General features: G+C 66.9%; 214 protein-coding genes and 1 pseudogene (2 of these 215 running past the window's edge). 103 read left to right on the plus strand and 112 right to left on the minus strand.

What is annotated here, in order from left to right; genetic code table 11:
* A protein-coding gene (locus HV681_RS03305) for an alpha/beta hydrolase (RefSeq protein ID WP_175121688.1) crosses the window boundary here: on the plus strand, positions 1-1,141 show its 3' portion. It extends 161 nt beyond the left edge of the window; the window shows 1,141 of its 1,302 coding nt (coding positions 162-1,302); its start codon lies beyond the left edge, outside the window; it ends in the stop codon at positions 1,139-1,141.
* A gap of 37 nt (positions 1,142-1,178) precedes the next feature.
* Here the strand turns inward: HV681_RS03305 and HV681_RS03310 are convergent, their stop codons facing one another.
* The 7 genes from HV681_RS03310 to HV681_RS03340 form a co-directional block, all read right to left on the minus strand.
* Positions 1,179-1,985 (minus strand): putative hydro-lyase, encoded by an 807-nt coding sequence (locus tag HV681_RS03310; protein WP_175121689.1) that lies wholly within the window; start codon positions 1,983-1,985, stop codon positions 1,179-1,181.
* Positions 1,986-2,013: 28 nt separating this feature from the next.
* Positions 2,014-3,363 carry an amidase gene (locus HV681_RS03315; protein WP_175122008.1) on the minus strand — a complete coding sequence of 450 codons (1,350 nt, stop codon included), beginning with the start codon at positions 3,361-3,363 and terminating at the stop codon, positions 2,014-2,016.
* A 90-nt stretch (positions 3,364-3,453) separates the two neighbouring features.
* The gene (locus tag HV681_RS03320; protein ID WP_175121690.1) at positions 3,454-4,137 is read right to left on the minus strand and encodes a DUF2848 domain-containing protein; all 684 of its coding nucleotides are present in this window, start codon (positions 4,135-4,137) and stop codon (positions 3,454-3,456) included.
* Between the two features lie 66 nt (positions 4,138-4,203).
* Positions 4,204-5,487 carry a TRAP transporter large permease gene (locus HV681_RS03325; protein WP_175121691.1) on the minus strand — a complete coding sequence of 428 codons (1,284 nt, stop codon included), beginning with the start codon at positions 5,485-5,487 and terminating at the stop codon, positions 4,204-4,206.
* Complete coding sequence (locus HV681_RS03330; RefSeq protein ID WP_175121692.1) at positions 5,484-6,104, minus strand: TRAP transporter small permease subunit; 621 nt, start codon at positions 6,102-6,104, stop codon at positions 5,484-5,486. Before HV681_RS03330 ends, HV681_RS03325 begins: the two co-directional genes overlap by 4 nt.
* Positions 6,105-6,235: 131 nt before the next feature.
* The gene (locus HV681_RS03335) at positions 6,236-7,282 is read right to left on the minus strand and encodes a TRAP transporter substrate-binding protein (protein WP_105238771.1); all 1,047 of its coding nucleotides are present in this window, start codon (positions 7,280-7,282) and stop codon (positions 6,236-6,238) included.
* Positions 7,283-7,621: 339 nt separating this feature from the next.
* Positions 7,622-8,509, minus strand: a complete 888-nt coding sequence (locus HV681_RS03340; protein ID WP_175121693.1) for a LysR family transcriptional regulator — start codon at positions 8,507-8,509, stop codon at positions 7,622-7,624.
* Positions 8,510-8,602: 93 nt separating this feature from the next.
* On the opposite strand from HV681_RS03340, the gene HV681_RS03345 reads away from it, so the two are divergent.
* Positions 8,603-9,565, plus strand: coding sequence for a DMT family transporter (locus HV681_RS03345; protein ID WP_175121694.1), 963 nt, complete (start codon positions 8,603-8,605; stop codon positions 9,563-9,565).
* 118 nt (positions 9,566-9,683) lie between these two features.
* Positions 9,684-10,874 (plus strand): enoyl-ACP reductase FabV, encoded by a 1,191-nt coding sequence (fabV, locus tag HV681_RS03350; RefSeq protein WP_175121695.1) that lies wholly within the window; start codon positions 9,684-9,686, stop codon positions 10,872-10,874.
* Positions 10,875-10,940: 66 nt separating this feature from the next.
* Here the strand turns inward: fabV and HV681_RS03355 are convergent, their stop codons facing one another.
* Together HV681_RS03355 and HV681_RS03360 are read right to left on the minus strand one after the other, a co-directional pair.
* Entirely contained in the window at positions 10,941-11,243 is a 303-nt protein-coding gene (locus tag HV681_RS03355; protein WP_175121696.1) for a hypothetical protein, read from the minus strand.
* A gap of 57 nt (positions 11,244-11,300) precedes the next feature.
* Positions 11,301-11,978, minus strand: a complete 678-nt coding sequence (locus HV681_RS03360) for an ABC transporter ATP-binding protein (protein ID WP_105238766.1) — start codon at positions 11,976-11,978, stop codon at positions 11,301-11,303.
* Between HV681_RS03360 and HV681_RS03365 the strand changes: the two genes are divergently transcribed.
* Positions 11,977-12,624, plus strand: coding sequence for an arylesterase (locus HV681_RS03365; RefSeq protein ID WP_175121697.1), 648 nt, complete (start codon positions 11,977-11,979; stop codon positions 12,622-12,624). The two genes, HV681_RS03360 and HV681_RS03365, sit on opposite strands and share 2 nt — an antisense overlap.
* Positions 12,625-12,640: 16 nt before the next feature.
* Here HV681_RS03365 and HV681_RS03370 read toward each other — a convergent pair whose 3' ends face one another.
* Positions 12,641-14,599: a SurA N-terminal domain-containing protein gene (locus tag HV681_RS03370; protein ID WP_175121698.1), complete on the minus strand. Its 1,959-nt coding sequence runs from the start codon at positions 14,597-14,599 to the stop codon at positions 12,641-12,643.
* Between the two features lie 353 nt (positions 14,600-14,952).
* On the opposite strand from HV681_RS03370, the gene HV681_RS03375 reads away from it, so the two are divergent.
* The 3 genes from HV681_RS03375 to HV681_RS03385 are packed head-to-tail and all read left to right on the plus strand — an operon-like array spanning position 14,953 to position 17,928.
* Positions 14,953-16,278 carry a M20/M25/M40 family metallo-hydrolase gene (locus HV681_RS03375; RefSeq protein WP_175121699.1) on the plus strand — a complete coding sequence of 442 codons (1,326 nt, stop codon included), beginning with the start codon at positions 14,953-14,955 and terminating at the stop codon, positions 16,276-16,278.
* Complete coding sequence (gene ugpQ / locus HV681_RS03380) at positions 16,275-17,024, plus strand: glycerophosphodiester phosphodiesterase (protein ID WP_175121700.1); 750 nt, start codon at positions 16,275-16,277, stop codon at positions 17,022-17,024. The genes HV681_RS03375 and ugpQ overlap by 4 nt, the downstream gene beginning before the upstream one ends.
* 13 nt (positions 17,025-17,037) lie before the next feature.
* Entirely contained in the window at positions 17,038-17,928 is an 891-nt protein-coding gene (locus tag HV681_RS03385; protein ID WP_175121701.1) for a 23S rRNA (adenine(2030)-N(6))-methyltransferase RlmJ, read from the plus strand.
* A 141-nt stretch (positions 17,929-18,069) separates the two neighbouring features.
* Here HV681_RS03385 and HV681_RS03390 read toward each other — a convergent pair whose 3' ends face one another.
* The 3 genes from HV681_RS03390 to HV681_RS03400 form a co-directional block, all read right to left on the minus strand.
* Positions 18,070-19,500: a dihydrolipoyl dehydrogenase gene (locus HV681_RS03390; protein ID WP_175121702.1), complete on the minus strand. Its 1,431-nt coding sequence runs from the start codon at positions 19,498-19,500 to the stop codon at positions 18,070-18,072.
* A gap of 274 nt (positions 19,501-19,774) precedes the next feature.
* A complete protein-coding gene (locus HV681_RS03395; RefSeq protein WP_108005634.1) occupies positions 19,775-20,503 on the minus strand; it encodes a glutathione peroxidase in 729 nt (242 codons plus the stop codon).
* 177 nt (positions 20,504-20,680) lie between these two features.
* Complete coding sequence (locus HV681_RS03400; protein ID WP_175121703.1) at positions 20,681-20,881, minus strand: heavy-metal-associated domain-containing protein; 201 nt, start codon at positions 20,879-20,881, stop codon at positions 20,681-20,683.
* A 151-nt stretch (positions 20,882-21,032) separates the two neighbouring features.
* Here HV681_RS03400 and HV681_RS03405 point away from each other — a divergent pair, with 151 nt between their 5' ends.
* Both HV681_RS03405 and cueR read left to right on the plus strand, forming a co-directional pair.
* On the plus strand, positions 21,033-23,315 hold the full coding sequence (locus tag HV681_RS03405) for a heavy metal translocating P-type ATPase (RefSeq protein WP_175121704.1): 2,283 nt from the start codon (positions 21,033-21,035) through the stop codon (positions 23,313-23,315).
* Positions 23,312-23,704: a Cu(I)-responsive transcriptional regulator gene (gene cueR / locus HV681_RS03410; RefSeq protein WP_175121705.1), complete on the plus strand. Its 393-nt coding sequence runs from the start codon at positions 23,312-23,314 to the stop codon at positions 23,702-23,704. The genes HV681_RS03405 and cueR overlap by 4 nt, the downstream gene beginning before the upstream one ends.
* A 98-nt stretch (positions 23,705-23,802) precedes the next feature.
* Here the strand turns inward: cueR and rlmD are convergent, their stop codons facing one another.
* The 7 genes from rlmD to surE form a co-directional block, all read right to left on the minus strand.
* The gene (rlmD, locus tag HV681_RS03415) at positions 23,803-25,296 is read right to left on the minus strand and encodes a 23S rRNA (uracil(1939)-C(5))-methyltransferase RlmD (RefSeq protein WP_175121706.1); all 1,494 of its coding nucleotides are present in this window, start codon (positions 25,294-25,296) and stop codon (positions 23,803-23,805) included.
* 215 nt (positions 25,297-25,511) lie between these two features.
* Complete coding sequence (locus HV681_RS03420; RefSeq protein WP_175121707.1) at positions 25,512-26,264, minus strand: TorF family putative porin; 753 nt, start codon at positions 26,262-26,264, stop codon at positions 25,512-25,514.
* Positions 26,265-26,608: 344 nt separating this feature from the next.
* On the minus strand, positions 26,609-27,277 hold the full coding sequence (locus HV681_RS03425; protein WP_175121708.1) for a hypothetical protein: 669 nt from the start codon (positions 27,275-27,277) through the stop codon (positions 26,609-26,611).
* Positions 27,278-27,472: 195 nt separating this feature from the next.
* Positions 27,473-28,252 (minus strand): 3'-5' exonuclease, encoded by a 780-nt coding sequence (locus tag HV681_RS03430; RefSeq protein ID WP_175121709.1) that lies wholly within the window; start codon positions 28,250-28,252, stop codon positions 27,473-27,475.
* The gene (locus HV681_RS03435; RefSeq protein WP_175121710.1) at positions 28,249-29,109 is read right to left on the minus strand and encodes a peptidoglycan DD-metalloendopeptidase family protein; all 861 of its coding nucleotides are present in this window, start codon (positions 29,107-29,109) and stop codon (positions 28,249-28,251) included. The genes HV681_RS03430 and HV681_RS03435 overlap by 4 nt, the downstream gene beginning before the upstream one ends.
* 16 nt (positions 29,110-29,125) lie before the next feature.
* Positions 29,126-29,947, minus strand: a complete 822-nt coding sequence (locus HV681_RS03440; RefSeq protein WP_175121711.1) for a protein-L-isoaspartate(D-aspartate) O-methyltransferase — start codon at positions 29,945-29,947, stop codon at positions 29,126-29,128.
* Complete coding sequence (gene surE, locus HV681_RS03445) at positions 29,932-30,690, minus strand: 5'/3'-nucleotidase SurE (protein WP_175121712.1); 759 nt, start codon at positions 30,688-30,690, stop codon at positions 29,932-29,934. The genes HV681_RS03440 and surE overlap by 16 nt, the downstream gene beginning before the upstream one ends.
* Positions 30,691-30,784: 94 nt before the next feature.
* On the opposite strand from surE, the gene plsY reads away from it, so the two are divergent.
* The gene (gene plsY / locus HV681_RS03450) at positions 30,785-31,423 is read left to right on the plus strand and encodes a glycerol-3-phosphate 1-O-acyltransferase PlsY (protein ID WP_175121713.1); all 639 of its coding nucleotides are present in this window, start codon (positions 30,785-30,787) and stop codon (positions 31,421-31,423) included.
* 65 nt (positions 31,424-31,488) lie between these two features.
* Here plsY and tsaD read toward each other — a convergent pair whose 3' ends face one another.
* The gene (tsaD, locus tag HV681_RS03455; protein ID WP_175121714.1) at positions 31,489-32,520 is read right to left on the minus strand and encodes a tRNA (adenosine(37)-N6)-threonylcarbamoyltransferase complex transferase subunit TsaD; all 1,032 of its coding nucleotides are present in this window, start codon (positions 32,518-32,520) and stop codon (positions 31,489-31,491) included.
* Between the two features lie 110 nt (positions 32,521-32,630).
* Between tsaD and HV681_RS03460 the strand changes: the two genes are divergently transcribed.
* Positions 32,631-33,923 carry an NCS2 family permease gene (locus tag HV681_RS03460; RefSeq protein ID WP_175121715.1) on the plus strand — a complete coding sequence of 431 codons (1,293 nt, stop codon included), beginning with the start codon at positions 32,631-32,633 and terminating at the stop codon, positions 33,921-33,923.
* A 58-nt stretch (positions 33,924-33,981) separates the two neighbouring features.
* Here HV681_RS03460 and HV681_RS03465 read toward each other — a convergent pair whose 3' ends face one another.
* On the minus strand, positions 33,982-34,338 hold the full coding sequence (locus HV681_RS03465) for a VOC family protein (RefSeq protein ID WP_175121716.1): 357 nt from the start codon (positions 34,336-34,338) through the stop codon (positions 33,982-33,984).
* 246 nt (positions 34,339-34,584) lie between these two features.
* Here HV681_RS03465 and HV681_RS03470 point away from each other — a divergent pair, with 246 nt between their 5' ends.
* Positions 34,585-35,607: an LLM class flavin-dependent oxidoreductase gene (locus HV681_RS03470; RefSeq protein ID WP_175121717.1), complete on the plus strand. Its 1,023-nt coding sequence runs from the start codon at positions 34,585-34,587 to the stop codon at positions 35,605-35,607.
* A gap of 166 nt (positions 35,608-35,773) precedes the next feature.
* Positions 35,774-36,148 (plus strand): thioredoxin family protein, encoded by a 375-nt coding sequence (locus HV681_RS03475; RefSeq protein WP_006388150.1) that lies wholly within the window; start codon positions 35,774-35,776, stop codon positions 36,146-36,148.
* Positions 36,149-36,244: 96 nt separating this feature from the next.
* Here the strand turns inward: HV681_RS03475 and HV681_RS03480 are convergent, their stop codons facing one another.
* From HV681_RS03480 to HV681_RS03560, 17 genes are all read right to left on the minus strand, one after another.
* Positions 36,245-36,832 carry an IMPACT family protein gene (locus HV681_RS03480; protein WP_175121718.1) on the minus strand — a complete coding sequence of 196 codons (588 nt, stop codon included), beginning with the start codon at positions 36,830-36,832 and terminating at the stop codon, positions 36,245-36,247.
* A 108-nt stretch (positions 36,833-36,940) separates the two neighbouring features.
* Positions 36,941-37,747 carry a transporter substrate-binding domain-containing protein gene (locus HV681_RS03485; RefSeq protein WP_175121719.1) on the minus strand — a complete coding sequence of 269 codons (807 nt, stop codon included), beginning with the start codon at positions 37,745-37,747 and terminating at the stop codon, positions 36,941-36,943.
* Between the two features lie 10 nt (positions 37,748-37,757).
* On the minus strand, positions 37,758-38,531 hold the full coding sequence (locus HV681_RS03490) for an ABC transporter permease (protein ID WP_175121720.1): 774 nt from the start codon (positions 38,529-38,531) through the stop codon (positions 37,758-37,760).
* Positions 38,528-39,526: an ABC transporter substrate-binding protein gene (locus HV681_RS03495; protein ID WP_175121721.1), complete on the minus strand. Its 999-nt coding sequence runs from the start codon at positions 39,524-39,526 to the stop codon at positions 38,528-38,530. Before HV681_RS03495 ends, HV681_RS03490 begins: the two co-directional genes overlap by 4 nt.
* A 67-nt stretch (positions 39,527-39,593) precedes the next feature.
* Complete coding sequence (locus HV681_RS03500) at positions 39,594-40,364, minus strand: ABC transporter ATP-binding protein (RefSeq protein ID WP_175121722.1); 771 nt, start codon at positions 40,362-40,364, stop codon at positions 39,594-39,596.
* 106 nt (positions 40,365-40,470) lie between these two features.
* Complete coding sequence (locus tag HV681_RS03505; RefSeq protein WP_175121723.1) at positions 40,471-41,688, minus strand: MFS transporter; 1,218 nt, start codon at positions 41,686-41,688, stop codon at positions 40,471-40,473.
* Between the two features lie 183 nt (positions 41,689-41,871).
* On the minus strand, positions 41,872-43,476 hold the full coding sequence (locus tag HV681_RS03510) for an ABC-F family ATPase (protein ID WP_175121724.1): 1,605 nt from the start codon (positions 43,474-43,476) through the stop codon (positions 41,872-41,874).
* A 176-nt stretch (positions 43,477-43,652) separates the two neighbouring features.
* A complete protein-coding gene (locus HV681_RS03515; RefSeq protein ID WP_175121725.1) occupies positions 43,653-44,726 on the minus strand; it encodes an LD-carboxypeptidase in 1,074 nt (357 codons plus the stop codon).
* Complete coding sequence (gene tadA, locus HV681_RS03520) at positions 44,723-45,214, minus strand: tRNA adenosine(34) deaminase TadA (RefSeq protein ID WP_175122009.1); 492 nt, start codon at positions 45,212-45,214, stop codon at positions 44,723-44,725. Before tadA ends, HV681_RS03515 begins: the two co-directional genes overlap by 4 nt.
* Before the next feature lie 10 nt (positions 45,215-45,224).
* On the minus strand, positions 45,225-46,073 hold the full coding sequence (locus HV681_RS03525; RefSeq protein ID WP_175121726.1) for a haloacid dehalogenase-like hydrolase: 849 nt from the start codon (positions 46,071-46,073) through the stop codon (positions 45,225-45,227).
* Positions 46,074-46,221: 148 nt separating this feature from the next.
* Positions 46,222-46,752, minus strand: a complete 531-nt coding sequence (locus HV681_RS03530; RefSeq protein WP_254594875.1) for a hypothetical protein — start codon at positions 46,750-46,752, stop codon at positions 46,222-46,224.
* Positions 46,753-46,909: 157 nt separating this feature from the next.
* Complete coding sequence (gene mnhG / locus HV681_RS03535) at positions 46,910-47,251, minus strand: monovalent cation/H(+) antiporter subunit G (protein ID WP_175121727.1); 342 nt, start codon at positions 47,249-47,251, stop codon at positions 46,910-46,912.
* Complete coding sequence (locus HV681_RS03540; protein ID WP_056317324.1) at positions 47,248-47,529, minus strand: K+/H+ antiporter subunit F; 282 nt, start codon at positions 47,527-47,529, stop codon at positions 47,248-47,250. The genes mnhG and HV681_RS03540 overlap by 4 nt, the downstream gene beginning before the upstream one ends.
* Positions 47,526-48,008 (minus strand): Na+/H+ antiporter subunit E, encoded by a 483-nt coding sequence (locus HV681_RS03545; RefSeq protein ID WP_175121728.1) that lies wholly within the window; start codon positions 48,006-48,008, stop codon positions 47,526-47,528. Before HV681_RS03545 ends, HV681_RS03540 begins: the two co-directional genes overlap by 4 nt.
* The gene (locus HV681_RS03550) at positions 48,008-49,639 is read right to left on the minus strand and encodes a monovalent cation/H+ antiporter subunit D (RefSeq protein ID WP_175121729.1); all 1,632 of its coding nucleotides are present in this window, start codon (positions 49,637-49,639) and stop codon (positions 48,008-48,010) included. The genes HV681_RS03545 and HV681_RS03550 overlap by 1 nt, the downstream gene beginning before the upstream one ends.
* Entirely contained in the window at positions 49,636-49,980 is a 345-nt protein-coding gene (locus tag HV681_RS03555) for a Na+/H+ antiporter subunit C (RefSeq protein ID WP_175121730.1), read from the minus strand. The genes HV681_RS03550 and HV681_RS03555 overlap by 4 nt, the downstream gene beginning before the upstream one ends.
* A complete protein-coding gene (locus HV681_RS03560) occupies positions 49,980-52,895 on the minus strand; it encodes a monovalent cation/H+ antiporter subunit A (protein WP_175121731.1) in 2,916 nt (971 codons plus the stop codon). The genes HV681_RS03555 and HV681_RS03560 overlap by 1 nt, the downstream gene beginning before the upstream one ends.
* A gap of 555 nt (positions 52,896-53,450) precedes the next feature.
* Between HV681_RS03560 and HV681_RS03565 the strand changes: the two genes are divergently transcribed.
* Positions 53,451-54,437: a Bug family tripartite tricarboxylate transporter substrate binding protein gene (locus HV681_RS03565; RefSeq protein WP_056560769.1), complete on the plus strand. Its 987-nt coding sequence runs from the start codon at positions 53,451-53,453 to the stop codon at positions 54,435-54,437.
* 420 nt (positions 54,438-54,857) lie between these two features.
* Positions 54,858-55,826 (plus strand): FapA family protein, encoded by a 969-nt coding sequence (locus HV681_RS03570; protein WP_254594876.1) that lies wholly within the window; start codon positions 54,858-54,860, stop codon positions 55,824-55,826.
* Between the two features lie 52 nt (positions 55,827-55,878).
* Here HV681_RS03570 and HV681_RS03575 read toward each other — a convergent pair whose 3' ends face one another.
* The 4 genes from HV681_RS03575 to HV681_RS03590 all read right to left on the minus strand — a co-directional run bounded on the left by HV681_RS03575 (position 55,879) and on the right by HV681_RS03590 (position 62,510).
* The gene (locus tag HV681_RS03575; RefSeq protein WP_175121732.1) at positions 55,879-56,760 is read right to left on the minus strand and encodes a DMT family transporter; all 882 of its coding nucleotides are present in this window, start codon (positions 56,758-56,760) and stop codon (positions 55,879-55,881) included.
* Between the two features lie 438 nt (positions 56,761-57,198).
* Positions 57,199-59,862 carry an AAA family ATPase gene (locus HV681_RS03580; RefSeq protein WP_175121733.1) on the minus strand — a complete coding sequence of 888 codons (2,664 nt, stop codon included), beginning with the start codon at positions 59,860-59,862 and terminating at the stop codon, positions 57,199-57,201.
* Positions 59,859-60,986, minus strand: a complete 1,128-nt coding sequence (locus tag HV681_RS03585) for a metallophosphoesterase family protein (protein ID WP_175121734.1) — start codon at positions 60,984-60,986, stop codon at positions 59,859-59,861. The genes HV681_RS03580 and HV681_RS03585 overlap by 4 nt, the downstream gene beginning before the upstream one ends.
* Positions 60,987-61,208: 222 nt before the next feature.
* Complete coding sequence (locus HV681_RS03590) at positions 61,209-62,510, minus strand: D-amino acid dehydrogenase (RefSeq protein WP_175121735.1); 1,302 nt, start codon at positions 62,508-62,510, stop codon at positions 61,209-61,211.
* Positions 62,511-62,645: 135 nt separating this feature from the next.
* On the opposite strand from HV681_RS03590, the gene HV681_RS03595 reads away from it, so the two are divergent.
* The 4 genes and pseudogenes from HV681_RS03595 to HV681_RS03610 all read left to right on the plus strand — a co-directional run bounded on the left by HV681_RS03595 (position 62,646) and on the right by HV681_RS03610 (position 64,973).
* The gene (locus HV681_RS03595) at positions 62,646-63,113 is read left to right on the plus strand and encodes an Lrp/AsnC ligand binding domain-containing protein (protein ID WP_175121736.1); all 468 of its coding nucleotides are present in this window, start codon (positions 62,646-62,648) and stop codon (positions 63,111-63,113) included.
* 159 nt (positions 63,114-63,272) lie between these two features.
* Positions 63,273-63,911: pseudogene (locus HV681_RS03600) on the plus strand (DUF502 domain-containing protein); the annotation flags it as partial.
* 194 nt (positions 63,912-64,105) lie between these two features.
* Entirely contained in the window at positions 64,106-64,363 is a 258-nt protein-coding gene (locus tag HV681_RS03605) for an RNA-binding S4 domain-containing protein (RefSeq protein WP_175121737.1), read from the plus strand.
* A 34-nt stretch (positions 64,364-64,397) separates the two neighbouring features.
* Complete coding sequence (locus HV681_RS03610) at positions 64,398-64,973, plus strand: restriction endonuclease (RefSeq protein ID WP_175121738.1); 576 nt, start codon at positions 64,398-64,400, stop codon at positions 64,971-64,973.
* Between the two features lie 14 nt (positions 64,974-64,987).
* Here HV681_RS03610 and HV681_RS03615 read toward each other — a convergent pair whose 3' ends face one another.
* Positions 64,988-65,416 (minus strand): nuclear transport factor 2 family protein, encoded by a 429-nt coding sequence (locus tag HV681_RS03615; RefSeq protein WP_175121739.1) that lies wholly within the window; start codon positions 65,414-65,416, stop codon positions 64,988-64,990.
* A 160-nt stretch (positions 65,417-65,576) separates the two neighbouring features.
* Between HV681_RS03615 and HV681_RS03620 the strand changes: the two genes are divergently transcribed.
* Positions 65,577-65,996 carry a DUF2784 domain-containing protein gene (locus tag HV681_RS03620; RefSeq protein WP_175121740.1) on the plus strand — a complete coding sequence of 140 codons (420 nt, stop codon included), beginning with the start codon at positions 65,577-65,579 and terminating at the stop codon, positions 65,994-65,996.
* Positions 65,997-66,030: 34 nt separating this feature from the next.
* Here HV681_RS03620 and HV681_RS03625 read toward each other — a convergent pair whose 3' ends face one another.
* The 3 genes from HV681_RS03625 to HV681_RS03635 all read right to left on the minus strand — a co-directional run bounded on the left by HV681_RS03625 (position 66,031) and on the right by HV681_RS03635 (position 69,989).
* Positions 66,031-67,158 (minus strand): acyl-CoA dehydrogenase family protein, encoded by a 1,128-nt coding sequence (locus HV681_RS03625; protein WP_175121741.1) that lies wholly within the window; start codon positions 67,156-67,158, stop codon positions 66,031-66,033.
* Between the two features lie 181 nt (positions 67,159-67,339).
* Positions 67,340-69,160 (minus strand): glycoside hydrolase family 15 protein, encoded by a 1,821-nt coding sequence (locus HV681_RS03630; protein WP_175121742.1) that lies wholly within the window; start codon positions 69,158-69,160, stop codon positions 67,340-67,342.
* 7 nt (positions 69,161-69,167) lie between these two features.
* Positions 69,168-69,989, minus strand: coding sequence for an SDR family oxidoreductase (locus HV681_RS03635; RefSeq protein WP_175121743.1), 822 nt, complete (start codon positions 69,987-69,989; stop codon positions 69,168-69,170).
* Positions 69,990-70,262: 273 nt separating this feature from the next.
* Between HV681_RS03635 and HV681_RS03640 the strand changes: the two genes are divergently transcribed.
* Both HV681_RS03640 and HV681_RS03645 read left to right on the plus strand, forming a co-directional pair.
* Positions 70,263-71,159: an NAD(P)/FAD-dependent oxidoreductase gene (locus HV681_RS03640; protein ID WP_175121744.1), complete on the plus strand. Its 897-nt coding sequence runs from the start codon at positions 70,263-70,265 to the stop codon at positions 71,157-71,159.
* 111 nt (positions 71,160-71,270) lie between these two features.
* Positions 71,271-72,326, plus strand: coding sequence for a sensor domain-containing diguanylate cyclase (locus tag HV681_RS03645; RefSeq protein ID WP_254594888.1), 1,056 nt, complete (start codon positions 71,271-71,273; stop codon positions 72,324-72,326).
* Positions 72,327-72,472: 146 nt separating this feature from the next.
* Here the strand turns inward: HV681_RS03645 and HV681_RS03650 are convergent, their stop codons facing one another.
* Positions 72,473-73,447 carry an alpha/beta hydrolase family protein gene (locus HV681_RS03650; RefSeq protein ID WP_175121746.1) on the minus strand — a complete coding sequence of 325 codons (975 nt, stop codon included), beginning with the start codon at positions 73,445-73,447 and terminating at the stop codon, positions 72,473-72,475.
* A 143-nt stretch (positions 73,448-73,590) separates the two neighbouring features.
* Between HV681_RS03650 and HV681_RS03655 the strand changes: the two genes are divergently transcribed.
* On the plus strand, positions 73,591-74,256 hold the full coding sequence (locus tag HV681_RS03655) for an aspartate/glutamate racemase family protein (protein ID WP_175121747.1): 666 nt from the start codon (positions 73,591-73,593) through the stop codon (positions 74,254-74,256).
* 9 nt (positions 74,257-74,265) lie between these two features.
* Here HV681_RS03655 and HV681_RS03660 read toward each other — a convergent pair whose 3' ends face one another.
* The 6 genes from HV681_RS03660 to HV681_RS03685 form a co-directional block, all read right to left on the minus strand.
* A complete protein-coding gene (locus tag HV681_RS03660) occupies positions 74,266-75,996 on the minus strand; it encodes an ABC transporter substrate-binding protein (protein WP_175121748.1) in 1,731 nt (576 codons plus the stop codon).
* A 119-nt stretch (positions 75,997-76,115) separates the two neighbouring features.
* Entirely contained in the window at positions 76,116-76,424 is a 309-nt protein-coding gene (locus HV681_RS03665) for a DUF2160 domain-containing protein (protein ID WP_056317261.1), read from the minus strand.
* Positions 76,425-76,451: 27 nt separating this feature from the next.
* Positions 76,452-77,264, minus strand: a complete 813-nt coding sequence (locus tag HV681_RS03670; RefSeq protein ID WP_175121749.1) for a carbohydrate ABC transporter permease — start codon at positions 77,262-77,264, stop codon at positions 76,452-76,454.
* Positions 77,257-78,147, minus strand: a complete 891-nt coding sequence (locus HV681_RS03675) for a carbohydrate ABC transporter permease (RefSeq protein WP_175121750.1) — start codon at positions 78,145-78,147, stop codon at positions 77,257-77,259. Before HV681_RS03675 ends, HV681_RS03670 begins: the two co-directional genes overlap by 8 nt.
* On the minus strand, positions 78,144-79,232 hold the full coding sequence (locus HV681_RS03680) for an ABC transporter ATP-binding protein (RefSeq protein ID WP_175121751.1): 1,089 nt from the start codon (positions 79,230-79,232) through the stop codon (positions 78,144-78,146). Before HV681_RS03680 ends, HV681_RS03675 begins: the two co-directional genes overlap by 4 nt.
* Positions 79,232-80,317 (minus strand): ABC transporter ATP-binding protein, encoded by a 1,086-nt coding sequence (locus HV681_RS03685; RefSeq protein WP_175121752.1) that lies wholly within the window; start codon positions 80,315-80,317, stop codon positions 79,232-79,234. The genes HV681_RS03680 and HV681_RS03685 overlap by 1 nt, the downstream gene beginning before the upstream one ends.
* 221 nt (positions 80,318-80,538) lie before the next feature.
* Between HV681_RS03685 and HV681_RS03690 the strand changes: the two genes are divergently transcribed.
* Both HV681_RS03690 and HV681_RS03695 read left to right on the plus strand, forming a co-directional pair.
* Positions 80,539-81,330, plus strand: a complete 792-nt coding sequence (locus HV681_RS03690; RefSeq protein ID WP_224776955.1) for a DeoR/GlpR family DNA-binding transcription regulator — start codon at positions 80,539-80,541, stop codon at positions 81,328-81,330.
* A 92-nt stretch (positions 81,331-81,422) separates the two neighbouring features.
* Positions 81,423-83,021: a glycerol-3-phosphate dehydrogenase/oxidase gene (locus HV681_RS03695; protein WP_175121754.1), complete on the plus strand. Its 1,599-nt coding sequence runs from the start codon at positions 81,423-81,425 to the stop codon at positions 83,019-83,021.
* A 17-nt stretch (positions 83,022-83,038) separates the two neighbouring features.
* Here the strand turns inward: HV681_RS03695 and HV681_RS03700 are convergent, their stop codons facing one another.
* The 3 genes from HV681_RS03700 to curA form a co-directional block, all read right to left on the minus strand.
* Positions 83,039-83,638 (minus strand): HD-GYP domain-containing protein, encoded by a 600-nt coding sequence (locus HV681_RS03700; RefSeq protein WP_175121755.1) that lies wholly within the window; start codon positions 83,636-83,638, stop codon positions 83,039-83,041.
* Between the two features lie 143 nt (positions 83,639-83,781).
* Positions 83,782-84,462 (minus strand): type 1 glutamine amidotransferase domain-containing protein, encoded by a 681-nt coding sequence (locus HV681_RS03705; RefSeq protein WP_175121756.1) that lies wholly within the window; start codon positions 84,460-84,462, stop codon positions 83,782-83,784.
* Positions 84,459-85,508, minus strand: a complete 1,050-nt coding sequence (gene curA, locus HV681_RS03710) for an NADPH-dependent curcumin/dihydrocurcumin reductase (protein WP_175121757.1) — start codon at positions 85,506-85,508, stop codon at positions 84,459-84,461. Before curA ends, HV681_RS03705 begins: the two co-directional genes overlap by 4 nt.
* A 163-nt stretch (positions 85,509-85,671) precedes the next feature.
* Here curA and HV681_RS03715 point away from each other — a divergent pair, with 163 nt between their 5' ends.
* From HV681_RS03715 to HV681_RS03760, 10 genes are all read left to right on the plus strand, one after another.
* Positions 85,672-86,424 carry a TetR/AcrR family transcriptional regulator gene (locus HV681_RS03715; protein ID WP_175121758.1) on the plus strand — a complete coding sequence of 251 codons (753 nt, stop codon included), beginning with the start codon at positions 85,672-85,674 and terminating at the stop codon, positions 86,422-86,424.
* Positions 86,425-86,426: 2 nt separating this feature from the next.
* Positions 86,427-87,380, plus strand: a complete 954-nt coding sequence (locus HV681_RS03720; RefSeq protein ID WP_175121759.1) for an HlyD family secretion protein — start codon at positions 86,427-86,429, stop codon at positions 87,378-87,380.
* Positions 87,377-88,324 carry an ABC transporter ATP-binding protein gene (locus tag HV681_RS03725; RefSeq protein ID WP_175121760.1) on the plus strand — a complete coding sequence of 316 codons (948 nt, stop codon included), beginning with the start codon at positions 87,377-87,379 and terminating at the stop codon, positions 88,322-88,324. The genes HV681_RS03720 and HV681_RS03725 overlap by 4 nt, the downstream gene beginning before the upstream one ends.
* The gene (locus HV681_RS03730; protein ID WP_175121761.1) at positions 88,321-89,466 is read left to right on the plus strand and encodes an ABC transporter permease; all 1,146 of its coding nucleotides are present in this window, start codon (positions 88,321-88,323) and stop codon (positions 89,464-89,466) included. The genes HV681_RS03725 and HV681_RS03730 overlap by 4 nt, the downstream gene beginning before the upstream one ends.
* Before the next feature lie 5 nt (positions 89,467-89,471).
* Positions 89,472-90,941: an efflux transporter outer membrane subunit gene (locus tag HV681_RS03735; protein ID WP_175121762.1), complete on the plus strand. Its 1,470-nt coding sequence runs from the start codon at positions 89,472-89,474 to the stop codon at positions 90,939-90,941.
* A gap of 132 nt (positions 90,942-91,073) precedes the next feature.
* Positions 91,074-91,805, plus strand: coding sequence for a response regulator transcription factor (locus HV681_RS03740; RefSeq protein ID WP_175121763.1), 732 nt, complete (start codon positions 91,074-91,076; stop codon positions 91,803-91,805).
* A 66-nt stretch (positions 91,806-91,871) separates the two neighbouring features.
* Positions 91,872-92,354: a YbaK/prolyl-tRNA synthetase associated domain-containing protein gene (locus HV681_RS03745; protein WP_175121764.1), complete on the plus strand. Its 483-nt coding sequence runs from the start codon at positions 91,872-91,874 to the stop codon at positions 92,352-92,354.
* Positions 92,355-92,377: 23 nt separating this feature from the next.
* A complete protein-coding gene (locus tag HV681_RS03750; RefSeq protein WP_254594877.1) occupies positions 92,378-94,402 on the plus strand; it encodes an FUSC family protein in 2,025 nt (674 codons plus the stop codon).
* A gap of 3 nt (positions 94,403-94,405) precedes the next feature.
* Positions 94,406-95,191 carry an NRDE family protein gene (locus HV681_RS03755; protein WP_175121765.1) on the plus strand — a complete coding sequence of 262 codons (786 nt, stop codon included), beginning with the start codon at positions 94,406-94,408 and terminating at the stop codon, positions 95,189-95,191.
* Positions 95,192-95,333: 142 nt separating this feature from the next.
* Positions 95,334-95,768 carry a carboxypeptidase-like regulatory domain-containing protein gene (locus HV681_RS03760; RefSeq protein WP_175121766.1) on the plus strand — a complete coding sequence of 145 codons (435 nt, stop codon included), beginning with the start codon at positions 95,334-95,336 and terminating at the stop codon, positions 95,766-95,768.
* 61 nt (positions 95,769-95,829) lie between these two features.
* Here the strand turns inward: HV681_RS03760 and HV681_RS03765 are convergent, their stop codons facing one another.
* Positions 95,830-96,204: an MAPEG family protein gene (locus HV681_RS03765; RefSeq protein WP_056560668.1), complete on the minus strand. Its 375-nt coding sequence runs from the start codon at positions 96,202-96,204 to the stop codon at positions 95,830-95,832.
* A 275-nt stretch (positions 96,205-96,479) separates the two neighbouring features.
* Here HV681_RS03765 and HV681_RS03770 point away from each other — a divergent pair, with 275 nt between their 5' ends.
* Entirely contained in the window at positions 96,480-97,316 is an 837-nt protein-coding gene (locus HV681_RS03770; protein WP_254594878.1) for a CPBP family intramembrane glutamic endopeptidase, read from the plus strand.
* Positions 97,317-97,328: 12 nt separating this feature from the next.
* On the opposite strand, the gene HV681_RS03775 is transcribed toward HV681_RS03770, so the two are convergent.
* The 4 genes from HV681_RS03775 to arfB form a co-directional block, all read right to left on the minus strand.
* A complete protein-coding gene (locus HV681_RS03775) occupies positions 97,329-98,384 on the minus strand; it encodes an alkene reductase (RefSeq protein ID WP_175121768.1) in 1,056 nt (351 codons plus the stop codon).
* 51 nt (positions 98,385-98,435) lie between these two features.
* Complete coding sequence (locus HV681_RS03780; RefSeq protein WP_056560656.1) at positions 98,436-98,783, minus strand: ArsR/SmtB family transcription factor; 348 nt, start codon at positions 98,781-98,783, stop codon at positions 98,436-98,438.
* 69 nt (positions 98,784-98,852) lie between these two features.
* Positions 98,853-99,590, minus strand: coding sequence for a DUF2238 domain-containing protein (locus HV681_RS03785; protein WP_175121769.1), 738 nt, complete (start codon positions 99,588-99,590; stop codon positions 98,853-98,855).
* 8 nt (positions 99,591-99,598) lie between these two features.
* The gene (arfB, locus tag HV681_RS03790) at positions 99,599-100,015 is read right to left on the minus strand and encodes an alternative ribosome rescue aminoacyl-tRNA hydrolase ArfB (RefSeq protein WP_175121770.1); all 417 of its coding nucleotides are present in this window, start codon (positions 100,013-100,015) and stop codon (positions 99,599-99,601) included.
* A gap of 201 nt (positions 100,016-100,216) precedes the next feature.
* Here arfB and queE point away from each other — a divergent pair, with 201 nt between their 5' ends.
* The 11 genes from queE (at position 100,217) to HV681_RS03845 (ending at position 111,167) form a co-directional block, all read left to right on the plus strand.
* Positions 100,217-100,849 carry a 7-carboxy-7-deazaguanine synthase gene (queE, locus tag HV681_RS03795; protein WP_175121771.1) on the plus strand — a complete coding sequence of 211 codons (633 nt, stop codon included), beginning with the start codon at positions 100,217-100,219 and terminating at the stop codon, positions 100,847-100,849.
* Between the two features lie 28 nt (positions 100,850-100,877).
* On the plus strand, positions 100,878-101,321 hold the full coding sequence (gene queD, locus HV681_RS03800) for a 6-carboxytetrahydropterin synthase QueD (RefSeq protein ID WP_175121772.1): 444 nt from the start codon (positions 100,878-100,880) through the stop codon (positions 101,319-101,321).
* 152 nt (positions 101,322-101,473) lie between these two features.
* The gene (locus tag HV681_RS03805) at positions 101,474-101,947 is read left to right on the plus strand and encodes a MarR family winged helix-turn-helix transcriptional regulator (protein WP_175121773.1); all 474 of its coding nucleotides are present in this window, start codon (positions 101,474-101,476) and stop codon (positions 101,945-101,947) included.
* Complete coding sequence (locus HV681_RS03810; RefSeq protein WP_175121774.1) at positions 101,944-103,995, plus strand: FUSC family protein; 2,052 nt, start codon at positions 101,944-101,946, stop codon at positions 103,993-103,995. The genes HV681_RS03805 and HV681_RS03810 overlap by 4 nt, the downstream gene beginning before the upstream one ends.
* Positions 103,992-104,204, plus strand: coding sequence for a DUF1656 domain-containing protein (locus HV681_RS03815; RefSeq protein WP_175121775.1), 213 nt, complete (start codon positions 103,992-103,994; stop codon positions 104,202-104,204). The genes HV681_RS03810 and HV681_RS03815 overlap by 4 nt, the downstream gene beginning before the upstream one ends.
* 2 nt (positions 104,205-104,206) lie before the next feature.
* On the plus strand, positions 104,207-105,118 hold the full coding sequence (locus tag HV681_RS03820) for an efflux RND transporter periplasmic adaptor subunit (protein ID WP_175121776.1): 912 nt from the start codon (positions 104,207-104,209) through the stop codon (positions 105,116-105,118).
* A gap of 66 nt (positions 105,119-105,184) precedes the next feature.
* Complete coding sequence (locus tag HV681_RS03825) at positions 105,185-106,606, plus strand: efflux transporter outer membrane subunit (protein ID WP_175121777.1); 1,422 nt, start codon at positions 105,185-105,187, stop codon at positions 106,604-106,606.
* Between the two features lie 156 nt (positions 106,607-106,762).
* Positions 106,763-107,596, plus strand: a complete 834-nt coding sequence (locus tag HV681_RS03830) for a hypothetical protein (protein WP_175121778.1) — start codon at positions 106,763-106,765, stop codon at positions 107,594-107,596.
* 13 nt (positions 107,597-107,609) lie between these two features.
* Complete coding sequence (locus HV681_RS03835; RefSeq protein WP_175121779.1) at positions 107,610-109,334, plus strand: thiamine pyrophosphate-binding protein; 1,725 nt, start codon at positions 107,610-107,612, stop codon at positions 109,332-109,334.
* A gap of 59 nt (positions 109,335-109,393) precedes the next feature.
* On the plus strand, positions 109,394-110,371 hold the full coding sequence (locus tag HV681_RS03840; protein ID WP_175121780.1) for a Bug family tripartite tricarboxylate transporter substrate binding protein: 978 nt from the start codon (positions 109,394-109,396) through the stop codon (positions 110,369-110,371).
* Position 110,372: 1 nt separating this feature from the next.
* Positions 110,373-111,167: an SDR family NAD(P)-dependent oxidoreductase gene (locus tag HV681_RS03845; RefSeq protein WP_175121781.1), complete on the plus strand. Its 795-nt coding sequence runs from the start codon at positions 110,373-110,375 to the stop codon at positions 111,165-111,167.
* Positions 111,168-111,258: 91 nt separating this feature from the next.
* On the opposite strand, the gene HV681_RS03850 is transcribed toward HV681_RS03845, so the two are convergent.
* Together HV681_RS03850 and ypfH are read right to left on the minus strand one after the other, a co-directional pair.
* On the minus strand, positions 111,259-112,083 hold the full coding sequence (locus tag HV681_RS03850) for an IclR family transcriptional regulator (RefSeq protein ID WP_175121782.1): 825 nt from the start codon (positions 112,081-112,083) through the stop codon (positions 111,259-111,261).
* Positions 112,083-112,787 carry an esterase gene (gene ypfH / locus HV681_RS03855; RefSeq protein WP_105238691.1) on the minus strand — a complete coding sequence of 235 codons (705 nt, stop codon included), beginning with the start codon at positions 112,785-112,787 and terminating at the stop codon, positions 112,083-112,085. Before ypfH ends, HV681_RS03850 begins: the two co-directional genes overlap by 1 nt.
* Positions 112,788-112,985: 198 nt before the next feature.
* Here ypfH and HV681_RS03860 point away from each other — a divergent pair, with 198 nt between their 5' ends.
* The 5 genes from HV681_RS03860 (at position 112,986) to HV681_RS03880 (ending at position 120,615) form a co-directional block, all read left to right on the plus strand.
* Positions 112,986-114,479, plus strand: coding sequence for an amino acid permease (locus tag HV681_RS03860; protein WP_254594276.1), 1,494 nt, complete (start codon positions 112,986-112,988; stop codon positions 114,477-114,479).
* Between the two features lie 119 nt (positions 114,480-114,598).
* A complete protein-coding gene (imuA, locus tag HV681_RS03865; RefSeq protein WP_175121783.1) occupies positions 114,599-115,303 on the plus strand; it encodes a translesion DNA synthesis-associated protein ImuA in 705 nt (234 codons plus the stop codon).
* Positions 115,233-116,702, plus strand: coding sequence for a Y-family DNA polymerase (locus tag HV681_RS03870; RefSeq protein ID WP_175121784.1), 1,470 nt, complete (start codon positions 115,233-115,235; stop codon positions 116,700-116,702). The genes imuA and HV681_RS03870 overlap by 71 nt, the downstream gene beginning before the upstream one ends.
* A 1-nt stretch (position 116,703) precedes the next feature.
* Entirely contained in the window at positions 116,704-120,018 is a 3,315-nt protein-coding gene (locus HV681_RS03875; protein ID WP_175121785.1) for an error-prone DNA polymerase, read from the plus strand.
* Between the two features lie 213 nt (positions 120,019-120,231).
* Positions 120,232-120,615 carry an I78 family peptidase inhibitor gene (locus tag HV681_RS03880; protein ID WP_175121786.1) on the plus strand — a complete coding sequence of 128 codons (384 nt, stop codon included), beginning with the start codon at positions 120,232-120,234 and terminating at the stop codon, positions 120,613-120,615.
* Here HV681_RS03880 and HV681_RS03885 read toward each other — a convergent pair.
* The 11 genes from HV681_RS03885 to HV681_RS03935 form a co-directional block, all read right to left on the minus strand.
* A complete protein-coding gene (locus HV681_RS03885) occupies positions 120,612-121,637 on the minus strand; it encodes a LysR family transcriptional regulator (protein WP_370633027.1) in 1,026 nt (341 codons plus the stop codon). The two genes, HV681_RS03880 and HV681_RS03885, sit on opposite strands and share 4 nt — an antisense overlap.
* A gap of 25 nt (positions 121,638-121,662) precedes the next feature.
* A complete protein-coding gene (locus tag HV681_RS03890) occupies positions 121,663-122,397 on the minus strand; it encodes an amino acid ABC transporter ATP-binding protein (RefSeq protein ID WP_175121787.1) in 735 nt (244 codons plus the stop codon).
* A 12-nt stretch (positions 122,398-122,409) separates the two neighbouring features.
* Complete coding sequence (locus HV681_RS03895; protein ID WP_175122014.1) at positions 122,410-123,099, minus strand: amino acid ABC transporter permease; 690 nt, start codon at positions 123,097-123,099, stop codon at positions 122,410-122,412.
* The gene (locus HV681_RS03900; protein WP_175121788.1) at positions 123,092-123,781 is read right to left on the minus strand and encodes an amino acid ABC transporter permease; all 690 of its coding nucleotides are present in this window, start codon (positions 123,779-123,781) and stop codon (positions 123,092-123,094) included. The genes HV681_RS03895 and HV681_RS03900 overlap by 8 nt, the downstream gene beginning before the upstream one ends.
* Before the next feature lie 123 nt (positions 123,782-123,904).
* Positions 123,905-124,726: an ABC transporter substrate-binding protein gene (locus HV681_RS03905; RefSeq protein WP_175121789.1), complete on the minus strand. Its 822-nt coding sequence runs from the start codon at positions 124,724-124,726 to the stop codon at positions 123,905-123,907.
* 74 nt (positions 124,727-124,800) lie between these two features.
* Entirely contained in the window at positions 124,801-126,003 is a 1,203-nt protein-coding gene (locus tag HV681_RS03910; RefSeq protein ID WP_175121790.1) for an aminotransferase class I/II-fold pyridoxal phosphate-dependent enzyme, read from the minus strand.
* Positions 126,000-126,680, minus strand: a complete 681-nt coding sequence (locus tag HV681_RS03915) for an RraA family protein (RefSeq protein WP_175121791.1) — start codon at positions 126,678-126,680, stop codon at positions 126,000-126,002. Before HV681_RS03915 ends, HV681_RS03910 begins: the two co-directional genes overlap by 4 nt.
* A 157-nt stretch (positions 126,681-126,837) precedes the next feature.
* The gene (locus HV681_RS03920) at positions 126,838-127,773 is read right to left on the minus strand and encodes a ParB N-terminal domain-containing protein (protein WP_175121792.1); all 936 of its coding nucleotides are present in this window, start codon (positions 127,771-127,773) and stop codon (positions 126,838-126,840) included.
* Positions 127,774-127,800: 27 nt separating this feature from the next.
* Entirely contained in the window at positions 127,801-128,412 is a 612-nt protein-coding gene (locus HV681_RS03925; protein WP_175121793.1) for an LON peptidase substrate-binding domain-containing protein, read from the minus strand.
* 13 nt (positions 128,413-128,425) lie between these two features.
* Entirely contained in the window at positions 128,426-128,833 is a 408-nt protein-coding gene (locus HV681_RS03930; protein ID WP_175121794.1) for a carboxymuconolactone decarboxylase family protein, read from the minus strand.
* Positions 128,834-128,918: 85 nt separating this feature from the next.
* Entirely contained in the window at positions 128,919-129,263 is a 345-nt protein-coding gene (locus tag HV681_RS03935; RefSeq protein ID WP_175121795.1) for a GFA family protein, read from the minus strand.
* Positions 129,264-129,384: 121 nt separating this feature from the next.
* On the opposite strand from HV681_RS03935, the gene HV681_RS03940 reads away from it, so the two are divergent.
* Complete coding sequence (locus tag HV681_RS03940; RefSeq protein ID WP_175121796.1) at positions 129,385-129,813, plus strand: VOC family protein; 429 nt, start codon at positions 129,385-129,387, stop codon at positions 129,811-129,813.
* A 16-nt stretch (positions 129,814-129,829) separates the two neighbouring features.
* On the opposite strand, the gene HV681_RS03945 is transcribed toward HV681_RS03940, so the two are convergent.
* Positions 129,830-130,684, minus strand: coding sequence for an IclR family transcriptional regulator (locus HV681_RS03945; protein ID WP_175121797.1), 855 nt, complete (start codon positions 130,682-130,684; stop codon positions 129,830-129,832).
* 135 nt (positions 130,685-130,819) lie between these two features.
* Between HV681_RS03945 and HV681_RS03950 the strand changes: the two genes are divergently transcribed.
* Positions 130,820-132,481 (plus strand): GMC family oxidoreductase, encoded by a 1,662-nt coding sequence (locus HV681_RS03950; protein WP_175121798.1) that lies wholly within the window; start codon positions 130,820-130,822, stop codon positions 132,479-132,481.
* Between the two features lie 73 nt (positions 132,482-132,554).
* A complete protein-coding gene (locus HV681_RS03955; protein WP_175121799.1) occupies positions 132,555-133,895 on the plus strand; it encodes an MFS transporter in 1,341 nt (446 codons plus the stop codon).
* Between the two features lie 78 nt (positions 133,896-133,973).
* Here the strand turns inward: HV681_RS03955 and HV681_RS03960 are convergent, their stop codons facing one another.
* From HV681_RS03960 to HV681_RS03970, 3 genes are read right to left on the minus strand one after another with little or no spacing between them, the layout of a single operon-like run.
* Positions 133,974-135,410, minus strand: a complete 1,437-nt coding sequence (locus tag HV681_RS03960; protein ID WP_175121800.1) for an efflux transporter outer membrane subunit — start codon at positions 135,408-135,410, stop codon at positions 133,974-133,976.
* Between the two features lie 3 nt (positions 135,411-135,413).
* Entirely contained in the window at positions 135,414-138,575 is a 3,162-nt protein-coding gene (locus HV681_RS03965) for a multidrug efflux RND transporter permease subunit (RefSeq protein WP_175121801.1), read from the minus strand.
* Between the two features lie 39 nt (positions 138,576-138,614).
* Positions 138,615-139,793 (minus strand): efflux RND transporter periplasmic adaptor subunit, encoded by a 1,179-nt coding sequence (locus tag HV681_RS03970; protein WP_175121802.1) that lies wholly within the window; start codon positions 139,791-139,793, stop codon positions 138,615-138,617.
* Between the two features lie 211 nt (positions 139,794-140,004).
* Here HV681_RS03970 and HV681_RS03975 point away from each other — a divergent pair, with 211 nt between their 5' ends.
* Complete coding sequence (locus tag HV681_RS03975; protein ID WP_175121803.1) at positions 140,005-140,556, plus strand: TetR/AcrR family transcriptional regulator; 552 nt, start codon at positions 140,005-140,007, stop codon at positions 140,554-140,556.
* A 43-nt stretch (positions 140,557-140,599) separates the two neighbouring features.
* On the opposite strand, the gene HV681_RS03980 is transcribed toward HV681_RS03975, so the two are convergent.
* The 3 genes from HV681_RS03980 to HV681_RS03990 form a co-directional block, all read right to left on the minus strand.
* Positions 140,600-141,610 (minus strand): aldo/keto reductase, encoded by a 1,011-nt coding sequence (locus tag HV681_RS03980; protein ID WP_175121804.1) that lies wholly within the window; start codon positions 141,608-141,610, stop codon positions 140,600-140,602.
* A 176-nt stretch (positions 141,611-141,786) separates the two neighbouring features.
* Positions 141,787-142,839: a serine hydrolase domain-containing protein gene (locus tag HV681_RS03985; RefSeq protein WP_175121805.1), complete on the minus strand. Its 1,053-nt coding sequence runs from the start codon at positions 142,837-142,839 to the stop codon at positions 141,787-141,789.
* Positions 142,840-142,861: 22 nt separating this feature from the next.
* Positions 142,862-144,058 carry a pyridoxal-phosphate-dependent aminotransferase family protein gene (locus tag HV681_RS03990; protein ID WP_175121806.1) on the minus strand — a complete coding sequence of 399 codons (1,197 nt, stop codon included), beginning with the start codon at positions 144,056-144,058 and terminating at the stop codon, positions 142,862-142,864.
* Between the two features lie 200 nt (positions 144,059-144,258).
* On the opposite strand from HV681_RS03990, the gene HV681_RS03995 reads away from it, so the two are divergent.
* From HV681_RS03995 to HV681_RS04025, 7 genes are all read left to right on the plus strand, one after another.
* Positions 144,259-145,017, plus strand: coding sequence for a GntR family transcriptional regulator (locus HV681_RS03995; RefSeq protein ID WP_175121807.1), 759 nt, complete (start codon positions 144,259-144,261; stop codon positions 145,015-145,017).
* 23 nt (positions 145,018-145,040) lie between these two features.
* On the plus strand, positions 145,041-146,627 hold the full coding sequence (locus tag HV681_RS04000; protein WP_175121808.1) for an ABC transporter substrate-binding protein: 1,587 nt from the start codon (positions 145,041-145,043) through the stop codon (positions 146,625-146,627).
* 63 nt (positions 146,628-146,690) lie between these two features.
* Positions 146,691-147,608 carry an ABC transporter permease gene (locus HV681_RS04005; RefSeq protein ID WP_175121809.1) on the plus strand — a complete coding sequence of 306 codons (918 nt, stop codon included), beginning with the start codon at positions 146,691-146,693 and terminating at the stop codon, positions 147,606-147,608.
* Position 147,609: 1 nt separating this feature from the next.
* Entirely contained in the window at positions 147,610-148,518 is a 909-nt protein-coding gene (locus HV681_RS04010; protein ID WP_175121810.1) for an ABC transporter permease, read from the plus strand.
* Positions 148,519-148,520: 2 nt separating this feature from the next.
* Positions 148,521-149,510: an ABC transporter ATP-binding protein gene (locus HV681_RS04015; protein ID WP_105238664.1), complete on the plus strand. Its 990-nt coding sequence runs from the start codon at positions 148,521-148,523 to the stop codon at positions 149,508-149,510.
* Positions 149,507-150,487 (plus strand): ABC transporter ATP-binding protein, encoded by a 981-nt coding sequence (locus HV681_RS04020; protein WP_175121811.1) that lies wholly within the window; start codon positions 149,507-149,509, stop codon positions 150,485-150,487. The genes HV681_RS04015 and HV681_RS04020 overlap by 4 nt, the downstream gene beginning before the upstream one ends.
* On the plus strand, positions 150,484-151,884 hold the full coding sequence (locus HV681_RS04025; protein WP_175121812.1) for a M20 family metallopeptidase: 1,401 nt from the start codon (positions 150,484-150,486) through the stop codon (positions 151,882-151,884). Before HV681_RS04020 ends, HV681_RS04025 begins: the two co-directional genes overlap by 4 nt.
* On the opposite strand, the gene HV681_RS04030 is transcribed toward HV681_RS04025, so the two are convergent.
* From HV681_RS04030 to HV681_RS04040, 3 genes are all read right to left on the minus strand, one after another.
* Entirely contained in the window at positions 151,868-152,782 is a 915-nt protein-coding gene (locus tag HV681_RS04030; protein ID WP_175121813.1) for an MBL fold metallo-hydrolase, read from the minus strand. The two genes, HV681_RS04025 and HV681_RS04030, sit on opposite strands and share 17 nt — an antisense overlap.
* Positions 152,783-152,865: 83 nt before the next feature.
* Complete coding sequence (locus tag HV681_RS04035; protein WP_175121814.1) at positions 152,866-153,822, minus strand: alpha/beta fold hydrolase; 957 nt, start codon at positions 153,820-153,822, stop codon at positions 152,866-152,868.
* 141 nt (positions 153,823-153,963) lie between these two features.
* Entirely contained in the window at positions 153,964-154,713 is a 750-nt protein-coding gene (locus HV681_RS04040; protein WP_254594879.1) for a hypothetical protein, read from the minus strand.
* A gap of 117 nt (positions 154,714-154,830) precedes the next feature.
* On the opposite strand from HV681_RS04040, the gene HV681_RS04045 reads away from it, so the two are divergent.
* Positions 154,831-155,535, plus strand: coding sequence for a hypothetical protein (locus HV681_RS04045; protein ID WP_175121815.1), 705 nt, complete (start codon positions 154,831-154,833; stop codon positions 155,533-155,535).
* A gap of 90 nt (positions 155,536-155,625) precedes the next feature.
* Here HV681_RS04045 and HV681_RS04050 read toward each other — a convergent pair whose 3' ends face one another.
* On the minus strand, positions 155,626-158,091 hold the full coding sequence (locus tag HV681_RS04050; RefSeq protein ID WP_175121816.1) for a mechanosensitive ion channel domain-containing protein: 2,466 nt from the start codon (positions 158,089-158,091) through the stop codon (positions 155,626-155,628).
* 375 nt (positions 158,092-158,466) lie between these two features.
* On the opposite strand from HV681_RS04050, the gene HV681_RS04055 reads away from it, so the two are divergent.
* Positions 158,467-159,441: a Bug family tripartite tricarboxylate transporter substrate binding protein gene (locus HV681_RS04055; protein WP_175121817.1), complete on the plus strand. Its 975-nt coding sequence runs from the start codon at positions 158,467-158,469 to the stop codon at positions 159,439-159,441.
* Positions 159,442-159,455: 14 nt separating this feature from the next.
* Here HV681_RS04055 and HV681_RS04060 read toward each other — a convergent pair whose 3' ends face one another.
* Both HV681_RS04060 and HV681_RS04065 read right to left on the minus strand, forming a co-directional pair.
* The gene (locus HV681_RS04060; RefSeq protein WP_175121818.1) at positions 159,456-159,749 is read right to left on the minus strand and encodes a hypothetical protein; all 294 of its coding nucleotides are present in this window, start codon (positions 159,747-159,749) and stop codon (positions 159,456-159,458) included.
* A gap of 139 nt (positions 159,750-159,888) precedes the next feature.
* Entirely contained in the window at positions 159,889-160,503 is a 615-nt protein-coding gene (locus HV681_RS04065) for a TetR/AcrR family transcriptional regulator (protein ID WP_175121819.1), read from the minus strand.
* 225 nt (positions 160,504-160,728) lie between these two features.
* Between HV681_RS04065 and HV681_RS04070 the strand changes: the two genes are divergently transcribed.
* Positions 160,729-161,322 (plus strand): hypothetical protein, encoded by a 594-nt coding sequence (locus tag HV681_RS04070; protein ID WP_175121820.1) that lies wholly within the window; start codon positions 160,729-160,731, stop codon positions 161,320-161,322.
* 81 nt (positions 161,323-161,403) lie between these two features.
* Here the strand turns inward: HV681_RS04070 and HV681_RS04075 are convergent, their stop codons facing one another.
* The 3 genes from HV681_RS04075 to HV681_RS04085 all read right to left on the minus strand — a co-directional run bounded on the left by HV681_RS04075 (position 161,404) and on the right by HV681_RS04085 (position 164,252).
* Entirely contained in the window at positions 161,404-161,721 is a 318-nt protein-coding gene (locus HV681_RS04075; RefSeq protein WP_175121821.1) for a hypothetical protein, read from the minus strand.
* Positions 161,711-162,217: a 2-thiouracil desulfurase family protein gene (locus HV681_RS04080; protein ID WP_175121822.1), complete on the minus strand. Its 507-nt coding sequence runs from the start codon at positions 162,215-162,217 to the stop codon at positions 161,711-161,713. The genes HV681_RS04075 and HV681_RS04080 overlap by 11 nt, the downstream gene beginning before the upstream one ends.
* A 145-nt stretch (positions 162,218-162,362) precedes the next feature.
* Complete coding sequence (locus tag HV681_RS04085) at positions 162,363-164,252, minus strand: NYN domain-containing protein (protein WP_175122016.1); 1,890 nt, start codon at positions 164,250-164,252, stop codon at positions 162,363-162,365.
* 120 nt (positions 164,253-164,372) lie between these two features.
* On the opposite strand from HV681_RS04085, the gene HV681_RS04090 reads away from it, so the two are divergent.
* From HV681_RS04090 to HV681_RS04115, 6 genes are all read left to right on the plus strand, one after another.
* On the plus strand, positions 164,373-164,948 hold the full coding sequence (locus HV681_RS04090; RefSeq protein ID WP_175121823.1) for a GNAT family N-acetyltransferase: 576 nt from the start codon (positions 164,373-164,375) through the stop codon (positions 164,946-164,948).
* 180 nt (positions 164,949-165,128) lie between these two features.
* Positions 165,129-166,067, plus strand: coding sequence for a motility protein A (locus HV681_RS04095; RefSeq protein WP_175121824.1), 939 nt, complete (start codon positions 165,129-165,131; stop codon positions 166,065-166,067).
* Positions 166,064-167,152, plus strand: coding sequence for an OmpA family protein (locus HV681_RS04100; protein ID WP_175121825.1), 1,089 nt, complete (start codon positions 166,064-166,066; stop codon positions 167,150-167,152). The genes HV681_RS04095 and HV681_RS04100 overlap by 4 nt, the downstream gene beginning before the upstream one ends.
* Before the next feature lie 146 nt (positions 167,153-167,298).
* The gene (locus HV681_RS04105) at positions 167,299-167,685 is read left to right on the plus strand and encodes a hypothetical protein (RefSeq protein ID WP_175121826.1); all 387 of its coding nucleotides are present in this window, start codon (positions 167,299-167,301) and stop codon (positions 167,683-167,685) included.
* A complete protein-coding gene (locus HV681_RS04110; RefSeq protein WP_175121827.1) occupies positions 167,682-167,873 on the plus strand; it encodes a helix-turn-helix transcriptional regulator in 192 nt (63 codons plus the stop codon). The genes HV681_RS04105 and HV681_RS04110 overlap by 4 nt, the downstream gene beginning before the upstream one ends.
* 94 nt (positions 167,874-167,967) lie before the next feature.
* Positions 167,968-168,321, plus strand: a complete 354-nt coding sequence (locus HV681_RS04115) for a YciI family protein (RefSeq protein WP_175121828.1) — start codon at positions 167,968-167,970, stop codon at positions 168,319-168,321.
* Between the two features lie 68 nt (positions 168,322-168,389).
* On the opposite strand, the gene HV681_RS04120 is transcribed toward HV681_RS04115, so the two are convergent.
* On the minus strand, positions 168,390-168,542 hold the full coding sequence (locus HV681_RS04120; protein ID WP_175121829.1) for a hypothetical protein: 153 nt from the start codon (positions 168,540-168,542) through the stop codon (positions 168,390-168,392).
* A gap of 219 nt (positions 168,543-168,761) precedes the next feature.
* Between HV681_RS04120 and HV681_RS04125 the strand changes: the two genes are divergently transcribed.
* The 5 genes from HV681_RS04125 (at position 168,762) to HV681_RS04145 (ending at position 174,236) form a co-directional block, all read left to right on the plus strand.
* A complete protein-coding gene (locus HV681_RS04125) occupies positions 168,762-169,175 on the plus strand; it encodes a YciI family protein (protein WP_175121830.1) in 414 nt (137 codons plus the stop codon).
* Between the two features lie 41 nt (positions 169,176-169,216).
* Complete coding sequence (locus tag HV681_RS04130; RefSeq protein WP_175121831.1) at positions 169,217-169,624, plus strand: VOC family protein; 408 nt, start codon at positions 169,217-169,219, stop codon at positions 169,622-169,624.
* Positions 169,621-170,919, plus strand: coding sequence for an RNA polymerase sigma factor (locus tag HV681_RS04135; RefSeq protein ID WP_175121832.1), 1,299 nt, complete (start codon positions 169,621-169,623; stop codon positions 170,917-170,919). The genes HV681_RS04130 and HV681_RS04135 overlap by 4 nt, the downstream gene beginning before the upstream one ends.
* Positions 170,920-171,018: 99 nt before the next feature.
* Positions 171,019-171,666 carry a TetR/AcrR family transcriptional regulator gene (locus HV681_RS04140; RefSeq protein ID WP_175121833.1) on the plus strand — a complete coding sequence of 216 codons (648 nt, stop codon included), beginning with the start codon at positions 171,019-171,021 and terminating at the stop codon, positions 171,664-171,666.
* A complete protein-coding gene (locus HV681_RS04145; protein WP_175121834.1) occupies positions 171,663-174,236 on the plus strand; it encodes a PEP/pyruvate-binding domain-containing protein in 2,574 nt (857 codons plus the stop codon). Before HV681_RS04140 ends, HV681_RS04145 begins: the two co-directional genes overlap by 4 nt.
* A 6-nt stretch (positions 174,237-174,242) precedes the next feature.
* Here the strand turns inward: HV681_RS04145 and HV681_RS04150 are convergent, their stop codons facing one another.
* Both HV681_RS04150 and HV681_RS04155 read right to left on the minus strand, forming a co-directional pair.
* Positions 174,243-175,721: a sensor histidine kinase gene (locus HV681_RS04150; RefSeq protein ID WP_175121835.1), complete on the minus strand. Its 1,479-nt coding sequence runs from the start codon at positions 175,719-175,721 to the stop codon at positions 174,243-174,245.
* Positions 175,718-176,437: a response regulator transcription factor gene (locus tag HV681_RS04155; RefSeq protein WP_175121836.1), complete on the minus strand. Its 720-nt coding sequence runs from the start codon at positions 176,435-176,437 to the stop codon at positions 175,718-175,720. Before HV681_RS04155 ends, HV681_RS04150 begins: the two co-directional genes overlap by 4 nt.
* 142 nt (positions 176,438-176,579) lie before the next feature.
* Here HV681_RS04155 and HV681_RS04160 point away from each other — a divergent pair, with 142 nt between their 5' ends.
* The 7 genes from HV681_RS04160 (at position 176,580) to HV681_RS04190 (ending at position 182,145) form a co-directional block, all read left to right on the plus strand.
* Complete coding sequence (locus HV681_RS04160) at positions 176,580-177,299, plus strand: cytochrome b/b6 domain-containing protein (RefSeq protein ID WP_175121837.1); 720 nt, start codon at positions 176,580-176,582, stop codon at positions 177,297-177,299.
* A 10-nt stretch (positions 177,300-177,309) separates the two neighbouring features.
* On the plus strand, positions 177,310-178,098 hold the full coding sequence (locus tag HV681_RS04165) for a molybdopterin-dependent oxidoreductase (RefSeq protein ID WP_175121838.1): 789 nt from the start codon (positions 177,310-177,312) through the stop codon (positions 178,096-178,098).
* Positions 178,099-178,138: 40 nt separating this feature from the next.
* The gene (locus HV681_RS04170) at positions 178,139-178,450 is read left to right on the plus strand and encodes a pentapeptide MXKDX repeat protein (protein ID WP_175121839.1); all 312 of its coding nucleotides are present in this window, start codon (positions 178,139-178,141) and stop codon (positions 178,448-178,450) included.
* Between the two features lie 60 nt (positions 178,451-178,510).
* Complete coding sequence (gene msrB / locus HV681_RS04175) at positions 178,511-179,020, plus strand: peptide-methionine (R)-S-oxide reductase MsrB (RefSeq protein ID WP_175121840.1); 510 nt, start codon at positions 178,511-178,513, stop codon at positions 179,018-179,020.
* Positions 179,021-179,053: 33 nt separating this feature from the next.
* Positions 179,054-179,773, plus strand: coding sequence for a peptide-methionine (S)-S-oxide reductase MsrA (gene msrA / locus HV681_RS04180; RefSeq protein WP_175121841.1), 720 nt, complete (start codon positions 179,054-179,056; stop codon positions 179,771-179,773).
* Between the two features lie 179 nt (positions 179,774-179,952).
* Entirely contained in the window at positions 179,953-181,074 is a 1,122-nt protein-coding gene (locus HV681_RS04185; RefSeq protein WP_217467821.1) for a GGDEF domain-containing protein, read from the plus strand.
* A 12-nt stretch (positions 181,075-181,086) separates the two neighbouring features.
* Positions 181,087-182,145: an RNA methyltransferase gene (locus HV681_RS04190; protein ID WP_175121843.1), complete on the plus strand. Its 1,059-nt coding sequence runs from the start codon at positions 181,087-181,089 to the stop codon at positions 182,143-182,145.
* Between the two features lie 4 nt (positions 182,146-182,149).
* Here the strand turns inward: HV681_RS04190 and HV681_RS04195 are convergent, their stop codons facing one another.
* Positions 182,150-183,028, minus strand: a complete 879-nt coding sequence (locus HV681_RS04195) for a LysR substrate-binding domain-containing protein (protein WP_175121844.1) — start codon at positions 183,026-183,028, stop codon at positions 182,150-182,152.
* A gap of 145 nt (positions 183,029-183,173) precedes the next feature.
* Between HV681_RS04195 and HV681_RS04200 the strand changes: the two genes are divergently transcribed.
* Positions 183,174-183,569 carry a RidA family protein gene (locus HV681_RS04200; protein WP_175121845.1) on the plus strand — a complete coding sequence of 132 codons (396 nt, stop codon included), beginning with the start codon at positions 183,174-183,176 and terminating at the stop codon, positions 183,567-183,569.
* 1 nt (position 183,570) lies between these two features.
* Entirely contained in the window at positions 183,571-184,722 is a 1,152-nt protein-coding gene (locus tag HV681_RS04205; protein ID WP_175121846.1) for an oxidoreductase, read from the plus strand.
* 113 nt (positions 184,723-184,835) lie between these two features.
* Here HV681_RS04205 and HV681_RS04210 read toward each other — a convergent pair whose 3' ends face one another.
* On the minus strand, positions 184,836-186,209 hold the full coding sequence (locus HV681_RS04210; protein WP_175121847.1) for an amidase: 1,374 nt from the start codon (positions 186,207-186,209) through the stop codon (positions 184,836-184,838).
* A 57-nt stretch (positions 186,210-186,266) separates the two neighbouring features.
* The gene (locus HV681_RS04215; protein WP_175121848.1) at positions 186,267-187,220 is read right to left on the minus strand and encodes a tripartite tricarboxylate transporter substrate binding protein; all 954 of its coding nucleotides are present in this window, start codon (positions 187,218-187,220) and stop codon (positions 186,267-186,269) included.
* A 156-nt stretch (positions 187,221-187,376) separates the two neighbouring features.
* On the opposite strand from HV681_RS04215, the gene HV681_RS04220 reads away from it, so the two are divergent.
* From HV681_RS04220 to HV681_RS04240, 5 genes are all read left to right on the plus strand, one after another.
* Positions 187,377-188,258, plus strand: a complete 882-nt coding sequence (locus HV681_RS04220; RefSeq protein ID WP_175121849.1) for a LysR substrate-binding domain-containing protein — start codon at positions 187,377-187,379, stop codon at positions 188,256-188,258.
* A gap of 162 nt (positions 188,259-188,420) precedes the next feature.
* Complete coding sequence (locus HV681_RS04225; protein WP_175121850.1) at positions 188,421-188,921, plus strand: hypothetical protein; 501 nt, start codon at positions 188,421-188,423, stop codon at positions 188,919-188,921.
* A 174-nt stretch (positions 188,922-189,095) separates the two neighbouring features.
* Complete coding sequence (locus HV681_RS04230) at positions 189,096-189,602, plus strand: sigma-70 family RNA polymerase sigma factor (protein ID WP_175121851.1); 507 nt, start codon at positions 189,096-189,098, stop codon at positions 189,600-189,602.
* 47 nt (positions 189,603-189,649) lie between these two features.
* The gene (locus tag HV681_RS04235) at positions 189,650-190,684 is read left to right on the plus strand and encodes a FecR domain-containing protein (protein ID WP_175121852.1); all 1,035 of its coding nucleotides are present in this window, start codon (positions 189,650-189,652) and stop codon (positions 190,682-190,684) included.
* A 135-nt stretch (positions 190,685-190,819) separates the two neighbouring features.
* Positions 190,820-193,225, plus strand: coding sequence for a TonB-dependent siderophore receptor (locus tag HV681_RS04240; RefSeq protein ID WP_175121853.1), 2,406 nt, complete (start codon positions 190,820-190,822; stop codon positions 193,223-193,225).
* Positions 193,226-193,276: 51 nt separating this feature from the next.
* On the opposite strand, the gene HV681_RS04245 is transcribed toward HV681_RS04240, so the two are convergent.
* Complete coding sequence (locus tag HV681_RS04245; protein ID WP_175121854.1) at positions 193,277-194,074, minus strand: AraC family transcriptional regulator; 798 nt, start codon at positions 194,072-194,074, stop codon at positions 193,277-193,279.
* Positions 194,075-194,291: 217 nt separating this feature from the next.
* Here HV681_RS04245 and HV681_RS04250 point away from each other — a divergent pair, with 217 nt between their 5' ends.
* Genes HV681_RS04250 through HV681_RS04260 form a run of 3 tightly spaced genes read left to right on the plus strand, consistent with a single transcriptional unit; the run spans position 194,292 to position 196,622 of the window.
* The gene (locus HV681_RS04250) at positions 194,292-195,260 is read left to right on the plus strand and encodes a Bug family tripartite tricarboxylate transporter substrate binding protein (RefSeq protein WP_254594880.1); all 969 of its coding nucleotides are present in this window, start codon (positions 194,292-194,294) and stop codon (positions 195,258-195,260) included.
* Positions 195,253-196,134 carry a PhzF family phenazine biosynthesis protein gene (locus HV681_RS04255; RefSeq protein ID WP_175121855.1) on the plus strand — a complete coding sequence of 294 codons (882 nt, stop codon included), beginning with the start codon at positions 195,253-195,255 and terminating at the stop codon, positions 196,132-196,134. Before HV681_RS04250 ends, HV681_RS04255 begins: the two co-directional genes overlap by 8 nt.
* Positions 196,122-196,622 carry a RidA family protein gene (locus HV681_RS04260; protein ID WP_175121856.1) on the plus strand — a complete coding sequence of 167 codons (501 nt, stop codon included), beginning with the start codon at positions 196,122-196,124 and terminating at the stop codon, positions 196,620-196,622. The genes HV681_RS04255 and HV681_RS04260 overlap by 13 nt, the downstream gene beginning before the upstream one ends.
* A 90-nt stretch (positions 196,623-196,712) precedes the next feature.
* Here the strand turns inward: HV681_RS04260 and HV681_RS04265 are convergent, their stop codons facing one another.
* Entirely contained in the window at positions 196,713-197,264 is a 552-nt protein-coding gene (locus tag HV681_RS04265; RefSeq protein ID WP_175121857.1) for a Dps family protein, read from the minus strand.
* A 158-nt stretch (positions 197,265-197,422) separates the two neighbouring features.
* Between HV681_RS04265 and HV681_RS04270 the strand changes: the two genes are divergently transcribed.
* Positions 197,423-198,601: an MFS transporter gene (locus HV681_RS04270; protein ID WP_175121858.1), complete on the plus strand. Its 1,179-nt coding sequence runs from the start codon at positions 197,423-197,425 to the stop codon at positions 198,599-198,601.
* Between the two features lie 1,165 nt (positions 198,602-199,766).
* Here the strand turns inward: HV681_RS04270 and HV681_RS04275 are convergent.
* Positions 199,767-199,979 carry a YbdD/YjiX family protein gene (locus HV681_RS04275; RefSeq protein ID WP_105238611.1) on the minus strand — a complete coding sequence of 71 codons (213 nt, stop codon included), beginning with the start codon at positions 199,977-199,979 and terminating at the stop codon, positions 199,767-199,769.
* A 21-nt stretch (positions 199,980-200,000) separates the two neighbouring features.
* Entirely contained in the window at positions 200,001-202,088 is a 2,088-nt protein-coding gene (locus tag HV681_RS04280) for a carbon starvation CstA family protein (protein WP_175121859.1), read from the minus strand.
* A gap of 314 nt (positions 202,089-202,402) precedes the next feature.
* Here HV681_RS04280 and HV681_RS04285 point away from each other — a divergent pair, with 314 nt between their 5' ends.
* The 7 genes from HV681_RS04285 to pdxR all read left to right on the plus strand — a co-directional run bounded on the left by HV681_RS04285 (position 202,403) and on the right by pdxR (position 209,902).
* Positions 202,403-203,827 (plus strand): cache domain-containing protein, encoded by a 1,425-nt coding sequence (locus tag HV681_RS04285; RefSeq protein ID WP_175121860.1) that lies wholly within the window; start codon positions 202,403-202,405, stop codon positions 203,825-203,827.
* Complete coding sequence (locus HV681_RS04290; protein WP_175121861.1) at positions 203,824-204,480, plus strand: response regulator; 657 nt, start codon at positions 203,824-203,826, stop codon at positions 204,478-204,480. The genes HV681_RS04285 and HV681_RS04290 overlap by 4 nt, the downstream gene beginning before the upstream one ends.
* A 153-nt stretch (positions 204,481-204,633) precedes the next feature.
* Positions 204,634-205,179 carry a GTP cyclohydrolase I FolE gene (folE, locus tag HV681_RS04295; RefSeq protein WP_056316955.1) on the plus strand — a complete coding sequence of 182 codons (546 nt, stop codon included), beginning with the start codon at positions 204,634-204,636 and terminating at the stop codon, positions 205,177-205,179.
* Positions 205,180-205,458: 279 nt separating this feature from the next.
* Complete coding sequence (gene tauA / locus HV681_RS04300) at positions 205,459-206,487, plus strand: taurine ABC transporter substrate-binding protein (protein WP_175121862.1); 1,029 nt, start codon at positions 205,459-205,461, stop codon at positions 206,485-206,487.
* 106 nt (positions 206,488-206,593) lie between these two features.
* Entirely contained in the window at positions 206,594-207,427 is an 834-nt protein-coding gene (locus HV681_RS04305; RefSeq protein ID WP_175121863.1) for a taurine ABC transporter ATP-binding protein, read from the plus strand.
* Positions 207,420-208,247: an ABC transporter permease subunit gene (locus HV681_RS04310; RefSeq protein WP_105238604.1), complete on the plus strand. Its 828-nt coding sequence runs from the start codon at positions 207,420-207,422 to the stop codon at positions 208,245-208,247. The genes HV681_RS04305 and HV681_RS04310 overlap by 8 nt, the downstream gene beginning before the upstream one ends.
* 110 nt (positions 208,248-208,357) lie before the next feature.
* Positions 208,358-209,902, plus strand: a complete 1,545-nt coding sequence (pdxR, locus tag HV681_RS04315) for a MocR-like pyridoxine biosynthesis transcription factor PdxR (protein WP_175121864.1) — start codon at positions 208,358-208,360, stop codon at positions 209,900-209,902.
* Positions 209,903-210,026: 124 nt separating this feature from the next.
* Here pdxR and HV681_RS04320 read toward each other — a convergent pair whose 3' ends face one another.
* The 11 genes from HV681_RS04320 to xsc all read right to left on the minus strand — a co-directional run bounded on the left by HV681_RS04320 (position 210,027) and on the right by xsc (position 223,225).
* Positions 210,027-211,442, minus strand: a complete 1,416-nt coding sequence (locus HV681_RS04320; protein WP_175121865.1) for an NAD(P)/FAD-dependent oxidoreductase — start codon at positions 211,440-211,442, stop codon at positions 210,027-210,029.
* An 8-nt stretch (positions 211,443-211,450) separates the two neighbouring features.
* On the minus strand, positions 211,451-211,843 hold the full coding sequence (locus tag HV681_RS04325; protein ID WP_175121866.1) for a nuclear transport factor 2 family protein: 393 nt from the start codon (positions 211,841-211,843) through the stop codon (positions 211,451-211,453).
* Positions 211,844-211,956: 113 nt separating this feature from the next.
* A complete protein-coding gene (locus tag HV681_RS04330) occupies positions 211,957-213,060 on the minus strand; it encodes a CobW family GTP-binding protein (RefSeq protein WP_175121867.1) in 1,104 nt (367 codons plus the stop codon).
* Position 213,061: 1 nt separating this feature from the next.
* The gene (locus HV681_RS04335) at positions 213,062-214,717 is read right to left on the minus strand and encodes an amidohydrolase (protein ID WP_175121868.1); all 1,656 of its coding nucleotides are present in this window, start codon (positions 214,715-214,717) and stop codon (positions 213,062-213,064) included.
* A 78-nt stretch (positions 214,718-214,795) separates the two neighbouring features.
* On the minus strand, positions 214,796-215,818 hold the full coding sequence (locus HV681_RS04340) for an ABC transporter ATP-binding protein (protein ID WP_175121869.1): 1,023 nt from the start codon (positions 215,816-215,818) through the stop codon (positions 214,796-214,798).
* On the minus strand, positions 215,815-216,816 hold the full coding sequence (locus tag HV681_RS04345; RefSeq protein WP_175121870.1) for an ABC transporter ATP-binding protein: 1,002 nt from the start codon (positions 216,814-216,816) through the stop codon (positions 215,815-215,817). Before HV681_RS04345 ends, HV681_RS04340 begins: the two co-directional genes overlap by 4 nt.
* A complete protein-coding gene (locus tag HV681_RS04350; protein ID WP_175121871.1) occupies positions 216,813-217,715 on the minus strand; it encodes an ABC transporter permease in 903 nt (300 codons plus the stop codon). Before HV681_RS04350 ends, HV681_RS04345 begins: the two co-directional genes overlap by 4 nt.
* Positions 217,712-218,680, minus strand: coding sequence for an ABC transporter permease (locus HV681_RS04355; protein WP_175121872.1), 969 nt, complete (start codon positions 218,678-218,680; stop codon positions 217,712-217,714). The genes HV681_RS04350 and HV681_RS04355 overlap by 4 nt, the downstream gene beginning before the upstream one ends.
* A gap of 11 nt (positions 218,681-218,691) precedes the next feature.
* Positions 218,692-220,269: an ABC transporter substrate-binding protein gene (locus HV681_RS04360; protein ID WP_175121873.1), complete on the minus strand. Its 1,578-nt coding sequence runs from the start codon at positions 220,267-220,269 to the stop codon at positions 218,692-218,694.
* A 124-nt stretch (positions 220,270-220,393) separates the two neighbouring features.
* A complete protein-coding gene (locus HV681_RS04365; RefSeq protein ID WP_175121874.1) occupies positions 220,394-221,314 on the minus strand; it encodes a bifunctional enoyl-CoA hydratase/phosphate acetyltransferase in 921 nt (306 codons plus the stop codon).
* A gap of 99 nt (positions 221,315-221,413) precedes the next feature.
* Complete coding sequence (gene xsc / locus HV681_RS04370) at positions 221,414-223,225, minus strand: sulfoacetaldehyde acetyltransferase (RefSeq protein WP_175121875.1); 1,812 nt, start codon at positions 223,223-223,225, stop codon at positions 221,414-221,416.
* A 161-nt stretch (positions 223,226-223,386) separates the two neighbouring features.
* Here xsc and HV681_RS04375 point away from each other — a divergent pair, with 161 nt between their 5' ends.
* Positions 223,387-224,050: the 5' portion of an IclR family transcriptional regulator gene (locus tag HV681_RS04375; protein ID WP_056570413.1), read on the plus strand. 95 nt of this gene lie beyond the right edge of the window; 664 of the gene's 759 nt are visible here — the first part of the coding sequence; it begins with the start codon at positions 223,387-223,389; its stop codon lies beyond the right edge, outside the window.

Here is a 224,050-nt window from a genome sequence, read left to right on the forward strand (position 1 = left end):
GTTTGCGCACAAGACCGCGCTCGACGGCACGTCGATTCCCCTGCTCTACGCCACCAACCGCGCCGTCTTCCTGGAATCGCGCCAGCCGTTCTATTCAATCTTTCCGAGTGACACGCTGCGCATGGGTGTGGCCAAAGTGCAGATTGGCGACGGGACGCTGGACTGGGATCAATTGCGCCAGCTTTCGGCCTCGGGCAGCCAGCGCGGCCGGCCGGTACTAAGCCTGGAGCGCATGGAGGAGCTTGTCGCCCTCACCCCGCAAAGCGATGCGGAGACGTCTCCTGAGGCCCAGGCCTACTTCGCGCTAATCAACGACGCCCTGGCGGTCAGCCGGCACCGCGACCTGATCGTCTATGTGCACGGCTTCAACAATGCTGTATGGCGCGGCACCGCGCAGGCCGCGCAGTTTCATCACTTTACGGGCCGGCAGGCGGTCGTCCTGGCCTTTCTGTGGCCGTCCGCCGGCAGTCTGCTGTCCTACGCCACGGATGTCCGCACTGCGCGGGCATCGGTGCCCGCCTTTGCGCGCCTGCTGGAACTGCTCGCGCGCAACACGAATGCCCAGCACATCAACGTGCTGGCGTTCAGCGCGGGCGCGCGCATCGCCAGTGAAGGGCTTGCCACCCTGGCGCAGCCCCGCGAAGGCGAAAGCCGCGAGGCGTTGCGCGCGCGGCTGCGCCTGGGCCAGATCTATTTTGCGGCGCCCGACGAGGACACCTACCGGTTCGTAACGGACCTGCGGCAGTACATCGACCTGACCGAACGCGTGAGCCTGGGCGCCAATCTGGGCGATCGCGCCTTGCGTTTCGCGGCGCGCCACCAGCGGGCGTCACGGGCCGGCCGGCCCGATGCGGACGATCTGACCGAGGAGCAGGTGGATTTTGTCAATGCCGCCTCGCAGCGGCTGAACTTTGACATGATCTGGGTCGATCCGCGCGCCATCCCCGATCTGAATCGCCGCGCCCACAGCTTCTGGTTCGGCAACGCGTGGGTCAGCAGCGACGTGCTGATGCAGTTCCTGTGGCACAAGGCGCCGGCCGAGCGCGGACTGCAGGAAGGCTTTACGCAGCAAGGCATGCGCTTCTGGACCTTTCCGCCCGACTACGACCAGCGCGTGAAGGCGCTGATGCAACAGCGCTGACGCCCCGCCGACAAACCACCCTCGGGCCGCGCCCGGATCAGAACACCGCCATGCGGCTGTTGATGAGGTCGGTGACCAGCATGTGGCCGGGCGCATGCGTAATGCAGAATTCCGGCCGCACCGCCGCCACCACCGATTGCGGCGTCACGCCGCACGCCCAGAACACCGGCATTTCGCCAGGGCGGATCTCCACGGGATCGCCGTAATCGGGGGCATCGATATCCGCGATGCCGATGAGCGACGGATCGCCAATGTGAACGGGCGCGCCATGCACCGACGGGAACCGCGACGTCACCTGGATCGCCCGGATCGCGTCGGCGGCCTTCAGGGGCCGCATCGACACCACCAGCGGACCGCCGAACACGCCAGCCGGCTGCGTTGCGATGTTGGTGCGGTACATGGGCACATTGCTGCCCTGCTCGATGTGACGCACGGGCAGGCCGTTGTCCAGCATCGCCTCCTCGAAAGAGAACGAGCAGCCGATCAGGAAGGACACCAGATCGTCGCGCCACAGGTCGCGCACGTCCGTCGGCTCCGCCACGAGTTCGCCGTCCTTCCAGACGCGGTAACGCGGGATGTCGGTGCGGATGTCGATGTCCGCGCCCAGCTCCGGCAACGCCGGGTCACCTGGCTCGGACATGGCCAGCAACGGGCACGGTTTGGGATTGCGCTGGCAGAAGTGCAGAAAATCCGCCGCCAGCGCGCGCGGCAAAATCGCCAGGTTGGCCTGAACGTGCCCAGGCGCCAGATTCGCCGTGGGACCCGTCAGGCGGCCGCTGCGGGCATCCAGCCGCGCCTGGCGGGCAAGCGCGAGGCTGGTTCTAACGTTATCGGCTTCTGGCATGGGTTCTCTCGTGGCAGGTAAGCGCCGCTCAGCGCGCGACGAACAGGTCTTCGACTGACAGGCCGATGCCCAGGACGCGGCGGTCCGCACCATTGCTGGCCGCGATCATCAGGCCCACGGGCGCCGTGCCGGCCGCGTGGCAGGGCAAGGACAGCGCGCAGCCGTCCAGGAAATTGATGAGGGTGGGATTGCGCAGGATGAGTCCGTTGGCGGCGTAGTAGGCTTCGTCGGAACCCTGCAGGTCCGCGACCGGCGGCGCCACGATGGGCGTCGTGGGCATGATCAGCGCGTCGTAACCGGCAATGCGGTGGTCCACAGCGGCTACCCACGCCTCGCGCGCATCGAGCAGTTCGATGTAATCGGCCGCCGTCATATCCTGGCCGCGCATGATGCGCGAGACAACGCGCGGGTCGTAACGCTTGCCCGCGCGCGCGATCAGGTCGCGGTGCCAGGCCCAGGCTTCGGCGGCGGTGAAACCGCCCTTGCTGTTGATGGCGGCCAGCTCGGCGAATTCCGGAATCTCGATCCGGTCGATCAGCGCACCGGCGTCCTCCAACCGTTGCACCGCCGCCGCGAAGGTGTCGGAGACATGCTTGTCCATGGCGTCCAGCGCCAGCGTCGTCGGAATGGCCAGACGCAGGCCACGCACGGGCAGCGCCTGCGGCAAGGGACCCGCATCGCCCGACAGGATGGCGTCGAGTTCGGCGCAGCACCGCACGCTGGCGGCGATGGGGCCGATGGAATCCAGATTGGCCGACAGCGGCAGCACGCCCTGCATGGACACCCGCCAGGCGCTGGGCTTGAACCCGGTCAGGCCGCACAGGGCGGCAGGAATGCGCACGGAGCCGCCCGTATCCGACCCGATCCCCGCCACGGCCATGCCGTCCGCGACCGACACCGCCGCACCGGACGACGAGCCGCCGGGAATGCGGCCGGTGGCGCGGTCGTACGGGTTCAGCGGCGTGCCGTAGTGGGGATTGATGCCCAGGCCCGAATACGCGAATTCGGTCATATTGGTGCGGCCGATGATGACGGCGCCCGCGGCGATCAGGCGCTGCACGACCTCGGCATTCGCTTCGGCCGCCGGCTCGCCTTCGCGCGCCACGGAACCGGCCATCGTGGTCTCGCCCGCGATGTCGAACAGGTCCTTGATGCTGATGGGCAACCCTTCGATCGCGGACCGCACGATGCCGGCCGCGCGCAGCGTGTCCGACGCGCGCGCCTGCGCCAGCGCCGAATCGGCATAGAGCTTGGTGAAGGCGCGAGCGCCCTCGCCCGCCGGATCCTGAGCCCGCGCCAGCGCGGCTTCGGTCAATGCGACGGAGGTGCTGCGGCCCTCACGCAGGGCCGAGGTCAGATCATTCAGGGTCGAAACCATCATTGTCCTAATGCCGCCTGGCGGCGTAAGTGTTCGGACGGACGCCTTCGCGGGGAACGCGCCCGGATTCAGCGCCGAGCGTGGCGGCCATCAGGCGACCACGGGCAGCGACTCGACATGATAGCGGTGGCGCAGCGTGCGGTTCAGGCGCGGATCGTGCAGTTCCATCGTGAAATCCGCGGACGGGCGGATGCCGCCGATGGCGGCCACCGTGCCGCAGGTCATGCCAGCGCCTTCTGGCAGCACGGCGCCGCCGCCCGTGTAGCCCGCGATCAGGTCCTGCGGCGTGCGCAACGTGGACAGCGGCCCTTCCTGGTACAGCACCTTCTCGCCGTTCTCAACGATATAGGCGCGGATGATCAGCTCGTCCCAGTGCCCCGCCACGTCCGCAAGCCGCCAGGCTTCAGCGCCCACGGGCTTCACGCAGACCTGCTTGGACATCGCCACGCTGACGGTCTCCAGCTTGCGGTCGGTATGGTCGGACGCGATGCTGACGTACATCTCGCCATCAATCGCAAAAACAAACGTCTCGACCTCGCCCGACGATTCCTCGCCCAGCGCCTGCACGTTGGCCGACTGCGTAAGCTGGTTCTCGGCGATGCGGTAGTACAGCGGCACGCTGCTCGGACGCGGCACGCCAATGGCGGCCAGTTCCTCGATGTGGTGTTCGATGGCAGCCATGTCACGCCCGGCCCAGCCCGCCACGATCACGCTGTTGAAGGCCACTTCCACCTGGCGGGGATTGGCGTCGTCGATCTTGAATACGGCTTTCATATCAGTCCTACGAAGAAGGAGTGGGAAGCGGCGCGGCCGACGGGCCGCGCCGGAATCAAAGAGTCATCAACTGAAGACGCGCGGCAGCCACAGCGCGATGTCGGGCCAGAAAGCCAGCAGCGCCAGCATCACGAACATGGCGCCCACAAACGGCAGGCTGCCGACGATCACCGCGCTCATCGAGCCGCTCTTGCGCAGGCTTTGCACGACGAACAGGTTCAGGCCCACGGGCGGCGTGATGAGAGCCGCTTCCACCAGCACGATGATGACGATGCCCAGCCAGATCGGGTCGTAGCCCAGGCCGATCATGATGGGCGCCACGATGGGGATCGTCGTGATCATCATCGACAGCGTTTCCATGAAGCAGCCCAGCACCAGATAGAAGATCACCACGATCAGCAGCATCCAGCCGGGGGACAGGCCGAGGCCGGTGATCGACTTGGTCAGCGCATCGGTCAGGCCCGTCGCCGACATGACGAAGTTCAGGAAGCTGGCGGCAATGACGATCAGCATGATCATGGCCGTGGACCGCATCGTGCCCTCCATCACCTCGCGCAGCATCGACCACGTCAGGCGGCGGAACCACGCGGCCAGGATGAACGCGCCCAGCACGCCCAGCGCGGCGGCCTCGGTCGGCGTTGCCAGGCCCGCGTAGATCGATCCGACCACCAGGAAGAAGATTCCCAGCGGCGGCGCCAGATGCACAAGGCTGGCGATTCGTTCGCCCCACGTTGCGTGGATCTTCTTCCCGCCCCACGACGGTTTGGCCACGCAGGCGATCACGACGGTCAGCATGAACAGCGCCGCCATCGCGAACCCGGGGATGATGCCGGCCAGGTACAGCTTGGGCACCGACGAGTTCGTCAGCACGCCATAGATGACCAGGTTGATCGATGGCGGGATCAGGATGCCCAGCGTGCCGCCCGCGGCAAGGCTGCCGAGAAACAGGGGCTCGTTGTAGCCATACTTGCGGATCTGCGGAATGGCGACGGTGCCGACGGTGGCAGCCGTTGCCACGCTGGAGCCGGAGGTTGCCGAGAACAGCGTCGAGGCGCCGATGTTGGCGTGCATCAATCCGCCCGGCAGCCACGACAGCCACAGGCTCATCGCGCTGTACATGCGTTCGGCAAAGCCGGCGCGCAACAGGACCTCGCCCAGCATGATGAACAGCGGAATCGCGACCAGCAGGAATTCGTTGTTAGAACTCCAGGAGATCTCGCCAATGGCGCGCGTCAGCGGCAACATCGAGAACATCGGGTCAAGGATCAGGCCCAGGACGCCAAGCGCAGCGCCCACGGGGATCGACAGACCGATCAGGACCAGCAGCAGTGTCAAAGCGGTGGCAATCATGCGGCTTCTCCCTTCACCATGCGCTCGCCCGCGGCGGCTTCCTCGTCAGCCTCTTCCTGCGCCGAACGCACGCCGCAGATCTGCTTGACCAGTTCGATATCGCCCGTGACGAGCGCGGCTGATGCCCGCGCCAGCATCAGCGCGACCGTGATGCACATCCATGCCAGACCCAGCACCCACAATCCCTGTGGAATCCACAGTGGCGTGGCGAGCGGCGTGTTGGCCGCGGACTTCTGCGTCCAGGACGTCACCACCACGTCGTACGCGTAATACGTCAGAAACACCATGAAGACGGCCAGCGCCACCATGGAAATCCAGTCCAGCACGGCCGACAGGCGCACGGGCAAATATTGATAGAGCACGTCGACGCGCACGTTGGCGCGCTGCAGCGTGGCAAACGCCAGCGCCCAGGAGGTGCTGATGGCAAACGCGTAGCTGGACAGTTCGTCCGCGCCCCCGGTCGTGAAACCCAGGAACTTGCGGGCCAGCACGTCGAAAGAGATCAGCAGCACGCTGGCCACGGTCAGGGCGCCGCCGGCCCATACGGCAGCGCGGGAAAAGCTTTCCGCGCGCCGCAACAGGCCGCCGAGCAGACGGAAGTGTTCGGTTTGAGTCATGAATGGAACCTCAGGTGGCACGGCCTGCCATCGCGTGCGGGCGCCGCGGACCTCATGCCAAGGTCACGGACCACCGCGCGCCATCACCGGCCGGAATTCGCGCCGGCCCGCGGGCCGGCGCGTCCTGGCGCTTACTTGCTGGCGGTCAGGTTCAGCGTCTTGCCGACCGTGGCATTCCAGTCCTTCACGCACTGCGCCGAGCAGCGGGCGGCCCACTTGGGCAGGACGGCCTCTTGCGCCACCTTCTTGAGCAGCGCCTTGTCGGCGTCGGAGGGTTGCACCAGGACCATCTTGCCCTTGACCGGGAACGGGCACGCGGCCGCGCCGGTGTTGCAGTCATAGCCTTCCTGCGTCTGGCGGGCGGCGGCATCCCAGATGTTGTCGACCAGCGTCTTGACGTTGTCCTGCAGGAACGTGCGCACCTTCGGATCCAGCTTGTCCCAGGCCTTCTGGTTGACGGCATGGATCTGCTGGTTCCAGTTGATCGGCAGCGCGACCAGGTGTGTTGACACCTCGTACCACTTCGCGGAGTAGCCCGACAGCGAGCCCGTGATGGCACAATCGACCACCTTGTTCTGCAACGCGGGAACGACTTCGCCGAAGGCCATCGTCACGCTCGAACCGCCCAGTGCTTCGACAAATTCGGCCGTGGTGCGGCTGCTGGTGCGGACCTTCTTGCCCTTGATGTCGGCCAGGCCCTTGATCTCGGCATTGCAGAACAGCACCTGCGCCGGATAGGTGGAGATGCCCAGCAACTTGACGTTGTTGCCTTCGCCGTACAGCTTGGCGTAGACGGGCTCGAAGGCTTCGGTCACGGCGCGCGCGGTCTTGACGTCGGGCGCGAGGCCAGCCAGGTCGATGGCTTCGTTGATCGGGTTGTCGCTGGCAAAGTAGGACAGCGTGGCGGTGCCGAATTCGATGACGCCCTGCGACATCAGGCGCAGCAGCTCGGGCCCCTTCAAGCCCATTTCATTGAAGCCCTTGATCTCCGCCGTGACCTGTCCCTTGGACTGCTCGGGAATGGTCTTGGTCCAGAACGGCTTTTCGTAGTCGTTGTAGGCGGTCAGGTTGGACAAGCCGCCCACGATCTTCAAGTGGGTCTTGGGAAGGTCCTGGGCGTGGACGGCGCCAGCCAGAAGGCTGGCGGCGATGGCGGCAAAAGCAAGGGACTTCTTCATGGAAAAACTCCTGGCTGCGGGATCGTGTGCCGCGCGCGGGATCCCGTTGTCCTGGTTGCGCGCCGGTAGGAATCGGTGGTCTCGGATGTGTATCCAGCCGCTACTCCGTTATGAGCGCCATTGCAGCGTCAGGGGCGGCGAGCGTCCAATCGTAAGTTCCGATGTGGGGGTATAAATATTTTTTGGGTCTCGCGGCGCACGGCGGCGCCAATCCGCGCAAACGACGCATCGGCGCGGCTTTGCGGCCGACGGGCAAGCGCGCCCGCACCCATCTCGCTTATGCAACAAGCAATCCGCGACGCCGCCCGCTCGGGAAAACACCTACGGCCAAATTGCCGGTCAGGTCTGCGCGGCAACCTTCTGCGCCATCTGCGCGATGACGCGCACGGCATGGCTGTCCGGCCCTTGCACCCACGTGGCGGTGAAGCTCAATTCGGGCAGCGGATCAGCCTGCACCTGCAGAATGCGCAACTCGCCACGCGCCAGCTCCTTGCCCAGAAACACGGGTGCGATCACGCTGGTGCCGATGGCGTCCTGCGTCATCCGCACCACCATGGACATCGAGGCGCTGCCATACATGCGCGGCGACGTGACACCCGCACGGGTCAGCATGTCGCGCACCACGCGGTACGGCGAACTGTTGGAGGGATAGGTGATGATCGGCAGCTTGCCGATCGTTGCGAGCGTCAGGGGCTCGGGACCCAGATCGAGCAGCGGACTGGCGACCCACGCCAGCGGATAGGTGCACAGCGGCAGATTCTCGACCCGTGCCTCAAGCACCGGCCCCATCAGAAACGCCAGATCGATCTGGCGCGACATCAGGTGCGAGCGCAGCACATGCGTGGTATCGACTTCGATTTCCAGCACCAGCGCGGGATACGTCGCGTGGATCAGTTCAATGAGCGCGGGCAGCCAGGTCTGCACGATGGTCTCGGCCACGCCGATGCGCACGGTTCCCGACATGACGTTCTGCTCGCGCGCGGCTTCGAACATGTCGCGCCGCACCTGCAGCATGCGCTCGGCATGCGACAGCAGTTCGTGTCCCTTGGCGGTCAGCTTGACGCCGCGCGCATCACGCTCGAACAGCTTGACGCCCAGGTCGGCTTCAAGCGAAGCGATGCGCTGCGAGACGGCGGGTTGCGTGGTGTTGAGTTTGTCGGACGCGGCGCGAAAGCTGCCCAGCGTGGCGACCCAAAAAAACGTTTCGACGTTGCGTAGTTCTATCATTGGCCTTTTCCCCCGGCGCGATGAGCGTATCATGTCAGCCGCCCATCGCCCCAAAGGCGCCATGCCTCGTGCACGCTGAAAGGAGTACCCTCCATGTCCCCGGCCGATAACGGTCGCCCGCGCCCCGGCGCGTCCGCCGCGCGCGGCCCGATGATCGGTGTGCTGCTGCTGGTGCTGTCGATGTGGACCCTGTCGTGCCTGGACGCGAGCGGCAAGTGGGTCATGGACGCGGGCGTACCTTTGCTCGTGCTGTCGTGGTTCCGTTACGCCATCCACCTGGTGCTTGTGCTGGCGCTTGTGCTGCCCGCGCGCGGCATGCGCGTGTTGCGCAGCACCAAGCCGCGCGAGCAGCTCATCCGCGGCGGCTCGATGTTCCTGGCCACGCTCATGTTCTTCACGACGCTGAGCTACATCCCCCAGGCCGAGGCCACGTCCATCAATTTCCTGGCGCCGTTGCTCGTGCTGTCGCTGGCGCCCTGGATCCTGAAGGAACCCGCGCGCATGTCGCGCTTTATCGCGGCGGGCATCGCCTTTGTCGGCGTGCTGATCGTCATCCGCCCCGGCGGCGGCCTGCACCCGGTGGGCACGATCTTCGGCCTGCTGACGGCCTGTTGCTTCACGGCCCAGTTCATCGCCACGCGCCGCGTCGCCGGCGACGATCCCTTCACCTCGCTGATCTGGAGCGGTGCGGTGGGCACGATCTGCCTGACCCTTGCCCTGCCCTTCATCCTGCCGCCCGCCCTGCCGTTCCTGCAGGCCTTGTCGGCGTTCGACTGGGCCGTGCTGATCTCCACCGGCATCACGGGCTGCGTGGGGCACCTGTTCCAGATCGCCGCCTACCGCCGCGCGCCGGCGTCCACGCTGGCGCCGTTCATCTACCTGCAGATCATCAGCGCCACGTCCGTGGGCTGGCTGGTATGGGGCCATTTTCCCGACCCGCTGACCTGGCTGGGCATCGCCATCATCTGCGCCAGCGGCGTGGGGATCGGCATGATCGAATGGCGCCGGGGTCGCGCGCAAAGCGCCGCGGCGGCGCGGGCTGCCCGCGGCACGTAAGCCCGGCGTTGAACGGCGACAGATTCGAAATCGCGGGCCGGCCGCCTCCCGTACAATGCGCATCGCCTGATGCCCATTCCCGCATCCGTCCCTGGCGTATTCCCAACAAGAGGCTCCCATGATCATCAAGCCCCGCGTGCGCGGTTTCATCTGCGTCACCACCCATCCTGCCGGCTGCGAAGCCAACGTGAAGCAACAGATCGACTACGTGAAGGCGCAAGGACCGGTGCCCGGGGGCCCCAAGCGCGTGCTGATCCTGGGCGCGTCGACGGGGTATGGGCTGGCCGCACGCATCAGCGCGGCCTTTGCCTGTGGCGCGCAGACGCTGGGCGTCTTCTTCGAACGGCCGGGCGACGCCGCCAAGCCGGGCACGCCGGGCTGGTACAACAGCGCCGCGTTCCACAAGTTTGCCGAGGCCGAAGGCCTGTACGCCAAGAGCATCAACGGCGACGCCTTTTCCGATGAGATCAAGCAAAAGACCATCGCCGCCATCAAGGCGGACCTGGGTCAGGTCGATCAGGTCATCTACAGCCTCGCCGCCCCGCGACGCACGCACCCGAAGACGGGCCAGGTCTACACCTCCACGCTCAAGCCCATCGGCAAATCCGTGACCTTGCGCGGCCTGGACACCGACAAGGAACTCATCAAGGACGGCGTGCTGGAACCCGCCTCGCAAGTTGAAATCGACGCCACCGTCGCCGTGATGGGCGGCGAAGACTGGCAGATGTGGATCGACGCGCTGCTGGAGGCCGGCGTGCTGGCGGAGGGCGCCACCACCACGGCCTTTACCTATCTGGGCGAAAAGATCACGCACGACGTCTACTGGAACGGGTCCATCGGCGCGGCCAAGAAAGACCTGGACCAGCGCGTGCTGGACATCCGGGCCAAGCTTTCGGAACACGGGGGCGACGCGCGCGTGTCGGTGCTCAAGGCAGTGGTCACGCAGGCAAGCTCGGCCATCCCGATGATGCCGCTGTACCTGTCCCTGCTCTTTAAGGTCATGAAGGAAGACGGCACGCACGAAGGCTGCATCGAGCAGGTGTATGGGCTTTATCGCGACAGCCTGTGCGGCCCGTCGCCGATCCTGGACGGCGAAGGCCGGCTGCGCGCCGACTACAAGGAACTGGACCCGAAGGTGCAGGCGCGGGTGCAGGCGCTGTGGGATCAGGTCGATACGGACAGCCTCTATGCGCTGACCGATTTTGCTGGCTACAAGCGCGATTTCCTGCGGCTGTTCGGGTTTGAAATCGACGGCGTCGATTACGCGGCCGACGTCGATCCGGTCGTGGAGATCCGCAATCTGGGCTGAACGCGGGCCGGCAGCGCCGCCGGTGCGTTACTCATGCTGTCCCGGCGCGTCGGGGCAGCGCCATTCCTACAGGTATTCCAGCGTCACCAGATAGTGCTTACCCGCAGCCCGGTCTTCAGCAGTGGCCGCGGGCATTTCCCGCACGGAGGTCTTGACCCGCAGCGCCGGGTCCGCTGCTCGGATACGGGATTCCGTTGCGCAGACCACTCGGGGAAGCCCGCCCGCGATTGCCGGCGTCACGCGCGGCATGCAGACCGCCGGTTCCACGATGGCCCCGGCAAAGCGGATGACGCCATCACTTGCACTGGCAACGGCGGGCGCCACCAAGGCAACAATCAAGCACGCATAGAGGGATGTACGGACGGACATGGCAACTCCTTGAGTTAGCCTACTCCCGTACATTTCCCACAGCAATGGGTATTCGTCTCAATCGTCCGTCACCATGCGGCCGGCCGCCAGCACCAGTTGCCGCCCGCAGCGCGCCGCCAGTTGCGGATCGTGCGTGACCAACACCAGCGTTGTCCCATGTTCGCGGTGCAGGTCGAACATCAGATCGATGACCGTCACGCCAGTTGCGGCATCCAGGCTACCGGTGGGTTCGTCAGCAAACAACAGGTCCGGCTGCACCACAAATGCACGGGCCAGCGACACGCGCTGCTGCTCGCCGCCCGACAACGTGCGCGGATAGTGGTGCAGGCGCGCGCCCAGCCCCACCCGCTCCAGCATGGCCTGCGCGGCCTCGCGCGCGGATTGGCCGGCCAGCTCCAGCGGCAGCATCACGTTTTCCAGCGCGGTCAGGTTGGGCAGCAACTGGAAGGACTGGAACACGAAGCCGACGTGATTGGCCCGCAGGCGCGCGCGGCCGTCTTCGTCCAGGGCGAACAGGTCCTGCCCGGCAAGGTGTACGCTGCCCACGCTGGGAACATCCAGACCGGCCAGCAGTCCCAGCAGAGTCGACTTGCCCGAGCCCGAGCTGCCCGTGATGGCCACGGCGCTGCCCGCCGCGACCGTAAAATCAATTCCTTCCAGGATAGAAAGCGATCCACCGGCATCGGCCACCCGCTTGCCCAGCCCTTTCACCACGATTGAGTTATTGCTATCCATGCGCCTATTTTCCCGTCTGCTTCTTGTGACTGCCTTCGCGACCGCCGCGGCGGCGCCCGCCCACGCTCAGACCGCCGCGGCGCCCCAGGGTTCCACGCCGCGCACCGTCCTGGTGGTGGGCGATAGCCTGTCCGCCGAATACGGCATCAAACGCGGCACGGGCTGGGTGCCCCTGCTGTCCGCGAGGATCTCAGAACAATACCCGAAGTTCCAGGTCGTCAATGCCAGCATCAGCGGCGACACGACCAGCGGCGGCGTTGCCCGCCTGCCCGCCCTGCTGCGCCAGCATGCGCCGGCGGTCGTGGTGCTGGAGCTGGGCGCCAACGACGCGTTGCGCGGCCTGCCCCTGAACATGACCGAGCAAAACCTGCGGACCATGACCCAGGCGGCGCGCAAGGCCGATGCCGACGTGCTGATCGTCGGGATGCAGATTCCGCCCAATTACGGACGGGACTACGCCCAACGCTTCGCCGCGGTGTTTTCCAATGTGGCCAAAAACGAAAACGCCCGGCTCGTGCCCTTCCTGATGGAAGGTATCGCGACGAACCGGGCGATGTTTCAGGCTGACGGCATCCACCCTAACGAGGATGCCCAGCCTCAATTGCTGGACAACGTGTGGCCGGCGCTGCGGCCCATGTTGAACTGACTATCTGCCAGGGCGATCAGCCCGCGGCCTGGGCCTGATCGCCGCGGATGACATCCGCGGCGGCGGGCGTGACGTTCACCTCGTACTGCTGGCGCAGCATGCGGATCAAAGCCTCGTTTTCGGCTTGGCCCCATGCACCCGACAGTTGCTGCGCCAGGCGCTCCATGTCGGCGGCATCGGACTTGCCGGCTTCCACCTTTTCCAGACGCACCAGCGTGTAGTCCACGCCGGACTGCACGCCCGTGAAGGCCGGCAGCGTGGCCGACGGCAGGCGCATCACGGCGTCCAGCACCGGGCGCGACAGATCCTGGGGATTCTGGCGCGTCACACTGATGGCCGGGCCGAAGCCTTCGGGCGTCGCGGCGGGATCAGCCTTGGCGGCCGCCAGGGCCGCCTCGCCGGCATTCTTGGCGGCTTCGGCGGAGCGCTCGTCGAGCAGCTTGGCGCGAATGACTTCGCTGACCTTGTCCAGCGGCGGCACGTGGGCCGGTTCAACGGAGGCAACGCGCACGGCCAGCATCGTATCGGGCGCGAGTTCGATCACACCGGAATTCTGCTTTTCGCGCAGCACGTCGGGCGAGAACAGCACCTGGCGCACGCGCGGGTTGTCCAACAGCGCGGCGTCGGGGCTGTCGGCGGCGGAGCCCGGACCGGCCTTGTCGGCGGGCAGCAGGCCTTCGCGGGTGACGCCGGAAGCGGTGCGCAGCTTCAGGCCGACGGCGTCGGCAGCCGGTTGCAGGCTGTCGCGCTGGTCGTAGACCTGCTTGTTCAGCTGGCTGGCCATCTCGGAAAAACGCTGCGCGGCGATCTGCTTGCGGACTTCCGCGGTGATCTGGTCCTTGACCTCGGCCAGCGGCTTGACGGCGCCCGGGCTGATTTCCGTGACCTTGACGATGTGCAGGCCAAACGGGCTTTCGACCACGCCGGACACCTGGTTCTGGGCCAGGCCGAAGATGGCCTTGTCCAACGGGCCGGGCTGCGCACCCGGGACAATCCAGCCCAGGTCACCGCCCTTGGCGGCCGAGCCGGCGTCCTGCGAATTCTTGGCAGCCAGTTCGGCGAACTTGGCGGGATCGGCAGCGGCCTGCTTGGCGATGTCTTCGGCCTTCGCGCGCGCGGCCTTGCGGGCGTCTTCGCCCGACGGCAGCTCGATGAAGATGTGGCTGGCGCGGCGGCGCTCGGGCTGGCCAAAGCGGTTCTTGTTCTGTTCGTAATACGAAGCCAGGTCCTCGTCCTTGACCTGCACGCCTTGCGTGGCGGCGGCTTCGTCCAGCACCAGGTATTGCACCTGCACCTGTTCCGGCACCTGCAATTGCTGCTTGTTGGCGTCGTACCAGGCCTGGATGTCGGCCGGGTTCACGGTGACTTGCGAGCGGAAGTCGGCGGCGGAGAAGTTGCGCAGTTGCACGGTGCGGGCCTGGGTCAGCGCCGATTCCACGGCGGCGACCACTTCGGCCGGCGCGCGGGCCGATTCGCCGACGGGCTCGAGCACACGGGCGATGGCCAGGTCGCGGCGCAGGCCGGCTTCAAACGACGTCGGCGACATGCCCTGCGCGGCCAGCACCTGGCGATAGCGTTCGGGCGAGAAGCGGCCGTTATCCTGGACTTCGGGGATGGCGGCGATCGTGTTGCGCAGCGTCTCGTCGGACACCGAGAAACGGTTGTCGGCGGCCACGTTGGCGAGCAGGCGCTGGTTGATGAGCTGGTTCAGCAGGCCTTCACGCAGCGCGGGCGTATCGATCACGGCCGGATCGAACTGGGCGCCCAGGCGCTGGCGGAACTGGTCAAGCTGGTTGCGGTGCGCCTGATCAAACTCGGCGCGGGAAATCGGCTGGCCAGCCACCGTCGCCAGCTCGGGCTCCCGACTCATGAAGCTGTCATAGCCTTGAATCCCGACCAGGAAGAAGGAAGGCACGATCAAGATCAGCAGGATGAACTGCATCCAGCGCCGATGGCTGCGAATAAATTCGAACATGGAATCCCTGTTGCCGCGCTCCGGGGGTAGACGCCCGGGGCCGCACGAAAACGCATAAAAAAAGGCGAAGTCGATTCGCCTCTATTCCCATACCGGTTCAAACCGGGTTCAGCGGGCGGATTTTACCATTTCTCATTCATTGCGCGGCCATTGTCCAAGCCAACGGGCAATGCGCGGCGTCGTGGACCATCTGTCCCCACGGAGGGCGAGGTCCGTCAACCCGGGAATCCCCCATTACCGCCCCCGCCCCGCGCTCGTATCGTGGACCTGGGGTTAGCCCGCAGATCGGGGGCCGCCCTGCCAGGCCGGCACAAGGCCGGTTCCCCTTCCCGCGCGCAAAAAGGTCACCCACGATGCCGTTCATGCCTTCCCGCCTCCCGTTGCTGAAGTCCTGTGTCGCTTTGATGTTTCTGAGCTGCGCCCACGCCGCGCAGGCGGCCCCGGTGGCCAATGTGCTGGAGGCGGCCAAGGGCCAGCAGCAGGCCATGCTCGATACCATGCGGGATCTGGTGAATATCGAGTCGGGCAGCAAGGATGTCGAAGGCGTTGAACGCATCGCCGAACTGATCCGCGACCGGCTCAAGGAACTGGGCGGCGCCGTCGAGATCATTGCGCCTACCGACGTATTCCGGCTGGACGACACCCCCGAGAAGGTCGGGCCGATGGTCCACGCGGAATTCAAGGGCGGCGGCAGCAAGAAGATCATGCTGATCGCCCACATGGACACGGTGTACCGCAACGGCATGTTGAAGGACCAGCCGTTCAGGATCGACGGCGACAAGGCCTATGGCCTGGGCATTGCCGACGACAAGCACGGCGTGGCGGCCATCCTGCACACCATCGCGCTCCTGAAAACACTGCAGTTTGCCGACTACGGCACGCTGACAGTGCTGATCAACGGGGACGAAGAGATCAGCTCGCCCGGCGCGCGCAGCACCATCACCCGCCTGGGCGCCGATCAGGATGCGGTCTTTTCGTTCGAGGGCGGCGGCATGGAACCGCGCCTGACGCTGGCCACCAGCGGCATCGGGGCGGCGTACCTGACCGTGCAGGGCAAGACCTCGCACGCAGGCGCCCGGCCGGAGGGCGGCGTCAATGCGCTCTACGAGTTGTCGCACCAGCTCCTGCAGCTGGACGATCTTTCCAAGCCCGACGAGGGGCTGAAGCTGAACTGGACCGTCGCCCAGGCAGGCACCAACCGCAACGTCATTCCGGGACTGGCCACCGCCCAGGGCGACGCGCGGGCGCTGCGCGTATCCGACTTCGACGCCCTGGCGCGCACGCTGGAGGAACGCATCCAGAAGAAACTGCTGCCCGAGTCCAAGGTCAGCGTGAAGTTCGAGGTCCGCCGCCCGCCGCTGGAGGCGACTGCGGCATCGCGCGCCCTGGCCCAGCACGGCGTGAAGATCTACCAGGAGCTCGACCTGCCGCTGAAGGTGGTGGACCGGGCCAGCGGTGGCGGCACGGACGCGGCCTTTGCGGCGCTGAAGGCCCGCGGACCCGTCATCGAGGGCATGGGACTGAGCGGATTCGGCGCGCATTCGAATGACGCCGAGTACATCCTGGTCAACAGCATCGTGCCGCGCCTCTATCTGGCCACGCGCATGATCATGGACGTGTCGCAGAACAAGGTATCCTTGCAACCTGTCCCAAAAGAACCTCAAAGCAGCACCAAATGACCGCAAACCTCCCCTCCTGGCCTTACTCCCGCCACATCGCGCACCGCGGTGGCGGCCGTCTGGCGCCGGAGAACACGCTGGCCGCCATGCGCGTCGGCGCCGAACACGGCTTCACCATGTTTGAATACGACGTGAAGCTCAGCAGCGACAACGTGCTGGTGCTGATGCACGACGACGACGTCGACCGCACCTCGAACGGCAAAGGCCCTGCCGCCGCCAAGACCTACGCCGAACTGGCGCAGCTTGATTTCGGTAGTTGGCATTCGTCGGCCTACGCCGGCGAACCGCTCCCCACCTTTGCCGCCGTCGCCCGCTACACGCTGGCCAACGGCATCGCCAGCAACGTCGAGATCAAGCCCTGCCCCGGCCGCGAAGCCGAAACAGGCCGCGCCGTCGCCCTGGCGGCCCGCGAACTGTGGCAAGGCGCCGGCACCGCGCCGCTGTTGTCCTCGTTTGCCGAAGAAGCCCTGGAAGCCGCCCGCCAGGCCGCGCCCGAATTGCCGCGCGCCCTGCTCGTGGAAAAGGTGCCCGCCGACTGGCGCGAACGCCTCGCCAAATATGAATGCGTGGCGCTGAACATCAACCAGAAGGACGCCACCCGCGAACTGATCGACGCCGTGCACGCCGCCGGCTACCGCATCGCGGCCTGGACCGTCAACGACCCCGAGCGCGCGCGCCTGCTGCTCGACTGGGGCATCGACGGCATTTTCACCGACGAGCTGGCCACCATCCGGCCCGCCGCCTGAGGCAGAAAGCCCCGTGTTCAGCTACCGCCACGCCTTTCACGCCGGCAACCATGCCGACGTGCTCAAGCACGCCATCCTGGTCCATACCCTGGACTACTTCAACAAGAAAGACGCCCCGTACTGGGTCATCGACACCCATGCGGGCGCCGGCCTGTACAGCCTGGACAGCGACTGGGCAGCCAAGACGTCCGAGTTCGCGGACGGCATCGGCCGCCTGTGGGAAGCGCAGGACCTGCCGCCGCTGCTGGCCGATTACGTTGCGCGCATCCGCGACTACAACACCAACGGCCGGCTGCGCCGCTATCCGGGCTCGCCGTGGCTGACGCTGGACGCGCTGCGCCCCTCCGACCGCCTGCGCCTGTTCGAAATGCATCCCACCGAAATCGACACGCTGGTCGGCAACCTGGAGCACCAGGGCCGCGCCGCGCAGCGCCAGACCACGATCTACGGCGACGACGGTTTCGAGGGCATCAAGGCGCTGCTGCCGCCGCCCACGCGACGCGGCATGGTGCTGATCGACCCGTCGTATGAGGACAAGCACGACTATCGGCGCACGCTCCTCACCGTGAAGGAGTGCATCAAGCGCTTTGCCACCGGCACGTATGCCATCTGGTATCCGCTGGTGCAACGCCGCGAGGCCAGCGAGATGGCGCGCCATTTCGAGAACCTGAAGGTCAAGAGCTGGCTGCACGCCACCCTGACCGTCAAAAAGGCGACCATCGATGGTTACGGCCTGCACGGCAGCGGGATGTTCCTCATCAACCCGCCCTGGACGTTGCACGACGCGCTGAAACAGGCCATGCCGTATCTGGCGCGCGAACTGGCGCAGGACGAACGCGCAGGCTTCACGCTGCAATACCGCGAGAACCCGTTCCCGGTGCCGAAGAAGCAATCGGACGACTGACGCCCGGCCCCGCACCGGGGCAATGCGGCCGCACCGACGACTAAGGGCCGCGCCTTCATGGCGCGGCCCTTTTTGCCGTCGCGACCCTTTCAGGTCAGCGACCCTTTTTTTGCGTCCGCAACCCCATTACATCAGCGGCGCTCAGACCGTTTCGACGTCGGCCTGGCGCATCGCTTCCTGCGCCAGCGCCAGCTTCGACGCGGCATCGCGCAGCGCGGTGCGCAGGCCTTCCTCGATCACGGGGTGGTAGAACGGCATTTCCAGCATGCGCGCCACCGTGAGCTCCTGCTGCACGGCCCACGCCAGCAAGTGACCGATGTGCTCCGCGCTGGGTCCGATCATCTCGGCCCCCAGGAAGCGGCCCGTTTCGATGTCGGCATAAACATGCAGCATGCCGCGGTTCTTCAGCATGACGCGCGAACGGCCCTGGTCGCTGAAATCAACTGCACCGGTAACGAACGTGCCCGGCACCAGCTTGGCGTGTCCCGCGCCGACCAGCGCGATCTGCGGATCCGAGAAGACCACACCCAGCGGCGCACGGCGCAACCCCTCGCGCACTTCCGGGAAGCGCGCCGCGTTCTCGCCCGCAATGCGGCCTTCGTCGGCGGCCTCGTGCAGGAGCGGCGCGTCGGCGTTGGCGTCGCCGGCAATGAAGATCGGCGAGCTGCCCGCCTGCATCGTCAGCCGGTCAAACTGCGGCACGCCTTGCGCGTTCAGCGCCAGCGACGTGTTTTCCAGACCAAGACCATCGACGTTGGGACGGCGGCCCGTGGCGACCAACGCGTAGTCGAAGCGCTCGGTGCGCTCGCTGTTGTCCAGCGCCACGTAACGCACTTCCACCTCGTCGCCGACGCGGCTGGTTTCCAGGACGCGGGCATCGGTGTCCAGATAGAACTCGCGCTGAAAGATCTTGCGGGCGGTTTGCCGCACCTGCGGATCGCTGATGCCGCCCAGGCTGCCGCTCATGCCGAACACGCGCACTTCCACGCCCAGCCGGGCCAGCGCCTGGCCAAGCTCCAGCCCGATCACGCCAGGCCCGAAAACCGCCACGCGATTAGGCAGGTCGTCCCACGCAAACACGTCATCGTTCACAACGAGGCGATCGCCGAGCGCGCGGAAAGGCGGCGGCACGGACGGCCGCGAGCCGGTGGCGATCACGACACGCGAGGCCTGGATTTCGGTGTGGTCATCCACACGCAGCACGGTGTCGGACACGAATTTCGCGTAGCCGCGCACCTTGTCTTCGGCCGGAATGTTTTCCACGCCGTCGACAACGAAGCCCACAAAGCGGTCGCGCTCGCGCTTGACGCGGTCCATGACCTCGGCGCCGTCGACCGTGATTTCTCCGCCGACATGCACGCCGAACGCATCGGTGTGCGCCGCCGCGTGCGCCGCCTCGGCGGCCGCGATCAGCAGCTTGGACGGCATGCAGCCGACCCGGGCGCAGGTCGTGCCGTAAGGGCCGCCTTCGATAAGCAGCGCGCGCTTGCCCGCCGCCTTGGCGGCTCGGTAAGCAGCCAGGCCTGCGGTGCCGGCGCCGATGACAGCAATGTCGGTATGCAGCGTCTTCATGATTGGGAGTCCCCCGTAGTCGCGTAATGATCAGAATGTGAAGGCAAATTCCGCCTTCTTGCGTGCCCTCGAGGCAAACGCCGTCCAGCGCCCTGATTGCGGACGCACGGCGCCCGCACAAGGGCGCAAAAGAAGGGAAACTTGCGGGAGTAGCGCGGCGGCTACGTTGCCGGCCCTTGCGCCGGAGCGCGCGGCGGCCAGTGCGGAATCAACCGCCGCGCGTCCGGGCGACCGGGCGGGGGCCATGCCCCTGCCCGGCCGTCTCGCCGGTCTATCAGGCGAAGTGCGCCTTCAGGTCTTCCAGGCCGCCGATCAGGGCGCCGTTGATGAACACCTGCGGGGCCGTGCCCTTGCCGGACACTGCGCCGATCACGCGGCCACGGACCTTGTTTTCCAGCGGGATCTCGATCGGGGCGTAGCCCTTGCTGTCCAGCAGCGCCTTGGCTTCGACGCAGAACGGGCAGCCGGGCTTGGAGAACACCACGACCTGGTCAGGCTTTTTGGCGGACGGCGCGAAGTGAGCCAGCATGGTGTCGGCGTCCGACACTTCAAACGGATCGCCTTCCTTTTCCGGCTCGATGAACATCTTTTCAACGACACCGTCCTTGACCAGCATGGAATAGCGCCAGCTGCGCTTGCCGAAGCCCAGGTCGCTCTTGTCGACGAGCATGCCCATGCCTTCGGTGAAGGCGCCGTTGCCGTCGGGCAGCAGCGTGATGTTGGCCGATTCCTGGTCCTTGGCCCATTCGTTCATGACGAAGGTGTCGTTGACCGACACGCAGACGATGCTATCGACGCCGGCGGCGAAGAACGCGGGAGCCAGTTCGTTGTAGCGCGGCAGGTGGGTGGACGAGCAGGTCGGCGTGAAAGCGCCGGGAAGCGAGAAGACCACGACCGTCTTGTTCTTGAACAGGTCGTCGGTCGTGACCTTCTTCCACGTGTTGTCCTCACGAACGGGGAACGTCACATTCGGAACACGTTGGCCTTCGCGGTTTTGCAGCATTCGATTCTCTCCTTGGTTTGATAACTTAAGTGGCGGGTTTCTGGCCCGCCATGAAAAGAATCATAAATCCCTACTATCAATTAATCCAATTTAATTAACTTAATTGATCGATAGCTTTTGGCGATTACTAAATATTTTGCGAAAGACCGAAGCTATCACAAAGCCGCGTTCGCGTCCTCAGACGCGGGCCGGCTCGTAACCCGCGTCGCGGATGGCGGCTTCTACCTTGTCGGCCTGGTCGGTGCCGCTGATGGTGACGCGATGCGTGGGCAGATCCACGGCGACCACGGCGCCCGGGACAGCCTCGTTGACGGCGCCGGTGATGGTCTTGACGCAATGGCCGCAGGTCATGTCGGGCACTTGGAAAGCGATGCTCATGGTTTTCTCCAAAAGTTGACGGCGGCGCTTGAGCCACCATGTCGGGCAGGTTAAACGTTCCCATCATGTCAAGGTCAAGCGTAGAATGGCGCTTGACCTTCCCACGATGGGAAGGATGAAACTGGGCGCTCCCATCCAGATCGAGATAGTCATGCACGCAGCACGCTCGTCCTCATTTTCCGAATTGGAACTCGCCATCGAAGGCATGACCTGCGCATCATGCGTCAAGCGCGTGGAAAAAGCGCTGGCGAATGTTCCCGGCGTTGCGCAGGCGCAAGTGAACCTTGCAACCGAGCGCGCGCGGGTCTCATTTGACCCCACTGCTGCCGAGCCGCAGGCGCTCGTCGCGGCCGTCGGCAAGATGGGCTATGAGGCGCGCCCGATCGCCGCCCAGGATGACCATGCCGAGCGGCAGTCCGAGGCCCGCGACGCCGAGGCGCACCGCCTGCAACGTGCATTCATCGCCGCGCTGGTCCTGACGCTGCCGGTGTTTGCGCTGGAAATGGGATCGCACCTGATTCCCGCCATGCACCATTGGGTGATGGAAACGATTGGCCGGCAAAACAGCTGGCTGCTGCAGTTTGTACTGACCACCGCCGTGCTGGTCTGGCCGGGCCGGCAGTTCTTCACCAAGGGGCTTGTGGCGCTGTGGCGCCGCGCGCCCGAAATGAATTCGCTGGTGGCGCTGGGCGCGGGCGCGGCCTGGGGCTATTCGGTCGTCGCCACCTTTGCGCCGGGCTTGCTGCCGGATGCGGCGCGTAACGTCTATTTTGAAGCCGCCGCCGTCATCGTCACGCTGATCCTGCTGGGCCGCATGCTGGAAGCCCGGGCCAAGGGCAAGACGGGCGCGGCCATCAAGCGGCTGATCGGCCTGCAGCCGCGCACCGCGCGCGTGCTGCGCGACGGCCAGGCGCAGGACATCGAGATCGAACGCGTGCGCACGGGTGACATCGTGATGGTGCGGCCGGGCGAGAAGATTCCGCTGGACGGCGACATCATCGAAGGCAGCTCGTATGTCGACGAGTCCATGCTGACGGGCGAGCCCGTGCCGGTGGAAAAGCAGCCTGGCATGCAGGCCACTGGCGGAACGCTGAACACGTCCGGCAGCTTCACGCTGCGCGTCACGCACACGGGCGCGGACACCATGCTGGCCCGGATCATCCGCATGGTCGAAGCGGCCCAGGGCGCGCGGCTGCCGATCCAGGCGATGGTGGACCAGGTGACCGCATGGTTCGTGCCGGCGGTCATGGCGGCCGCCCTGCTCACCTTCCTGGCGTGGTTCTTCATGGGCCCCGAACCGGCTCTATCCCATGCGCTGGTCAACGCGGTGGCCGTGCTGATCATCGCCTGCCCGTGCGCCATGGGGCTGGCCACGCCCACGTCCATCATGGTGGGCACCGGGCGCGCCGCCGAAATGGGCGTGCTGTTCCGGCAGGGCGATGCGTTGCAGACGCTGCGCGACGTCAACGTCGTGGCCTTCGACAAGACGGGCACCCTGACGTTGGGCAAGCCCACACTCACCGAACTGGAGCCCTCGCCGGGCCAGGATGCGCAGCAGGTCCTGCAGTGGGTGGCGTCCGTGCAGGCGCGCTCCGAGCATCCCATCGCGCTGGCCATCGTGGCCGCGGCAGCCGAACGCAAGATTGAACTGCTTCCCGCCGAAAACTTTGCCGCCATTACCGGCGCCGGCGTCGAGGCCACGGTGGCGGGCCGCAAGGTGCTGGCGGGCGCAGCGCGTCTGATGGCCGAACGTGGCGTCGACGTCAGCGCATTCGGCGCACGCGCCGCCGACTGGGGCAACGAAGGCAAGACGCCGATCTACGTCGCCATCGACGGCCAGGCGGGCGCCATGATCGCCGTGACGGACCCGGTCAAGCCCTCGGCCGTCTCCGCCATCGCCGCGCTGCACGCGCAAGGCCTGAAGACCGCCATGATCACGGGCGACAACCGCCACACCGCGCAGGCGGTCGCGCGCCAGTTGGGCATCGATGAAGTGCGCGCCGAGGTGCTGCCGGACGGCAAGGTCGAGGCTATCGCGACGCTGCGCGAAGGCGGCCGCAAGGTGGCATTCGTGGGCGACGGCATCAACGATGCGCCCGCATTGGCCGCAGCCGACACCGGCATCGCAATCGGCACCGGCACGGACGTGGCGATCGAGGCAGCGTCCGTCGTGCTGATGGCCGACGACCTCCACGGCGTGCCCAACGCCATCGCGCTCAGCCGCGTTACGCTGGCCAACATCCGCCAAAACCTGTTCTGGGCGTTCGCCTACAACGCGGCGCTGATTCCCCTGGCCGCTGGCGCGCTGTATCCGGCCTTCGGTCTGTCGCTGTCGCCGATCTTTGCGGCGGGCGCGATGGCGCTGTCCAGCGTCTTCGTGCTGGGCAATGCGCTGCGCCTGAAGGCATTCCGCCCGCACGGGAGGCAAGCATGAACATCGGACAAGCCGCCAAGCAATCCGGCATCTCGGCCAAGATGATCCGCTATTACGAAAGCATCGGCCTGATCAGCCCCGCCGTGCGCACCGATTCCGGCTACCGCGTGTACAGCGATCATGACGTGCACACGCTGCGCTTCGTGCGCCGCGCGCGCGATCTGGGGTTTTCGGTCGAGCAGATGAACGAGCTGCTGGCGCTCTGGCAGGACCGCAGCCGGGCCAGCGCAGACGTCAAGCGCATTGCGCTTGAGCACGTTGAGGAGCTGGAGCGCAAGGCGGAGGCGCTGCGCGAGATGGCCGCCACGCTCAAGCATCTGGCGCAGCATTGCCATGGCGACGAGCGGCCCGACTGCCCCATTCTGGAGAACCTGGGTTGCTCGCACTGACGACACGCGGCGGAAGTTTTCCGGCCGCGGGATAACGCCCGGCTCGGGAGACGCCCGCCGCGGGGTACGCCCGCCGCGGGTTCGCCCGCCGCTGCTTTTTACTGGTCCGCCTGCGCCTCGGCGGCGACACGGGCCTCGTAAGCTTCGGTGGCAGCCTGCTTGGCTGCCGCCTTTTCAGCCGCCGCGGCCAGCTTGGCTTCCTCGGCGGCCGCCGCATCGGCCGCTGCCTGGATCGCGCGCTGACGAGCGCGTTCCTTCGCCTCCCGCACACCCTCGGCATCCAGCGTTTCGAATACGGCGATGGATTCCACATGGCCCGTGTGCGGGAACATGTTGATCACGCCGGCGCTCTTGAGCACGTAGCCGCCTTCGTGGACCAGGATGGATGCGTCGCGCGCCAACGTGCCGGGATTACAGGACACATAGACGATGCGGCGCGGCCGCTCTTCGTACGTGAGATCGGACAGCGCCTGCGACACGGCGTGGGCGCCTTCGCGCGGCGGATCGATCAGCATGCGGTCGAAGTAGCCCAGGCTGCGCAGCCAGGTCGCGTCGACTTCAAAGAGGTTCAGCGTGGCAAAGCTGGTGCGGTCGCCCAGGCCGTGGCGCGACGCCGCATCGAAGGCGCGGTCGGTCAGCGCCTTGCTGCCTTCCACGCCCACGGCCTCGCGGCCCTGCGTGGCCAGCGGCAACGTGAAGTTGCCCAAGCCACAGAACAGATCGGCCACGCGGTCGGTGGGCTGCACGTCCAGCAGTTTGAGCGCGCGGGACACCATTGCGCGGTTGATGGCGTGGTTGACCTGCGTGAAGTCGGTGGGCCGGTACGGCATGCGCAGGCCGAACTCCGGCATGGTGTAGGACAGCGCATCGTTGTGCTCGCGCTCCAGCGCGTGCACCGTTTCCGGCCCCTTGGACTGCAGCCACCATTGCACGTTGTGCTTGGCCGCGAAGGCGCGCAGGATGGCGATGTCGCCGTCGGTCAGCGGCAGCAGATGGCGCAGCACCAGCGCCGTCACGCCTTCGCCGAGCGCCACCTCGATCTGAGGCATGCGGTCAGGGGCGGACATGGACGCGATCATTTCGCGCAGCGGGATCAACAGATCGCTGACGTGGCGCGGCAACACATGGCATTCGCGCATGTCGGCTACGAAGCTGCTCTTGCGTTCGTGAAAGCCCACAAGCACCCCGCCCTTCTTGGGCACCACGCGCACCGACAGGCGCGCGCGATAACGGTAGCCCCAGGTTGGCCCCTGCAGCGGCGGCAGAATCAGCGCGGGGCGCAGCTTGCCGACATGCCAGAACGTGTCTTCGAGCGCGCGCTGCTTGATCGCCACCTGCGTGGTGGGCTCCAGATGCTGCATGGCACAGCCGCCACAGACGCCGAAATGCGGGCAGCGGGGTTCCACGCGTTGCGATGAGGGACGCAGCACCTCGTCGACACGGGCGGTTTCATAGGAAGGCTTGCGGCGCAACGTGACCGCGGTGACCCGTTCGCCCGGCAAGGCGCCTTCCACGAAAATGACTTTCCCGTCGCGGCGGGCGATCCCCCTGGCTTCCAGGTCCAGGGATTCGATACTCAAAACGTCAGACATCTCACGCAGTCCAGAATTGCACGCAACCCGTGATTGTAGAAGGACTTCGCGATTTACCGGAAATCGGGTTTGATGGGGCCGGAGCGGCCCGCACCACGCCGCGTGGTGCTGCGCCCCGCGCGGGTAAAAAAGGGGCTGTTCCGGCCCGCCGCCGAGCAAGGCGGCGTGCCGGAACAGCCCCAAAGGCCGGCGCCGTTCAGGCGCCGCCACGGATATCAGAACGAGCGCGCGACCGAGAAGACAGCGCCGATACGGCCCGACGGGTGACCGTACTTGGTGGGCAGCCAGTTGTCCTTGGTGGCGCCGACGGCCGCCAGACCGAGGATCCAGCCCTTCAGGTCCTTGGTCACGCCCACCTTGTAGTCGACGTAATGGCCGATCGAGTCGCCGTCCATGTTGGTCTGGTTCTTGAGCTTCTGGTAGCCCAGATGGCCCAGCAGTCCCCAGCCGTCGCCCAGGTCGAATGTGGCCGTGCCGTCCAGGTACCAGGTGCCCTTGCTGTCCGGCGTGCTGAAAAAGTCGCTGGGCGTGTACGAATACTTGAGGCTGTAGTTGCCGTAGGACGCGCCCAGGTAGAGGTCCGTGTTGTTGTAGTTCCCGCCCTTGGGGGAACTGGAGCCGGGATAGTAGTAATGCAGCACGCCCGCATCCAGCGTAAAGCCGCCGCCCACGTCACCCTTCCAGCCGCCGTAGAAATCCATTTCCAGGTTGCCGTCGGTGAACACGAAGCTGGAGACGTTGGAGTTCCAGTTGCCCAGGTAGAAGCCCGAACTGTGGTTCAGGTCAAAGCCCAACTGAACGGCGGGACGGAAGTCGGTCTGCGAATAGCCGCGGAAGCGGTAATCGCTGACTATGGTGGCGTTACCGCTGAGCGAAAAGCCGCCACCCAGGTCGGTGGGTTCGGCTTGCGCCACACCTGCAAAACAAGCGGCAAGCGCGAGGGGCAAGGCTAGCAACGTCTTATTCATGGTGCGAAGGTCCTGATCGGATAGTCGAAAGAGCGGACGGCGCGCGGCGCATCCGGCTGGCCGGCTTGTGCAGGTAAAGCCGGCTCAAATCCCTTCAAGCAATGTCCGTGCCAGGTCTCAGCTCCAGCGTGCGGCCTGACGCAGTGTCCTTCGGGCTATGGCAATGCACCATGCTGGTGCCCTCTTATGGGGCGCGGCCAAGGCCCATGCGTCAAAACGGGGAAATCCGGCCTGGCCCCGCCTGGAAAACAAACACCCCGGCACGCGGGAAGCGTGTCGGGGTGCTGTTCAAGCGGAGCGTTGCTCCGCTTTGCGGCCAGTGTGATGGCCCAGGATTTGCCGGCTCAGTTGGCCTGGGGCGCGGCAGGCGGCGGGGGCGGCGGGACGTCGCCGGCAGCCGGCGGAGGCGGCGGCATGCCGGGACGACCGTCGGCGCCGCGCATGCCGGGGCGGCCCTTGCCGTCCGCGCGGGCTTCCATCTTGGCGTGGCGCTCGGCCATGCGGGCTTCGCGCTCCTTGACGATCTTGGTCACCTGGCCGCGCTGCGTGTCGTTCAGGCTATCCCAGACGGCCAGCCATTGGTCGCGCACCTGCTTGGCTTGCGGGCCGAATGCGTCGCGGCGCTTTTCCGACTGCTCGATGAGCGCGCGGGGATCCAGCTTGCCGCTGTCCAGCTGCGACTTGAGCAGGTCATGGCGCGTACCGCGGTCGGCGCGCATCACTTCGTGCAGGCTGCGCTGCCCTTCCTGGGCGGTCTTGAACAGGGCCTCCTGTTTGGCGTCGAGCTTCAGCTCGGCGACCTGGGCCTTGGAGACGGGGCCCAGACCGGGGATCAGCAGGCCGTCGCGCATGCCCTTGTGGAAACCACCGCCGCGATGGCCTTCGTGCATGGCGGCCGGACCGCCCTCGGCGGGAGGAGGCGGCGCAGCCATTGCGGAGCCAGCCGCGAAACCGCTCGACGCGGCGACGATAGCAAGGACGGCCAGATTGGAGCGGATAGCGAATCGGGACATGGATGTCTCCTGAAAGTGAAGAAAGCGAGGCCATTGTGCGATCCGCCTGGTTTCATCCAGGTTTCGTTTACGGCCGTCTTGTTTCAGTCGATTGCTTGCCCGCCAGACGCGAGAACGGTGCCACACAGGCCCCGTCGGTATCCCCTGACCCGTGCGCATTGGCAAGGAATCAGGCTGGCTGGCCGCCCGCGCGGATCAGCCCGCGTCCCAGGCCGCCATGTATTCCTTCCAGTGCGGCGCATCGCTGGCCGAGAGCGTGTCGCGCACCAGCGCGATTTCGGTCTCGTAGGCGGTGCGGTCGAGTTCACCGCGCAGGAAGCGGAAGCGGCAATACACCAGCCACGTATTGACCACGTCGGTTTCACAGTACGCACGCACTTCGTCGGCGCGGCCCGTGCTCCAGGCCTCCCAGACCTTGCTGCCATCCATGCCGAGCTTGCCGGGAAAGCCGCATAGCTTGGCCAGTTCGTCGAGCGGCGCGTTGGCGCGGCCGTTGTACTTGGCCAGCACGTCCATCAGATCGATGTGACGGTTGTGATAGCGCGAAATGTAGTTGTTGAACTTGAAATCGCGGTCTTCTTCGCCCATGTCCCAGTAGCGCGGCGCGGGCACACCCTGGATCAGGCTGCGGTAATGCAGGACGGGCAGGTCAAAGCCCGAGCCGTTCCAGCTGACGAGCTTGGGCGTGTAGCGTTCGATGGTCTTGAAGAAGCCCGCAAGCAAGGCCGCTTCGGGATCGTCCGGCTGGCCCAGCGTCTTGACGCGAAAGCCCTGGTCGTCACGGAACACGCACCCTACCACCGCGACCTTGTGCAGATGCAGCGGCAGGAAGTCGTGGCCCACGGCCTCACGCCGCGCGGTCAGCGCGCGCTCGACCACTTCGTGGTCGGGCACGTCGGCGCCCCAGCCGTTGAGCTTGCGCAGCCCGTCGGCGTCAGGGATGGTCTCGAGGTCGAATACCAGGGTGGGCGTCATTTGGGCGGCAGGTATTGCATCGGATCCACCGGCGTACCCTGGCGGCGGATTTCAAAGTGCAGACGCGGCGACGTCGTGTCGCTCTGGCCGAGTTCAGCGATCTTGGCCCCGCGCTTGACCGTCTGGCCGGTCTTCACGAGCAGCGCACGGTTGTGCGCGTAGGCCGTGATGAAGCCGTTCTGGTGCTCGACGATGATGAGGTTGCCCAGGCCGCGCACGCCATTGCCGCTGTACTTGACCAGGCCATCCGCTGCGGCGGTGATCGGGTCGCCCAGCGCGCCGGCGATGTCGATGCCCTTGCTGCTGGCATTGAACGCCTGCACGATCTGGCCGTTGGCCGGCCAGGCCCAGTTGATGACGCCCGCATCCGCCGCACGCGTGGCCGGCTTGGTGTCGACGGGCGCCGGCGCCGGCGTGGGCGTGGCATCAGGTGCGGGCGTGGTGGCCGCGGGAGTTTCGGGTTGGTCAAGCGGACGCGGTTGCGGCCGGTTGCTGGCAATCGGCGCGGTCTGCGCGCCGCCGCCGGTGGCGCCGCCGGACATGCGCAGCACCTGCCCCACCGAGATCTGGTTGGGGTCGCTGATGTTGTTCCAGCGCTTGATGTTTTCGATGTCGACGTTGTTGGCGCGGGCGATCTTGTAGAGCGTGTCGCCCGGCTTGACCACATAGCTGCCGGACGTGGCCGTCGGCGCGGGTTGCCCGCCGGTCATGTCGACCACCGGGGCACGAGTACCTTTGGATGCGCAGCCGGCCAGGATGGCGAGGCTGAGAACCCCCACTGCGAAGAGCGGGCGGCGAAGACGCGTCATGGACGCGCCCAAATTCATATCGGTCAGTTGCAACTGCCCGTTGAGCATACGTTTCTCCTGTCGCTCAAGATTGTATTCCGGACCGTAGCGGCACAAAGCGCACGGCCTCTAGTTCGGTTCTTTTCCAGCTTGCCGCGCCCGTGCGTTCGATCAGAACCAGGCGCTGGTTCGAGCCCCCTTCGGGAGCGATGAGACGGCCGCCCGGAGCAAGCTGCGTCAGCAGCGCTTGCGGGATGGCCAGACCTGCGGCAGCCACAACGATAGCATCGAACGGCGCCACGCCGGGCAGCCCCAAAGTGCCGTCTCCATAGATGAGCCGGATCCTTGTAGTGAGCCGCAAGGCGCGTAGATGCTCGCGCGCCAGCTCGTACAGCCCACGTATGCGTTCGATGGTGTGGACGTCGCGCACGAACTGCGCGAGCACCGCGGCCTGGTATCCGCAACCGGCGCCGACCTCGAGCACACGGGTAGGCGCGCGGTCTTCGCAAGCAGCCGCGATCATACGCGCCACAACCCACGGCTGGGAAATGGTTTGCGAGTGACCGATGGGCAACGCGGCGTCTTCATACGCGCGGCTGGCAAGGGCCTCGTCTACAAACAGATGGCGCGGTACTGCGGCCATGGCGTTCAGCACGCGTTCGTCGGTGATCCCCTGAGAGCGAAGACGCTGCACCATGGCCTGGCGCAAGCGCTCGGAGTTCAGGCCAAGGTTGCTGCCCGCTTGCGGCACGGGCGTCTGCGCCTGCCGCTGCAAGGTGGCGGCCGAGATGCGCGTGTTGCTGTTGGCCGGCGTGTAACCCGGGCCGAGTCGGCCGGCGTCGTGGCGGGCCGGGCTGCTGCGGCCGGCGCCGGGGGTGATGTCCGGCTGGCTTATGCGTTTGCGCATAGCGGCTCTGCCCAGGTGCGGATCTCGTCAAGCTGGCTGTGCTGGGTCAGGTCCAGACGCAACGGGGTGACGGACACGATGCCCTGCTCGACGGCGTGAAAGTCCGTGCCGGGCGTGGCGTCGGCGGCCAGTCCGACCGGTCCGATCCAGTAGACCGTGTCGCCATAGGGCGTGGTGGTGCGCACGACGGGCTGCGACGGATGCCGCTTGCCCAGCCGCGTGACCGCAAACCCGTGCATGTCTTCAAAACGGCGGCTCGGGATATTGACGTTGAGCAGCACCGGCGCCGCGAGCGGCTGGGCCAGATGGCGCTCGACGACCAGGCGGGCGGCGCGCGCGGCCGAGTCGATGTGCTCCCAGCCCTTTTCCGCCAGCGAGAACGCGATGGCGGGGATGCCGAACAGATACCCTTCGCTGGCGGCGGCGACGGTGCCCGAATAGAGGGTGTCATCGCCCATGTTGGCGCCGTTGTTGATGCCCGACACGACCAGGTCGGGGCGCGTATCCATCAGGCCGGTCAGCGCGACGTGCACGCAATCGGACGGCGTGCCGTTGACCGCGATGAAGCCGTTTGAAGCGGTGCGCACCGACAGCGGCCGGTTCAGCGTGAGCGAGTTGGAGGCGCCGCTGTGGTTGGTCTCGGGCGCGACGACGGTCAGATCGCCCAGCCCTTCCAGCGCGGCGACCAGCGCTTCCAGGCCAGGGGCCGAATAGCCATCATCGTTCGAAACCAGAATTCGCATTGTGCATCCGAAAGAAAATAAAACGCGGGTGACGTGGCGGATTGTACCCGCGGTAGAATCCGCAGCCACTACTACAACAACGGACTCCCCTTCCATGGCGATAACCGAACCCTCCCTGGCATTTACCGTCGCGCTCGTCGTGCTGGCCTACCTGATCGGCTCCGTGCCCTTCGCCGTGGTGGTCAGCAAGCTGATGGGTCTGCAAGACCCCCGCAGCTATGGGTCCAAGAACCCCGGAGCAACCAACGTGCTGCGCACCGGCAACAAGACCGCCGCCGCGCTGACGCTATTGGGGGACGCCGCCAAGGGATGGTTCGCGATCTGGCTGGCCGAGAAGCTGGCGCCCGGCATCGGCCCCGTCGCCCTCGCCTGCGTGGCGCTGGCCGCCTTCATCGGCCACCTCTACCCCGTGTTCCTGGGTTTCAAGGGCGGCAAGGGCGTGGCGACCGCGCTGGGCGTGCTGGTGGCCATCCAGCCCTGGCTGGCCGTCGCCACCGCAGCAACCTGGCTGATCATCGCCATTTTCTTCCGCTATTCGTCGCTGGCTTCGCTGGTGGCCGCGTTCTTCGCCCCCGTGTACTACGTGTTCGGGTCCGGGCTGGCCTGGCAGGCGCAGCCGGCGCTGGGCGTGGCGCTGGCGATCATCGGCATCCTGCTGTTCTACCGTCACCGCGCCAATATCGCCCGGCTGATCCAGGGCACCGAAAGCCGGATCGGCAGCAAGAAGAAGTAATCCCCCCGCGATGGGCGGATCAGATGGGTGAAACAAGCGGGCGGCCTGGCCGCCCGTTTTTCATTTCAGGCGATATCGGCCAGATCCCAGCGCGGCTTGACCGTGAAGCTATGGGCGCTGGCGTCCAGCGTGGCCAATCCGGCCTTCACCCGTTCGGCGGCCGCGAACGCGATCATGGCGCCGTTGTCGGTGCACAGTTCCAGCGGCGGGAAGTATGCGCGGGCCTTGAGCGGCTTGAGCGCGGCATCGAGCTTGGCGCGCAGAAGCTGGTTGGCCCCCACGCCGCCGGCCACGACCAGGCGGCGCAGGCCGGTCTGTTTAAGCGCGCGGATGGACTTGGCCGCCAGCACCTCGACGATGGCCGCCTGCGTGGCGGCGGCAAGGTCAGCGCGGGTCTGTTCGTCCAGGCCGCCATTCTGTTCGGCCGCCTTGACTCGGGTCAGCACGGCGGTTTTCAAGCCGCTGAAACTGAAGTCCAGGTCACCGCTGTGCAACATGGGGCGCGGCAGGTCGAAGCGCGAGGCGTCGCCGCTGCCGGCCAGCCGGGACAGCGCGGGTCCACCCGGGTAGCCCAGGCCCATGAGCTTGGCGGATTTGTCGAAGGCCTCGCCCGCGGCGTCGTCCAGGGTTTCGCCCAGCAGCTCGTAGCGACCCACGCCGTCCACGCGCATGAGCTGGGAATGGCCGCCTGAGACCAGCAAGGCAATGAAGGGAAACTCGGGCCGGGGATCGGCCAGCATCGGCGACAGCAGATGGCCTTCGAGGTGATGGATGCCGATGGCAGGCAGGCCGCGCGACCAGGCGAACGACTGCGCCACGCTGGCGCCGACCAGCAAGGCGCCGGCAAGACCGGGCCCGGCCGTATAGGCCACGGCGCCGATGTCGGACATCTGCAGACCCGCGTCCTGCAGCACCTGGCGGGTCAGCGGCACCACGCGGCGGATGTGGTCGCGCGAGGCAAGTTCCGGCACCACGCCCCCGTATTCCTGGTGCATGGCGATCTGGGTATGCAGCGCGTGCGCAAGCAGGCCGCGTTCCGTACAGACGGCTGCGACGCCGGTTTCGTCGCAGGAGCTTTCAAAGCCGAGAATGATCATGGCGGCAGAGTTTACAACTGATGCGAAAATACGCGGGTTCTTGACTGGGACGGGGCTTTCCGCCCCGCCCGCCACAACCTGATAATCCTGCAAAAACCCTGGGGACTCGAATGCTGGAGAAGCTATTCAAGCTGCGCGAGCACGGCACGACCGCAAGAACGGAAGTCGTGGCCGGCCTGACGACATTCCTGACGATGTCGTACATCATCTTCGTCAATCCTGACATCCTGTCCTCGACGGGCATGGACCGCGACGCGGTCTTTGTTGCCACCTGCCTGGCCGCCGCGCTGGGCTCGCTGGTGATGGCGTTCATCGCCAATTGGCCCATCGGCATGGCGCCCGGCATGGGGTTGAACGCCTTCTTTGCCTTCACCGTGGTCAAGACCATGGGCTACACCTGGGAGCAGGCGCTGGGTGCGGTGTTCATCTCGGGCATCATCTTTCTGTTCCTGACGATATCCGGCATCCGGGTCTGGCTGGTCAAGGGCATCCCGCATTCACTGCGCAGTGCCATTGCGGCCGGCATCGGGCTGTTTCTGGCCATTATCGCGCTGTCCAGCGCGGGCATCGTGGTCGCCCATCCGGCCACCAAGGTCACGCTGGGCAACCTCACCACGCACGGTCCGCTCTTCGCCATCCTGGGCTTTTTCGTGATCGCGTCGCTGGATGCGCTGCGCGTGCGTGGCGCCATCCTGATCGGCATCATCGTCGTCACGGTGCTGTCGATGGTGATGGGCTACAACGAGTTCAAGGGCATCTTTTCGGCGCCGCCCAGCTTGTCGCCTACCCTCTTCAAGCTGGACATCATGGGCGCGCTGCATTCCGGCTTCGTGCACGTGATTCTGGTGTTCGTGCTGGTCGAAGTGTTTGACGCCACCGGCACGCTGGTGGGCGTAGCCAAGCGCGCGGGCCTGGTGCCTGATGACCGGCCCAATCGCCTGGGCCGCGCGCTGTTCGCGGACAGCACCGCCATCGTGGCCGGTTCGATGCTGGGCACCAGCAGCACCACCGCCTACGTCGAAAGCGCCTCCGGCGTGCAGGCTGGCGGACGCACCGGCATGACTGCACTGATCGTGGGCCTGCTGTTCCTGGCCGCGCTGTTCATCTCGCCGCTGGCGGGCGCCGTGCCGGCCTACGCCACCGCACCCGCCCTGCTCTACGTCGCCGGCCTGATGATGCGCGAGCTCATCGACATCGACTGGAACGACGTCTGCGAAGCCACGCCGGCCGCGTTGACCGCGCTGGTCATGCCGTTCACGTACTCGATCGCCAACGGCATTGCCTTCGGCTTCATCAGCTACGTGGTGCTCAAGACCGCCACGGGCAAGATGCGCGACGTGCACCCGGCCACGTGGCTCGTGGCCGTGCTGTTCGTGATCCGCTACGCGTTCTTCCCTGAATAGTCAGGCTGACACGCTGTTCGCCCAGAACCGCCGCAGGCCATGCCTTGCGGCGGTTTTTTCATTTGGCGGCCGTCCACACCGCCAGTTCGTAGCCGTCGAGGTCCGTGAAATGGAAGCGGCTGCCGCCCGGAAACGTGAACTCGTCGCGGCTGATGCGACCGCCCGCGGCCGTGATGCGTTGCCGGGTTGCGGCCAGGTCGTCGCCGTACAGGATCACAAGCGGACCGCCCGGCCGCACCGCTTCACCCGTCGTGAAGCCGCCAGTCAGCCGGCCATCGGTGAATTCCGAATACGTGGGACCGTAGTCCGTGAACGTCCATCCGAAGACCTCGCCATAGAAGCGCTTGCTGCGCGCGATGTCCGCGACGTTGAATTCGATGTTGTCGATGCGGTTGTTCTGGCCGCTGGCGCCCATGCGCGTCTCCTTTGGTTGAATGGCAAGTGTTGAATGGCAAATGCGCGGCCATTCCAGGCCGCGTTCGTGCTTGCTATTGTAGGGATCGGAAAAATCAATCAACCCGGCCAAGGGCATGGTTGCTGGCGGGCGCGGTTGAATTCGCCGATACACTCCCCATGTAGATCAGCATATGGAGTACATTTTGCGCCCTTCCCCTTTCATTTCCGCGCTGCCGGCCTGTCATGACGCAGCGGAGGCGCACGCATGAGCGCCCTGGCGAATATCCCCTTTTCCGTGCTGGACCTGGCCCCCATTGTGCAGGGCCGCGATGCCGCAGACGCGTTCCGCAATACGGTCGCGCTGGCGCAGCATGTCGAGCAACTGGGCTACAACCGCTTCTGGTTGGCCGAGCACCACAACATCAATGGCATCGCCAGCAGCGCCACGGCTGTGCTGATCGGCCATGTGGCCGGCCACACGCGCACGCTGCGCGTCGGCTCGGGCGGCGTCATGCTGCCCAACCACGCGCCGCTGATCATCGCCGAACAGTTCGGCACGCTCGAGACCCTGTACCCCGGCCGCATCGACCTGGGCCTGGGCCGCGCACCCGGCAGCGACGGCGCCACGCAACAGGCGCTGCGCCGCAGCCCGCGCAGCGGTCTTGAGTTCCCGGCCCTGGTGGAGGAACTGCGCGGCTTTCTGGCCCCCTCGCGCCCCGGCCAGCCCGTGCGCGCCATCCCCGGTGAAGGCCTGGATGTGCCGATCTGGCTGCTGGGTTCCAGTGACTTCAGCGCGCGCATGGCGGCTGAACTTGGCCTGCCCTTCTCGTTTGCCGGGCATTTCTCGCCGGAAGGCATGGCCGCGATGCGCTTGTACCGTCACTTGTTCAAGCCTTCCGAGACGCTGGCGCGCCCCTATTCGATGATCGGCGTGCCCGTCATTGCCGCCGAAACCGACGAGGCCGCGCGCTTCCAGTCGACCACGCAGCAACTGAAATTCCTGTCGCTCGTGCGCGGCCATCGCCTGCAATTGCAGCCGCCGGTCGAAAGCATGGATGGCGTATGGAACGAATGGGAGCGCGAAGCGGTCAATCAACGATTGGGCGCTTCGATCGTGGGCGGCCCGGACACCGTCAAGCGGGAACTCGAAGCCCTGGTCGCGGAAACCCAGGCCGACGAGGTCATGATCGTGTCCGACTTCTACGACATCGCAGACCGCCTGCGTTCTTTCGAGATCGTCGCCTCGCTGAAAAATGGCGCAGGCGTCTCCACGAAATCGGCGGCCTGAGGGCCGTATTCTGCGCCATTGACGGCGCCAACCATTGCGACGCGGCCTGGACCGGCTCTACTATGGGCTTTCAAGGCCTGGCAATACGCGTCGCCGCATCAGCGCCGGGGCAGGCCCCCGGTGTCTCCGCCACCGCTTTTCGCCGCCCACGCGGCAAGGATTTCTTATGAGTATTGTTGAACTCACCAAAGACAGCTTCCAGGAAGCCATCACGCCCGACGGCACCCTCATCGTCGACTTCTGGGCGCCCTGGTGCGGCCCGTGCCGTGGTTTCGCGCCGGTATTTGAACAGGCCGCCACCGAGCATCCGGACGTCACGTTCGCCAAGGTGAATACCGACGTCGAGCAGGAACTGGCCGGCGCGCTGGGCATCCGCTCGATTCCGACGCTGATGGTCTTCCGCGAAAAGGTCCTGCTGTTCTCGCAACCCGGCGCCTTGTCCGGCGGTCAGTTGAACGAACTGCTCGCCAAGATCAAGGAAGTGGACATGGAAAAGGTCCACCAGGAAATCGCCGCGGCGCAAGACAGCCAGGACGCGTAAAACCGCAAGGGGCCCGGATCGGGCCCCTTCCTTTTGCACCGGGACATTTGCTTCCCGGACGCCGCTGCGCGGCAGGCCGGTGCGGACGCTGGCTGGCTACAAAACGACTTCCCACGCGGACCGGCCGCGCGTGATGTTCGCCGCAGTGACTCCCAATTCAGTCAGCACCACACGCGGCACCGTGAACGTGAGCGTGACGCCGTCCGCGTTGTAGTCTTCCTGCAAGATGGCGGCGCCTGCCTGGGCCAACCGCGATTTCAACAGCGCCATCTCGCCGAATCCGCATGCGCAGCGCACCATTGCCATGTCGACGATTTCCGTGCGCTCCCCCAGCCGCAGGCAATTGGCTGCGCATCCGCCGTAAGCGCGCACCAGTCCGCCCGCGCCGAGCTTGATTCCCCCGTACCAGCGCACGACCAATACCGCCACGCGGTCCATGTCCTGGCCTTCGATGGCCTGCAGGATCGGCCTGCCCGCGGTGCCGCCGGGTTCGCCATCATCATTGAAGCGGTATTCCTGTCCGATGCGGTAGGCCCAGCAGTTGTGCGTGGCCTCGGGGTCGCTGTGCTCGGCAAAGAAGCGCATGGCGTCGTCGATCGTGGCGACCGGCGCGGCATACGCGGCAAAGCGGCTTTTCTTGATGTCTTCCTGGTAGGTGCAGGGAGCGGTCAGCGTGTGCGTCATGCCCGGCATTGTAAGTGCGCGGATCGGCAGGCGATGCGGCCTGCGCGGCCCGGCCTGCTCGGATGCGGCCTGCGCGGCCCGGCCTGCGCGGCGCCGACCGGCCGCGCATCAGCCGTGGCAGTCCGGGACTTCCTGATCCAGATAGACGTCGAAGGCGACGTCGCGCGCCCATTTCGTGGTCATGGCCTTCCAGGCGCCGGCGCGGTCCCACGCCCGCATCTCTTGCCCGAGCCACGCGCGCGAGGCCTCGTCCTGCGCGCGCAGCAGCCACACGCGCTCCTGGCGTGCGCCATCCGGCGTCAGCGTCGAGGAGAACTTCTTCCATTCCGGAAAGCGCATCAGCGGCTCCCAGACGGCATCGTCGACCAAACCGATGTCGCACTCGCCTTCGCGCACGGCGACGAGCGCGTCCGACGGCACGCGATAGGTCTTGACGGTTGCGCCCCAGCTTTGCGCCAGGGCTTGCGCCTGCGTGGCGGCTTCGGCCATGCAGACGCTGCGACCCTGCACGTCGGCGGGCTTGCGCATCCGCGTGTCGGTGCGGATTACGGCCTTGGGCCGTGCCGCATAGCCGGTGGCTTGCACCGCGACGGTCTGCGGCTGTCCGTCGCCGCGGTCCGCAAGCACCAGATCCACTTCGCCCGCCTTGAGCGCTTGGTCGGCGTCAGCGGCCGGCAACTGGACCAGCCGCACGGGCAGCTTCAGGCTGGCGCCCAGCTTGTCGGTGATGGCGGCGTCCAGGCCTTCGGGCGTGCGGATCTTCGCCCCCGCGACCGGCGGCGGCGCCAGATACGGCACGCCCACGACCAGCTCACCGCGCGCCCGCGCCGCCGGAAAGGTCTCCGGCTGCGCCTGCGCGAAGCCCGCGAGCAGCAGGCCCGCGGCAAGGACGAATGGACGCATGCGGGACATCATGATGACAACGTCAGACGTATTGGTAACGCAGCAAACGATGCTTGAGGTTCTCAAGCACGAACTGGTCGATCAACGCAGCCAGCACGGCGATCACGAGGATGTTGGTCATGACGCCGGTCATGTCCGCGATTTCGCCCGAGTACGCCAGCGACCGGCCCAGCCCCTTGCCGAAGCCGATCAGCATTTCGGCCGAGATCAGCGCCCGCCAGGCGTTGCCGAACGCCAACTGCGCGCCGGTGATGAGCTCGGGCATGACCGCCGGCAGATACACCCGCTTGATCAGCCCCCAGCGCGTCGCGCCCATGACGCGCGCCGCCGACACGTGCACGCGCTGCACCGATTCGGTGGCGTTCATCACGCTGAGCGCGGCCGGGAAGAACGCCGACAGCGCCACGACCACGATGATGGGCGTATTGCCGAAGCCCATCACGATGAGAAACAGCGGCACCCACGCGATGGACGGGATCGACTGCAGGATGACGATGGCGCTGCGCAGGACTTCGCGGAAGAAGAACAGCACGGCCGCCACGAGGCCGAAGCCCACGCCGGCGGCCAGCGCCAGCCCGTAGCCCGCGCCCAACCGTCCCAGCGTGCCCATGAGGCTCTGATGGAACGACTGCTTGCCCAGGTCTTCGAACAGCCGCTCGACGACCGCGGGCACGCCCGGCATCAGGAAGTCGGGCAGCGCGAACGCGGCCAGTTGCCACAGCGCCAGAATGAACAGGACGCCCAAAACGCCCGCAAGATGCTTGCGGGCGCCGGTCACACGGGTAGATGCGCTCAAAGCTTGCGAGCCTCTTGCCAGGACAGGTCGACGATGCTGGAGACGTCGTACGGCTTGCCGTCGCGCGTCTTGAGCGAACCCTGGGCCTGCAGGATGTCAGCGATTTCCTGCATGCGCGCCGTGTCCTTCTCCGTCAGCTTGGGCGTGAACACCTGCGTGCTGATGGCCTCGGAAATGACGGTTTCGCGCGGCAGCTCGCCGCGGGTCAGCGTTTTGAGCGTGGGCTCGGCAATGAAGTACGACGCGATCAGCTTGGAAGCCTGCGCCGGCTCCTTCTGCAGCAGCGTGATGGCCTGGTTCTGGGCGTCCAGCGCCTTCCAGACATCGTCCTTGCGCTTGGCCAGCGTTTCGCCCGAGGTGATGACGACCATGCACGGGAACGGCCAGGCCTGCCCCACTTCGTAGATCTGCTTGACCGGCGCGACCAGTTGCGCGATGCGGTCGTAGGGTTCGAACAGAAAGGCGGCGTCAACACGCTTGCCCACCAGCGACTGCACGGCCACGGCCGGGCTTACGCCCATGACGTTCACGTCGTCGGCAGTCAGGTTGCCCTGCTTGAGCACGACGCCCTTCAGGACCACGTCGGCGGTGCTGCCTTCGGCCTGCGAGGCCAGCGTCTTGCCCTTCAGGCCTGCAATGTCCTTGATGCCGGAATCGTCACGCACGATCAGCGAGTGATAGCCCTGCTGCGCGCCGCCCACCACCTTCAGGTCAGCGCCCTTGGAGGCCCACGCGACCGCGTTGGTGAAGCCGAGCACGCCGATGTCGAGCTGGCCGCCGACGATTGCCTTGATGAGATCGGTGCCCGATTTGAATTCGATCAGTTCGGAATCCAGGCCGGCCTTCTTGTAGTAGCCGCCCTCTTGCGCGACGATCGCCTGCGCGTCGTCCATCACGCGCAGGTAGCCCACGCGGAACTTCTCGGCAGCCATCGCGGGGGCAGCCGCCAGCAGCGCCGCGGCCAGCGGCAGGGACAACCATTGCTTCAGTTTCATTAGAAGAGCTCCAGGAAATTCGATAAGCGGCCGCGCCCGGGCGGCCGTGGGTATTTGGGGAAGAAGGTCAGGCGGCCAGCGCGATGTCGGCGTGCGCGTCCGAACCGCCGACGCCGATGCCCAACAGGCGCAGGATTTCGCGCTTCTCGGTGGCAAGGTCGGACAGGTCGTGCGTCTTGACGCGGTGGGCCAGGTTGAATTCGCGCAGCACCCGCGCCGGACGCGGGCTGAAGACGACGATGCGATCGGCCAGGAACAGGGCCTCGTCGACGTCGTGGGTCACCAGCAGCACCGTCGGCTTTTCCTGCGCGATGAGCTGGCGCAGCACATCCTGCAGGCTCAGGCGGGTCAGCGCGTCCAGTGCACCGAAGGGTTCGTCCATCAGCATGGTCTGGGGCTGGGCGATGAACGCGCGGGCCAGCGCAGCGCGCTGGCGCATGCCGCCGGAGACCTGATGGGGATAGTAGTGTTCGAAGCCTTCAAGGCTGACGCGCGCCAGCCATTCGCGTGCGGCTTCGCGGGCGCGCTTCTTGGGCGTGTTCTGGAATTCCAGCGCCAGCGCCACATTGTCTTCCAGCGTCAGCCAGGGATACAGGGCGTGTTCCTGGAAAACCAGCGTGCGGCTGGGATTCGGTCCCGTGACCTTGTCGCCGTCGGCCAGCACGCTGCCCTGCGTGGGCATTTCAAGCCCGGCGGCCAGGTGCAGCAAGGTGGACTTGCCGCAGCCCGAGGGGCCGACCAGCGCGACCAGCTCGCCGGTCTTGAATTCACTGGTGAAGCCGTCGACGACGGGCAGGTCGCCGAAATGCTTGTGGACGTGGTCGAAAGTCAGGTTCATGGAACGAATCGTCAGCGCGCGTGAAAACGAGCCTCAAATCTAACAATTCGTTATATGAATCCAAACGATCAATATCGAATGTCTTTACTTCTTTTCGTAATAACGATCAGACCGTCGCCGTCTGCCTGCTGGCCGCCCTCTGCAATCCGAACGCAATGACGAAGCCCAGCGTGACGCACAGGGACGCGGCCAGGAAGATGGCGGGGTAGCCGAAGCCGCTGGAGATGTAGCCCGCGATCGGGCCGGTCACGCCCAGCGCCAGGTCCAGGAAGGCCGAATAGGCGCCCAGCGCCGCGCCGCGGCTGCCGGCCGGCACGCGCGCCACGGCCTCGACGCCGATGGCCGGGAACACCAGCGCGAAGCCGCAGCCGGTCAGCGCGGCGCCCAGCAGCGCCATGCCCGGGTTGGGCGCCAGCCACAACAGCAACAGACCGGCCGCTTCCACCACGAACGACACCTGCGCGACCCGGAATCCGCCAAAGCGCGTGATGGTGCCGGCGAACAGCAGGCGCACGCCAATGAAGGCGCCGCCGAACGCACTGAGCGCGCTTGCGGCGCCGTCCCACGAGACGCTGGCGTAATACAGCGCGACGAAGGCGGCCAGCGTGCCGAAGCCGACCGACCCCAGACCCAGCGCCACGCCGTGCGGGAACACGCGCAGCACCACACTCTTGAAAGCCATGCGGTGCCCGCCCACGATGGCGACGGCCGGCCGGATCATGGCAAGACCCAGCCCGGCCAATCCCAGCAGCAGCACCGCGCCCCCCAGTGCGCCCATGCTCCAGTGCTTTTCAAGCTGCACGCCCAGCGGCGCGCCCAGCGCCAGCGCGCCATAGGTGGCGATGCCGTTCCAGGATATGACGCGGGCGGTGTGCAGCGGCCCTACCCTCGCGATGGCCCAGGTGGCCGAGCCGGTGCCGACCCAGCTCTCGCCGAATCCCAACGCCAGACGACTGAGGATGATTGCCGCCAGGCTGAGCCACGCGGTGCGTTCAAAGGCGTACGCGAGCAGCAGAAAAATGCCGCTGATCGCGCAGGCCGCCATGCCGATGACGACGGTCTGCTTCGGGCCGACCGTATCGGCCATGCGGCCGGCGTGCGAGCGGCTGAGCAGGGTCGCCACATACTGCACGCTGATCGCCAGGCCGGCCAGCACGGATCCGTATCCCAGGTTGCCGTGCACGTAACCCGGCAGCACGGCCAGCGGCAGGCCGATGGCCAGGTAGCAGATGAAGGTAAAGAAGGCGATGGCAACGATGCGGGCCGTCAGGGTGAACGTGCCGATCTGCGCGCCATCAGGCGCGTCATGCAAAGAGGGAGACATGTGGGGACAAAAAGAAGCCTGGCCGGACAGCCGCCAGGGTCGGGCCCGATGATAGCGCAACGCAGATTGCGCCCGGCTGAACAGGTGGCCATCGCGGCCCGGCAGACTGCATGGCGCGCGGCCGTGGCGCAAATGAGAAAGCGGCGCACGAACCCGTGCGCCGCTTCATGACCCGCCGCGGAATCAGGCTTCGATGCCGCGCGAGGACAGGTAGTCTTCGTAGCCGCCGCGGTAGTCGACGATCTCGCCGGTGGGCAGGATTTCGATCACGCGCGTGGCCAGGCCGGACACGAATTCACGGTCATGCGACACGAACACCAGCGTGCCTTCGTACTTTTCCAGCGCGAATTGCAGCGACTCGATCGATTCCATGTCCAGGTGGTTGGTGGGCTCGTCGAGCAGCATCACGTTGTGCCGGCCCAGCATCAGGCGGCCGAAGGTCATGCGGTTCTTTTCGCCGCCGGACAGCACCTTGGGGGCCTTGGGCAGGTCGTCAGCCGAGAACAGCAGGCGGCCCAACACCGAACGGATCGACTGGTCGTCGTCGCCCGGCTGGCGGTGGTCGCCCATCCAGTCCAGCAGGTTGATGTCGGTTTGCTGGAACTGGTCGGAAACGTCCTGCGCCATGTAGCCGAGGTCGGCGTTGTCCGACCATTTCACCGTGCCCGAATCGGGTTGCAGATCCTGCGCCAGGAGGCGCAGCAGCGTGGTCTTACCGACGCCGTTGGCGCCGATGATGGCGATCTTTTCGCCGGCGTCGACCATGGCCGAGAACTTGGTGATGACGGGCGCGTCATAGGCCTTGGTCAGGTTTTCGACAGTGACGGCCAGGCGGTGCATGACCTTGCTTTGCTCGAACCGGATGTACGGGTTCTGGCGCGACGAGGGTTTGACCACGACCTGGTCGGCCTTGATGCGGTCGATCTGTTTCAGGCGCGAGGTGGCCTGACGCGACTTGGACTTGTTGGCCGCGAAACGGCGGACAAAGTCCTGCAGTTCGGCGACGCGTTCCTTGGCCTTGGCGTTGTTGGCCACCAGGCGCTCGCGGGCCTGGGTGGAAGCCAGCATGTAGTCGTCGTAATTGCCTGCGTAGATGCGGATTTCACCGTAATCCACGTCAGCCATGTGCGTGCACACCTGGTTCAGGAAGTGACGATCGTGGCTGATGATGATCATCGTGCTCTGGTAGCCGTTGAGCACGTTTTCCAGCCAACGGATCGTGTTGATGTCCAGGTTGTTGGTGGGTTCGTCCAGCAGCAGCACGTCGGGGTTCGAGAACAGCGCCTGCGCCAGCAGCACGCGCAGCTTCCAGCCCGGCGCGACTTCGCGCATCGGCAGGTTGTGCTGGTCGACCGCGATTTCCAGGCCCAGCAGCAGCTCGCCCGCGCGGGCTTCGGCGGTGTAGCCGTCGTATTCCGCGAACTTGGCTTCCAGATCGGCCGCGCGCATGTAATCGTCTTCGGTCGCCTCCGGGTTGGCGTAGATCGCGTCACGCTCGGACATGGCGTCCCACATTTCGGTGTGGCCCATCATCACGACGTCCAGCACGCGCACGTCTTCAAACGCGAACTGGTCCTGGCGCAGCTTGCCCAGGCGCACGCCGGGTTCAAGCGCGACGTTGCCGCCGGACGGTTCCAGGTCGCCGCCGATGATCTTCATGAACGTAGACTTGCCGGACCCATTGGCCCCGATCAGCCCGTACCGGTTGCCTTCCCCGAACTTGACGCTGACGTTCTCGAAAAGGGGCTTGGGACCGAACTGGATGGTGAGATTGGCGGTGGATATCACGGTGTATGTACGTTTGAAGGCGCCCGAAAGCGCATGCGGGAAAACCTGCTAGTGTAGCAAACGGGCTGCGGCCCTTATTTATATTGGCGAGAGCGGCGCTGCTGGAGCGCCGGACCGCCCGCCCCCGGAGCGCCGGAGCGCCGGAGCGCCGGAGCGCCGCACCGCCAGACCGGGGATCAGTGGCGATGCTCGTCCAGCACCAGATGCGCCAGACCCTTTTCGGTGGCGATGCCGACCTTCTGGCCGATGGGCAAGGTGGCTTTGGTGGCGACATGGCCGTACGGCAGACCGGTAATGACCGGCACCTTGACCGTCTTGCGCAGCCAGGCCACGACCTCGTGCAGATCGTACCCCTTGTCGTGCGGCGCCAGCTTGTATTCGGTGAAACGGCCCAGGACGATCGCCTTCTGGCGCGCCAGGATGCCAGCCTGCCAGAGCTGGATCAGCATGCGCTCGACGCGGTACGGATGCTCGGCCACGTCTTCCAGGAACAGGATGCCGCCGCGAATCTTCGGCATGTACGGCGTGCCCAGCAGCGAGGTCAGCATCGCAAGGTTGCCGCCCCACAGGATGCCGCGCGCGTCGACCGGGTCGGCGTCCTGGGTTTCGAAGCTGAGGATCTCCAGCTCGCCGCGCATCACTTCGCCGAACAGCGCTTCGGTCAGGTCATCGACCTTTTTGCCGCCGAAATCCTGGACCGCGGTGGCGCCCGTGTAGCTGACCGCGCCGGTCTGCGCCAGCAGCGCCAGGTTGAACGCCGTGAAATCGCTCATGCCGACAAAGCGCTTGCCGCTGTCGGCCATGGCCTTCCAGTCGATGGCGTGCAGCAACCGGCCCAGCCCGTAGCCGCCGCGCGTCACCATGACGATCGGCAGCTTCTGCTTCGTGGCGCGGGTCAGGCTGGCCAGGCGCTGGGCGTCCGTCCCGGCGAACCGTTGATGCTCGGCCAGCGCCGTGCGGTCCAGCGCGGTCTTGAAGCCCTGTTGCGCCAGCCGTTCAAGCGCCAGCGTCACGGTGGCGGGGTCGCGCACGGCGGACGACGGGGAAATCAGGTAGATGCCGCGGGCGTCCGGCTGGGGACCGTGATGGTGCGCGGGGTCGTGGCCATGATCGTGGTCGTGACCGCATGCGTCGCCGCAGTCCGGGCCGTGATCGTGCGGGTGATCGTGCGCCGGGGTGGCTGCGGCCTTGGCGCGGCGCGCCTTGGCGGCGGGCTTGGCAGCGGACTTGGCGGCTTTGGGGGTACTCATGCGATGGATTCCTTGGCGCGGCGTTCGCGGAAGAACCGGCGCAGCAGGTCGCCGCAGGGTTCGGCCAGCACGCCGCCGGTGACTGAAGTGTGATGGTTGAGCTTGGGCACGGACCCGACGTCCAGCACGCTGCCGCAGGCCCCGGTCTTGGGGTCGTACGCGCCGAACACCACGCGCGCAAGGCGCGCATGCAGCATGGCGCCGATGCACATCACGCACGGTTCCAGAGTGACGTAGACGGTGATGCCGGGCAGCCGGTAGTTTTCAAGCTGGCGTGCGGCGCCGCGCAGGGCGACGATCTCGGCGTGCGCCGTGGGATCGTGGTCGATGATGGTGCGGTTGTAGCCCCGCCCCAGGATGTCGCCCTGGGCGGACACGACCAGCGCGCCCACCGGCACCTCGCCGATGTCGTAGGCGGCCTGGGCCTGTTCCAGGGCCAGGGTCATGAAACGCGCGTCCTGCTCGGTCCAGCGCGGCACCGCGTCCATCGGGGCCAGCTCAGCCACGGTACACCCGCGATTTCAGCGCGATACGGCCCGCCAGGCTGGTGACCGCTTCTTCGAGCCATTGATACAACTCAGCTTCTTCGTCGTAGCGGGCCTGGTTCAGGTTGGACACGCGCCCTTCCTCGATGAAGCCCCAGGCGCGGCTGCGCTTGTCGCGGTGCTTGGGATCCCAGACGCCGAAGGCAAAGCCGCCGGCGCGGCGGATCAGCGAAAAGCACGGAATGTCGGTGTAGCCGTCGCCCACGAAGACCATCTGGTCGAACGGGATGCGCAGCCGGTCCTCGGGCACCTTGCGGTTGACCTCGAACGGCTTGTTGCGGAATTCGCGGCCGATGATGCCCTTCTGGATGTGGAACAGGTAGCGTGTCTTGTCCGTGAAGCTGACGACGCGCCGCGGGAACGCGATGCCGCCGTCCTCGCCATAGACGAATTCGGACGCCCAGATTTCGGTGAATTCATGCGCGATGGGCGTCGAGCGCACCACGTCGCCGATGCCGCTGGAGATGAGATAGAACTCGAGCTGCACCTGCGGGTGCTCGGCCCGGACCGCGGCGCGCAGACGCTGGAACAGCGTGGCCACGCCATCGTGCAGATCAAGGCGCGCGCCCCAATCTTTCAGGCGCTGCTGCGTGATGAGGCCGTGCCGTCCCTGCCGGGACAGTTCGATCATCTTATAGAGATAGGCCGGCACGGGATCCCAGTCCTGCTGAAACAGCAGGGGATCGACCTCTTCCTTCCAGAACGAGGCCGTGTCCACGCCGATGCTGTCCAGGAAACCGGACGTGCTGTCCGAGGCCAGCGTGTCGTCGAAATCGAAAATCAGGGCGATGACGTCGGACATGAATATGCGTGAAAAAAGGCGACAGCCGCCATTTTGCCTGAATGCGGCAGCGGCTGCGCCTTGGAAGCAGCGCGGTGCATCACGCAGCGCCCTGCTTCACCTTTGCTTCATGCGGTTTGAATCATGCGCCCTGGTTCGGAGCAACGCCTTACTGGCGGATAGGCGCGCTCATCGTTCCCGTGCCGGGAGCGGGCGCCATGCCCGGGGCAGGAGCCATGCCCGGAGCCGGGGCCATGCCCGGGGCGGGGGCCATGCCCGGGGCGGGGGCCATGCCCGGGGCCGTGCCTGCGGGCACCTGGATCACGGTTTCGCGCAGCACGCCGCCGCCCTGCACGCTGCCGCGCACGTTGCCCGGCGCGGTCATTTGCGTGACGCAATTCTGGCGCTGGGTTTCGGGCAGACGGTTGCAGCGCGCCACCATGTTCTGCTGCAGTTGTTCGGGGCTTTCTTCGCGGAGATTCTGGCGGCTGCGCTCCTGGCGCGCCGCGCCGGCTTCGCGCAGGCAGGCATCCAGCGCTTGCCCGGTCCTGCCGCTTTTGCAGGCGGCGACGTCCTGCTGATAGCTGGACTGCGCCGAGGCGCCGGAAGATTGCGCTTGAACCGCGCCAGCGGCGAGCATCAGGCCGGCGGTGCAGAGAATGGCAGCAAGGCGCTTCGAAGGCATGGGAACAGTATTCATGGTCAGCTCCTTATGAAGAGATTGAACCCGGACGGCGCGGTATCAACCGCGCCGCCAACTGACCTCACTATCCCATGACCGCGCGATGGGGGACATAACTAGCGACGTGAATTCGTAAGGTTACGTTTCAACGTCAGCAAACAGGGACGGCGCGAAATCAGCGCGCGTCTTTGTCCGCTTCCGCCTTGGTAAGGCGGTTGCGGTACGTGGCTGCGCGCATCAGCAACATGGCCGTGACAGGCGACGACACAATCAGCAGCAGCGTGATGATGACCTCGTGAAACACCGGGCGCGCGGACAGCGCCGAGAACACCAGGATGGAAGACGCCAGCACGCAGGCGCAGCCCATCGTGTTGCCCAGCGTGGGGGCATGGATGCGCGACTGGAAGGTGCGGAAACGCAGCAGCCCGGCCGAGCCGGTGACGGCCAGCAGTCCGCCCAGCACCAGCAGAATGGTGGCGGGAATGCCGGCCCACAGGGGGATATCGACTTCCATCATGGCTCGATGACCTCGCCGCGCAACAGAAAGCGCGCCATGGCGGTAGAGCCCACAAATCCGAACAGCGCGATCAGCAGCGCGATGTCGAAGTACACCGACGTGCCGGACCGGATGCCGAACACCAGCATCGTCAACATGCCGTTGATGTACAGCGTGTCCAGGGCCAGGACGCGGTCCTGGGCGGTTGGGCCACGCAAGAGGCGGATGGTGGCGAACACCATGCCCAGCGCAAAGCAGAGCAAGGCAAAGGATGCCGCCCAATACAGTACGGAATTCATTCGAACATCTCCATCAACGGGCGCTCGTAGCGCTGCTGCACCAGTTCGATCCACTCGTCTTCGTTTTGTAGATCGAGCACATGCAGCTTCAGCGCGTGGTCTTCAGTCAGGCTCACCCAGACCGTGCCGGGCGTGTAGGTGACGATGCAGGCCAGCATCGCCAGGCCATGCGGGTCGCGCATGGTGAGCGGGATCAGGATGAATCCCGGCGAGAACTCATTGCGGCGTGGATTGAGGATCAGCCGCGCGACCGCGATGTTGGACTTGATGATGTCCCACGTCACGTGCAGGAAAAGCGGGATCACCTTCCACAGGTGGCGCGGCCGTGCATGCAGCGGGCGCAGGCGCGAGGCGGCCCACGTGAACCACAGCGCCAGCGCGATGCCCAGGGCGATCTGCCCCGGCGACACGCTTTCATTGAGGAGCAGCCACAGTGCAAACAGCAGCGTGGGCAGGATCAGGAAGTAAAGGCGGCGCATCAGCTTCCTCCCTTGACGCCGCGCACGGTCTGCGCGGACATGACGGCGTCGATATACGACGCGGGCTGGTCGAGCGAACGGGCGGCGTCGTCCAGGTAGGCCGACACGGGACCCGCGCCGGCGGCCAGGCCCACGCACAGCAGCACCAGCACGGCGACCGGGCCTGCCTCGATCACGCGCAGACGCGGCGTGCTGCGGTCGTCGCTGGCCCAGAAGATACGGATGCCGGTGCGGCCCAGGCCGATCAGGCCCGCCAGGCCCGACACCAGCACGGCGGCCACGAGCAGCCAGGCGTCCATCGGCGGCGCCGACTCGGTGGCGGCCGACACCGCTGCCGACAACAGCGAGAACTTGGCGACAAAGCCGGACAGTGGCGGCAGGCCGGTCACCAGCAACGCGCAGGAAATGAAGGCCAGGCCCAGGAACGCCATTGCCGCGGGAATCGCCACGCCGACGACGTCGTCGGAGCGGTTCACAGAGGTTGGATCGTCCAGGTCGAAGGCATCGAGCGTGACCGCCAGCACGTTTGCGCCGAAGCTGCGGGTGCGTTCGATCAGTTCGGCCAGCAGGAAGAACGCGCCCGTGGTCAGCACCGAGCTGATCAGGTAGAAGAGCGCGGGACCCGTGAGCGTCACGCCCGGCATGCCCAACGCGGTCAGCAACGTGCCGGCCGACACGATGACGCAGTAGCCGACCATTTTTTCCAGCTGCTGGGTCGCCAACAGGCCCAGGGCGCCAAACAGCAGCGTGGCCAGCCCGGCGGCAAACATCCAGTCCAGGCTGAAGGCGGCGGGCGCGCCGGTCGGCAGCAGCAGCGAGCCGATGCGCAACAGCGCGTAGATGCCGACCTTGGTCATGATGGAAAACATGGCCGCGATCGGTGCACCGGCCGAACCATACCCTTTGACCAGCCAGAAGTTGAGCGGCCAGGCGCCTGCTTTGACCAGGAAGGCCACGCCGAGGATGGCGGCGCCCGCCTCGAACAGCATGCGTTCGGCGCCCGCCAGATTGCCTGCGCGCAGGGCCAGGTCCGCCATGTTGAGCGTGCCCGTCACGCCGTAGATCAGCGCGATGCTGATCAGCAGCAGGAACGAGGCCACCAGGTTCACGGCGATGTACTGAAGGCCCGCGCTAACGCGCGCCACGCCGGACCCGTGCAGCAGCAGGCCGTAGGAGGCCGCCAGCAGCACTTCGAAGAACACGAACAGGTTGAACAGGTCGCCGGTCAGGAAGGCGCCATTCAGGCCCATCAGCAGGAACTGGAACAGCGAATGGAAATGCACGCCGGCGCGGTCCCAGCGGGCAAGCGCGTAGACCAGCGTGGCCAGACCGAGTACGGCCGTCAGCGTCAGCATGACGGCGGCCAGGCGGTCGACCACCAGCACGATGCCGAACGGCGCGGGCCAGTCGCCCACCAGGTAGGCCCCTACCCCGTTTTCCCAGACGCCGGGCACGCCCCCGCCGGCCACGACCAGCAAGGCGATCGCGGCCGCCAACTGGGCAAGCGTCGACAGAAGCGCGACCCCGCCGCGCGCGTAGCGGCTGGTGTCGGCGAACAGCAGCATCGCTGCGCCCGCGACCAGCGGAATGATGATGGGCAGGACAGGAAGGTGTTGAAGCCAGAAACTCAAGATTGGGACTCCCGTCCATCAACGTGGTCGGTACCCGTGAGGCCCCGCGAGGCGAGCAGCACAACCAGGAACAGCGCGGTGGTGGCAAAGCCGATGACGATGGCGGTCAGCACCAGCGCCTGCGGCAGCGGATCCGCATACCAGGAAGGATCATGCGCCATGGACGGATCCACCACCGGCGGCCTGCCGGACGTGAGCCGGCCCATGCCGAAGATGAAGAGGTTCACCGCGTAGGAGACCAGCGACAGGCCCATGATGAACTGGAACGTCCGGGGCCGCAGCAGCAGCCACACGCCCGAGCCCGCCAGCACGCCGATTGCGGCAGCGTATATCAATTCCATCAGGCTTCTCCTGTTTGAACGGCGGCCGCCTGGAGCTCGGCGGCGGCCTTGCGTTGCGCGCGCAGCGATTGGTGGGCAAGCGCCACCAGCACCAGCACGGTGGATCCGACGACCAGCATGTAGACGCCCAGATCAAAAAGCAGCACGCTGGACACGTGGACGTGACCAATCAGCGGCAGCGCGACGTCCCAGGCCAGCGCGGCAAGGAACGGCTTGTAGGCCAACCACGCGCTCACGGCGGCAATGCCGGCGGACAGCAGCCCGATGCCGATCCAGTTCTGGGGATTCAGGCGGCTGCGGGATTCGACCCAATACACCCCGCCCACCATGTATTGCAGGATGACGGAGGTGGCGAAGATGAGGCCGCCCACGAAACCGCCGCCGGGCTGGTTGTGGCCGCGCAAGAGGAAATACACGGAGATCAGCGCGGCGATCGGCAGCAGCAGGCGCACCAGCACCGCGGGCACCATCATCGAGCCTGCGGGCACCGGCGACTTGATGTCGGGCGCGTCCGGGATGCCGCCGTCCTGATCCATCTGCTGGCGCGGAATGTCCGCGCTCTCGGCGGCTGGACGGAAGCGGCGCAACAGGGCGTAGACGGTCAGCGCCACGATGCCAAGCACCGTGATTTCGCCGAACGTATCGAAGCCGCGGAAGTCCACGAGGATCACGTTGACGACGTTGGTGCCGCCACCGTCAGGCAGCGCGCGATCCACGAAATAGGACGAAATGGGATTGGTCTGCGGCCGCGCCAGCACCGAATAGGCCAGCGCGGACATGCCCGTGCCGGCGGCGACTGCCAGCAGCAGATCGCGCAGACGGCGGCCGCGTGCCTGCAGCGTGGCTTTCAGGCTTTCCTCGTCGTCCTGCACGATGCGGCGAGGCAGCCAGCGCAGGCCCAGCAACAACAGCACCAGCGTCACGACCTCGACAGACAGCTGCGTCAGCGCCAGATCGGGCGCGGAGAACCAGACGAAGGTCAGGCAGGTGATCAGCCCTGCCCCGCCCGCCAGCGCCAGGGAGGCCAGGCGGTGGTACTTGGCCTGGAACGCGGCGGCCAGGGCGCAGGTGCCGCCCACGATCCACAGCAAGGCGAAAACCGGATCGACCGGCGTCAGGCGCACGGCGCCGTCCAGCCAGCCGCCGGCGCGCAGCGGCAGCCACGCGACGAACAGCGTGCCCACCAGGATCAGCACCATCTGCACCTGCAGACGCGTGGACGACACCCAGCGCAGCAGCCATGCGGCGGCGACGCTGGAGCCATCGAGCAGCGCTTCGAAGGTGCGGCGGCCGTCAAGGCGGTAGATGAACGGCACCCGGCCCGGATTGGCGCGCTGATGCGCGCGCAGGGCCAGGTACAGCAGCACGCCTGCGGTAGTGGCGACCAGGCTCATCGCCAGCGGAAGATTGAAACCGTGCCAGACGGCCAGGCTGTAGTCGGGCATGTTCTCGCCCAGGATGCTCTGCGCCGCAGTGGCCAGGAACGGGCCGACGGTCAGGCTGGGAACGATGCCCACCAACAGGCACATCATGACCAGCAATGCGCTGGGCAACAGCATCCAGCGCGGCGGCTCGTGGGGCTCGCGCGGCAGGTCGGTGGCCGGTGGGCCGAAGAACACTTGCAGGATGAAACGCAGCGAATAGGCGACGCTGAATGCGCCGGCGATCGTGGCGAGCAGCGGCAGGCCAAGCTGGACGTAGCGGTCGGCACTGACGAAGGTGGTTTCCGCAAAGAACATTTCCTTGGACAGGAAACCGTTCAGCAGCGGCACACCCGCCATCGAAGCCGCAGCCACCATCGCCAGCGTGGCCGTGATGGGCATTGCCTTATACAACCCGGACAGCCGGCCCAGGTCGCGCGTGCCGGTTTCGTGGTCGACCACGCCCGCCGCCATGAAGAGCGACGCCTTGAACGTAGCGTGGTTGATCATGTGGAAGATGGCGGCCACCAGCGCCAGCGTGCTGTTCAGACCCAGCAGCAGCGTGATGAGGCCCAGGTGGCTGATCGTGGAATACGCCAGCACGCCCTTCATGTCCTGCTGGAAGATGGCTGCATAGGCGCCCAGCACCAGGGTGATGAGACCCAGCCCGCCGATGATCCAGAACCACTCGTCGGTGCCAGACAGCACGGGCCAGAAGCGCGCCAGCAGGAAAACGCCTGCTTTGACCATCGTGGCCGAGTGCAGATAGGCGGACACAGGCGTGGGCGCGGCCATGGCGTTGGGCAGCCAGAAATGGAACGGGAATTGCGCGCTCTTGGTCAGCGCGCCCAGCGCCACCAGCACCAGGACGGCTGGATACCAGGGGTCGGCGCGGACCAGGTCGCCCGACGCCAGGACGCGGTCCATGTCGTAGCTGCCGACGATATGACCCAGGATCAGCACGCCGGCCAGCAGACAGAGACCGCCCGCCCCGGTGACCGTCAGCGCCATGCGCGCGCCCCGGCGCGCGTCCAGGCGGTGGTGCCAGTAGGCGATCAGCATGAACGACGCCAGGCTGGTCATTTCCCAGAACAGAACCAGCTGGATCAGGTTGCCCGAGAGCACCACGCCGAGCATGGCGCCCATGAAGGCCTGGAAGAACGAAAAGAAGCGTGGGACCGGGTCTTCCGGCGACATGTAATAGCGCGCGTACAACACGACCAGCGCGCCCATGCCGGAGACGATCAGCGCAAAGAGCCACGCGTAGCCGTCCATGCGCAGGGTAAATTGCAGACCCAGGGCGGGCGCCCAAGGCATGTCGGCCCGTATGACGCCGCCGTTGGCGACGTCCGGATAGAGCGTCGCGATCAGAACCACGCACGCGAAGGCGATGAGGCCAGCCAACCACGCCTCGGCGTTGCGGGCGTTGGAAGGCAGCAGCGCGGCGCACAGGCTGCCGGCGAACGGCAGAGCGAGGATCAGGATCAGCGACATGGCGTTCCGAAAATGTCCGGGCCCCCTCCCGCCAGCGCAGGGCAGCGAGAGACGAAACAGACCGGGGATTGAAAAACGGACGGAACCCTTGGCCCGGTGCGTCGCTGCACTACACGTTGCCCCGAGGGGTCATCAACCAACGCCAATTGAACGGCGCAGACAGAAACAAACGCAATAGCTTTCTTGCAAGACCGGGCAAGAATCTCAGCCGAAAAATATCAGATTCTTGTAAGTTATGCAGGGATTTATGTACGTACCCAGCTAATGACAGCAAGATGACTGCGCAGCGATTGCGCACCGAAAGCTTCTCAATTTGTGTTCAACTGCCTGTCAGACTTACTTTTTCCTGTAACTTCTGTCATCTCCGCGCTTTTTGGGAACACGTTAGAAATTTTGCGATTTCTCATGACAGGGACAATCCCGAGTTGACCATGGGGACATACCTGTGTGGAATGCGGCCACGAGGCGTTGGCTTGCGACACCCCGGCAATGCGCGCCTCACCGAAGCTGGCCCGGCAAGATGGCCGGCTCGGAACAACAATATGGAGAAGACTCTTGAACGTGTTGTCACATGCCAAGGCCGTCCTGGCCGCCGCCATCGCTGGCGCCTGCCTGACCTCCGCTGCCCAGGCCGCAGATCCCTACCCCAATAAACCCATCCGCCTGATCGTCCCGTTTGCAGCCGGCGGCACCACCGATATCGTGGCGCGCGTCGTGGCCGAGGGTCTGGGCCGTGAACTCGGCCAGCCCGTGGTCGTGGAAAACCGCGCCGGCGGCGGCGGCTCGATCGGCGCCGACGCCCTGGTTCGCTCTGCCAACGACGGTTACACGCTGGGCGTGGCCACGGTCAGCACCATGGCCACCAATCCGGCCACGAACCCCAAGAACCCGTACAACCCGCTCAAGGACTTCACGCCGATCACCAACATGGTGAACGTGCCCAACGTCATGACGGTCAACCCGAGCGTGCCCGCCAAGACCCTGGCCGAATTCATCACCCTGCTCAAGAACAACCCCGGCAAGTACAGCTATGCCTCGTCGGGCGCGGGCGGCATCAGCCACCTGGACGGCGAGCTGTTCAAGTCGCTGACCAAGACCGACATGGTTCACGTTCCTTACCGCGGATCGGGTCCGGCGCTGAACGACGTGATCGCCGGCCAGGTGAACGTCCAGTTCGACAACCTGCCCTCCTCCATGCCGCACATCCAGGCGGGCAAGCTGCGCGCGCTGGCCGTGGCGGCGCCCAAGCGCCTGCCCGCGCTGCCGGACGTGCCGACGTTCGCCGAGGGTGGCCTGCCCGACATGGACAACATGGCCTGGTACGGCCTGGTGGCGCCCGCCGGCACGCCGCAAGCGGTGGTCGACCGCGTGCACGCCGCGGCGGTCAAGGCCTTGAAGGATCCGAAGATCGCCCAGCGCCTGGCCGACGGCGGATCGATCGTGGACGGCAACACGCCGGCCGAGTACGCCGCACAGATCAAGCGCGAACTCGAACTGCGCCAGCGCATCGCCAAGGACCGCAACATCGTCCTGACGAACTGATCGCAACCTGACGAGAGGGGCGCGGGCCGGCGGTTTGCGGTTGGCGCCCCGCTTTGCATTCGTCCCCGCTTGACGGCAATTGCTCCGGTGGTAGCATCTGCCCCGTGCAATCCGATATATCTTCCCTTCCCTGCGTCACCTGCGCTCTCTGCGCCCTGCGCTCAACGCTGTTGAGTTCGCAGGAGGTCGCCGCGCGTTCCGCTTACGCGCGGTCCAAGCCCGGCTAATCGCCCGCCTCTCCCCTTTCTGATTCTTGCTCCGGCCCGTTGCCGGCTGCCTGCGCACATCCGCGCGTCCTGCAGCCTGAAACCAGCCGGCGGGCGCACTGCCGCGTGGCGGGCGCTCGTCCCCATTTCGCCGCTCGCACGCCCTTTTCGGCTTGCGCGGCGGCCACGCACCGCACCTTTTCGATTCAGCGCCATGCAACTCACCAAGAAATTCGTCAAAGCCAAGAACCCCTGCGCGGGCGGCTACAAATGGTTCCTGCGCGACCACAACGGACAGGGGGACTATCAGGCCGTGCTCGATGCCCTGGTCGCCGACGGCCGCGTCGGCGACGCCTGCTGGCTGCTGGACCAGTTTGGTCCGACCGACGCCGTGTTGCGGCTGGATACGCTGGATGCCACCGCCATCGTGTTTGCCGGGACGCTTGAAGTCCGCATGGGGATCAACGTGGACACGGTGGTGCGCGCGGGACGCAGCCTCATCACGGGCGGCGGCATTCGCGCCGGCGAGTCGATCGTGGCGGGTGAAAACATCACCGCCGGCGGCAACATCGCCAGCGGCGGCAACCTGCGCGCCGGCGGCGACGTGGCGGCCGACTGGGGGATCGAGATTGCGACGCGCCTGGATTGCGGCGGCAATGTGCGCGCCAAGTGGGACATCTGCGCCGGACAGGACCTGGCCGTGACCGGCCACCTGCATGCCGGCCAGGACATCAATACGCAAGGCGCCATCAAGTGCGGTCAAGGGATCAAGGCAGGCGGCGGCGTGACCGCGGAGCAGGAAATCAATGCCGGTTGCGGTATTCAGGCGGGCGGGTCCATTCAGTCGGGCGAACACCTCGCCTGCGGGTGGGGCTTGATCGCCGGCGAGGACATCCGCGCCGAGGGCGCCATCCGCGCGGGCGAAGGCGCGCAGGCTGCCGGCGTCATCGAGGCGGGCGCGGGACACGGCGTCTACGCCGGGCTGAGCGTGCGGCTGGACGCATGGGATCTGTGTGCGCGGGTGGTCGCCCAATCCCGCCCGGCACAGTTGGTCAGCGGGCATTGGGCGGGACCGGACGGTGCGACGAACGCCGGCTCCACGCCCCCCGACCAGCCGTGGAACGGGTGGATGGATGTCGGCGCGGCGAAGCGTGACGGCTACGCAGGCGGCCCGCAAGGCTGAGAACGCCGCCACCGGTTGTCGGGCGTCGCAGCGGGTTTGATTGCCATCGCCGCTATCGCCGCCCCGCTTTGTGGGGCGTCGCGGGATGGCGTAGCACCAGCATCAACCCTGTCAGGATCGCGGCCATGCCAGCCAGGCTGAGCGCCGGCAAGCGATTGCCCAGAATCAGGTAGTCCAGCGCCGCCGTGCCCACCGGCACCAGATAGAACAGGCTGGTGACGTTGACAAGGTTGCCCGCCTGGATCATGCGGTAGAACAGCAGCGTGGCACCGACTGAAATCACGAGGCCCATCCAGATCAACGGCACGATGAAGCCGACGCTCCAGTCGGCATGCAGCGGCTGGAATGGTGCGAACAGCAGGCACAGCACCAGACTGATCGCGTACTGCAACGGCATCACGTCCATCGGCGGTTGCTCGACGCGCTTTTGCAGCAAGGCGCCTCCCGTCATGCTCGCCAGCGCCGCGCAGGCGTACGCGATGCCCGCGACGGACAAGCGCGTCAGCGCGATGCTCTGGTAGACGACCAGCACCAGCCCGGCGAGCGCCAGGCAAAGTCCCGCCAGACGCGCCGGCGCAAAGCGGCGCTCCGTCAGCGCCAACGTCAGGATGGGCTGCGCGCCCAGCAATGTGGCCAGCACGCCAGGCGTCACGCCGTGGTCCAGCGCCAGCAGATAGCAGATGGAGTAACTGCCGATCAGCAGCGCGCCTGTCGCGGCGACCTGCATGCGGGTGCCGGTCTGCGGCAACCAACGACCGCGCCTCGCGCAGATCAGCAGCAGTACCGCCAGCGCAAGCAGGAAGCGGAACAAGAGAAAGCCGAAGGCGGAGGCATGCGACAGCCCCCATTTGGCAAAGATCGCGCCGCCGCTCCACAGCAGCACGAACAAGGTGGTGGACGCGTGGGCAGTCCACGCGTGTCGGATGATGGACATGAGGTATCACCTGTCTGAATGGGGTACAGACTCCCGCCCGGGGCGCGATAACGCGCGCCCATGTGCGCGCGCGGCGGGCGACGTCAATGCGTCATGCTCGCGGGGCGGCGCTGGAGTTCAGGCGGGAGACGGAGATGCGGCGGGTCAGCCTAGGACGGCTGACACAGGCGGATGCGCGCCCGACACGACGCCGCGAGGCGGCGATGCGGGCGGCGGCGCCGCGTTCTTGACAGGAGACACAGCCGGCGGAGCGCCGGCGGAGAAGGAAGCCGATACACGCGCGCACGCGAGACCCGCGCGGACGGCGCGGGCAAGCATGGCGAAAGGCGTATAAGCAGGCATCCGCGCAGACTACCGGCGCCGGGCCGCAGCGTCAAGCATCGGCGGTTGTGGCCGCGCGGCTTCCCGGCACCGAGGCGCCGGGACCGGGCCGGTGCGCTAACCAATCCTGCGCTGCTCCACCCCCATGTCGCGCCAGGCCTCGCCGTGGCACGTAAACATCAGGATCTGATGGCGGGTCGCGGCGTCGAACAGCGCGCGCTTCATGAAGTCGCGCCGGGCGTCGTCGGTGTGGACCAGCGCGTCGTCAAGCAGCAGCAAGGTGGGCCGGCCGGCCTCGCGCAGCAGATCGGCGTAGGCGAACCGCGCCAGGATGCCGAGCTGTTCCCGCGTACCGAAGCTGAGGGCGTCCAGCGCGTCTTCGCCATCGCCCCGGCGCAGCGCCGTGGGCAGCAGCGCATCGTCCAGGCGCAGCGCGGCGTCGGGAAAGAGCAGCGCCAGATAGTGGTTGAGGCGGCGGGCGAGCGGCGCTTGCAGGCGTTGCGTGGCGGCTGCGCGTTTGTCGGCCAACAGCTTTTGCAGCAGGTCCAGCGCGGCGGCGCGCCGTGAGAATTCGTCGCGGCGCCGTTGCAGACGCTCGCAGGCTGCCTGCGCTTCGGACAGGCGTTCGCCCAGGCCTTGCGCACCGGCCTGGTCCAGCTTGCCCTGCAATTGCAGGATGTCGCCGTGCCGCTTGTGCTGGGCGTCGCGTTCGATGGCGGCGGATTTTTCAAACCGCTGCACGTCCTGCTCCGCGAGTTCGGGCCGATGTTCAGCCAGCGAGGCCCGGGCCTCGCGTACGCGCAGTTCGAGCTGGTCGTGGGCGCTGCGAACTTCGGCGAGGCGGCCGGCGCGGGCGTGGCGTTGCGCCGTGCGTTCGTCGGATTGCAGTTCTGCGCCCCGGGCGGCAGCCTGCCCTTCCAGCAACTGGGCACGGGCTGTGTCGGCGTCCAACGCGCGCTGCGCGTCGGCGACTGCCTTTTCCGCCTGCGCCGCAACGGCTTCGGCCTCGCGCAGGGTCTGCACGGCGTCGGGCAGATCGTCATCGCTTGTGTGGGCATCTGCATCAGCAACCCGAATGCCGTCTTCGGTTTCCTGCACAGGCGGCAGCTTGGACAGCCTTTCCTGCAACTGCGCCAGCCGCGCCAGTGCCTCGTCGCGCTGGGTGCGCAGCGCATCCACGCCGCGGGGCGCATGAATGCTCAGCGTCTTGCGCATGCCTTCGAGTTCGCGCTGCAGCGCGTTGTAGCGCGCGTGACGCTGTTCGGCATCGGCCAGGGTGTCGACGCCCGCCCGCTTGAGCAACGCGGCGCTTGCCGACTCCGCGCGCGCCAGTTCGCGCTGCAAGGCCGGCAGGTCTTGTCCGCCCGGCTCGATTTGCAGGCGCCCCACACCGGGCAGATCGAGTTCGGCCGCGGCCGTAAGCAGGACTTCGCCCGCGCCGCTGACGGCCTTGCCGTCCAGCAGCGCCTGCGCGCCGGCATCGAGCCGGTACCGCACGCGCGTCGCGACCGCCTGTTGCTGCAACTGCAGATTTCCGAGTTCGCGGCCGGCCTTGCGCAGCGCCTCGATTTCAGCATCGGATATTTCGAGTTGGACGGCTTCTGTGCGCAACGCCGAACCTTGCTGGATCAGGTGGGTGGCTGCGACCAGCGCGCCGTCCAGGCGTTCGATTTCGGGGGTGAGCTGCGCAAGCTGCCGGTCCAGGTCGCGGCGGTCCGCCAGCGCCTGAAGCCGCGTCACGCGCCGGCGCGCGGCCTCGACTGCGGCGGCATGCGATTGCCGCTGCTGCAACGCGCGCGCTAGCGGTTCCTGCATCGCCTGCACATGGGCGTGCGCCGCGCGCGCATCCCGAAGCAGCGCCTGGTAATCGGCTTCGTCCTGTTGATCGCGGCGGACCTGATCCTGCAGCAGTGCAAGGGTCTGGGCGGCCTGCGCCTGCTCGCGTTGCAGTCCGTCGAAGGCTTCACGCTCCTTGGCCAGTGCGGCAAGGCGCGCGCGGGCCTGGACAGCCTTGGCCTCGAAATCCTTCCAGGGTTGCGCGGCCTGGGCGCGTTCATGTTCGCGCCGCAGTTCGGCCAGGCGATCGACGTCGGCGTTGAGCTGGGCCATGGCCTGCCCGCATTCGTCGCGTTCGGACAAGGCGCGCGCGAGCGCATCTTCGGCGTCTTTGTAGCTGCCCTTGGGACGGCCGTTGCGGGCGTCCAGCAGCGCGGCGCGCTCGGCCGACACGCGATCGAACAGCCGGTCGCCGTCTCCGGAGGCCAGCTCGCCGGAGAGCTGCGTCAGCGCATCGCGCAGATGCGAGCCCGCAAAGCCGGCGGCTTCGTGCAGGTTCTGGCCGTCGCCCTGGCGGATCCATAGCAGGCCCGGTACGCCAGCCAGGTCAGGTTTGCTTTGGCCGCGCCCGGGCATTTCAAAGCCCAGTAAACCGGCCAGCGCGTTTTCGGCTTCTTCGCCGTCCAGCCGCTGCGCGCCGTCGTCCACCACGAGTTCGCAGCGGGCCTTGGACAGGAACTGCTTTTTCAGGACGTAGGCGTGATCCGCGTGCGTGAAGGCCACTTCAACGCTGGGGCGCGCGCCGGATTCGCCGCGCGGCGCCAGGTCGGCGACCTTGCTGGTGCTGTAGCGTTCAAGGAAGGCGGCTCGGATGGCGGCCGCGACCGTGCTTTTGCCGGCCTCGTTGGGGCCGACAAAGAGGTTCAGGCCGTCTTGCAGTCCGTCCAGCGACAGCGGCTGGCGGAACTTGCGGAATTCTTCGAGGGCGATGCGGGAGATCTTCATTTGGCGGCTCCCGGCGTGGCGGTTTCGCGCTGGAACCGCAGCAGCAGGCGCAAGGCCTCGCTGGCCACGGCGGACTGGTCTTCGTCCGCCTGCAACGCCTGCAGTTGTGCGGCGACCTCGCCCACGTAGCCGCTGGCGCGCAATTCGGCCAGGTCAGCTTCGTCGGGTTCCAGGCGCACGCCGGACAAGTCCGGCAGCAAGGCCCGCACCTGCGCGGCGGCCTCGGCCACGGCCTTTTGCAGCGCATCCCAGGTTTCAAGGTTGACGTGCCCCTGCACGTCGAGGCGCAGCACGTCGTCTGACCGCAACGCCGCCATGCGTTCGGCCAGCGCCTGGGCATCGGTGGGCAGGCTAAGGGTTTCGGTCCAGGCGGACCAGCGGTACTTGCCGGTTGCAATGCGTTCGACCACGGGTGCGGCGCCCGGCGCGTCGATGCGCACGTCCAGGACATAACCGGGCTCGTTGCCGCGAAAGCGGTCCTGTTCCGGCGTGCCGGCATACCAGGTGCGTGTGTCAATGGACAGACAGCCGTGCCAATCGCCCAGGGCCAGATAGTCCAGACTGGCGCGGTCCGCGCGGTCGGGCGCAATGGGATTGGTGGCGTCGATCGTGTCGGGCAGGCGGCCGGCAACGCTGCCATGGGCGAGGCCCACACGGATGCGTCCGGGTGGCGTCTCGAGCGTGTCGAAAGCCTGGGTGACGTCGTCGTAGGTGTGGCGTTGCGTAAGCGGCGCGGCAAGCACAGCGAGGTTGGCGTCCGGCAGGTCCACCACGCCGGTCGTAAGCGGCACATGCACGTTGGCGGGGATGCAGCCCAGTTGCATGGCGCGGCTCCAGACGCTGTCGGCAAGGGCCGCGTCGTGGTTGCCGGCGATCATTACCCAGGGCCCCGTGTAGCCGGCCATGGCGGCAAAGAGGCGGCGGATGCTGCGATCGGACACGGCCTGCGTGTCGAAGACGTCTCCGGCGACCAGCACGGCATCCACGCGGCGCTCGGCGGCCAGCGTGGCGATGCGCGCGACGACCTCGAAACGGGCCTCGGCGAGCATGGCGGCATCGTCGGTTTCAAACTGGCCGTATTGGCGGCCGATCTGCCAGTCGGCAGTGTGCAGGAAATGGGTCATGCGGCGATTTTGGCATAAAGCAACGAGCCGTTTCGCGCACAGCGTGCGCAATTCAGCGCACTCAAAAACACGCGGGCCGCATCGAAGCGGCCCGGAGGGTGTGCGTCCTACTGGCCGTGCAAGCGCCAGATCAGGCGCAGGCCGGTGAGACGCAGTTCAGATGCGATTCGAGGCGCAGATCAAGCAGTCCAAGCACGCCTCGAGGTGCAGCTTAAGTCCTGCTCAAGCGCCCTTGCCGTCCAGCACCAGTTGCTGGCGGGACGCCGCGCTGCGATCGTAGCGCGACAACCCGAGCCCGTCGGTGCTGATGGCGGGGCGCTGGCCCATGACGAGATCCGCGACCAGCTTGCCGGAACCGCAAGCCATGGTCCAGCCCAGCGTGCCGTGGCCGGTATTCAGGTAGAGGTTGTTGTAGCGGGTGGCGCCGACGACCGGCGTGCTGTCCGGCGTCATGGGACGCAGGCCGGTCCAAAACTCGGCCTGGGCCACGTGGCCGCTGCCGGGGAACAGATCGTTGACCACCAGTTCCAGCGTCTTGCGGCGGGCGTCCTTCAGGCGCAGGTCGAAGCCGGACAATTCGGCCATGCCGCCCACGCGGATCCGCTGGTCAAAGCGCGTGACGGCGACCTTGTAGGTTTCGTCCAGCACCGTCGACACCGGCGCGGCGGCCTCGTCCTTCATGGGAATGGTCAGGGAGTAGCCCTTGACCGGATACACCGGCAGGTCCAGGCCGAGGGGCTCGAGAAAACCGCGGGTGTAGCTGCCGAAGGCGGCCACATAGCGGTCGGCCGTGAGGACTTCGTTGCCGACGCGCACGCCGGTGATCTGGCCGCCGGCGGTGTTCAGGCCCGTGACGCTTTGGCCAAAACGGAATTCAACGCCCAGTGCGGCCGCCATGTCCGCCAGGCGGCGGGTGAAAAGCTGGCAGTCGCCGGTTTCATCATTGGGCAGGCGCAGGCCGCCGGTGAGCTTGTGCGCGGAGTTGGCGAGCGCGGGCTCGGCCGTGACGAGACGGTGGCGGTCCAGCAATTCGTAGGGAACGCCCACCTCTTCGAGCACCGCGATGTCGCGGCGCGCGGCTTCCATCTGGGCTTCGGTGCGGAACAACTGGAGCGTGCCGCGGGCGCGCTCTTCGTAGTGGATGCCGGTGGCGGCGCGCAATTCACGCAGGCAGTCGCGGCTGTACTCGGACAGGCGCAGCATGCGTTCCTTGTTGACGGCATAGCGGTCGGCCGAGCAGTTGGCCAGCATGGCGGCCATCCATTTGAGCTGGAACAGGCTGCCGTCCAGGCGGATCGCCAGCGGCGCATGTTTCTTGAAGAGCCATTTGATCGCCTTGAGCGGAATGCCGGGCGCGGCCCAGGGCGTGGAATAGCCCGGCGACACCTGTCCGGCATTGGCGTAGCTGGTCTCCTGCGCCGCGGCCCGCTGGCGGTCCAGTACGGTCACTTTGGCGCCCTGCCGGGCCAGGTAATAGGCGGTGGTGGTGCCGATGACGCCGCTGCCGAGGACGATCACATGCATGATTCTTTCCGGTATTTGGATTTGTCTGGGAATTTCGGTAGTCTATGACCCCTTCAGCAGTGAAAAACACTGAAGATTTTCCTTGGGCAGTGGTTTTTCTCGGGCCAACCTTGTTTTTCGACCGGCGTTAGTGAAATGCGCGACCTCGACCGAATTGACCTCAAAATCCTCGACATCCTGCAGCGCGAAGGCCGGATTTCGGTCACGGAATTGGCCGAGCGCGTGAGCCTGTCGGCCACCCCCTGCTCCGACCGCGTCAAGCGCATGGAGCGCGAAGGCGTCATCACGGGTTACCATGCGCGCGTCAATCCGGCGGCGCTGGGCAAGAATCTGCTTGTCTTCCTGGAGATCAAGCTGTCGGCCAAGTCGGGCGACGTCTTCGACAAGGTCAAGCAGGAACTGCTGTACGTGCCCGAGGTCATGGAATGCCACCTGGTGTCGGGCGAATTCGACTACCTGGTCAAGGCGCGCCTGTCTGAAATGAATGAATACCGCCGTCTTCTGGGCGAAATCCTGAAGCGGTTGCCCGCGTCCGCCGAGTCTCACAGCTACATCGTGATGGAGGAGATCAAGGAGACGCTCTTCCTGCCGGTGGACCGCTAGGGCCTGTTCACACTAAAAGAAGGGATGCGCCGCGCCCGGCCAGGGGCCCCGGCGAGGGCGCGTCCGCCTTGTTACCGATAAATCCTGCGGCGGCTGCTATGCTGCGGCCCTCCCCGGCGAGCCGATGCGCTCGTCCGACCCTAATTTTTGCTCTTGCCCATGACCCGTCTTTATAAATACTTCTTCCGCGGCCTGATCACCGTCCTGCCGCTGGCGCTGACGATCTACCTGCTGTACCTCTTTCTGGCCTGGACGGAAGGCGTGGCGCTGACGTTCCTGCGCCCCTTCATCGGCGGCTTCTATGTGCCGGGCATGGGCCTGGCGCTGGGCATCCTGGGCATTCTGGCCATCGGCTACCTGGTGTCCAAGCAGCGCGTGCAGCGGTTCCTGACCCTGGTCGAGATGCCCTTCACCAACTTGCCGGTGGTCAAGAGCATCTATTCGTCGCTCAAGAGCTTTGCGGATTACTTCTCGCCCAGTTCCAAGAACACGGCCCAGCAGGTCGTTGTCCTGCGCATCCCGGGCCAGCAGCTTGAGCTGGTGGGTCTGGTGACGCGCCGCGGCACCGACGGCCTGCCCGAGGGATTCACCCAGGGCGATCGTGTCGCCGTCTACCTGCCGATGGGCTACATGATTGGCGGCTATACGGTGTTCGTGCCGCAGGAATGGGTGCAGCCCATCCAGATGTCGGTCGAGGAAGCCATGCGCTCGTCGCTGATCGCCTGGATGGCGCGGGCAGAAACCGGCGGCATCCGCCCCGTGCCGACGGCCAGCCCGGACGCGGGCGCGGATAAGTCCGTGGCTCAGCCGGTCACGCCGCCGGTCGCCCAGCCCGCGGGCCAAACCGCCGGCTCGTCCGTTTCCCCGGCCGTCTCCCCGTCCGTCGCGCCGTCCGCAGATCAGCCCGCCGCTGCCGGCAACCCGGCCAACCCGGCCAACCCGCGCACCCCCGGCAACGGCCCCGCCTGACCTCGATTTACCGAAGCACTTCCATGTCCATCATCGAATTCACGCTTGCCGAAGGCAGCCCCTACATTGAAATCAATCAGCTGCTGAAGGCGACCGGCGTCGTCGACAGCGGCGGCGCCGGCAAGATGCTGGTGGCCGACGGCCAGGTCAGCGTCGGCGGCGTAGTCGAAACGCGCAAGACGGCCAAGATCCGCGATGGTCAGATCGTCACCTGCGGCGGCGTGCGCATCGTGGTCCGCGCCTTTGCCGGCGGCCACGACGACAACGGCGACAGCGCCTGAATTCCCAGTTGATCCCATCACGCCGCGAGCTGCCATGAAATTCAAGATGTCCCAGAACTCCATCTTTGCCGTGCTGCTGCGCTCGCCGTGGTGGATGAGCGCCGGCGTGGCCGTGCTGCTGAGCGCAGGCGGCTTTGCCGCGCTGCCGCTGGAGTATGCCGCGATGGGCGTCTTTGCCGCGGTGCCGTTTGCCGTGATTTCGATCATGGCCGCCTACAAGCAGCTGCGCGCGCCGTCCGGCGCCCGCGTGCAGGCGGTGACCGAAACCGTTGCCGCCATGTCGTGGGCAGACTTTTCAAAGACCGTTGAAGCCGGTTTCCGCCGCGACGGCTGTGAGGTCGAACGCCTGCAGGCGCCCGGCGCCGATTTCGCGCTGAGCAAGGACGGCCACGTGGCCATCGTCAGCGCCAAGCGTTGGAAAGCCGCCAGAAACGGCGTGGAACCGCTGCGCGAGCTGCAGGCCGTGCGCGAAAAGCGCGGCGCACGCGAAGCCATCTACATCGCGCTGGGCGACGTGTCGGACAACGCCTTGCAATACGCCAAGGCGCAGGGCGTCTCCCTGATGACCGCCCCGGAACTGACCAAACTGCTGCGCGACCTGAAGGTCTGATAGCCCCTGCGGTTTCAGACCACCATCACCGAACTGGCCGCGATGACGCGCCACGCACCTGCCGTGGCACCAGGCGTCGCGCGGGCCGCCTCACCTGCCGCAGCACCCGCCCCCGAATCCGGCGCCCAGGTTCGCATGAACCGGAACGTGCCGTTGGCCGGCACGCCGTTGTAGCTGCCCGCGATGCGGGCCAGCACCGACACCACCGCGCAATCCGCGCGCGGCAGGATGCACTGTTCGGACAGGTCCAGCGCGTGGATCTTCAGCAATCCGCCGCGGTGCGCATCCAGGTCATCCTCGCGCGTGACGGTCCAGCCCATGTGATTGACGAACAGCAGGTCCGGATGCAGCAGCGCTTCCAGCGCGGCAATGTCCGAGGACAGCATGGCCTGGCGCAGCCGTTCCTCGGCGTCCTGGATGGCGGCGGTGATCGAAGCATGCATGGCGCGGGTCCCGGAAGTATCTTGGATTGAACACGCCCGCATTCTATTCGGTCATCAGCCGTCTTGCCTTGTTGCCAATGCCCCGCACGTCGCGTTCGGGCATACGCTTTAATGCACCTCCCGCCGGTTTCCGGCGCCCCGCCATTTACCCATTTCAAAGATGACCTATCGCATCCTTGCCGACCTCGTGCTGGTCATACATGGCCTGTTTGTCGCGTTCGTGGTGTTCGGCGGCCTGCTGGCGCTGTGGAAACCGCGCATGGCGTTCTGGCACCTGCCGGCGCTAGCGTGGGGTGCAATGGTGATCGGCATGGGCTGGATCTGTCCGCTGACGCCGCTGGAAGTGTCGCTGCGCGAACGCGCGGGGCAGGAAGGCTACGCGGGCGGCTTCATCGAGCACTACGTGCTGGGTATCATCTACCCCGAGGGCATCACGCGGGCGACGCAGATGCTGCTGGCGGCGGTGCTGATCGTGGGCAACATCGTCGTCTACACCGTGTGGGCGCGCCGCCGCGCCGATGTGCGCCGCGCGGCTGCGGCTGCTGCCCAAGCGCGGCAGTCCGTACAGGGCCGCTCCTGAACAACGCGAATCGCCCCACCCCTGCCCCGCGCCACTACAGGCTGCGCGCGATCACCAGGCGCTGGATGTCGCTGGTGCCCTCGTAAATCTGGCAGACGCGCACATCGCGATAAATGCGCTCGACCGGAAAATCCTTCAGGTAGCCATAACCGCCCAGCGTCTGAATCGCCGCCGAGCAGACCTTTTCAGCCATCTCGGACGCAAACAGCTTGGCCATGGACGCCTCGGTCAATGCCGGCCTGCCCGCTTCGCGCAAGGCCGCGGCGTGCAGCACCATCTGGCGGGCCGCGTGGATCTGCGTCGCCATATCCGCCAGGCGAAACGACACGGCCTGGTGTTCGATGATGGGTTTGCCGAAGGCTAGTCGATCGCGGGCGTAGTCGCGCGCGCATTCGAAGGCCGCCCGCGCCATGCCCACCGACTGCGACGCAATGCCGATGCGCCCGCCTTCCAGATTGGACAAGGCGATCTTGTAGCCTTCGCCTTCTGCGCCCAGCCGCCATGCTGCCGGGATGCGCATGTCTTCAAATGCAATCTGGCAGGTGTCGGACGCGTGCTGACCGAGCTTGTCCTCCACGCGCAGCACCTTGTAGCCCGGCGTATCGGTGGGGACGATAAACGCCGAAATGCCGCGCTTGCCCGCGTCGGGGTCGGTGACCGCGAACACGATGACCGTCTGCCCGTTGCGCCCGGACGTGATGAACTGCTTGGCGCCATTGAGGATGTAGTGGTCGCCGTCGCGCCGCGCGCGGGTATGCAGGCTGCTGGCGTCGGAGCCGGCCTGCGGCTCGGTCAGCGCGAATGCGCCGATGTGTTCGCCACGCGCCAGGGGCCGCAGGAACTGCGCCTTCTGGTCGTCGTTGCCGAACTTCAGGATGGGCATGCAGCCGACCGAGTTGTGCACGCTCATGATGGTGGAGCAGGCGCCGCTGCCCGCTGCGATTTCTTCCAGCGCCACCGCGTACGAGATATAGCCGCTGTCGTTGCCATCCCACGCTTCGGGCACCAGCATGCCGAAAAAGCCCAGTTGCGCCATTTCGGCGATGGCGTCCGCGGGATAGTGGTGTTCGCGATCCCAGCGTTCGGCATTGGGCGCCAGTCGCTCCTGCGCAAACCGGCGCGCCATCTCCTGGACGCTTTGCTGTTCGTCGGTCAAAAGCATGCTTGTCTCTCCTGAAGCGGCGGGCCGTCGATCGAGCCGCGGCGCGCGTTTTTTGTGGTGTGCATGACCGGCGCCGGGCGGGCCGCGCCGTGTGATTGCGAGAATACACCGGCGCGGGCCCCGGCCGGCGCGCGTTGTGCAACGCCCGCGGTGCACCTTTTAAGCCCGCGCGGCCCGTCCCCTATGCCCGGGGCGCGTCCTGTTCCGCGCGCTGCTGCGCCGGTCCCATGGCGCGGCTCAGGTTGTAGGCCGTGTTCACCAGGCCGATATGCGAAAAACCCTGCGGAAAGTTGCCCACCAGGCGGCGGCGCACGACGTCGTACTCTTCCGACAGCAGCCCCAGGTCGTTGCGCAGGGACAGCAGACGGTCGAAAAGCCGCTCCGCATCGCCCAGCCGGCCCTGCATGACGTAGGCGTCCGCCAGCCAGAAACTGCACGCCAGGAAGACGCCCTCCTCGCCCTCCAGCCCGTCGTCGGTATCCTCGACCGAATAGCGGCGCAGCAGACCGCCGTGCATGAGTTCGCGTTCAATGGCGTGCACGGTGCCCGCCACGCGCGGATCGCTTGCCGGCAGAAAGCCCACCTGCGGGATCAGCAGCAGGCTCGCGTCCAGCGCCGGCGATCCGTAACTCTGCACGAAGCAGCCCCGGGTGCGGTCGTAGCCATGCTCGCAGATGTCCTTGTGGATGCGTTCGCGCAGCCGGCGCCAGGCATCGACCGGCCCCTTCAGCCCCCAGCGCTCGCAGGCCTTGACCGCCCGGTCGAACGCCACCCAGCACATCACGCGTGAATGCGTGAAGGCGCGCCGTTCGCCCCGGACTTCCCAGATGCCGTGGTCCAGTTCGCGCCAGCGCTGCTCCAGCGGCTTGAGCAGCACGTTCTGCAGGCGCCAGGCTTCGGCCAGCGGCGCCAGATCCGCGACGCGGGCGGCGTAGAGCGTATCAATCAGTTCGCCGTAGATGTCGAGCTGGCTCTGCCCCGCCGCGCCATTGCCCCGCCGCACCGGCTGGCTGCCTTCGTAGCCGGGCAGCCACGGAATCTCCAGCTCGGGCAGCCAGCGATCGCCCGCGATGCCGTACATGATCTGCAGCTGATCGGGGTGTCCCGCCACCGCGCGCAGCAGCCATTGGCGCCACGCCTCGGCCTCTTCGCGATAGCCGGCGTTGAGCAAGGCGTACAGCGTCAGCGCCGAGTCGCGCAGCCAGCAATGGCGGTAGTCCCAATTGCGGCTGCCGCCCAGCGCTTCAGGCAGCGACGTGGTGGGCGCCGCGATGATCCCGCCCGTCGGCTGAAACGTCAGCAGCTTCAGCGTGATCAGCGAGCGCACCACGGCGTCACGACGCCCGTCGCCCGGCCCGTCCCAATGACAGCGTTTGGCCCATTCCTGCCACCACGACACGGTGCGGTCCATGCTTTCGACGCGGTCCGGCACGAACCGGGGCGTACGGTGCGAGCGGTGATAGGACAGTGTGAACGGCACGACGCGGCCCGGATGCAGCGAGAACCGCGCCGTGGTCTTCATGTCGTGGCCTTCGAGCTCGATGGGCGTATGCAGCTCGACCGCGTCCGGGCCCGCGATGGCGTTCAGGCCATAATCGCGCCGCCGCACCCACGGCACGCTCTGACCGTAGTTGAAGCGCAGGATCAGCTCCATGTCCATCTGCACATGGCCGGACTCGCCGCGCACGATGCGCACCACGTCCACGCGCTCGTCGTCGTCGCTGAGCGGCATGAAGTCGTACACCAGCACCGAGCCCGTACGGGTCTCGAAGCGGGTCTCCAGCACCGCCGTGTCGGGCACGTAGCAGCGGGACGTCGACTTGATCTTGCCGTGCGGCGCGATCAGCCAGCGCCCGTGACGCTGGTCGCCCAGCAAGGCGGCAAAGCACGCGGGCGAATCGAAATGCGGCAGGCACAGCCAGTCGATCGAGCCGTCGCGCGCCACCAGCGCGGCGGACAGCATGTTGCCGATGAGTCCGTACTCTTCCAGGGGTTTGGACATGCGCGCCTCAGCCTGCACCGCGGAATTCGGGGTACAGCGTCATGCCGCCGTCCACGAAGAGCGTGGTGCCGGTGACATAGTCGGACGCATCGCTGGCCAGCCACACGGCCGCCTGTGCGATGTCCTCGGGCTCGCCGATCCGGCCGTAGGGGATGAGTTCCAGCAGCTTGGCCAGCGCCTGCGGGGTGTCCCACGCTGGCTGGTTGATCGCGGTGCGGATGGCGCCGGGCGCAATGGAGTTGACCCGGATGCGGTCGGGCGCCAGCTCCTGCGCCAGGGATTTCATCAGCAGCGAAATGCCGCCCTTGGACGCGGCGTAGTTCACCTGGAACGCCCAGGGGATCACTTCGTGCACCGAGCTGATGAAGAGGATGTTGCCCACCGAGCGGTTCTGGCGGGAGGGATCGGGCGGCTGCGTCTTGAAGGCTCGGGCCGCCGCACGGGCGCACAGAAAGTGGCCGGTCAGGTTCACGTCGATCACGCGCTGCCAATCTGCGAGCGTCATGTCGGCAATGGGCGACGGGTGCTCAACCCCCGCGTTGTTGACCAGGATGTCCACCCGTCCGAAGTGCTGCACGGCTTGCTCGAACAGGTGGTCGACGTCGGCTTCCCGGCTGATGTCTGCCGCGGCTGCGACCGCCGTCCCGCCGCTACGCTGGATCGATTCCACCACCGCCGCGCCCCGGGCTTGGGAGTCTCCGCCCGCCCGGTGGTTCACCACCACTCGCGCTCCCGCTTCGGCAAGGCCGATTGCGATGGCGCGCCCAATGCCTGAAGACGCGCCTGTCACCACGGCCACGCGGCCGTTCAGGTCAGTCGTGTGCTGCATGCCAGTCTCCTTGGCGGCCGGCGTGTGGCCGGACTGCCGGTATAGAGGGTTTCAGGGTAGTCCCGCCCGGGGGGCCGGCGCAACCCGGCGGCGGGGGGATGCCCGCTACGCGCAGCGTGTTCTCTGGACCGCTCAATGCGGCGGGGCGCTCTGCCGCAAGCGGCATTCCTGCCCGCGACCGGGCGATACGCAACAACATAGGTTGCATAAGATTGATTGCGCTTCTATCATGCAACTTATTAAGTATCGTAACCACCGCGTGAGGGTCTCACCATGCACTACGACGTCATCATCATCGGCGGCAGCTTTGCCGGCTTGTCCGCCGCCATGCAACTGGCGCGCGCCCGACGCCGGGTGTTGCTGGTCGACGCGGCCAAGCCCCGCAACCGCTACGCCGCGCACGCGCACGGGTTCCTGGGCCAGGACGGCGTACCGCCACACGAGATCGTCGCCACTGCCCGCGCGCAACTTGCGCGCTATCCGACCGTTGCCTTCCTGGACGGCGAGGCGGTCCAGGCCCAGCCGCAAGATGGCGGATTCGGCATCGTCATGGCGGACGGCAAGCAGGTACGCGGCGCGCGCCTGATCCTGGCCACCGGCATGCGCGACGAGTTGCCGCCGCTGCCCGGTCTTGAGGAACGCTGGGGGCAGACCGTGCTGCACTGCCCGTACTGCCATGGCTACGAAGTCGCAGGCAACCCGCTGGGTGTGCTGGCCGCGCATCCGATGTCCGCCCATCAGGCGATGATGCTGCCCGACTGGGGGCCGACCACGTATTTCACGCAGGATCAATTCGAACCTTCTGCAGAAGACGCGCAGCATCTCGCCGCGCGTGGCGTCCACATCGAGCGCACGCCGGTAGTCGCGCTGCTGGGCGCAGCGCCCGCCCTGGACGGCGTTGTGCTGGCCGATGGACGCGAGGTGCCGCTGCGCGCGCTGTTCGTCGCCAGCCGCGCACACATGGCCAGTCCGCTTGCCGATCAGCTGGGATGCGCGTTCGACGAAGGGCCGCTGGGACCCGTGATCCGCGTGGACGATCTGAAACAGACCACGGTGCCCGGCGTGTACGCCGCCGGCGACGCGTCCACACCGATGTCCAACGCCACACTGGCAAGCGCCTCGGGCGTCATGGCCGGCGTCTGCGCGCACCGGTCGCTGGTCATGGCGTAAGCAGTCTTTGGCCTGAACCCCAGGCCGTGCATAATGGCGGGAGGCGGCCCGGTCTCCGGCATGGAGCACGGGCCGCAAGTTCATCCGACCACGAATCCAGGAGCAGCCGTGCTGGATCCCATCCTCGCCGAACTTTCCACCACCCTGCCCGCCGCCAAGTCGGTCGAGCAGTTGACCCGCCCGCTGCTGGACATGCTGGGCGCCGTCACCGGACTTGAATCCACCTACCTCACCGCCATCGACCTCAAGGCCGACCTGCAGCATGTGCGCTACGCGCGCAACGTGGGGCAGCTGCAGATACCGGAAGGACTGTCCGTGCCCTGGGACGACACGCTGTGCAAGCGCGCGCTGGACGAAGGCCGCATGTGCACCAGCGACGTGTCGCAATGCTGGCCAGATTCAGACGCGGCCCGGCAGTTGGGCATCCAGACCTACGTCAGCGCGCCGGTGCGCGCCGATGACGGCGCCCTGTACGGCACGCTGTGCGCCGCCAGTGCGCGGCGCCACAACATCAGCCCGCAGGCCGAAGCGGTGCTGAAGCTTTTTTCCAGCGTGATCGCCAGCTTCATCGAACGCGAAATGCTCGTTGAACAGTTGCACTCGGCCAACGTCCGGCTCATGTCCTATGCGCTGACCGACACGCTGACGGGCCTGCCCAATCGGCGTGCCGTCTATGAGGCGCTGGACCGGCTGCTGGCGCGCGCCGTGCGCGAAAACGGCAGCGTGCTGGTCGGCGTCATCGATCTGGATGGTTTCAAGAGCATCAACGACACGTACGGCCACCAGGCTGGCGACCTCTTTCTGCAAGAAGTCTCGCGGCGCATGGCGGCGGCGCTGCGCGGGTCGGACATGCTGGGACGCGTGGGCGGCGACGAATTCTTGCTCATCGGGCCCGGCCCCGCGCTGACGGGCAAACGTGCCGACGAAGGCGGCGTGAGCCAACAGGCCGAGCCGGACGAGGCCGCCCGAGCGATGGAAGAACGCATCCTGGCCGCCTCCATGGGCCGTTATCGGCTGGGCGAGGCCACCGTGGCCTACGAAGGCGCCAGCGCCGGCGTCGTGGCGCTGGACCCCGCGGGCCTGGACGCGGAGGCTGCCGTCCGACTGGCCGATACCCGCATGTATGAAATCAAGCACGCGCGCCGGGCGGCGCGCGTCATTCACTGATCGACCGCGCGGCGCATCTACCGTTGAAGCGGCGGCGCGCGACCATTCGTCGAAGCGCCGGCGCGCTCGCTCCGGAAAGCGCGGATGCGCGGCTGTTCATATGGAACGCGGACGCGCGGCTGTTCCTTTGGGACGCGGACGCGCGGCTATTGCAGCCGCGCCTTGAAGAACGCCGTCACCTGGGCGTTCAGTTCACGATGAAACGCCAGCCGATCAATACCCGCCTCGTCGCGGCAGATGCTGGGCAGCGGCTCGGCCTGTTCAGCCGAGCACGGCGCTAGAAACGCGTAATGTCCCGCGCCCGCAGCAACCCGGAAATCCGGCGTGACGCCCAGGCCCTGGCGCACGGCCTCGACGCTGGCCGGGCTGACGCCTTCGCCGCCCCGCTCCGACGCCCATAGCTGAATGGGCAGCGTCACGCGCTTGAGCGCATCGCCGGGAAACACGTTGAGCGGATCGGCAATGACCGCCGCCTTGATGCGTGGCTCCGCCGGATAGGGTTGCTGCGGCACCTTGCCGGCCGCGATGTCGCGGCACATCGGCAGCGACGGCTGGTCAGCGCAGATCGCCAGCCCCGCCGCCAGGTCCGGCGCCGCGCCCGCCAGCACCAGTCCCGTATACCCGCCGCGCGAAAAACCGAAGAAGCCGATCCTATCGGAATCGATCCTTGCGTTGTCCGGCCACGCGCCCGTCATGTAGTCGATCAGCCGGCGCATTTCGCGGGGCCGGGTGGAAAAGATCGACAAATATCCCTGCCGCGATTTGTCCTGCGCGTTGTCGCCCACGTGGTTGATCGCCGCCACCACGAAGCCGGCATCCGCCAGCGCGGCCGCGGTGTCGTGGTGGCTGAGATACGAGCCCGCCGAGCCGTGCGACATGACGATGAGCGGATAGCGGCCTTCCGGCAGCTTGCAGCCCTGCACCCCTTCAATGGCGACGCGGCCCACCTTGATTTCGCCCGCGGGTTCGGCGCACGGTGTCCAGACCGCGCCTTGCAGGCCGGGGCCGTTCTGGTCCATCGGCAGGTTCAGGCGCTGGAAGCCGGCGGCTTGCGCCGCACCACCAGAAAGCGCCAGGACGGCAGGAATCAGAACGTGCAGGAATTTCAGGGCGTAGGTCATACGGGCAAGTTGAGGAAAAGCGTTGAATCGATTTGTCGCGCGCAGGGTACCGGCAATACCAGTATTCGGGCTTGTCTTGTTGCCATTTTCAGCCGGCACAAGAATGCCGCTTCGACATTCACGAAGCCCCAAGGTTTTACCCCATGCAGATTTCCTTGTTGCACACCATCGACAGCAATCCGGCGATTTTCGAGCAGGCGGCCAGCGACGCGGGATTGGCCGCCGGCGCGCTGCGCCATGCCGTGCGGCCGGCGTTCAGGATTGCCGTTGATCAGGCGCGGGCCACGGCCAGCGCGATACCCGGCAGCGTGCAGAACGACATCACGGCGGCGTTGCAAGACTTGGCGGCCGGCGCGGACGCCGTGATTGTCACATGCGCCACGCTCGGTCCCGTCGTTGACGGCATCACGGGGATAGGCGCCCCCGTCATCCGCGCGGATGAGGCGCTGGCGCACGCGGCGGCTCGTGCAGGCGCCCGCATCGTGGTGCTGTGCGCCGTCGAATCCACCCTCGCGGCCTATCGCGCGCTGTTCGAACGCCATGCGCGACCGGTCAACGCCACGGTCGACGTGCGGCTGGTGCCCCTTGCCTGGGATCTGTTCAAGCGCGGCGAGACGGCGGAATATCTGGCTGCCGTCGCGCAAGCGGCCCGCGACGCCCAGGAAGGCGGCGCGGACGTGGTGGCATTTGCCCATCCGTGGATGGCGGGCGCCGCCAGCGCCCTGCCCGCAGCGTGCCGTCCCCTGGACGGCGCCTCCGCATCCTTGGCGCTGGCGGCGCGGTTGACGGCGAAGTTGGCGGCGCCCTGAGCCTGCCGCTTACCTCACCTTCCCTGCCTTCCACGCCGACAGCAGTTGCTCGTAGGGAATCGTCTCGCCCTTCGGCTTTTCATTGGCCAGCTTCTTCCAAGGTGCGTGCTGGTCCGACAGCCACTTGCTCGGATCGCTCTTGGGGTTGAGCTTGGGTGCGCACTGCGCCATGCCCGCCCGTTCAAGCCGCGCCATCACCTGATCCATTTCGTTGGCCAGGTTGTCCATCGCGGCCTGCGGGGTCTTTTCCCCTGTGACCGCGGTGGCGACGTTCTTCCACCAGAGCTGCGCCAGCTTCGGATAGTCCGGCACGTTGGTGCCGGTGGGCGTCCATGCCACACGCGCGGGACTGCGGTAGAACTCGATCAGGCCGCCGTAGTTGGCCGCGTTCTTGGTGAAGAACTCGCTGTTGATGTCGCTGTCCCGGATGAAGGTCAGGCCGGTGATGGACTTCTTGAGCGACACCGACTTGGACGTGACGAACTGCGCATACAGCCACGCGGCCGCCATCTTGTCGGGGTTGGTGGACTTGAAGAAGGTCCACGAGCCCACGTCCTGGTAGCCGTTCTGCATGCCGTCCTTCCAGTACGGGCCGTACGGCGACGGGGCCATGCGCCACTTCGGCGTGCCGTCGTCGTTCACGACCGGCAGCCCCTTCTTGGTCATGTCGGCGGTAAAGGCCGTGTACCAGAAGATCTGCTGGGCGATCTGGCCCTGCGCGGGCACGGGTCCCGCTTCCGAGAAGGTCATGCCCATGGCCTGCTGCGGCGCGAACTTCTTCATCCAGTCGATGTACTTGGTCAGCGCGTACACGGCGGCCGGGCTGTTCGTGGCCCCGCCGCGCGACACGGACGCGCCGACCGGCGTGCACTTGTCGTCAGCCACGCGGATGCCCCATTCGTCCACAGGCATGCCGTTGGGCAGGCCCTTGTCGGCCGCGCCCGCCATCGACAGCCACGCATCGGTGAAGCGCCAGCCCAGCGACGGATCCTTCTTGCCGTAGTCCATGTGGCCGTAGACGCGCTTGCCGTCGATCTCCTTGACGTCGTTCGAGAAGAACGTGGCGATGTCTTCGTACGCCGACCAGTTGGTGGGCACGCCCAGTTCATAGCCGTACTTGGCCTTGAATTTTTCCTTCAGGTCCGGCCGCGCGAACCAGTCGGCGCGGAACCAGTACACGTTGGCGAACTGCTGGTCCGGCAACTGGTACAGCTTGCCGTCGGGCGCGGTGGTGAACTTGGTGCCGATGAAGTCCTTCAGGTCCAGATCGGGATTGGTCCATTCCTTGCCGGCCCCGGCCATGTAGTCGGACAGCGGCAGGATGGCGCCGTAGCGGTAGTGGGTGCCGATCAGGTCGGAATCGGAGATCCAGCCGTCGTAGATGGACTTGCCGGACTGCATGGACGTCTGCAGCTTCTCGACGACGTCGCCTTCCTGGATGAGGTCGTGATTGACCTTGATGCCGGTGATTTCGGCAAAGGCCTTGGCCAGCGTCTTGGACTCGTACTCGTGCGTGGTGATGGTTTCGGACACCACGCTGACTTCATTGACGCCCTTGGCCTTGAGCTTGGCCGCGGCGTCGATGAACCATTTCATTTCGGCCATCTGCTGTTCCTTGGACAGCGACGAAGGCTGGAACTCCGAATCGACCCACTTCTTTGCCTCCGGCTCGCCGGCCCAAGCCCCTGACGTTCCGATCAGGGCGATAGCGGCCGCCATGGCGTGCATGCGCAATTTCATGACCTGTCTCCTCGATAAGTCTTCCCCTATCGTGCTGCGGACCGCTGGCCGGGGAAGACGCTGGCCGATAGTCCTTTTCCTGACTGCCCGAAACCAACGAAGGGTCTGGCGCCCTTCTCTCACCCTTTTTTCATGATGAAGGCCAGCAGCAGCATGGACAGCACGAAGCTGATCCACACCGATGGCGGCTGATCCAGCGAAAACCACTCGACCGCCTTCTGGCCAAACCCCAGAAACGCCAGGTTGAGCCACGCCGCGGCCATCAGGCCGATGAAGAGCCGGTCGCCCCGCGTCGTGCGCAGTGGCAAAAATCCCTTGCGCTCCTGCGTGGGCGACTTCAGCTCCCAGATCGTCATGCCCACCAGCATCAGCACGATGCAGCTGAAGAACACGGCAACCGGGGTGGTCCACACCATCCAGCTGAACATGGGCACGCCCTCCTGTAGTCCCGATGCCTACACGCGGCCCATCGCGAAGCCCTTCGCGATGTAGTGCCGCACGAACCAGATGACGATGCCGCCCGGCACGATGGTCAGCACGCCCGCGGCCGCCAGCACCCCCCAATCCATGCCGGATGCCGATACGGTGCGCGTCATGGTCGCGACGATGGGTTTGGCGTTCACAGACGTGAGCGTGCGCGCCAGCAGTAGCTCCACCCAGCTGAACATGAAGCAGAAGAACGCCGCCACGCCCACGCCCGACTTGATGAGCGGCAGGAAGATCGTCAGGAAAAAGCGCGGAAACGAGTACCCGTCGACATAGGCGGTCTCATCGATCTCGCGCGGCACGCCGGACATGAAGCCTTCCAGGATCCACACCGCCAGCGGCACGTTGAACACCAGGTGCGCCAGCGCCACCGCCAGGTGCGTGTCCATCAGGCCGAACGAGCTATAGAGCTGGAAGAACGGCAGCAGGAATACCGCCGGCGGCGTCATGCGGTTGGTGAGCAGCCAGAAGAACACATGCTTGTCGCCGATGAAGCGGTAACGCGAGAACGCATAGGCGGCCGGCAGCGCCACGGCCAGCGAGACGACCGTGTTGATGACGACGTAGATCAGCGAATTGATGTAGCCGGAATACCAGGCCGGGTCGGTGAAGATGGTGCGGTAGTGCTCGAACGTGAAGTCGCGCGGCCAGAGCGTCAGCGTGCTGACGATCTCGGTGTTCGACTTGAACGACATGTTCAGCATCCAGTACAGCGGCAGGATGGCGAACACCAGATATAGCGTCAGAAAGGCGCCGCGCCACCAGGTGGATTTCTCAGGCATTGCCCCGCTCCTCGTCGAAACCGCCCGTGGTGCCCGCGCGCTGCATCCAGTTGTAGAGAATGAAGCAAAGCAGCAGGATGATCAGGAAGTAGATGATCGAAAACGCCGCAGCCGGGCCCAGGTCGAACTGCCCCACCGCCTTTTGCGTCAGGTACTGCGACAGGAAGGTCGTGGCGTTGCCCGGGCCGCCGCCGGTCAGCACGAACGGCTCGGTGTAGATCATGAAGCTGTCCATGAACCGCAGCAGCACCGCAATCATCAGCACGCCGCGCATCTTGGGCAGCTGTATGTACCGGAACACGGCAAAGCGCGAGGCGCCGTCGATCCGCGCGGCCTGGTAGTAGGCGTCCGGAATGGCGCGCAGCCCCGCGTAGCACAGCAGCGCAACCAGCGGCGTCCAGTGCCACACGTCCATGACCAGCACCGTGACCCAGGCGTCGACGTCGTTGCCCGTGTAGTTGTAGTCCACGCCCAGCCAGGACAACGTGGCGCCGAGCAGCCCGATATCGGTGCGGCCGAACACCTGCCAGATGGTGCCCACCACGTTCCACGGAATCAGCAGCGACAGCGCGATGATCACCAGCACGGCCGACGCGCGCCAGCCGCTGGCCGGCATCGACAGCGCCAGCAGGATGCCCAGCGGAATCTGGATGAGCAGCACCGCAAACGAAAACCCGATCTGCCGGAACAGCGCGCCGTGCAGTTCCTCGTCCTGCAGCACCGCGGCGAACCACTCCGTGCCGACGAACACGCGGCGCTCGGGCGAAATGATGTCCTGCACCGAATAATTGACGATGGTCATCAGCGGCAGGATGGCCGAGAACGCCACGCACAGCACAACCGGCATGACCAGGAACCAGGCCCGGTGATCGGTGGGTTTCATCGGATCAGTTCCTCGTCGCGGTAGAAGCAGGTGTGCGGGTTGAGCACGGACAGCCACACCGTGGCGTCCTTGCCGCCGGCCACGACGTTGCTGCCCAGGCGGGCGCGCACCGGCGTGCCTTCAAAGTCAGCCACCAGCAGCGTGTAGGTGCCCACGTCCTGCACGCGTTCCACGCGCATGGGCACGGCGCCGGGCGTCCCGGGATCGGTCACGCGCAGGTATTCCGGCCGCACGCCCAGCTTGACGAGGCCCGCGCCTTCCAGCTTGACGGCCAGCTCGGCCGGCACGCCTTGCAACCGGTGCTGGCCCACCATCAGCGCGCCGTCGCGCCACTGCGCCGACAGGAAGTTCATGCCCGGCGACCCGATGAAATGACCGACGAAGGTGTGCGCGGGCCGTTCGAACAGATCATCCGCGCTGCCCACCTGCACGGCGCGGCCCCGCGCCATGACCATCACCTGATCGGCAAAGGTCAGCGCCTCGGTCTGGTCGTGGGTCACGTAGATCAGCGTCAGCTTGAACTCGTGATGGATCTCCTTGAGCTTGCGGCGCAGTTCCCACTTGAGCTGCGGGTCGATCACGGTAAGCGGTTCGTCAAAGAGAATCGCGGACACGTCGCTACGCACCAGGCCGCGGCCCAGCGAGATCTTCTGCTTGGCATCCGCCGTCAGCCCGCTGGCCCGGCGGTCCAGCACGTTGGACATTTCCAGCATTTCGGCGATGCGGCCCACGCGCTCGCGGATGCGATCGGGCGCAACGCCCCGGTTGCGCAGCGGAAACGCCAGGTTCTCCGCGACCGTCATGGTGTCGTACACCACCGGAAACTGGAACACCTGCGCGATGTTGCGTGCCTGCGGGGTCTTGTCGGTGACGTCCTGCCCGTCGAACAGGATGCGACCGTGCGAGGGCCGCAACAGGCCCGACACGCAGTTGAGCAGCGTGGTCTTGCCGCAGCCGGAGGGCCCGAGCAAAGCATAGGCCCCGCCGTCGCGGAAGGTGAACTGCAGCGGCAGCAGGGCGTAGTCGTCGTCGGACTTGGGATGGGCGACGTACGAATGGGACAGGTCCAGCTCGATCTGCGCCATCAGGCCACCTCCCCCGCCCCCGCCGGCTGCCGGGGCGCCGCGAGCAGCGCGCCGTCCGGGCCAAACGCGTAGGTCTGCGCGGGGTCGAAATACAGCCGCACATGCTCGTCCAGCGTGTACCGGTGCACGCCGGGCAGTTGGGCGACCACGTCGCCCGCAGCCGTCTCGGCATGGACAAAGGTGTCGGACCCGGAGATCTCGGCCAGCTTGACGCGGCCGGGCAGCTCGACGTGTCCGGGCCGCGATTCCACATCCAGCGCGCCGGCGCGCAGACCGGCCGTGATTTCGGCGTCCACGCCCGCCGGCAGCGCGCGGTCCACCGCCACGTCGCCCTGCAGCACGAACCCGCCGTTGTGGCGGCGGGCGGCGAACAGGTTCATGGGCGGGTCGCTGAAGGCGCGTGCCACGCGGATCGAATTGGGCCGGTGAAAAACCTCGGCCGTGGGGCCGTATTGCAGCAGTTCGCCCGCGTCCAGAACGGCGGTGTGGCCGCCGAGCAACAGCGCCTCGCCCGGTTCGGTGGTGGCGTAGACCACGGTCGACCGCCCCTGCGCGAACAATTCCGAGAGTTCGTCGCGCAATTCCTCGCGCAGTTTGTAGTCCAGGTTGACCAGGGGCTCGTCCAGCAGGATCAGCGGCGCATCCTTGGCCAGCGCCCGCGCCAGCGCCACCCGCTGCTGCTGCCCGCCCGACAGTTCGGACGGATAGCGGTCCAGCAAATGGTCGATGTGCAGCCGCGCCGCCATGGCGTGGACTTTTTCACGCGTGTCGCGCTCGCCGCGCAGCTTGAGCGGCGAGGCGATGTTGTCGTAGACCGACATGGACGGATAGTTGATGAACTGCTGGTAGACCATCGCCACGTTGCGCTGGCGGACGGGCACGCCGGTGACGTCCGCGCCGTCGACCCGCACGTGGCCCTCGGAAGGCCGGTCCAGCCCGGCCATGATGCGCATCAGCGAGGTCTTGCCGGCCAGGGTGGCCCCCAGCAGGACGGTCATGGCCCCCGGAACCGGGGCCAGGCTCATGGGATACAGGTGCGTCTGCGAGCCGGCCCGCAAAGCTATCCCGTCCAAGGTCAGCTGCATCTAGTCTCCTCAACCTACTTATACGTCCCTGTTTTCTACGGACTTCGGTATTCGGCACAGCGTCCCAGCTTGCGCGCCGCCACGTTCCGGCGCGGGCGCAACACGATGAGCATACTCTTTCAGATGGCTTTCGTTTTTTGTGCGTTTTACTGAAGAAGCGAACAAAAAACAATCTTGCGGTGCGTCATTATTTTTCGCTTTTGTTGTTTTATCATTCGAACATGACACTGAATCCACGACAGAGCGCGCTGATCGAAATGGTGCGGGCCCAGGGCTCGGCCTCGATTGAAGAGCTTGCCAAACGTTTCGACGTCACGCTGCAGACCGTGCGGCGGGACGTCAACATCCTTTCGGAAGCCGGCCTGCTATCGCGCTTTCATGGCGGGGTGCGCATTGAAGCCTCCACCATCGAGAACATCGCCTACCGCAAGCGCCAGGGGCTGCACGCCGCGGGCAAGCAGCGCATCGCCGAAGCCGTGGCCCGCGCCGTGCCGGACGGCTGTTCGCTGATCCTGAACATCGGCACCACCACCGAGGCCATTGCGCGCGCGCTGCTGCGCCATCGCGGACTGCGTGTCATCACGAACAACCTGCACGTGGCCGACATCCTGTCCGACAACCCGGATTGCGAAGTCATCGTCGCCGGCGGCGTGGTGCGCTCGCGCGACCGCGGCATCGTCGGCGAAGCCACGATGGACTTCATCCGCCAGTTCAAGGTCGACATCGGCCTGATCGGCATTTCGGGCATCGAGGCCGACGGCACCCTGCGCGACTACGACTTCCGCGAAGTGCGCGTGGCGCGCACGATCATCGAGCAGTCGCGCGAGGTCTGGCTGGCCGCCGACAGCAGCAAGTTCAAGCGCCAGGCCATGGTGGAACTGGCGCATATCTCGCAGATCGACCGCTTCTTCACCGACGCGCATCCGCAGGAACCGCTGGCACAAGTGTTGCTGGACGCCGGCGTGCGCTGCGACGTCGCCGCCGCACCGCACGTCCCCAAACCTACACCCTGACCCGAGCGCCGCCGCGGACGCATCGTCCGCGCAAGCCCCGCCGGCAAGCACATCGACGCATTTACCTCGCGGCCCTGCCGCCCTAAAAGAACATGAACCAACCCCTCGCCTCCGTCACCCCGCCCGACCGCAGCCGTCTTCTGAACACGCTGGACAACACGCATTCCTGGGACGTCATCGTCATCGGCGGCGGCGCAACCGGCTTGGGCACGGCGGTCGACGCCGCCGCGCGCGGCTACCGGACGCTGCTGATCGAAGGCGCCGACTTCGCCAAGGGCACGTCCAGCAAGGCTACCAAGCTGGTGCACGGCGGCGTGCGCTATCTGGCGCAAGGCAACGTCAGCCTGGTGCGCGAGGCCCTGCATGAACGCGGCCTGCTCAACCGCAACGCGCCGCACCTGGTGTGGCCGCTGGGCTTTGTGGTGCCGGCCTACACGATGCTGGACCAGCCGTTCTACGGCATCGGCCTGAAGATGTACGACATGCTGGCCGGCAAGCTGAACCTGTCGCCCAGCCGCTGGCTGTCGCGCCGCGAAACGCTGGCCAACGCCCCCACCCTTGCGGAAACTGTCAGCGGGCGCAGCCTGAAGGGCGGCGTGCTGTACTACGACGGCCAGTTCGACGACGCGCGCCTGGCCATGAGCCTGATGCGCACGCTATTCGACCTGGGCGGCACGGCAGTCAACTACGTGCGCGCCACGGGCCTGACCACCACCAACGGCAAGGTCGACGGCGTGACCGCACAGGACGTGATCGGCGGCGCGTCGTTCACGCTGCGCGCGCGCTGCGTGGTCAACGCCACCGGCGTGTGGGTGGACGCCGTACGCCGCATGGAAGACAAGAACGCGCAGACGATGGTCGCGCCCAGCCAGGGCGTGCACCTGACGCTGCCGCAGGATTTCCTGCCCGGCAAGCGTGCCGTGCTGATTCCCAAGACCGATGACGGCCGCGTGCTGTTCGTGGTGCCCTGGAACGGCCACACCATCGTCGGCACCACCGACACGCCGCGCCAGGACCTGCCGCTGGACCCGGATGCCGGCGCACAGGACGTGGATTTCATCCTGAGCACCGCCGCGCGCTATCTCAGCCGCAAGCCGACGCGCGACGACGTGACCAGCGTCTGGGCCGGCCTGCGTCCGCTGGTCAAGGCGACCGGCGAAGCCTCCACCAAGAAGCTGTCGCGCGAGCACACGATTCTGGTGTCCAAGGCCGGCCTCGTGACGGTCACCGGCGGCAAGTGGACGACGTACCGCCGCATGGCGCAGGACGTGGTCGACACCGCCATCCAGCATCAGTTGCTGACGCAGGCCTCGTGCCGCACCGAATCATTGCCGCTGCATGGCGCCAATGGTCTTGCACCGTCGCAGGAACACGCCGGCACGCCGGACAGCTACTACGGCAGCGATCTGGCGACGTTGCAGGCGTTGCCCGGCGCGCAGCGCATGCTGGTCAAGGCCAGCGGCCTGACCGAAGCGCACGTGCGTTTTGCGGCGCGCTTTGAACTGGCGCGTAGTGCCGAGGACGTGTTGGCGCGCCGCAACCGCGCGCTGTTCCTGGATGCCGAGGCCGCGATGCTGGCCGCGCCGGAAGTGGCCCGCATCCTGGCCGAGGAACTGGGCCACGACGCGGCCTGGCAGCAGCGCACGCTGCAGGACCTGGCCACCGTCGCGGCGACCTATCGCCTGAAGTAGTTCGCTACGGTAAACCGCTACGGCACGCGCAGGCGGCTTTCGCGGATCAACGATTCGAACACGCGCAGCAGGTCGGGATCGAACTTCGATCCCGACTCCTGGTTCAGGATGTCCATGATCTGCGTGTGCGAGCGCGCCGGATGGTAGGGCCGCGTATCGCCAAGCGCGTCGTAGGAATCGGCCACCGAGATGATCCGCGCATGCAGCGGGATGGCGTGGCCGGCAAGACCGTCCGGATAACCGGAGCCGTCGACATGCTCGTGATGGTGCCGCACCGCCAGCGCAATGGCCTCGCGCTGCGGCATCGCGGTCTGCATGATGAGGGCAGCGCCCGCGGCGGCGTGCGCCTTCATGATTTCCCAGTCTTCCCATACCAGCCGGTGCGGGCTGTGCAGCACACGATCGGGCGTGGCGATCTTGCCCACGTCGTGAAGCCGCGCGGCCACGGCAATGACGTCCACCTCGTGCTCGGCCAGTCCACAGGCTTCGGCCAGCGCCACGCTCAGCGCAGCCACTCTATTGCAATGCCGGCCGGTGGCGGGGTCACGCGCCTGTATTGCGGCAAAGAGCGCCGCTTCATAGGATCCTGCGGAGATGTCGGGTACGTCGGGGGGCATTGGAAAACTGCGCGCCGCACTGGCATGGCGGCGCGCGCATATCGGAAAGCCGGAATTCTGACACAATTCGCAACGATGTCCGGCCGCCGCGCGTCGGGCGCGGGGCCGGGCTTCGCCTTCCTGCTGTTGTGCCGTGACGGCGTTCAGTCTTTCAGGCGTTCCAGCAGCGCCTTGGCCACGCCCACCGACGAGCCGGGATTCTGCCCCGTGATGAGCAGGCCGTCGCTGACCACATGCGACTGCCAGTCCGGCCCGCTGCTGTACAGCCCGCCCAGCTTTTTCAGCTCGTCTTCCACCAGGAACGGCACCACATCGGTCAGCTGCACGGCGGCTTCTTCCGCATTGGAAAAGCCCGTGACCTGCCTGCCCTGCACCAGCGGCTTGCCGTCGGCGGTCTTGGCATGGCGCAGCACGCCGGGCGCATGGCACACGGCCGAGACCGGCTTGCCCGCGGCCAGCATGGTCTCGATCAGCGCCACCGATTTGGCGTCCTCGGCCAGGTCCCACAGCGGGCCGTGACCGCCCGGGTAGAAGACCGCGTCGTAATCCGACGCCTGCACGTCGGACAGCCGGCGCGTGGACGCCAACACGCGCTGCGCATCCGCGTCTTTCTGGAAGCGGCGCGTGTCGTCGGTCTGCGCGTCAGGATCGTCGCTCTTGGGATCCAGCGGCGGCTGGCCGCCCAGCGGCGAGGCCAGCGTGATCTTCGCGCCCGCGTCCAGGAACGCGTAGTACGGCGCCGCAAACTCTTCCAGCCAGAAACCCGTCTTGCGGCCGGTGTTGCCCAGCGTGTCGTGGGAAGTCAGCACGATCAGGATGTTCATGTAGCGCTCCATTCGTCAGGGCCGACGCGCACAATGCGCTTGCCGGCGTTTTCACCCTTGAGCAGCCCGATCAGCCCGCGCGGGGCGTTCTCCAGGCCGTCGACCACGTCTTCACGGTATTTGATGCGTCCTTGCTTGATGAGGTCCTGCATGGCCTCGCGGAATTCGCCGTAGCGATGCGCATATTCGTTGAAGATGATGAAGCCCTGCATCCGCAGCCGCTTTGTCAGGATGGTGCGCATCAGCAGCGCCAGGCGATCCGGGCCCTCGGGCTGGCTGGTGGCGTTGTAAGCCGAGATCAGGCCGCAGACGGGGATGCGGGCGCGCGGGTTCAACAAGGGCAGCACGGCATCGAAGACCGCGCCGCCGACGTTTTCAAAGTACACGTCGATGCCTTGCGGCGCCGCCTTTGCCAGGCGCCCGGGCAGGTCCGGCTGACGGTGGTCCACGCATTCGTCAAAGCCCAGTTCCTCGACCACGTAGCGGCACTTGTCCGGCCCGCCCGCAATGCCGACGACCCTGCAGCCGTGGATCTTGGCGATCTGGCCGACCACCGCGCCGACCGCGCCGCTGGCCGCGGCGACCACAACCGTTTCACCGGCCTTGGGCTCGCCGATGTCCAGCAGCCCCATGTAGCCGGTGAAGCCCGGCATGCCCAGCACGCCCAACGACCACGACGGGTTTTCGGGATTGGCGCCCAGGCGCAAGAGTCCAGCGCCGTCGGACACCGCGAAATCCTGCCAGCCGGTCTGCGCCAGGACCCACTCGCCGACCTGAAACTGCGGATTGTTGGAGGCGTGGACGCGGGTGACCGTACCGCCCACCATCGGCTCGCCGATCTGCACGGGCTCGGCATAGGACGGCGCGTCGCTCATGCGGCCGCGCATGTAGGGGTCGAGCGACAGATAGACGGTGCGCAGCAGCACCTGGCCCGGTCCCGGTTGAGGGATGTCGCCGGTTTCCAGGCGGAAGTCGGCATCGGTGGGTTCGCCGTGCGGCCGGGCGGCAAGCACGATGCGACGGTTGGTGGATGCGGATTGCGGCATGAGGTTCGGTCTCCTTCGTAGCGCCGGCCGGGCCTTGCGGACAACCCCGGACGGCAGGTTGGGGAACCGGCCCATTACACCACCCATGGCCGCGCGGCCGGCTTGAAACCCTGTTGATCGAACCCTCTTTTAATTAATTAAGTCTTTAATTAGAATCTGCCGCATGTCTTCCCCCACTCGCCTTCCCGCCCGCCGGCCCGGCCGCCCGCCCCGTCCGGACAACGCCGCCGCCCGCGCCAATCTCCTGGATCTGGCCACGCAATTGTTCGCCGCCCAGGGCGTCGCCGCCACCACCATCGCCAACATTGCGCAGCGTGCGGGCGTGACGCCGGCGATGCTGCATTACTACTTCAAAAGCCGGGATCAGTTGATCGACGCGGTGGTGCTGGAACGGATCGTGCCCGTGATCGGATTTGTCTGGGCGCCCGTGCCGCTGGAGGGCGGTGGGGCCGTCATCGACGGGGCCCCCACTACCGGGCCCGGCGCATCGCCCGACCCGGCCGCCGCCGCTCGCGGTTTCATCACCGAAGTGGTCGGCCGCGTGGTGCAAAGCGCCACGGAAAAGCCCTGGCTGCCGTCGTTGTGGATGCACGAGGTCGTCAACGAAGGCGGCCAGTTGCGAGATCGCGTGCTGCGCCATCTGCCGTCGGACCGGCTGCAGGCGTTCGCGGGCCTCATCGCCGAATGCCAGCGCCGCGGCGCCATCACGCCGGGCGTGGAACCGCGCCTCGTGTTCCTTTCCATCCTGGGCCTGACCCTGTTGCCGCTTGCCACGTCCAACCTGTGGCGCCGCATCTGGCAGGACGACCCGGTGGCGCAGTCGATCGATAACGAGGCGATTGCGGCCCACGCCATTGCCATGCTGACCGGCGGCCTGTTCGCGCCGTCTCTACCCTCCCCGACTCCAGGACGCTGACCATGCGCACCTTACGCCGCCTGTCCGCCCCCCTCGCCTTGCTGCCGCTGTGTGGCTGCGGCAATAACGACCAGCCGTTCTATCAGGGCTATGTCGAAGGCGATTACGTGTATGTCGCCTCGTCCGAACCGGGCCGCCTGGACACCCTGGCGGTGCGGCGCGGCCAGCAGGTCGACGCCAACCAGCCGCTGTACGCACTGGACGCCACACGCGAGGCCGCGGCACGCGATCAGGCGCAGGCAGAAGCGGCCGCGGCGCGCGCGCAACTGGAGGACATTGCCACCGGCAAGCGGGCGCCGGAGGTCGACGTCAGCCTGGCGCAATTGGCGCAGGCGCAGGCCGCCAGCCGCCGGTCCGCGGCGCAGCTGGCCCGCGACAATGCGCAGTTCCGCATCGGCGGCATCGCGCGCTCGCAGTTGGACGACAGCCGCGAACAGGCGCAGTCGGACGCGGCGCGCGTGCGCGAACTTCAGGCGCAGGTCGAGGTAAACCGGCTGCCCGGCCGCGACGAGGCCCGCCGCGCGCAGGCCTCCCAGGTGGAGGCCGCCGACGCCGCGCTGGCGCAGGCCGAATGGACGTTGAACCAGAAGCGGCTGGCCGCGCCGGCCGCCGGGCGGATCTTCGACACGATGTACCGCGTGGGCGAATGGGTGCCGGCCGGCAGTTCGGTCGTGAGCCTGCTGCCGCCCGGCAACATCAAGGTGCGGTTCTTCGTGCCGGAGACGGTGGTCGGGTCGCTGAAGATCGGCCAGCAGGCCACGCTGCGCTGCGACGGCTGCGGCGATCCGATCCCCGTGCGCATCGACTACGTGTCGGACCAGGCCGAATACACGCCGCCGGTCATCTACAGCCGCGAAAGCCGCAGCAAGCTGGTGTACATGGTGGAGGCCCGCCCCGCCGCCGACCAGGCGGCGCGGCTGCATCCGGGTCAGCCGGTGGAGGCGACGCTGCCATGAATGCGCCCAACGCCGGCGGCAACGTCATCGACGTACGCGGCCTGAACAAGCATTTCGGCAACAAGCATGTCGTGAACGACGTGTCGCTGCAGGTTCGCGAAGGCGAGATCTTCGGGTTCCTGGGGCCCAACGGCAGCGGCAAAACGACGTGCATCCGCCTCATGTGCGGCCTGCTCACGCCGGATTCCGGCAGCGGCACATGCCTGGGCTACGACATCCTGCGCGACAGCGCCGAGATCAAGCGCAATGTCGGCTACATGACGCAGAAGTTCTCGTACTGGGAGGACCTGACCATCCGCGAGAACCTGGACTTTGTCGCGCGCATGTACGGCATGCCGCAGCGCAAGGAGGCCGTGGACCGCGCCCTGCAGGAACTCGGGCTGCAAACGCGTGCGGGGCAATTGACGGGATCCTTGTCAGGCGGGTGGAAGCAGCGCCTGGCGCTGGCCGCCTGCCTGCTGCACCAGCCCCGCCTGTTGCTGCTGGACGAGCCCACGGCCGGCGTGGATCCGACGGCGCGGCGCGACTTCTGGGAACAGCTGCATGAACTGGCGGCGCGCGGCATCTCGGTGCTGGTCAGCACGCATTACATGGACGAGGCCGAACGCTGCCACAAGCTGGCCTACATCTCGTACGGCAAGCTGCTGACGCAAGGCACCGCCGACGAGGTCATCGCCGAGCAGCAACTGACCACTTGGGCCATCCACGGCGTCAACCTGGTGCCGTTGGGCCAACAACTGCGCAGTGCGCCCGGCGTTGACCAGACGGTCGCGTTCGGATCTGCGCTGCACGTCAGCGGCCGGGACGCGGCCACGCTGGAAAGCACGCTGCGCGCGGCCATCGCGGGCCAGGATCTGCGCCTGGAACGCATCGACACCAGCCTGGAGGACGTCTTCATCTACCTGATGAACCGGTCCACCGACAACTTCGCGGGCCAGCCATGACCGCGCGCCTGAACGGCTTTTCGTGGTCGCGCTGGTGGAGCATGGTGCTCAAGGAGTTCCTGCAGCTGCGCCGCGACCGCATTACCTTCGGCATGATCGTGGGCCTGCCGATCATGCAGCTCGCGCTCTTCGGTTATGCCATCAACACCGATCCGCGCCAGATGCCCACCGCCATCATCGCGGCGGACCACAGCCCGTTCACGCGCAGCTTCATCGCGGCGATGCGGTCGTCGGACTACTTTCACATCGTCGAGGAACTGGACACCGAAGAAGCGGGCCGCGCCGCGCTGGCGCAGGGCCGCGTGCTGTTCGTCGTGACCATTCCGCCGGATTTCACGCGCAGCCTGCTGCGCGGCGAACGCCCGGCGCTGCTGATCGAAGCCGATGCCACCGACCCCATGGCGACCGGGATGGCGCTGGGCGCAGCAACGCAACTGACGCAGGCCGTCGCGCAAAAGGATCTGACCGGACCGCTTGCCAGCCTGGCGGGCGGCCAGCCTCCCTTCGACGTGCGCATCCACCAGCTCTACAACGAAGAGCAGATCTCGCAATACAACACCGTGCCGGGGCTGATGGGCGTGATCCTGACGATGACGCTGGTGATGATGACCGGACTGGCGATGACCCGCGAGCGCGAACGCGGCACCATGGAAAACCTGCTGGCGATGCCGGTGCGGCCGATCGAGGTGATGACGGGCAAGATCGTGCCGTACATCGCCATCGGGTTGATCCAGGCCAGCATCATTCTCGCGGCGGCGCATTTCGTCTTCCACGTGCCCATCATGGGCAGCCTGCTGTCCGTGTACCTGGCCGCGCTGCTGTTCGTCGCGGCGAACCTGACCGTCGGCATCACGCTGTCGTCGCTGGCGCAGAACCAGTTGCAGGCGATGCAGCTGACCATGTTCTATTTCCTGCCGAACATGCTGCTGTCCGGCTTCATGTTTCCGTTCCAGGGCATGCCGATGTGGGCGCAGCACCTGGGCAACCTGCTGCCGCTGACGTATTTCAACCGGCTGATCCGCGGCATCCTGCTCAAGGGCAACGGCTGGTGGGACCTGTGGCCCAACATCTGGCCCCTGATGCTGTTCACCGTCATCGTCATGACCGCCGCCGTGAAGTTCTACCGCCGCACCCTGGATTGAAGCCCATGTCCCGCCCCCCCTTCATGCCCGCTTCCCGTCCCCTGGTCTCGATGGCGCTGTGCGCGCTGCTGTCGGCCTGCGCGGTCGGCCCCGACTTCGATACGCCCGCCGCGCCGGACGTTGCAGCCTATACGCAAAACGGGCAGGACGCGCTGCCCGCGGGCCAGCAGCGTCTGCACGCGGGCGCCGACATTCCCGCGCAGTGGTGGCAATTGTTCCGGTCGGACGCGCTGGACCGGCTGGTGCGCCAGGCGCTGGACGCCAGCCCCACGCTGGAAGAAGCGCGTGCGCGCTTGCGGCAGGCGCAGGAAGACCTGGCCGCGGACACCGGCGGGCGCATGCTGCCCGCGGTGGACGGCAATCTGTCGGCGGCGCGCAAGAAGGTCGATCCCGCCGCCTATGGCGTGCCGGTGGCCGAGCCGCCCCCGCCTTTCACGCTGTACAACGCCTCGATCGACGTGTCCTACACGCTGGACGTGTTCGGCGCCAACCGCCGCGCGCTGGAAAGCCTGGCCGCCCAAACGGATTACCAGGCGCATGAACTGCAGGCGGCGCGCATGTCGCTGGCGGCCAACGTGGTCACCGCCGCGATCCGCCAGGCGGATCTGGCCGAGCGGCTGACCGCCACACGCGAGCTGTTAGCGGCGCAAGTCAGCCAGCAGGACATCATGCACAAGCGCCTGGACGCCGGGGGCATTGCCCTGGCCGATCTGCGCAATCAGGAGCTGCTGGTCGCGCAGACCCGCGCCACCGTGCCGCCGCTGGAATACCAGCTTGCGCAGGTGACCCACCAGCTTGCCACCTACCTGGGCGTGCTGCCCGCCGCCCTGCAATCGCCGCCGCTGCGCCTGGCGGACCTGACGCTGCCGCCCGACGTTCCGACCGGCGTGCCGTCGGCGCTGACGCGCCAGCGGCCCGACATCCTGGCGGCCGAAGCCCTGTGGCGCAAGGCGTCGGCCGACGTGGGCGTGGCGACGGCCAACCTGTATCCGCAGTTCACGCTGACCGCCAGTTTCGGTTCGCAGCGCACGGGCGTGAACGAACTGTCAGACGGCGTCAACGTGTGGAATTTGGGACTCGGGCTGGTTCAGCCTCTTTTTCATGGTGGCGAGCTGCGGGCCCGCAAGCGCTCGGCGGAAGCGGCGTATGACGCTGCCGCCGCATCATTTCGCCAGACGGTGCTTGACGGCTTTCGCCAGGTGGCCGATGCGTTGCGCGCGCTGCAGACGGACGGTGACGCCTTCGCGGCCTACGACGATGCGTGGCGCCGCGCAGACGAGGCCGAACGCATCGCGGCGGGCCGCTACCAGGCCGGCGGCATCAGCCACCTGAGCCTCCTGGACAGCCAGCGGCAGGTGTTGCAGACCAGGATTTCGCGCATCGAAGCGGATGCCGCGCGCTACACCGACACGGCGGCGCTGTTACAAGCGCTGGGCGGCGGCTGGTGGAATGAGGCGGTTGCACCCGCCCCGTAAGCCCGCAAAACGCGCTCTGCGCGGCCATGTCCGAGAATTCGGGTAGGAAAGTGTCGTTGTGCGGGGCTTGGGAAAGCGCGGTATCCCCTCATCATGCAAGCGCTCAAGCTGCATGATGTTTACAACGATTTCATGAATGACCTATTAGACCTGATCGTCTTCGCGCCCGACGCCGGCCAGCGCGTCCGCCGTAGCGACGAACTGGCCGAAATGGGGTTCTCGCCGCGCCCTTGCGAAGACTCCAACGGACTGTTCCGCCTGTTTCAGGCCCGCCGCACCCCGCTGCTCGTGATGCAGGCCGAGTTCACCGATCTCTGCATGGCCGTCGCAGGTCTGCGCGCCATGGACACCACCGCCGGCATCGTTGCCATTTCCGCCTTCGATACCCCTGAGAACCGCATCCTCGGCCTGCATTGCGGCGCCGACGCCTGCTTTTCGCCCGAGGTCGTCACCGGCGAAATCGCCGCAGCCCTGCAGGCGCTGGTGCGCCGCGTCCCCACCTCCGCCAACCGCCGCGGGGCGGCCGAGGCCGATGCCCGGCCCGCACCGCCGCCCGTGGCGTCCGCCGAGCCGACCGGCAAGTGGCAATTCCTGGACGCCGCCTGGACGCTGGTCAGCCCCCAGGGCAGACGCCTGGCACTGACCCAGGCCGAGCGCGAGTTCCTGCTCAAGCTGACCGGCGCGCCGGACAAGCGCATGCCGCGCGGCGATCCGCCTGGCATCGACCCGCATTCCGGCCGCGAATCCATGCGCCGCACGGACGTCGTCGTCAGCCGCCTGCGGCGCAAGGCGCAGGACGTCGACGTGGAACTGCCCATTCGCACCGTCTGGGGCTGGGGCTACGCGTTCACCGGGGAAATCTGACGCGCGGCGGGCGTATGATTCCGCGTACAGGGCCGACTCCCGGCCCGCCTCTGCCCCATCCGTCCCATGGAAGTCTTTGAACGCCTGCAAGCCCTGCTCATCCAGAATCGGGCGCGCTACCGCCAGCTCGAACACGCTGCCGCCGGCAAGTCCGTCGAAGTGGCCGCCATCCGCGGCACCGAGGTCAGCCAGGGCGCCAAGGCGCTGGTCTGCCGCGTGAAGATCTCGTCCAACCAGCGCAAGAACGTGCTCGCCGTCTTTCCGGCGGACAAACAGGCCGACCTGGACGCCATCGCGCGGGCGGCGGGCGGCAAGAAGGCCTCGCTGGCCTCGCAGGACCTGGCACGTGAACTCACGGGCTGCGAGATCGGCGCCATCCCGCCCTTCAGCTTCAATCCCGACCTGACGCTGCTGGTGGATCCCAGCCTGCGAGAGCGCCACGACGAAATCGTGTTCAACGCCGGACGCCTGGACGCGTCCATCCTGCTGAACACCGACGACTACTTCCGCCTGGCCGCGCCCGACGAGGCGCCGCTGATCAAGGCCTGACCGGCGCCGCCCATGAGGCCACCTTGTCCCGCCCTTTGATGACCCACGGCGCGCGCGCCTCCAACATGCGCTGGCTGATGAGCCTGGCGCACATGGAGCCGTCGCCGGTCAACCCCTGGGTGATGCTGCGCGCCGCCCTGGCCATCGGCCTGCCGACCGCGGTGGGCATGGCGCTGGACCAGGGTGCGGCGGCCGCGCTGGTGGCGCTGGGCGCACTGCCCGCCATCACGGGCGACAACGGCGGCCCCTACCGCAGCCGCGCGCTTTCCATCGGTTCCACGGTGTTCGGCGGCGCGTTCGGTTATCTGCTGGGCAACCTGATGTCGGGCCACGGCCTGTGGACGTCTGCCGGCATGACGCTGCTGGTGCTGGCGGCCAGCCTGGTCGGCACCTTCAACAACATCGCCGCGGTCGCGACGCTGCAATTCGCCACGTATGTCATCGTCGGCTCCAGCTTGACGCCCACGCTGCCGCCCTGGCTGCCGCCGGTGCTGGTGGGCGTGGGCGGTCTGTTCGGGCTGGCGCTGACGCTGTCCGGCTGGGTCGTCAACCCGATCGCGCCGGAGCGGGCCGCCGTGGCGCAGGCCTACCGCAAGCTGGCGGCGATGTTCGCGGCCATCGGCACCTCGCGCGTGATGGCCGCGCGCCGCGACATGGAAGCCGCCATGGCCACGGCCTACGACACCGTCCTGGCCGCGCGGGGCCGGTCGGCGGGTCCGTCGCCCAGACTGGCGCGGCTGGCCGCACAGTTGCAGGCCTGCACGCCGCTCACCAACGCCGCGCTGGCGCTGGCGCGCGCCGGCCGCGTGTTGCCGGACGAATGTGCCCGGGTCATGAACCATCTGGCCGACCGGGTCGAAAACGATGCGCCACCGGACGCCCGCGACGACATCGCCGCGCTGCACCGCGCCAGCATGCCGCAGTTGGCCGAGGCGCTGGAACAGGTGCAGCCGCTGCTGCACGGCGCGCGGGCCAGCCAGGCCAACCAGGGCGCCGGGGCCACGGAAGCCATCCAGGCCACCGAGGCCGACGCCTTCGCCACCCTGCAGCCCGCACCGGCGCGCACGCCGTGGCGGGTGCTGATCCGCACGTACCGGCCCGGGCCGACGACGGTCCGTTACCTGGTCCGGTTGGGCCTGTGCCTCGTCGCCGCCGAGGCCGTCGCCCTGGCGGCCGCGCTGCCGCGGTCCTACTGGGTGCCGCTGATCGTCGTGGTGGTGTTCAAGCCCAACTTCGGCTCGGTGTTCGCGCGCGCGCTGCAAAGCTGCGCGGGCAGCGTGGTCGGCGTGGCGATCAGCGCCACCGTGCTTGCGCTGGATCGCGGCGGTCTGGCCAGCTTGCTCACCGTTGCTGCGCTGGCCGCGTTGCTGCCGTGGTCGATACGGCGCAACTACGGGCTGTTCTCGGCAATTCTGGTGCCGATCCTCATGCTGCTGATCGGGGCGCTGCAGCCGGGAAGCTGGGCTATTGCGCTGGCGCGGCTGATCGATGTGGGGGTTGCGGCGGCCATCGTGCTGCTGGTGGGCTACCTGCCGTGGATCCGCATCGAACGCAGCAACCTGGACCATGCCGTTTCCGCCGCCACGTCCACGCTGGCGGCCTACCTGAACACCGTCTTCCAGACCGACCCCGGCAACCGGCATGACCTGCGCGCCCGCGCCTACGCGCGCCTGTCGGACCTGCGCATCGCCCTGCAGCGCGGGCTGTCCGAACCCCGGCTGGTCAGCCGCCGCGCATTGGCCTGGTGGCCGGTGGAAGTCGCACTGGAACGCGTGGCCAACGCGATTTCGGACACGGCCTGGTCGCTGCCCGCCGGACAGGACGCGCCCGCCGCCGCGCAGGTCGCCCAATTGGCCGCCGCGCTGGACAGCATTGCGGCCGCCGTCGAACAAGGCCTGCCCGTGCCCGCGGCCCCCATCGTGGCGCCATCACCGGCGCTGCGGGACGTCGCCGCCGAAATCGAATCCCTGCGCGTCACGCTGGCCGGCCCCGACTTCACGGCAACGCCCGGCCGCCCCGCCGCCCCTTCCCCCCTTCATCAGGTCTGAATCATGTGTCTTGCCGTACTGGCTCTGCATACGCTGCCCGGCATCCCCGTGCTGATCGCCGCGAACCGCGACGAATTTCATGCGCGCCCCACCCTTCCCGCGGCGCAATGGTCCGACGCGCCGGCCATCTACGCCGGGCGCGATGGCCAGGCGGGCGGCACCTGGATGGGCGCAACCGTTCAGGGGCGCTATGCGTTGGTCACCAACTTCCGCGAGCCCGGCCGGCATCTGGACAACGCCCCTTCGCGCGGCGCGCTGGTCGAGGACTTTCTGCGCGGCGAAATGACGCCGCAGGCCTACCTTGAGACGGTGCACGCCATGGACCAGGCGTACAACGGCTTCAATCTGATCGTGGGCGACACGCGGCAGGCGTGGTATCTGAGCAATCGCGACGGCGGGCCGCGCGCGTTGGACCCCGGCATCTACGCCCTGTCCAACCATCTGCTGGACACGCCCTGGCCCAAACTGGCGCGCACGAAGGCGGCGTTCTCGGCCGTGCTGGAACATCCGTCGCAGCCCGACCTGCCCGCGCTGTTTACCGCGCTTGGCGACCGCAGCCCGGCGGACGACGCCGACCTGCCGGCCACCGGCCTGCCCTTGGCGCGCGAACGCCTCTTGAGCAGCCCGTTCATCGTCAGCCCGGAATATGGCACGCGCAGTTCCAGCGTCATGGCGCTGCACGGCGACGGCGCCGGCGAACTGGAGGAACGGCGGTTCGCCCCGGACGGCTCGGTCAGCGGCGTCAGCAACCTGACGTTTTCCTGGCAGGCGGCCGGCGGCGGCGTGTGATGCGCGGCGCCTGATACAAACGGTTGATTTCCGAGGCGGACGGACGCGAACTCGCCTTGCGCGCGCACGTCGAATGGTTGCAAGCTACCGGCGGAGGCAGCGACAACGCGCTGCCACGCCGGTTTTTCTGCAGGAGAACTCCATGAACAAACGTTTTGAACGCTGCACGATCGCCGCCGCCATGACCCTGGGCACCTTTGCTTTAGCGGGTGTCCTGTCCACCGCCCAAGCGGCCATGCCGCCCGTGCAGCACCAGGGCGCTATCGAATATGTCAGCGGCGGCATCGGCATCGACGAATCCGAATCCATGAAAGCCGCGTCCAGCAGTTATCCGCTGGCATTGACCTTTGCTGCGCAACGCGGCGGCAAGGCCGATTATGTCGCCGACGTGACCGTCGCGATCCGGGATGCGCAGGGCAAGGCCGTGTTGCAGACGACCGCGCAGGGGCCCTACATGCTGGTGAAGCTGCCGGCGGGCAACTACCGCATCTCGGCCACGTTTGATGGCAAGGCGCAGGAGCGCGAGGTCACCGTGCAAGGCTCAGGCACCGCGCGCGCCATGTTCGAGTGGAAGTGATGGCACTGAGGCGCGGCTGATACGGCCGCGCCCCCTATCCTGTTCAAAGGAGCCGGACGCGTCAGACGCCCGCGAACAGGATCGCAATGACAAAGCCCACGCCCGCCGTCCAGACCAGCGAGCGCAGCGCGCCCCAGTTCGCCAGGTACATCGCCAGATAGCCCAGCCGCGTGCCCAGCCAGCACGCCATCAGCGTCGCGACGTGCGCGGGGGACGCCTGGTTATACAGCGCAAACAGCACGGCGGCGTAGAAGAACGGCAGCGCCTCGAAGGTGTTGACCTGCGCGGCGTTGGCCCGCGCGCGCCACCCCTCCTGCCGGGCCAGCCAGGCCCGCGGGTCGTTGTTGTCGAATTTCTTGCCGCCTGCCTTGGCGATGATCGTGGACACGAACGGCAGCAGCGCCGCCGCCAACATCAACCACGCGATTGTCTTCATTCCTGACTCCATTGCTGGCGGCTTGATGTCCGCCGGACGCGCGGGGCGTGTGCCGCCGCTGCCGCATGGTCGCCTGAAAAGCGGGGGAAGGCAAAGGCGCGGTGGGGGGGCTCGGGCGGCTCGGGCTGCTCGAGTGGCGCCGCCGGCTTGGAGTTGAAGTTGGCGTTGGCGTTGGCCGCATCAAACTTGCCGGCGTCGAAAGCGCCAAGGTTGGCGAAGACCGCGCTTACACTCGGTCCTTTGCGATTGCCGCCCGCCCGTCGATGCCGCCTGTCATGCCCTGGTTTGCCCTGTTCCTGGCCGCCGCCTTGCTATGGCCGCCCGGCACCCGCCGCTGGGCGCTTGCCCCGTTGGCGGTGACATGGGCGTGGGCATTGGCCGACGGATCGGTCGACCTCGTTGCGCTCGCATGGCCCGCGTTGCTGCTGATTGCCGCGGCGCTGGTGCGATCCCACGCGGGACCGGCCGCGCGCATGGCCGCGCATGGACTCTTCGTGATCCTGGCCGTGCTGCTCTTCGCACATCTGCTGCCCGGGTTTCACAACCTGCGCGTGATTGATCCCGCGCCGCTCAGTCCGGATGCAGTTCCTTTCAGCATGTACCTGAACCTGGACAAACCGCTCGTGGGCTTCTGGGTGGTGCTGGTGCTGGCGCCGCCCATGGCCGCGGCCCATGCGCGTTTGAGCTTGCAGGCGGCGGTTCTTGCATGCGCAGCCGCGGTGGCGGTCTGCCTGGGATTGGCGCTGGCGCTGGGCGTGGTGGCATGGGCGCCGAAGTGGCCGGCCTCAGGCTGGATCTGGCTGATCAACAATGCCTTGCTGGTGACGCTGGCGGAAGAGGCGCTGTTCCGAGGTTATGTGCAGCAACGCCTGGCGCAGCGGTGGCGCCATCGCGCATGGGGCGCGTGGGCGGCGGTGGCCGTGGCGGCCGTGCTGTTCGGATTGGCCCATTACGCGGGCGGTTGGCAGTGGATGCTGCTGGCTGGCCTGGCGGGTACGGCGTATGGCGCGGCCTATCGTTACGGCGGTTTGGGCGCCGCCGTCCTGGCGCATCTGGGCTTGAACGCGGCGCACTTCGGATTGTTCACCTATCCAATGCGCGCCGCGTTCTGAAAGGCCGCCGCTTCAGGCCGCCAGCGCCGGATAGTCCGTATACCCTTCAGGACCCGAGGCGTAGAAGGTGGCCGGATTCGGCGTATTCAGCGGGGCCTTGCGCGCCAGGCGCTCGGCCAGGTCGGGCGTGGCAATGTACGGCACGCCAAACGCCACGGCGTCGACCTTGCCGGCCGCGATGGCGGCCTCGGCGGTGTCGCGCGTGTAGCCTTCGTTGCCGATATAAACGCCGCCGAACTCGGCCTTGATCATCGGCGCCAGGCTGTCGGGCGCTTCGTGTTCGCGGGCGCAAATGAACGCGATGCCGCGCTTGCCCAGTTCACGCGCCACGTAGCCGAACAGGCCCGGCAGATCCGAATCACCCATGTCGTGGGCATCAGCGCGCGGCGACAGATGCACGCCGACGCGGCCCGCGCCCCACACCGCCACGCAGGCGTCGACCACTTCCAGCAGCAGCCGCGCGCGGTTTTCGATGGAACCGCCGTATTGGTCCGTGCGGTGGTTGGTGCTGTCCTGCAGGAACTGATCCAGCAGGTAGCCATTGGCGGCATGCACCTCGACGCCGTCAAAACCCGCCTCCTTCGCCATCTTCGCGCCGTGGCGGTAGGCTTCGACCACGCCGGGGATCTCTTCGGTTTCCAGCGCGCGCGGCGTCACGTATTCGCGCTTGGGGCGCACGTGGCTGACGTGGCCCTTGGCGGCGATGGCGCTGGGCGCGACCGGCAGTTCGCCGTCCAGGAACATCGGGTCGGAAATGCGGCCCACGTGCCAGAGCTGCGCGACGATCAGGCTGCCCTTGCCGTGCACGGCGTCGACCACCTTGCGCCAACCCTTGACCTGCTCCGGCGACCAGAGCCCAGGCGTGTCGGCATAGCCCACGCCCTGCGGCGTGACCGCCGTGGCTTCCGTCAGGATCAGGCCGGCGCCCGAACGCTGGGTGTAATACTCGACCATCAGATCGTTCGGCACGCGGCCGGCGCTGGCGCGTTGGCGGGTCAGCGGCGCCATCACGACGCGGTTGCGCAGGGTCAGGTCGCCGACTTTCAGCGGTTCAAACAGGGGGTTCATGCAAAATCCTTTCGTCCCGGCAATGGGGCGCTTGCGGGTATGGCAGACGGGCTACATATCCAGATTCAATTGCCGCAGAAATGCGGCAATCACGGGTTCATTGCGACGGAAAAAGACCCACTGCCCCACCTTGGTCGCCGAAATCAGGCCGGCGCGCTGCAACACGGCCAGATGCGACGAGACCGTAGACTGGGACAGGCCGCAGCGATCATCGATGTGGCCCGCGCACACCCCGTGTTCGAAGGTGTGGCCCGGACGCTCCTCGAAATACGCATGCGGCGTCTTCAGCCAGGCCAGGATGTCGCGGCGAACCGGATTGGCCAGCGCCTTGAGGATGGCGTCGGCGTCGATCGCGGGTTGCGCGGCGTTCTGGTCGGAGGGTGAGGAAGTTGCGGTCATATTGGTATATCGCAATTTATCGAATCATATATCGGGTTTATCCGATATATCGTTATGCCCCTGTTGCAATCAAGGATTTCGGGCGCCGGTCGCGCGATCCTGCGGCAGGCGGTCCTGCGCCCGGCGATCCGGCCGGCGGCTCTCCGGCTTCAGGCTATCGGCCCAGTCACGGGCAAGGTCGCGCTGTGCCTTCCAGTTGACCAGCGCCGTGATGGCCATGGCAATCACCGCGCCCAGCGCCGCCAGCGCCATGTCCTTCTGCGCGTCCCAGATGTCGCCCTGGGTGCCCAGGTAGGCCGCCCCCAGGTCACCGCCAAAGAACTCCGCGGCGCCCCACTCGATCAGTTCGTAGAGCGCCGAGGTCGACAGCGTCACGTCCATCGGCAGGAAGTACGCCCAAAAGCCGCGCACCTCGGCCACCCGCAGGAAGATCTCGCGGATCGGATAGGCCAGCAGCAGCCCATACGAAAAATGCACGACGCGGTCGAAATTGTTGCGTTCCCACCCGAGCACGCTGTTCAGGGTGCGGCCGGTCAAGGCGCGCCACCAGTCGTCGTACGGCACGAGCGAATACGTGTAGTGCGCGCCCACCGTGTGCAAGCACAGGAACAGAAAGATCAGCGTGTATGACACCCGCGAAAACACGAACGCCCGCCGCGTGGCAAACAGCACGGCGCCCAGTCCCAGCACCAGCGCGTTCTCCAGCGCCCAGGCCGAGCGGTCATGCGGATTGATGGCCAGCGCCACCCAGATGACGGCGAACACGCCGGCCAGCGTGACCAGATAGCGGCGGCGCGCGTCGGCCATGGTGCGTCCTAGTCGCCCTGCACCCGGCCGCGCAGCCGCTTGACCTCGCCATGCAGCACCTTGCGCTGCACGCGGCGGCGTTGCGACGAGCGCGTCGGCTTGGTGGGGCGGCGCGGCTTGTCGACCTGGATGGCTGATCGCACCATGCCCACCAGCCGCTCGATGGCCTCGGCACGGTTCTTTTCCTGGCTGCGGAAGGATTGCGATTTGATGACGATCACGCCCTCTTTCGAGATGCGGTGGTCGTTGACGGCGCACAACGCATCCTGCACCTCGGGCGGCAGGCGGGAAGCGCGCACATCGAAGCGCAGGTGGACGGCGCTGGACACCTTGTTGACGTTCTGCCCGCCCGCGCCCTGGGCGCGAATCATGGTGAAGGTCAGGTCGCGCTCGTCGATGAAAAGCGAATCTTGGACGTGAAACATAGGCGGGAAGTCTACAGGGCCGGCCGTCTTCCTGCACCCGGCGGTTGAAACCGCTGGATCCGCGGCTTGGCGCCACACAGCGGCCATGCGCCGCCCGGCGGCGGACCCGTCTTGCAGGGTCTTTCGGCGGATATCGGCCGCGCCAAGTAAAATAGTGCGCTTTTGCTCGAATTCCGTGGCGCCCAGCCGCCCGCATCTCCTATGACTTACTCCGCCAAAGAAATCTTCAAGACCCTGCAAGGCGAAGGCGCCCACGCAGGCCGCGCGGCGGTATTCTGCCGGTTTGCGGGCTGTAATCTGTGGACCGGCCGCGAAAGCGACCGTGCCAGCGCCGCCTGCACCTTCTGTGACACCGATTTCATCGGCACCGACGGCGACGGCGGCGGCAAGTTCGCCACGGCCGAATTGCTGGCCGACGCCATTGCCGCGGCCTGGGGCCCGGACGCCGGCAACCGCTACGTCGTCTTTACGGGCGGCGAGCCGCTGCTGCAACTGGACGCGCCGCTGCTCGACGCGATCCACGCCCGCGGCTTTACCGTCGCCATCGAAACCAACGGCACGATCAAGCCGCCTGCCGGCATCGACTGGATCTGCGTCAGCCCCAAGGGGACGGCCCCGGTCGTGATCGAACGCGGCAATGAGCTCAAGCTGGTCTATCCGCAGCTCAACGCCCTGCCCGACGCCTTCGCACATCTGGATTTCGAGCATTTCTTCCTGCAACCCATGGACGGACCGGCGCGCGCAGCCAACACCGAGCAGGCCGTTCAATACTGCATGCAGCATCCGCAATGGCGGCTCAGCCTGCAAACCCACAAATACATAGGCATTCCATGATTTACCCCCACGCCTTGCGGAGCACGCGATGATTTCCGTGACCCGCAGGCTCGAGTTCGACGCCGGCCACCGCATCCCCGACCACCGCAGCCAGTGCCGCAATCTGCACGGCCACCGCTATGTGCTGGAAATCACGCTGACGGGTGACATCGTGCAGGCGCCCGGCGAGTCCGACAACGGCATGGTCATGGACTTCTCCGAGATCAAGCAAATCGCCAAGACGCATATCGTGGACGTCTGGGACCATGCGTTCCTGGTCTACGAAGGCGACGACGCCGTGCGCGGCTTTCTGGATACCCTGCCCGGCCACAAGACCGTCGTGCTGGACCGGATTCCCACCGCTGAAAACCTGGCCACCATCGTTTTCGAGACGCTGGCGCCGCAATACCACGGCCATTACGGCGCCGAACTGCGCCTGACGCGCGTGCGTCTGTACGAAACGCCGAACTGCTGGGCCGACTGCAACGGTTGATCCCCGACAGCGCATGAAGGCGGGCTTCGGGCCCGCCTTCAGTTTTCCACCCACGGAAAACCGCACTGCCATCTTCCCAATTGAAAGAATCTATCGCGATAGTCGCCATTTTCAATCATTAGTAAGCTAATAGATAGGATACAATCGAATTCATGCTTACTCCATCCGACTCCCAGCTCATGGCCACCACCGCCAACCTGATGGTGCTGTCGCGCGCCTACCGCGGCGCCGCCGATAAAGCGCTCGCCGACTACGGCCTTTCTCAAGCGACTGCGTGGCCCGTCATTCTGGCCGGCCGTCTTGGCGACGGAGTTCGCCAAGGCGCGCTGGCCGAAGCTTTGGGCGTCGAAGGCCCCTCCCTTGTGCGCGTGCTGGATCAACTGGTGGCGGCCGGCCTGATGGAACGGCGCGAAGACCCCCACGATCGCCGCGCACGCACCCTGCACCTGACCGAAGCCGGCCACGCGCTGCGCGCGCAGGTCGAAGACGTGCTGGTTGAACTTCGCCGCCGCATCTTTCACGACGTCAGCGAATCCGATCTGCAAGCCTGCCTGCGCGTCTTCGACGCCATGAAGGTGTCGCTGGGCCGCAGCGGCGCCGGTGCGCAAGAGGACGCCCGGCCATGAAACTGCCCAACGTCCGCGAAACCATCTTCTCGCTCAAGAGCTACCTGAGCGCCATCATGGCGCTCTATCTGGCTTACAGCATGGGTTTGCCGCGTCCGTTCTGGGCCATGACCACCGCCTACGTCGTGGCGCAGCCCTGGTCCGGCGCGGTGCGTTCCAAGGCGCTGTACCGTCTGGTCGGCACCTTCTTCGGGTCGGCGGCCACCGTGTACATGGTGCCGCGGCTGTCGAACTCGCCCGTCGTCATGACCGGCGCGATGGTGCTGTGGGTGGGCGCCTGCCTGTACATGTCGGTGCTGGACCGCACACCGCGGTCCTATCTGTTCATGCTGGCCGGCTACACCGCCGCGATGATCGGCTTTCCCAGCGTCACCGACCCTTCCCTTGTGTTCGACACGGCGCTGGCCCGTGTCGAGGAAATCAGCCTGGGCATCGTGTGCGCCACGCTGATCCACAGCATCGTGCTGCCGCGCGGCCTGGCGCCCGCGCTGACGCTGCAATTGGACAAGGCCGTGCGCGATGCGCGCAACTGGATGCACGACACGCTCAGCGGCAAGACCGCCGAACAGCGCGACAAGGACCGCCGCGAGCTGGCCAACGACATCACGCAACTGCGCCTCTTATCCACGCACGTTCCCTTCGACACCAGCAACCTGCGCTGGACCGCGGGCGCCGTGCGCGCCATGCAGGACCAGATCGCGGCGCTGACGCCGGCCGTGTCCGCCGTCGAAGACCGTATGCGCGCCTTGCAGGCCAATGGCCAGCCGCTGCCCGAACCGGTGCAATCGCTGCTTGCCGATATCTCGGAATGGATCAACGCCGGCCCGCAGGCCTCGCACGAAACCGCCGTCCAGTTGCGCGCGGCCGTGACGCGGCTGACGCCCGGCATCGACAGCCATTCCACGTGGCGCGACGCGCTGCTTGCCAGCCTGATGGCGCGCCTGCGCGAACTGATCGACACCTATGACGAATGCCTGGCGCTGCGCCGCGACATCCGCGCCGGGCTGCAGGGCGCGCCGGTTCGCGCCCCGCGCACGACCCGCGATCCGAACTCGGCGCTGCACCGCGACCACGGCATGGCGCTGCTGTCGGCGCTGGCCGCGGCGCTGGCGATTTCGGTCTGCTGCCTCTTCTGGATCGGCACGGCCTGGAGCAACGGCGCCACCGCCGCGCTGATGGCCGCGATCTTCAGCTGCTTCTTTGCGTCGCAGGACAATCCCGTGCCGGGCATCATGCAGTTCCTGACCTACACGGTGTATTCCATTCCGCTGTCGGCGCTATATCTGCTGGGCATCATGCCGGCCATCCACTCGTTCGAGATGCTGGCGCTGTCCATGCTGCCGACCGCCTTCGTGCTGGGCGTGTTCATTGCCCGCCCGGCCAGCACCGGCAAGGCCATGGCCATGCTGTTCGGGTTCCTGGGCACGATGGCGCTGCAGGACACCAACACCGCCGACGTCGTGTCGTTCATCGACACGCAGGTTGCACAGTGCATGGGCGTGGCCACGGCCGCGATCATCGCCGCCATCTTCCGCACCGTCAGCGTCGACTGGAGCGCGCGCCGCATCCAGGCCGCCAACTGGAAGGAACTGGCGACGCTGGCCAGCTCGCCCCGCGCGCCGTCGCGCCATACCTACACCGCCCGCATGCTGGACCGCATCGGCCTGTTGCAGCCGCGCCTGGCGCTGGCAAAACGGCCCGATGATCTGGTGGCCGCCGACGCGCTGAAGGACCTGCGCGTGGGCCGCGACATCACCGAGCTGCAGCGGGCCCGCCGCCATCTGCCGATGGCCGAGCCCACGATCCAGCCGGTGCTGAACAGCCTGGCGCAGTTCTTCAAGATCCGTTCGTCGGGCCGCATGCAGGACAAGACGCCGGAGTTCCTGGCGCAGATCGACCGCGCGCTGTGCAGCGTGGCCGCTACCCCGCAAGGCCCGCATGCGCGCGACCGCGCCGTGGTGGCGCTGGTCGGCATCCGCCGCGCCTTCTTTCCCGACGCGCCCGACTATCAACCCGCCCATCCGACCCTGGAGGGCCAAGCATCATGATTGGCGAATTCAATCTCTACGGCATTTATTTCCCCTGGCTGCTCGTGCTGGGCGTCGTCACCCTGGCCGTCGCCTGGGGCGTGCGCCGCGTGCTGGCGCGCGCCGGGCTGTATCGCCTGGTGTGGCACCCCGCGCTGTTTGACCTGGCGCTGTTCGTGGTGCTGCTGTACGGCGTCTCCCTCATTTCCCCTTATTTTCTTCAGAGATAGGTATGAAACTCCCCAATGCCCTTCGCCCTGCTGCTATCGGCAAGTTCGCAGTGACGGCTGTCGTCGTCGCCGCCGCCGCTTACGCCGGCTGGCAGCTTTGGGATCACTATGAAGTCGAGCCCTGGACGCGCGATGGGCGCGTCAAGGCCTATGTGGTGCAGGTGGCGCCCGACGTCTCCGGCCTGGTCACCAGCGTGCCCGTGCACGACAACCAGGACGTGAAGGCCGGCGACCTGCTGTTCGAAATCGATCGCGCCCGCTTCCAGTTGGCGTTCGACCAGGCGCAGGCCTCGGTCCGTTCGCAGCAGGTGGCGCACGACCAAGCGCTGCGCGACGCCAAGCGCAACCGCTCGCTGGGCCAGCTTGTCGCGGCCGAAGCGGTGGAACAAAGCCAGACCAAGGTGCAGCAGACTGAAGCCGCGCTTGCGCAGGCACAGGTGCAACTGAACACCGCCCGCCTCAATCTGGAACGCAGCCGCGTCGTGGCCGCCAGCGATGGCCGCGTCACCAACCTGGACCTGCGCGCGGGCTCCTACGCCACCGCCGGCCACGGCGTGATGGCGCTGGTGGACGCCGGTTCGTTCTACGTGGAAGGCTACTTCGAAGAAACCAAGCTGCCCGGCATCCACGAAGGCGACCCCGTCACCGTGACGCTGATGGGCGAACCGCGTCACATCCGCGGCCACGTCGAAAGCATCGCCCTGGGTATCGCGGACCGCGACCGCAGCACCGGCGCCAACCTGCTGCCCAACGTGAACCCGACCTTCAACTGGGTCCGTCTTGCGCAGCGCATCCCGGTGCGCGTGAAGATCGACGAGGTGCCCGAAGGCGTACGCCTGGTCGCCGGCCAGACCGCCACGGTGTCGGTGGACGACCGCCCGGCCCAGTCCGCCGCCGCGCCCCACGCGTCCTGACGGGACGCAGAACCTCTTTTCTCCGGAAACTCCGCAATTTCTTATCGACGCCAAGCCGTACCTGCCATGAAAACCAGACTCCTCCTTCCGCTGACGCTGGCCCTCGCGCTGGCCGGATGCGCCTCCGTGGGCCCCGACTACAAGGTGCCGCCGGAGGCCGTCTCCCAGCGGCCGAGCGCGCAATCCTCCTTTGTGGAGGCGCAGGCCGGCGTGTATCGGCAAGAGGAAGTCCCCGGCCACTGGTGGCGCCTGTACAACGACCCCGTGCTGGATGGTCTGGTGGAAAAGGCCCTGGCCGCAAACACCGACCTGCGCGTGGCCAGCGCCAATCTGGAACGCGCGCAGGCCGCGGTGCAGGAAACGAAGGCGCAACAACAGCCGACGATCGGCGTCAATGCCTCGCCCACGTTCGGCCACGTTTCCGGCTTGCAGGAACTGCAACCCGGCATCGATCCGCCCAATCGCTGGTCGTACTCCACCGGCGCCAGCGTGTCGTATCAGCTGGACCTTTTCGGCCAGATCCGCCGCGCCGTGGAAGCCTCCACCGGCGACGCGCAGGCCGCCCAAGCCGCCTATGACGCCACCCGCGTCACCGTCGCGGCCGAGACCGCGCGCGCCTACGCCAACATGTGCGCGGCGGGCATGCAGCTTGCCTCGGCGCAGCATTCCGTGCAGGTGCAGAAGGAATCGGTCGACGCCGTCAGCCGCCTGCAACGCGCCGGGCGCGGCACCGCGCTGGACGTCACGCGGGCGCGCAGCCAGCTCGAACAATTGCAGGCCAATCTGCCGCCGTTCCAGGCGCAGCAGCGCACCGCGCTGTACCGACTGGCTGCATTGACCGGCCAGACGCCGGGCCGGATTCCGCAAGCCCTGCTGCAATGCGCCAGCGCCCCCAAACTGACCGAAACCATCCCCGTCGGCGACGGCGCCGAACTGCTGCGCCGCCGTCCCGACATCCGTCAGGCCGAACGGACGCTGGCCGCCTCCACCGCCCGCATCGGCGTGGCCACGGCCGATCTGTACCCGAAGATCACGCTGGGCCTGTCCGCCGCTTCGGGCGGCCCGGCCGCCATGTTCGGCGACCGCGGTACGTTCAGCTGGAGCGTGGGCCCGCTGATCTCGTGGACCGTTCCCAACACCGGCGCCGCGCAGGCCCGCATCGCCGAAGCCGAAGCCAACACCAAGGCCGCGGCCGCGCGTTTCGATGCGGCCGTGCTGAACGCCTTGCGCGAAACCGAAAGCGCGCTGGTCGTCTATGCCCGCCAGCTGGACCGCGACACCGCCCTGCGCGCGGCCCGCGACCAAAGCGCCGAAGCGGCCTCGCAGGCGCGCCGCCTGTTCCAGTACGGCAAGACGGATTACCTGACCGTGCTGGACGCCGAGCGCACGCTGGCCAGCAATGAAAGCGCGCTCGCCGCATCGCAGGCGGATTTGAGCAGCGACCAGATCGCCTTGTTCCTGGCGCTGGGCGGCGGCTGGGAGAAGTAGCCCGCCAAAAATTGATTTCCATATTATGGGGATGACATTGATCTCCTCAAACCCCCGCTCCTAGAATCGTCTCAAGCCAATAACTACATCAGACGATTCGACAGCATCGCGCCGGCCATGCCAACGCGATACTCGAGGACGGGGACAATTCATAATATGGAACAACCTGCAAGCGCCGGCGACGCGCGCGTGCTGGACAGCATCACCAAGCTCACGCCGCAGGATGCCGGGCGCGTCGTGATCGCCGGGTCGCATGGCGGCAGCTATGCCGCCTACTGCGCGGCGCGCGGTGGCGTGCTGGCCGTCGTCTTGAACGACGCCGGCGTGGGCTGGATGCGTGCCGGCATTGCAGGCCTGGACGACCTGCAACGCTGGGGCGTGCCCGCCGCCACCGCAAGCTATCAAAGCTGCCGCATCGGCGATGGCGCGGACATGGCGCGGCACGGCGTCCTCAGCTTTGTGAACGCGCTAGCGCAAGATCTGGGCTGCAAACCAGGTATGCCAGTGGCCGAGGCCGCCTCGCGGCTGGCGCGCGCGTCGCGCAGCGCCCGTCCGCCCGCCGACGTCAAGGAATCCCGCACTGTATTCAAGACAGGCCCTGACGGCGCGCCGCTGGTGATCGGCGCTGACTCCGTCTCGCTGGTCGACTCCCGCGACGACGGTCTCATCGCCATCACGGCCTCGCACGGGGAGCGGCTGGCGGGCCTGCAATCGGACGGTGTCCGCGCGTCCCCCCGCCTCGTCACGTTCAACGACGCGGGCATCGGCAAGGACAGCGCCGGCATCGGCCGCCTGCCTTTGCTGGACCAACGCGGCATTGCCGCCTTGACCGTGTCCGCGCAAACCGCCCGCATCGGCGACGCCCGTTCCTGCTACGAGGAAGGGACCATTTCTTCTGCCAACGCCCGCGCCCGAAACCTGGGCTGCCGCGTCGGCACGCCGCTCAAAACCTTCATCGACGCCCTGCTGACCGGGCGCGACCCCTACTAGGAGCATCACCCGCATGTCCGAAAAACTGGAAATCACCGGCGGCGAAGCCATCGCACGCATGTTCGCGGCGCACGACGTCGGCCTGATGTTCGGCATGGGCGGCTTTCAACTGCTGCCTTTCTATGACGCGGCGCGCCGCCTGAAGCTGAATCACAACCTGATCAACGACGAGCGCTGCGCGGTGTTTGCCGCCGACGCCTATACCAAGGTCAGCGGCCGTCCCGGCGTGTGCGACGCGACGCTGGGTCCGGGTGCGACCAATCTGGTGACCGGCCTGGCCGAAGCCTACAACGCCGGCACCGCGCTGGTCGCGCTGGTCGGCGACGCGCACCGGATGCACGCGTGGAAGAACATGACGCAGGAAGCCCGGCAACTGGAGGTGCTGCGCCCGGTCGTGAAAGACGTGCTGCGCGTGGAGATGGTCGAGCGCATTCCCGAACTGGTGCGGCGCGCGTTTGCCGTGGCCACCAGCGGACGTCCCGGCCCGGTAGTGCTGGACGTGCCCGAGGACATCGCACACGCCGTCCATGCCTTTGACGCCGACGACTTTTATTCCAGCCCCAACTACCGGCGCTCGCCGGCGCTGCGCTGCCGGCCATCGGCCGAGGACGTGGCGCAAGCCGCCAGCATGCTGGCCGGCGCCGCCCGCCCGCTGATGCTGTGCGGCGGCGGCGTACACATCAGCGATGCCGCCGAGACCGTCCAGGCCTTCGCGCGCAAGTTCGGCATCCCCGTCGCCCACACCATGAGCGGCAAAGGCGCGATCGCCTGCAACGATCCGCTGAACGCGGGCCTGTTCGGCCGCTACAGCCGCATTGCCAACGACCTGATCGCCAAGTCCGATTGCCTGTTCGTCGTCGGCTGCAAGCTGGGCGAAGTGGCGACGCGCCGCTACGACCTGCTGGCCGCCGGCGCGCCGATCATTCATCTGGACATCGTGGCCGAGGAATTCGACCGCACCACCACGCCCGCCCTGCGGCTGTGGGGCGACGTGCGCGCCACGCTGGAAGATCTGGACACGCGCCTGGCCGCCCACGGCGAGCACGCACGCCAGGACTACGTGGACGAGGTCGGCCAGGCCATGCACGCATGGCGCGAATCCGTGAACGCCAAGCTGACGTCGGCCGACCGGCCCGTCGGCATGGCGCGGCTGCTGCACGAGATCAACGCCTCGCTGCCGGAAGACGGCATCCTGGTCGCGGACGGCGGCTTCGCGGCGCACTGGGGCGGCCTGCTGTTCGACACCAAGCGCGCGGGCCGCGGCTTCGTGCCGGATCGCGGCTTTGCTTCTATCGGCTACGGCATCCCCGGCGCCATCGGCGCAGCCGCGGCGGCGCCGGGACGCCAGGTGGTCAGCCTGACCGGCGACGGCGGCTGCAACATGTCGCTGGGCGAACTGGAAACCGCGGTGCGCATGAAGCTCGCCTTTACGCTCGTGGTGGTCAACAACGCGGCCTCCGGGTACATCAAGGCGCTGCAGCATCTGATGTACGGCGAAGGCAGCTACCAGTCTTCGGACCTGGTCGACACCAATTACGCCAATGTGGCGCGCGCGCTGGGCTGCCATGGCATCCGCGTCGAAGACCCCGCAGAGCTGCCGGCCGCGCTGGCAGAGGCGTATGCCTGCAAGGACCGTCCCACCATCCTGGACGTGGTGGTCACGCGCGACCCCGCGCACATGCTGCCGGGCGTGGACAGCCGGGCGGCCAAGATCAAGCCGGGTGACCGCATCGCCTGACGGCGGCGTGCAACGCCCGGTTCAAGACACAACAAAATCAAGCAAGGAGACAACCCATCATGAAGCGCAGAACCTGGATCAAGCTGGCGGCCGCCGCTGCAACGCTGTCGCTGGCGGGCGCCGCCGCGGCGCAGGCCACCTACCCCGACCGCCCCATCCGCCTGATCGTGCCCTTCCCGCCCGGCGGCACGTCCGACGTGGTCGGCCGCATCTTTGCCGAGGCGCTGGCCAAGCAGATCGGCCAGCCGGTCGTGGTGGAGAACCGGGGTGGCGCGGGCGGCACCGTCGGCAGCCGCGCCGTGGCCTCGGCCGCGCCGGACGGTTATACGCTTCTGCTGGGCACGTCCAGCACCAACGGCACCAACCCCGCCGTGTACAAGAACCTGCCCTACGACGCGGTGAAGGACTTCACGCCGGTCACGCAGATCATCCGCGTGCCGGGCGTGATCGTGGTGAACAAGAACTTTCCCGCCAAGGACTATGCGTCGTTCACCGCCTTGATCAAGGGCGCGCCCGGCAAGTATTCCTATGCCTCGTCGGGCAATGGCGGCGCCACGCACATGGCGATGGAATACTACAAGTCGCTGTCCGGCCTGGACATGATGCACGTGCCTTACCGTGGCACCGGCCCCGCGCTGAACGACGTGATCGCCGGCCAGGTGCCCATCCTGTGGGATACGGCGGCGTCTTCGATGGCGCACATCCAGTCGGGCAGCCTGCGCCCGATCGTGGTGGCCGCCAAATCGCGCCTGCCGCAATTGCCCGACGTGCCCACCTTTGCTGAAGTCGGCCTGCCCGACTACGACGCGGAAATGTGGAACGGCCTGCTGGCCCCCGCGGGCCTGCCGAAAGACGTGCTGGCCAAGCTGAACGACGCATCCCGCAAGGCGTTGGCCGACAAAGATGTGCAGGCCAAGTACGCGGGGGTTGGCGCGTATGTGGTCGCCGACAAGCCCGAGGCCTTTGCCGCGATGATCCAGGACGACGTGGCCAAGTGGAAGAAGGTGGCGGACTTCGCCCACATCTCGGCGGAATGACATGGGTGAGCGGCTGAAGGACAAGGTGGCGCTGGTGTTTGGCGCGGGGTCGTCGGGGCCGGGCTGGGGCAACGGCAAGGCCGCGGCGGCGCTGTATGCGCGTGAAGGCGCGCGGGTCTTCGCGGTGGACGTCAAAGAGGACGCCGCGCGCGAAACCTGCGCCATCATCGAGGCCGAGGGCGGCCGTTGCCAGGCGTTGACCGCCGACGTGACGGACTCCGCGCAGATCCAGGCCGCGGTCGCCGCCGTGCTGGCGGCCGCCGGACGCATCGACGTGCTGCACAACAACGTGGGCATCACCGAAATGGGCGATCCCATCGAGGCCAGCGAGGAAAGCTGGCATCGCGTGCTGGACACCAACCTGACCGGCGTGTTCCTGACCTGCAAGCATGTGCTGCCCGCCATGCTGGCGCAGGGCTCGGGCAGCATCGTCAACATTTCGTCGCTGGCGTCGATTCAGGTCAATTCGTATCCGTACACCTCGTACTACGCGGCCAAGGCGGGGCTGAACCATCTGACGCGGTCGCTGGCGGTGCGTTATGCGCCGGACAATATCCGCGTGAACGCCGTGCTGCCCGGCGTCATCGACACGCCGTTGATCTACAAGCAGATTGCGGGGCAATTCGACGATGTCGAGGAAATGCGGCGGCGGCGCAATGCCGCCAGTCCGATGGGGAGGATGGGGGATGCGTGGGACGTCGCCCACGCCGCGCTGTTCCTGGCGAGCGACGAGGCCAAGTACATCACCGGGGTGTGTCTGCCGGTAGACGGCGGCAAGGCCTGCGCGGGGCGTTGATGCGCGCGGGCGCGCGGCTTTTCGCCGAGGCGCCGGCTGCGCGGCGTTTCCTGACGGGCCGGGCGCCGGACTTCCGTTTGCCCGGCAGCGATCAGAAGCGCGGGGCCAGGTCCGCGGACAATTCCGAAGCCGCCCGCTGCAACGCGGCCACCACGTCCGCGAGGCGCGCGCCGGACAGGCGCGAACGGATCGCCGCCACGCTCAGCGCCGCCACCACGTGCTGCTCGCGGTCGAACACCGGCACGCCCACGCCTAGCATGTCGGGAATGATGCGGCCCGGGTTGAGCGCGTAGCCGTTCTTGCGCGCGGCGGCGATGTCTTCGCGCAGCATGTCGGTGGACGGCAGATCGGGCGCGGCGCTGGCGTCGTAGCGCGCCAGTACGCGGTCGATATCGTCGTTGGGCAGGAATGCCAGCAGCGCCAGGCTGCCCGCCCCCACGCCCAGCGGGCGGCGGTGGCCGACTTCCAGCGTCAGGATCTTGATGGGAAAGTCGCCCGTCTTGCGGTCCACGCAGACCGCTTCGTGTCCCGACCGCACCGACAGGAAGCTGGTGTCGCCCGTGGACTGCGCAAGCCGGAGCACGGCGGATTCGGCGATGGCCTTGATGCCGTGCCGGCTTTCGGCGGCCAGCCCCAGGATGTAGGACTCGCGGCCCAGGCTGTAGGTCTTGAGCCGCGGATTGAGCGACAGAAAGCCTTCCTGCAGCAAGGCCGACAGCATGCGGTGCGCGGTGGGCGGCGTCAGGCCGACGTCACGCACCACATCCGTCAGACCGACGCCGCGCGCGGGCGCCGCCCCGACGTATTTAAGGATGCGCAGCACGCGGAAGATGCTTTGCGCGCCGCCGACGGCATCGGCCGCGCGTTGCTGCGCGGGCGCGGAGGCTTTCGCGCCGGTCGTGGCAGATGCCGCCATCAATGCACCGTCGTCCCGTCCGGCGGCGTCTGGTTCAGGCCCAGCGCCGCCTCCCAGCTGCGCAGCGGCACGCAGGTCTGCAGGCGGACGATGGCGCGCTGGATCAGGGCGGGATGCAATTCGTGGCCGACGTGGGTAGCGATGTCGATGGTGGAGTCGCCGTGCAGTTCGGCCAGGCGGGCCTGCGCGGCCTGCGCCTGCGACACGCTCATAACCGCGTCGTCGGCGCCGTGCAGCAGATGAATCGTGGTGTACAACGGGGCGTTCTTGGGCAGTTGCGCATAGCGGCCCGAGAACGCGATGACGCGGCCGGCCATGCCGTCGTGCGCCTGCACCAGTTCCAGCGCCATGATGGCGCCCTGCGAAAAGCCGGCCACCGCGGTGTCGGACTGCAGCAGGCCGAAACGCGCCTGGGCTTGCCGCACATAGGTTTCAAGCTGCGGCATGGCCTGGGCCACACGCTCGGCGCGGTTGTCTTCGGTGACGCCGCGCACGGAGAACCACTGCCGGCCCGCCCCGCCGCCATCAAAGGCCTCGAAACCTTCGGGGATCAGCACGGCCGCCGTCGGAAAGGCCGCGCGCACCGCCTGGGCCAGGGGCTCCAGGCTGGCGGGCGATCCGCCCACGCCGTGCAGCAGGATGAAGAGCTGGCGCACGTCGACGCCCGGGTCGGGAAGAAATTCGATAGAACTGGAAGACGCCATGAAACTGCTCCGTGCTGGCCTGGGACGGTGGGACTGCGCCCCGATTGCCGCATTGTAAAATGCGCCGCGCCTGGCATCGCACCTACGACGCCGGGCTTTTTTGCACGCCGCCCCGCGCTTGCCCGCAACGACGGGCGCCCGCCGTTGGCAATGTCCAGCGCCGGCGATGTCCGAGCGGCGGCCACCACACGCCTTGTCATGCACACACCGAACATCGACTCGGGCGCCGCCGCGCCTGTCTGCAACACTACCGGCGACACCGCCGGCAACAATCAGCTGCACCGCGTGCTCAAGGCACGCCACCTCACGATGATAGCGCTGGGCGGGGCCATCGGCACCGGCCTGTTCGTCGCTTCCGGCGCGGCCATCGCGCAGGCGGGCCCCGGCGGCGCGCTGATGGTCTACCTGGTGATCGGCCTGATGGTGTACTTCATCATGACCAGCCTGGGCGAGCTGGCCACCTTCATGCCGGTGTCGGGTTCGTTCTGCACGTATGCGTCGCGCTACGTGGATCCGGGTTTCGGCTTTGCGCTGGGCTGGAACTTCTGGGTCAGCTGGGCCACGGTCGTGGCGGTGGACGTCGTGGCGGCGCAGCTCGTTATGGCGTACTGGCTGCCGGACACGCCAGGCTGGATATGGAGCGTGGCGTTCCTGGCGCTGACCTTCGGGCTGAACGCTTTCTCGGCGCGCAGCTTCGGCGAGGCCGAATACTGGTTCGCCATCATCAAGGTGGTGGCGGTGCTGTGCTTCATCGTGGTGGGCGTGGCGATGCTGGCCGGCATCATCCACGGCGGCGGACCGGTGGGACTGGACAACTGGAAGGTGGGCGACGCGCCCTTCGTCGGCAACGCGGCGACGTGGGTGGGCGTGGCGATGGTGGTGGCCTACTCCTTTCAGGGCACCGAACTGGTGGGCGTGGCGGCCGGCGAGTCCGAAAACCCCCGGCGCAACGTGCCCCGCGCGATCAACAGCGTCTTCTGGCGCATCCTGCTGTTCTATGTGCTGGCCATCCTGATCATCGGCCTCTTGGTGCCCTACACCGATCCGCAACTGCTGCGCAACGAGGTCGAGGACATCGCGGTCAGCCCCTTCACGCTGGTGTTCGAGCACGCGGGCCTGCTGTCCGCGGCCACGGTGATGAACGCGGTGATCCTGACGTCCGTGCTGTCGGCCGGCAATTCGGGCATGTATGCGGCGACGCGGATGCTGTTCAACATGGCGGCCGAGGGCCAGGCGCCGGCGATCTTCAAGCGTCTGACCCCGCGCGGCGTGCCGCTGTATGCGCTGCTGGCCACGACGCTGCTGGCTTGCCTGTGCCTCTTCAGCGTGGTGTACAGCCCGAAGGCGGTGTACATCTGGCTGCTCAATTTTGCGGGGATGACGGAATTCATCGTGTGGCTGAGCATCGCGGTCAGCCACTACCGCTTCCGCCAGGGCTACGTGAAGCACGGCTACGACACGGCCGACCTGCCCTACAAGGCGGGACTCTTTCCGTTCGGGCCGCTGCTGGCCTTCGTGCTGTGCCTGGTGGTCACGCTGGGACAGAACTATCAGGCTTTCCTTGAAGAACGCATCGACTGGATCGGCGTGGTGTCGACGTACCTGGCCATTCCGCTGTTTCTGGGACTGTGGATCGGCCACCGGCTGCTGCGCGGCTCGCGGTGGGTGAAGTACCAGGACATGCGGTTCTAGCACTTTTCGGGGACACATTCGGGACACATTCGGGGGCACTTTTCGATACGTCCGCCCGGCGCAAAGCCCGGTACAATACTGTACATTCATACAGGTATTGAGCACCGGGCGCTTTCGCCATGCAGTCCCCCGAACAGATCCATCCCGCGTTGTGGCGCGCCACGCAGTTGGCCAAAGGCGCCGCACGCACCCTGCCAACCGGGCACGCGGCGCTGTCAGCCGAACTGCCGGATAACGGCTGGCCGCTCGGATCGCTCGTTGAACTGCTCACCCCCCATCCCGGCATCGGAGAAATCCGCCTGCTGCGTCCCGCGCTGGCCCAACTGGAAACCCGTCGTCCCATTGCCCTGGTGCAGCCGCCGCACGTGCCGCACATCGCCAGCTGGATGAGCTGGCGGCTGGATCCCCGGCAACTGCTGTGGGTGGCGCCCGAAAAGCCGGTCGACGCGCTGTGGGCCAGCGAACAGATCCTGAAAAACGCCAGTTGCGGCGCGCTGATCTGCTGGCTGCCCCACGTGCGCCCCGAATCCCTGCGCCGCCTGCATCTGGCCGCCCAGGCCAGCGACCTGCTGTTCATCGCCGTGCGCCCGTCCCGCGCCGCGCAGACCGCCACGCCCGCCGCCTTGCGGCTGGCGCTGGCGCCCGCGCCCGGCGGTCTGTCCGTCCACATCCTGAAGCGCCGGGGGCCTGTCTGCGACACCCCGCTGTACGTGGGCCTGGAGCCCGGCGCGCTTACCCCCTCTTCTCCCCGCCATGCGCCTCTGGATCGCCGCCTACCTGCGCTGCCTGCCGCTGGACGCCATACGCCCGCACTGGCCGCATGAACAGGAGGCGTTCGCCGTTCTGGATCAGGAACGGGTCGCCGCCCTGACCCCCGCCGCCCGCCAGGCCGGCGTGACGCCCGGCATGCGCCGCGCGGGCGCGGCGGCCATCGCCCCCGGCGTGGAACTGCTGCCCCGCAATGCGCTGGCCGAGGCCGACGCCCTGCACGGCGCGGCGCTGGCCCTCTTGCAGTACACCCCGGAAATCGCGCTGGCCGATGGCGACACCGTGCTGCTGAACGTGGGCGCCAGCCTGATGTTCTTCCGCGGGCCGCGCGCGCTGAGCCGGCGGGTGGCCGCCACGCTGCGGGCGCTGGATCTGCGGGTGTCGCTGGGCATGGCGCCCACGGCCAAGGGCGCCTGGCTGCTCGCGCGGCGCGCCGGCCGGCGCGTGCCCCGGCGCACACTGAAGCTGCCCACCCTGGCGCGGCGGCTCGATGCCCTGCCGCTGTCGCTGCTGCCCCAGGCGCAAGACCGCCGCAACTGGCTGGACGACATCGGCTGCCACACGCTGGCGCACCTGCGCGCCCTGCCGCGCGGGGGGCTGCAGCGGCGCAGCGCGCCCGATCTGTTGCAGGCGCTGGACGCCGCCTACGGCCAGGTGCCCGAACTCTACCGCTGGCTCGAACCGCCCAACCAGTTTTCGCGGCGGATCGAACTCATGGACTACATGGAGAACACCGACGCCGTGCTGGCCGTGGCGGGCCGGCTGGCCGAGCAGCTGGGCGGCTGGCTAACCGCCCGGCAACTGGCCGTGCGGCGCGTGGTGCTCAGCATGGACCACGAACGCGGCCGCCACGCCCGCCCGCCCACCGAACTTGAAGTGGCCCTGGCCCAGCCCATCTGGCAGGCGCCGCAGCTGCTGCATCTGCTGCGCGAAAAACTCAACCACTTCACGCTGGAAGCCCCCGTCATCGCCGTGACGCTGCACGCGCCCGACACCGTCGAGCAGCCCGCGGCCAGCACCACCCTGTTCCCCGAGCCGGGCGGCACCGCCGCCGACCACGCGCGGCTGCTGGACCTGCTGGTGGCGCGACTGGGCCGCGACCGTGTACGCCATGCCCAGCCCACCGCCGACCACCGTCCCGAAGCCGCCAATTCCTGGGGCGATGCGCTGGCCGCGCCCGAACGTCCCGCCCCCCTGCCGCCGCTGCTCGACCGGCCGTTCTGGCTGCTGGAAACCCCGCAGCCCCTCAAGCTGTCCGGCCATCGCCCCCACTACGGCGGCCAGGCGCTGCGGCTGATGCGCGGCCCCGAACGCATCGAAAGCGGCTGGTGGGACCCCGCCCTGACCGTGCGCGATTACTTCGTCGCCGAAGACGCGGCGGGCGCGCGCTACTGGATCTACCGCGAGCGCGACGCCGAGGACGCGCGCTGGTTCCTGCACGGACTGTACGCCTGACATGCGCATGGACGACGACGCCCCCGATCCCCTGGACCCGGCCGAGGTCCTGGCCCAGCTGCCCGGCTACGCCGAGCTGCAATGCCAGTCCAATTTTTCGTTCCTGCAAGGCGCCTCGCATCCCGAGGAACTGACCGCGCGGGCGGCCGAACTCGGTTACGCCGCGCTGGCCCTGACCGACGAATGCTCGCTGGCCGGCGTCGTGCGCGCCCACACCGAAGCCAAGACCCTCAAGCTGCCGCTCATCGTGGGCGCCACGTTCCAGCTGCGCGCCGCGCCCGACGCCGCGCCGCTGGGGCTGACGCTGCTGGCGCAGACGCGCGAAGGCTACGGCAACCTGTCGGAATTCATCACGCTGGGCCGCACCCGGGCGCCCAAGGGCGAATACCGGCTTTCCCCGCAAGACCTTGCCGATCCCCCCGCCGGCCACGCGCACCTGCGCAGTCTGCCGGAATGCCTGGCCATCCTGACGCCCGCCTACGGCACCGACGCCGACCGCATGGCCGACCAGGCGCGCTGGCTGGCGCGCGTCTTTCCGGGGCGCGCGTGGGTGGGACTGAACCTGCTGCACCAGTCGCGCGACGACCTGCACCGCGCCGCCGTCGAACACGCAGCCCAGGCCTCGCAATTGCCGATCGTGGCGGTCGGCCAGGTGCAGATGCATGTCCGGTCGCGCAAGCCGCTGCACGACACGCTGACCGGCATCCGCACCCGCCAGCAGGTGTCGCAATGCGGCTACGAACTGTCGGGCAATGCCGAACAGCACCTGCGCAGCCGCATGCGGCTCGCCAGCCTGTATCCGCCCGACGCGCTGGCGCAGACCCTGGCGGTGGCGCGCCGCTGCACGTTTTCGCTGGACGAGCTGCATTACGAATATCCCGACGAGATCGTGCCGCCCGGCCACACGCCCGCCAGCTATCTGCGCCAGGAAGCGCTGGCCGGGGCGGACCGGCGCTTTCCCCAGGGCGTGCCCGACAGCGTGACGGCGCAGATCGACAAGGAACTGGACCTCATCGCGGACCTCAACTACGAGGCCTACTTCCTGACCGTCTACGACATCGTGCAGTTCGCCCGCAACGCCGGCATACTGTGCCAGGGCCGGGGCTCGGCCGCCAATTCCGCCGTCTGCTATTGCCTGGGCATCACGGCAGTGGACCCGCAGCGCGGCAACAACCTGTTCGAACGCTTCATCAGCAAGGAACGCAACGAACCGCCCGACATCGACGTCGACTTCGAACATCAACGCCGCGAAGAAGTCATCCAGTACATCTACGGCAAATACGGCCGCGACCGCGCCGCCCTGACCGGGGTGGTCATCTCGTACCGTCCGCGCAGCGTGCTGCGCGATACGGGGCGCGCGCTGGGCGTGGACCCGGGCGTCATCGACGCCGTGGCCCGCGCGCACCAGTGGTGGGACGGCAAGAAGGAAATGCTGCGTACGCTGGGCGCCTGCGGTCTGGACCCGGAATCCCAGGTGGCGCGCCAGTGGGCATCGCTGGCGCAGACCATGATGGGCTTTCCGCGCCACCTGTCGCAGCACCCGGGCGGCTTCGTCATTTCACGCGGCAAGCTCTCGCGCCTGGTGCCCATCGAGAACGCCGCCATGGAAGACCGCAGCGTCGTGCAATGGGACAAGGACGATCTGGACGCCCTGAAGCTGCTCAAGGTCGACGTCCTGGCGCTGGGCATGCTGTCGGCCCTGCGCCGCACACTTGAACTGGCCAGCCAGCGCCGCGGCCAGCCGCTCGCCCTGCAGGACATCCCGGAAGGCGACGTGCCCACCTACGACATGATCTGCGACGCCGACACCATTGGCGTCTTCCAGATCGAATCGCGCGCCCAGATGACGATGCTGCCGCGCCTGCGTCCGCGCGAATACTACGACCTGGTGGTGCAGGTGGCGATCGTGCGCCCCGGACCGATCCAGGGGGGCATGGTCCACCCCTACCTGCGGCGCCGCCAGGGCAAGGAGGACGAAACCTACCCCAGCGAAAAAGTGCGCGGCGTGCTCAGCCGCACCATGGGCGTGCCCATCTTCCAGGAACAGGTCATGCAGATCGCCGTCGTGGCCGCCGGTTTTTCGCCCGGCGAGGCCGATCAGCTACGCCGGTCGATGGCGGCCTGGCGGCGCAAGGGCGGCGTGGACAAGTTCCGCGTCAAGCTGGTGGGCGGGCTGCTGGCGCACGGCTACACGCTGGACTTCGCCGAAGCCCTGTTCCGCCAGGTGGAAGGGTTTGGCGAATACGGCTTTCCGGAAAGCCATGCCGCCAGCTTCGCCCTGCTGGCGTATGCCAGCTCCTGGCTCAAGCGCCACGAACCGGAGGCCTTTCTGGCCGCCCTGCTCAATTCCCAGCCCATGGGGTTCTACGCACCCGCCCAACTGGTGCAGGACGCGCGCCGCCACGGCGTCTGCGTGCTGCCCGCCGACGTGACGGTAAGCGGCTGGGATTCGGTGCTGGAAACGCTGCCCGACGGGCATCCGGGCGCCCGCCGCCGCCCCCACCCCCACGCGCCGTCCGCAGAGGCGCCGGGCGTCGCCACGCCGGACGTCGATACGCCGGACGTCGATACGCCGGGCGTCGACACGCCGGGCGTCCCCACGCCCCGCCCCGCCGTGCGGCTGGGACTCAGCCTGCTGCAAGGCATGCGCGAGGACGCCGCCCGCCGCATCGAGGCCGCGCGGGCCGACGCCCCCTTTGCCAACACCGCCGACCTGGCCCGCCGCGCCGGCCTGAATCGCCACGACCTGAACGCGCTGGCCGCCGGCGATGCGCTGCGCACCCTGGCCGGCCACCGGCGCCAGGCCAGTTGGGAAGCCGCCGCCAGCGTACAAAGCCGCGACCTGCTGCGGGACGCCGAGATCGTGGAAACCCAGGCCCCGCAGCTGTCCGCCCCGTCGGAGAGCCAGACCGTGGCCGCCGACTACCGCAGCGTCGGCCTGACCCTGCACAGCCATCCCGTGTCGCTGCTGCGCCCCCAACTGGCCGCGCGCAACTTCCAGCCTGCCTCGGTGCTGAACGACTATCCCAACAAGCGGGTCGCGCGCGCCTGCGGCATCGTCACCGTGCGCCAGCGCCCCCAGACCTCCAAGGGGGTCATCTTCGTCACCCTCGAAGACGAGACCGGCCCGGTCAACGTGGTGGTCCGCCCCGACCTGATCGAACGCCAGCGCCGCGAGCTGCTGGGCGCCACCTTGCTGGGGGTGTTCGGGTCCTGGCAAAGTGTGGACGGGGTGCGCCACCTGATCGCGCAGCGGCTGGTGGACATGTCCGACCTCCTGGGCGGGCTGACGTCGCAGAGCCGCGACTTCCATTGAGGATGCGGGAGCAACTTGACGGTGTCTGACACCCTTGAAGCACCCTTCAAGCCTGAAGACCGTCCATACGGGTGTCAGACACCTGGCGAACACCTGACGCGCGCCCAGCCGCCGCCGCTGTTGCCCGGTTGCACATGCCCGCCGCGCCTTGAGCACAGCGCGCCGCCGCTGGTCTATCATGGCTTTTTGTCCGCTCGTTGTAAGGAGTCCTACATGATCCGCAAGCTGATCCCCTTCCTGCTGGTTGCCAGCCTGGCTGCGTGCGCCAATACCGGCGGTTCGCGTACGTCCAGCGCGCCGGCCTCCAGCTCCTCGAGCGCATCCTCTTCATCGAGCACCGGCGCCGGCTCTTCCTACGGTTCGTCCTCGGCCATGCCCGGCAGCAGCACCGGCAAGACCTGCGACGCCGGCCCGCTGCAGTCGCAGATCGGTCAGAAAGCCACGCCGTCCGTCATGGAAGACCTGCGCACGCGCAGCGGCAGCGCCACCGCGCGCATGCTGCGTCCGGGCCAGCTGGTCACCATGGAATACAACAACACCCGCCTGAACCTCATCGTGGACGACAAGGACGTGATGACGGCGATCCGCTGCGGTTAAGCGCGCCGGCCGGCCGGACTTCCGTCCGGCAAGTCGCCTTCCCCTGCCTCGATGGGCCGCGCCGCCGGCGGCACATGGGGCAGGAAGGCCCCCGCCACCTCAAACGCGCATTCCTCGCGCGCAATGTCGATCACCCGGGATACGACCGGATTGACGATGTTCTTTTTGTGCACCGCGTAGTAATTGATGGTCGGCAGGTCCGGCTGCACATTCAACTGGCACAGCGCCCCGCGCGCCACCAGCGGCGCAAAGTACGCGCCCGGCAGGTAACTGATCCCCAATCCCAGCATCGTCAGCTGCGCCATCATGCCCAGGCTGTTGCAGGTCAGCACGCGCTTGACCGGCATCCCCTGTTCCGCGAACCATGCGTCGTACAGATGCGATAGCGCGGAATTGGTGGGCTGCGAGATCACCGGATACGGCGCCAGATCCTGCGGCGTCAACGCGGCAGCGACATCGATGTCCAGCGCCGGACTCGCCATCCAGACATTGGTGACCGCTCCCAGGTGCGTGCAATCGTACTGGTAGCCCCAGAACGGGCCGGGCATGATCGCCAGATCCAGTTCGTCCTGCTCCAGCCGTTCATAGAGCGTGATGCCGCCATCGATCTCGGGCATCAACTGCACGCGCGGGTAGCGCTGGCTGATCTGCTTGATCAGCCCGGCCAGCCAGGTCATGCCCACCAGTTCCGTCACGCCCAGACGCACCACGCCTTCGAAGCTGGCCGGATCGGCCATGTTCTGCACGATGCGGCTGTTCAGCTCCAGCATCTGGCTGGCCAGCTCGAACAGCTTGCGGCCCTGCGGGGTCATCAGGAGTTTCTTGGCGCGCCGCTCGAACAGGGGCGCGCCGGCAAAGGCCTCGAGTTCCCCCACCCGTTTGGCCACGGCCGATTGGGTGGTGTGCAGCTTGCGCGACGACGCGCTGAAGCTGCCCAGTTCGGAACTCCAGTAAAAGGCCTCCAATTGCTTGAGGGTGTACATCGCCGCGGTCGAAGAAAAGCGCATGGAAACCCCAGACATTACCACCGCGGACGATCGGCGCGGATCAACCCCGCGGATGCAGGATGTCCGCCAGGAAGCGCTGCGCGCGCGGATGCGCCGGCGCGCTGAAGAAGCGCTCGGGCGTATCCATCTCCAGGATTTCGCCCGCGTCCATGAACACCACGCGGTCGCAGACGTCGCGCGCAAAGCCCATTTCATGCGTCACGCACACCATCGTCATGCCGTCCTTGGCCAGGCCCTTCATCACCTGAAGCACCTCGCCCACCATTTCCGGATCCAGCGCGCTGGTCGGCTCGTCGAACAGCATGACGGGCGGTTGCAGCGCCAGCGCGCGCGCGATCGCCACGCGCTGCTGCTGCCCGCCGGACAGCGATCCCGGATAGGCATCGATCTTGTGCGCCAAACCCACGCGGTCAAGCAGGCTGCGCGCCAGCTCCACGGCCTCCTTGCGGGGCTGCTTGCGGATGTTCACGGGCGCGAAGATCACGTTTTCCAGCACGCTCATGTGCGGAAACAGGTTGAACTGCTGGAACACGAAGCCGATCTTCTGGCGTAGCGCATTCAGGTTGGCGCCTTTGCCGTAGATGTCCGCGCCGTCGATCAGGATGCGGCCCTTTTCGATGGGTTCCAGCCGGTTGATCGTGCGGATCATCGTGGACTTGCCGGACCCCGAGGGTCCGCACACCACCAGCACCTCGCCGCGCGCCACCGACAGGTCCACGTCCTTGAGCACATGATGCTCGCCGTACCACTTGTTCACTTTCTCGAGTTTGATCATGTTTTTGTTCCTTTAAGCCATGGCCCGCGTGCGGCGGATGCGCAGGTCCAGCCAGCTCAAGCCACGGCTCAGGCTGAAGCACACGATGAAGTAGATGATGGCCAGAATGCCGAACACCTGCAGCGGCTGGGTCAGCACCAGGTTGTTGACCTGGTTGGCGGCAAACGTCAGCTCGTTGACGCTGATGACGTAGCCCAGCGAGGTTTCCTTGACGGTGGACACGAACTGGCTGGTCATGCTGGGCAGCACGTTGAACAGCGCCTGCGGCAGCACCACCTTGCGCATCGTCGTCCAGTAGCCCACGCCCAGCGAGCGCGAGGCCTCGATCTGCCCGCGCGGCACCGCCTCGATACCCGAACGGATGACCTCGGACAGGTAGGCGCTTTCGTACACCACCAAGGCAAAGATCAGTGTCCAGAAGCCGCTGACCACCTGGCCGGTGATCTTGGGCACCACAAAGTAAGCCCAGAAAATCAGCATCAGCAGCGGCATGCCGCGCACCACATTGACCAGCGCCTTGCTGGCCGTGCGCAGCCACCCGTAGGGACTCACCCTGGCCAGCGCGATCAAGAGCGCCAGCGGCAGGGACATCGCCAGACCCAGCGCGGCCAGGATGAGCGTCAGCGCCAGTCCGCCAAGCGGACCGTTGGGGTATTGGCCCACAAGCAGTGTGGGCCAGTATTGCATCAGGAGATCAAGCACCATGGCCTCCGCGGTTCAGACGATAACGGGCGTAGATGCGCGATCCGAGCGCCATGATGAGGAACGATCCCAGCAGGTACATGATCGTCGCCGCGCCGAAGGTGGCGAAGGTGCGGTAGGTCTCGTTCTCGATTTCCCGCGCCTGGTAGGTCAGCTCCATCACGCCGATCGCCATGGCCACGCTGGTGTTCTTGAAGAGCAGCAGCGCGCGTCCGACCAGCGGCGGAATGGAGATGCGCAGCGCCTGCGGCACGATGACGAAGCGCATGCATTGCAGGTAGCTGGCGCCCAGCGCGCGGGCCGCCTCGAACTGGGTGCCGGGAATGGCGCGCAGCCCGCTGCGGATGTCTTCGGCGATATAGGCGGCCGACCCCAGCGCCAGCGCGATCGCGGCCAGCGACATTTCGGCGTTGTGCGCATACAGCCACATGCGGAATCCTTCGGGCAGCAGCTCGGGCATGCCGAAGTACCAGAACAGCACCTGCACCAGCAGCGGCACATTGCGGTGGTATTCCACATAGGCGTCGACCACCCAGCGGCATGGCGCCAGGTTGGTGGCGCGCACCACCACCAGCGTCACCGCGATGGAAAACGCCATCACCCATGCAACAAGAAACAGTTGCACGGTGACCGCCATGCCGCTGAGCAGCAGCTGGTATTGGGAAGCGTCTAGAAAGCTCATAAACCTGTCAATCTCCTGCGTTCGGGCGCGCAACGCCAAGCATCACGGCTTCCCGCGCATCGCCTTGCAAGACGCGGGAAGCCGTGACGGATACTGGCGAACGGCAGCGCTCGGATCGGCCCCTTAGCCGGCGATCGGGCCGATCTTGAAGCCGCGCTCCAGCTTGTAGGGGGTGTCGGGGCCAAACCACTTGTCGAACAGCTTGGCTGCCGCGCCGGAGGTTTCGGCCTCGTCCAGCGCCTGGTTCACCGTTTCCAGGAATCGCGGCTCGGACTTGCGCACGCCCAGGCCCCACGGCTCATCGAACACGGCCTTGCCGATAACAGTGACGGGCGCTGTGGGCGGGCTTTGCAGCACCAGTCGCGCCAGCACCAGCTCCGACGCAAACTGCGCGTCCACCTTCTTCTGCTGCAGGGCCAGGTACGTGGCCGAGCTGTCGCCGTAGCCGATGACCTGCGACTTGTCGAGAATGCGCTTGATCTCGCGCTCGGAGCTGGAACCCTTGGTCGCGCCGATGCGGCGGCCGTTCAGGGCTTCGATCGAGTCCAGGCCCGAATCCTTGCGCACCATCAGCTTTTGCGGGCTGACGTAGTACGCGTGGCTGAAGGCGATCTGCTGCGCGCGGTCGGGCGAATAGCCCAGGTTGGCCGCCAGGATGTCCACGCGCCCTTCGTTCAGTTCCGGCACGCGCGCCGCCACCGACAGCAGCTTGTAGTTGACCTTGACGCCCAGCTTGTCCGCGACGAGCTTGCACACGTCCACGTCATAGCCCACCAGCTGGCGCGTCGCGCCGTCCTGGAAGCTGAACGGCTGCGACGTGCCCAGCGTGCCGCAAACCAGCTCGCCGCGCGCCTTGATGTCGTCAAGCTGGTCGGCGTGGGCAATTCCGCCCGCGGCCAGCGAAGCCAGGGCCAGGCTGGCGGCGATGAGAGTGTGACGCTTCATGGTTCATTCCCCTTGAATGGTTGTTAGGTGTACAGACTGGCGATGACGCCGTATGGGTGCGAAAGCGTGGCCCGTCAGGCCAGCTTGGCGCAGGCCTCGCGGATGGCCGCGCATCCCTGCCGGATATCGTCCAGCGAGGCGGCAAACGACAACCGGAACGTGCCGGGCGCGCCGTAGGCATGGCCGTCGATGACCGCCACGCCGGCTTCGCGCAGCAGGTAGTGCGTGAGGTCCGTGTCGCTGGCGATCACGTCGCCGGCCGGCGTCTTCTTGCCCAAGAGGCCCGAGCAGTCCGGAAAGACATAGAACGCGCCCTGCGGCACGACGATGTCCAGGCCCGGCGCGCCGGACAATTCCGCGATCGCCAGGTCGCGACGCTCGCGGAATACCTTGGCGAACTCCACGACGCAGTCCTGCGGACCCGTCAGCGCTTCCAGCGCGGCCGCCTGGCTGACCGACGAGGCGCCCGACGTGCTTTGCGACTGCAGGATCGCCATTGCCTTGATCAGTTCGTCGGGACCGGCGCCGTAGCCGATGCGCCAGCCCGTCATGGCATAGGCCTTGGATACGCCATTGACGACCAGCGTGCGGGCGGCCAGTTCCGGCGCCACTTGCAGCGGATGCACCGTCGGCTCGCCGGTGAAATTCAGGCGTGCGTAGATGTCGTCGGTCATCAGCCAGACGTGCGGATGACGCGCCAGGACCTCGGTCAGACCACGCAGTTCGTCCGCGCTGTAGACCGATCCCGTCGGGTTGCTGGGGGCATTCATCATCAGCCACTTGGTGCGGGGCGTGATGTCGCGTTCCAGGGCCTCGGGCGTCACCTTGTAATCGGTGGCGGGCGACGTTTCCACGGCCACCGGCACGCCGCCGTTGACCAGGACCATGTCCGGGTACGACACCCAGAACGGCGCGGGAATCAGCACTTCGTCGCCGTCGTTCAGCGTCGCGGCCAGGCCATTGAAGATCACCTGCTTGGCGCCGGTGCTGACGATGACGCGCGATGCCGGGTATTCCACGCCGGTCGCTTCCCGCAGATGGACGGCGGCGGCCTTGCGCAGGGCCACCGTGCCCTGCGCCGGCGGGTACTTGGTTTCGCCGCGGTTCATGGCGGCGGTGGCGGCCTGGCGGATGTGTTCGGGCGTCGAAAAATCCGGTTCGCCGATGGTCAGGTCGATGATGCGGCGGCCCTGCTCGCGCAGTTCCGCAATGATGGCGCGCGCGGCGACGCTGGGCGACAACTTGATGCGCTTGATGCGGTCGGCAACGATGCTCATTTTGCCGCTCCCATCTTTTCCGCCAGCGTCTTTTCCAGCCACGGCTTGGTGTACGTGCCGGCGCGCAGCTTTTCCTTGGCCACCGCTTCGTCGGCTTCCTTCTTCAGCGCCAGCGCCAGCACGGCGCTGGCGTGTTCGGCGGGGATCACCACCACGCCGTCGGCATCGCCCACGACCACGTCGCCCGGGTTGACCACCTGGCCGCCGACCGACACGGGCACGTTGATCTCGCCCGGACCGTCCTTGTAGGGCCCCTTGTGCGACACGCCGCGCGCAAAGCAGCCGAATTCGCCTTGGGCGAACACGTCCGCATCGCGCACCGCGCCGTCGATCACGAAGCCTTCGATGCCGCGCGACTGCGCATCCATCATCATCAGTTCGCCAACCAGCGCGTTGCTGGTGTCGCCCGAGCCGTCCACGACGATCACGTCGCCCGCGCCGCCCAGCGAAATCGCCTTGTGGATCATCAGGTTATCGCCCGGACGGGTCTTGACCGTGAGGGCCACGCCCACCGTGCGGCGTGCGCCGTTATGCAGCGGACGCAGGCCCGACACGCCGTACAGGCGATTCATGCAGTCGCTGATCTGGGCCGAGCCGATGCTGGCAAAACCGGCCAGCACGTCGGCGGCGACGGCCGTCTCGGGCCGGGAAAGAATGCGATATCCGATGGGATTCATAAGGAAAGTCAGGTGTGAATGCAGGAAGCGTTGAAGCGAACCTGCATTACAAAGCCGCGCAAGCCTTTCCTCAAAACGATATAAATTCCCAGCGATCCACGAATTTTTTTCGTGGATTATGCGGTTTAAGGGTTATCCCTTATTCCTGCATCAATGCTCAATCATCCCCGCTGCCGGATCCGCTGCGGGCTTCCGACAACGCGACAGTCAGGTGCATGACCTTCTTCTTGAGCTGATCGCGTTCATCGGTCAGCTTGGCCAGCAACTGGCGCAGCCGCGCGATTTCCGCCGGCATGTCCGCGATGTTTTCAATAGGTTCTTCCGGCGGCGCCTCGCGCGGCGGCGGCGCCTTGGCCTGCCGGACCTCCCGGGCGGCCTGCTGCAGCTCCTTGCGCCCGCCTGCAACGGCGGCGGTCTGCCGCTCGGCCGGCAGCGACGCCACGGCCGCCGCGGCGTTGATGGAGATGGCGCCTTCCTTCACCGCACGCACCAGTTCCGGCGCCGCGGACTTCTGGATCTTTTCGATCTGATTGAGGGTATTGCTGCTGATGCGGGCGGCGCGCGCCAGCGCCTGGCGGCTGGGGACGGCGGGCTTCCAATCGGGATTGGCATGCCCGCGCATCGGCGCGGCGCTGGCCCCGGGCGCGTCCTCGTCCCAAGGCGGGGAATCGTCCGCCGGCCCACCGTCGGCCGGCGTACCGTTGACCGGCGATCCTTGGCCGCCGCCGTCCAGCCCACCTTCGGCCGCACCGCCCGCTTCCGGGCCGGTGCGCGCCAGCAGGATTTCCTTCTTGCGAAGCGCCAGCACCCCGCGCTGGAAGTCCGACACGCTGCGCCGGCCCAGATGGTTCTCGATCATCCACAGATGCACGTCGTCCATGGACTTGAAGTGCGGATGCTGAATCGTCTGGAACGGGATGTTGTGTTTGACGCAGATGGCGTAACGGTTGTGCCCGTCGATCAGCAGGTCGCCCCACAGCACCAGGGCGTCGCGGCACCCCTCGGCCAGCAGGCTGCGCTCCAGCGCGGCGTGTTCGTCCTCGGTCAGCGGGTCTATATAGGCACGCAGGCCTTCGTCTACTCTGATTTCCATGGTGTCCAAATAAAGTCGGGCGGCGCCCTACGCCAGCCCCTGTCCGCGCAGCACGTCCTGGATCGCGGCCAGGCGCGCCACGGGGTCCGTCAGGCCCAGCAGCGTTGCCTTGTCGTCCGGAGGCAGCGGCAAGAGTTCGCACCAGCGGTTTGCCACCCAGCCGCAATCGTCCAGCCGGAACGGCGGCGCCAGCGGCATTCTTTCGGCGGGCACGCCGTCCTGCTGCCACTGCGCCACCAAGCGCCCCAGCGCATCGGCGCTGGCCTGCATGGCCGCGGGCACCGGCGTGGGCGGGTCATCGGCAATGGGCTCGGCCTCGCCCATCCAAAGGCCGTATTTTGCCACCTCGCTGGACCGGAGCCGAAAGCGCGAGGTGCCCCGGCACCGGATTTCCAGCAAGGCCGGCATGGGCGCCTCCCAGGTTTCGACCCGCGCCATGGTGCCCACGGGCGACAGCGTCTCGACGCCCTCGGGCGAGCGGACCTCGCTGCCGGCCAACAGGCCCACGATGCCGAACTCGGTGTTGTCGGCGATGCTGCGCCGGATCATGTCCAGATAGCGGACCTCGAAGATGCGCAGATGCACCACGCCCGCGGGAAACAGCGCATTGGACAGCGGAAACAAGGGAATCAGCGACATGGCCGCCTCCTGGTCATTTCACGTGGAAGGCATCGTCCACGGGCACCTGCAGGGCCGTCGCCAGCGCGTTGGTCTGCGACGCCATCGCCATCACCGCCAGCAGTTCGGCGTGCTGGCCATCAGTCATGCCTTTGGCCCGGGCCGAGGCCGTGTGGGAATGGACGCAATACGAGCAGCCATTGGCGGTGGACACCGCGATGTAGATCATTTCGCGCACCAGCGGCGAGAGCTCGCCCTCGGCCATCATCACCGTCTTGAGCTGCTCCCAGACGCTGCGCATCCGCGGGGGATCGTTGGCCAGCGCCCGCCAGAAGTTGTTGACGAAGTCCGACTTGCGCGTGGCGCGGATGTCCTCGAACACCGCCCATGCCTCGGGACTTCTGCGGATCTCGTCATCGCTCAGCAGCCTTACCGTGCTCATTGCACCGCTCCATCGTGAAAAAACACATCGGACCACCGCATCGCGGCGGCCGCCTTTTGACCCGTCCAGGAACGCAGCCGGCCGCTCAAGTGTTTCGGCCGTCGTACGGAATGCGGGTCAGCGAATTCAGGTCGACGTTTTCCAGGCAACGCACGTTGACCGCCGCCGTTTCCTTGCCTTCTGCGCCGACCCCGAACCCGAAGGGCGCACAGCCGCAGTTGGCGCAGAAATGGTGCGAGATCACGTGCTTGTTGAAGGTGTACGTCGACATGGACTGCGAGGACGACGTAATGCGCAGCGCGGCGCGCGGCACGAACCACAGCAGATAGCCCTTGCGGCTGCAGTGCGAGCAGTTGCATTCCAACACCTGCGACACATCGCCATCGACTTCATAGGCGATCTGCCCGCAGTGGCAGCTTCCTTGTTGCATGGATTGTCTCCCGGCCGTAATCGGATCAGACTCCCATCATAGGCCCGCCCCGCCCGCCTTGCCCATGCGGACGCACCGCACCCCAGCCCCAACCCCACCCCCGGCCACGCACGGAGCCATCATGCCCCAGTTATCCGCATACCTCAGTTTTGACGGCAACTGCGCCGAGGCCATGCGCTTTTACGAACGCGTGCTGGGCGGCCGCCTTGACGCGCTGGTCCGCTACGCAGATGCACCGCCCGATGCGGCCATGCCGGTGCTGTCGGACGAGGACGCCGGGCGCATCATGTACGCCCGCCTGACGCTGGACGAACAGACCTTGCTGGGCAGCGACGCCACTGCCGGCCATCCCTACCCCGGCAATCGCGGGGTGGCGCTGGCGCTGGTCTATCCCACCGTGTCGGATGCGCATCGCGTGTTCGAGCACCTGGCCGAAGGCGGCAGCGTCACGATGCCGCTGCAAAAGACTTTCTGGGCCGAAGCCTACGGCGCGCTGGTCGACCGGTATGGCACGCGGTGGATGGTAAGCGGCGGCCGCATGAGTCACTGAGCGCCCCGCACCCTTCCTAACCGCCCGGCCGGTGCGCCGCCAGCACGTCGTGCAGCGACTGCGCGGCGCCTTGCAGCACCGGCACCGCGCGCAACAGATCGTCCAGCATCACCCGCGCGGTCGGCGCGTGGCAGGCCACCGCCGCCACCACGCGGTCCTCGCCGTCGCGCACCGGCACCGCCACCGCGCTCATGCCGCGCACGAACTCCTCGTTGTCGATGCCGATGCCGCGCACGGCCAGCCGCTCCAGCTCGGCGTCCAGCTTGGCCAGGTCGGTGAACGTGCGCGGCGTATTGCGCGTAAGCGGCAGGCGCGCCAGCACGCGGCCACGCTCCAGGCGGTTCATCGACGCCAGAAACAGCTTGCCGCTGGCCGTGCAATGCATGGGCACGTGGCTGCCCACGGCAAAGAACAGGCGTAGGGGCTCGGACGTCTCGACGCGTTCCATGTAGACGACCTGGTCGCCGTCCGGTGCGGTCAGGTTGCACGTTTCGCCCAACGTGCCCACCAGCTTGGTCAGCACCGCGCGGCATGCACGCGTGAAGGCGCTGGCGCGCAGCGTAGCCAGCGCCAGCGATGTCGCCTGCGGCCCCGTCACGAAGCCGTTTTCAGTCGGGGTGGCGGCCACAAAGCCCGCGCGCTGCATGGCGGCCAAGAGGCGCATCAGCGTGGTCTTGGGCATGTCGAGCCGTTGCGCCAACTGCGCGAGCGTGGGCGGATGCTGCGCGCGGGCCAGGTGATCCAGCACCAGCAATGCCCGCAGCGAACGGGCGGCTTCCTGGTGCCCGCCGCTGTCATCGGACCGGCCGTCGGCCGCCTGTTCCGATGCTGCACTGCGATTTTGAAACCGACGCTGCATGTTCTGTTCCATTTGTCTGCCCCAGCGCGTGTTGTGCTTTGTTCTGTGTGCGCGCTTCCTAGAATCGCCTCAGATGCCGGCCTGGTCCGCATTGCGGAGCGCGAGCCGGTCGGACCTGCCGAACAATATAAGGGAGACCGCGCGGATATGTCCGATACCGTCGATTACATCGTGGTGGGCGCCGGCTCGGCCGGATGCGTGATGGCGAACCGGTTGAGTGCGGACGGCGCGCACTCGGTGTGCCTGCTGGAGGCCGGTCCCAAGGACACCTATCCGTGGATCCACATTCCGATCGGCTACGGCAAGACGATGTTCCACAAGGTGGTGAACTGGGGCTTCTACACGGACCCGGATCCCAACATGCTGGACCGGCGCATCTACTGGCCGCGCGGCCGCACGCTGGGCGGCTCCAGCGCCATCAACGGCCTCATCTACATCCGCGGCCAGCGCGAAGACTACGACGCGTGGGCGGCGGCCGGCAACGCGGGCTGGGGCTGGGACGACTGCCTGCCGTGGTTTCGCAAGCTGGAAAACAACGACCTGGGACCCGGCCCCACCCGCGGTACCGAGGGTCCGCTGAACGCCACGTCCATCAAGACGCCGCATCCGCTGGTGGAAGCGCTGATCGCCGCCGCGGGCAAGCTGGGCGTGCCGCACGTGCGCGACTTCAATAGCGGCGACCAGGAAGGCGTGGGCTATTACCAGCTGACCACGCGAAACGGCCGGCGCTGCTCCACCGCCGTGGCTTACCTGCGCCCCGCGCAGAGCCGCCCCAACCTGCGCATCGAGACCGATGCGCACGCGATGGCCGTGCTGTTCGAAGGCAGCCGCGCCTGCGGCGTGCGCTACCGGCAAGGCGGCCAGGTCCGCACGCTGCGCGCCCGGCGCGAAGTCGTGCTGTGCGCGGGCGCCCTGCAATCGCCGCAGCTGCTTCAGCTATCCGGCGTCGGGCCCGCCAGCCTGCTGCGCGAGTTCGGCATCGGCGTCGTGCGCGACCTGCCCGGCGTGGGCGAAAACCTGCAGGATCATCTTCAGATCCGCCTGATCTACGAGACCACCCGCCCCATCACCACAAACGACCAGTTGCGCAGCCTGACCGGCCGAGTGCGCATGGGGCTGCAATGGCTGCTGCTGCGCAGCGGTCCGCTGGCCGTGGGCATCAATCAGGGCGGTCTTTTCTGCCGCGTCGATCCGGCCAGCCGCACGCCCGACACCCAGTTCCATTTCGCGACCCTGTCCGCCGACATGGCGGGCGGCAGGGTGCATCCGTTTTCCGGCTGCACCTATTCGGTGTGCCAGTTGCGCCCGACCTCGCGCGGCCGGGTGCGCCTGCGCAGCACGGACCCGTTCGAGGCGCCGTCCATGCTGCCCAATTACCTGTCGACGGAACTGGACCGCCGCATGGCGGTGGCCGCCGTGCGGTATGCGCGCCAGGTCGCCGCGACCGAGCCGCTGGCCGGCCTGATGAAACGTGAGTTCCGGCCCGGCCCGGACGTGCACACGGACGACGAGATCCTGCACTTCTGCCGGGAGTATGGCGCCACCATCTTCCACCCGTCAGGCACGGCAAAGATGGGACCGCGCAGCGATCCGCTGGCCGTCGTGGACGAGCGCCTGCGCGTGCACGGCGTGTCGGCGCTGCGCGTGGTGGATTGCTCGATCATGCCCACGCTGGTTTCAGGCAACACCAACGCGCCGGTCGTGATGCTGGCCGAGCGCGCGGCGGATTTCATGCTGCAGGACGTGCGGCAGGCGCGCGCGCAAGTCCTGCACACGCCCGCCCGGATGGAGATGACGGACCCCGGCTAGGAAACCCATATCGCAGACAGACCCGGCCGCGGCAGCGCAGATTGCCAGGCCGACCCACCAAAGGAGACTGGACATGGCCAAGCAAAACGAAGCGGCGGTGCGCAAAGTCGTCACCGCCTCGCTGATCGGCGCCACCATCGAGTGGTACGACTTTTTCCTGTATGGCGTCGTCGCCGGCATCGTATTCAACAAGCTGTACTTTCCCACCGGGGACCCGCTGGTCTCGACCATGCTGGCGTACACGACGTTCGCCGTCGGTTTCGTCACCCGGCCGCTGGGCGGGCTGATCTTCGGCCATTTCGGCGACCGCATCGGCAGAAAGAGCATGCTGGTGATGACGCTGATGATCATGGGCATCGCGACCTTCCTGATCGGTCTGGTGCCCACGTACGACATGATCGGCATCTGGGCGCCGATCCTGCTGCTTCTTTTGCGCGTGTTCCAGGGCATCGGGCTGGGCGGCGAATGGGGCGGCGCGGTGCTCATGGCCTATGAGTACGCGCCGCCGGAGAAAAAAGGCTTTTACGCGTCGTTGCCGCAGATCGGTCTGGCGATCGGGCTGTGCCTGGCGTCGGGCACGGTGGCGCTGCTGTCCGTTCTGCTGACCGACGAGCAGTTCATGGCGTGGGGATGGCGCATCGCCTTCCTGGCGTCCGCCGCCATGGTGGCCGTGGGCATGTACATCCGGCTCAACATCAAGGAGACGCCGGAGTTCACGGCGGTCAAGGCGCAGAATGCCGAAAGCCGCATCCCGTTCATGGACATGATGCGGCGCTATCCCGGCAACGTCGTCAAGGGCATGGGCGCACGCTATATCGACGGCGTGTTCTTCAACGTCTTTGGCGTGTTCTCGATCTCGTTCCTGACGCAGTCGGTCAAGATCACGCGGACCGAGGCGTTGATCGGGGTGATGGCGGCGGCGCTGGTGATGTGCTTCTTCATCCCCTTCTTCGGCCGCCTGTCCGACCGCATCGGCCGCACGCGCGTGTACTTCTGGGGATCGCTCATCACCGCCGCGGCGTCGTTCCCCGGCTTCTGGATGATGATCAACAGCGGCGGCAACGTGATGCTGATCTGGCTGGCCATCATCATTCCGTTCGGGATCCTGTATGCCGCCATCTACGGCCCGGAGGCCGCGCTGTTCTGCGAGCTTTTCGACGCCAAGGTGCGCTACACCGGCATCTCGTTCGTCTATCAGTTCTCCGGCATCTTCGCGTCCGGCATCACGCCCATCATTGCCACCGCCCTGCTCAAGACGGGCGGCGGGCAGCCGTGGCTGATCTGCCTGTACGTGCTCTTCGCGGGCGTGGTGTCGGCGTTCTGCGCGTGGCTGATCGGGCGCGGCAAGCAACCGGTGGAACTGGACGGCGCGGGTCAGCCGTCCATGCCGCGGGCGGGGCTGCGCAAGGCGTAGCCGGCGGGCGGGCCCCGATGGGCGGTGCGCGCAGGGGCCCGGGCCGTCGCCGTTCGGGTTCGGCGCGGCCCGCCCCGCTCAGTCCAGCGCTGCCTGCGGCGGCTGCTGGACCGGCCAGCCGCCACCCAGCGCCTTGAACAGCGTCGCCAGCGCCGCCTGGCGCTGGGCGCTGACGTCGATATAGGCGATCTGATCCGTGTACGCGCTGCGCTGCGCGTCCAGATAACGCAGATGACTGTCGACGCCGCCGCGATAGCGCGCCTCGGACAACTGCATGGCGATCTGGCTGGATTGCGCCAGCGCCAGGCGCGAGGCCTCTTCGCGGCGCAGCGTCTCGGTGGCCACCAACGCGTCGGACACCTCGCGGAACGCCGTCTGGATCGTCTTTTCATACTGCGCCACGGCGATGTCCTTGCGCACGGAAGCCAAATCCAGATTGGCCACATTGCGCCCGCCGGCAAAGATCGGCAGCGTGATCTGCGGCGTGAACGACCAGGCGCGCTGCCCGGATTCGAACAGGCCCGACAGGTCCGCGCTGGAACTGCCGAACAGCCCGGTCAGCGAAATGCTGGGAAAGAACGCCGCCCGCGCCGCGCCGATGCTGGCATTGCGCGCCTGCAACTGATGTTCGGCGGCCAGGATGTCGGGGCGGTTTTCCAGCAGCGCCGACGGCGCGCCCGCCGCGATCTCCTGCACCAGCATCGGGGCATCGGCCGTGCGCGCCGGCAGGTACGGCGACAGGTCGCTGATCCCCACCAGCAGGCCGAGCGCATTCCCGGCCTGGCGGACCTCGCGGTCCATGCGTTCCAGTTCCGCGCGCGACTGCTCGGTCAGGCCCAGCGCTTCCTGGTAGTCCAGCGCCGTCGCCGTGCCCGCCTGGCGGCGCTTGACGATCAGCTCCAACGACGCCTCGCGGCTGGCGAGGGTCTGGCGCGTGACATCCAGGCGGCGTTGCGCGCTGTCGCGGGCCACATAGGCCTGGATCACCTCGGCCACCAGGCTGATCTGCGCGCTGCGCGCCGTGGCCTCGGTCGACAGGTACTCCTGCAACGCCGCGTCCGACAGGCTGCGCACGCGGCCGAACAGGTCCAGTTCAAAGGCGGTGAGGCCCAGGCCGGCCTGGTAGCTGCTTTGCACCGCCGACTCGCCGGTGGTGTTCAGGTCGCCGGGGACGCGCTGGCGCGTGCCCGTGCCCTGCGCATCGATGCCGGGCAGCCGGTCGGCCCGCGTGATCTGATACTGCGCCCGGGCCGCCTCGATGTTGAGCAGCGACTGGCGCAGGTCGCGATTGTTGGCCAGCGACAGCTCGACCAGCTTGCGCAAGGCGTCGTCGGTGACGAAGGACTGCCAGTCCAGCGTCGCCGCCGCGGATTCGCCGGGGCCGGTCGATGCCAGGCTCCAGTTGTCACCGACGGGGGACGCCGGACGTTCGTAGACGGGCGCCAGCGAGCAGCCCGCCAGCGCCGCGGTCAGCAGCAGCGTGGACATCCGCAGGGGAAAGAAGGTCTGCAACATGAATTACTCCTGCACCGTGCGCGGCGTGGCATCGGGGGTAGGCGAGGACTTGGGAGAGTCTTTGCCCCGCTTGCGCTGCACCAGCGACAGCACCCACACGAAGAAGATGGGGACGAAGATCACGCCCAGCAGCGTGGCGGTCAGCATGCCGCCGATCACGCCCACGCCCAGCGCGCGCTGGCTGGCCGCGCCCGCGCCGGAGGCCAGGGCCAGCGGCACGACGCCCAGGATGAACGCCAGCGACGTCATGACGATGGGACGGAAGCGCAGCTTGGCGGCCTGGATGGCGGCGTCGGCCAGCGAATGCCCCTGTTCGCGCAGGCTCTTGGCAAACTCCACGATCAGGATGGCGTTCTTGGCCGCCAGCCCGATGATGGTGATGAGCCCCACCTTGAAATACACGTCGTTCGGCATGCCCAACACTGTCACCGCCAGCACCGACCCCAGCGCGCCGATCGGCACGATCAGCATCACGGACGCCGGAATCGACCAGCTTTCATACAGCGCAACCATCAGCAGGAACACCACCAGGAACGCCAACGCGAACAGCATGGGCGCCTGCGACCCGGCGAACTTCTCCTGGTACGACAGGCCCGTCCACTCGTAGCCGATGCCTTCCGGCAGCCCCGCCACGATGCGCTCGATCTCAGCCATCGCCTGGCCGGTACTGCTGCCGGGCATGGCGTCACCCGCGATCTTGAAGGCCGGGTAGCCGTTGTAGCGGGAGATCTGCACGGGGCCGTTCTCCCAGTCCGTCTTCACGAACGCGCTCAGCGGAACCATGCCGCCCGTTTTGTTGGGCACGTTCAGTTGCAGGATGCTCTCCGGCGTCATGCGGTCACGTACGTCAGCCTGCACCACCACGCGCTGCAAGCGTCCTGCGTTGGCAAAGTCATTGACCGTGGCCGACCCATAGGCCGCCGAGATTGCCGTGCTGATGACGTCAAAGCCCACGCCCAGCGCCTCGGCCTTCTCGCGGTCGATGTCCAGGCGCAACTGCGGCGCGTCGGCCAGGCCTTCCATCATGGCGTAGGCGATCACGGGCGAGCTGTTGGCCTGCGCCAGCAGCTGGTTGCGTGCGTCGGTCAGCGCCGCACGGCCCAGTCCGCCCCGGTCCTGTAGCCGCAGCGCGAAGCCGCCCGAATTGCCCAGGCCTTCGATGGGCGGCGGGTTGACGGCCATGACCGCGCCGTCGTCGATCACTGCAAATTTCGCGTTGACGCTATCCGCCACGTCGGTGGCCGATTGGCCCTCGCCGCGCTCGGACCAATCCTTGAGCGTCGGGAACGCAATGCCCGCGTTCTGGCCGGTGCCCGAAAAGCTGAATCCCATGACGGTGAAGGCGTCGCCCATCGCGTCCAGCGACAGCAGGTGCTGTTCGACGTCGGCCACCACCTTGTCGGTGCGCATGTGCGTCGCGCCCGGCGGCAGTTGCACGTCAACGATGACGTAGCCCTGATCTTCCGGCGGAACGAACGATTCGGGAACGCGCACGTACAGCACGGCCAGCACCGCGACGATGGCCGCGTAGATAACCATGTAGCGGCCCGTGCGGCGCACCAGGCGCGTATTCAGCGCCTCGAAGCGGCCCGTCAGGCGGTTGAAGACGCGGTTGAACCAGCCGAAGAAGCCCTTCTTTTCGTCGTGATGGCCCTTGGGGATGGGCTTGAGGAACGTGGCGCACAGGGCCGGCGTGAACGTCAGGGCCAGGAAGCCCGAGAACAGGATCGACACGGCCAGCGACAGCGAGAACTGCTGATAGATCACGCCGACGGAACCGCTCATGAAGGCCAGCGGCAGGAACACAGCAGACAGCACCAGCGTGATGCCGACGATGGCGCCGGACACCTGCTCCATGGCCTTGACCGTGGCTTCGCGCGGCGACAGCCCTTCCTCGGCCATGATGCGTTCGACGTTCTCGACCACGACGATGGCGTCGTCCACCAGAATGCCGATGGCCAGCACCATGCCGAACATGGTCATCATGTTGACCGAAAAGCCCAGCACCGACATCACTGCAAACGTGCCCAGCAGACACACCGGCACCACGATCGTCGGAATCAGCGTGTAGCGGAAGTTCTGCAGGAACAGGAACATCACCAGGAAGACCAGCACCATCGCTTCCAGCAGCGTGTGCACCACCTTCGTGATAGCCACGCTGACGAACTTGGACGTGTCGAACGGCACCGAATATTCAACGTCCTCGGGGAACGAGGCCGACAATTCTTCCAGGCGCGCGTTCACGGCCTTGACGGTGTCGATGGCGTTGGCGCCCGGCGCAAGCTGCACCGCCGCACCCACCGACTTCTTGCCGTTCAGGCGCGTTTCGAAGTCATAGCTCTGGCGTCCCACTTCCAGACGCGCCACGTCGGCCAGGCGCACGGACGAGCCGTCCGGGTTGGCGCGCAGCACGATGCGCCCGAATTCGTCCGGATTGTCCAGGGTGCCCTTCACGGCCAGCGTCGCGGTCAGCTCCTGCTCGGGCGCGCCGGGGCGGCTCCCGAAACTGCCGGCCGGCACCTGCACGTTCTGCGCGGCAATCGCGGCGTTGACATCGGCCACCGACAAGCCCAGGCCCAACAGCTTCTGCGGGTCGATCCACACGCGCATGGCGGCTTCGGCGCCGAAGAACTGCACCTTGCCCACGCCGTTCACGCGGCGGATTTCGTTGTTGATGTGGCGTGCGGCGTAGTCGGACAGGCCGACCACGTCCTTGTGCGCGTCATCGCCCTTGTACGTCAGGGCGTAGATCATCAGGAAGTTCGAGCTGGCCTGCTCGACCTGCAGACCCTGCTGCGTCACGGCAGACGGCAGACGCGCCTCGGCCTTCTTGATGCGGTTCTGCACGTCCACCTGCGCCAGGTCGGGGTCCGTGCCCGGCTGGAACGTGACGGTGATTTCGGCGCTGCCGCTCGAGCTGCTGGACGACTCGTAATACAGCATGTTCTTCGCGCCGTTCAGCTCTTCCTCGATGACGCTGGTCACCGAATCGACCAGCACCGTCGCGGACGCGCCCGGATAGGTGGCGGCGATGGTCACCTGCGGCGGCGCGACCACCGGAAACTGCGACACGGGCAGCGACGGAATCGCCAGCAGCCCCGCGAGCGAGATGAAGATGGCCACCACCCAGGCGAAATTGGGGCGGCCAATGAAAAACTTGGACATGGTCTAACCTCGGATTTGCGCGCGATTCATGAGGGCCGCTTATTGCTTGGCGGACGCGGCGGCACCGCCGGCGGCGGCCACCTTGGGCTCGCTCACGGGCGTCACGCTGACTTTCTGGCCAGGCACGGCGGCGCTGACGCCGCCCACGATCACCCGGTCGCCGGCGGCAAGGCCCTCGGTGATGTGCCAATCGCCGCCGCGCATCGTGCCGGTCTGCACCGCGCGGGTCTCCACGACGTCGTCCGCGCCGACCACCAGCACCTGCGGCTTGCCATCGGTGCTGCGCGTGACGGCGCGCTGCGGAACCAGGATCGCTTCCGGATCCACGCCCTGGTGCGTGCGCACCCGGACATACATGCCCGGCAACAGCAGCACGTCAGGATTGGCGAACTCGCCGCGCAGGGCCACCTGGCCGGTGCTGCGGTCCACGGCAATGTCCGAGAACAGGAGGCGCCCTTCGCGCTGCTGGTCGGTGCCGTCGATCGTGATGGAGATGCTGGCGCCCTCGCCTTCGCCCAAGCTGCCGTTCTGCATGGCCGCGCGCATGCGCAGCATGTCGCCGACGGGCTGGTTGAAGTCCACGTAAACCGGGTCCAGTTGCTGGATCGTCGCCATCGGCGTGGCCTCGTTCTGGCCCACCAGCGCGCCTTCGGTCACTTGCGCACGTCCGATACGGCCCGAGATGGGCGCCTTCACGGTGGCGTAGTCCAGATTGAGCTGCGCGGTCTCGACATCGGCCTGGGCCGAGCGGCGCGCGGCCAACGCGCTCTTGAGCGTGGTGTTGGCCGTGTCGAAGTCCTGCTGGCTGACGGCTTCGATCTTGACCAGGGGCGTGTAGCGTTTGACCACGGCCTGCGCGTCGGACACGGCGGCCTGGGCCTTGGCCAGCTCGCCTTCCGCACGTGACAAGGCCGCCTTGAACGGCGCCGGGTCAATGCGGAAGAGCACGTCGCCGGCCTTGACGTCCGCACCTTCCACGAAGTTGCGGCTCAGCACGATGCCGGCCACGCGGGCACGGACCTCGGCCACGCGCATGGGTTCGACCCGGCCGGGCAGCTCGCTGATCAGCGTGTAGCGCTGGGGTTGCACCGCCACCGCCTGAACCGGACGCGGCCCCGCCGCCTGCGGCTCGCCGCCATCGGACCCGCCGCAACCGGCCAAGACGATTGCCGTCGCCAACACCGCCAGGGGCAGCCGCCATGCTTGATTGACCTTCATTCACTACCCCCGCGCTGCGCGTTTTGAATTCAAAGAGACGCCAATGCTACCTGAAAGGACGATTTGAATCAATATTGATTCATTTGCTGCTTTCAGGCTTAAATCTGACGACTCACAAGTCTTTACTTGATAAATTCGCGGAAGTTTGTACAAAGTGAATCGCCCGTGATCCAATACCGGCCCAGGGATAACCACAAATGGGGAGGAGGCAATGTCTGAAGAGGCAGGCCACGAACGGCTGCTGGTCGCGTTGGCGTTGGCGATGGTGGATCAGCCGCGCGCAACCTTGCAGGAGCTGGCCAAGGCGGTCGGCGTCAGCAAGGCGACCTTGTACCGGTTCTGCAAGACCCGGGATCAGCTGGTGCTGCGCCTGATGACGCATTGCGCGCAGGTCATGAAGCAGGCACTGGCGGATTCGCACCTGGACACCGCCCCGCCCCGCACGGCGCTGCGCAGCCTGATCGAACAGCACCTGGCGCACAAGGAATTGACGGCGTTCCTGATCTACAACTGGAAGCCCGACACGGAACTTGAGCCGGACATCATGAACAGCTGGTCCGGCTATCAGGAAACCCTGGATGCATTCTTTTTGCGTGGTCAGCGCGAAGGCGCGTTCCGCGTGGACATGACCGCCGCCGCGCTCAGCGAACTCCTGATCGGAATCATCACCAGCATGGTGGACGCCGAGCGGCGCGGCCGGATTGCGCGGATGGGCATCGCGCAGGTGGCCGAACAGATGATGCTGCACGGCATCTCGGCCTAGCCCGCGGTTGTGCGGAAGTGACGCGGGGCGAGGCCCCGCCTGCTTACGCTGCCGTCACCGGACGGCCATAAAACGGATAGTTCGGATCGTTGTAGCCGTGCGCCGAGGCATGGCCCGGCGTCACCCACTCGTTCACGACCGTTTCGTCCTCGGGCGTGATCGTCACGTCCAGCGCCGCGTAGTAATCGTCCATCTGCGCCAGCGTACGCGGACCCGCGATAACGGCAGTGATGACCGGATTGGCCAGCACCCACGCCGTTGCGAAATGGCCCGGCTGCACGCCGCGCGCGGCGCTGTGCTGCACCAGCTGTTGTGCGATCTGCAGCGATTCCTCGCGGAATTCGGTCGCCAGGATGCGGCGGTCGCCGCGTCCGGCGCGCGTATCCGCCGCGGGCGCCTGGCCCGGCAGGTACTTGCCCGTCAGCACGCCGCGCGCGATCGGGCTGTACGGCACCACGCCCAACCCGTAATGCTTGCATGCCGGCAGGATCTCGACTTCGGGTCCGCGGTTCAGCATGTTGTAGTACGGCTGGCACACCACCGGTTGCGGCACGCCGAGTTTTTCGCATAGACGCATCACCTCGGCGATGCGCCAGCCGCGAAAGTTCGACAGCCCGAAGCTGCGCAGCTTGCCCGCGCGGATCAGGTCGCCCAGCGCCCACAGCGCTTCTCCCAGGTTTTCTTCGTGGTAGTCGCGATGCAGGTACAGGATGTCCATGAAATCCGTGCCCATGCGCGACAGGCTCTGCTCCACCCCGCGGATCAGCCACTGGCGCGAGTAATGCGCCAGGTTCGGCCCCTTGCCGACCGGATTGCCGATCTTGCTGGCCAGCACCCAGTCGTGGCGCTGCCCCTTGAGCAGCTTGCCCACGACCTCTTCCGACCGGCCTTCGTTGTAGACGTCGGCGGTATCGATGAAATTCAGGCCGTGATCGCGTGCCGACGCAACGATGCGCGCCGCTTCGTCATCAGGCGTCTGCTCCCCGAACATCATCGTGCCCAGGCAGAGCGGCGACACCCGGAGATTGCTGGTTCCCAGTCGGCGGTAATTCATGGCGTGATTCCTTGATCGGATGAAGGGATAAGGCGTGGCCACGCGTCACCGCGCAGCCGAACGCCACATCTTGCCCGAAAAAACCTGACATGCCGCAAAAGCCGGACGAGGATCGGGGTGTCAGAGACCGGAATCGGTCTTACTGGTGTCAGACACCGGAATCAGTCTTACGGGTCTTAGACACCCGCATCCACCGCCGCCAGGATCTTCCCGAACAGCGCGTCCGCATGGGCCGAATTCAGCCAGCGCACGATCACGACCATCTTGCGTTCCGGTTCCACCCACGTGAACGAGCTGCCCGCGCCCACGCCGAAGAAGCTGGACGACGGCACGCTGGGAAACACCTTGCCTTCGTGGTTCAGCCAGATCAGATAGCCGTAATACGGCGCGATGTCGCACGGGGTGCGCATCGCCTGCAGCCATTCGCGCGACAGGATCTGCTTACCATTGGACTGACCGTCGTTCAGCAGCATCTGGCCGATCAGCGCCTGGTCCTTGGCGCTGATGGACATGCCGCCGCCCCAGTGCGAGCCGCCGGGCACCGACGGCATGCGCTGGCCGTCGATCTCGACCCAGGCATTGTCGTAGCCGACCCATTGCCAATCCTCGCTGCAGCCGATAGGCCGCGTGACGGCCTCGCGGAACACTTCCGGCAACGGCTTGCGGAACAGATGCAGCAACGCGTACGACAGCTGATTGATGCGGACGTCGTTGTATTCCCAATACGTGCCGGGTTCCTGCAGCGGACGCGCATCGCCCTTCTTGCCGTCCGGCGGCACGCCAAAGGTGACCGCGCGATAGCGGTCCGCCTGGTCCGACACGCCGAAGCGTTCGCCTTCCCATTCGCTGGTCTGCTGCAGCAGATGCCGCCACGTGATCGACGCATTGCGGCCTTCGTCAAAGCCGATGCCCGGCACGCGCTTGCCGACGGGCTCGTCGACATCCGGCAGCAGGCCGCGGTCATGCGCCACGCCGGCCAGGATGGCCAGGTACAACTTGGCGACGCTGAACGTCAGGTCGGCGCGGTCCGGCTCGCCCCACTCGGCCACCGTCTTGCCGTCCACCACGACCACGCCGGACACCGGCCCGCGGTCATGGATGGGGCCGAGCAGGCGGTTCCAGGGCGGCGGATCGTTCAGGTGCACGCCGAAATTGCCTTTGACGCTACGGTCCCAGGTCGATTCGTGGTCGTTGGCGAACTGGATCGCCTGCTGCATGAGCGTATTCATCGGTTCCCTCGTTGTTGTGTGTTCATTGCCCCGCACGTTCCGGCACGCGGGTCAGGTATTCCATGGCCGCCTGCAACCCGCCCGAGCGGTGCGGGACGCCGGCCGCTGCCAGCCCCATCTCCACGCCCGCCAGCGTGCCGCATAGCGTCAGATCGTTGAAGTGGCCCAGATGGCCGATGCGGAAGATGCGGTCGGACAGCTTGCCCAGCCCCTGCCCCAGCGACATATCGAAGCGGTCCAGGATGACCTTGCGCAGCGCGTCGGCGCTATGGCCTTCCGGCATCAGCACGGCGGTCAGCGCCGGGCTGTGCGCGGCCGGGTCCACGCTCAGCAGCTCCAGCCCCCAGCCCGCCACCGCCAGGCGCGTGGCGCGGGCATGGCGTTCGTGACGCGCGAATACCTGCGGCAGCCCTTCAGCCGCCAGCATCGCCAGCGCCTCGTGCAGGCCGTACAGCAGGTTGGTCGACGGCGTATACGGAAAGTACCCCTTGGCATTGGGCCCGAGCATCTCGCGCCAATCCCAGTACGACCGCGGCAGAAGCGCGGTCTCGGCCGCCGCCAGCGCGCGTGGTCCCACCGCGTTGAAAGACAGGCCCGGCGGCAGCATCAGGCCTTTTTGCGAACCGGCCACCGTCACGTCCACGCCCCATTCATCGTGGCGGTAGTCGATGGAGCCCAGCGAAGAAATCGTGTCGACCATCAACAGCGCCGGATGACCGGCCTGGTCGATGGCGGCGCGCACCGCGGCGATGTCGCTGGTGACGCCGGTGGAGGTCTCGTTGTGCACCACGCACACGGCCTTGATGCGGTGCTGCGAATCTTCCGCGAGCCGCGCGCCGATGACGCCGGCATCGACCGGATGACGCCAGTCGCCCTCGATGTAGTCCACCTCAAGCCCCAGCCGCCCGGCAAGCTTGCGCCACAGGCTGGCGAAGTGGCCGGTCTCGACCATCAGCACACGATCGCCCGGCGATAGCGTGTTGACCAACGCAGCCTCCCACGCGCCGGTGCCCGACGCCGGAAAGATCACGACGGGCGACTCGGTCTGGAAGATGTGCTTCAGGCCCGACAGCACCGCCTTGCCGAGTTCACCGAACTCCGGTCCGCGGTGATCGATGGTGGGCAGGTCGATGGCGCGCAGGACCCGGTCGGGCACGTTGGTGGGACCGGGAATCTGCAGGAAATGCCGGCCGGACGGGTGGGTGTTCAGCGTGAGCATGCGTGGCCCCAATGTGGACGGTTTGTATACCAAGGCGGCTTTGCGCGGCGGTCAGGCAGCGCAGGGCGGCCTGGCGGACTTGCGGCATGCGTCACTCTATCCCATTGTTTTTACGTCGATAACCTAGGGTATACACCCATCAAAACCGCAGCAAAGACAGGTTTATAGTCTGCGAAAACAAGGGGAATTTTTGTATACCAATGCGCAGCGATCCTAGCTTCTCGCCGGATCATGCCGAGGCCGTTGCCTCGTCCGATCTCACGCCCGATTCCGCGCCGACAGCCGCTCGCGCCGTCGGCGACGGGCGCACGCTGGCGGGATCGGCGGCCGGATCGCTACGCGAACGCATCATCCAGGGCGAGTTCCCGCCCGGCACCCGGCTGAACGAACGCGCCCTGTGCGACCTGCTGGGCGTGTCGCGTACCCCGCTGCGCGAAGCGTTCCGCCTGCTGGCCGCCGAAGGCCTGGTGCAGATCGAACCGAACCGCGGCGCGCAGGTGGTGGCGCTGTCGGACGCCAATATCCGCGAGGCCTTCGAAGTGATTGGCGGCCTGGAGGCCATGTCGTGCCGGTTTGCGTGCGAGCGCGCAACGGACGTCGAGATCGCCGAGATCCGCGCGCTGACCTACGAAATGATGGCCAGCCACGCGCGCCACGATCTACCGACGTACTTTCGCGTCAACCGCGAGATCCACGAACGCATCAGCCTGGCCGCGCACAACAGTTTGCTCAAACAGCTTTACGACGCGCAGAACGCGCGGATCCAGAACCTGCGCTTCGTCTCGAACGAAGACCGGCAGAAATGGGATCTGGCGATGCGCGAACACATAGAAATGGCGGAGGCCCTTGCCGCGCGCGACGCGGACCGGCTGGCAGCCATCATGCGGCAGCACCTGCAGCGCAAATGCGACGCGGCGCTCAAGAGCCGGAGCGAGACGATAGATACGCAACACATGTAGTGTCATCAAGAGGAGCCTTCACCATGGCTGATAGTCGCTTCACACCTTGCTGCTTCACCCCCGCTACCCCTGCGCTGTCCTCCCGCCGTTCCACCCCGCTCAAGGCCCTGGCCGCCGCCCTGCTCGCCTGCGCCGCGTTCGCCACCCAACCGGCGCTTGCCGGCAAGAAAGACGACACCCTGCGCATGGCCTACGACCAGGCGCCGGAAAGCGTCGACCCGTACTTCAACAACGTGCGCATCGGCGTCATCATTGCCGCCAACGTGTGGGACACCCTGCTTTACCGCGACCCCGTCACCAATGAGTACAAGGGCCAGCTTGCCAAGAGCTGGAAGCAGGTCGACGACAAGACCATGGAGTTCGAGCTGCGCGAAGGCGTCAAATTCCACAACGGCGAAGAGTTCGACGCAGACTCCGTGGTCTACACGCTGAACTACGTGGCCGATCCGAAGAACAAGGCGGTCACGCAGCAGAACGTGTCGTGGATCGACAAGGTCGAGAAGATCGACAAGTACAAGGTGCGCCTGACCACCAAAGAGCCCTTCCCCGGCGCCAAGGAATACCTGTCCACCACGGCCGCGATCCACCCGGCGAAGTATTACCAGGAGGTCGGCCCCAAGGGCATGAACGCCAAGCCCGTGGGCTCGGGTCCGTACAAGGTCGTCGACTACCAGCCCGGCAAGTCCATCACGCTGGAACGCAACGCCGACTACTTCAAGGATTCGCCCAAGGCGCAGCCCAAGATCGGCAAGGTCGTCATCCGTTTCATCCCCGACCGCCAGACGCAGATGGCCGAGGTCATCTCGGGCGGCGAAGACCTGATCATGAGCGTGCCCAAGGACCAGGCCGAACAGCTGGGCGGCATACCGAACCTGCAGATGGTCACGGGCAACACCATGCGCATCGTGTTCATGCAGATGAACATCCTGGAAGGCACGCCCGCGCCGCAGCTGAAGGACGAGCGGGTGCGCCGCGCGATCATCCACGCGATCGACCGCGAATCGATGCTCAAGAACATCGTGGGCGAAGGCGGCGGGCTCATCAACACCATCTGCACGCCGTCGCAAGTGGGCTGCACGCAGGAAGGCGCGCCGACCTACAAGTACGATCCCGCGCAGGCCAAGAAACTGCTGGCCGAAGCGGGCTACCCGAATGGCTTTGATATCGACATCGTCGCGTACCGCGAACGCAACCAGACCGAAGCCATCATCAACTACCTGCAGGCCGTCGGCATCCGCGCCAAGCTGAACTTCCTGCAGTACGCCGCGATGCGCGACATGATCCGCGCGAACAAGGCGTCGCTCACGCACCAGACGTGGGGCTCGAACCTGGTGAACGACGTGTCGGCGTCCACGCCGGTGTATTTCGCCTTCGGCAGCGACGACATCACGCGCGACCCGAAGGTGCGCGACCTGCTCAAGAAGGGCGATACCACCATCGAACCCGGGCCGCGCAAGGCTGCCTACAAGGAGGCGCTGGACATCATCGCGGAAAAGGCCTACGCCGTTCCCCTGTGGACGCTGCCCGCCTACTACGTCGCCACCAAGGACGTGAACTTCAAGCCCTACTCGGACGAGCTGGTGCGCTTCTGGGACATGAGCTGGAAGTAAGGCGCGGTCTGCGCCGGGCGGGCTTCGCAAACGCCCGGCGCTGCTGAACAGAGAGGAAGTCCTATGCTTTATTTCACGCTGAGGCGCCTGGGCCTGGCGGCGCTGGTGGCGCTGACCGTGTCGATCCTGGCGTTCCTGCTGCTGCACCTGTCGGGCGACCCGGCGCTGGCGCTGGCCGGCGAAGGCGCGCGGCAGGCCGACATCGACATGATCCGCAAGACCTACGGCCTGGACCGCCCGATCATCGTCCAGTACGCCGACTGGCTCTGGCACATCCTGCAGGGCGACTTCGGGACGTCGGTGTACTTCAAGACCGAGGCCGGACCGCTGATCCTGTCCAAGCTGGCGACCACGCTGAAGCTGGGCATGGCGGCGCTGGCGTTTGCGCTGTGCATCTCGATTCCGCTGGGCGTGCTGGCCGCGCTGTACAAAGGCAGCCTGATCGACCGCGTCTGTCTGGCGATCGCCGTGCTGGGCCAGGCGCTGCCTAATTTCTTCTTCGCGCTGATCCTGATCATGCTGTTCTCGATCTCGCTGCGCATCCTGCCGGTGTCGGGCAGCGGCACGTGGCAGCACTTCGTCATGCCTGCGATCGCGCTGGGCTATTACGTCGCGCCGGCGTTCATGCGCCTGATCCGCGCCGGCATGATCGAGGTGCTGAGCGCCGACTACATCCGCACCGCGCGGGCCAAGGGGCTGCCCGCCCGCAAGGTCATCTTCAAGCACGCCCTGCGCAACGCCATCGTGCCGGTGGTCGCGCTGGCCGCCGTGCAGCTGGGCTACCTGTTGGGCGGCTCGGTGGTCATCGAGACCATCTTCGCGCTGGACGGCCTGGGGTATCTGGCCTATCAGAGCATCACGTACAAAGACTATCCGGTAATGCAGCTGATCGTGCTGCTGCTGTCGGTGCTGTATGTGCTGCTGACGCTTGCCGCCGATGTGGCCAACGCGTGGCTCGATCCGCGCATCCGGGTGTCCTGACATGAACACGCCTACGCTCACCCCCGCCACCCCCGCCGCGGCCCCGCTGGAACTGTCCGCGTCCACGCTGCGCTGGCGCCGCCTGCGGCGCAACAAGGCGCTGCTGGCCGGCGGCGGCATCCTCTTCGTCATCGTGCTGATCGCGCTGCTGGCGCCGTGGATCTCGCCCCACGATCCCTATTTCCAGGATCTGGCCTACCGCACCGCCCCGCCCGTCTGGTACGAAAAAGGCACCTGGCTGCACCCGCTGGGCACCGACCAGCTGGGACGCGACTACATGTCGCGCCTGTTCTACGGCGCACGTATCTCGCTCTTGATCGGCATCAGCGTCGCGCTCATCTCGGGCCTGATCGGCACCGCGATGGGGATGGCGGCCGGCTACTTTGGCGGCAAGGTCGACATGGCCGTATCGTTCCTCATCACCACGCGCCTGTCCATGCCGGTGATCCTGGTGGCGCTGGCTACCGTGGCCATCGTCGGCGGCTCGCTGTGGGTGGTGATCCTGGTGCTGGGCCTGCTCAAGTGGGACCGCTACGCCGTCGTGATGCGCAGCGCCACCCAGCAGGTGCGGTCGCTGGAATACGTGGCCGCCGCGCAGGCCGCCGGCGCCAGCACCTGGCGCATCGTCTGGGGCGAGGTCCTGCCCAACGTCGTGCCGCAGCTCATCGTGATTGCCACGCTGGAAGCCGCCAGCGCGATCCTGCTGGAAGCCTCGCTGTCCTTCCTGGGCCTGGGCGTCCAACCGCCGCTGCCGTCGTGGGGCTTGATGATCTCCGAGGCCAAGGCCTACATGTTCTTCTCGTTCTGGCTGATCGCCATTCCCGGGTCGGCGCTGGCGCTCTTGATCTTCGCGATCAACCTGGCCGGCGACGGACTGCATCAACTCCTGACGCCTGAAGAGAGGGCCTGAGCATGAACGGCACCGATATCGTCCTGGACGTCCAGGGATTGACCGTCGACATCGCCACGCCACGCGGGCCGCTGCACGCGGTGCGCGACGTGTCGTTCCAGGTCAAGCGCGGCGAAACGCTGTGCCTCGTGGGGGAATCCGGCTGCGGCAAGTCCATGACCTCGCTGGCCATCATGGGTCTCTTGCCCAAGGCCGCCCGGCGCAGCACGCGCCGGCTGGCGGTGCTGGGCGAGGACCTTTCGAAGGCGCGCGGGCGGCGCGTCAACGCGCTGCGGGGCAGCAAGATGGCGATGATCTTTCAAGAGCCCATGACGGCGCTCAACCCCGCCTACGCCATTGGCGAACAGCTCACCGAACACTACATCCACCACTGCAAGGCGAGCAGCCAGCAGGCGCGGGACCGCGCGGTGGAACTGCTGGAAAAGGTCGGCATCGCGTCGGCCGGCCAGCGGCTGGGGCAGTATCCCCATCAGTTGTCCGGCGGGCTGCGCCAGCGCGTGATGATCGCGATGGCGCTCATGTGCGGCCCTGAACTCTTGATCGCCGACGAGCCCAGCACCGCACTGGACGTCACGATCCAGGCGCAGATCCTGCGGCTGCTGGCCGACCTGCAGGCAGAACTGGGCATCGCCATGGTGCTGATCACGCACGATCTGGGCGTCGTCGCGCGCATCGCGCGGCAGGTGGCCGTGATGTATGCGGGTCAGATCGTCGAGGAAGGCCCCGTCGCCGACATCTTTGCGACGCCGCATCACCCCTACACGCAAGGGCTGCTGGGCTGTATCCCCGTGCCTGGCCGCACGGCGCCGGGCGAAGCGCTGGGCACCATACCCGGCGTGGTGCCGTCGCTGGTCGGCGACTTGCGCGGCTGCGCCTTCGCCGACCGCTGCCGCTACGCGCAGCCGCAATGCCGCCAGGCCGTTCCCGTCCACGGCCAGGCGACTGGCCAGCAATGGCGCTGCATCCTCAGCGCCGAAGGAGTCCCGGCATGAGCGCGCTGCTGCAAGCCGATGGCGTCAGCCGCCAATTCACGGTGCGCGCCGGGATGTTCCGTCCGCGAAGCACGCTGCACGCGGTCAATGGCGTGGACCTGGCGGTTGACCGGGGCGCGGTGCTGGGCATTGTGGGCGAGTCCGGCTGCGGCAAGTCCACCCTCGCGCGCATGCTGCTGGGGCTGACGCCGCCGACCGAAGGCGCCATCCGCCTCGACGGCCAGGACATCCGGAAGATGGACCGGCGCGCCCTCGCCCGGCGCGTGCAGCCCATCTTCCAGGACCCGTATTCGTCGCTGAATCCGCGCCGCTCCATTGCGTCGATCGTGTCGCTGCCGCTGGAGGTGCACGGCATTCCCAACCCGAAGATGCACAAGGCGATCGACATGCTGGAACGCGTGGGCCTGCCGCCGCGGCTGGCCCACAACACGCCCGGGCAGCTGTCCGGCGGCCAGCGCCAGCGCGTGGCCATTGCGCGCGCGCTGGTCATGCAGCCCGAGCTCGTCATCTGCGACGAACCCACCTCCGCGCTGGACGTGTCGGTGCAGGCGCAGATCATGAACCTGCTGATGGACCTGCGCCGCGACTTCAACCTGACGTATGTGTTCATCAGCCACAACCTGGCGGTGGTCGAACACATCGCCACCCACGTGGCCGTGATGTACCTGGGCCGCGTGGTGGAGTCGGCGCCCACCGCCCGGCTCTTTCACGACCCGCGCCATCCCTACACGCAGGCGCTGCTGGCGTCGGTGCTGACGCCCGAACCCGGGCTGGGCATCCCCGACATGGGGCTGGGCCTGTCGTTCCCCGACCCGCTGCACCCGCCGTCCGGCTGCCCGTTCCATCCGCGGTGCCAGCACGCGATGGCGCAATGCAAGACCGAACGGCCCGCATTGACCGTGCGGGAAGGCGCGCTGGTCGCCTGTCACCTCTATCCGCCCGTCCCCTCGACTTCCAATGGAGCCACCCAGCCATGACCCGCGCACACGCCATCGCCCAGGCGGAACACTGCTTTGATTCCGGCGCCTTCCGCACGCTGTTGGCGCGCCGCCTGGCGCTGCCCACGGAAAGCCAGAACCCCGAACGCGCCGCCGTGCTGGCGGACTATCTGCAGGACGAGATCCGTCCGGCGTTCGAGGCCCTGGGATTCACCTGCCGCACCCTGACGCATCCGAAGGCGCTGGCGCCGTTCCTGTACGCCGAACGCATCGAGGACCCGGCCCTGCCCACGGTACTGGGCTACGGGCACGGCGATGTGATTCGTGGTCTGGAACGGGAATGGAAGGAAGGCCTGTCGCCGTGGTCGCTGACCGAGGCCGAAGGCCGCTGGTACGGCCGCGGCATTGCCGACAACAAGGGCCAGCACACCATCAACATGGAGGCGCTGCGGCTGGTGCTGGAGACGCGCGGCAAGCTCGGCTTCAACGCCAAGTACCTGATCGAGATGGGCGAGGAAACCGGCTCGATGGGGCTGCGCGAACTGTGCACCGAGCACCGCGACCTGCTGGCCGCCGACCTGCTGATCGCCTCGGACGGCCCGCGCCTGAGCGCCAACCGTCCCACCATCTTCCTGGGCGCGCGCGGCAGTCTGAATTTCGACCTCACGATCGAGGCTCGCGCCGGCGGACATCATTCGGGCAACTGGGGCGGACTGATCTCCAATCCCGGCCTGCAGCTGGCCCACGCGATCGCCAGCATCGCCTCGCCCGTTGGCCAGATCCGCATCCCGGAATGGGTGCCGAAGGAACTGCCGCCGGCCGTGCGGCGCGCGCTGGCCGACTGCCAGGTCGACGGCGGCACGGACGGCCCCGAGATCGAACCGGATTGGGGCGAGCCCGGTCTGTCGCCCGCCGAACGCGTGTTCGGCTGGTGTTCGTTCGAGGTGCTGGCCTACAAGACCGGCAACCCCGACACCCCCGTCAACGCGATCCCGCCGCGCGCCTGGGCGCGCTGCCAGTTGCGCTTCGTGGTGGGCGTCGACCCGGACGACCTGATTCCGGCCCTGCGCCGCCATCTGGACAGCCATGGCTTTCCGATGGTGCAGATCTCGCTGACCCGCGAATCCATGTTCCGCGCGACCCGCATCGACCCGGACGACGCCTGGGTGCGCTGGGCTGTGGACTCGCTGGAACGCACCTCGGGGCAGAAGACCGCGCTGCTGCCCAACCTGGGCGGCTCGCTGCCCAACGACATCTTCACCGACGTGCTGGGCCTGCGTACGATCTGGGTGCCGCACTCGTACCCCGGCTGCTCGCAGCACGCGCCCAACGAGCACCTGCCGCCGGAGCTGCTGCGGCAGGCGCTTGGGTTGATGACCGGTCTGTACTGGGACCTGGGCGCGGGCGGCACGCCGGAGATCAGAAGTCCCAGATGACCGGCACCCAACGGAACGCGTTGCCTTCCACGGCGACGCGTCCCACCGAGGGGAACGGCAGGTGCGCCGCCACGAGCAGACCCTTGTTTTCGGCCAGTTCGTTGAACAGCGCGAAGCGCACGCGGGCCGATTCCTCGGGGTCGTGTTCAAAGCCGTTGTGCCATTCGGGATGGTCGAAGGCCACCGGAAACACGGCATCGCCCGCAAACGTCAGGCGCTCGCCACCGGAGATCAGGTCGACGACACAGTGGCCGGGCGTGTGGCCCCCGGTATGGCGCACGATGACGCCCGGCGCCACTTCGTGGCGGTCCTCGAAGACGCGGATCTGATCGCGGTACGTTTCATAAAAGCTGGTCGCCGTCGAGCGCAGCACGGCGGGCACCGGCTTGGGCATGACCGTCTGCGAAAAATCCGGCGAGGTCCAGAACGCGACTTCAGTCGCATTGACGTGGATGCGCACATCTTTGCGCAGACGCTCCTTCACGCCGGGGACCAGCAGGCCGCCTACGTGGTCCATGTGCATGTGCGTGATGATGACGTCCGTCACGGACTCCAGCGGAATGCCGGCCGATTGCAGGCGCTGCGGGAACTGGCCCGCGCGCGGAAAGCCCGAGAACTGGCCGCCCAGCCCCGCGTCGATAAGGATGGTCTGGTCACCGCTGCGCGCGACCATCACGTTCAGCGGCCAGTCGAAGGCGTCCGGCGGCATGAACATGTGATCGAGCCAGTTGGCCAGATCGGCCGGATCGGCATTGGTGGCCATCGTCGACGTGGGCAGCGGCAACACGCCGTCGCTGACGACCAGCGCGTCGATATCGCCCACCTGCACGGCGTAGCGGGAAGGCACCAGATCGATGGCCTGGTGGGTGATGGGGTCCAAAGTGTCTGCGGAAAACATGGCGGAATCTCCTTGAAGGCGGCCGGTTGGGCCGGCCGGAAACCGGCGCCCTCGCGCCGGGTCGTTGCGGGGCGGCGCGTGCGTCAGCCGCGCAGGAAAGCCAGCAGGTCAGCGTTGATGCGGTCCTGCAGGGTGGCCGTCAGGCCGTGCGGGGCGCCGGGGTAAAAGATCGCCTGCGCGTTCTTCACCAGACGCACGGCCTTCTTGGCCGAGTCGTGGATCGGCACGATCTGGTCGTCTTCGCCGTGCATGAACAACGTGGGCACGTCGATCTTCTTCAGGTCTTCGGTGAAATCCGTTTCCGAGAACGCCTTGACGCACTCGTAGGCGTTCTTCTGGCCGCTCTGCATGCTCCAGAGCCAGAACTGGTCCAGCTGGCCCTGCGACACCTTTGAACCCGGGCGATTGGCGCCGTAGAACGGCACGGCCAGATCCTTGTAGAACTGCGAGCGATCGCCCGCCACGCCGTCGCGGATGCCGTCGAATACCGACAGCGGCAGGCCTTCCGGATTGGCGGCCGACTTCAGCATCACCGGCGGCACCGAGCCGATCAGCACAGCGCGCGACACGCGCTTCGTGCCGTGGCGGCCGATATAGCGCGCCACTTCGCCGCCGCCGGTGGAGTGGCCCACCATCGCGATGTTCTTCACGTCCAGCGCCTCGATCAACTGCGCCAGATCGTCGGCGTAGGTGTCCATGTCGTTGCCGTTGGACGGCTGCGAAGAACGCCCATGGCCGCGGCGGTCATGCGCAATCACGCGAAAGCCATTGCGTGCCAGGAAGTGCAGTTGTCCGTCCCACGCATCCGCGTTCAGCGGCCAGCCGTGCGAGAACGTAACGACCGGGCCGGCGCCCCAGTCCTTGTAGTACAGCGTCGTGCCGTCTTTGGTGACGAAGGTGTTGCTGTTCATGGGAGTGCTCCGTTGGGGTTGGGAATTGCGCTGCGGGGCTGCTTGTGCGCCGATGGCAAAGGCGCTGCCAGCCAGGAGCGCGCTGCCGGCAAGCAGCGTGCGCCGGGCGGCGTTATACGAGTCGTTCATGGGGATCCTCAAGGTCGGAAGAGACAGTGAGGGCATCGTAGGACTGCGCCCGCGAGCGCGGTAGACACGGCGCGGGAAGCACGATGTTGTGCGATGCGCACCAATGCCGGCGGGAGGTTGCAGGCGTGCGCGAGACAGGCGCTATTCGGGCAGCGCCGAATCCCGATACGCCACGGCGATCATCGCCGTCAGCACGAAGGTCATGGCGACGCACGCCACTGCGCCCAACACGCCCTGCAGCGCCTGCACGCCCACGTAGTCATACATCAGCGGGAGCAGATCGTTGGTGGCATGCGCGGCCAGGACCAGCAACACCAGGAACCCCAGCATCAACGGCCAGCGTGGATAACGCATCGCGGCGCGCACCGCGCCAAAGCCATATTCGCCGGTGACCGCGACGCGTGGCAGGCTTACGCCGTACACGGCCAGCCCGTACAGCACGGGCACCCACACCACCACCAGCAACGCGATCAGCACGCCGTAGAACAGCGGTTCATTGGCGCCGCCCATCAGCATGTACAGCACATACGGCAGATCGCCGGTGGCGCGCGCAAGCGCCATGACGCCAACCACCAGTCCGCCCAGCAGCACCAGATGCCGGGCTTCCGGGTTGCCGCCACGCGGCGCGGCCGCATGCGCGGTCTCGCCAAGCAGGATGACCCGATGCCAGGCGTAGGTGGTGCGCGCGAGGGCGATCAGGCAGACGAGCGCCAGCGCGAGGATCAGCCAATCCACAAGCCCGTACAGCCGGGACGTCATCAGCGCAAACGGCAACGTCAGCATGAACACGGCCAGTGACCACGGCGCGGCGGCCAGAATGGCGCGGCCGTGCTGCCTGATGACGCCCACTGTCGCGGCGATGAAACGACCTGCTCCGGGTTTGCTGGACACGAGACTCCCTTGCTCAGAAATGATGGTGCTCGTTTATACCGCACGCAGCCTATTCACCCGATCCCCTGTCGCGTATCTCGGTTACCCTTGCGGACCTTTTCTTTCTACCGAGTCTTCATGAAGTCGCTTCCCCTCGCATTTGCTGCCCTTGCCACCACCCTGCTGCCCACGCTGGCGCACGCCGCGTACACGCCCACCGAGATCGAACGGGCGGTGCTCGAGTACGGCATACGCGAAGAACATGATGCCTTGCTCCGGGCCGACTGGCGCCTGCTGGGCCGGATGATGGACATATCGCGTGTGGACCCCGCGGATATCTCGGACATGTACGCCAAGGGTCCGACGGACAAGGCGCCGGCCGTGATCGAAGATTCCTTCGTGTTCAAGGCGACGATCGATGCGGCAGCGGCGAAGGCCGGCGTCGTGACGTTCGCCGGCACCCGCGGGGCCACCGTCCGCGCCACGCTGCCGGCAGGCGCGCAGCCCGCCAACGACCTGATGTTGACCTGCGCCAAGCTGGCTTTTGCCGATGGCGTCGCCACGTTCTCGCAGTGCCAGAACTGGACGCCCGTCGCCGAGAAGACCGTTGCGGATTTTCGCGCCGACATCGCCGGATTCCTGCAAGGCAAGCCCGCGAAGAAGTACGTGGCCAAGTTCGTGATCGACTACTTCGTCGTCGCGGGCGACATGCCGGCCAAGGCCGGCTGCCCCGACGACCGCAAGGCCTGCGACGAGGCGATCCGCAAGACCGACATGACGCGCGCGGGCTATCAGGCCGTGACTGAGCGCCTGAACGCGGCGGGCGTGCAGACCGGGCGCTAAGCCTTTCAGGCCATTCCTGCGTGCCCTCCATTGCGGGCGCGCAGGCAGCCGCTACTCAGGCGGCGCCCAGCGTCACTAGTCCCGAGGCGTTCAGCTGCGGCCGGGCTCCGTCCTGGCCGCAGCGGCGTTGGCCTGCGTTTCGGCCTGTACTTCGGCCTCCGCCTCGGCCTCGGCCCGAGCCTCCAGCTCATTGCCCAGCACCTCGGCCGAATCCTCGTTGCTGGCTTCCGGCTTCAGGCGGCGGCGCGTATGGCCCGCGGCGCGCGCGCTGTTGCCCTCGTCCGCACGCTCGGCCTGCACGTGCACATTGGCCGCAGGCGCGTAGCCGCGCTTGTCCTGACCGAAGTAGACCACCGTGTGCGGGTACGGCAGCTCGATGCCCGCGGCGTCGAAGTGCTTCTTGAGCAGGCGGTTGTAGCCGCGCTGCACCGCCCACTGCATGCCCGGCGTGGTCTTGATGAGGATGCGGATGGTCACGCCCTTGTCGTTGACCGCCGTGACGCCCGCCACCGTCATGTCTTCCAGGATCTCCGGTCCAAGCACCGAATCGGTCATCAGCTCGGCAAACGCCGCACGCAGATGCTCGATGGCGTCGTCCACGCTTTCGCGGTGGGCAATCGTGTATTCACCCAGGTGATACGAGAAATCGCGCATGTGGTTGGCCACCACGTCCACCGACGAGAACGGCACCAGATGGTAGCCGCCGTCCAGCGTGCGGATGCCGACCGAGCGGATGGTCATCTTCTCGACCGTGCCGAACACGCCGGCCACCTGCACCACGTCGTTCTCGTTCATCCCGTTCTCAAGCTGGATGAAGACGCCGGTGATGATGTCCTGCACCAGCTTCTGCGCACCAAAACCGATGGCCAGACCGACCACGCCAGCACCGGCGATCAGCGGGCCGACGTCGATGCCGATCTGCGACAGCAGCACCATCAGCGTCATCGTTACGATGACGATCAGCGCGGCGTTGCGGAACAGCGCCAGCAGCGTGCGTTCGCGCGCGCTGGGCATGCCCCGTTCTTCGCTTTGGCTCAGGCGATGCTCGATGATGCTGGCGATCACCGTCCAGGCCAGCATGGCGATCATCAGGACGATCACGATGTTCAGCACCACCTTGATCGCGGCGGCGCCCGCGTCCGACGCCAGCCAGCGCGACAGGTCAAAGGCCTGCCACGCGTCCAGGATCAGCAGCACGATGATGATGCGGATGATCCAGCCAACCACCTTCAGCGCAGCCGGCACGTACGCATTGACGCGTGCCTCCAGCAGCGGCAAGCGCCGCCGCAGGTCGTCCGACAGGCGGATCGGCTTGGCCAGCACCGCGTTCAGCAGCAGGATCAGCAGGCTGCCCACGCCGATGACCAGCAGCGTCTGCGCCGTGGCGCGCGCCATGAACGGCAGCGCATCGGTCGGGTCGACCTGGCTGACCACAAGCAGGATCGTGAAGTAGAGGATGCCCAGCACGTGCCAGATGCGCGACAGCAGCCGCAGCCGGGATCCCATGAATGTGGCCGCGCCCGCGGCCCGGCGGTCCAGCCGTTCGCGGACCGCCTGCCGGTTATGCCAGATGACGCGTACGGCGTAGATGTACACCGCCAGCATGATGAGCATCGTAGTCAGCCGGCCCAGCGCCGGCGACAGCGCTGCCGCCATCACGGGTCCGACCACCAGCGTGCCGTAACCCGCAGCCGCCACGATGCGCACCAGCCACGCGTTCCAGTACTTCGCCAATTCGTCCGACATCGGCAACAAGCGCAGATGCGGATGGCGCACGGCGAACACCGTGCGGATCAGCACCTTCACGATCTCCACCGCCACGAAGGCCTGCAGGAACAGCGAGGCCAGTCCATCCAGCGTGCCGCGCCCCGGCGTGCTCCACAGCGCCGCCGCGCCGCCTGCCATGGCGGCCAGCAAGACGACGGCGACGTCGATCGCCAGCGCACCCACGATCGCGCCCGCGCGGCGGGTCAGCACCTTCATGGACGCCGGCTTGCCCCGGACGGGGGCCGACCCGGTTTCGCAACCGTGCTCGGCCACCCAGCGGTCGATCCGCGTATAGATACGCATGGCGATCATGCGCAGCAGGATGAAGGCGATGATGGTGGCCGCGGCAGCCAGCGCCAGCGGCAGCAACGCGCTGCGCGCCGTGCCGCTGTCCATGCGCAAATTCTGGCCCGAGGCCAGCGCGCGCATGTCGTCAACGCCCTGCCCCATGTCGGCCGCGACCCCGGTCAGGAACTGCTGAACGCCATTGGCCATGCGCTCCTGGAACGTCGGCTCGGCGGGGGTGGCGGGCGTCTGTTTCGCCGTCGCGGTCTTGGCTGGCGCTGCGCCAGCGGCGGCCGGTTTGTCACTGGCCGCCTGCGCGCGCAGCTGGTCGATCAGGGCTTGGCGCGCTTGGGGGTTGTCCAGCAGATCGGCCAGCGCGGCGGGCGTCAACGCCGAAGCCGCGGGGGCCGGCTCAGCCGGCGGTTCGGCCGCCGCGGCCGGGGTCAGCAGCGGGAATGCGGCGGTGGCCGGAGCGTGCCAGAGGATCGATAAACAACTCAACATCGCCGCCAGCAGCCAGGCCGCCAGCCAGGGCCTTTCCCGTCTGCGCCGCCAGGAGACGGCGGCATGGTGGCGGAATGGAAGGGATCGGGATGCTGTCGTTGCGGATCGAACCACTAATAAATCTCCTGTGCAATCAGGGCATGGACGCCATAGGTAAAAAGAGAAGCCGGCGACTGCGGGAGACCCGGCTTGGGCAAAGGGCACATGATAAAGCCCCTGCTCTGTCCCCTTTAGCGGCGGCCTGCTCTTATCGCTGGAAGCAATAAACAAGCGGCGATTAATTCGTTGGTCCGGACGGCTTGAGTGTTTAGAGTCCAACGCCGCCATGCCCGCGCCGCATTCCGACAGGCGCGCGCCCAACCACGAGTCCGCTTCATGACCATCCGATTCCAAGCTGCACGCCGCAACACCCTGCTCGCCCTTGCTCTGGCCGTCACCGGCATGGGCGCCGCGCAGGCCGACCAACGCGTCATCCGCATCGTCGTGCCCTACGGCACCGGCGCAGTCCAGGACACCATCGCCCGCGCGATCGGCGACGAACTGGGCCGCGCGTTGGATGCCTCCATCGTGATCGAAAACCGCGCCGGCGCCGGCGGCACCGTGGGCACCGCCCAGGTCGCCCGCGCCAAGCCAGATGGCAACACCCTGGTGCTTGCCGCAGCCAGCCACAACATCGCCGGGTATCTGTATAAGAACCTCAGCTACGACCCCTACAAGGACTTCACGGGTGTCGCCTACATCGGCAACACCGGCTACATCATCCTTGCGTCCGCCTCGCTGAACGCCAAGAACACCGCGGAATTCATCCAGGCCGTCAAAGCCAAACCCGGCGCTTACGATTACGCGTCGGCCGGCAACGGCAGCGCCTCGCACCTGGGGATGGCGTCGTTCCTGACCGCCGCCGGCGCGCAGATGCAGCACATCCCCATGAAGTCCACCGGCGACGCCGTGACCGAACTGCTCGCCGGCCGCGTCCAGGCCGTCACCGCCGCCACCATCGGCGTGACCGCCTATCGCAACGACCCGCGCGTCACGTTCCTGGCCTACACCGGCAAGACCCGTTCACGCTTCGCGCCGGATCTTCCCACCGTTGCCGAAAGCGGCCTGCCCGGCTACGCCTTCGATTCGTGGCTCGGTTTGCTCGCCCCCGCCGGCATCGCCGCGGCAGACCGAGACAAGATCAATACCGCGGTCAACAAGGTGCTGGCCGACCCGAAGGTGCAATCGCGATTGGCTTCGCTGGGCGTCGAAGCTGAAGCCAAATCCGCGGCGCAGTTTCAGGCGCTGCTGAAGGCGGATTTCGAAGCGGCAGGAAAGGTGGTGAGCGCTTCCGGGGCGCGGGTGGAGTAGACCCTGATTCTTCGTTAAGCCAAGGTGTCGGTCAGGTGTTGATGCGGATCAGCACCCGAAGCCACCGGTCCGGTTTCGGGTCGCACGGAGCAAGGCTTTACCGGTTCAAGGGTGTACACGATCTGTTCCACGACATTGGTCATGGAACAGCGGGCTTCAAAACGTGCCTGTTCGTCCAGATCCCGATAGGCCGGGAAATAGAAGAACGAAATCTTGCGGATCTTGAATTCGATGCCCAATTCGCTATTGGCCGAATAGCGCAGGCCCCAGTGGGGACAGCTGGGGGTCTGATACTGATTCTTGGGCAAAAACAACCATCCCACGGACACTGCAGGAAGCGTAGCCACATTTTGTGACGCCTAAGCGATCACATGATGCATCCCACTGCAGGGGACCGTCGCCCTCGCACGCCCGGTTGGCGCCCAGGCGGATGATGCAAAGGACGTTTCAAGCTTCGGGTCGCCGACGCATCCCGTCCAGCAATAAATCCGTAATGAACTCCGCCACCGCCTGCTGCCTGGCCGCGTCGGGCATCAGCCGAGCGAAACGTTCGATGATGGCAATGAGCGACTGACCGAACCACTCGGGCGAAATCTCCGGGCGGAATAGTCCCGCCTGCTGCTCCGACCGGACGTTCTCGGCGATCAGGATCACCAGCTCGTCTTTCAGCGCCTCGGCCGCCTCGGCCTGGAAGAAGCCGATGCGCGTGAGATTTGGGTCTTCCTGCAGGATGGCAAGCAACGTCCCGATACCCTGCCGGATGCGGTTGACCAGGGCTTCGCCCTGCAGGTGGCCCGGCAGGCGGGCCTCGCTGATCGCCCGGCGCAGCCGCTGCGCGAATAGCCCCACCAGCTCGTCGTAGGCCGCTTGCTTGCTGGTGAAGTATTGATAGAACACGGGCTGGGTCACGCCGGCGCGGGCAACGATGTCGCTGACGCGGGTGTGCTGGAATCCCCGTTCGGCGAATTCGGCCGCGGCGACGGCCAGGAGTTGTAGCCGGGTGCGTTCGCCCTTGGTGAGGCGCCTGTCCTGCGATGCCGAAGTGGGTAGTGCCATGCTCATCGCGGAAAAATACTACCTATCCTCGCTTTCCGCCACTGCAACAAGCGCAAATTGCCACACTTCGGTCCAGGCGGCGGTTCGCTCCTAGCGTCTTGTCACAGTGCTGAAATCAGTTGAAATCCCCGTATCGCTTGAGACACCTAATCCGCGCGCCCCAGCAGTAAAGTACGTCTATCGTCCGGCGGCTGGCACAGTGCCGCCGCCGGATGGCTCAGGAGCAAGATCATGAAGCGGTGTACAGGCCGGGTGGCCATTGCGGCGTTGGCGCTGGCGGTTGCTGGTGCGCCGGCAGTGGCTGGCGGGCGTGGCGGAAATTGGGGCGGCCATGGAGGGGGTTATGGCGGCGGCTATCACCACTATCACGGCGGCGGTGGAAGCAGTTCCAGCGGCTGGTGGATCGGCGGCGCCTTTGCACTGGCGACGGTCGGGCTGCTGCTGGCGGCCAATTCGGGGCCGTCCTATGTGCAGACCGGGGTTTACTCGTCGGGGGTGGGCTACACGAGCCCGCCGCTGTACGCGGCGCCCGTGTACGGCACGACGGTCTATGAAGCCGCGCCGGTCTACACCGCCCCGGTTTACGAAGCGCCGCCCGTTGCCTATTCCACACCTGTGCCCCAGTACGCGCCCGTACAGTACGAGTCCGCGCCCCCCGTCAATGTCGCCCAGGCGAACGCCACTACCGACTGCCAGCGTTGGGCCATGAACCAGAGCGGTTACGATCCTGCCACCATCACGCAGTGGACCACCCAGATCATGGTGGATACGTATAACCGCGCGCTGGATTCCTGCATGACCAGCCGCGGATATCGCGCCAACTGACAGGCGTGATCGCGGGTGTATCCGGCTGGCCTGACGCGACGGCGCGCACGTGCAGCATGCCGGCGCGCCGGCCGCCGCGCATCAGCGGCGCCAGCCGCGCCAGGCAAATATCACGCCGACGGCCAGGAGCAGACCGGCCGGCAGCACCCAGACAAAACCTGAGTCCGTATAGACGACCTGTTCAATAGGATCGTAGTAGCGGCCCAACTCGTTGAATTCCCACCGCAGGTACTGCGCGTACCAGGCGTAGAAGCAGACGGCGGACAGGGCCAGGCTTATCAGCGCGCCCACGCGGGCAAACACGACACTGCGATGGGTGCGCACGGCCCCCTTCCAGGCCAGGTAACCGCATCCGCCCACCCCGGCTAACACCATCCAGCCGCCAATCTCAGCGAGCATCATCCGCCTCCAGTTCGGCCAGGAATGCCGCCGCTTCGGCCCACTGATGCTCGCTGAAGACGTGCACCCCCGCGCCGCGCAGCAATTGCGCGGTCACGCCCATGCCGGGCTGACGGCGGCCCGCGAAATGGCCGTCGTAGACGTAACTGCTGCCGCAGGACGGGCTGCCCTCTTTCAGGACGGCCATACGAATACCTCGCGCTTGCGCTGCCGCCAGCGCCTCGTGCGCACCGCGCACGAAAGGCGCTGTCACGTCGTCGCCCGTCACCGCCACGACACGGGCACGGCCCGCCAACACCGAAGCGGCGTTTTCGCCCGGGTCGATCTCCGCCGGGGGCCGCGGGATCGGCATGCCGCCCGCCACCTCGGGACAGACGGCCACGACACGGCCTTCTTCCCGCCAGCGCGCCAGGATGGCATCGCCATGGGGCACGCCGCGTCCGTCGTAACGCACGGGGTTGCCCAGGAGGCAGGAACTGATCAGAACACGATACATGGGGGGGTGAAATCGGTAGATGAGCGGCCGCGGGCGGCGCGGCCAGGCAGGTGACACGAGCCGGCCCCGCAAGCAAACGGCGCACAAGGCGCCGTCTGAAGCGTTCGTCAGCGCTGACTGACGGCGGGCCGGGCCGATCGCGACGTCAAGCCGCGTCGGTTTTCTTCGCGGTCTTGCGCGGCGCCGTTTTGCGGGCCGTTGTCTTGCGCGCCGCTGTCTTGCGCGCCGGTTCAGGGGCCGGGGCGGTCTCGGCGGCGGGCGCCGTCGGCGTTTCCGCTTGGGCCGACGGGCTCTCCGATTTGGATGGCGCCTTGGCCGTGGTCTTGCGGGCACTGCGGGCGGGTTTGGCGGCGGACTTTGCGGAAGCAGCGTCGGAAGCGGTTTCGGAGGCGGCCCGGGAAGCCACATCCGACCGGGATCCGGCGGCCGATCGCGGCGCGCCGGCGAAGGGATCTGGCGCCTCGCCCCGGCGTTCGCGTTCGGTGTTGGCCGGCGGCGCAACGAACGTCCACTCGGCCACATTCACTACCGGCGGCGGACCGGAAACCAGCGCCGACTGCGGCGGCGGGGGCACCGGACGCTTGAAGGCAGGTGGAGCCACGTCTTCGCGCTGGCGAGCCGGCGCCTGCCCGTCGGACGAAGCTTGCCCCTCGGACGAAACCTGCGCGCCGGACGAACCCTGCCGTTCCGCCTGAGCCCGCCCTTCGGACGCCCCCTGCCCTTCAGAAGCCCCCCGCCCCTCGACCGAACCTCGCGGCTGACCGGCGTCTTCCAATGACTCGGCATGACTCGACGGCCGGGCATCATCACCCGCCCTCGCGCCCCGACCACGGCGGCCCGAGCGACCCTGACGGCCGTTATCCGACTGTCTGCCGCTGCGCGCCTGCGGCGAGCCGCCGGCAGCATCGCCGCCAGCATCCTGACCCGGCGTCTCCAACACATCCACTACGGTGCCCTCTTCCGTCTGCTGCGGCGCGTCGGGTTGTTTCCACGCATCCGCAGCCTCGGCGAATCCATCCGGCGAGGCGGTCACGGCATCTTCCCGCTCAGTGCCTTCGCCGTGCGAGCCCGCCGTCCGGCCGCCCGCCGTCTTGCGTCCGCCACGCGATTTACGTGTGTTCCGGCCACCAGTGACCGGCGCGTCAGTGGCATCGGCCACCCCATCTGCCGCCCCGCCATGCGCCTCGCCAGCCTGGGCAGAGGATGCCTCGCCCGAGCCATCACGATAGACATACGTACCCGACTTCTCTTCGCGCCCGACCTCCAGGAACCCGCGCGACTGCGCCTCTTCCAGCAGATTGCCGAACGCGCGGAAGCCATAGTAGGACTCGTTGAAATCCGGTTTGCGGCGCTTCAAGGCGTCTTTCAGGGCCGATGCCCAGATCTTGCCGCTGTCGCCGCGTTCGGCCATCAGCGCCTCGAACGTCTCGACCACCATCTCGACCGCCCGCGTCTTGCGAGCGTCCTGCTCTTCCTTGCGGCGGCGCTCCTCGTCGGGCGAGCGGCGCTGGGCGCTAACGCCACGGTTGTCGCGGCGCGCCTCGGCGGTGCGCTGGCCTTCACGGGCCAGATCGTCATAGAAAATGAATTCGTCGCAGTTGGCGATCAGCAGGTCGGACGTGGACTGTTTGACGCCCACGCCGATGACCTTCTTGTTGTTCTCGCGCAGCTTGGAGACGAGCGGTGAAAAGTCGGAGTCGCCGCTGATGATGACGAAGGTGTTGACGTGGGACTTGGTGTAGCAGAAGTCCAGCGCGTCCACGACCAGGCGGATGTCCGCCGAATTCTTGCCGGACTGGCGCACGTGCGGGATTTCGATCAGCTCGAAATTGGCCTCGTGCATCGGCGCCTTGAATTCCTTGTACCGCTCCCAGTCGCAATAGGCCTTCTTGACCACGATGCTGCCTTTGAGCAGCAGGCGCTCGAGCACCGGCCGGATGTCGAACTTCTGGAATTTGGTGTCGCGCACACCCAGCGCCACGTTCTCGAAGTCGCAGAAAAGCGCCATGCTGACGTTTTCGTTGGGGTTGTTCATGTTCTCTCCAATGCCGCGGTCGGAAGGCCAGGCCCAGGCAATGCCCGGCCTTACACCGCCAGAATTCGCCCATGATATACATTTCCGCTTGGTCTCCCCCTTCATCCGCCCCGAGCCGCCATGACCGACACCCAGCCGCTGCCCGAACTCGTCACCGACCGACTGGTGCTGCGCCCCCTGTCCCTGGATGACGCCGACGCCATTCAGCGCACGTTTGCCCAATGGGAGGTCGTGCGCTTTCTGGCCGACAAGGTGCCTTGGCCGTATCCCGACGATGGCGCGCGCCAATTCCTGCAACACGCCGCCCTGCCCGCCATGCGCCGCGGAACGCAATGGCATTGGTCGGTGCGCACGCGGGCGCAGCCTGACCAACTGATCGGCGTCGTCAGCCTGATGGACGACGAGCCCGGCAATAACCGCGGCTTCTGGCTGGATCCTGCGCATCAAGGGCGGGGTTACATGACCGAAGCCAGCGCGGCCGTCACGGCCTACTGGTTCAACGTGCTGGGCAAACCGGTGCTGCGCGCGCCCAAGGCCATCGCCAACACGGCCTCGCGGCGGATTTCGGAAAGCAGCGGCATGCGGCTGGTGGGCACCGAAGAACGCGGCTTCGTCAGCGGCCGGCATCCCGCCGAGATCTGGGAGATCACGCGCGAGGAATGGTTGGCGCAGCAGGACGCCACGCGGCAAGCCTAGGCCGTCCCCGATTTGCGCCCGCCAATCGGCGGGGCGCCGCCCGCCTGACTGCCCGATTAAGCCGGCGCTTACCGCCTATTTCGCCCCGCTTTCCGGCCAATTGACCGGCGCTTGCGCTGGCTAGAATTCCCGACAATCCGGCATTCCGCGCGTGGGATGCCATGTTTTCGGGCAAGATCCATGAATCCGTCTACCGTCATCGGCGCCGTTGTCGGCCTGCTCACCCTGATCATCGTGGTGGCACTGTCCGCCAACGACACCAGCCTGTACTTCAACCTGCCGGGCCTGGCGATCGTGCTGGGCGGCACCTGCGCCGCGCTGTTCATTGCGTACCCGCTGCAGGAAGTGGTGCGCGTGTTCAAACTGGTGCGCACGGTGTTCCGCAACGACCAGCACGACCAGCAGCGCGACATCGAGGAACTGGTGTCGATGGCGCAGCTCTGGATGAACGCCGACGTCCACAAGGTCGAGCACGAGCTCAAGAAGGTCTCGAACCCGTTCCTGCGCACGGGCGTGCAGCTCATCATCGACAACACGCCTGAAGACCAGATCATCGAACTGCTGAAGTGGCGCGTCGCCCGCCTGCGCGCCCGCGAGCAGGCCGAGGCCCAGATGTTCCGCGTCATGGCCACCTTTGCGCCCGCCTTCGGGATGCTGGGCACGCTGGTTGGCCTGATCAACCTGATGGCCGTCCTGGGCGATGGCAGCATGCAGACCATCGGCCAGCAGTTGGCCATCGGTCTGATGACGACGTTCTACGGCATCCTGCTCGCCAACCTGATCTGCAAGCCGATCGCGCTGAAGCTGGAACGCCGTACGGCGCGTCGTGTGGAATCGATGAACATGGTGCTGCAAGGCATCTCGATGATGTGCGAGAAGCGCGGTCCGGCCATGGTGCGCGAGACCCTGAATTCCTTCGTCATGCACGTCGAAGACGAAATCTACGACGGCGGCGCCGACGCCAAGCCCAAGACCAAGACGGAAGGCCAGGTCAAGCCCGGCGCAACCGCGCCGGCCGCCGGAGCGCCGGCCGCCGGATCGCCGGCCGCCGGCTCGCCCGCCCGCGCCACCGCAGCCGCCTCCGTCTCCATCGCCCGCCCCGCTTCCGCGCGTCAATGAGCCTGATTTCCCCTTCCCTTGCGCAGCGGATCGAGCAGGCCCGTCAGGCGCAACTGCGGGCGCAGAAGGCGTCCGCGGCGAGCGCCTGGCGCCCTAGCGACAGCGACCGCCAGGACCGCTATGCGCGCTGGCACGTCGAAGACGCCGTCGAGCAGGATTCCGAGAACTGGCTGCTGAGCTATCTGGACCTCATCACGCTGCTGCTCGCGATGCTGGTCGTCATGCTGGCCGTCGCCATGTACGGCGGCGGCTCCGGCAAATCCGGCCAGCCCGTCGAGCTGGTCGGTACACTCGGCGCCAGCGGCCTGCCCAAGTACGACGGCGAGTATTCGGAATTCGAAACCGTGCAGATCCCGGCAAGCTGGTCCGCGCAGCCCACGCCCGCGCCGGCCCTCGCCGCGGCCGCGCCCGCGCTGGCCGAAGACGAAGTCGTGGTGGCTGACGCCGCCCCGCCGCTGACCGCCCCGTCCAAGGAATCGCTCGGCCTGGCGGACCTGGGCAATTCGGTGGACGTGATCGTCAACGAGCAGTCGGTCAGCTTTCGCATCAGCAACGAACTGCTGTTCGCTTCCGGCCAAGCCACGCTCAGCACCGCGGGCCTGGACGTGATCAAGCGCCTGGCCGGCATCCTCAACAAGAACGACTACCAGGTCTCGGTCGAAGGCCACAGCGATCCCGTGCCGATCCTGACCAAGCAGTTCGCGTCGAACTGGGAGTTGTCCAGCAGCCGCGCCACCAGCGTCTTGCGCGAACTGGTGCGCGATGGCGTGACGCCGCAGCGGCTGCGCGCGGTGGGCTACGCGGAAACGCGGCCGATCGAGTCCAACGACACGGCCGCCGGCCGCGCGGCAAACCGCCGCGTCGAGCTCATCATGGACATCACGCCGCCGCAGGCCAAGACCGCCGCCGCCCCGCAGGCGCCCGCCGCGGGCAAACCGGCCACCGCGCCGCAAGCGGCCGCCCCCGCGGGCACACCGTCCAAGCCGGCGGCAACGCCGTCCACGGCGAAGGCGGCCACACCGGACGCCAAAGCGCCTGCGAACGCCATGACGGCGCCCGCGCCCGCCACTCCGGCGCAATCCTGATCCGCGATTCCTTCCCTTGTAAAAACCGGCGCAAGCCGGTTTTTTATTGCCCGCTTGCCGCATTTTCGTGATGTAAAGGACGCTTGACATACCGCCTCCCGGCCGCCAGAATGTCAAGCACGCTTTACATCAACAAGGGCATTCCCATGAATCAACTCCAGGCCAAGCGCCGCTATTTCAAGGAACTGGGCTTCTCGATGGCGCTGTATGCCGTACTTCTGGCCGGCGCGCTGTGGCTCAGCCTCGACATGCGGCCCGGCGCCCTGCGCACCGTCGTGCTGCTCACGCCCATGCTGGCGTTTCTGCTGGCGCTGCGAGCCGTGGTGCGCGCCGTGCGCCAGTCCGACGAATTCGTCCGCAAGACCACGCTGGAACACCTGGCCATTGCCGCCGCCGTCACCGCCGGAGTCACGTTCACGTATGGCTTTCTGGAAATCGCCGGCTTTCCCAAACTGAGCATGTTCGTGGTCTGGCCGCTGATGGGCGGCGTCTGGGCGTTCACCACCATCATCGACACGTTGCGCCATCGATGAAAAACTGCATCCGCGAACTGCGCGCCGAGCGCGGCTGGAGCCAGGCCGCGCTGGCCGAACGGCTGGACGTCTCGCGTCAGACCGTCAACGCCATCGAGACCGGCCGATACGATCCGAGCCTGCCGCTCGCCTTCGCCATCGCCCGCGTGTTTGAAACATCCATCGAATCGATCTTTCAGGAAGGCTAAGGCGCAATTTCCGGCATGGCGCCGACGCGGGGATCGGCGTTAACCTAGCGGACCCGCCGTTCGCGGCGACCGCAGTCCCCAAGCGGGAGTCACCATGCCCTACATGCTGCTGATCATTGAACCGGTGGGCCAGCGCGCCCAGCGCACGCCCGAGGAAGGCCGCGAGGCCTATGCGCAGATGGTGCGCTACGCCGAATCCCTGCATTCGCGCGGCCTGCTCACGCGCGCCGAATCCCTCAAGTCCGATGCCGAAAGCGTGCGCCTGCGCGTGCGCGACGGGGACCGTCAGCTGATGGACGGCCCCTACGCCGAGGCCAAGGAAATGATCGGCGGATTCTTCCTTCTGACCTGCGAGTCGCGCGAAGAAGCGTTGGCGCTGGCCGCCGAATGCCCGGCCGCGCAATGGGCCACGGTTGAAGTCCGGGAGTTGGGGCCCTGCTTCATGTAGGCGAGTGACGGCCTTCGCAAATGCGCGGGGCCAGACCGGCCCTGCTTTCCCGGCCGGCCGCCGTTACATCAGCAATTGCCCTTTTTGGCCTGTCCAGGCGGACAGAAGCCGCCCCGGCCGCCGCCGTCATGCGGATCGACGACCACGGAGCCTTGCGGCGTGTACACGGCACAGCCGGACAAGACGGAGACGATGAGGGCAAGACTGCACAGAACTTTCATGGTGTTGCTTCAGGGTGGTTAAAGACGCTGCGAGTGTATGGGACACGCCTGCAACAAGGCCTGGACCTTCGTAACCGGGTGCTAGGCGCCCCAGACACCCCGGCTGACTCAGTATTTACCCTAGGCACGCTTTGTTGTTGTCGATCCACTGCCGCGCCGTTCGTCGTACCTGTACAAGCGCCCCTTTCGGCCTTGCTATCCCTCCCCTGGAGACCTCAGATGCGATTCATGATCATCGTCCGGGCCACGCCCGACAGCGAAGCCGGCAAGATGCCGGACGACAGCCTGCTTGCCTCGATGGCGACCTATCACGAAGCCCTGGTCAAGGCCGGCGTGTTGCTGGACGCCAACGGCCTGCACCCGACGTCCAAAGGTTGGCGCGTGCGGTACGACGGCAGCGGCGAACGCAAACTGCTTGACGGGCCGTTTGCCGAAACCAAGGAACTGATCGCCGGCTACACGATGATCCAGGTGCGCTCCCGGGAAGAGGCAATGCAGTGGGCGATGCGCTTTCCGACGCCCTTTCCCGGCCAGGACTGCGAGATCGAGGTGCGCCAGGTATTCGAGCTGGACGACTTCGAGCCCAGCAAGGAAGTCGAGCGCTTCCGCCAGATGCCGACGCCGAACGTCTGATCCCCCTGCGTCCCACCATGAACCATCAAGCGAGACACGCCATGCACAAGCAGATCTTCGTCAACCTGCCCATCAACGACATGCAGAAGTCCCAGGCATTCTTCAAGAAACTGGGCTACAGCTTCAATCCCGACTTCACCAACGACCAGGGCGCATGCATGGTCGTCGGCGACAACCTTTACGTGATGCTGCTGGTGAAGGATTTCTTCCAGAGCTTTACCGGCAAGCCGGTGGCGGACGCCACGCAGACCACGGAAGTGCTGGTCTGCCTGTCCTGCGAAAGCCGAGCCGAGATCGACGACCTGGTGGCGCGGGCCGTCGCCGCGGGCGGCACGGCGCCGCGCGCGCCGCAGGACCACGGCTTCATGTACGCGCACGGGTTCGAGGACCTGGATGGGCACATCTGGGAGTTCGCCTACATGGTTCCCGGCGAAGCGACCGGCGCATGACGCAGGCGGCCACGCATCGCGCCATCGAGGCGGTCTGGCGGATCGAGGCCGCCAGCGTCATCGCGGGGGTGGCGCGTCTGGTGCGCGACGTGGGGCTGGCCGAAGAGCTGGCCCAGGATGCGCTGGTTGCGGCGCTGGAGCGCTGGCCCCAGACGGGCGTGCCGGACAATCCCGGAGCATGGCTCATGACCACCGCGAAGAACCGTGCGCGTGACCGGCTGCGGCTGGATGCGCTGCACACCCGCAAGCACGAGCAGATCGGCCACGAGCTGGAAGCCTTGCAGGCCGACGTGGAGCCCGACTTCGTCGACGCGCTGGATGCGGCGCGCCAGGACGACATCGGCGACGATCTGTTGCGGCTGGTCTTCACCGCCTGCCATCCGCTGTTGTCCACCGAGGCCCGCGTGGCGCTGACGCTGCGCCTCTTGGGCGGGCTGACGACGGCCGAAATCGCGCGCGCGTTCCTGGCGTCGGAATCGACCATCGCGCAGCGTATCGTGCGGGCCAAACGCACGCTGTCCGCCGCCAATGTGCCCTTCGAGGTGCCCTCGGCCGCCGACCGCGCGCCGCGTCTGGCCTCGGTGCTGGAAGTCATCTATCTGATCTTCAACGAAGGCTATTCCGCGACCTCGGGCGATGACTGGATGCGGCCGGGCCTGTGCGACGAAGCGCTGCGCCTGGGCCGCATTCTGGCGGAATTGACGCCGTCGGAGGCCGAGGTGCATGGTCTGGTCGCGCTGATGGAACTGCAGGCGTCGCGCCTGCATGCGCGCACCGATGGCCAGGGCCGGCCGGTGCTGCTGATGGAACAGGACCGCCGCCGCTGGGATCCGCTCTTGATCCGGCGCGGGCTGGCGGCGCTGGACCGGGCCGATGCGCTGGGCGGCGCGCGTGGGCCCTATGCGCTGCAGGCCGGCTTGGCTGCCTGTCACGCGCGGGCCCGTACGCCCGGGGAAACCGACTGGATGCGGATCGTGGCGCTGTACGATGCGCTCGCCCAGGCGGCGCCGTCGCCCGTGGTGGAGCTGAACCGCGCCGTCGCGATCGGCATGGCCTTCGGCCCGCAGGCCGGTCTGGATCTGGCAGACCAGTTGGCGGCGGAGCCCGCGCTGGCGAACTATCACTGGCTGCCCAGCGTGCGCGCCGACCTGCTGGCCAGGCTGGGCCGCGAGGCCGAAGCCCGCGCCGAGTTCGAACGCGCGGCCGGCATGACCCGCAACGCCCGCGAACGCGAGCTGCTGCTGGGGCGCGCGCGGGAAATGACTGGGGAATCGGGCGACGTCAGCGGCGATTGAGGGAGCCGGACGCTGCCTCGAGCCCGACCGCCTGTTCAAAACATCCAATTATTAGACGACGTATAATTTTTAACGTCGTTTAATTATTTTGGTTTGATCATGCCCGACTCCCATCTCCTCCTGCCCGGCGCGGACCCCACCGACATCGGCCGCCGCGAACGCAAGCGCCAGCAGACGGTGGACAATCTGACACAGACCGCCTGGCGCCTGTTCGAAGCCCTCGGTTACGACGCCGTCACGATGGAGCAGATTGCCGCGCAGGCCGACGTGTCCAAGGGCACGCTCTACAACCACTTTCCCGTCAAGGAGGCGCTGCTGGCGCAACGCTTCCACGGCGAGCTGGCCGGGTCGCTGACGACGCTATGGCCCGCGCTTCAAGCCCTGCCCACCTTCGCCGAACGGCTGACGCGGCTGCTGCACGCATCGGCGGATTGGGCCGAATCGCACCGCGCTTACCTTGGCCCTTATCTGCGTTACCGCTTCGCCTCCATGCAGGCGGGCACGCAGAACGACGAGCGCCATTCGCGTAGCGGCCTGCACCGCGTGTTTGCCGCGCTGATCCAGAACGCGCAGGCCGCCAACCAGGCCCGGTCCGACATGAACGCCGAACTGCTCGCCCATCATCTTCAGTTCCTTTACCTGGGCGCCCTGCTGCGCTGGCTGGACCAGCCCGGCGCGTCGCTTCAGCAGGAATTCGACGCCGCCATCACCCTGTTCGTGCACGGTATTGCCGGGAGCGCGGAATGACCGCCTTGGTGCTGGACTGGCCGGCCGCGGCGCAGGCCGGTCCGCAAGCGGCGGGCGGCAAGGGCTGGCAATTGGGCCGCATGGCGCAGTTTGGGGTGCCGGTGCCCGACGGCTTCGTGCTGGCGGCGCAGGCCAGCGCCGGGCACCGGCCCGGTCAGGACGTGCCGCCGGCCGTCACGCAAGCCCTGCGCCAGGCGTTGCACGAACGCGGCTGGCTGGACCGTCCCCTCGCGTTGCGCTCGTCGGCGCCGCAAGAAGATTCCGCCGGCGCGTCGTTCGCCGGCATCCATTTGTCCTGTCTTAACGTGCGCGGACCCGATGCCGCCGTGCAGGCGCTTAAGCGAATCTGGGATTCGCTATGGACGCCGCAGGCGCAGGCTTACCGGCAGCGCCTTGGCCTGCCGATCGACGGCGCGGGCGGCATGGCGGTCGTCGTCATGCCGATGATCGAAGCACAGGCGTCGGGCATCGCCTTCACCATCGACCCCGCCACGGGCCGCCACGACGAGATGGTCATCCACGCCAACTGGGGCCTGGGCGAATCGCTCGTGAACGGCGAGGCGGACGGCGATGACTACCGCCTGCGCGAAGACTATCTGCGCCAAGCCTGGCCGGTCGTCTCGCGGCGCATCGGCACGAAACGTCACGCCACGCAGCCCGCCGCCAGCGGCGCAGGCACACAGTTGACCGACACGCCCGCCGCCCGCGCTGCGAAAGCCGTGCTGACCGACGCGCAGGCTGAGACTCTGGGCGACATTGCGCGCGACGCTGCCCGCGCATTGGACTATAGCGGCGCGGCGTACGACCTTGAATGGGCCTGGGACGGCGACCGGTTCTGGATGGTGCAGGCACGCCCGGTGACCGCGTTGGCGCGCCACACCTATCCCGCGCTGCAAGACCAGCCGGATTACTGGTCGCGCGGCAACACCCGCGAGGTCCTGCCGCAAGCCATGTCAGCCCTGGAATGGGACGCGGGCCGCGTCATGGCCCAGCGTATGCTGACCTGCGGCTTCGAGTTGAGCGGTTACCGCACGCTCCCCGGCGTGCCGCTCGCCGCACTGTTCCAGGGGCGCGCCTATCTGAATGCCTCGGTCATCCAATGGGTCGGCCATGACGCGCTGGGCGTCAGTCCGCGCGACATGAACGCGTTGCTGGGCGGCCCGCAGCCCGAGATCCGTGTGCCGCCGGTCACCGCCATGCAGCGGCTGCGGCACGGCCTGCGCATCGTGCGCTATCTGCGCCGGGCCGCGCCGCTGCGCCGCCAGGCCGCCACCGATCTGCCCCGGCTTCTGGCCCGCGCCCAGGATTGGCTGGACGCGCCGCTGCCCGCCTCCGACGCCGCGCTGGGCGCGCAGTTGCGCGAACAGTTCCAGACCGTCCTGGCCGCGGACCAATTGTTCTTCCTGCAGGGTTCAGGCGGCGGTGCGCTGTCCAAGCTGCTCGACATGGTGGAAAAAGCCGTGCCCGGCGAAGGCCACGCGCTGACTGCCGCGCTGATGGCGGGCGGCGATCCCAGCGTCACGGCGCAGCAGGGTTATGCGCTCATGGCGCTGGCGCAATTGGCCGAGCAGGACGCCCAGGCGCTCGCGTGGCTGCGCGCGCCGGACCGCGACGATGCCGCGTGGGCAACGGCATTGCCCAAAGACAGTCCGTTCAGGAACGCCTTTGCCGACTTCCTGCATCGCTACGGCCACCGCGCCGTCTACGAGACCTATCTGCGCAATCCGCGCTGGCGCGAAGCGCCCGGTTATCTGCTGGACAGCATCCTGAACCTGATCGGCGCCGATCCCGCCGCCCTGCGCGCCCGTCAGGACGACGCCGCGCGGCAGGCATGGCAACGCGTGCGCCGCGCGTTGCCGTTCTGGCAGCGCCTGCTCGCCGCCAAGCTGCTCGCGGCATCCCGCCTGGAAGGCAACCAACGCGAAGCCGCGCGCAGCGTGCTGGTGGCATATCTGGCCGCGGCCCGCAAGCACGCGCTGGAATTGGGACGGCGCAACGCTGGCCCGGACGGACTGGCGGATGCCGACGATGTGTTCCATCTGAACGCGGCCGAGCTCTTCGCGCTGGCGGACGGCCGGATAGACGCCGCGGCGCTGGGACGGCGCGCCGCGGCCCGGCGCGCGCAATTGCAGGCCTGGACCGCGCTGCCGGACCTTGACGTCATCACCGAATTCGCAAGCCAGACCACGCCGCCGTCCCAGCCGCAACCCCGGTCCGGAGCGGCCGCATCGCGAGATTCGTGGCGCGGCACCCCGGTGGCGGGCGGACGCGCACGCGGCCGCGCGTTCGTGGCGCGCACGCCGGACGAAGGCCTGTCCATGCCCGCCGGCGGCATTCTGGTCGCGGCGTCTTCCGACCCCGCGTGGACGCCCCTTTTCCTGCGTGCGGGCGCTGTCGTCATGGAGGTCGGCGGCTATCTGTCGCACGCCGCCATCGTGGCGCGCGAATTCGGCGTGCCGGCCGTCGTCAGCGTCCACGGGGTTCTGCAAGGGGTCGCCACCGGCGACATGCTGGAAGTCGATGCTGTGAAAGGCGTCGTCACCCGGCTGCGGGAGGAAGCTCCGGACTGAACCCGCCTACCCTTGTGTCGCCGTCGCCAGTTCAAACTGAAACACCGCCCCGCCCCCTGCTGCGTCCACCAGCCGGATCTCGCTCTGGTGCAGTTGCAGAATCCGCTGCACGATGACCAGTCCCAGTCCGCCGGCCTCGCCCGGCCCGCGGTTCAGCGCCGACGCCCGCGTGAACAGCCCGGCGCGCAACGCCTGCGGAATGCCCGTCCCTGAATCGCTGACCTGGACCTGCACCCGGTTGCGCGACAGGCCAAGTTGCAATGCAATCTGTCCGCCCGGCGGGCTATGCCGGATCGCGTTGTCCAGCAGGTTCGTCAGCACGCGTTCGATCAGTCCCAGGTCCGCGCGCACCGGCGGCAGCGCCTGCGCAATGTCCGTGGTCAGATGCTGCTGACGCGCCTCGGCCGCCAGCTCGAACTTTTGCATCACGTCCTGCACCAGCTCCGGCAGCGAAAACGTCTCGGGTTCCAGGCGCACCAGCCCGGACTCCAGCCGCGCCAGTTCGAAGAGTTCCTGCGCCAGCCGGCCGACCTTGCGGCTTTGCGCCAGCGCGATGTCCAGATAGCGGCGGCGTTCGGCGGGATCAAGCGTCTCGTCCTTCAGGCGCAGCGTTTCCAGATAGCCATGCAACGACGTCAGCGGCGTGCGCAGGTCGTGCGAAATGTTGGCCACCAGATCTCGGCGCTGCTGGTCCTGGCGCGTCAGCTCGCGCCACTGATCCGAGATCCGCCGGCCCATTTGCGCAAACGTGCGCCGCAGCACCGCGATCTCGTCGCCGTTGCGCGCCGCCTGATCGGCCGGCTGTTCCAGAGCGGCCAGCGCCTGGCCGTCGTCGCCGTCAAAGGCGCGCACCGCGCGCGTCAGCGACCGCAACGGCCGCGTGATGAGCGCAAACGCCGCCAGCCCCGCCACCAGCCCCAGCAAGGCCACCAGCGCAATCGACCACAGCGTCGTGCGCAGCACCGACGTGCGCGACACGTCCATCGCCAGCGCATCATGCGCCTGGCCCTGCAACACCACGTAGACATACCCCTGTTCGCGGCCATCCACGCGCACCGGCGCCGCGCTGAACACCTTTTGCGCGTCAAGGCTGCGCGGATCATCGCCCGTGATGGGCAGCATGCCGCCGGCCAGCAGGCGCTTGACCGGCGCCAGGTCGACGCGATCACGCTTGATCTGTCCGGGCGGCGCGGCGTCGCCGACGATGCGGCCATCGTTGGACAGCAGATAGACCTCGACCGCCGGGTTCACCGTCATCAGCATGTCAAACATCGAGCGCACGGCATCCGGCTTCCAGCCGCCGGCGTCCATCAGTTCGGTGGACCCCGCGATGTGTTGCGCCAGGCCGCTGGACAGCCGCTGCACGACCTCCTGCTCGTAGCGCGAGTTGGCCGCGATCTGCAGCCACGCGGACGCGCCGCAGCACGCCAACAGCAGCAGCGCAAACACGCCGGACAGGCGCTGGGTCAACGTGAATCGCTTCATGGCTGCACCCCGGGCGCCGCCGCAAACTTGTAGCCGCGGCCCCAGACCGTCAGGATGCGCTGCGGGTTGGACGGGTCGGCCTCGATCTTGGTGCGCAGCCGGTTGATGTGGGTATTGACCGTGTGCTCATAGCCTTCGTGCTGATAGCCCCACACCTGGTTCAGCAGGTCCATGCGCGAAAACACCTTGTCCGGATGCCGCGCAAAGAAATGCAGCAGATCGAACTCGCGCGGCGTCAGATCCAGCCGGCGGGCGTCGACATCGACCGTGCGGGCGATCGGATCGATCGACACGCCATGCACGGCCAGACTGCCAGCGTCCTGGCGCGCATTGCGCTCGATGGCGTCGCTGCGGCGCAGCAGCGCCCGCACGCGCGCCACCAGTTCCAGCATCGAAAACGGCTTGGCCAGATAGTCGTCCGCGCCCAATTCCAGGCCCAGGATGCGGTGCACCTCGCTGGACCGGGCGCTGGTGATGATGATGGGGATGTAGCGCGCCATCGCGCGCGCCCGCTTGCAGATTTCCAGGCCGTCGATGCCGGGCAGCATCAGGTCCAGCACCAGCGCGTCCCAGCCGCCTTCTTCCAGCAGGCGCATGCCCGCGTTGCCGTCGGCCGCGTGCTCGACCGCGTAGCCCTCGTCGCGCAGATGCAGGCGCAGCAGTTCCGCGATGTGGGCGTCGTCTTCAACTATCAGTACGCGGCGGGGCGTATCCATGGGGCAACCTGGGGCGTGATCAATGCGCCTATTGTCGCCAATCGGCGCGGGGCAAAGTTAACGATTAATTTAACTTTGCGTGAGGACTTCGGTATGGGCCAGGAGGAAGAATGCCTCCATCGACAGCCCACCGGAGACCGCCATGCTGGCCCGACCCGCCCTCAACAATACGCCGCTTGCCCCGCCGGCGTCCGCGCTGTCGCCCGCCGCGCCACCGTCCACCGCCCCCGAGTCCGCCGCGAAAAAACGGACCAGCCAGCCGGCGCCTCCGGCTATTTCTCCCGTCATCCACCCCCGCTGGCTGCGCGTGACGCACTGGTTGAACGCGCTGGCCGTCGTCGTCATGGTCATGAGCGGCTGGCGCATCTACAACGCCGCGCCCTTTTTCGATTTCACCTTTCCCAACGGCATCACGCTGGGCGGGTGGCTGGGCGGCGCGCTGCAATGGCACTTTGCGGGCATGTGGCTGCTGTTTGCCAATGGCCTGCTCTACCTGGCGCTGAACGTCGCCACCGGCCGCCTGTGGCGCAAATTCCTGCCGGTCAGCCCCGGCGGCGTAGCGCGCGACCTGCTGGCCGCGCTGCGCGGCAGGCTCTCGCACGCCGACCCGCGCCGCTACAACCACGTCCAGCGCCTGGCCTACCTCTTCGTGATGGCCGACATCGCCGTGCTGATCCTGTCCGGACTCGTGCTGTGGAAGTCCGTGCAATTCGACCTGCTGCGCGACCTGATGGGCGGCTATGAAGCCGCACGGCGCGTGCATTTCTTCGCGATGGCCCTGCTGGCCGGCTTTGTCGCCGTGCACCTGGCGATGGTCGCCCTGGTGCCCCGCAGCCTGCTCACCATGATCCGCGGCAAATAAGGAACCCGCCATGACCGAAAAACGCCGCCTCCTGCCGGGCCTGGACGCCCCGGCCATCCTGCGCGAAGCCGGAAAGCTGCTGGACAAACGCGTCGAGCAGCCCTCGCGCCGCGCTTTCCTGCGCCGCGGCCTGACGCTGGGCGGCCTGGCCATGTTGTCCGGGTGCTCGCTGTCCGACGACGAAAGCGTCGAACACGCGCTCTCGGCCGTCTCCCGCTTCAACGACCGTGTGCAGGGCTGGATCTTCGACCCGGCCAAGCTCGCGCCGACCTATCCCGAATCCATGATCACCCGGCCGTTTCCCTTCAATGCCTTCTACGGCATCGACGATGTGCCGCAGGTGGACGAGGCATCGTTCCGGCTGGAGGTCACCGGCATGGTGGCCGACAAGCGCCGCTGGCGGCTGGACGAACTGCGCGCCATGGCGCAGGTGGATCAGGTCACGCGGCACATCTGCGTCGAAGGCTGGAGCGCCATCGGCAAATGGGGCGGCGTGCCGTTCTCGGCATTCTTGAATCGCGTGGGCGCCGACTTGTCGGCCAAGTACGTCGGCTTCAAGTGCGCCGACGACTACTACACCAGCATCGACATGCCCACCGCGCTGCACCCGCAGACCATCCTGGCCCTCACGTACGACGGCCGGACGCTGCCCCCCGAATACGGCTTTCCCATGAAGCTGCGCATGCCCACCAAGCTTGGCTACAAGAACCCCAAGCACATCCAGGCGATTTTCGTCACCAACACCTACCCGGGCGGTTACTGGGAGGACCAGGGCTACAACTGGTTCGGCGGCAGCTAGGTGATTTCCCGCTGTTTTTCACTGTCAAAAGGAACGCATCATGAACAAACTCACCACCGCCGCATTGTCCGTGTGCCTGGCCCTCGGCGCCACGGCCGCTTACGCTGCCGACACCATGGGCAAGGAAGGCATGAGCAAAAGCGGCATGTCCAAGGAAGCGCCGGCGCAGGACGGCATGAAGAAGGACGGCATGTCGCACGATGGGATGAAAAAGGATTCGATGTCGCGCGATGGCATGTCCAAGGGGTCGATGTCAAAGGATTCCATGTCCCGCGATTCGATGTCCAAGGACGGCATGTCGAAAGGCGGCATGTCGAAGGACGGGATGAGCAAGGACGGCATGCAGAAGTAACGCTCGCGCCGGGGCCGCGCCCGCCGGCCCCCGGCTCGAACCATTCGCACGGAACTCGCCATGAACCTCACACGCAGACACTTCCTTGGCCTGGGCGGCGCCGCGGCAGCCGCCGTGGGCATCGCCCCGCTGCTGGTCACCCGCAGCGGCCCGGCGCAAGCCGCCGCGCCCGCAGCCAGCTTTCCCTACACCCTCACCGACGCCCAATGGCAAGAGCGCCTGACGCGCGAGCAATACCAGGTGCTGCGCCGCGACGGCACGGAACGGCCCTACTCCAGCCCGCTCAACGACGAACACCGCAACGGCACCTTCGCCTGCGCGGGCTGCGAACACCCCTTGTTCTCGTCGTCCACCAAGTTCGATAGCGGCACCGGCTGGCCCAGCTTTTGGCAGCCCCTGCCCGGCGCCGTCGGCGAGACCCGCGACCGCAGCTTCGGGATGACCCGCACCGCCGTGCATTGCGCCAACTGCGGCGGCCACCTGGGGCACGTGTTCGACGACGGCCCTCGACCCACCGGCCTGCGCTACTGCATGAACGGCGTGGCCATGACCTTCACCCCGCAAGCCTGATCCGCCACCGCATCGCTACAAGGACCCGACATCATGTCCAAGCCCCCCATCCTCCGCCGTCTCTGCGCCGCACTTGCCACAGCGGGCGGCCTGATCGTCTCGACTGCTGCGCCCGCCGCCGAACGCGCCTTCATCATTCCCCCGCCCGCTGCGGAGCAGCCCGCAAACGCTGCCACGGCACCCGCCACGCAGGAAAAAGCCGTCATCGCCGGCGGCTGCTTCTGGGGCGTGCAAGCCGTCTTCCAACACGTCAAGGGCGTCAGCAACGCCGTCTCGGGCTACGCCGGCGGCCAGGCCAACACCGCCAACTACAACGCGGTCAGCAGCGGCCGGACCGGCCATGCGGAAGCGGTGGAGATCACCTACGACCCCAAACAGGTCAGCTACGGACAGCTGCTGCAGATCTATTTCTCGGTCGCGCATGATCCCACCCAGCTCAACCGCCAGGGGCCGGATCACGGCACGCAATACCGATCCGCCGTGTTTCCCGCCAACGACAGCCAGCGAAAGGTGGCCGAGGCCTATATTGCGCAGTTGAACAAAACAGGGGTGTATCCGAAGCCGCTGGCAACCACCATCGAACCGCTGCAGGCGTTTTATCCGGCTGAGGACTATCACCAGGACTATCTGGTGCGCAATCCGAACAGCATGTACATCGTGATCAACGATGTACCAAAGGTGGAGAACCTGGCGAAGACGTTTCCGGATGCATGGCGGGACAAGCCGGTGCTGGTGAGCGCGAAGGACAGATAGCGCTGGGGGGAAGCGCAGGCGCCCCGGGCCGGCCCTATCGTAAACTCCAGCCACTTTGGGATACGGAGGGCGGCCTGCGGAGGTCGCCCTTCGGACACCGTTAACTCTCGAAATTTGGCCCGCGCGCAAGACGCGCCGCTGCTTCGCCCGAGGCCCCGATGGTAGGTTCGCAAGTCCGAGTGACGTTGTCATTGATCGCGCCAGCACTGCTGCTGATCTTCGGACTTACCTTCCTTGCCATCTGGTTCTTCTTCCAGCGCAAACGCTTCCTGCTGCACCTTGCCGCAGGCTGTATGACATTTGCCTGTGGGGCGATTTCACAAGTCCTGTACGTGCCCCGCGACACGGGTCTCAATGCGCTCGTCTCGGGTTTTCTATACACGGCTGCAGGATGTCTGGTGGTGCAGGGCGTTCTCGAACGCGCACGCATTCGCGTGCCCTGGGCTGCATTTGGCCTGTATGCGGCGGCCATCATGGGCGCGCTCTGGTACTTCTTCTACATCGATCGCAACCTGCTCGTCCGCGTCTATGTGCTGAATGCGGGCTTCGGATTGCTGTTCTGCTTTGCCGCGTGGCGCATGCGGCGATCTTCTCGTCAGCGTCCGATCGACAAGGCGCTTTTCTTTGTCGTGTTGCTTTTCGGCCTGCATTTTCTGCCGCGCACACTGCTCAGTATGGGGACGCTGGCGCCACAAGGCGCCCTTGCCTTTGCCGACTCGCCGTTTTGGCAGATGTTGCAGCTTTCGCTTGCGGTATTCAGCGTCGCGCTGGCGCTCACGCTGCTGGTTGCGATCGCCGCCGACGCCATTGACGACGTCCGCAAGGAAGGCGACAAGGATTGGCTGACCGGCGTCTATAACCGGCGGGGCTTCGAAGCGCGCGTCCGATCGCTCATATCGAATGGCAACGCTGCGGTGGCGCTCATCGTCTGCGATGTCGACAACTTCAAACGCATCAACGACCTGCATGGCCACCAAAGCGGAGACATAGTGCTCACGCAAGTGGCCAAGGCCCTCAACGACGCGGTGCGCAAGCACGACTTGCTCGGGCGCATTGGCGGCGAGGAATTCGGCATCTACCTGCCGGCCACCGAGCCGCCCGAGGCCCTGCGCTGCGCGGAGCGCCTGCGCGCAGCCGTTGAACAGAGCGTGCGGGATCCGAGCGACGAAGCGCCAGTCACGATCAGCGCGGGCGTGGCGCACACGGATCGCGCCGAGTCCTGGGAAGTCATGTATCGGCGGGCTGACGCCAAACTGTATCAAGCCAAGCGGGCGGGCCGGAACCGGGTCGAGGCAGAGTAAAATCCGCCCCCCATGCGCTTTTCCGACTTCACCCATCGCCTCACCGCTCTTGGCGCCCTGCCCGTTCACCGTGGGCGGGTCGTGCGCGTCTGGTTGAACGGGCAAGCGCTCGACACCGGCACCCGGCGGCGTAGCGCCGAGCAATTCTTGCCTCTGGCTCTACGTGACGCCATTCCCGAGGTGACGGCGGAACTGGACGGTCTTGCCCGGATCCGCTCCGAACACGCGGGCAGCGACGGCTCGCGATTGCTTGTCGAACTGGCCGACGGGCAGATGGTGGAAAGCGTGCTGTTGCCGCGCGATGGGCTTTGCGTTTCCACGCAAGTCGGCTGTGCGGTCGGCTGCCGCTTCTGCATGACCGGCAAGAGCGGGCTGATCCGCCAGGTCACGAGCATGGAAATCCTTGCCCAGGTCGTGCTGGCGCGGCGTCAGCGTGCGGTGAAGAAGGTTGTCTTCATGGGCATGGGCGAACCCGCGCACAACCTGGACAACGTGCTCGAAGCCATCGACCTGCTGGGCACGGAAGGCAATATCGGCCACAAGAACCTCGTGTTCTCGACCGTGGGCGATCAGCGGGTGTTCGACGCCCTGCCGAAACAACGCGTCAAACCGGCGCTGGCGCTGTCGCTGCACACGACCAAGGCCGACCTGCGTGCACACCTGCTGCCGCGCGCGCCGAAGATCGCGCCCGAAGCGCTCATTGAACTGGGCGAGCAATACGCTCGCGACACGGATTACCCGATCCAGTATCAATGGACGCTGCTCAAGGGCATCAACGACGGCGACGACGAACTCGATGCCGTCGTGCGTCTGCTCAAGGGCAAGTACGGTGTGCTGAACGTCATCCCGTTCAATAGCCTCGAGGGCGATGACTACCAGCGCCCTGATGCCGAGCGCATCCGCGAGATCGTCCGCCATCTGCACGGCCGTGGCGTGCTGGCCAAGGTCAGGAACAGCGCCGGGCAGGACGTGGATGGCGGCTGTGGCCAGTTGCGCGCGCGTGCAGTCGGCGCGGCGCAGGTGGTTGAAATGCGCCGCAAGCCGGCCTCGCCTGCCCAGGCTGCGCTATAAGAATTCACACCTGCGCCCGCAGCCACCCCGCCACCGCCTGCACGGCCACCGACGCGTCCCGCTCCCCAAACATCGCCAGGTGATACGTATGCCCCTCGATCTCGGGCCCGAACGGCTGCACCAGATGCCCTGCCCGCAGCTCATCGTCCACCAGCGCCAGGCTGACCAACGCAATCCCGTGCCCCGCCACCGCCGCCTGTATGGCGTGCCCTTCATCTGAAAACCGCAACTGCCCGGCCTCGGGCGGCAGCGGACGCCCGGCCACCGCAAACCAGCGCTCCCACGTCGGGTTTTCGGGTTGCGCGCGTTTCCAGTCGAAGCGGATCAACGGCACCCGCCCCAGATCGTCCGGCGAGACAACCCCCAGGCGCGGATTGGCGACCGGGCCGAATCGATCGGTGAACAACGGCTGCGTCGCCAGCCCGGGATACGGACCCCGCCCATACCGGATCGCGATATCAACCGAGGACGAGCGCAGATCGACAAGGTCGTCGCTCGCCTGCAATTGAAGGTCGATGTCGGGATGCTGGCGGCGGAAATCGGCCATGCGCGGCACCAGCCACTTCACGGTGAAGGCATTGGTGGCCGAGATGCTGACCTGCGCCCGCGTGCGCTGTTGCGTCAGCCGCGCCAAGGTCGCCTCGAACTTGTCGAAGCCGTCGCGCAGCACGGGATACAGCTGCGACCCGGTTTCGGTCAACGTGACCTTGCGCACCTGGCGATCGAACAGCGCGAGACCCGTCCCGGCTTCAAGCGCGCGGATCTGATGACTGACGGCAGTCGGGGTGACGGCAAGTTCCTCGGCGGCGGCCTTGAAGCTGCCCAGACGGGCGGCGGCTTCGAACGCGCGCAGCGCAGACAGCGGAAGGGATCGGCGTTGCATCGGTGGTTGCCTATGGATGAGTTTTTCTCGTCTTATAGCTGACAAACGAACCTTTGTCACCGGTTCGACACCGACCTACATTGTCTTCACTCGCCGGCATCTCACTCCTCCAACCCCGCCGGCCATAGATGAAGGAATTCGCATCATGCTCAAACAAGTCATCACGCAGCCCGACAACTACGCGCCTTTCCTGCTGTCGCAAGGCATCCAGTTCGGCAATCTGCTCTTCATATCGGGTCAGGCAGGCGCCGCCGACGATGGGAAGATCGTGGACGGCGGCTTTCTGGCGCAAGGCGCGCAGGCCTTCCAGAACCTGCGCCGCGCGCTGGAAGCCGGCGGTTCCAGCTTGAAAGACGTCATCAAGGTCACGATCTTTGTCACCGATATGGGGCATTTCGACGACGTGGTGGCGCTGCGCCGCAAGTTCTTCTCGGCGCCCTACCCGGCCGACACCATTGCCGAAATCAAGGCCCTGTACGATCCGGCCGCGATGATCGAGATCGAAGCCATCGCGGCGGTCCGCCAACCGGAGGGCCAGTGACATGACCACGCTCGACAATCGTCTGCAGACCGACGCGCCGACGCTTCCCGCCATGCTGTTCACGCCGCTGCGCGTGGGCGCGCTGAACCTGCCCAACCGGCTGGCCGTCGCGCCCATGACACGCGTCAGCGCCACGGCGGACGGCCGAGCCACGGCGCAGATGGCCGACTACTACGAGGCCTTCGCCGCTGGCGGCTTTGGCCTGGTGATTACCGAAGGCATCTATACGGACAAGGCGCATGCGCAGGGCTACCTGTTCCAGCCCGGTCTGGCGGACGATGCGCAGCGTGAGGCATGGCAACCCGTGGTGGACCGTGTGCATGCGCGGGGTGGCCGCATCATTGCGCAGCTGATGCATGCGGGCGCGCTGTCGCAGGGCAATCCGCATCGGTCCCGGACCAAGGGACCTTCGGCCGTGCAGCCGGCGGGACAGCAGATGACCTTCTACCGCGGCCAAGGGCCTTACCGGATGCCGGAAGCGATGACGATCGATGAGATTGCCGAGGCGGTCGACGGCTTTGCGCAGGCGGCGCGCCGGGCGCAGGCGGCGGGATTCGACGGCGTGGAGATACACGGCGCCAACGGCTATCTGCTTGATCAGTTCCTCACTGCCCACACCAACCTGCGCGAGGATCGCTACGGCGGCAGCGTGGAAAACCGCCTGCGTCTGACCTTGGACGTAATCCAGGCGGTGCGGCAGTCGACGACAGCGGACTTTGTCGTGGGCGTGCGCAGTTCGCAGGGCAAGGTCAACGACTTCACCCACAAGAGGACGGGCGGCCAGAACGAGGCCGCGCGGATCTTCAGCACGTTGGGCACGCAGCCCATCGATTACCTGCACACCACCGAGTTCGAGGCCTGGCGCCCCGCATTCGGCGAGGACGGTCCAAGCCTGGCGGCGCTGGCGCGCAAGCATGTCCCGGTGCCGGTGCTGGCCAATGGTTCGTTGCATGACGCCACGCGGGCCGAAGGCCTGATCGCCCGGCAGGAGGCGGACTTCGTTTCGCTGGGACGCGGCGCGCTCACGCATGCCGACTGGCCGGCCAGACTGCGCACCGGCCAGCCACAGGAGGAATTCGACCGGGGCCTGCTTGCGCCGATTGCCGACCTGGACAACGCGGTCCGCCATCGCGCGCAGGCTCAGCCTGCGTGATCAGCCGGCGAGATCCCGTGGACGCGATCAATCGGCGAGAGAGGTCGGCGTGATCAATCGCTCACGCCGGCCGGGTCTGTTTGCCGCGCCGACCCGGCCCCGCCGGCAGCGGCTCAGCGCGCAGGCCGCAATGACTGATGGATCCACGTCCCGATGCCGGTGATCTCGGCATCGCCATGCGCCATCCCCATCACCTGCAACCCCAGAGGCAAGCCATCGACGGCCATCAGCGGCACGTTGATCGCGGGCGCGCCCAGCAGTGACGACGCGCACGCAAAGGAAACGTCGCCCGTCGGGTATTTGCTGTCGCGGATGTCCGCCGCGATGGGCGCCGCGCCGCAGGCATTCAGACTGACGAGCGCATCGCACTGCGTGGCCAGGGCCGCCAGGCACTGGCGCGCGTGTTCACGCAGCAGCAGGCATTCGCGGTACTCGGCCAGCGTCATGCCGCGCCCGCTTTCCAGTTGCCGCACCAGGCTGGGACCCAGCGTGTTCGGATGGTTGGCGACCAGATTGGCCAATGACCAGCGCTGCTCCCACGAGATCAGCCGCAGCGACAGGGGCGCCGCTTGCGAGATGGCGCGCTCCAGTGCGTCGACCAGCAGCGAATCGCCGCGCCGGAGGATCGTCACGCCCTGCCCGGACAGCTTGTCCAGGCTGGCCTCGAACGCCGCACGGGCATTCGGTTCCGCGCGCGCCCAGCCCTCGGTTTCCAGCGCGACCAGCCGCGTGGGCTTTTGGGCTGCCGGCGGATGCAGCGGACCATACAGGCCCGGATGTCCCGGGTCGCCGCCCGCGCGCTGAGCGATTTCGGCGGCCGCCGTCCACATGTCCTCGACGGAATTGGCGTGGATGCCGATATGGGCCTGGCTCAGCCCCAGCCGCTCGCCGCGATTGAGCGCGCCGAACGTCGGCTTCAAGGCCCAGTTGCCGTTGTAGCTGGCGGGCCGCAGGACGGAGCCCACGAGCTGCGAGCCGATGGCCATGGGAACCATATTGGCGCCCACGACGGCGGCCGACCCGCTGGACGAGCCGCCCGGCGTGCGGCGGGGATCGAACGGATTGGTCGTCGGACCGGGGTCGAGAAACCCCAGCGCCGTGGTGACCGTCTTGCCCAGAATGATCGCGCCGGCATCGCGCAGCGCGCGCACGACGGCGCTGTCGTTCTTGGGGAAGTTGCCGTCAAAGGCGGCGCAGCCCATCTGCGTCGGCATGTCGCGCGTTTCGATCAGGTCCTTGATGCCGACGGGCATGCCGTCGATCGCCGAAAGCGGACGGCCGTCTCGGTAGCGCTGGGCGCTGGCGTCGGCCGCGGCGCGCGCGCCCGCTTCGTTCAGGACGACCCAGCCCTTGAGCTGGCCCTCCCGCGTGGCGATCACCTCCAGGCAGCGTTCCAGGTAATCCCGTGGCGTGTCGCGGCGGTCGGCAAAGTTGGCGCGGGCGTCATGAAACGTCAGCGCGGTGTGGGTGCTGGGATCGTAGGTCAAGGGGTGGCTCCGGTGGTCTTATTCGCGGCATTATTTCGCGGCATTGATTCGCTGCATTTATTCGCTGCTTTTGATGCCGAGGGTCCGAATTAATGCGCTCCATCGGGCATATTCGGCGCGGAAGAACGTATCGAATTCGGCCGGCGTGCCCGGCTGCACCAGCAGATTGATGCCCTTTAAGCGCTCCTGGATCGCGGGTTCGGCCAGCACCTCGTTCAGGTCGCGGTTGATCTTCAGCTTGATGTCGTCGGGAAGGCCGGCGGGCGCGAACAGTCCGTACCAGGCCTCCAGGCGCAGGCCGGGCAAGCCGGCCTCGGGGGCATCGGGCACGGCGGGCAGCGCTTCCAGGCGCTGCGGCGACGCCACGGCGTAGGCGTTGAGCTTGCCGCCCTTCACATGGTTGATGACGTTGCCCGACGCGAACTGCACCAGCAGGTCGACCTCGCCACCGATAGCGGCCATCGAGGCCTCGAGCGCGCCCCGGTAAGGCACGTGCATCACGTCCACGCCGGCCTCGCGCTTGAAGATCTCGGTGAATAGCTGCAGCGACGAACCTGAGCCGTTGGACGCGTAGGTGTACTTGCCCGGTTCGGCGCGGAAGCGTTTGATCAGCGTGGCCAGATCGGCATCGTCGATGCCGGGCCGGGTCAGGACCAGGACCGGCAGGCTGCCGATCTTGCCGATACGCGCCAGGCCATTTTCGACATCCAGCTTGGCATTCGGATTCAAGGCGGGCAGCGTGGCCAGTTCGTTGAAGGTCAGCATCAAGGTGTAGCCATCGGGCTTGGCGCGGGCCACGTAGTCGGCGCCGATGAGGGTGCCCGCGCCCGGCTTGTTCTCCACCACGACGGCTTGGCCCCAGCGCTGCGCAAGCCGCGGGCCGATCAGGCGGGCAAGAATGTCGGCGGTGCCGCCGGGCGTGGTCGGCACCACGATGCTGACGGGCCGCTGCGGATAGTCGGCCGCCGCCGCGGTTCCGGCCAGCGCCGCGGCGCCGCAGAGGGCGGCCATTCCGATCCGTCGAACCAACGTTCTGAACATGAATTTCCCCTTGTGCTGTTCTTGGCCGCGAACTCAGGCGGCTGTGCCATCTTGTGCGCTTGCGGGGCGGGGTTCAAACGACTTTATCTATGGCACACTTAACTTTTTGTTAACCGAACCGCCGCGATGACCGCCCTGCCTCCGCTCAATGCGCTGCGCTGTTTCGAGGTCGTCGGCCGCCTGGGCAGCATCACCAGCGCTGCCGAGGAACTCAGCGTGACGCCCGCCGCCGTCAGCCGCCAGATCCGCCTGCTGGAGGAACACCTGGGGCTCCGCCTGTTCCTGCGCCAGCACCGCCGCATCGTGCTGACCACCATGGGCGCGGGGTATCACGCCGATATCGCGCGGTTGTTCGGCGGGCTGCAGCGCGCAACGTCCGAACTGGGCGAGCGCTCGCGCCGGCGCCAGTTCGTCATCAAGGCGCCGCACAGCGTGGCCATGCGCTGGCTGCTTCCGCGCCTTTCCGGATTTCACCGCCAATATCCCGACATCGACGTCAAGCTCCACACCGCCGTGGACCCGCCGGATTTCGAGCGTGAGGAAGTCGACGCCGGCATCTGCATGGGCGATGGCCGGTGGCGTGGCCTCGTCAGCTACAAGCTGATGGTCAATGAGTTGCTGCCGGTCTGCATCCCCGACAAATGCGCCCGGCTGCGCACGCCCGCGGATCTCAAGGGCGAGATCCTGCTGCATACGCTGGCGCGGCCCGACTATTGGGAAATCTGGCTGCGGGCGGCCGGCCTGACAGAGATCGATGTGTCGCGCGGCTTGCGCTACGAGTCGTCCGCGCTGGCCTACGAGGCCGCGTTGGAAGGCTACGGCGTGGCCATTGCGCAAAAGCCCCTGGTGCAGAAGGAACTGGACGAAGGCCGCCTGGTTGCGCCGTTCGACCTGACGGTGGATCTGGGCGCACAAAGCTATTACTTCGTGCTGCCGCCGGAGGATTACCGCAGGCCCTCGCCCGAGCTCACGCAGTTTCGCGCCTGGGCCGAGTCGTGCGCGATCTAGCTGGCGCGGCATAGCCTACGGCGCAATCGCCGTGCCGCGCTGCGTGACAACCGTGCCACCCGTGCCACCCGCCCTGCCCGCGCATTAGGCTACAGTGCAGGGTCGCCCTCAAGGCCTGCGGCGTCATCGCCGCGCATCAACGAATCCAGGAGCAGTACCGCAGTGAACGACACTTCCACGCCGGACACCGATATTTCCGACGCGCCCAAGGAACAGGAAGCCAGGCTCTGGCGCGACGACGGCTGGACCGCGCGCGTCATCAAGAACGAAGACGACGACGGCTGGGCCGTCGAAATGACGCTGGACGGACAGGCCGAGCCCGCGCTGGTCGGCCCGTGGACCATGGGCCGCGACAAGAAGAACCCCAAGCCGCTCGACGCGCCGGCCTTCCACACCCTGGTCAAGACGGCCAACGAAGTCCTGCGCCGCCACGAGCAGCAATTGCACGCCACGCTGCACAAAAGCGTGAAGATCGACACCGACGAAGGTCGCCTGACCATCAAGCTGGACATCGTGCCCGACGAGGACGAGCCCTATGCCACGCTCAGCGCCTACGACGAATTCGGCGATCAGCTCGCGCAGATCCGCGTGCCGCCGACGTACAAGCTCAACGTGCAGCGGGCGTCGGAATGGGCAGCGGGCGGCTTCGCCAGGCAGAGCTGATATTCCCGGCCTGTGAAGACTCCGGCCGAGCACGCGCCACAGCGTGCTCAGGCTGGCGGCTGCCGGGTAGTGAGCTGCCGCTTGTCGTCACATCGCGGCTTCTCTTAGAATGCGGATGATTCTCATTTTTCACGGTGCCGGGATTCTCCAGCCCCGCGACGCGCTGGAGGCAGAATGTCCGCGACTGAGTTTGCAGTGCCGCAACAGGGCATCGATGTCCTGTACGCGAATCACCATGGCTGGCTGAAAGGATGGCTGCGGCGGCGGCTGGGAAATTCATCCGATGCTGCCGATCTTGCGCACGACACCTTCATGCGCCTGCTGGTCCGCGGCGACACCGTCGAGGTGCGCGAGCCGCGCGCGCTGCTCACCACCGTGGCCCAAGGCGTGGTGTCCAATTTCATGCGGCGCCGCAGGATCGAAGAAGCCTACCTGGCCACCCTGGCCGACCTGCCCGAGCTTGAAACGCCCGGCCCCGAAACGCGCGCCATCCTGCTTGAAACCCTGGTCGAACTGGACCGCCGCCTGGATACGTTGGCCGCTCCCGTGCGCCGGGCGTTCCTGCTGTCTCAGTTGGAAGGCATGAAGCAGGCCGACATCGCCGCCACGCTGAACGTCTCCCTGGCCACCGTGCAGCGCTATATCGCTAAGGCCGCGCACCTTTGCTTCTTCGGCGCCTGAGCATCGGCACGGCCGCAGCCGCCTGTATCAAGAACGCCCCCTTACCCATGCCCAACTCGCCCGCGGACTCAAGCCCGACGGCCTTCCCCCAGCTTGAGGGCCCGCCCTTGCCCGCCAGCGTCAGTCTGCGCGCCGTGGACTGGCTGGTCGCCCTGCAGGCGCCCGACGCCAGCGACGCCACGCGCGAGGCCTGCCGGCGCTGGCGCGAGGCAGACCCCGACCACGAGCGCGCCTGGCGGCACATCGAGACCTTTGGCCAGCAGTTGCGCGGATTGAACACGCCGCTCGTACGCGGCGCGCTGACGCGCGAGGGCCGGAACCGTCCCGCGCGGCGCCAGGCCGTCAAGGCGCTGGCGGTGGCGCTGTTTGCCGGCGGCGGCGCCTGGCTGGCGCGCGATAACCTGTGGCGCGGCTGGCTGGACTGGCAGTCCGATCACCACACTGCAGCCGGAGAACGCACGAGCATCCTGCTGGCCGACGCCAGCCGCATCGACCTGGACACGGCAAGCGCCATCGATGTCCGGTTTGACGGCTCGCAGCGCCTGGTCCGCCTGCTGCACGGCCAGATCCTGATCGCCACCGCGCCCGACCCGGCATCCCAGGCAGGGCGCCCTGCCCGTCCTTTTCTGGTGGAAACGGCGCAAGGCCGCGTGCGCGCCCTGGGCACACGCTACGGCGTGCGCCAGTTCCCTGGCCGCAGCCACGTCGCGGTGTTCGAGGGCGCCGTGGAGATCCGCCCCGAACACCAGGCGGATGCGCCGCGCGTCATTCACGCGGGCGAACAGGCGTCGTTCACCCGCGACGCCGTCGGCACCACGCGGGTGGCGGACCCGCGCGATGCGTCATGGTCCGTGGGCATGCTGGTCGCGCAGGACATGCCGCTGTCCGACTTCATTGCGGAGCTTGCCCGGTATGTGCCCGGCCGGCTGGCCTGCGACCCCGCTGCCGGCCGCCTGAAGGTCTCGGGCATCTATCCGCTGGACGACACCGACCGGGTGCTGGACATGCTGCGCCGGACGCATCCGATCGAGGTCGACCAGGTGACGCGCTATTGGATCACCGTGCGCCTGCGTGACGCCTAGCGCCGCGCAGGCCGCCTCGACTCGCCGCGCTATTCATCGACCCCAAAAATTTTTCGCGCCAACATGAGGGGTTTCCGTTTCCCAAGTGGCAAACCTAATAGAAGCCACATTTTTTCACCGGAAACCGGACCTATCATGCCCCCCCGTCAATCTCGGCGCGCCGCGCGCCTCATCGCACGCAATACCCTCGCGCTGGCGGCAAGCCGCGCCCTCTGGCTCGCGGCATCGGGCATCGCCCTGTCGGCCGGAACGGATGCCGTACAGGCCCAGGCCAGCGCGAAAAGCTACGCGATCCCCGCCGGATCGCTGGAAAGCGCCCTGACCCGCTACGCCCTCGAAAGCGGGTTGATGTTGTCCTATTCGGCCACCGACATCTCGGGCAAGCGCAGTCCCGGCTTGCAGGGCAGCTTTGACGCGCCCGAGGCGCTGGCCAGGCTGCTGGCAGGCACCGGACTGGCTGCCCGGCCACAGCCGAATGGCGGCTACATCCTGCGTCCGGTGCCCGGCAGTCAGCCGGGCCAGGACGCCGCGCAGACCCTGCCCGCGGTGACGGTGACGGGCGTTGCCGAGGAATCCGCTTTCGGCCCGGTGCAAGGGTTTGTGGCCCGGCGCAGCGCAACCGCCACCAAGACAGACACGGCACTGCATGAAACGCCTCAGTCCGTATCGGTGATTCCGCGCGACCAGGTTGTCGCGCAGGCGGCGGACTCCCTGGACCAGGCATTGGGCTACACCGCCAGCGTCCAGTCGCTGGAAGGCGGGGCGCTCAGGCACATCGGCACGGGCTTCACGATCCGTGGCTTCAACGTGACCGGCGCGGCTCCGTTGTACCTGAACGGCACCAAGTTCCCCATCAACTCGCTCAGTGGCGCCATCGAGCCCTACAACTTCGAACGCATCGAGCTGCTCAAGGGGCCGGCCTCGATCCTGTACGGGCAGGCCGCACCCGGCGGCATCATCAATCTGGTCAGCAAGCGCCCCACGGCGGAGCCGCTGCGCGAGCTCGAATTGCAGACCGGAAGCTGGAACAAGAAGCAAATTGCGATGGACCTGGGCGGTCCGGTCACCGAGGACGGCAATGTCCGCTATCGCCTCACCGGACTGGCGCGCAACAGCGACAGCATGGTCGACTACATCAACAACGACCGCACCTCGCTGGCCGGCGCGCTGGAGTGGCAGATCAGCGATGCCACGCTGATCACGTTCCTGGCCAGCTACAGCCGCACCGATAGCCCCTACGATGTGGGCAAGCCCCTGGAAGGCACCCTGCTGCCCAACCCCAACGGCCGCATTTCGCGCACGCGCTTCGTTGGCGAACCGGACTTCGACCGCTATGTCACAAAGGGCGCCACGCTGGGCTACCTGCTCGAACACAAGCTGAACGACGACTGGAAGGTGCGCCAGAATCTGCTGACCTACAAGCAGCGGGCCGACAATCAGTACGCCGGGGTAGACACGCGCGTGGACGCGTCGGACCCGGCCCTGGCCACCCGCTATGCCCTGACGCGGTACGACACCGACAAGGGGCTGGCCGTGGACAACCAATTGCTGGGCAAGCTGCGCCACGGCAGCTTTGAACACACGCTGCTGTTCGGCATCGACTGGAGCAAGAACGAGTTCTCGCGCGCCCAGAGATCCGGCTCCATCGCGCCGCTGAACCTGTACCACCCCGTCTATGGCGCCCGGCCGGACCTCGGCCCCACCGGTTATGGCGAAGACAGCACGCGCCAGCTGGGCTTCTACGCGCAGGACCAGATCAAATTCAACGAACGCTGGATCGCGCTGCTGGGCGGGCGCTACGACTCCGTGCGTACCGAGTCGACGCCGGGCACGGGCGCACAAAACTCCCACGCCTTCACGCCGCGCGTCGGCCTGATGTATCTGTTCGACAACGGCTTGGCGCCCTACTACAGCTACAGCAAGTCGTTCCAACCCGTGATGGGACTGGACTTCGCCGCCAATCCCTTCAAGCCGACCACGGGCGTGCAGCACGAGATCGGATTGAAGTACGAACCCAAGGGCGTGGATGCGTCGATCACGTTCGCGCTCTACGAAATCACCCAACGCAATGTCCTGACCAGCGACCCCAATCATGTGGGGTTCCTGGTGCAGACAGGCGAAGTCCGCTCGAAAGGCGCGGAAATCGAGGCCCGGGCCAGCCTGAACCGGCAACTGGACCTGGTGGCCGCCCTGGCAACGACGGACGCGCGCGTGGTCAAAAGCAATTTCGGCAACGAAGGAGCGCGGCCCGAATCGGTTCCTCGCAACATGGCATCGCTCTGGATGGACTACCGGTTTTCGTCCGTGCCGGGCCTGAGCGCGGGCGTGGGCGTGCGCTATGTGGGCCGGCAGGAAATCAACGAAATGCCGATACCGTCGTACACCACGTATGACGCCGCGGTGCGCTATCAACTGGACAAGTGGCAGTTCGCGCTGAACGTGAAGAACCTGGCCAACAAGACCTACGTGGCCGCGTGCCCCTACACCTGCTATTACGGCGACGAGCGCAACATCACGCTGACGGCGCGCGTCAACTGGTAGGCCGCGTTCGTGTCGCAAACCGGGATTCGCGCCGCCCCGCTGCCTGCCCGTTCAGGGTTGCGTGGCGATGCCGGTTTCTGATGAAGGATCGACCGCGCGCAGCAGCCGGCCCAGGTGGCCGCTGCTGGAAAAACCCAGTTCGGCGCTGACTCTTGCCGCCGGTTCGCCCATCGCAAGCCGCTGGCGCGCGGCCTGCGCCAGGACCATGCGGCGCAATGAAATCGGAGACTGGCCGTAGGTCTCCATGCAGGCGCGCTGCAGCGTACGGGTGGTGGCGCCGAGCACGCTGGCCGAATCGGCGATCGCCGGCAACGGCTGCCCCGCTTCCAGCCGCTCGCGCAACAGTTCCAGCCATTGCCGCGCCAGCGGTAGCGGCGCCTGCGGCGTAATGATCTGACCGTGGATCCGGTGCGTCGCATCCAGTTGGGTGATCAATGCCTCCACCAGCATCGGCAACGCCGACGCCGACAACGCCGGCTTCCAGAGCGCATCCAGCATGGCCTGCGCCGCGCCATCCAATTGCAGCACGCCCCCCGCCCGGCAGGCCCGAAGCAATTCCGGAGCCAGATAGAGTTCGCCGTGCTGTTGCGAGATGCTCTCGGCGCGCGTGCTGTGCTCGACATGAGACGGCAGCAGCAACGCCTGGCCCCGCACCAGCCGACAGCGGCGGCGGGCGCCCGCCTCGTCCCGCCAGGCGCTGTCCAGGGCGCCGGCACGCGGCCAAAGCAGCATGGCGCAGTCGTGCTCATGCCAATGGAAGGCATAGCGCGGCTGCCGGCTGGCCGCCAGAGCGAAACCTGTCTGGGCGATGAGGTCCTGTTTGGAGGAAAGCGGGACGGAACGCGACATGGGGATTGCGGGCGTGTGGTGCGCTGGGCGTTGCCCGGCAACGGCAAGATTGGGCGTTGGGCCAGTATCGGCGCGCGGCCGTTTTCATGCAAGCCTGGCGCGGGCGCGTGGTTTCCGTTGTCGCGCTTGGGATCAGCTTCTGTCGCGTCGCGGTTCGCCGCCAGCTCGGCCGCTGCCTACGATCTGGGTCATTCCACAAACACACAAGGGAAAATCCATGATCCGCACACTTCCGTCGGCGTTGCTGTCCGCCGCCCTGCTTGCCCTTCCGCTGGCCAGCGCCCTGGCTCAACCCGCCTGGCCGGACAAGCCGATCACGCTGATCGTCCCCTTCCCGGCTGGCGGCGGCACGGATCTGGTGGTGCGCACGCTGCAGCCGGCGTTGACGCGCGAATTAAAGCAGACCGTGATCATCCAGAACGCCGGCGGCGCGGGCGGCACCGTGGGTTCGGGCCAGGCCGCACGCGCCAAGCCGGACGGCTACACCGCGCTGGCCGTCACGACCAGCACCACCGCGCTTGCCGCCCACCTGTACAAGAACCTGCCGTACAAGCCGGCCCAGGATTTCGATTACATCGGCTTCATCGGGACGTCGCCCTATGTGCTGGCAGTGCAGCCGGCCCTGAAGGCGGCCACACTTCCCGAAGTGGTCGGCGCGTTGAAAGCGCGCTCCGTCGGCACGTATGCGTCGGTGGGCGCCGGTACGGTGTCGCACCTGCTGGGCGAGATGTTCAAGAAGGACGAGAAACTGGATCTGACGCACGTTCCCTACCGTGGCGCGGCGCCCGCCTACACGGATCTGATCGGCGGTCAGGTCGACATCATGTTCGATAACCCCGTGGGCCTGGCGCCCTTCGTGCAGAGCGGCAAGCTGATTGCGGTGGCGACCACCAGCGCCACCCCCATCCTGCCCAACGTCCCCACCTTCGCGGCCCAGGGCATGCCGGCCTACACGCAATCGCTCTGGTACGGCCTGGCCTTTCCCAAGGGCACGCCGCCGACCATCGTGGAAAAGATGAACCTTGCCCTGAATACGGTGCTGCGGGACCCGGCCATTGCCGCCGATCTGGCCGCCAAGGGCGTGGACGTCAAACCCGGCACGGCAGAGGCGCTGACCCAAACCGTCTCACAAGACCTCGCCTTCTGGGGCGACCTCATCACCAAGACCGGAGTCCAGTTTGACTGACCTTCACCCCAACCTCGTCCCCGCCCAGCCTCCCGCCGGCCAGGCGGCCCTGCTGCGCGTATTCGTCGATCCGTCCCAGCCCCTGCAAGGCGGAAATCCGGTGCCGTTGGTGCTTGACGCGCGCGGCATGTCGGCGGCCGACATGCAGGCGCTGGCCGCGCATCACGGCCACGAGTCGTCCTTCGTGGTGCCGGCCGACCGCGATGACCACCTGTGCCAACTGCGATTCTTCGTGCCCGGCCACGAAATGGAGATGTGCGGCCACGCGACCGTAGGGACGCTCTGGGCGCTGCGGCAATGGCAACGCTGGAGCACGCCGCGCGCCCGCGTTCAGACCCTGAGCGGCAGCGTGGACATCGAATGGGACGAGGCTGGCAATCGCGCCTGGGTGTCGCAACCAGCCGTCGCCACATCCGCGCTCACGCCCGCGCAATGCCGCGCGATCGCCACCGTGCTGCGTATCGACCCCCACTTGCCGGGCCTGCACATGATCAATGCCAGCACCAGCCGCGTGAAGACGTTGGTGCGATTGCCGGCCGTGGCCGACCTGGATGCCTTGGCGCCGGACTTCGATGCGATGCGGGACATCTGCGAAGCCATTGGCTCAACCGGCCTCTACCCTTATGCGCTGAGCGCGGACGGCGCCAGCGCGCGGCAATTTCCCAAGGCGTCCGGCTACCCCGAGGATGCCGCCACCGGCATCGCCGCCGCGGCCTTGTGGGGTTACCTGAACGAGACGGGCAGCGTGCCGGCGGACGGGGTGTACACGGTCCGCCAAGGCGTGGCCATGGGCTCGCCGTCGGCGATCCAGTTGCGCCGGCGCGCGGACGCCCCCGGCTGTTGGCTGAGCGGCGAGACGCAATGGATACGGTGACCGCTGGCGGCACGCCCGACTCCCGGCTGGCTGCGGCCGGCTGGCGCCTGCCCGCGGCGCCCGTTCCGCGCGGCGCCTATGCGCTCTACCACTTGGCGGCCCTGACCGGCGCAACACTGGTCTGCATCAGCGGCCAGGCCAGCCGGCGGGACGGCACACCGATCGTGGGGATATGCCGGCCTGGCGCCGATCTGGACGCCGCCCGCTCCGCCTGTGCACACGCGGCGCTGAGTGCGCTGAGCGCCCTGCGCGAAGCCTGCGGCGGCAATTTGGACCGCGTGCGCGCCGTGCTGCAATTGCGCGGCTATCTGCGCAGCGAGGCGGAATTCGAAGACCACAGTGCGGTGCTGGACGGTGCATCAGCAGTGCTGGAAGCGGCATTCCCGCACATGCCGAGTCCGGCACGCAGTGCGGTGGGAGTAACCAGCCTGCCCGGCCGCAGTTGGGCGGAAATCGAAATCAGCGCGCTGCTGGACGACCGCGGCTGACCCCGCCGAGCCAACCCGCCCGCGCTGTCGGGCGGGCGGCACTGATACGACGATAACGGTACGGCTGCCCCGCCGCTTCGGCGGCCAGACTCAATGCCCCGTCGCGTCACCCTGACGACTGGCTTCGAACAGGAACCACGTGCGCCGCTCGGTCTCGTCGATCCAGTTTTCGATCAGGCTGGAACTGGCGATGTCGCGATGCTCGTCGGTGACGTTGTGGGCTTCGCGCAGCGCGGCCGCCAGGACCTTGTTGTCTTCGCGCAGTTCGGCCAGCATGTCCAGCGGCTGCACGTAGTCGGCGTCGTTGTCGGCAATGCGCTGCGACCGCGAAATATGCCCGATGGACCGCAGGGTGGTGCCGCCAATCTTGCGGATGCGTTCGGCGAGAGGGTCGGTCATGGCGAACAGCTGATCGCCCTGCTCGTCCAGCAGCAGGTGATAGTCCCGGAAGTGGGGACCGCTGATGTGCCAATGAAAATTCTTGGTCTTCAGATACAGCGCAAACACGTCGGCCAGTATCTGGTTCAGCGCCGCGGAGATGTCGCGGGTAGCCTCAGCGGCGAGGTCGGTGGGCGTCGCCAGCGGCGCCTTGCGGCGGTCCTTCAGCGCCTTGGTGGTCTTCTCATTCAGTTTCTTGGCCATGAATCGCAGCTCCTGGTTAGAAATCGGAAAACACGTTCGCGGCGTACTTGCAGCCGGCCGCGAGGCACAGCGTAAATCTCCGGCTGCGCTTTGCCAATGGCCGGCACAGCGAAGGAGTATGCTACGCCGCTTCGCATCTCCCAGCTTCCCTCACCACCATGCGCGGCAATCCCGACGCCAGGCAAGGCGCCATCGCGTTGCACGGGTTCTATTTCCTGTACTACGGCTTGCAGGGCGTAAGTATCCCGTTTCTGCCGTTGTGGTTCGCGAGCCGGGGACTGGACCCGGCGCTGATCGGGCTGATCGTCGCCACGTCGTTCCTGCCCAAAATCCTGTCGACGCCGATCGTGGCGCACGTGGCGGACCAGACAGGTCGCGCTCACGCGCTGATCGCATCGGCGCTGGCGGCATCGCTGGCGCTTTTCCTGTGCTATCCGTTCAGCCAGAGTTCAGCTTTGCTGCTGGCAATCACGTTGCTGCTGAACGCGGTGTTTCCCGCCGTCCTGCCGCTGATGGACCGGATGGCGATTGCAAGCGGGCGGGGACAAGGCAATTCCTATACGGTGATGCGCGCGTGCGGGTCGCTGGGATTTGCGACGGTGACGTTGGCGGGCGGCTATCTGATCAAGACGTTCGACACGGACTGGGTGATGTGGCTGTCGATCCTGCTGATCGTCGCGTGCCTGGCCTGCGTGCGCCTGCTGCCGCGGGCAGCACGGCCAGCGGCGGTTGACGCCCCCGTCGATCGCGTACGCCTGCCGATGCGAGAGGTCCTGCGCGACCGCCCTTTGTTGATGTGCATCGCGGCCGCGTCGCTGGTGCAGGCGAGCAATGGCTTTCTGTATTCGTACTCCACGCTGCATTGGACCGCGAACGGGTTGTCGACGGCGATGATCTCGCTGCTGTGGGTGGTGGGGGTGACCAGCGAAGTTCTGTTCTTTTTTCTAGCGCCGCGCATTTTGGCTCGCACGGGTGCGCAATGGCTGATTCTGACATCGGCCGTCATGACCGCCATTCGCTGGACGGGACTGTCCGCCACCACGGATCCTGCGATTATCGCGGGCCTGCAATTGCTGCAATGCTTCACCCTGGCGGGCAACAACGCCGCGATCATGTGGTACATCACTCGCCGCGTACCGGCGGCATGCAAGACGTCCGCCATCGCGTTGTATGCGTTGCTGTCGGGCGGCGTGTTCATGTTCGCCAGCATTCAGATTGGCGGCGCTCTGTACCGGGCCTATGCACCTGGCGGGTTCCTGGTCATGGCGATATGCGCGGGCGGCGCAGTGCCGCTGGTGATTTGTTCTGAGAAGCTACGGAAGCGGGGTATCGAGTGACGGCAGTATCTTTTTCGAGATTTTTATATCTACGCATGTGATTTTTTGGTGTGTGTTTTTGGGGTTTGACGGGTACGGATTGCTGGCGATGGTCGGCGTTCTTGGGACGCCCGGCGCGGCGTGGGCCTGGGGTGGGCGGGGCTCCGATTGCGGTCCGGAGCCTTCGCTCCGGACTGCCCCTTCGTCATCTTCGTCCGCCTTCGGCTCCCTTCAGATTCCCTCGGGCGCATCTAAACGCCCCGCCCACCCCAGGCCCACGCCACACCGGGCTCGGATTGCTTGATCTTTGCGGGCGCTGGGGCGAGTTGGGTTCTTTAGGTTCTTGCATACGGCGGGGTGGTCGAGAAGCGTCTTGCGGTGCCCGCCCCCGGGCGGCCGCGCGGGCGGCCTTCGTGGGCTTACGCGTCGTCTTACGTCGTGGCGATGACGCTTCGCGTGTGGCGGCTTCTGGGCGAGGTGTCTGACACCCTCGTGAGATGGGCGTCATGCTGAGTTCACCTCCACAGGGTGTCAGACACCGGCAGCAGCAACCACCGGCACATTTGTAAGACTGATTCGGGTGTCTGACACCCGAATCATCAGCGCCATTTGATCTGCTATCCATTAATCGTCAATTGAACTCCAGTGCCCGATGGGCGGCGCGCGTACGGGTTGGCAAGCTGACATTGTCCGTCGCCGCGCACCGCCCATCACCGCCCCCCCCCGTATTGGAGCGCCCATTAGCAACCACCTCCCCGCCAGCGCGCAAGCGACACCGCCCCGACGTCCCACCGCCCATATGCCGGGTTGCCGCCGTCCGGGCGGCAGCAACCCGGCGACCCCGCAAATCCCCTTCCCTGCACACAGGTCTTGTAGCGCGCAAACCAAAGACCCTGGTAGCACGGCGTCGCGGTCACCGGGGAGGCGAGCGCCGTCGATGCGCCCGAGGGAATCTGAAGGCAGTCGCCGAAGGCGACAACGAAGATGACGACGGGGGAGTCCGGAGCGAAGGCTCCGGACCGCAATCGTGGGCGATCGCCTCCCCGGTGACCGCGGCGTCGGGCGACCTACGAAGTCCGTAACGCCCACGAAAAACCTGACGCTACGAAGTCAGCGACGCCCCAGAAAAAACCAACGTCCAAACAAAAAAAGGCCCTGCATCAGCAAGGCCTTCCATCCAAAACACTCAGCAGCACCCAATCCGCTTCTTCCCCCCGTATCGCGCCTCCTGGCGCTCCCGGAAGAAATCCTCATAGCTCATTGGCTCCTGCTCAGGATGCGTCCGCCGCATATGCTCGACATACGTCTCGTAATCCGGCACGCCAACCATCAACCGGAGCGTCTGCCCCAGATACCGGCCGGCGGCGCCGGCCGCTGAAGTCATATTGCTGAACAGCATGCGGCTTCTCCTGGATGAAGGTCAGTCCGCGCCAGCCGCAGCGGCTGCGGGCAGCGATTCGTAAGGCGTTTCGCGGGACGTCGGCTTGTTCTCGTTGCGGGCGCGCTGCACCGACTTCAAGCCGAACACCACGATGCTCACCACGACAAAGATGAAGATCGCGCACAGCCCGGCGTTGATGTAGTCGTTCATCACCACCCGCGACATCTCGCCCAGCGACTTCGCCGGCGCCAGCACCTTGCCTTCGGCAATCGCGGCGTTGTACTTGTCGGCGTGGGCCAGGAAGCTCACGCGCGGGTCCGAATGGAACAGCTTCTGCAGACCGGCCGTCAGCGTGCAAGCCAGCAGCCAGAGCGTCGGCAGCACCGTCACCCATGCATAGCGGTCGCGCTTCATCTTGAACAGGACCACCGTGCCCAGCGTCAGCGCAATCGCGGCCAGCATCTGGTTGGCGATGCCGAAGAGCGGCCACAGCGTGTTGATGCCGCCCAGCGGATCCACCACGCCCTGATACAGGAAGTAGCCCCACGCCGCCACGCACAGGCCCGTGGCGATCAGGTTGGCCGGCAGCGAATCCGTGCGCTTGAGCGACGGGGCGAACGTGCCCAGCAGATCCTGCAGCATGAAGCGGCCCGCGCGGGTGCCGGCGTCAACGGCCGTCAGGATGAACAGCGCTTCGAACAGGATGGCGAAGTGATACCAGAAGGCCATCATGCCCGGACCGCCCAGCGCCTGATGCAGGATGTGGGCCATGCCCACCGCCAGCGTCGGGGCGCCGCCGGCGCGCGAGATGATCGTGCTTTCGCCTACGTCCTTGGCCGTCTGCACCAGATCGGCCGGCGTGATCACGAAGCCCCAGCTCGACACCACCTGGGCGACCTGCTCAGGCGACGTGCCGATCACGGCCGCCGGGCTGTTCATTGCGTAGTAGATGCCCGGCTCGATCACGCAAGCCGCGACCAGCGCCATGATGGCGACGAACGATTCCATCAGCATGCCGCCGTAACCGATGTAGCGCGCCTGGGTTTCGTTCTCGATCAGCTTGGGCGTCGTGCCCGAGGAGATCAGCGCGTGGAAGCCCGACACCGCGCCGCAGGCGATGGTGATGAAGAGGAACGGGAACAGGTTGCCCGACCACACCGGACCGGTGCCGTCGACGAATTGCGTCAGCGCGGGCATCTTCAGTTCGGGGGCCACGACCACGATGCCGATCGCCAGACCGACGATCGTGCCGATCTTCAGGAAGGTCGACAGGTAGTCACGCGGGGCCAGCAGCAGCCACACGGGCAGCACCGAGGCGATGAAGCCGTAGACGATCAGGATCCAGGTCAGGCCCTTGCCGTCGAAGTCGAACATCGGGCCGATGACCGGATGCGCGGCCACGTCCTGACCGAACGTGATGGCCGCCATCAGGCCGACGAAGCCAATGATGGAAACTTCGCCGATCTTGCCCGGACGGATGTAGCGCAGGTACACGCCCATGAAGAGCGCGATGGGAATGGTCGCGGCCACCGTGAAGGTGCCCCACGGCGAGTGCGTCAGCGCCTTCACGACGATCAGCGCCAGCACGGCCAGGATGATGACCATGATCATGAACGCGCCGAACAGCGCGATCACGCCCGGGATCTTGCCCAGTTCCGACTTGACCAGGTCGCCCAGCGAGCGGCCGTCGCGGCGGGTCGAGATGAAGAGGATCGTGAAGTCCTGCACGGCGCCGGCGAACACGACGCCGGCCAGGATCCACAGCATTCCCGGCAGGTAGCCCATCTGCGCGGCCAGCACCGGTCCGACCAGGGGGCCCGCACCGGCGATGGCGGCAAAGTGGTGGCCGAACAGCACGTGCTTGTTGGTGGGCACGTAGTCCAGACCGTCGTTGTACTTCCAGGCCGGCGTCATGCGCGTCGGGTCAAGCTGGAAGACCTTGCGCGCGATGAAGCGGCTGTAGTAACGGTAGGCGATGAGATAGACGCAGACGGCGGCAATCACCACCCATAGCGCGTTGATGGTCTCCCCTCTGGCCAGCGCCACGGTGCCCAGCGCAAACGCGCCCAGTACCGCAACCGCCAGCCAGACCAGGTGCTGACCCAGTCCCTTACTGCTGGTGTGCATAAGTGCTCCTCTTGCCTCCCGCCATGCTCTTGGCGTGAAACGCTTTTTTCGTCCCGCGGAAGGCAGACTCATTGTTGTGGGGTGGCGGACACAGGCGTCCGCGCTGCGTCAGGTCGACGCGGGCGCCAGTATTGCGCTCTGGCCATCGCGCCAACAAGCGCGGAACTACGCAAGCGAGCTACGTGTTACTACGTCATGCGCCGCAGCAAATTTCCGTGGAAACCGTAAAATCTCCGAACTTTCCGCGTTCCCGCCTCGATACCCTTCCGGTTGATGCGTCGCAGCAAATTCGCTTCGGCCTGATACAAATCCTTATGAAGCTGCGTCTCAAAATCTTGCTGCTTGCGGCAGTCCCGCTGCTGGTGGCCGTCGCCGCCATCACGGTCGCCGTCTACGTGCAGGGATTGCAGTTGGCGCAGCGCGAAAAACAGGTGGTCGAAACCGCCTGGCTGGCCAGCAAGGAAGGCGAGCTGCGTCATTACGTGAACCTGGCGTACAGCGCCATCGCGCCGCTGCAGGCCGCAGGCGACGACGCGGCGACGCGCCAGCGTGCGCTGGACCTGCTGGCGCAGATGGAGTTCGGCCACGACGGCTACTTTTTCGTCTACGACCTGCAGGGCAAGAACCTGATGCATCCGCGCCAGCCCGAGCTGGTCGGGCAAGACCTTTGGAACCTGCGCGACACCAAGGGCCAGGCCGTCATCCAGAACCTGCTGACGGCCGCCCGGCGCGGCGGGCAGCAAGGCGAGGTGGTGCATTACCTCTGGGAAAAACCGTCCACCAACCAGACCGTTGAAAAGCTCGGGTACGTGGTGGTGCTGGAACGCTGGGGCTGGATGCTGGGCACCGGCATCTACCTGGACGACGTGCAAGAGGCCCTGGTGCGCATCGACGCCGCGGCGCAGGCCAATATCCGCGACATGTTCGCGTGGGTGGCGGGCATTGCGGCTGTATCCATCCTGGGCGTGGCCGCCTGTGGTCTGGCCCTCAATATCAGCGACCATCGCCAGTCCGACGCCAAGCTGCGGCTGATGGCGCGCCAGATCGTGCGGTCGCAGGAAGACGAGCGCGCCCGCCTGTCGCGGGAACTGCACGACGGCATCAGCCAGGTGCTGGTGTCGGTAAAACTGTCGCTGGAGGCCGCCCGCGAGCGGCTACGCCAGTCGCACTCGGACGATTCGCGCGCGCTTGCGCACATCGACACGCCGCTGGGCGGCGCGCTGGACCGTCTGAACATGGCGGTGGGCGAGGTCCGCCGCATTTCGCACAATCTGCGTCCCACCCTGCTCGATGACCTGGGCCTGCCCGCCGCGCTGGAGCATCTGGGCCGGGAATTCGCCATCCGCCCCGAGGACGGCGCCCCGCCGCTGGCGGTGGACCTGCACACGGTCGGCCAGCCGGTGAAGCTGCCCGACGCCTACGCGACGGCGCTGTTCCGCGTGACGCAAGAGGCGCTGACCAACGTCATGCGCCATGCCGGCGCCACGCGCGCGGATCTGACGCTGGCGTATTCGGCGCGCGACCTGCGCCTGACCATCACCGATGACGGCTGCGGCTTTGACGACGCCGAGGTCCAGCAGGACCCGCATCGCGGCATCGGCCTGCGCAACATGCGAGAACGCATGAGCGCGCTGTCCGGCACCCTGACCTTTCATTCCACCGCGCAAGGCACGACCTTGCAGGCCTGGCTTCCCCTGCCGCCTCCCGGCGGCCCCCTTCCGACGCCTCCCCAAGCATGATCGACAAACCCGACGCCGTCCGCCTTCTGCTGATCGATGACCACCCCCTGGTGCGCGACGGCCTGCGCCTGCGCCTTGAAACCGTGCCGACGTTGCGGGTAGTAGGTGAAGCCAGCAACGCCGCGGCCGCGCAGGCTTTTCTGGCCGCCTGCATGGCTGAGGATCCGCAGGGCGGCACCCTTCCCCATCTTGCGCTGATGGACCTGAACATGCCCGGCGTCGGCGGCCTGGAGCTGACGGCGCTGCTGCACGAGCGCTATCCGCAGATCGCGGTGCTGGTGCTGTCCATGCACGACAACCCCGAGTACATGGTGCAGGCGGTCAAGGCCGGCGCCCGTGGCTATCTGCTCAAGGATGAGCCCGCGCAGGAGATCATCACCGCCATCGACGCCGTCATGGCCGGCCGCAGCTATTTCAGCGCTGCAGCGGCCGTGCGGCTGTCGCAGGCCAGCGCCCTGGCCACGTTGCTGACGCACCGCGAGCGCGACGTGCTGCGCCACATCGCCGACGGCCATGCCAACAAGCAGATTGCGCAGACGCTGGGATTGTCGGTGCGCACCGTCGAGACGCACCGCCTGAACATCAAGCGCAAGCTGGGCATCGACGGACAGGCCGAACTCATCAAGTACGCGGTCGAAAACCGGGGCGTCTGAACGCAGGAAATACCCCCACACGCCACGGGTAAGCCCGCGGTCCGCCCGCCGCGCTGAGGTAGACTTGCGACACCTACGCATTACGCCCAGCGTTACGCCACGCATCACCCTTTGCATCACCGCGCGCCAAAGGGCGCGCCGCCAGGAGTCCCCATGTCATTGGAAAAGCACTACACCGCCATTCTCGAAGCACTAGGGGAAGATCCGTCCCGCGAAGGGCTGGCCGACACGCCGGCCCGCGCCGCCAAGGCCATGCGCCACCTGTGCCGCGGCTACGACCAGAACCTGGAAGAAATCGTCAACGGCGCGCTGTTCACGTCGGACACGCGCGAGATCGTCCTGGTCAAGAACATCGAGCTGTACTCGCTGTGCGAGCACCACATGCTGCCCTTCATCGGCAAGGCGCACGTGGCCTACCTGCCGGCCGGCAAGGTGCTGGGCCTGTCCAAGGTGGCCCGCATCGTCGAGATGTACGCGCGCCGCCTGCAGATTCAGGAAAACCTCAGCCGCCAGGTGGCAGAAGCCGTGCAAAGCGTCACCGGCGCGGCTGGCGTTGCGGTCGTGATCGAGGCGCAGCACATGTGCATGATGATGCGCGGCGTCGAAAAGCAGAATTCCTCCATGGTCACGTCGGTGATGCTGGGCGAATTCCACGAAAACCCGTCCACGCGTGCGGAGTTTCTCAGCCTGATCCGCTGATCGGTGTCTGACACCTAGTGGCACAGCCGTGATCTGACGGCGCTCTCTGCAGGGTGTCAGACACCTTGCCAGCCATCTCATCCATTTGGCGCATATCGCGGGCCCGCCCGCTGCGACGACCATGCCCGTTCGGGCATCGGCGGCGCAGCCGGCGGGCCCGGTTGCTTTTGGCACCTACTGATCCGGACATCTGGCCCTAGCGTTCTGGTCCCATCCGGGCACACTGGCACCAGCAAGCCGGTCGCGCCGGGGCGCGGCCGTTCTCTCCCGGAGATCTCCATGAACGCGATATACCGCCTGATTCGCCGCTGCACCCTGGCCGGCCTGGCCGCCGCGCTACTGGCTGCGCCCGCCTACGCGCAGACCAAACTCGTGGTGGGCTACCAGCTCATCGTCGGGCCGTTCCTGTCCGCCATCGCGGACGGCAGTTTCGACAAGGCCCTGAAAGAGGCCGGCTACCAGGTGGACTGGCGCCAGTTCACCTCGGGCGGCGACATCTCGACCGCCCTGGCCTCGGGCAACGTGCCGGTCGGCGTGCTGGGATCGACCGGGATCACCTCGGCCGCCACACGCGGCGTGGACATGCAGCTCTTCTGGATCCTGGACAACATCGGCAAGTCCGAAGCGCTGGTGGCGCGCAACGGCTCCGGCATCAACAGCACCGCCGACCTGAAGGGCAAGCGCATTGCCACGCCGTTCGTGTCGACGTCGCACTTTCATTTGCTGGTCGGGCTTGAGCAGGTCTGGAAGGTGCCGCCGCGCGACGTGCGCATCCTGAATATGCAGCCGCCGCAGATCGTGGCCGCCTGGCAGCGCGGCGACATCGACGCCGCCTACGTCTGGCCGCCCGCGCTGACCGAGATCGCCAAGACCGGCAAGATCATCGCCGACTCCGAACAGATCGGCGCGGCCAGCGTGCCGACCTTCGACGGCATCGTGGTGGACAAGGCCTGGGCGCAGAAGAACCCGAAGTTCATGGCCGCCTTCACGGGCGTGCTGGCCAAGTCTTATGCTGACTATCGCGCCAACAGCGCCAAGTGGACGGCGGATTCGCCGCAGGTCAAGGGCATCGTCAAGCTGATTGGCGGCAAGCCCGAGGACATCGTCGAGGCACTGGGCCTCCTGGTCTTCCCGACCGTGGAAGAACAGGCCTCCAAGACCTGGCTGGGCGGCGGCAAGGACTCGGGCGCCGCGCGCGCCTTCGCGGCCAGCGCCAAGTTCCTGAAGGATCAGAAGCAGATCGACAAGGCACTGGACGACTACAGCCCGTTCGTGACGGATCAGTACGCGAAGGCGGCCGCGAAGTAATTCACGCGACCCGTCCGACCCGGCCCGGCGCCACCCCGGCGCCGGCCGCAGCGCGAAGACGAGGCCTGCCGCCGCAGGCCTCGCCACAACGATCAGGGGGAACAGCATGACCATGCAGTCCACATCCGCCGCGCAGCGCCTGTGCGCGGAAGGCGTCAGCGTCACCTATCCCGGCCTGCACGACAGCGGCCCCGTCATCGCGCTGCACGACGTCAACCTGACCATCCAGCCCGGCGAATTCGTCGTCGCGTTGGGAGCATCAGGCTGCGGCAAGACCACGTTGCTCAGCCTGCTTGCGGGCTTTCTGTCGCCGACCGAGGGCGAGATCACGCTGGGCGGAAACCCCATCGTCGGGCCGGGCGCCGACCGCGGCGTGGTGTTCCAGAAGCACGCCCTGCTGCCCTGGCTGAACGTGCTGGAGAACACCGAATTCGGCCTGAAGCTGCAAGGCGTGGACAAGGAGACCCGCCGTGCGCGCGCCCGCCGCAATCTTGAACTGGTGGGCCTGCAGGATTTTCACCGGCACATGATCTACCAGCTGTCGGGCGGCATGCAGCAGCGCGTGGGCATCGCGCGCGCGCTGACCTGCGACCCCGCCATGCTGCTAATGGACGAGCCCATGGCCGCGCTGGACGCGCTGACCCGGGAAACCATCCAGGAGCTGCTGCTGGATATCTGGCGGCAGACCAACAAGATGTTTTTCTTCATCACCCACAGCGTGGAAGAAGCGCTCTTCCTGGGATCGCGGCTGATCGTCATGTCGCCGCGCCCGGGCCGGATCACGCACACGTTCGAGCCGGCCTTCAACCGGCGCTACCTGGAGACCCGCGATGGCCGTGGCATCAAATCCAGTCCCGACTTCATCGCCATGCGAGAAGAAGTCCTCGGCATCATCTACGGGGACGAGCGCGCCGCCTCCCCGCACGCCCTCCATGCCTAAGCGCCGCATCGGCCACACGCCGGCGGCGCCGGGCAAAGTGTACGGGGCGCCGGGCGCGGGCTACAGCGGCCACATCAGCCTGCTCACCAGCCTGGCGCTGATCGCGCTGTGGTTCCTGGTGACCAGCGCCGGCTGGGTGCGGCCGCTGTTCCTGCCGTCGCCCATCGCGGTGTACGACAAGTTCGTCTTTGCGATGACCGAAGGGGTGGCCAATTCCACGCTGACCGAGCACGCGCTCGCCAGCCTGGGCCGGGTGTTCGGCGCGTTCTTCCTGGCGTGCGTCACGGCGATTCCGGTCGGCATCCTGATGGGCGTGAACCGCTACGCGCGCGGCGTCTTCGATCCGCCGATCGAGTTCTACCGCCCGCTGCCGCCGCTCGCTTATCTGCCGCTCATCATTATCTGGTTCGGCATCGGCGAATTCCCCAAGATCCTGCTGATCTACCTGGCCATCTTCGCGCCCATGGCGATCGCCGCGCGCGCGGGCGTACGGTCGGTGTCGATCGAACAGATCCACGCCGCCTACGCCATGGGCGGGACCAGCCGCCAGATCGTCTGGCACGTCATCCTGAAGGCGGCCATGCCGGAAATCTTCACGGGCATGCGCATCGGTATCGGGGTCGGCTGGACGACGCTGGTCGCCGCCGAGATGGTGGCGGCCGACCGGGGTCTGGGCTTCATGGTGCTGAACGCCGCGCAGTTCCTGGCCAGCGACACGGTCATCATGGGCATCATCGTGATCGGGCTGTTCGCGTTCGCCTTCGACCTGCTGGTGCGTTACCTGGAACGCTTCGCCATTCCGTGGAAGGGACGAATCTGACAGGGCAATCCCGCATTCCTTCCCCCATCCGGCTCCTTTATTCTGAGACTCGGACACCCCGGGCGCGGCAGCGCGGCGCCCGTGAGGTCCGCAGTCAAAAGGAGCCAGCCATGTCCAGCCAGGCCTCGATGCTCAAGCCTGTGTTGTGGGAACGCCTGTTCGAAAAGGCCAGCGCGCCCAACCTCAGCCTGCAGGGGCGCGTGCGCCAGATGCTGGTGTCGGCCATCCTGAGCGGCCACCTGCCGCCCGGCATGCCGGTGCCGTCCAGCCGCTACCTCGCCGACCAGTTGCGCATCGCGCGCAATACCGTGGTGTTTGCGTACCAGCAGCTCGTGTGCGAAGGGTATCTGGTGTCGCGCGAACGCAGCGGCCACTTCGTCAGCGATACCGTCATGGAAGGCCACTCGGGTCCCGCGACGGACGCTTCACCGGCGGACGCGCCCGAAACCGGTGGCGTGCGCTGGGAAGAGCGTCTGCGCTTTCGTCCCTCGCGGCAACGCAACATCACCAAGCCCCGCGACTGGCAGAAACAGCCCTATCCCTTCGTCTACGGCCAGTTCGACCAAGACCTGTTCCCTACCGCCGAATGGCGCGAATGCTGCATCAAGGCGCTGTCGGTGCTGGACATCCGCAGCTGGGCGCCGGACCTCATCACGCACGACGACCCCGCGCTCATCGAACAGATCCGCACGCAGGTGCTGCCGCGCCGCGGCGTGTGGGCCGACGCCGAGGAAATCGTCATCACGGTCGGCGCGCAGCACGCGCTTTATCTGCTGGCCGATCTGCTGGTGAACGAAGACACCGTGGTCGGCATGGAAGACCCGGGCTATCCGGACGCCCGCAACATCTTCGCCAGCCACACGCGCCATCTGCTGCCGCTGCCCGTGGACGAACAAGGCCTGCGCACGGGGACGCAACTGCTCGGATGCGATTACCTGTTCGTCACGCCGGGCCATCAGTGCCCGACCACCGTCACGCTGTCCATGGAGCGCCGCGCCTCGTTGCTGGCAATGGCGCGTCAGGCCGACAGCCTCATCATCGAAGACGACTTCGAAAGCGAAAGCCGCTGGGGCGAAGGCGCGATCCCCGCGCTGAAAAGCCTGGACCGGGACGGCCGCGTGATCTACGTGGGCAGCCTGGCCAAGTCCTTCGCGCCGGGCCTGCGCATCGGCTACATCGTCGCGCCGCGCGAGCTGGCCGCCGAACTGCGCGCGCTGCGCCGCCTGATGCTGCGCCACCCGTCCGCGTACATCCAGCGCGCGTTCTCGCTGTTCATCTCGCTGGGGCATCACCATTCGCTGCTGCGCCGCCAGTCGCAGGCTTACCAGAAGCGCGGCGCCGAACTGGCGCAGGCGTTGGCGCGGCACCTGCCGGACTTCACGGCCATTCCGATCACCGGTTCGTCATCGTGCTGGCTGCAGGGGCCGCCGTGGCTTAATGCGGCGGCGCTGTCCGAAGCCGCGCTGGCCGAAGGCGTCGTGGTCGAACCGGGGGATGTGTTCTTCATGGACGGCGCCAACGCGCCGCGGAACTTCCTGCGCGTGGGGTTTACGTCGATCCGGCCGGAGCATATCGAACCGGGTATCGCGCGGCTGGCAAAGGTGGTCGACGCCCAGCGGCGCGTGGCGCAGGATCTCGTGCTGGACGGTGTCTGACACCCGAATCAGTCCTACGTTTTGACGGGGTGTCTGACACCTGAATCAGTCCTACGTTTTGACGGGGTGTCTGACACCTCAATCAGTCCTACAAGTCTTGAAGGTGCCAGAGGCCCGCGTACTGCTACAGCAACTCGTCCCGCAGGTAATACCAGCGATACAACAACCCCTGCCCGATGCGGCGGAACGGGGCGAACAGGTGTCCCGGTAGCGGCGTGTCGTAGATCGGCAGGTTCCACGCGATCCCATCCTTGCCCATCATCCGTTGCGCCAGCCGCCTGCCGGCATGCGCCGAAAACGCCACCCCGTTGCCGCCATAACCGAAGGCGTAATACACCTGCTGCGCGGGATCCGGTTGCGTGACGCGCGGCATCATGTCGTGGCTGACGTCTACCCAGCCCCACCACGAATACGCCACGTCCACACCGCGCAGCGCCGGGAACTTGCGGGCGAGTCCCTCGCGCAGCAGCGCAAGGTGGCGCGGGTTTTCGGCGTCTGCACCGCGCAGCGCGCTTCGGCTGCCGATTTGCATGCGGCCATCGGGCAGCAGGCGGTAGTAGAAGCGCAGCGTGCGCGTGTCGGTGATGAACACCGTGCTTTTCAACCCCGCCGCCTCGCGTTCCTCGGCCGACAGCACCCGCGTGACCATCGAATTGGACAGCACCGGCATGATGCGGTTGTCCAGCAGCCGGTTGACGCCCTGCGCGGTGTAGCCGCCGGTGGCGAAGGCCACGCGCCGGGCACGCACCGTGCCGCCGGGGGTTTGCAGCCGGTACATGCCGTTTTCCACGCGCCAGCCCAGCACGGGGCTGGACGGATGGATGCGCACGCCCAGCGCCCGCGCCTGCCGCAGATAACCGTACGCAAGCTTGAGCGGATGCACGCCGACACCGTCGGGCTCGTGCATGGCGCCCACCGCCTCGCGATCATCCACATACCGTTCGTGCAATTCGGCGCGGCTGAGCATCTTGGTGTCGTAACCGAAGACGTCGCGCATCACGCGCGCTTCGTTCTGCAGGAAGGCCATCTTCTTCTGGCGATGCGCCGTGTACAGATGGCCGCCGGGCTGCGCGTCGCAGTCCACCTGCGCGACCAGGCTCTTCCAATACTCGAAGCCTTCGCGGATCTCCGCGTCCAGGCGTTTGGCCGTGTCCAGCCCCCAGCGTTCGATCCACTGCGAGCGGTACAGGCGGCCCGACGCATTCTGCCCCTGGCCGCCATTGCGGCTGGTGCACCCCCACACCGCGCGATTGGCCTCCAGCACGACGGCCTTCACGCCAAAATCGCGTGCCAGCGCCAGCGCCGCCGACAAGCCTGTGAAGCCGGAGCCGACAATCACCACATCAGCGTCGATGTCGCTGCGGATCGGCCCGTCGTCCTCGGGCGGTGCGCCGGCCGTCGCGACCCAGTAGGTGGGCGCGTAGTCCTGGCCCTGTCCGGGCGGCGACACCAGCGGATCGTAGGCGGGGTTGTAGGCGTTGATGGCGGCGCCGGACGCGGGCGCCGGGCGGGAGATGCCGGCCGACATTTGCGTATCCATGATGGCGGCTAGGCACGTGCCGGCAAGGCGGGACGCTGCTTGCGGAACGCGTTCTTCACCTGGATCTTGCCGTCCTTGAACGTGAACACGTCGACCATGTCGGCCTCCACCCGCGAGCCGTCCGCCGCCGTGCCGCGGAACGTGGACTCGGAGACGCCGCGATCGCCGGCCACCCAGTGGCGGCCGTTCTCCCATTGCGCGTCCGGGAAGTTCTTCCAGGCCGCGGCAAAGGCCGCGCGCACCGCTTCCGGGCCGGCATGGCGGCTGCCGTACTGTTCGGGGCCGCCGACGGTCTCGAACACGCAGTCTTCGCTCATGAATGACATCAGGGCGTCGATATCGTGCCGGTTCCAGGCGGCCGCAAACTCGGCCAGCATTTCCACGGTGACGGTCTGTTGCATTGCCTACCCTCCTTCGCTGGCGCGGCGCGAGATGCGTCCACGCTGAACCCTCAAGGTACGTGCGCGGCATGCGCGCGGGTAGGACCAGACGCGGGGAATCGCTTGCACCAGAACTAGCGCAGCGGCACGGCGTGGGCCGCGTCCAGTGCGACGTCGACGTTGATGTCGTGCAGCGCAGCCCGGTCCAGAAGCGTCGCGATTGCCGGCATGTTGGTGACGCCGCGCATACCAATCACGACCAGCGAGGGTTCGCATTGATCAGCCGGCGCGCGCGCCTGCGTGTCAAAGCGCACGCGCCGTCCCGCGAATTGCACCAGCACCCAACCGTGGCGGCTGGTGCGGACCCAGCCCTTGGCGCGCAGCACGTCGCGGGGCAGCTGCTTCAGGCGCTCGGCGAGCATGTCGGCGTCCAGTAACGCGGGGGCTCGCCATAGCCCGCTTTGGAACGGATGGGCGGGATCGGACGGGTCGACGTGGCGCGGCATGTGTCCGCCCACGCGAACGCCGCCGAGCTCGTCGCCGTGGGCGCCGACAACGCGGCCGCCATGGCCGTGTCCGCAGATAGCACCATCGCCGTGCCTGTCGCCATGGCCGCAACCATGCTCCGCCTCATGCCCGCTTGCCGTCCCCTCACCCACGCCGATCAACGCCCCCAAATCCACCCGCCCCTCGCTCGCCCGCAACAGGGGCGCGCCGCCGCTAGCCTCGCGCAGCCAATCCTGCACCGCCGCCAGCGCATCCGGCGCCACCAGATCGATCTTGTTCAACACCAGCAAATCCGCCGCGCGAAGCTGCCGCTGCACCGTATCGGCCAACAGCGGATCCGCCGCCACCTCGCGGATGGCCCCCGCATCGACCAGCACCACCACGCTCTCCAGTTGCAGCAGCGGATCGGCCATCCCCACCTGCGCGATGCGACCGGGATCAGATACGCCACTCGCCTCGATGACAATCCATTCGGGCAACGGATCCAGCGCCAGCACACGCGCCAGCGCATCATCCATTCCGCCCGCCATCGAGCAGCAGACGCAACCGTTGGCCAGCCGGATCACGTTGTCGGCGCGATCCGCGATAAGGCCCGCGTCGATGTCCACGGGCCCGAAGTCATTGACCAGCACCGCCGCGCGGCGCGCGCTGGCGGTCAGCACATGATTCAGCAAGGTGGTCTTGCCCGCACCCAGAAAGCCGCCCACCACCGTCAGCGGAATGCGCGCCACGTCAGGCCTCCCGCAGCGGCAGCGGACGCCCGCCGATGACCGTGCCCAGCACCTTCAGGTCTTTCAAGGATTCCGGCGCGGCCTCGGACGGATCGTCCGCCAGCACGCAGAAGTCCGCGTACTTGCCGACCTCGATCGAGCCCACCAGATGGTCCATATGCAGCGTGTACGCGGCGCCCAGCGTGATAGCGTGCAGGGCGGCGTCGACGCCGATGCGCTCGGACTCGCCCAGCACGCGGCCCGAGGCCGTCTGCCGGTTCACCGCGCACCATGCCGTGAACAGCGGCCCAAGCGGCGTGATGGGCGCATCGGAATGGATGGCATACGGCACCCCTGCGCGCGCCGCCGACGCGCAGGCGTCCATGCGGTTGGCGCGATCCGGTCCCATCGTCAGCGCGTAGTGCGCGTCGCCCCAATAGTAGATGTGATTGGCAAAGAGATTCACGCACATGCCCAGGCTCGCCATCCGGCGGAACTGGGCGGCGTCGGCCATCTGGCAATGCTGCAACGTGTGGCGATGGTCGCGCCGCGGCGTGCGCTGCAACGCGCGGTCCACGGCTTCAATCGCAAGCTGCGTGGCCTCGTCGCCGTTGGCGTGGATGTGAAGCTGCGCGCCGGCGTCGTGATAGGTCTGCACCATCGCATCCAGTTCGGACGGCGCGATCACCCAGATACCGTTTGGCGCGCCGTTGAAATATCCCGGCCAGCGCACGCGTGCCGTGAAGCCCTGGATCGATCCATCGACCACCAGCTTCACCATGCCCAGATGCAGCTTGCCGTGATTCAGCCGCCTCGCGGCCGCCAGCTTTTCCAGGCAGCCCGCCGCGTTGCCCGCGTAGGTCAGCGCCGAGGCCGCGGGCACGATGCGCACCGGATAATCCGGCTCACCCGTCACCCGCGCCAGCGTCGCAAGGCCTTCATCATTCAACTCATTGACCAGGTCCGTCGCGGTGGTCACGCCGGCCCACTGCGCCACCTTCCCGAACATCCGCAGCCCTTCTTCCGTCAGGCCGACAGTGCGGAACGGGCTGCCGATCAGCCGCATGACCGGGAACATGGCCGCAAATTCGCAGAGCTCGCCACTGGGTCTTCCATCATCGAGCCGCGTCACGCCCTCGATGTCCGTGTCGCGATCGATGCCCGCCCGAGCCAGCATGGGCGAGTTGACGTTCATGAGGTGCATGCTGGCGTGCATGACCACGATGGGCCGCTGCGCCGACACGGCGTCCAGGTCATGAATGCTCATGCGGTCGCCGCCGAAGAAGATGGGATCGAAGCCCCAGCCGATCAGCGTCTCGTCCTGCGCCAGCGCGCCCTCGGCATCCCGAAGCCGCGCCGCCACTTCCGCGAAGCTTTTCAGGCCGGACCAGAGCTTGCCGTCCGGACCGCGCCGGTCGTAAAAGCCCACGTAGACGAACTTCCACATGCCGCCCTCGGGCAGATGGCAATGGCCTTCCACGAGGCCCGGCATCAGCACGCTGTCCGCGAACCGGTCATCGACTTCTGCCGGCCCCCAGCCGGCCAGATCCTCCCGGCTGCCCACGCCAAGAATGCGGCCATCGCGCACGGCAACATGCGTGGCGCGCGGCTGCGCGGGGTTCATGGTCAGGATGGATCGGGCGACATAAAGCGTCGTGGAGCCGGAAGACTGGGTCATCGGGGTTCCTTGTAAGTCTGAAGATCGGTACGCCCACATGGGGACACGCACATCGGGACACGCACATCAGCACGCCCGTCAGTCTTGCAACGGCGACACCGTCACGCCATCGCGCGTCTCGACAAAATGGCAGGCCACGTGATGCGCCGGCGCCACCTCGCGCAATTCAGGTTCACGGGCGGAACACAGCGCTTGCGCGGCCGGACATCGCCCCGCGAAGCGGCAGCCGGGCGGCGGATTGACCGGGCTGGGTGGATCGCCGGTCAGCCTGACGCGCCGCGCCGCCGTTTCGCGGCCGCCCTTGACGGTCGGTACGGCAGACATCAGCGCCACGCTGTACGGATGCAGCGGCCGCGAGAAAAACGCCCGCCGCGAGGCCCGCTCGATGATCTTGCCCAGATACATCACGGCGATGTCGTCGCACACGTGCTCCACCACCGCCATGTCGTGCGAGATGAAAAGAAACGACTGCCCCTGTTCGCGCTGGATGCGCCGCAGCAGATTCAGGATCTGCGCGCGGATCGCGATGTCCAGCGCCGACACAGGCTCATCGCAGACGATCAGGTCCGGCGCGCTGGCCAGCGCCCGCGCGATATTCAGCCGCTGGCGCTGCCCGCCGGAAAACTGGTGCGGAAACAGTTGCCGCTGTTCGGGCCGCAGCCCCACCAGTTCGAACATCAGCGCCACGCGCGCCTCGCGGCCGCCGGGCGGGTCGATGCCCATCAGGTCCAGCGGCGTGCGCACAATTTCCTCGGCGCGCTGGCGCGGATTGAGCGACGAGTACGGATCCTGGAACACCAGTTGCAGGCGCCGCCGCATCCGCCGCAGCGCCGAACCGCGCATCGCGGTCAGATCGCTGCCGTCGAAATGGATGCTGCCACCGGTGGGGTCCGCCAGCCGCAGCACCGACAGCGCCGTGGTGGTCTTGCCCGAACCCGACTCGCCCACGATGGCCAGCGTGCGGCCGCGCTCCAGGTCGAACGACACGCCGTCCACCGCCCGCACCACCACCGGCTTGCCATCGCGTCCGCGCCCGCCCACCGGAAAATGCACCGACAGGTCGCGCACCGACAACAGGGATGACGAATGCGCCTGGCTCATTGCGATGCCTCCGGATAAAGCCAACAGGACACGCCCTGACCCCCATCCAGCACGGTCATGGGCGGAAACTCGCGGCTGCAACGCGCCATGGCGCGGTTGCAGCGGTCAACGAACGGGCAGCCGACGCCACGCTCCCACACGGACGGCACCACGCCCGGAATCTCGGGCAGGTCGGGACGCTCGTCATCGGGTTCGCGGTCCAGTTCGGGCAGGCAGGCGATCAGGCCCTGCGTGTACGGATGGCGCGGCTGCGCCAGGATCTGGCCTACGCTGCCCTGCTCCACCACCCGCCCGCCGTACATCACCACCACGCGGTCCGCCATCTCGGACACCGCGCCCATGTCGTGCGTGATCAGCAGCACGGCGGTGCCGCGGCGCGCCTGCTGCTCGCGCAACAGGTCGAAGATCTGCGCCTGTACCGTCACGTCCAGCGCGGTCGTGGGCTCGTCGGCGATGAGCACGTCGGGGTCGCACGCCAGCGCAATCGCGATCATCACCCGCTGCCGCATGCCGCCGGAAAGCTGGTGCGGATAATCGTCCACGCGGCGCTCCGGCAACGGAATGCCCACGGACTTGAGCATCTCGATGGCGCGCTCGCGTGCGTCGCGCTTGGACAGTCCTTGATGCAGGCGCAGCGGCTCGCCAATCTGGTCGCCCACCGTATACACCGGATTGAGCGCCGTCATCGGCTCCTGGAAGATCATCGAAATGTTGTTGCCCCGCACCCGGCGCATCGCCTCGTCATCGTGCATCGCGAGGTCGGCGCCGCGCAGACGCACGTGACCGGCGCCCACGCGCGCCAGCGGCGGAATCAGCCGCATGATGGCCAGCGCCGTCATGCTCTTGCCGCAGCCGGATTCTCCGACCAGGCACAGCGTTTCGCCGGGACGCAGGTCGAAGCTCACGTCGCTCAGCACTTCGGCCGCCCGTCCGCGCGTGCGGAATTCCAGGCTCAGGCCGTCCACTTCCAGCACGGGGGCCATGTCGGCGGCGTTCATGCCCGGCCTCGCGACGTTGGATTGAGCGCGTCGTTCAGACCGTCGCCAATCAGGCTGACGGCCAGCACGGTCAGGAAGATGGCTGCGCCGGGCAGCGTCACCGCCCACCAGGCGGTCAGGATGTAGGGGCGGTTGCTGCCGATCATCAAGCCCCAGCTCATCACATTGGGATCGCCCAGGCCCAGAAACGACAGCCCTGCCTCGAACAGGATCGCCGTGCCGATGGCCAGCGTGGCCGACACGATCAGCGGCGCCAATGCGTTCGGCAGGATCACTCGCCAGATGATGCGCGCGTCTCCGGCGCCGATCACGCGCTCGGCAAGGACATACTCACGCCGCTTGAGCCGCAGGAACTCGCCGCGCGCCAGCCGCGCGGTTCCCGTCCAGCTCACCACGCCGATGGCGACTGCGATGGTGGCGAGCGACGGGCTGAACAGCGTCACCAGCACCATCGCAAAGAGCAAGGTGGGCAGCACCTGGAAGAACTCGGTGATGCGCATCAGCGTTTCATCGACCCAGCCGCCGTAATAGCCCGCCAGCGCGCCAACGGTGATGCCGATGGCCATGGACAGCACCGCCGCCACCACGCCCACCAGCAACGTTGCGCGGCCGCCGTAGATCATGCCGGTCAGCACGTCGCGGCCCAGGTAGTCGGATCCCAGCAGCAGCTCGCCGCCGGGCGGCTCCATGGGCGCCGCGGCGATTTCAAACGGGTCGGCGTGCATCAGCATCGGCCCGAAGATCGTGATGGCCAGGATCGTCGCCAGCAGCAGCACGCCGGCCAGCGCGCTGGGGTTGCGCGCGAACACGCGCAGCGCCTCATAGGTTGGCCGGGGCGGCGGCTTGGGCCGGGCGTCGGCGCCGGCGGCGCCGGGCAGCGCAATCGGTGCGGGTCTCATGATGTCTTGATCCGGGGATCGATCAGGCGATACGCCAGATCGGTAAGCTGGTTCATCACCACGACCAGCAACGAGGCAAAGAGCAAGATGCCGAGCAGCGTCGGATAATCACGGCGCAGCACGGAGTCGAACGCCAGGCGTCCCAATCCGGGCCAGTTGAAGACCGTCTCCACCAGAATCGCCCCGGCCAGCACGTTGCCGAATTGCAGACCCAGCATGGTCACCACCGGCAGCACCCCGTTGCGCAGCGCGTGCTTGTACAGCACGGTGTTCTCGGGCAGCCCCTTGGCGCGCGCGGTGCGGATGTAATCGGCCTGCAAGGCGTCCATGACGCTGGCGCGCGCCAGCCGGCTGTATTGCGCCAGGTACACGAAGGCCAGCGTAAAGGCGGGCAGCACCAGATGGTGCAGCACGTCCAGCGCGCCCGCCCAGCCGTCCTGCGGACCGCCCGCCGACCGCATGTCCGAAACCGGAAAGATCGGCCACACCGAGGCAAACAGGATGATGAGGATGATGCCGGTCCAGAACACCGGCGCCGAATAGCCCACGACCGACAGCAGCGTGATGCCTTGCGACAGCAGCCCGTTGGGCTTCCTGGCGGCCAGCGTGCCCAGCAACGTGCCGATCAGGAACGCCACCGTCACCGACGTCACCACCAGCAGCAGCGTGGCGGGCACGCGGTCCCAGATCAGCTGGGCGACCGGCACGTTGAAGAAGTAGGAGTAGCCCAGGTCGCCGCGCACGACCTGCCCCAGGTAGATGCCCAGCTGCGTGAGGAACGGCTTGTCCAGCCCATACTGCACCCGCAACTGGGCGCGCAGTTCTTCGCTGATCCCGCCCATCGACCCCGCGATGGTTTCCACGGGGTCGCCCGGCGAAATATGAATCAGCAGAAAGTTCAGCGTCACCACGGCCAGCAGCAGGATCGCGGCGTAGACCAGGCGGCGCGAGAGATATCGCAGCATGTCGGCTCCCGCTACTGCACGGAGGTTTCATCCAGCGGCGACAGCAGGCCCCAAATGCCGGACGGCAGACCCTGCACCTTCTTGGACGACAGCGTGTGGTACGGAATGACGGTCAGGAAGTCGATCGGCACGTCCTCGGTCACCAAACGCTGGAATTCTCCATACAGCGCGCGGCGCTTGTCCGCGTCTGTCTCGGTGCCCGCCTGTTCCAGCAGCGCATCGACCTTCGGATTCTTGTAGGACTGCGTGTTGGTCCAGATGATGTCGCGGATGTTGGACGACATGTACGTGCGATGCACGCCGATGACCGGATCGCCCCAGTTGAAGACGATGTCTGTGGTCATGTCGAAGTCCTTGCCGGCGATGCGCTTGGCCCAGGTCGGAAAATCCGGCGAGGCGCGCACCTGCACGTTGATGCCCACCTTCTTCAACTGGCTGCGCAGATATTCCGCGACGTTCTTGCCCTGCACGTCGCTGCCCGGCATGTAGTCCACCGTCAGCGTCATGCGCTCGCCCTTGCCGTCTTTCTTGAAGCCGGCCTCGTCCAGCAGCTTTTCCGCCTGCTTCAGGTCCAGCGGGTACTTCTTCACGTCGTCGCTGGCGAAGGGGCTGGTGCCCACGATGGGGCCGTGCGCCGGCGCGGCAAAGCCGGCGTTCAGCGCCTTCGTGATGAAGCCCTTGTCCGTCGCGTACGCGATGGCCTGGCGCACCCGCACGTCGTCCAGCGGCTTGCGCGCCGTATTGAACGCCAGCCAGCTCAGTGCGCCGATGCCCTCATAGCCTTTGTTGGTCATGACGATGGACGGATTGTCCTTGGCGCGGCGCAGAATCGTCGGCTCGGTCATGAACGGCAGCGCGCCGATGTCGCCACGCTCCAGCCCGATCAGCAGATTGGTCGCATCGGGATTGATCTTGACCACCACGCGGTCCAGCAGCGGCTTGCCTTTGATGAAGAACTTGTCGAAGCGTTCCAGCACGATCTCCTGGCCCGGCTTGAATTCCTTGAAGATGAACGGCCCGGAACCCACCACGTTCGCGGAGTTGCGCGGGTGCGTCTTCAAGTCCTGGCCGTCGCCGTAGATGTGCTTGGGCAGCACGGGCATCAGCGCCGGCGACAGCGCCAGCAGAATGGCCGGATGCGGCTTGCTCATGCGCAGCACGGCGGTGCGCGCGTCGGGCGTTTCCACGCTGTCGACAGGCGCGAACATCGTCTGGAACGGATGGTTCTGCTTGACCGCCATGATCGAAAACGCCACGTCCTCGGACGTCACAGGCTTGCCGTCATGAAAGATCGCGTCGCCGCGCAGGCGCAGCGTCAGCGACTTGCCGTCCGGCGCCAGTTCCCACGACTCGGCCAGATAAGGCTGCGGATTCCAGTCGGCGTCGTAGCGCAGCGGACTGGCAAAGAGCTGCGCACTGGGCAGCGCGGTGGCGGTGCCCGATTGCACTGCGCCGTTCAGATGCCGGGGCACCTGCGTGGAGCCGATGACAAGCGTGCCGCCGGCCTTGGGCGCATCCGCCGCGGCGGCGCCCCCCGCCATTGCAAACACTGACAGAATCGTGGCCAGGCCTAGTCTTGCGCTGCGCATGTGCTACCCCTTTGATGTTGTCGCGTGAACCATTCATGGATGGCTTGCGGTCTAGCGTAGTCATCCCCCGGATGCGCGCTTAGTACCAAACCGCCAGACTTGGTGGTGCCAGGCTTGCCCGCGGTCAACTGCCCAGCGCGTGCGCGTACAGCGCTGCGACGGCGCAACTGTTGACGCGTGCCTCCATGGAGTCGGACCGGCTCGTCAGCAGCACCGGTACTCGCGTGCCCAGCACCAGGCCCGCCGCGCCGGCGCCCGCCAGCCACGTGAGTTCCTTGTAGAGCATGTTGCCGGCCTCGATGTCCGGCACGAGCAGGATGTCCGCGTCGCCCGCCACGCGCGACACGATCCCCTTCTGGTCGGCTGCTTCGCGCGAGATCGCGTTGTCGAACGCAAGCGGTCCGTCGATATCGCCGCCGCGGATCTGCGACCGGTCCGCCATCTTGGACAGCGCCGCGGCATCCAGCGTGGCCGGCATCGCCGGATTCACCGATTCGGTGGCGCACAGCACGGCCACCTTCGGCCGCTCCACGCCCAGCGCGCGCGCCAGGTCGATCGCGTTCTGCGCGATGTCCGCTTTTTCCTGCAGGGACGGTGCGATGTTGACGGCCGCATCCGTCAGGATCAGCAGCTTCGGATAGGCCGCCACCGCCATCACGAAAGCGTGGCTGATGCGCCGGTTGGTGCGCAGGCCCGATTCGCGCGTCACCACCGCGGACATGAAATGGTCGGTGTGCAGGCTGCCCTTCATCAGCATGCTGACCGCGCCATCGCGCGCCAATGCCGCGGCGGCGCGGGCGGCCAGCAGTTCGTCGTCCGGCGTGTCGATGATTTCCATCGAGGCCGCCCGCAGGCCTTCCTGCGCCATCAGCGCGGCGATGCGGCCGGCCGGACCAACCAGCACCGGCTCGATGTAGCCGGCCTCGCTGGCCTGCACGGCGGCGCGCACGCTGACGGGACAGAGCGGATACGCCACCGCGGTGCGCAGCCGCCCGGCCGCCAGCGCGGCAACGCGCAGCGGCTCGAACAAACGGTCGAAAGCCATGTCTTCGCTCCTGCCGCGGCCGCGCGTGCGGCGGCCGGGTGAATGACCGGCGCGGATCAGGACGACAGAACTCGCCCGGATCCGCGCCGCGCGCGCCGGTCAGCGTCCGACCGGCTCGATCGGCAGCGGCACCTCGCCCGCCTGGAACGGCTGGTTGACGTACTTGCGGTACTTGTCCAGGAAGCGCACCGGCTGCTTGAGCGCATCGCGGCGGAACGGATCGCCCAGTTCCTGGCTGACCATCATTTCCAGCACGGTCGTCTTGCCTTCCAGCTGCGCCTGGCACGCGGCCTGCAACGCCGCGCCGACCTGGTCCGCATGTTCCACGCGGATGCCTTCGGCGCCCATGGCCCGAGCCAGCTCCGAGAAATTCGGATTGAGCAGGTTGCTGCCGACGAAGCGGCGGCCATAGAAATCCACCTGGTTCTTTTTCTCGGCGCCCCACTGGCCGTTGTGAAACACCACCGCGGTCACCGGGATCTGCTCGCGCACGCAGGTCAGCAGTTCCTGGAAGCTCATGCACCACGCGCCGTCGCCCACGTAGGCCACCGCCGGGCGGTCGGGCCGGCCAAGTTTGGCGCCGATCAGCGCGGGCAGCGCATAGCCGCAATTGCCGAAGCTCATGGCCGCGAGCATGGAATTGGGCTCGTCAAAACGCAGGTAGCTGTTGGACACCGAGCAAATGTTGCCGATGTCGGTGGACACCATCACGTGCTTGGGCATCGCGCGTTCCAGCTCGCGCAGCATACGGCGCGGGTGCATGCGGCCGCCGCCATGCTCGATGATGTCCAGGCTCCAGTCGTCGCGCTCGTGCGACCAGCTGTCCAGCTCCTGTTCCCACTCGGCCTTCTGGGCGGCGATCTCGCTGGCGCGTCCTTCTTTCGTGCGGGTGCAGGCGACATCGCGTGCCTGCAACCGGGCCGTCAAAGCGGCGGCGGCCGGCTTGGCGTCGCCGCAGATGCCCACCGACACCGGGCGCACCAGGCCCAGCATGCGGTGGTCGGCGTCGACCTGGATGATGCGCGCGTTCTGCGGCCAGTATTCCAAGCCATGCTGCGGCAAGGTGCCGAAGGGCCCCAGCCGCGTGCCCAGCGCCAGCACCACGTCCGCCTGCGACAAGAGCTTCATCCCCGCCTTGGCGCCCTGGTAACCCAGCGGGCCGCACCACAGCGGATGACTGGCCGGGAAGGCGTCGTTATGCAGATAACTGGTGACCACCGGCGCGCCCAGCAGCTCGGCCAGCGCCACGCATTCGGCCTGGCCCTCCGAGAACAGCACGCCGCCGCCCGCCACGATGACCGGGAACTTGGCCTCGGCCAGCATGCGCGCCGCGGCTTCCAGATCCTCTTCGGATCCCGGCCCGCGGCGGATGCGGCGCGGCTCCGGGATGGCCACGTCGATCTCGCCGTAGAAATAGTCGCGCGGAATGTTCAATTGCGCGGGGCCGCGTTCGGCCATCGCGTTGTCGAACGCCTTGGCGGTGAACTCCGCCATGCGGTCCGGACGGTTCACGTGCGCCTGGTATTTGGTAATGCGCGAAAAGATCGGAAGCTGTTCGGTTTCCTGGAAGCCGCCCAGCCCCATGCCCGCCGTGCCGGTCTCGGGCGTGATCGCCACGACCGGGCTGTGCGCCCAGTAGGCGGCCGCCACGCCGGTCACGAAGTTGGTGATGCCAGGGCCGTTTTGTGCAATGCACACGCCGTGCCGGCCGGTCACGCGCGAATAGCCGTCGGCCATATGCGCCGCGCCCTGCTCGTGCACCGTCGGCACGAAGCGGATGCCGGCCGCGGGAAACAGGTCCAGCGCATCCATGAAGGCCGAACCGACGATGCCGAAAACATCCTTGACGCCCTGCGCGACCAGCGTCTCGACAAACGCTTCGCTGGGGGTCATGTGTTGCTTGCTGCTCATGGTCTCTCTCCTGGCGGGCCGGCGCTTGTCCGATTGCTGATTGGCCGGTGTGATCCGATACTGCGCCAGAAACCCGCGGCTTCCCACCCCCGGGCGTTCCATTTTCTGCAGTTTCTGTGCGAGGATGGGCAGCCGATCGCTGAAATCTCAATTATTGAAAGATGAAAGACGAATCCTCCGCCGCCCTGCGCGCGCTGACATTGCTGGAACAGGTGGCACGTTCGGCCCAGCCCGTCTCGCTGGCCGAACTGACCGACGCCACCGGCCTGCCCAAACCTTCCGTGCTTCGGATCCTGTCGCGTTTGGTCGATGCCGGCATGCTGCTGCGCGAACCGGCCGGCAAAAGCTATGTCAGCGGCCCACGCCTGGGCGCGCTGGCCCGCGACACGCTGCTCAATTCGCCTTTGCGCGGCGAACGCCATCGCATCCTGGACAGCCTGGTCGACGAGATCGGCGAGACCTGCAACTGCACCATGCTCGACGGCGACGAGGTCATCTACCTGGACCGCGTGGAAACCGCCTGGCCGCTGCGCGTCAACCTGCAATCCGGATCACGCGTGCCGCTGCACTGTTCGGCCAGCGGCAAGCTGTTCCTGGCCTATATGCGCCGTGAAACCCGCCAGCGCATGCTGGCCGCCGCACAACTGCCGCGCTACACGCCTAACACGCTGTGCGATGTGGCATCGCTGGAAGAAGAGCTGCGGGTCATCAAGAAGGAAGGCGCCAGCTTCGACCGGGAAGAGTTCCTGCTGGGCATCGTCTGCATGGCGGTGCCCATTCTGCACGGGTCGCGGGCGATTGCGGCCGTGGCGCTGCACGCGCCTG

It is taken from the genome of Achromobacter animicus (assembly GCF_902859585.1).
Taxonomy (GTDB): domain Bacteria; phylum Pseudomonadota; class Gammaproteobacteria; order Burkholderiales; family Burkholderiaceae_B; genus Achromobacter; species Achromobacter animicus.

Excerpts from the sequence above, each read along its gene's own strand:
- HV681_RS03310 (WP_175121689.1), bottom strand. The coding sequence starts at position 1,985 with ATGCCAGAAGCCGATAACGTTAGAACCAGCCTCGCGCTTGCCCGCCAG.
- HV681_RS03315 (WP_175122008.1), bottom strand. The coding sequence starts at position 3,363 with ATGGTTTCGACCCTGAATGATCTGACCTCGGCCCTGCGTGAGGGCCGC.
- HV681_RS03320 (WP_175121690.1), bottom strand. The coding sequence starts at position 4,137 with ATGAAAGCCGTATTCAAGATCGACGACGCCAATCCCCGCCAGGTGGAA.
- HV681_RS03325 (WP_175121691.1), bottom strand. The coding sequence starts at position 5,487 with ATGATTGCCACCGCTTTGACACTGCTGCTGGTCCTGATCGGTCTGTCG.
- HV681_RS03330 (WP_175121692.1), bottom strand. The coding sequence starts at position 6,104 with ATGACTCAAACCGAACACTTCCGTCTGCTCGGCGGCCTGTTGCGGCGC.
- HV681_RS03335 (WP_105238771.1), bottom strand. The coding sequence starts at position 7,282 with ATGAAGAAGTCCCTTGCTTTTGCCGCCATCGCCGCCAGCCTTCTGGCT.
- HV681_RS03340 (WP_175121693.1), bottom strand. The coding sequence starts at position 8,509 with ATGATAGAACTACGCAACGTCGAAACGTTTTTTTGGGTCGCCACGCTG.
- HV681_RS03345 (WP_175121694.1), top strand. The coding sequence starts at position 8,603 with ATGTCCCCGGCCGATAACGGTCGCCCGCGCCCCGGCGCGTCCGCCGCG.
- fabV (WP_175121695.1), top strand. The coding sequence starts at position 9,684 with ATGATCATCAAGCCCCGCGTGCGCGGTTTCATCTGCGTCACCACCCAT.
- HV681_RS03355 (WP_175121696.1), bottom strand. The coding sequence starts at position 11,243 with ATGTCCGTCCGTACATCCCTCTATGCGTGCTTGATTGTTGCCTTGGTG.
- HV681_RS03365 (WP_175121697.1), top strand. The coding sequence starts at position 11,977 with ATGCGCCTATTTTCCCGTCTGCTTCTTGTGACTGCCTTCGCGACCGCC.
- HV681_RS03360 (WP_105238766.1), bottom strand. The coding sequence starts at position 11,978 with ATGGATAGCAATAACTCAATCGTGGTGAAAGGGCTGGGCAAGCGGGTG.
- HV681_RS03370 (WP_175121698.1), bottom strand. The coding sequence starts at position 14,599 with ATGTTCGAATTTATTCGCAGCCATCGGCGCTGGATGCAGTTCATCCTG.
- HV681_RS03375 (WP_175121699.1), top strand. The coding sequence starts at position 14,953 with ATGCCGTTCATGCCTTCCCGCCTCCCGTTGCTGAAGTCCTGTGTCGCT.
- ugpQ (WP_175121700.1), top strand. The coding sequence starts at position 16,275 with ATGACCGCAAACCTCCCCTCCTGGCCTTACTCCCGCCACATCGCGCAC.
- HV681_RS03390 (WP_175121702.1), bottom strand. The coding sequence starts at position 19,500 with ATGAAGACGCTGCATACCGACATTGCTGTCATCGGCGCCGGCACCGCA.
- HV681_RS03395 (WP_108005634.1), bottom strand. The coding sequence starts at position 20,503 with ATGCTGCAAAACCGCGAAGGCCAACGTGTTCCGAATGTGACGTTCCCC.
- HV681_RS03400 (WP_175121703.1), bottom strand. The coding sequence starts at position 20,881 with ATGAGCATCGCTTTCCAAGTGCCCGACATGACCTGCGGCCATTGCGTC.
- HV681_RS03405 (WP_175121704.1), top strand. The coding sequence starts at position 21,033 with ATGCACGCAGCACGCTCGTCCTCATTTTCCGAATTGGAACTCGCCATC.
- cueR (WP_175121705.1), top strand. The coding sequence starts at position 23,312 with ATGAACATCGGACAAGCCGCCAAGCAATCCGGCATCTCGGCCAAGATG.
- rlmD (WP_175121706.1), bottom strand. The coding sequence starts at position 25,296 with ATGTCTGACGTTTTGAGTATCGAATCCCTGGACCTGGAAGCCAGGGGG.
- HV681_RS03420 (WP_175121707.1), bottom strand. The coding sequence starts at position 26,264 with ATGAATAAGACGTTGCTAGCCTTGCCCCTCGCGCTTGCCGCTTGTTTT.
- HV681_RS03425 (WP_175121708.1), bottom strand. The coding sequence starts at position 27,277 with ATGTCCCGATTCGCTATCCGCTCCAATCTGGCCGTCCTTGCTATCGTC.
- HV681_RS03430 (WP_175121709.1), bottom strand. The coding sequence starts at position 28,252 with ATGACGCCCACCCTGGTATTCGACCTCGAGACCATCCCTGACGCCGAC.
- HV681_RS03435 (WP_175121710.1), bottom strand. The coding sequence starts at position 29,109 with ATGCTCAACGGGCAGTTGCAACTGACCGATATGAATTTGGGCGCGTCC.
- HV681_RS03440 (WP_175121711.1), bottom strand. The coding sequence starts at position 29,947 with ATGCGCAAACGCATAAGCCAGCCGGACATCACCCCCGGCGCCGGCCGC.
- surE (WP_175121712.1), bottom strand. The coding sequence starts at position 30,690 with ATGCGAATTCTGGTTTCGAACGATGATGGCTATTCGGCCCCTGGCCTG.
- plsY (WP_175121713.1), top strand. The coding sequence starts at position 30,785 with ATGGCGATAACCGAACCCTCCCTGGCATTTACCGTCGCGCTCGTCGTG.
- tsaD (WP_175121714.1), bottom strand. The coding sequence starts at position 32,520 with ATGATCATTCTCGGCTTTGAAAGCTCCTGCGACGAAACCGGCGTCGCA.
- HV681_RS03460 (WP_175121715.1), top strand. The coding sequence starts at position 32,631 with ATGCTGGAGAAGCTATTCAAGCTGCGCGAGCACGGCACGACCGCAAGA.
- HV681_RS03465 (WP_175121716.1), bottom strand. The coding sequence starts at position 34,338 with ATGGGCGCCAGCGGCCAGAACAACCGCATCGACAACATCGAATTCAAC.
- HV681_RS03470 (WP_175121717.1), top strand. The coding sequence starts at position 34,585 with ATGAGCGCCCTGGCGAATATCCCCTTTTCCGTGCTGGACCTGGCCCCC.
- HV681_RS03475 (WP_006388150.1), top strand. The coding sequence starts at position 35,774 with ATGAGTATTGTTGAACTCACCAAAGACAGCTTCCAGGAAGCCATCACG.
- HV681_RS03480 (WP_175121718.1), bottom strand. The coding sequence starts at position 36,832 with ATGACGCACACGCTGACCGCTCCCTGCACCTACCAGGAAGACATCAAG.
- HV681_RS03485 (WP_175121719.1), bottom strand. The coding sequence starts at position 37,747 with ATGATGTCCCGCATGCGTCCATTCGTCCTTGCCGCGGGCCTGCTGCTC.
- HV681_RS03495 (WP_175121721.1), bottom strand. The coding sequence starts at position 39,526 with ATGAAACTGAAGCAATGGTTGTCCCTGCCGCTGGCCGCGGCGCTGCTG.
- HV681_RS03500 (WP_175121722.1), bottom strand. The coding sequence starts at position 40,364 with ATGAACCTGACTTTCGACCACGTCCACAAGCATTTCGGCGACCTGCCC.
- HV681_RS03505 (WP_175121723.1), bottom strand. The coding sequence starts at position 41,688 with ATGTCTCCCTCTTTGCATGACGCGCCTGATGGCGCGCAGATCGGCACG.
- HV681_RS03515 (WP_175121725.1), bottom strand. The coding sequence starts at position 44,726 with ATGAGTACCCCCAAAGCCGCCAAGTCCGCTGCCAAGCCCGCCGCCAAG.
- tadA (WP_175122009.1), bottom strand. The coding sequence starts at position 45,214 with ATGGACGCGGTGCCGCGCTGGACCGAGCAGGACGCGCGTTTCATGACC.
- HV681_RS03525 (WP_175121726.1), bottom strand. The coding sequence starts at position 46,073 with ATGTCCGACGTCATCGCCCTGATTTTCGATTTCGACGACACGCTGGCC.
- HV681_RS03530 (WP_254594875.1), bottom strand. The coding sequence starts at position 46,752 with ATGAATACTGTTCCCATGCCTTCGAAGCGCCTTGCTGCCATTCTCTGC.
- mnhG (WP_175121727.1), bottom strand. The coding sequence starts at position 47,251 with ATGATGGAAGTCGATATCCCCCTGTGGGCCGGCATTCCCGCCACCATT.
- HV681_RS03540 (WP_056317324.1), bottom strand. The coding sequence starts at position 47,529 with ATGAATTCCGTACTGTATTGGGCGGCATCCTTTGCCTTGCTCTGCTTT.
- HV681_RS03545 (WP_175121728.1), bottom strand. The coding sequence starts at position 48,008 with ATGCGCCGCCTTTACTTCCTGATCCTGCCCACGCTGCTGTTTGCACTG.
- HV681_RS03555 (WP_175121730.1), bottom strand. The coding sequence starts at position 49,980 with ATGGAATTGATATACGCTGCCGCAATCGGCGTGCTGGCGGGCTCGGGC.
- HV681_RS03560 (WP_175121731.1), bottom strand. The coding sequence starts at position 52,895 with ATGTCGCTGATCCTGATCCTCGCTCTGCCGTTCGCCGGCAGCCTGTGC.
- HV681_RS03570 (WP_254594876.1), top strand. The coding sequence starts at position 54,858 with ATGCAACTCACCAAGAAATTCGTCAAAGCCAAGAACCCCTGCGCGGGC.
- HV681_RS03575 (WP_175121732.1), bottom strand. The coding sequence starts at position 56,760 with ATGTCCATCATCCGACACGCGTGGACTGCCCACGCGTCCACCACCTTG.
- HV681_RS03580 (WP_175121733.1), bottom strand. The coding sequence starts at position 59,862 with ATGAAGATCTCCCGCATCGCCCTCGAAGAATTCCGCAAGTTCCGCCAG.
- HV681_RS03585 (WP_175121734.1), bottom strand. The coding sequence starts at position 60,986 with ATGACCCATTTCCTGCACACTGCCGACTGGCAGATCGGCCGCCAATAC.
- HV681_RS03590 (WP_175121735.1), bottom strand. The coding sequence starts at position 62,510 with ATGCATGTGATCGTCCTCGGCAGCGGCGTCATCGGCACCACCACCGCC.
- HV681_RS03595 (WP_175121736.1), top strand. The coding sequence starts at position 62,646 with ATGCGCGACCTCGACCGAATTGACCTCAAAATCCTCGACATCCTGCAG.
- HV681_RS03605 (WP_175121737.1), top strand. The coding sequence starts at position 64,106 with ATGTCCATCATCGAATTCACGCTTGCCGAAGGCAGCCCCTACATTGAA.
- HV681_RS03610 (WP_175121738.1), top strand. The coding sequence starts at position 64,398 with ATGAAATTCAAGATGTCCCAGAACTCCATCTTTGCCGTGCTGCTGCGC.
- HV681_RS03615 (WP_175121739.1), bottom strand. The coding sequence starts at position 65,416 with ATGCATGCTTCGATCACCGCCGCCATCCAGGACGCCGAGGAACGGCTG.
- HV681_RS03620 (WP_175121740.1), top strand. The coding sequence starts at position 65,577 with ATGACCTATCGCATCCTTGCCGACCTCGTGCTGGTCATACATGGCCTG.
- HV681_RS03625 (WP_175121741.1), bottom strand. The coding sequence starts at position 67,158 with ATGCTTTTGACCGACGAACAGCAAAGCGTCCAGGAGATGGCGCGCCGG.
- HV681_RS03630 (WP_175121742.1), bottom strand. The coding sequence starts at position 69,160 with ATGTCCAAACCCCTGGAAGAGTACGGACTCATCGGCAACATGCTGTCC.
- HV681_RS03635 (WP_175121743.1), bottom strand. The coding sequence starts at position 69,989 with ATGCAGCACACGACTGACCTGAACGGCCGCGTGGCCGTGGTGACAGGC.
- HV681_RS03640 (WP_175121744.1), top strand. The coding sequence starts at position 70,263 with ATGCACTACGACGTCATCATCATCGGCGGCAGCTTTGCCGGCTTGTCC.
- HV681_RS03650 (WP_175121746.1), bottom strand. The coding sequence starts at position 73,447 with ATGACCTACGCCCTGAAATTCCTGCACGTTCTGATTCCTGCCGTCCTG.
- HV681_RS03655 (WP_175121747.1), top strand. The coding sequence starts at position 73,591 with ATGCAGATTTCCTTGTTGCACACCATCGACAGCAATCCGGCGATTTTC.
- HV681_RS03660 (WP_175121748.1), bottom strand. The coding sequence starts at position 75,996 with ATGAAATTGCGCATGCACGCCATGGCGGCCGCTATCGCCCTGATCGGA.
- HV681_RS03665 (WP_056317261.1), bottom strand. The coding sequence starts at position 76,424 with ATGTTCAGCTGGATGGTGTGGACCACCCCGGTTGCCGTGTTCTTCAGC.
- HV681_RS03670 (WP_175121749.1), bottom strand. The coding sequence starts at position 77,264 with ATGCCTGAGAAATCCACCTGGTGGCGCGGCGCCTTTCTGACGCTATAT.
- HV681_RS03675 (WP_175121750.1), bottom strand. The coding sequence starts at position 78,147 with ATGAAACCCACCGATCACCGGGCCTGGTTCCTGGTCATGCCGGTTGTG.
- HV681_RS03680 (WP_175121751.1), bottom strand. The coding sequence starts at position 79,232 with ATGGCGCAGATCGAGCTGGACCTGTCCCATTCGTACGTCGCCCATCCC.
- HV681_RS03685 (WP_175121752.1), bottom strand. The coding sequence starts at position 80,317 with ATGCAGCTGACCTTGGACGGGATAGCTTTGCGGGCCGGCTCGCAGACG.
- HV681_RS03690 (WP_224776955.1), top strand. The coding sequence starts at position 80,539 with ATGACACTGAATCCACGACAGAGCGCGCTGATCGAAATGGTGCGGGCC.
- HV681_RS03695 (WP_175121754.1), top strand. The coding sequence starts at position 81,423 with ATGAACCAACCCCTCGCCTCCGTCACCCCGCCCGACCGCAGCCGTCTT.
- HV681_RS03700 (WP_175121755.1), bottom strand. The coding sequence starts at position 83,638 with ATGCCCCCCGACGTACCCGACATCTCCGCAGGATCCTATGAAGCGGCG.
- HV681_RS03705 (WP_175121756.1), bottom strand. The coding sequence starts at position 84,462 with ATGAACATCCTGATCGTGCTGACTTCCCACGACACGCTGGGCAACACC.
- curA (WP_175121757.1), bottom strand. The coding sequence starts at position 85,508 with ATGCCGCAATCCGCATCCACCAACCGTCGCATCGTGCTTGCCGCCCGG.
- HV681_RS03715 (WP_175121758.1), top strand. The coding sequence starts at position 85,672 with ATGTCTTCCCCCACTCGCCTTCCCGCCCGCCGGCCCGGCCGCCCGCCC.
- HV681_RS03720 (WP_175121759.1), top strand. The coding sequence starts at position 86,427 with ATGCGCACCTTACGCCGCCTGTCCGCCCCCCTCGCCTTGCTGCCGCTG.
- HV681_RS03725 (WP_175121760.1), top strand. The coding sequence starts at position 87,377 with ATGAATGCGCCCAACGCCGGCGGCAACGTCATCGACGTACGCGGCCTG.
- HV681_RS03730 (WP_175121761.1), top strand. The coding sequence starts at position 88,321 with ATGACCGCGCGCCTGAACGGCTTTTCGTGGTCGCGCTGGTGGAGCATG.
- HV681_RS03735 (WP_175121762.1), top strand. The coding sequence starts at position 89,472 with ATGTCCCGCCCCCCCTTCATGCCCGCTTCCCGTCCCCTGGTCTCGATG.
- HV681_RS03740 (WP_175121763.1), top strand. The coding sequence starts at position 91,074 with ATGAATGACCTATTAGACCTGATCGTCTTCGCGCCCGACGCCGGCCAG.
- HV681_RS03745 (WP_175121764.1), top strand. The coding sequence starts at position 91,872 with ATGGAAGTCTTTGAACGCCTGCAAGCCCTGCTCATCCAGAATCGGGCG.
- HV681_RS03755 (WP_175121765.1), top strand. The coding sequence starts at position 94,406 with ATGTGTCTTGCCGTACTGGCTCTGCATACGCTGCCCGGCATCCCCGTG.
- HV681_RS03760 (WP_175121766.1), top strand. The coding sequence starts at position 95,334 with ATGAACAAACGTTTTGAACGCTGCACGATCGCCGCCGCCATGACCCTG.
- HV681_RS03765 (WP_056560668.1), bottom strand. The coding sequence starts at position 96,204 with ATGAAGACAATCGCGTGGTTGATGTTGGCGGCGGCGCTGCTGCCGTTC.
- HV681_RS03770 (WP_254594878.1), top strand. The coding sequence starts at position 96,480 with ATGCCCTGGTTTGCCCTGTTCCTGGCCGCCGCCTTGCTATGGCCGCCC.
- HV681_RS03775 (WP_175121768.1), bottom strand. The coding sequence starts at position 98,384 with ATGAACCCCCTGTTTGAACCGCTGAAAGTCGGCGACCTGACCCTGCGC.
- HV681_RS03780 (WP_056560656.1), bottom strand. The coding sequence starts at position 98,783 with ATGACCGCAACTTCCTCACCCTCCGACCAGAACGCCGCGCAACCCGCG.
- HV681_RS03785 (WP_175121769.1), bottom strand. The coding sequence starts at position 99,590 with ATGGCCGACGCGCGCCGCCGCTATCTGGTCACGCTGGCCGGCGTGTTC.
- arfB (WP_175121770.1), bottom strand. The coding sequence starts at position 100,015 with ATGTTTCACGTCCAAGATTCGCTTTTCATCGACGAGCGCGACCTGACC.
- queE (WP_175121771.1), top strand. The coding sequence starts at position 100,217 with ATGACTTACTCCGCCAAAGAAATCTTCAAGACCCTGCAAGGCGAAGGC.
- queD (WP_175121772.1), top strand. The coding sequence starts at position 100,878 with ATGATTTCCGTGACCCGCAGGCTCGAGTTCGACGCCGGCCACCGCATC.
- HV681_RS03805 (WP_175121773.1), top strand. The coding sequence starts at position 101,474 with ATGCTTACTCCATCCGACTCCCAGCTCATGGCCACCACCGCCAACCTG.
- HV681_RS03810 (WP_175121774.1), top strand. The coding sequence starts at position 101,944 with ATGAAACTGCCCAACGTCCGCGAAACCATCTTCTCGCTCAAGAGCTAC.
- HV681_RS03815 (WP_175121775.1), top strand. The coding sequence starts at position 103,992 with ATGATTGGCGAATTCAATCTCTACGGCATTTATTTCCCCTGGCTGCTC.
- HV681_RS03820 (WP_175121776.1), top strand. The coding sequence starts at position 104,207 with ATGAAACTCCCCAATGCCCTTCGCCCTGCTGCTATCGGCAAGTTCGCA.
- HV681_RS03825 (WP_175121777.1), top strand. The coding sequence starts at position 105,185 with ATGAAAACCAGACTCCTCCTTCCGCTGACGCTGGCCCTCGCGCTGGCC.
- HV681_RS03830 (WP_175121778.1), top strand. The coding sequence starts at position 106,763 with ATGGAACAACCTGCAAGCGCCGGCGACGCGCGCGTGCTGGACAGCATC.
- HV681_RS03835 (WP_175121779.1), top strand. The coding sequence starts at position 107,610 with ATGTCCGAAAAACTGGAAATCACCGGCGGCGAAGCCATCGCACGCATG.
- HV681_RS03840 (WP_175121780.1), top strand. The coding sequence starts at position 109,394 with ATGAAGCGCAGAACCTGGATCAAGCTGGCGGCCGCCGCTGCAACGCTG.
- HV681_RS03845 (WP_175121781.1), top strand. The coding sequence starts at position 110,373 with ATGGGTGAGCGGCTGAAGGACAAGGTGGCGCTGGTGTTTGGCGCGGGG.
- HV681_RS03850 (WP_175121782.1), bottom strand. The coding sequence starts at position 112,083 with ATGGCGGCATCTGCCACGACCGGCGCGAAAGCCTCCGCGCCCGCGCAG.
- ypfH (WP_105238691.1), bottom strand. The coding sequence starts at position 112,787 with ATGGCGTCTTCCAGTTCTATCGAATTTCTTCCCGACCCGGGCGTCGAC.
- HV681_RS03860 (WP_254594276.1), top strand. The coding sequence starts at position 112,986 with ATGCACACACCGAACATCGACTCGGGCGCCGCCGCGCCTGTCTGCAAC.
- imuA (WP_175121783.1), top strand. The coding sequence starts at position 114,599 with ATGCAGTCCCCCGAACAGATCCATCCCGCGTTGTGGCGCGCCACGCAG.
- HV681_RS03870 (WP_175121784.1), top strand. The coding sequence starts at position 115,233 with ATGCGCCTCTGGATCGCCGCCTACCTGCGCTGCCTGCCGCTGGACGCC.
- HV681_RS03875 (WP_175121785.1), top strand. The coding sequence starts at position 116,704 with ATGCGCATGGACGACGACGCCCCCGATCCCCTGGACCCGGCCGAGGTC.
- HV681_RS03880 (WP_175121786.1), top strand. The coding sequence starts at position 120,232 with ATGATCCGCAAGCTGATCCCCTTCCTGCTGGTTGCCAGCCTGGCTGCG.
- HV681_RS03885 (WP_370633027.1), bottom strand. The coding sequence starts at position 121,637 with ATGTCTGGGGTTTCCATGCGCTTTTCTTCGACCGCGGCGATGTACACC.
- HV681_RS03890 (WP_175121787.1), bottom strand. The coding sequence starts at position 122,397 with ATGATCAAACTCGAGAAAGTGAACAAGTGGTACGGCGAGCATCATGTG.
- HV681_RS03900 (WP_175121788.1), bottom strand. The coding sequence starts at position 123,781 with ATGAGCTTTCTAGACGCTTCCCAATACCAGCTGCTGCTCAGCGGCATG.
- HV681_RS03905 (WP_175121789.1), bottom strand. The coding sequence starts at position 124,726 with ATGAAGCGTCACACTCTCATCGCCGCCAGCCTGGCCCTGGCTTCGCTG.
- HV681_RS03910 (WP_175121790.1), bottom strand. The coding sequence starts at position 126,003 with ATGAGCATCGTTGCCGACCGCATCAAGCGCATCAAGTTGTCGCCCAGC.
- HV681_RS03915 (WP_175121791.1), bottom strand. The coding sequence starts at position 126,680 with ATGAATCCCATCGGATATCGCATTCTTTCCCGGCCCGAGACGGCCGTC.
- HV681_RS03920 (WP_175121792.1), bottom strand. The coding sequence starts at position 127,773 with ATGGAAATCAGAGTAGACGAAGGCCTGCGTGCCTATATAGACCCGCTG.
- HV681_RS03925 (WP_175121793.1), bottom strand. The coding sequence starts at position 128,412 with ATGTCGCTGATTCCCTTGTTTCCGCTGTCCAATGCGCTGTTTCCCGCG.
- HV681_RS03930 (WP_175121794.1), bottom strand. The coding sequence starts at position 128,833 with ATGAGCACGGTAAGGCTGCTGAGCGATGACGAGATCCGCAGAAGTCCC.
- HV681_RS03935 (WP_175121795.1), bottom strand. The coding sequence starts at position 129,263 with ATGCAACAAGGAAGCTGCCACTGCGGGCAGATCGCCTATGAAGTCGAT.
- HV681_RS03940 (WP_175121796.1), top strand. The coding sequence starts at position 129,385 with ATGCCCCAGTTATCCGCATACCTCAGTTTTGACGGCAACTGCGCCGAG.
- HV681_RS03945 (WP_175121797.1), bottom strand. The coding sequence starts at position 130,684 with ATGGAACAGAACATGCAGCGTCGGTTTCAAAATCGCAGTGCAGCATCG.
- HV681_RS03950 (WP_175121798.1), top strand. The coding sequence starts at position 130,820 with ATGTCCGATACCGTCGATTACATCGTGGTGGGCGCCGGCTCGGCCGGA.
- HV681_RS03955 (WP_175121799.1), top strand. The coding sequence starts at position 132,555 with ATGGCCAAGCAAAACGAAGCGGCGGTGCGCAAAGTCGTCACCGCCTCG.
- HV681_RS03960 (WP_175121800.1), bottom strand. The coding sequence starts at position 135,410 with ATGTTGCAGACCTTCTTTCCCCTGCGGATGTCCACGCTGCTGCTGACC.
- HV681_RS03965 (WP_175121801.1), bottom strand. The coding sequence starts at position 138,575 with ATGTCCAAGTTTTTCATTGGCCGCCCCAATTTCGCCTGGGTGGTGGCC.
- HV681_RS03970 (WP_175121802.1), bottom strand. The coding sequence starts at position 139,793 with ATGAAGGTCAATCAAGCATGGCGGCTGCCCCTGGCGGTGTTGGCGACG.
- HV681_RS03975 (WP_175121803.1), top strand. The coding sequence starts at position 140,005 with ATGTCTGAAGAGGCAGGCCACGAACGGCTGCTGGTCGCGTTGGCGTTG.
- HV681_RS03980 (WP_175121804.1), bottom strand. The coding sequence starts at position 141,610 with ATGAATTACCGCCGACTGGGAACCAGCAATCTCCGGGTGTCGCCGCTC.
- HV681_RS03985 (WP_175121805.1), bottom strand. The coding sequence starts at position 142,839 with ATGAATACGCTCATGCAGCAGGCGATCCAGTTCGCCAACGACCACGAA.
- HV681_RS03990 (WP_175121806.1), bottom strand. The coding sequence starts at position 144,058 with ATGCTCACGCTGAACACCCACCCGTCCGGCCGGCATTTCCTGCAGATT.
- HV681_RS03995 (WP_175121807.1), top strand. The coding sequence starts at position 144,259 with ATGCGCAGCGATCCTAGCTTCTCGCCGGATCATGCCGAGGCCGTTGCC.
- HV681_RS04000 (WP_175121808.1), top strand. The coding sequence starts at position 145,041 with ATGGCTGATAGTCGCTTCACACCTTGCTGCTTCACCCCCGCTACCCCT.
- HV681_RS04005 (WP_175121809.1), top strand. The coding sequence starts at position 146,691 with ATGCTTTATTTCACGCTGAGGCGCCTGGGCCTGGCGGCGCTGGTGGCG.
- HV681_RS04010 (WP_175121810.1), top strand. The coding sequence starts at position 147,610 with ATGAACACGCCTACGCTCACCCCCGCCACCCCCGCCGCGGCCCCGCTG.
- HV681_RS04015 (WP_105238664.1), top strand. The coding sequence starts at position 148,521 with ATGAACGGCACCGATATCGTCCTGGACGTCCAGGGATTGACCGTCGAC.
- HV681_RS04020 (WP_175121811.1), top strand. The coding sequence starts at position 149,507 with ATGAGCGCGCTGCTGCAAGCCGATGGCGTCAGCCGCCAATTCACGGTG.
- HV681_RS04025 (WP_175121812.1), top strand. The coding sequence starts at position 150,484 with ATGACCCGCGCACACGCCATCGCCCAGGCGGAACACTGCTTTGATTCC.
- HV681_RS04030 (WP_175121813.1), bottom strand. The coding sequence starts at position 152,782 with ATGTTTTCCGCAGACACTTTGGACCCCATCACCCACCAGGCCATCGAT.
- HV681_RS04035 (WP_175121814.1), bottom strand. The coding sequence starts at position 153,822 with ATGAACGACTCGTATAACGCCGCCCGGCGCACGCTGCTTGCCGGCAGC.
- HV681_RS04045 (WP_175121815.1), top strand. The coding sequence starts at position 154,831 with ATGAAGTCGCTTCCCCTCGCATTTGCTGCCCTTGCCACCACCCTGCTG.
- HV681_RS04050 (WP_175121816.1), bottom strand. The coding sequence starts at position 158,091 with ATGTTGAGTTGTTTATCGATCCTCTGGCACGCTCCGGCCACCGCCGCA.
- HV681_RS04055 (WP_175121817.1), top strand. The coding sequence starts at position 158,467 with ATGACCATCCGATTCCAAGCTGCACGCCGCAACACCCTGCTCGCCCTT.
- HV681_RS04065 (WP_175121819.1), bottom strand. The coding sequence starts at position 160,503 with ATGAGCATGGCACTACCCACTTCGGCATCGCAGGACAGGCGCCTCACC.
- HV681_RS04070 (WP_175121820.1), top strand. The coding sequence starts at position 160,729 with ATGAAGCGGTGTACAGGCCGGGTGGCCATTGCGGCGTTGGCGCTGGCG.
- HV681_RS04075 (WP_175121821.1), bottom strand. The coding sequence starts at position 161,721 with ATGCTCGCTGAGATTGGCGGCTGGATGGTGTTAGCCGGGGTGGGCGGA.
- HV681_RS04080 (WP_175121822.1), bottom strand. The coding sequence starts at position 162,217 with ATGTATCGTGTTCTGATCAGTTCCTGCCTCCTGGGCAACCCCGTGCGT.
- HV681_RS04085 (WP_175122016.1), bottom strand. The coding sequence starts at position 164,252 with ATGAACAACCCCAACGAAAACGTCAGCATGGCGCTTTTCTGCGACTTC.
- HV681_RS04090 (WP_175121823.1), top strand. The coding sequence starts at position 164,373 with ATGACCGACACCCAGCCGCTGCCCGAACTCGTCACCGACCGACTGGTG.
- HV681_RS04095 (WP_175121824.1), top strand. The coding sequence starts at position 165,129 with ATGAATCCGTCTACCGTCATCGGCGCCGTTGTCGGCCTGCTCACCCTG.
- HV681_RS04100 (WP_175121825.1), top strand. The coding sequence starts at position 166,064 with ATGAGCCTGATTTCCCCTTCCCTTGCGCAGCGGATCGAGCAGGCCCGT.
- HV681_RS04105 (WP_175121826.1), top strand. The coding sequence starts at position 167,299 with ATGAATCAACTCCAGGCCAAGCGCCGCTATTTCAAGGAACTGGGCTTC.
- HV681_RS04110 (WP_175121827.1), top strand. The coding sequence starts at position 167,682 with ATGAAAAACTGCATCCGCGAACTGCGCGCCGAGCGCGGCTGGAGCCAG.
- HV681_RS04115 (WP_175121828.1), top strand. The coding sequence starts at position 167,968 with ATGCCCTACATGCTGCTGATCATTGAACCGGTGGGCCAGCGCGCCCAG.
- HV681_RS04120 (WP_175121829.1), bottom strand. The coding sequence starts at position 168,542 with ATGAAAGTTCTGTGCAGTCTTGCCCTCATCGTCTCCGTCTTGTCCGGC.
- HV681_RS04125 (WP_175121830.1), top strand. The coding sequence starts at position 168,762 with ATGCGATTCATGATCATCGTCCGGGCCACGCCCGACAGCGAAGCCGGC.
- HV681_RS04130 (WP_175121831.1), top strand. The coding sequence starts at position 169,217 with ATGCACAAGCAGATCTTCGTCAACCTGCCCATCAACGACATGCAGAAG.
- HV681_RS04135 (WP_175121832.1), top strand. The coding sequence starts at position 169,621 with ATGACGCAGGCGGCCACGCATCGCGCCATCGAGGCGGTCTGGCGGATC.
- HV681_RS04140 (WP_175121833.1), top strand. The coding sequence starts at position 171,019 with ATGCCCGACTCCCATCTCCTCCTGCCCGGCGCGGACCCCACCGACATC.
- HV681_RS04145 (WP_175121834.1), top strand. The coding sequence starts at position 171,663 with ATGACCGCCTTGGTGCTGGACTGGCCGGCCGCGGCGCAGGCCGGTCCG.
- HV681_RS04150 (WP_175121835.1), bottom strand. The coding sequence starts at position 175,721 with ATGAAGCGATTCACGTTGACCCAGCGCCTGTCCGGCGTGTTTGCGCTG.
- HV681_RS04155 (WP_175121836.1), bottom strand. The coding sequence starts at position 176,437 with ATGGATACGCCCCGCCGCGTACTGATAGTTGAAGACGACGCCCACATC.
- HV681_RS04160 (WP_175121837.1), top strand. The coding sequence starts at position 176,580 with ATGCTGGCCCGACCCGCCCTCAACAATACGCCGCTTGCCCCGCCGGCG.
- HV681_RS04165 (WP_175121838.1), top strand. The coding sequence starts at position 177,310 with ATGACCGAAAAACGCCGCCTCCTGCCGGGCCTGGACGCCCCGGCCATC.
- HV681_RS04170 (WP_175121839.1), top strand. The coding sequence starts at position 178,139 with ATGAACAAACTCACCACCGCCGCATTGTCCGTGTGCCTGGCCCTCGGC.
- msrB (WP_175121840.1), top strand. The coding sequence starts at position 178,511 with ATGAACCTCACACGCAGACACTTCCTTGGCCTGGGCGGCGCCGCGGCA.
- msrA (WP_175121841.1), top strand. The coding sequence starts at position 179,054 with ATGTCCAAGCCCCCCATCCTCCGCCGTCTCTGCGCCGCACTTGCCACA.
- HV681_RS04190 (WP_175121843.1), top strand. The coding sequence starts at position 181,087 with ATGCGCTTTTCCGACTTCACCCATCGCCTCACCGCTCTTGGCGCCCTG.
- HV681_RS04195 (WP_175121844.1), bottom strand. The coding sequence starts at position 183,028 with ATGCAACGCCGATCCCTTCCGCTGTCTGCGCTGCGCGCGTTCGAAGCC.
- HV681_RS04200 (WP_175121845.1), top strand. The coding sequence starts at position 183,174 with ATGCTCAAACAAGTCATCACGCAGCCCGACAACTACGCGCCTTTCCTG.
- HV681_RS04205 (WP_175121846.1), top strand. The coding sequence starts at position 183,571 with ATGACCACGCTCGACAATCGTCTGCAGACCGACGCGCCGACGCTTCCC.
- HV681_RS04215 (WP_175121848.1), bottom strand. The coding sequence starts at position 187,220 with ATGGCCGCCCTCTGCGGCGCCGCGGCGCTGGCCGGAACCGCGGCGGCG.
- HV681_RS04220 (WP_175121849.1), top strand. The coding sequence starts at position 187,377 with ATGACCGCCCTGCCTCCGCTCAATGCGCTGCGCTGTTTCGAGGTCGTC.
- HV681_RS04230 (WP_175121851.1), top strand. The coding sequence starts at position 189,096 with ATGTCCGCGACTGAGTTTGCAGTGCCGCAACAGGGCATCGATGTCCTG.
- HV681_RS04235 (WP_175121852.1), top strand. The coding sequence starts at position 189,650 with ATGCCCAACTCGCCCGCGGACTCAAGCCCGACGGCCTTCCCCCAGCTT.
- HV681_RS04240 (WP_175121853.1), top strand. The coding sequence starts at position 190,820 with ATGCCCCCCCGTCAATCTCGGCGCGCCGCGCGCCTCATCGCACGCAAT.
- HV681_RS04245 (WP_175121854.1), bottom strand. The coding sequence starts at position 194,074 with ATGTCGCGTTCCGTCCCGCTTTCCTCCAAACAGGACCTCATCGCCCAG.
- HV681_RS04250 (WP_254594880.1), top strand. The coding sequence starts at position 194,292 with ATGATCCGCACACTTCCGTCGGCGTTGCTGTCCGCCGCCCTGCTTGCC.
- HV681_RS04260 (WP_175121856.1), top strand. The coding sequence starts at position 196,122 with ATGGATACGGTGACCGCTGGCGGCACGCCCGACTCCCGGCTGGCTGCG.
- HV681_RS04265 (WP_175121857.1), bottom strand. The coding sequence starts at position 197,264 with ATGGCCAAGAAACTGAATGAGAAGACCACCAAGGCGCTGAAGGACCGC.
- HV681_RS04270 (WP_175121858.1), top strand. The coding sequence starts at position 197,423 with ATGCGCGGCAATCCCGACGCCAGGCAAGGCGCCATCGCGTTGCACGGG.
- HV681_RS04275 (WP_105238611.1), bottom strand. The coding sequence starts at position 199,979 with ATGCTGTTCAGCAATATGACTTCAGCGGCCGGCGCCGCCGGCCGGTAT.
- HV681_RS04280 (WP_175121859.1), bottom strand. The coding sequence starts at position 202,088 with ATGCACACCAGCAGTAAGGGACTGGGTCAGCACCTGGTCTGGCTGGCG.
- HV681_RS04285 (WP_175121860.1), top strand. The coding sequence starts at position 202,403 with ATGAAGCTGCGTCTCAAAATCTTGCTGCTTGCGGCAGTCCCGCTGCTG.
- HV681_RS04290 (WP_175121861.1), top strand. The coding sequence starts at position 203,824 with ATGATCGACAAACCCGACGCCGTCCGCCTTCTGCTGATCGATGACCAC.
- folE (WP_056316955.1), top strand. The coding sequence starts at position 204,634 with ATGTCATTGGAAAAGCACTACACCGCCATTCTCGAAGCACTAGGGGAA.
- tauA (WP_175121862.1), top strand. The coding sequence starts at position 205,459 with ATGAACGCGATATACCGCCTGATTCGCCGCTGCACCCTGGCCGGCCTG.
- HV681_RS04305 (WP_175121863.1), top strand. The coding sequence starts at position 206,594 with ATGACCATGCAGTCCACATCCGCCGCGCAGCGCCTGTGCGCGGAAGGC.
- HV681_RS04310 (WP_105238604.1), top strand. The coding sequence starts at position 207,420 with ATGCCTAAGCGCCGCATCGGCCACACGCCGGCGGCGCCGGGCAAAGTG.
- pdxR (WP_175121864.1), top strand. The coding sequence starts at position 208,358 with ATGTCCAGCCAGGCCTCGATGCTCAAGCCTGTGTTGTGGGAACGCCTG.
- HV681_RS04320 (WP_175121865.1), bottom strand. The coding sequence starts at position 211,442 with ATGGATACGCAAATGTCGGCCGGCATCTCCCGCCCGGCGCCCGCGTCC.
- HV681_RS04325 (WP_175121866.1), bottom strand. The coding sequence starts at position 211,843 with ATGCAACAGACCGTCACCGTGGAAATGCTGGCCGAGTTTGCGGCCGCC.
- HV681_RS04335 (WP_175121868.1), bottom strand. The coding sequence starts at position 214,717 with ATGACCCAGTCTTCCGGCTCCACGACGCTTTATGTCGCCCGATCCATC.
- HV681_RS04340 (WP_175121869.1), bottom strand. The coding sequence starts at position 215,818 with ATGAGCCAGGCGCATTCGTCATCCCTGTTGTCGGTGCGCGACCTGTCG.
- HV681_RS04345 (WP_175121870.1), bottom strand. The coding sequence starts at position 216,816 with ATGAACGCCGCCGACATGGCCCCCGTGCTGGAAGTGGACGGCCTGAGC.
- HV681_RS04350 (WP_175121871.1), bottom strand. The coding sequence starts at position 217,715 with ATGAGACCCGCACCGATTGCGCTGCCCGGCGCCGCCGGCGCCGACGCC.
- HV681_RS04355 (WP_175121872.1), bottom strand. The coding sequence starts at position 218,680 with ATGCTGCGATATCTCTCGCGCCGCCTGGTCTACGCCGCGATCCTGCTG.
- HV681_RS04360 (WP_175121873.1), bottom strand. The coding sequence starts at position 220,269 with ATGCGCAGCGCAAGACTAGGCCTGGCCACGATTCTGTCAGTGTTTGCA.
- HV681_RS04365 (WP_175121874.1), bottom strand. The coding sequence starts at position 221,314 with ATGGCTTTCGACCGTTTGTTCGAGCCGCTGCGCGTTGCCGCGCTGGCG.
- xsc (WP_175121875.1), bottom strand. The coding sequence starts at position 223,225 with ATGAGCAGCAAGCAACACATGACCCCCAGCGAAGCGTTTGTCGAGACG.